The 230,686-nt window shown below is 65.9% G+C and carries 169 protein-coding genes and 4 pseudogenes (2 of these 173 only partly in view); 97 read left to right on the plus strand and 76 right to left on the minus strand.

Annotation, left to right across the window (positions count from 1 at the left end; translation table 11 throughout):
- Both HU751_RS04785 and ribBA read right to left on the minus strand, forming a co-directional pair.
- Positions 1 to 704: the 5' portion of an ABC transporter substrate-binding protein gene (locus tag HU751_RS04785; protein ID WP_186734010.1), read on the minus strand. The gene continues 322 nt to the left of window position 1, outside the view; the window shows 704 of its 1,026 coding nt (coding positions 1–704); it begins with the start codon at positions 702 to 704; its stop codon lies off the left edge, out of view.
- A gap of 220 nt (positions 705 to 924) precedes the next feature.
- On the minus strand, positions 925 to 2,046 hold the full coding sequence (ribBA, locus tag HU751_RS04790) for a bifunctional 3,4-dihydroxy-2-butanone-4-phosphate synthase/GTP cyclohydrolase II (RefSeq protein ID WP_186734011.1): 1,122 nt from the start codon (positions 2,044 to 2,046) through the stop codon (positions 925 to 927).
- Between the two features lie 78 nt (positions 2,047 to 2,124).
- Between ribBA and HU751_RS04795 the strand changes: the two genes are divergently transcribed.
- The gene (locus HU751_RS04795) at positions 2,125 to 2,418 is read left to right on the plus strand and encodes a DUF1330 domain-containing protein (RefSeq protein WP_186734012.1); all 294 of its coding nucleotides are present in this window, start codon (positions 2,125 to 2,127) and stop codon (positions 2,416 to 2,418) included.
- Here HU751_RS04795 and HU751_RS04800 read toward each other — a convergent pair whose 3' ends face one another.
- Positions 2,419 to 3,510, minus strand: coding sequence for a TerC family protein (locus HU751_RS04800; protein WP_225933223.1), 1,092 nt, complete (start codon positions 3,508 to 3,510; stop codon positions 2,419 to 2,421). It lies immediately after the preceding gene.
- A 304-nt stretch (positions 3,511 to 3,814) separates the two neighbouring features.
- Here HU751_RS04800 and HU751_RS04805 point away from each other — a divergent pair, with 304 nt between their 5' ends.
- Positions 3,815 to 6,049, plus strand: coding sequence for a TonB-dependent siderophore receptor (locus HU751_RS04805; protein WP_367616947.1), 2,235 nt, complete (start codon positions 3,815 to 3,817; stop codon positions 6,047 to 6,049).
- Between the two features lie 34 nt (positions 6,050 to 6,083).
- Here HU751_RS04805 and HU751_RS04810 read toward each other — a convergent pair whose 3' ends face one another.
- A complete protein-coding gene (locus HU751_RS04810; protein WP_186734013.1) occupies positions 6,084 to 6,983 on the minus strand; it encodes a bile acid:sodium symporter family protein in 900 nt (299 codons plus the stop codon).
- A gap of 174 nt (positions 6,984 to 7,157) precedes the next feature.
- On the opposite strand from HU751_RS04810, the gene HU751_RS04815 reads away from it, so the two are divergent.
- Positions 7,158 to 8,036, plus strand: coding sequence for a Dyp-type peroxidase (locus tag HU751_RS04815; protein WP_186734014.1), 879 nt, complete (start codon positions 7,158 to 7,160; stop codon positions 8,034 to 8,036).
- 86 nt (positions 8,037 to 8,122) lie between these two features.
- On the opposite strand, the gene HU751_RS04820 is transcribed toward HU751_RS04815, so the two are convergent.
- From HU751_RS04820 to HU751_RS04845, 6 genes are all read right to left on the minus strand, one after another.
- Positions 8,123 to 9,409 carry an alginate export family protein gene (locus tag HU751_RS04820; RefSeq protein ID WP_225933282.1) on the minus strand — a complete coding sequence of 429 codons (1,287 nt, stop codon included), beginning with the start codon at positions 9,407 to 9,409 and terminating at the stop codon, positions 8,123 to 8,125.
- Positions 9,410 to 9,577: 168 nt separating this feature from the next.
- Positions 9,578 to 10,345, minus strand: coding sequence for an SDR family oxidoreductase (locus HU751_RS04825; protein WP_186734016.1), 768 nt, complete (start codon positions 10,343 to 10,345; stop codon positions 9,578 to 9,580).
- The gene (locus tag HU751_RS04830) at positions 10,342 to 11,133 is read right to left on the minus strand and encodes an SDR family NAD(P)-dependent oxidoreductase (RefSeq protein ID WP_186734017.1); all 792 of its coding nucleotides are present in this window, start codon (positions 11,131 to 11,133) and stop codon (positions 10,342 to 10,344) included. The genes HU751_RS04825 and HU751_RS04830 overlap by 4 nt, the downstream gene beginning before the upstream one ends.
- Positions 11,130 to 11,948, minus strand: coding sequence for a molybdenum cofactor biosynthesis F family protein (locus HU751_RS04835; protein ID WP_186734018.1), 819 nt, complete (start codon positions 11,946 to 11,948; stop codon positions 11,130 to 11,132). Before HU751_RS04835 ends, HU751_RS04830 begins: the two co-directional genes overlap by 4 nt.
- A 76-nt stretch (positions 11,949 to 12,024) precedes the next feature.
- On the minus strand, positions 12,025 to 12,684 hold the full coding sequence (locus HU751_RS04840) for a helix-turn-helix transcriptional regulator (RefSeq protein ID WP_186734019.1): 660 nt from the start codon (positions 12,682 to 12,684) through the stop codon (positions 12,025 to 12,027).
- A gap of 2 nt (positions 12,685 to 12,686) precedes the next feature.
- Positions 12,687 to 14,174, minus strand: a complete 1,488-nt coding sequence (locus HU751_RS04845) for an aldehyde dehydrogenase family protein (protein WP_186734020.1) — start codon at positions 14,172 to 14,174, stop codon at positions 12,687 to 12,689.
- Between the two features lie 287 nt (positions 14,175 to 14,461).
- Between HU751_RS04845 and HU751_RS04850 the strand changes: the two genes are divergently transcribed.
- From HU751_RS04850 to HU751_RS04880, 7 genes and pseudogenes are all read left to right on the plus strand, one after another.
- Positions 14,462 to 15,631, plus strand: a complete 1,170-nt coding sequence (locus tag HU751_RS04850) for a p-hydroxyphenylacetate 3-hydroxylase oxygenase component (protein ID WP_186734021.1) — start codon at positions 14,462 to 14,464, stop codon at positions 15,629 to 15,631.
- A gap of 120 nt (positions 15,632 to 15,751) precedes the next feature.
- Positions 15,752 to 16,261, plus strand: a pseudogene (locus HU751_RS04855) (flavin reductase family protein); the annotation flags it as partial.
- A 288-nt stretch (positions 16,262 to 16,549) separates the two neighbouring features.
- A complete protein-coding gene (locus tag HU751_RS04860) occupies positions 16,550 to 17,896 on the plus strand; it encodes a hypothetical protein (protein WP_186734022.1) in 1,347 nt (448 codons plus the stop codon).
- Positions 17,897 to 17,922: 26 nt separating this feature from the next.
- Positions 17,923 to 20,157 carry an Ig-like domain-containing protein gene (locus HU751_RS04865; protein ID WP_186734023.1) on the plus strand — a complete coding sequence of 745 codons (2,235 nt, stop codon included), beginning with the start codon at positions 17,923 to 17,925 and terminating at the stop codon, positions 20,155 to 20,157.
- Between the two features lie 16 nt (positions 20,158 to 20,173).
- Positions 20,174 to 20,644 carry a curlin gene (locus HU751_RS04870; protein ID WP_186734024.1) on the plus strand — a complete coding sequence of 157 codons (471 nt, stop codon included), beginning with the start codon at positions 20,174 to 20,176 and terminating at the stop codon, positions 20,642 to 20,644.
- A gap of 30 nt (positions 20,645 to 20,674) precedes the next feature.
- Entirely contained in the window at positions 20,675 to 22,120 is a 1,446-nt protein-coding gene (locus HU751_RS04875) for a curlin (protein ID WP_186734025.1), read from the plus strand.
- 157 nt (positions 22,121 to 22,277) lie between these two features.
- Positions 22,278 to 23,006, plus strand: a complete 729-nt coding sequence (locus HU751_RS04880) for a DUF899 domain-containing protein (RefSeq protein ID WP_186734026.1) — start codon at positions 22,278 to 22,280, stop codon at positions 23,004 to 23,006.
- A 49-nt stretch (positions 23,007 to 23,055) separates the two neighbouring features.
- Here HU751_RS04880 and HU751_RS04885 read toward each other — a convergent pair whose 3' ends face one another.
- Complete coding sequence (locus HU751_RS04885) at positions 23,056 to 23,937, minus strand: LysR substrate-binding domain-containing protein (RefSeq protein ID WP_186734027.1); 882 nt, start codon at positions 23,935 to 23,937, stop codon at positions 23,056 to 23,058.
- A gap of 158 nt (positions 23,938 to 24,095) precedes the next feature.
- On the opposite strand from HU751_RS04885, the gene HU751_RS04890 reads away from it, so the two are divergent.
- Complete coding sequence (locus tag HU751_RS04890; RefSeq protein ID WP_186713985.1) at positions 24,096 to 24,740, plus strand: ankyrin repeat domain-containing protein; 645 nt, start codon at positions 24,096 to 24,098, stop codon at positions 24,738 to 24,740.
- A gap of 48 nt (positions 24,741 to 24,788) precedes the next feature.
- On the opposite strand, the gene HU751_RS04895 is transcribed toward HU751_RS04890, so the two are convergent.
- On the minus strand, positions 24,789 to 25,361 hold the full coding sequence (locus HU751_RS04895; RefSeq protein ID WP_186713984.1) for a LuxR C-terminal-related transcriptional regulator: 573 nt from the start codon (positions 25,359 to 25,361) through the stop codon (positions 24,789 to 24,791).
- Between the two features lie 134 nt (positions 25,362 to 25,495).
- Here HU751_RS04895 and HU751_RS04900 point away from each other — a divergent pair, with 134 nt between their 5' ends.
- The 21 genes from HU751_RS04900 to HU751_RS05000 all read left to right on the plus strand — a co-directional run bounded on the left by HU751_RS04900 (position 25,496) and on the right by HU751_RS05000 (position 47,236).
- Positions 25,496 to 26,674 (plus strand): acetyl-CoA acetyltransferase, encoded by a 1,179-nt coding sequence (locus HU751_RS04900; protein WP_186734028.1) that lies wholly within the window; start codon positions 25,496 to 25,498, stop codon positions 26,672 to 26,674.
- A gap of 2 nt (positions 26,675 to 26,676) precedes the next feature.
- The gene (locus HU751_RS04905; protein ID WP_186734029.1) at positions 26,677 to 28,218 is read left to right on the plus strand and encodes a class I adenylate-forming enzyme family protein; all 1,542 of its coding nucleotides are present in this window, start codon (positions 26,677 to 26,679) and stop codon (positions 28,216 to 28,218) included.
- Positions 28,219 to 28,260: 42 nt separating this feature from the next.
- Entirely contained in the window at positions 28,261 to 29,595 is a 1,335-nt protein-coding gene (locus tag HU751_RS04910) for an MFS transporter (RefSeq protein WP_186734030.1), read from the plus strand.
- 173 nt (positions 29,596 to 29,768) lie between these two features.
- Entirely contained in the window at positions 29,769 to 30,773 is a 1,005-nt protein-coding gene (gene qhpR / locus HU751_RS04915) for an AraC-like transcriptional regulator QhpR (RefSeq protein ID WP_186734031.1), read from the plus strand.
- A 90-nt stretch (positions 30,774 to 30,863) separates the two neighbouring features.
- The gene (locus HU751_RS04920) at positions 30,864 to 32,228 is read left to right on the plus strand and encodes an NAD(P)/FAD-dependent oxidoreductase (protein WP_225933224.1); all 1,365 of its coding nucleotides are present in this window, start codon (positions 30,864 to 30,866) and stop codon (positions 32,226 to 32,228) included.
- Between the two features lie 195 nt (positions 32,229 to 32,423).
- The gene (locus HU751_RS04925; RefSeq protein ID WP_186734033.1) at positions 32,424 to 33,761 is read left to right on the plus strand and encodes a DUF1329 domain-containing protein; all 1,338 of its coding nucleotides are present in this window, start codon (positions 32,424 to 32,426) and stop codon (positions 33,759 to 33,761) included.
- A gap of 18 nt (positions 33,762 to 33,779) precedes the next feature.
- On the plus strand, positions 33,780 to 35,606 hold the full coding sequence (locus HU751_RS04930; protein WP_186734034.1) for a DUF1302 domain-containing protein: 1,827 nt from the start codon (positions 33,780 to 33,782) through the stop codon (positions 35,604 to 35,606).
- 45 nt (positions 35,607 to 35,651) lie between these two features.
- Positions 35,652 to 38,012, plus strand: coding sequence for an efflux RND transporter permease subunit (locus tag HU751_RS04935; RefSeq protein ID WP_186734035.1), 2,361 nt, complete (start codon positions 35,652 to 35,654; stop codon positions 38,010 to 38,012).
- A 13-nt stretch (positions 38,013 to 38,025) separates the two neighbouring features.
- Positions 38,026 to 39,003 carry a WD40/YVTN/BNR-like repeat-containing protein gene (locus HU751_RS04940; protein ID WP_186734036.1) on the plus strand — a complete coding sequence of 326 codons (978 nt, stop codon included), beginning with the start codon at positions 38,026 to 38,028 and terminating at the stop codon, positions 39,001 to 39,003.
- 37 nt (positions 39,004 to 39,040) lie between these two features.
- The gene (locus HU751_RS04945; RefSeq protein ID WP_189657391.1) at positions 39,041 to 40,261 is read left to right on the plus strand and encodes an amine dehydrogenase large subunit; all 1,221 of its coding nucleotides are present in this window, start codon (positions 39,041 to 39,043) and stop codon (positions 40,259 to 40,261) included.
- Entirely contained in the window at positions 40,255 to 40,809 is a 555-nt protein-coding gene (locus HU751_RS04950) for a MauE/DoxX family redox-associated membrane protein (protein WP_186734037.1), read from the plus strand. Before HU751_RS04945 ends, HU751_RS04950 begins: the two co-directional genes overlap by 7 nt.
- On the plus strand, positions 40,806 to 41,408 hold the full coding sequence (mauD, locus tag HU751_RS04955) for a methylamine dehydrogenase accessory protein MauD (protein ID WP_186734038.1): 603 nt from the start codon (positions 40,806 to 40,808) through the stop codon (positions 41,406 to 41,408). Before HU751_RS04950 ends, mauD begins: the two co-directional genes overlap by 4 nt.
- Positions 41,405 to 41,929 carry a methylamine dehydrogenase light chain gene (locus HU751_RS04960; protein WP_186734039.1) on the plus strand — a complete coding sequence of 175 codons (525 nt, stop codon included), beginning with the start codon at positions 41,405 to 41,407 and terminating at the stop codon, positions 41,927 to 41,929. Before mauD ends, HU751_RS04960 begins: the two co-directional genes overlap by 4 nt.
- 3 nt (positions 41,930 to 41,932) lie before the next feature.
- The gene (locus tag HU751_RS04965; protein WP_186734040.1) at positions 41,933 to 42,379 is read left to right on the plus strand and encodes a c-type cytochrome; all 447 of its coding nucleotides are present in this window, start codon (positions 41,933 to 41,935) and stop codon (positions 42,377 to 42,379) included.
- A complete protein-coding gene (locus HU751_RS04970) occupies positions 42,376 to 42,981 on the plus strand; it encodes a c-type cytochrome (RefSeq protein ID WP_186734041.1) in 606 nt (201 codons plus the stop codon). Before HU751_RS04965 ends, HU751_RS04970 begins: the two co-directional genes overlap by 4 nt.
- A gap of 110 nt (positions 42,982 to 43,091) precedes the next feature.
- Positions 43,092 to 43,616, plus strand: a complete 525-nt coding sequence (locus HU751_RS04975) for a hypothetical protein (RefSeq protein WP_186734042.1) — start codon at positions 43,092 to 43,094, stop codon at positions 43,614 to 43,616.
- Positions 43,613 to 44,317 (plus strand): NAD(P)H-dependent oxidoreductase, encoded by a 705-nt coding sequence (locus HU751_RS04980; protein ID WP_186734043.1) that lies wholly within the window; start codon positions 43,613 to 43,615, stop codon positions 44,315 to 44,317. The genes HU751_RS04975 and HU751_RS04980 overlap by 4 nt, the downstream gene beginning before the upstream one ends.
- A gap of 15 nt (positions 44,318 to 44,332) precedes the next feature.
- Positions 44,333 to 45,115 (plus strand): enoyl-CoA hydratase/isomerase family protein, encoded by a 783-nt coding sequence (locus HU751_RS04985; protein ID WP_186734044.1) that lies wholly within the window; start codon positions 44,333 to 44,335, stop codon positions 45,113 to 45,115.
- A 181-nt stretch (positions 45,116 to 45,296) separates the two neighbouring features.
- Positions 45,297 to 45,932 carry a LysE family translocator gene (locus HU751_RS04990; RefSeq protein WP_186734045.1) on the plus strand — a complete coding sequence of 212 codons (636 nt, stop codon included), beginning with the start codon at positions 45,297 to 45,299 and terminating at the stop codon, positions 45,930 to 45,932.
- Between the two features lie 28 nt (positions 45,933 to 45,960).
- The gene (locus HU751_RS04995) at positions 45,961 to 46,257 is read left to right on the plus strand and encodes a DUF3144 domain-containing protein (protein WP_186734046.1); all 297 of its coding nucleotides are present in this window, start codon (positions 45,961 to 45,963) and stop codon (positions 46,255 to 46,257) included.
- Between the two features lie 157 nt (positions 46,258 to 46,414).
- Complete coding sequence (locus HU751_RS05000; RefSeq protein ID WP_186734047.1) at positions 46,415 to 47,236, plus strand: MipA/OmpV family protein; 822 nt, start codon at positions 46,415 to 46,417, stop codon at positions 47,234 to 47,236.
- 1 nt (position 47,237) lies between these two features.
- Here the strand turns inward: HU751_RS05000 and HU751_RS05005 are convergent, their stop codons facing one another.
- Complete coding sequence (locus HU751_RS05005; protein WP_186734048.1) at positions 47,238 to 47,702, minus strand: VOC family protein; 465 nt, start codon at positions 47,700 to 47,702, stop codon at positions 47,238 to 47,240.
- 41 nt (positions 47,703 to 47,743) lie between these two features.
- Positions 47,744 to 47,938: pseudogene (locus HU751_RS05010) on the minus strand (DUF2986 domain-containing protein); the annotation flags it as partial.
- Positions 47,939 to 48,079: 141 nt separating this feature from the next.
- Between HU751_RS05010 and HU751_RS05015 the strand changes: the two are divergent.
- The 5 genes from HU751_RS05015 (at position 48,080) to HU751_RS05035 (ending at position 54,175) form a co-directional block, all read left to right on the plus strand.
- Entirely contained in the window at positions 48,080 to 48,847 is a 768-nt protein-coding gene (locus HU751_RS05015; RefSeq protein WP_186734050.1) for a ribonuclease T2 family protein, read from the plus strand.
- A gap of 22 nt (positions 48,848 to 48,869) precedes the next feature.
- The gene (locus tag HU751_RS05020; protein ID WP_186734051.1) at positions 48,870 to 50,561 is read left to right on the plus strand and encodes a phospholipase D-like domain-containing protein; all 1,692 of its coding nucleotides are present in this window, start codon (positions 48,870 to 48,872) and stop codon (positions 50,559 to 50,561) included.
- A 242-nt stretch (positions 50,562 to 50,803) separates the two neighbouring features.
- Positions 50,804 to 51,439: a lytic polysaccharide monooxygenase auxiliary activity family 9 protein gene (locus HU751_RS05025; RefSeq protein ID WP_028689290.1), complete on the plus strand. Its 636-nt coding sequence runs from the start codon at positions 50,804 to 50,806 to the stop codon at positions 51,437 to 51,439.
- A 37-nt stretch (positions 51,440 to 51,476) separates the two neighbouring features.
- Positions 51,477 to 52,526: a chitinase gene (locus HU751_RS05030; RefSeq protein ID WP_050706034.1), complete on the plus strand. Its 1,050-nt coding sequence runs from the start codon at positions 51,477 to 51,479 to the stop codon at positions 52,524 to 52,526.
- Positions 52,527 to 52,708: 182 nt separating this feature from the next.
- On the plus strand, positions 52,709 to 54,175 hold the full coding sequence (locus HU751_RS05035; RefSeq protein WP_186734052.1) for a DNA-3-methyladenine glycosylase 2 family protein: 1,467 nt from the start codon (positions 52,709 to 52,711) through the stop codon (positions 54,173 to 54,175).
- Between the two features lie 28 nt (positions 54,176 to 54,203).
- Here the strand turns inward: HU751_RS05035 and HU751_RS05040 are convergent, their stop codons facing one another.
- The gene (locus tag HU751_RS05040; protein WP_186734053.1) at positions 54,204 to 55,001 is read right to left on the minus strand and encodes a helix-turn-helix transcriptional regulator; all 798 of its coding nucleotides are present in this window, start codon (positions 54,999 to 55,001) and stop codon (positions 54,204 to 54,206) included.
- A 205-nt stretch (positions 55,002 to 55,206) separates the two neighbouring features.
- Here HU751_RS05040 and HU751_RS05045 point away from each other — a divergent pair, with 205 nt between their 5' ends.
- Entirely contained in the window at positions 55,207 to 56,571 is a 1,365-nt protein-coding gene (locus tag HU751_RS05045) for an APC family permease (RefSeq protein ID WP_186734054.1), read from the plus strand.
- A 17-nt stretch (positions 56,572 to 56,588) separates the two neighbouring features.
- Positions 56,589 to 57,698 (plus strand): DmpA family aminopeptidase, encoded by a 1,110-nt coding sequence (locus tag HU751_RS05050; RefSeq protein ID WP_186734055.1) that lies wholly within the window; start codon positions 56,589 to 56,591, stop codon positions 57,696 to 57,698.
- 99 nt (positions 57,699 to 57,797) lie between these two features.
- On the opposite strand, the gene HU751_RS05055 is transcribed toward HU751_RS05050, so the two are convergent.
- A complete protein-coding gene (locus HU751_RS05055; protein WP_186734056.1) occupies positions 57,798 to 59,126 on the minus strand; it encodes an MFS transporter in 1,329 nt (442 codons plus the stop codon).
- Between the two features lie 174 nt (positions 59,127 to 59,300).
- On the opposite strand from HU751_RS05055, the gene HU751_RS05060 reads away from it, so the two are divergent.
- The gene (locus HU751_RS05060) at positions 59,301 to 60,404 is read left to right on the plus strand and encodes a sugar diacid recognition domain-containing protein (protein WP_186734057.1); all 1,104 of its coding nucleotides are present in this window, start codon (positions 59,301 to 59,303) and stop codon (positions 60,402 to 60,404) included.
- 111 nt (positions 60,405 to 60,515) lie between these two features.
- On the plus strand, positions 60,516 to 61,655 hold the full coding sequence (locus tag HU751_RS05065; protein WP_186734058.1) for a glycerate kinase: 1,140 nt from the start codon (positions 60,516 to 60,518) through the stop codon (positions 61,653 to 61,655).
- An 84-nt stretch (positions 61,656 to 61,739) separates the two neighbouring features.
- Here HU751_RS05065 and HU751_RS05070 read toward each other — a convergent pair whose 3' ends face one another.
- Positions 61,740 to 62,630 carry a dihydrodipicolinate synthase family protein gene (locus HU751_RS05070; protein ID WP_186734059.1) on the minus strand — a complete coding sequence of 297 codons (891 nt, stop codon included), beginning with the start codon at positions 62,628 to 62,630 and terminating at the stop codon, positions 61,740 to 61,742.
- 33 nt (positions 62,631 to 62,663) lie between these two features.
- Positions 62,664 to 63,446 (minus strand): aldolase, encoded by a 783-nt coding sequence (locus HU751_RS05075; RefSeq protein ID WP_186734060.1) that lies wholly within the window; start codon positions 63,444 to 63,446, stop codon positions 62,664 to 62,666.
- Positions 63,447 to 63,600: 154 nt separating this feature from the next.
- Between HU751_RS05075 and HU751_RS05080 the strand changes: the two genes are divergently transcribed.
- Positions 63,601 to 64,143: a helix-turn-helix domain-containing protein gene (locus HU751_RS05080; RefSeq protein ID WP_186734061.1), complete on the plus strand. Its 543-nt coding sequence runs from the start codon at positions 63,601 to 63,603 to the stop codon at positions 64,141 to 64,143.
- A 10-nt stretch (positions 64,144 to 64,153) separates the two neighbouring features.
- The gene (locus tag HU751_RS05085; RefSeq protein WP_186734062.1) at positions 64,154 to 64,930 is read left to right on the plus strand and encodes an AraC family transcriptional regulator; all 777 of its coding nucleotides are present in this window, start codon (positions 64,154 to 64,156) and stop codon (positions 64,928 to 64,930) included.
- 9 nt (positions 64,931 to 64,939) lie between these two features.
- Here the strand turns inward: HU751_RS05085 and HU751_RS05090 are convergent, their stop codons facing one another.
- Entirely contained in the window at positions 64,940 to 65,521 is a 582-nt protein-coding gene (locus HU751_RS05090; RefSeq protein WP_186734063.1) for a LysE family translocator, read from the minus strand.
- Positions 65,522 to 65,781: 260 nt separating this feature from the next.
- Between HU751_RS05090 and HU751_RS05095 the strand changes: the two genes are divergently transcribed.
- The gene (locus HU751_RS05095; protein WP_186734064.1) at positions 65,782 to 67,353 is read left to right on the plus strand and encodes a TerC family protein; all 1,572 of its coding nucleotides are present in this window, start codon (positions 65,782 to 65,784) and stop codon (positions 67,351 to 67,353) included.
- Here the strand turns inward: HU751_RS05095 and rarD are convergent.
- Positions 67,316 to 68,203 carry an EamA family transporter RarD gene (gene rarD / locus HU751_RS05100; protein ID WP_186734065.1) on the minus strand — a complete coding sequence of 296 codons (888 nt, stop codon included), beginning with the start codon at positions 68,201 to 68,203 and terminating at the stop codon, positions 67,316 to 67,318. The genes HU751_RS05095 and rarD overlap by 38 nt on opposite strands.
- Before the next feature lie 34 nt (positions 68,204 to 68,237).
- A complete protein-coding gene (locus HU751_RS05105) occupies positions 68,238 to 69,833 on the minus strand; it encodes an EAL domain-containing protein (protein WP_186734066.1) in 1,596 nt (531 codons plus the stop codon).
- 314 nt (positions 69,834 to 70,147) lie between these two features.
- On the opposite strand from HU751_RS05105, the gene hppD reads away from it, so the two are divergent.
- Positions 70,148 to 71,224 (plus strand): 4-hydroxyphenylpyruvate dioxygenase, encoded by a 1,077-nt coding sequence (gene hppD / locus HU751_RS05110; protein ID WP_186734067.1) that lies wholly within the window; start codon positions 70,148 to 70,150, stop codon positions 71,222 to 71,224.
- On the opposite strand, the gene HU751_RS05115 is transcribed toward hppD, so the two are convergent.
- Complete coding sequence (locus HU751_RS05115) at positions 71,160 to 71,906, minus strand: type 1 glutamine amidotransferase domain-containing protein (RefSeq protein ID WP_186734068.1); 747 nt, start codon at positions 71,904 to 71,906, stop codon at positions 71,160 to 71,162. The genes hppD and HU751_RS05115 overlap by 65 nt on opposite strands.
- Positions 71,907 to 72,053: 147 nt before the next feature.
- On the opposite strand from HU751_RS05115, the gene HU751_RS05120 reads away from it, so the two are divergent.
- Positions 72,054 to 72,503 (plus strand): nucleoside deaminase, encoded by a 450-nt coding sequence (locus HU751_RS05120; RefSeq protein WP_186734069.1) that lies wholly within the window; start codon positions 72,054 to 72,056, stop codon positions 72,501 to 72,503.
- Entirely contained in the window at positions 72,493 to 74,556 is a 2,064-nt protein-coding gene (locus HU751_RS05125; RefSeq protein ID WP_225933225.1) for a hybrid sensor histidine kinase/response regulator, read from the plus strand. The genes HU751_RS05120 and HU751_RS05125 overlap by 11 nt, the downstream gene beginning before the upstream one ends.
- Positions 74,557 to 74,565: 9 nt before the next feature.
- On the opposite strand, the gene HU751_RS05130 is transcribed toward HU751_RS05125, so the two are convergent.
- A complete protein-coding gene (locus HU751_RS05130; RefSeq protein WP_186734070.1) occupies positions 74,566 to 75,621 on the minus strand; it encodes a HEAT repeat domain-containing protein in 1,056 nt (351 codons plus the stop codon).
- A 200-nt stretch (positions 75,622 to 75,821) separates the two neighbouring features.
- Between HU751_RS05130 and HU751_RS05135 the strand changes: the two genes are divergently transcribed.
- From HU751_RS05135 to HU751_RS05150, 4 genes are all read left to right on the plus strand, one after another.
- A complete protein-coding gene (locus HU751_RS05135) occupies positions 75,822 to 101,273 on the plus strand; it encodes a non-ribosomal peptide synthase/polyketide synthase (RefSeq protein WP_217862533.1) in 25,452 nt (8,483 codons plus the stop codon).
- Entirely contained in the window at positions 101,270 to 115,795 is a 14,526-nt protein-coding gene (locus HU751_RS05140) for a non-ribosomal peptide synthetase (RefSeq protein ID WP_186735415.1), read from the plus strand. Before HU751_RS05135 ends, HU751_RS05140 begins: the two co-directional genes overlap by 4 nt.
- Before the next feature lie 66 nt (positions 115,796 to 115,861).
- Positions 115,862 to 117,016: a macrolide transporter subunit MacA gene (gene macA, locus HU751_RS05145; RefSeq protein WP_186735413.1), complete on the plus strand. Its 1,155-nt coding sequence runs from the start codon at positions 115,862 to 115,864 to the stop codon at positions 117,014 to 117,016.
- Between the two features lie 2 nt (positions 117,017 to 117,018).
- Positions 117,019 to 119,022 carry a MacB family efflux pump subunit gene (locus HU751_RS05150; RefSeq protein WP_186735411.1) on the plus strand — a complete coding sequence of 668 codons (2,004 nt, stop codon included), beginning with the start codon at positions 117,019 to 117,021 and terminating at the stop codon, positions 119,020 to 119,022.
- A gap of 850 nt (positions 119,023 to 119,872) precedes the next feature.
- On the opposite strand, the gene HU751_RS05155 is transcribed toward HU751_RS05150, so the two are convergent.
- A complete protein-coding gene (locus HU751_RS05155; protein WP_186735409.1) occupies positions 119,873 to 120,577 on the minus strand; it encodes a hypothetical protein in 705 nt (234 codons plus the stop codon).
- Positions 120,578 to 120,744: 167 nt separating this feature from the next.
- Positions 120,745 to 121,062: a hypothetical protein gene (locus tag HU751_RS05160; protein WP_186735407.1), complete on the minus strand. Its 318-nt coding sequence runs from the start codon at positions 121,060 to 121,062 to the stop codon at positions 120,745 to 120,747.
- 345 nt (positions 121,063 to 121,407) lie between these two features.
- On the opposite strand from HU751_RS05160, the gene HU751_RS05165 reads away from it, so the two are divergent.
- The 5 genes and pseudogenes from HU751_RS05165 to HU751_RS05185 all read left to right on the plus strand — a co-directional run.
- The gene (locus HU751_RS05165; protein WP_186735405.1) at positions 121,408 to 122,946 is read left to right on the plus strand and encodes a hypothetical protein; all 1,539 of its coding nucleotides are present in this window, start codon (positions 121,408 to 121,410) and stop codon (positions 122,944 to 122,946) included.
- Positions 122,947 to 123,013: 67 nt separating this feature from the next.
- A complete protein-coding gene (locus tag HU751_RS05170) occupies positions 123,014 to 125,530 on the plus strand; it encodes a hypothetical protein (protein WP_186735403.1) in 2,517 nt (838 codons plus the stop codon).
- Positions 125,527 to 128,931: a hypothetical protein gene (locus HU751_RS05175; RefSeq protein ID WP_186735401.1), complete on the plus strand. Its 3,405-nt coding sequence runs from the start codon at positions 125,527 to 125,529 to the stop codon at positions 128,929 to 128,931. Before HU751_RS05170 ends, HU751_RS05175 begins: the two co-directional genes overlap by 4 nt.
- A gap of 2 nt (positions 128,932 to 128,933) precedes the next feature.
- Positions 128,934 to 133,085, plus strand: coding sequence for a hypothetical protein (locus tag HU751_RS05180; RefSeq protein WP_186735399.1), 4,152 nt, complete (start codon positions 128,934 to 128,936; stop codon positions 133,083 to 133,085).
- Positions 133,086 to 133,166: 81 nt separating this feature from the next.
- Positions 133,167 to 133,576 (plus strand): annotated as a pseudogene (locus HU751_RS05185) (FtsX-like permease family protein); the annotation flags it as partial.
- A 123-nt stretch (positions 133,577 to 133,699) separates the two neighbouring features.
- Here the strand turns inward: HU751_RS05185 and HU751_RS05190 are convergent.
- A protein-coding gene (locus HU751_RS05190; RefSeq protein ID WP_437181031.1) for an IS3 family transposase occupies positions 133,700 to 135,063 on the minus strand; the annotation gives its coding sequence in 2 pieces (ribosomal slippage) (positions 133,700 to 134,548 and positions 134,551 to 135,063; 1,362 coding nt in all).
- Between the two features lie 400 nt (positions 135,064 to 135,463).
- Here HU751_RS05190 and HU751_RS27200 point away from each other — a divergent pair.
- The 6 genes from HU751_RS27200 to HU751_RS05215 all read left to right on the plus strand — a co-directional run bounded on the left by HU751_RS27200 (position 135,464) and on the right by HU751_RS05215 (position 141,272).
- Positions 135,464 to 135,823 carry a transposase gene (locus HU751_RS27200; RefSeq protein ID WP_075043813.1) on the plus strand — a complete coding sequence of 120 codons (360 nt, stop codon included), beginning with the start codon at positions 135,464 to 135,466 and terminating at the stop codon, positions 135,821 to 135,823.
- 8 nt (positions 135,824 to 135,831) lie between these two features.
- Positions 135,832 to 136,665 carry an IS3 family transposase gene (locus HU751_RS05195; RefSeq protein ID WP_437181043.1) on the plus strand — a complete coding sequence of 278 codons (834 nt, stop codon included), beginning with the start codon at positions 135,832 to 135,834 and terminating at the stop codon, positions 136,663 to 136,665.
- A 536-nt stretch (positions 136,666 to 137,201) separates the two neighbouring features.
- A complete protein-coding gene (locus tag HU751_RS05200; RefSeq protein WP_186714554.1) occupies positions 137,202 to 137,675 on the plus strand; it encodes a MarR family winged helix-turn-helix transcriptional regulator in 474 nt (157 codons plus the stop codon).
- A 30-nt stretch (positions 137,676 to 137,705) separates the two neighbouring features.
- On the plus strand, positions 137,706 to 138,899 hold the full coding sequence (locus HU751_RS05205) for an HlyD family secretion protein (RefSeq protein ID WP_186732381.1): 1,194 nt from the start codon (positions 137,706 to 137,708) through the stop codon (positions 138,897 to 138,899).
- Complete coding sequence (locus tag HU751_RS05210) at positions 138,896 to 140,431, plus strand: DHA2 family efflux MFS transporter permease subunit (RefSeq protein ID WP_186732382.1); 1,536 nt, start codon at positions 138,896 to 138,898, stop codon at positions 140,429 to 140,431. Before HU751_RS05205 ends, HU751_RS05210 begins: the two co-directional genes overlap by 4 nt.
- Positions 140,432 to 140,525: 94 nt before the next feature.
- Entirely contained in the window at positions 140,526 to 141,272 is a 747-nt protein-coding gene (locus tag HU751_RS05215) for an SDR family oxidoreductase (RefSeq protein ID WP_186714557.1), read from the plus strand.
- Between the two features lie 6 nt (positions 141,273 to 141,278).
- Here HU751_RS05215 and HU751_RS05220 read toward each other — a convergent pair whose 3' ends face one another.
- The 3 genes from HU751_RS05220 to ccoG are packed head-to-tail and all read right to left on the minus strand — an operon-like array spanning position 141,279 to position 146,231.
- Complete coding sequence (locus HU751_RS05220) at positions 141,279 to 143,321, minus strand: PAS domain-containing protein (RefSeq protein ID WP_186732383.1); 2,043 nt, start codon at positions 143,319 to 143,321, stop codon at positions 141,279 to 141,281.
- A gap of 54 nt (positions 143,322 to 143,375) precedes the next feature.
- Positions 143,376 to 144,785 carry a GntR family transcriptional regulator MpaR gene (gene mapR / locus HU751_RS05225; protein WP_186714559.1) on the minus strand — a complete coding sequence of 470 codons (1,410 nt, stop codon included), beginning with the start codon at positions 144,783 to 144,785 and terminating at the stop codon, positions 143,376 to 143,378.
- A gap of 39 nt (positions 144,786 to 144,824) precedes the next feature.
- Positions 144,825 to 146,231 (minus strand): cytochrome c oxidase accessory protein CcoG, encoded by a 1,407-nt coding sequence (ccoG, locus tag HU751_RS05230; protein WP_186732384.1) that lies wholly within the window; start codon positions 146,229 to 146,231, stop codon positions 144,825 to 144,827.
- A 269-nt stretch (positions 146,232 to 146,500) separates the two neighbouring features.
- On the opposite strand from ccoG, the gene HU751_RS05235 reads away from it, so the two are divergent.
- Complete coding sequence (locus HU751_RS05235; RefSeq protein WP_225933227.1) at positions 146,501 to 147,037, plus strand: MgtC/SapB family protein; 537 nt, start codon at positions 146,501 to 146,503, stop codon at positions 147,035 to 147,037.
- 539 nt (positions 147,038 to 147,576) lie between these two features.
- Here HU751_RS05235 and HU751_RS05240 read toward each other — a convergent pair.
- The 3 genes from HU751_RS05240 to HU751_RS05250 all read right to left on the minus strand — a co-directional run bounded on the left by HU751_RS05240 (position 147,577) and on the right by HU751_RS05250 (position 149,925).
- Complete coding sequence (locus HU751_RS05240; protein ID WP_186714561.1) at positions 147,577 to 148,476, minus strand: hydroxymethylglutaryl-CoA lyase; 900 nt, start codon at positions 148,474 to 148,476, stop codon at positions 147,577 to 147,579.
- 20 nt (positions 148,477 to 148,496) lie between these two features.
- Positions 148,497 to 148,898, minus strand: a complete 402-nt coding sequence (locus HU751_RS05245) for a MerR family transcriptional regulator (protein WP_028692177.1) — start codon at positions 148,896 to 148,898, stop codon at positions 148,497 to 148,499.
- A 154-nt stretch (positions 148,899 to 149,052) separates the two neighbouring features.
- A complete protein-coding gene (locus HU751_RS05250) occupies positions 149,053 to 149,925 on the minus strand; it encodes a helix-turn-helix domain-containing protein (RefSeq protein ID WP_186732385.1) in 873 nt (290 codons plus the stop codon).
- 166 nt (positions 149,926 to 150,091) lie between these two features.
- Between HU751_RS05250 and pobA the strand changes: the two genes are divergently transcribed.
- From pobA to HU751_RS26775, 6 genes and pseudogenes are all read left to right on the plus strand, one after another.
- Positions 150,092 to 151,279 (plus strand): 4-hydroxybenzoate 3-monooxygenase, encoded by a 1,188-nt coding sequence (pobA, locus tag HU751_RS05255; protein ID WP_186732386.1) that lies wholly within the window; start codon positions 150,092 to 150,094, stop codon positions 151,277 to 151,279.
- Between the two features lie 247 nt (positions 151,280 to 151,526).
- The gene (locus tag HU751_RS05260; protein ID WP_186732387.1) at positions 151,527 to 153,026 is read left to right on the plus strand and encodes an APC family permease; all 1,500 of its coding nucleotides are present in this window, start codon (positions 151,527 to 151,529) and stop codon (positions 153,024 to 153,026) included.
- Positions 153,007 to 153,570, plus strand: a complete 564-nt coding sequence (locus HU751_RS05265; protein ID WP_186732388.1) for a DUF3156 family protein — start codon at positions 153,007 to 153,009, stop codon at positions 153,568 to 153,570. The genes HU751_RS05260 and HU751_RS05265 overlap by 20 nt, the downstream gene beginning before the upstream one ends.
- Positions 153,571 to 153,780: 210 nt before the next feature.
- Positions 153,781 to 154,746: a transcriptional regulator FeaR gene (gene feaR, locus HU751_RS05270; protein WP_186732389.1), complete on the plus strand. Its 966-nt coding sequence runs from the start codon at positions 153,781 to 153,783 to the stop codon at positions 154,744 to 154,746.
- A gap of 202 nt (positions 154,747 to 154,948) precedes the next feature.
- Positions 154,949 to 155,239 (plus strand): annotated as a pseudogene (locus tag HU751_RS26770) (RHS repeat-associated core domain-containing protein); the annotation flags it as partial.
- Positions 155,240 to 155,260: 21 nt separating this feature from the next.
- Complete coding sequence (locus HU751_RS26775; protein WP_225933301.1) at positions 155,261 to 155,770, plus strand: hypothetical protein; 510 nt, start codon at positions 155,261 to 155,263, stop codon at positions 155,768 to 155,770.
- 150 nt (positions 155,771 to 155,920) lie between these two features.
- On the opposite strand, the gene HU751_RS05280 is transcribed toward HU751_RS26775, so the two are convergent.
- From HU751_RS05280 to HU751_RS05295, 4 genes are all read right to left on the minus strand, one after another.
- Positions 155,921 to 156,286 (minus strand): cupin domain-containing protein, encoded by a 366-nt coding sequence (locus HU751_RS05280; protein ID WP_050705511.1) that lies wholly within the window; start codon positions 156,284 to 156,286, stop codon positions 155,921 to 155,923.
- A 30-nt stretch (positions 156,287 to 156,316) separates the two neighbouring features.
- Positions 156,317 to 157,615, minus strand: coding sequence for an NAD(P)/FAD-dependent oxidoreductase (locus tag HU751_RS05285; protein ID WP_186732391.1), 1,299 nt, complete (start codon positions 157,613 to 157,615; stop codon positions 156,317 to 156,319).
- Between the two features lie 307 nt (positions 157,616 to 157,922).
- Positions 157,923 to 159,080, minus strand: a complete 1,158-nt coding sequence (gene cprA / locus HU751_RS05290; RefSeq protein WP_186732392.1) for a cationic peptide resistance protein CprA — start codon at positions 159,078 to 159,080, stop codon at positions 157,923 to 157,925.
- Between the two features lie 376 nt (positions 159,081 to 159,456).
- The gene (locus HU751_RS05295) at positions 159,457 to 160,287 is read right to left on the minus strand and encodes an alpha/beta fold hydrolase (RefSeq protein WP_186732393.1); all 831 of its coding nucleotides are present in this window, start codon (positions 160,285 to 160,287) and stop codon (positions 159,457 to 159,459) included.
- A gap of 118 nt (positions 160,288 to 160,405) precedes the next feature.
- Between HU751_RS05295 and HU751_RS05300 the strand changes: the two genes are divergently transcribed.
- Positions 160,406 to 160,831, plus strand: a complete 426-nt coding sequence (locus HU751_RS05300; RefSeq protein WP_186732394.1) for a MerR family transcriptional regulator — start codon at positions 160,406 to 160,408, stop codon at positions 160,829 to 160,831.
- A gap of 114 nt (positions 160,832 to 160,945) precedes the next feature.
- Here HU751_RS05300 and HU751_RS05305 read toward each other — a convergent pair whose 3' ends face one another.
- Positions 160,946 to 161,899, minus strand: coding sequence for an acetoacetate decarboxylase (ADC) (locus HU751_RS05305; protein ID WP_186735868.1), 954 nt, complete (start codon positions 161,897 to 161,899; stop codon positions 160,946 to 160,948).
- A gap of 207 nt (positions 161,900 to 162,106) precedes the next feature.
- On the opposite strand from HU751_RS05305, the gene HU751_RS05310 reads away from it, so the two are divergent.
- From HU751_RS05310 to katB, 3 genes are all read left to right on the plus strand, one after another.
- Positions 162,107 to 163,333 carry an NADH:flavin oxidoreductase/NADH oxidase family protein gene (locus tag HU751_RS05310; protein ID WP_186735866.1) on the plus strand — a complete coding sequence of 409 codons (1,227 nt, stop codon included), beginning with the start codon at positions 162,107 to 162,109 and terminating at the stop codon, positions 163,331 to 163,333.
- A 56-nt stretch (positions 163,334 to 163,389) separates the two neighbouring features.
- On the plus strand, positions 163,390 to 163,803 hold the full coding sequence (gene arfB / locus HU751_RS05315) for an alternative ribosome rescue aminoacyl-tRNA hydrolase ArfB (protein ID WP_186735864.1): 414 nt from the start codon (positions 163,390 to 163,392) through the stop codon (positions 163,801 to 163,803).
- 168 nt (positions 163,804 to 163,971) lie between these two features.
- Positions 163,972 to 165,513, plus strand: a complete 1,542-nt coding sequence (katB, locus tag HU751_RS05320; RefSeq protein WP_186735862.1) for a catalase KatB — start codon at positions 163,972 to 163,974, stop codon at positions 165,511 to 165,513.
- 141 nt (positions 165,514 to 165,654) lie between these two features.
- On the opposite strand, the gene HU751_RS05325 is transcribed toward katB, so the two are convergent.
- The gene (locus HU751_RS05325) at positions 165,655 to 166,878 is read right to left on the minus strand and encodes an MFS transporter (protein WP_186735860.1); all 1,224 of its coding nucleotides are present in this window, start codon (positions 166,876 to 166,878) and stop codon (positions 165,655 to 165,657) included.
- A 143-nt stretch (positions 166,879 to 167,021) separates the two neighbouring features.
- On the opposite strand from HU751_RS05325, the gene HU751_RS05330 reads away from it, so the two are divergent.
- Positions 167,022 to 167,954 (plus strand): LysR family transcriptional regulator, encoded by a 933-nt coding sequence (locus HU751_RS05330; RefSeq protein WP_186735858.1) that lies wholly within the window; start codon positions 167,022 to 167,024, stop codon positions 167,952 to 167,954.
- A gap of 33 nt (positions 167,955 to 167,987) precedes the next feature.
- On the opposite strand, the gene HU751_RS05335 is transcribed toward HU751_RS05330, so the two are convergent.
- From HU751_RS05335 to HU751_RS05360, 6 genes are all read right to left on the minus strand, one after another.
- Complete coding sequence (locus tag HU751_RS05335) at positions 167,988 to 168,893, minus strand: MurR/RpiR family transcriptional regulator (RefSeq protein WP_050705523.1); 906 nt, start codon at positions 168,891 to 168,893, stop codon at positions 167,988 to 167,990.
- Between the two features lie 78 nt (positions 168,894 to 168,971).
- A complete protein-coding gene (locus HU751_RS05340) occupies positions 168,972 to 169,736 on the minus strand; it encodes an ABC transporter ATP-binding protein (protein ID WP_186714580.1) in 765 nt (254 codons plus the stop codon).
- Between the two features lie 19 nt (positions 169,737 to 169,755).
- Positions 169,756 to 170,868, minus strand: a complete 1,113-nt coding sequence (locus HU751_RS05345) for a succinylglutamate desuccinylase/aspartoacylase family protein (RefSeq protein ID WP_186735856.1) — start codon at positions 170,866 to 170,868, stop codon at positions 169,756 to 169,758.
- 9 nt (positions 170,869 to 170,877) lie between these two features.
- Positions 170,878 to 171,576, minus strand: coding sequence for an ABC transporter permease (locus tag HU751_RS05350; protein WP_110737207.1), 699 nt, complete (start codon positions 171,574 to 171,576; stop codon positions 170,878 to 170,880).
- Between the two features lie 12 nt (positions 171,577 to 171,588).
- Positions 171,589 to 172,278, minus strand: a complete 690-nt coding sequence (locus HU751_RS05355; protein ID WP_186735854.1) for an ABC transporter permease — start codon at positions 172,276 to 172,278, stop codon at positions 171,589 to 171,591.
- 24 nt (positions 172,279 to 172,302) lie between these two features.
- Positions 172,303 to 173,079 (minus strand): ABC transporter substrate-binding protein, encoded by a 777-nt coding sequence (locus HU751_RS05360; RefSeq protein ID WP_186714584.1) that lies wholly within the window; start codon positions 173,077 to 173,079, stop codon positions 172,303 to 172,305.
- Between the two features lie 77 nt (positions 173,080 to 173,156).
- Between HU751_RS05360 and HU751_RS05365 the strand changes: the two genes are divergently transcribed.
- Positions 173,157 to 173,501 (plus strand): hypothetical protein, encoded by a 345-nt coding sequence (locus HU751_RS05365; RefSeq protein WP_217862534.1) that lies wholly within the window; start codon positions 173,157 to 173,159, stop codon positions 173,499 to 173,501.
- Between the two features lie 38 nt (positions 173,502 to 173,539).
- On the opposite strand, the gene HU751_RS05370 is transcribed toward HU751_RS05365, so the two are convergent.
- Positions 173,540 to 174,340 (minus strand): NAD(P)H-dependent oxidoreductase, encoded by an 801-nt coding sequence (locus HU751_RS05370; protein WP_186734682.1) that lies wholly within the window; start codon positions 174,338 to 174,340, stop codon positions 173,540 to 173,542.
- Positions 174,341 to 174,424: 84 nt separating this feature from the next.
- Between HU751_RS05370 and HU751_RS05375 the strand changes: the two genes are divergently transcribed.
- Positions 174,425 to 175,336, plus strand: a complete 912-nt coding sequence (locus tag HU751_RS05375) for a LysR family transcriptional regulator (RefSeq protein WP_186734681.1) — start codon at positions 174,425 to 174,427, stop codon at positions 175,334 to 175,336.
- A 4-nt stretch (positions 175,337 to 175,340) separates the two neighbouring features.
- On the opposite strand, the gene HU751_RS05380 is transcribed toward HU751_RS05375, so the two are convergent.
- Positions 175,341 to 175,778: a carboxymuconolactone decarboxylase family protein gene (locus HU751_RS05380; RefSeq protein ID WP_050706207.1), complete on the minus strand. Its 438-nt coding sequence runs from the start codon at positions 175,776 to 175,778 to the stop codon at positions 175,341 to 175,343.
- A 196-nt stretch (positions 175,779 to 175,974) separates the two neighbouring features.
- Here HU751_RS05380 and HU751_RS05385 point away from each other — a divergent pair, with 196 nt between their 5' ends.
- Both HU751_RS05385 and HU751_RS05390 read left to right on the plus strand, forming a co-directional pair.
- Positions 175,975 to 176,433: a nucleoside deaminase gene (locus HU751_RS05385; protein WP_186734680.1), complete on the plus strand. Its 459-nt coding sequence runs from the start codon at positions 175,975 to 175,977 to the stop codon at positions 176,431 to 176,433.
- Complete coding sequence (locus HU751_RS05390) at positions 176,430 to 177,623, plus strand: cyanate transporter (RefSeq protein WP_186734679.1); 1,194 nt, start codon at positions 176,430 to 176,432, stop codon at positions 177,621 to 177,623. Before HU751_RS05385 ends, HU751_RS05390 begins: the two co-directional genes overlap by 4 nt.
- Here HU751_RS05390 and pdxR read toward each other — a convergent pair.
- The 9 genes from pdxR to HU751_RS05435 all read right to left on the minus strand — a co-directional run bounded on the left by pdxR (position 177,616) and on the right by HU751_RS05435 (position 186,956).
- Positions 177,616 to 179,049: a MocR-like pyridoxine biosynthesis transcription factor PdxR gene (pdxR, locus tag HU751_RS05395; protein WP_186734678.1), complete on the minus strand. Its 1,434-nt coding sequence runs from the start codon at positions 179,047 to 179,049 to the stop codon at positions 177,616 to 177,618. The two genes, HU751_RS05390 and pdxR, sit on opposite strands and share 8 nt — an antisense overlap.
- Positions 179,050 to 179,302: 253 nt before the next feature.
- Positions 179,303 to 179,644, minus strand: a complete 342-nt coding sequence (locus HU751_RS05400; protein ID WP_110738654.1) for a hypothetical protein — start codon at positions 179,642 to 179,644, stop codon at positions 179,303 to 179,305.
- A 165-nt stretch (positions 179,645 to 179,809) separates the two neighbouring features.
- Complete coding sequence (gene glcF, locus HU751_RS05405; RefSeq protein WP_186734677.1) at positions 179,810 to 181,066, minus strand: glycolate oxidase subunit GlcF; 1,257 nt, start codon at positions 181,064 to 181,066, stop codon at positions 179,810 to 179,812.
- A 10-nt stretch (positions 181,067 to 181,076) separates the two neighbouring features.
- Positions 181,077 to 182,123 carry a glycolate oxidase subunit GlcE gene (gene glcE / locus HU751_RS05410; RefSeq protein ID WP_186734676.1) on the minus strand — a complete coding sequence of 349 codons (1,047 nt, stop codon included), beginning with the start codon at positions 182,121 to 182,123 and terminating at the stop codon, positions 181,077 to 181,079.
- On the minus strand, positions 182,123 to 183,622 hold the full coding sequence (gene glcD / locus HU751_RS05415; RefSeq protein WP_186734675.1) for a glycolate oxidase subunit GlcD: 1,500 nt from the start codon (positions 183,620 to 183,622) through the stop codon (positions 182,123 to 182,125). The genes glcE and glcD overlap by 1 nt, the downstream gene beginning before the upstream one ends.
- A gap of 6 nt (positions 183,623 to 183,628) precedes the next feature.
- On the minus strand, positions 183,629 to 184,849 hold the full coding sequence (locus HU751_RS05420) for a M20/M25/M40 family metallo-hydrolase (RefSeq protein WP_186734674.1): 1,221 nt from the start codon (positions 184,847 to 184,849) through the stop codon (positions 183,629 to 183,631).
- Positions 184,850 to 185,022: 173 nt separating this feature from the next.
- Positions 185,023 to 185,352 carry a hypothetical protein gene (locus HU751_RS05425; protein WP_186734673.1) on the minus strand — a complete coding sequence of 110 codons (330 nt, stop codon included), beginning with the start codon at positions 185,350 to 185,352 and terminating at the stop codon, positions 185,023 to 185,025.
- A gap of 74 nt (positions 185,353 to 185,426) precedes the next feature.
- Entirely contained in the window at positions 185,427 to 186,077 is a 651-nt protein-coding gene (locus HU751_RS05430; RefSeq protein ID WP_186734672.1) for a DUF998 domain-containing protein, read from the minus strand.
- Positions 186,078 to 186,140: 63 nt separating this feature from the next.
- Positions 186,141 to 186,956 (minus strand): sulfite exporter TauE/SafE family protein, encoded by an 816-nt coding sequence (locus HU751_RS05435; RefSeq protein WP_186734671.1) that lies wholly within the window; start codon positions 186,954 to 186,956, stop codon positions 186,141 to 186,143.
- 108 nt (positions 186,957 to 187,064) lie between these two features.
- Here HU751_RS05435 and HU751_RS05440 point away from each other — a divergent pair, with 108 nt between their 5' ends.
- Together HU751_RS05440 and HU751_RS05445 are read left to right on the plus strand one after the other, a co-directional pair.
- On the plus strand, positions 187,065 to 187,832 hold the full coding sequence (locus HU751_RS05440) for an AraC family transcriptional regulator (RefSeq protein ID WP_186734670.1): 768 nt from the start codon (positions 187,065 to 187,067) through the stop codon (positions 187,830 to 187,832).
- Positions 187,833 to 187,911: 79 nt separating this feature from the next.
- Positions 187,912 to 188,661 carry a FadR/GntR family transcriptional regulator gene (locus tag HU751_RS05445; RefSeq protein WP_186734669.1) on the plus strand — a complete coding sequence of 250 codons (750 nt, stop codon included), beginning with the start codon at positions 187,912 to 187,914 and terminating at the stop codon, positions 188,659 to 188,661.
- Positions 188,662 to 188,732: 71 nt separating this feature from the next.
- On the opposite strand, the gene HU751_RS05450 is transcribed toward HU751_RS05445, so the two are convergent.
- The 7 genes from HU751_RS05450 to pvdM all read right to left on the minus strand — a co-directional run bounded on the left by HU751_RS05450 (position 188,733) and on the right by pvdM (position 198,906).
- Positions 188,733 to 190,313: an aldehyde dehydrogenase (NADP(+)) gene (locus HU751_RS05450; protein WP_186734668.1), complete on the minus strand. Its 1,581-nt coding sequence runs from the start codon at positions 190,311 to 190,313 to the stop codon at positions 188,733 to 188,735.
- A 99-nt stretch (positions 190,314 to 190,412) separates the two neighbouring features.
- Positions 190,413 to 191,966, minus strand: a complete 1,554-nt coding sequence (garD, locus tag HU751_RS05455; RefSeq protein WP_186734667.1) for a galactarate dehydratase — start codon at positions 191,964 to 191,966, stop codon at positions 190,413 to 190,415.
- A 78-nt stretch (positions 191,967 to 192,044) separates the two neighbouring features.
- A complete protein-coding gene (locus HU751_RS05460; RefSeq protein ID WP_186734666.1) occupies positions 192,045 to 193,400 on the minus strand; it encodes an MFS transporter in 1,356 nt (451 codons plus the stop codon).
- Positions 193,401 to 193,502: 102 nt separating this feature from the next.
- A complete protein-coding gene (gene kdgD, locus HU751_RS05465; RefSeq protein ID WP_186734665.1) occupies positions 193,503 to 194,414 on the minus strand; it encodes a 5-dehydro-4-deoxyglucarate dehydratase in 912 nt (303 codons plus the stop codon).
- Positions 194,415 to 194,860: 446 nt separating this feature from the next.
- On the minus strand, positions 194,861 to 195,670 hold the full coding sequence (locus HU751_RS05470) for a gamma-glutamyl-gamma-aminobutyrate hydrolase family protein (RefSeq protein ID WP_186714604.1): 810 nt from the start codon (positions 195,668 to 195,670) through the stop codon (positions 194,861 to 194,863).
- A gap of 589 nt (positions 195,671 to 196,259) precedes the next feature.
- Positions 196,260 to 197,540 carry a pyoverdine-tailoring periplasmic protein PvdN gene (gene pvdN / locus HU751_RS05475; protein ID WP_186734664.1) on the minus strand — a complete coding sequence of 427 codons (1,281 nt, stop codon included), beginning with the start codon at positions 197,538 to 197,540 and terminating at the stop codon, positions 196,260 to 196,262.
- Positions 197,533 to 198,906: a pyoverdine-tailoring dipeptidase-like protein PvdM gene (pvdM, locus tag HU751_RS05480; protein ID WP_186714606.1), complete on the minus strand. Its 1,374-nt coding sequence runs from the start codon at positions 198,904 to 198,906 to the stop codon at positions 197,533 to 197,535. The genes pvdN and pvdM overlap by 8 nt, the downstream gene beginning before the upstream one ends.
- A 182-nt stretch (positions 198,907 to 199,088) precedes the next feature.
- Here pvdM and HU751_RS05485 point away from each other — a divergent pair, with 182 nt between their 5' ends.
- Entirely contained in the window at positions 199,089 to 199,514 is a 426-nt protein-coding gene (locus HU751_RS05485; RefSeq protein ID WP_225933228.1) for a hypothetical protein, read from the plus strand.
- Positions 199,515 to 199,576: 62 nt separating this feature from the next.
- On the opposite strand, the gene pbpG is transcribed toward HU751_RS05485, so the two are convergent.
- A complete protein-coding gene (pbpG, locus tag HU751_RS05490; protein ID WP_186734663.1) occupies positions 199,577 to 200,503 on the minus strand; it encodes a D-alanyl-D-alanine endopeptidase in 927 nt (308 codons plus the stop codon).
- Between the two features lie 184 nt (positions 200,504 to 200,687).
- Between pbpG and HU751_RS05495 the strand changes: the two genes are divergently transcribed.
- Entirely contained in the window at positions 200,688 to 201,113 is a 426-nt protein-coding gene (locus tag HU751_RS05495; protein WP_186734662.1) for a GNAT family N-acetyltransferase, read from the plus strand.
- Between the two features lie 29 nt (positions 201,114 to 201,142).
- On the opposite strand, the gene HU751_RS05500 is transcribed toward HU751_RS05495, so the two are convergent.
- Both HU751_RS05500 and HU751_RS05505 read right to left on the minus strand, forming a co-directional pair.
- The gene (locus HU751_RS05500; RefSeq protein WP_186734661.1) at positions 201,143 to 201,958 is read right to left on the minus strand and encodes a protein phosphatase 2C domain-containing protein; all 816 of its coding nucleotides are present in this window, start codon (positions 201,956 to 201,958) and stop codon (positions 201,143 to 201,145) included.
- Positions 201,959 to 202,018: 60 nt separating this feature from the next.
- A complete protein-coding gene (locus HU751_RS05505) occupies positions 202,019 to 202,627 on the minus strand; it encodes a hypothetical protein (protein WP_186734660.1) in 609 nt (202 codons plus the stop codon).
- A 552-nt stretch (positions 202,628 to 203,179) separates the two neighbouring features.
- On the opposite strand from HU751_RS05505, the gene HU751_RS05510 reads away from it, so the two are divergent.
- The 4 genes from HU751_RS05510 to HU751_RS05525 all read left to right on the plus strand — a co-directional run bounded on the left by HU751_RS05510 (position 203,180) and on the right by HU751_RS05525 (position 205,485).
- Positions 203,180 to 203,551: a VOC family protein gene (locus HU751_RS05510; RefSeq protein WP_186734659.1), complete on the plus strand. Its 372-nt coding sequence runs from the start codon at positions 203,180 to 203,182 to the stop codon at positions 203,549 to 203,551.
- 26 nt (positions 203,552 to 203,577) lie between these two features.
- A complete protein-coding gene (locus HU751_RS05515) occupies positions 203,578 to 203,862 on the plus strand; it encodes a DUF2388 domain-containing protein (RefSeq protein ID WP_186734658.1) in 285 nt (94 codons plus the stop codon).
- 71 nt (positions 203,863 to 203,933) lie between these two features.
- Complete coding sequence (locus HU751_RS05520) at positions 203,934 to 204,767, plus strand: AraC family transcriptional regulator (RefSeq protein ID WP_186734657.1); 834 nt, start codon at positions 203,934 to 203,936, stop codon at positions 204,765 to 204,767.
- 238 nt (positions 204,768 to 205,005) lie between these two features.
- On the plus strand, positions 205,006 to 205,485 hold the full coding sequence (locus HU751_RS05525; RefSeq protein WP_186734656.1) for a VOC family protein: 480 nt from the start codon (positions 205,006 to 205,008) through the stop codon (positions 205,483 to 205,485).
- Between the two features lie 12 nt (positions 205,486 to 205,497).
- Here HU751_RS05525 and HU751_RS05530 read toward each other — a convergent pair whose 3' ends face one another.
- Both HU751_RS05530 and argC read right to left on the minus strand, forming a co-directional pair.
- Positions 205,498 to 206,184 (minus strand): GNAT family N-acetyltransferase, encoded by a 687-nt coding sequence (locus HU751_RS05530; protein ID WP_186734655.1) that lies wholly within the window; start codon positions 206,182 to 206,184, stop codon positions 205,498 to 205,500.
- 59 nt (positions 206,185 to 206,243) lie between these two features.
- Positions 206,244 to 207,173 (minus strand): N-acetyl-gamma-glutamyl-phosphate reductase, encoded by a 930-nt coding sequence (gene argC / locus HU751_RS05535; protein WP_186734654.1) that lies wholly within the window; start codon positions 207,171 to 207,173, stop codon positions 206,244 to 206,246.
- 161 nt (positions 207,174 to 207,334) lie between these two features.
- On the opposite strand from argC, the gene HU751_RS05540 reads away from it, so the two are divergent.
- Positions 207,335 to 208,216 (plus strand): LysR family transcriptional regulator, encoded by an 882-nt coding sequence (locus HU751_RS05540; RefSeq protein WP_186734653.1) that lies wholly within the window; start codon positions 207,335 to 207,337, stop codon positions 208,214 to 208,216.
- 81 nt (positions 208,217 to 208,297) lie between these two features.
- On the opposite strand, the gene HU751_RS05545 is transcribed toward HU751_RS05540, so the two are convergent.
- The 6 genes from HU751_RS05545 to HU751_RS05570 form a co-directional block, all read right to left on the minus strand.
- Complete coding sequence (locus HU751_RS05545) at positions 208,298 to 209,080, minus strand: amino acid ABC transporter ATP-binding protein (RefSeq protein ID WP_028692145.1); 783 nt, start codon at positions 209,078 to 209,080, stop codon at positions 208,298 to 208,300.
- Positions 209,081 to 209,103: 23 nt separating this feature from the next.
- Positions 209,104 to 210,348: an NAD(P)/FAD-dependent oxidoreductase gene (locus HU751_RS05550; RefSeq protein WP_186734652.1), complete on the minus strand. Its 1,245-nt coding sequence runs from the start codon at positions 210,346 to 210,348 to the stop codon at positions 209,104 to 209,106.
- Positions 210,349 to 210,364: 16 nt separating this feature from the next.
- Complete coding sequence (locus HU751_RS05555) at positions 210,365 to 211,075, minus strand: ABC transporter permease (protein WP_186734651.1); 711 nt, start codon at positions 211,073 to 211,075, stop codon at positions 210,365 to 210,367.
- Positions 211,072 to 211,791 carry an ABC transporter permease gene (locus HU751_RS05560; RefSeq protein WP_186734650.1) on the minus strand — a complete coding sequence of 240 codons (720 nt, stop codon included), beginning with the start codon at positions 211,789 to 211,791 and terminating at the stop codon, positions 211,072 to 211,074. The genes HU751_RS05555 and HU751_RS05560 overlap by 4 nt, the downstream gene beginning before the upstream one ends.
- A 135-nt stretch (positions 211,792 to 211,926) precedes the next feature.
- The gene (locus HU751_RS05565; protein ID WP_186734649.1) at positions 211,927 to 212,679 is read right to left on the minus strand and encodes a transporter substrate-binding domain-containing protein; all 753 of its coding nucleotides are present in this window, start codon (positions 212,677 to 212,679) and stop codon (positions 211,927 to 211,929) included.
- Positions 212,680 to 212,705: 26 nt separating this feature from the next.
- A complete protein-coding gene (locus HU751_RS05570; RefSeq protein ID WP_186734648.1) occupies positions 212,706 to 213,578 on the minus strand; it encodes a MurR/RpiR family transcriptional regulator in 873 nt (290 codons plus the stop codon).
- 143 nt (positions 213,579 to 213,721) lie between these two features.
- Between HU751_RS05570 and HU751_RS05575 the strand changes: the two genes are divergently transcribed.
- A complete protein-coding gene (locus HU751_RS05575) occupies positions 213,722 to 214,747 on the plus strand; it encodes an Ldh family oxidoreductase (protein ID WP_186734647.1) in 1,026 nt (341 codons plus the stop codon).
- A gap of 36 nt (positions 214,748 to 214,783) precedes the next feature.
- On the opposite strand, the gene HU751_RS05580 is transcribed toward HU751_RS05575, so the two are convergent.
- Genes HU751_RS05580 through HU751_RS05590 form a run of 3 tightly spaced genes read right to left on the minus strand, consistent with a single transcriptional unit; the run spans position 214,784 to position 215,802 of the window.
- Entirely contained in the window at positions 214,784 to 215,032 is a 249-nt protein-coding gene (locus tag HU751_RS05580; protein WP_186734646.1) for a hypothetical protein, read from the minus strand.
- A gap of 11 nt (positions 215,033 to 215,043) precedes the next feature.
- Positions 215,044 to 215,289, minus strand: coding sequence for a hypothetical protein (locus tag HU751_RS05585; RefSeq protein ID WP_186734645.1), 246 nt, complete (start codon positions 215,287 to 215,289; stop codon positions 215,044 to 215,046).
- 15 nt (positions 215,290 to 215,304) lie between these two features.
- Positions 215,305 to 215,802, minus strand: a complete 498-nt coding sequence (locus HU751_RS05590) for a hypothetical protein (protein WP_186734644.1) — start codon at positions 215,800 to 215,802, stop codon at positions 215,305 to 215,307.
- A gap of 238 nt (positions 215,803 to 216,040) precedes the next feature.
- Between HU751_RS05590 and HU751_RS05595 the strand changes: the two genes are divergently transcribed.
- The 9 genes from HU751_RS05595 to HU751_RS05635 all read left to right on the plus strand — a co-directional run.
- On the plus strand, positions 216,041 to 217,237 hold the full coding sequence (locus HU751_RS05595) for an amino acid aminotransferase (RefSeq protein ID WP_186734643.1): 1,197 nt from the start codon (positions 216,041 to 216,043) through the stop codon (positions 217,235 to 217,237).
- Between the two features lie 373 nt (positions 217,238 to 217,610).
- Positions 217,611 to 218,891, plus strand: coding sequence for a serine/threonine transporter (locus HU751_RS05600; protein WP_050705937.1), 1,281 nt, complete (start codon positions 217,611 to 217,613; stop codon positions 218,889 to 218,891).
- Positions 218,892 to 219,055: 164 nt separating this feature from the next.
- On the plus strand, positions 219,056 to 219,556 hold the full coding sequence (gene tpx / locus HU751_RS05605) for a thiol peroxidase (RefSeq protein ID WP_028692156.1): 501 nt from the start codon (positions 219,056 to 219,058) through the stop codon (positions 219,554 to 219,556).
- Positions 219,557 to 219,703: 147 nt separating this feature from the next.
- Positions 219,704 to 220,171 (plus strand): hypothetical protein, encoded by a 468-nt coding sequence (locus tag HU751_RS05610; protein WP_186734642.1) that lies wholly within the window; start codon positions 219,704 to 219,706, stop codon positions 220,169 to 220,171.
- A gap of 209 nt (positions 220,172 to 220,380) precedes the next feature.
- Positions 220,381 to 221,667 carry an MdtA/MuxA family multidrug efflux RND transporter periplasmic adaptor subunit gene (locus tag HU751_RS05615; RefSeq protein ID WP_186734641.1) on the plus strand — a complete coding sequence of 429 codons (1,287 nt, stop codon included), beginning with the start codon at positions 220,381 to 220,383 and terminating at the stop codon, positions 221,665 to 221,667.
- On the plus strand, positions 221,664 to 224,762 hold the full coding sequence (locus HU751_RS05620) for an MdtB/MuxB family multidrug efflux RND transporter permease subunit (protein ID WP_186734640.1): 3,099 nt from the start codon (positions 221,664 to 221,666) through the stop codon (positions 224,760 to 224,762). Before HU751_RS05615 ends, HU751_RS05620 begins: the two co-directional genes overlap by 4 nt.
- The gene (locus HU751_RS05625; protein ID WP_186734639.1) at positions 224,759 to 227,869 is read left to right on the plus strand and encodes an efflux RND transporter permease subunit; all 3,111 of its coding nucleotides are present in this window, start codon (positions 224,759 to 224,761) and stop codon (positions 227,867 to 227,869) included. Before HU751_RS05620 ends, HU751_RS05625 begins: the two co-directional genes overlap by 4 nt.
- On the plus strand, positions 227,866 to 229,350 hold the full coding sequence (locus HU751_RS05630) for an efflux transporter outer membrane subunit (RefSeq protein ID WP_186734638.1): 1,485 nt from the start codon (positions 227,866 to 227,868) through the stop codon (positions 229,348 to 229,350). Before HU751_RS05625 ends, HU751_RS05630 begins: the two co-directional genes overlap by 4 nt.
- A 145-nt stretch (positions 229,351 to 229,495) precedes the next feature.
- Positions 229,496 to 230,686, plus strand: a protein-coding gene (locus tag HU751_RS05635; RefSeq protein WP_437181031.1) for an IS3 family transposase whose coding sequence is annotated in 2 segments (ribosomal slippage) — positions 229,496 to 230,008 and positions 230,011 to 230,686 — 1,362 coding nt in all; it runs 173 nt beyond the window's last position. Because the reading frame shifts where the segments join, the coding sequence is not laid out codon by codon here.

Here is a 230,686-nt window from a genome sequence, read left to right on the forward strand (position 1 = left end):
TGCAGGGCATGCACGCGGCCGTTCCAGAACTGCCCCAGCGCCGCTTCGCCCGAGGCCAGCAGTTGCTGCGACTGGGCGCCACCGCCCCACCAGACGATGTCCTTCTTGATGGTGTCGAGTTTCTTGAAGGCGCGCTCCAGGTCCAGCGGGTAGAGCTGGTCGGCAGGCACGCCGTCGGCCAGCAGGGCCAGTTCGAGCACGCCGGGGCTCGGCCATTTGTACAGGGCGCGCTTGCCGGGGTAGGCCTTGGTATCGAACAGCGCGGTCCAGTCCACCGGCTTGTTCGCGCCGAGCTTGCCTTCGTTGTAGCCAAGCACGAAGGAGAAGAAGAACGAGCCGACGCCGTGGTCGGAGACGAAACGCGGGTCGATCCGCTCGCGCTGGATAGCGCTGAAATCGAGAGGTTCGAGCAGGCCCTCGCTGGCGGCGCGCAAGGCGAAGTCGGCTTCGACGTCGACCACGTCCCACTGCACGTTGCCGCTTTCGACCATGGCCTTGAGCTTGCCGTAGTCGGTGGGGCCGTCCTGCACGACCTTGATATTGGCGGCCTTGGCGAAGGGCTCGGCCCATGCCTGTTTCTGCGCGTCCTGGGTGCTGCCGCCCCAGCTGACGAAGTTCAGGCTGTCGGCCGCCTGGGTGGCCTGGCAGGCCAGGGTCAGCAGGCTGGCGGACAGCACTGCGGTTACTCGTTTGCTCAACAGCATGGTTACGCCCTCGTTGCTTTTTGTTATTCGAGGCGGGCTTCTGTCGCCCGCCAATCGTGTTCGGGGAGCAGCGTCAAACGGGTGGAGCGTGGCCGTATTGTGATTGTAGGTAGGGCCGGCAGAATCAAGGTCTATGGAATGTCATATTATGGTATTCCAAGTTTTTGGCAAGAGCTCGGCGTCGACCGGCCATCACCCCAGGGCTACTGCGGGTGTGGGGTCAGTTCACCAACCCCGGCTCGAATGGAATGCTCTGCACCACCTCCAGTTCATACCCGGCAAGCCCCGCGTACTTCAGTGGTGGCCCCAGGTGCCGCAGCTTGCCCACGCCCAGGTCCTGGAGAATCTGCGCGCCGGTCCCGACTTGCGAGTACACCTTCGACTGCCCACGCTGGTAGGGGCGTGTCGGCTGCGTCAGTTGCGGCACCCGCTCCAGCAGGGCCTGGGAGGATTCGTGGTTGGCCAGGATCACCACCACCCCGGCGCCTTCGGCGGCGACCTTCTGCAGCGCCGCCCACAGCGTCCAGTTGGCGGGGCCCGCGTACTCGGCACCGACCAGGTCGCGCAACGGGTCGATCACGTGCACGCGCACCAGGGTCGGCTGGTCGCGGCGTATATCGCCCATGACCATGGCCATGTGCACGCCGCCTTCGATGTGGTCCTCGTAGGTGACCAGGCGGAAGGTGCCGTGCACGGTGGGCAGTTCGCGCTCGCCGATGCGCTTGATGGTCTGCTCGGTGCTCAGCCGGTAGTGGATCAGGTCGGCGATGGTGCCGATCTTGATGCCGTGGCGGGCGGCGAATACCTCCAGGTCCGGGCGGCGGGCCATGCTGCCGTCGTCGTTGAGCACCTCGACGATCACCGATGCCGGGGTGAACCCGGCCAGGCGCGCCAGGTCGCAGCCGGCCTCGGTGTGGCCGGCGCGGCTCAGCACGCCGCCTTCACGGGCGCGAAGGGGGAAGATGTGGCCGGGTTGCACCAGGTCCTCGGGGCGGGCATCCGCGGCCATGGCGGCGGCCACGGTGCGCGCCCGGTCGGCGGCGGAAATGCCGGTGGTGACGCCGCTGGCGGCCTCGATGGAGACGGTGAAGGCGGTGCCGAACACGCTGGCATTGCCTGGCACCATCTGTTCCAGGCCCAGTCGCTGGCAGTGTTCGTCGGTGAGGGTCAGGCAGATCAGGCCGCGCGCCTCGCGGGCCATGAAGTTGATCGCCTGGGCGTCGCAGCGCTCGGCGGCGATCAGCAGGTCGCCTTCGTTCTCCCGGTCTTCGTCATCCACCAGCAGGACCATCCTGCCCTGGCGGTAGTCCTCGAGGAGTTCTTCGATACTGTTGAAAGCCATGCTGCACGCTCATGCTGGTCAGGTTGGTTTTGTGGTATACCATAATACACAAATGACCGTGCAACAGGAGCGCGACGAATGAAGGCCTACTGGATCGCCCATGTGGATGTTACCGACCCCGAGCAGTACCAGCAGTACACCCAGCGCGCACCGGCGGCCTTTGTCGCCTTTGGCGGGCGCTTCCTGGCCCGGGGCGGGCGCAGCGAGGCGCTGGAAGGGCGCGCGACGCCGCAGCGCAGCGTGGTGATCGAGTTCGACTCCTACGAGCAGGCGGTGGCCTGCTACCGGTCGGACCTGTACCAGGATGCCTGCCGCCATCGCCAGGGCGTGGCGCTGGCACAGGTGATCATCGTCGAGGGGCTCGCGCCTTGATCAGACCCGCAGGTGCGGGTCTTTCTTCTCCGGGTTTTCGCCGGCAGGGCGTGGTGTCGCCGGCTTGTCCGTGGCGGGCAGCGGCGTGTCCTGCACGGCGTCGGTATCGGCGGGTGCCGGCTGGTCACGGGTGCGCAGCAGTGACAACAGCACCCCGCCCAGCAGCAATCCGAACGTCACCCCCAGCGATATCCCGGCCGGCACCTTGCCCACCAGCCCGTGCCAGAAGATCTTGCAGCCGATGAAGATCAGCACCAGCGCCAGCGCGTACTTGAGGTAGACGAAGCGGTGCATCAGCGCCGCCAGGGCAAAGTACAGCGAGCGCAGGCCGAGGATGGCGAAGATGTTCGAGGTGTAGACGATGAACGGGTCCTGGGTGATGGCGAAGATCGCCGGCACGCTGTCGACGGCGAACACCAGGTCGGCCAGCTCGATCAATACCAGGGCCAGGAACAGCGGCGTGGCATAGCGGATCGCCCGCGTCGCCCCGGGCGGCGTGAGCTGGACGAAGAAATGCCGGCCATGCAGTTGGTCGGTGACGCGCATGTGCCGGCGCACGAAGCGCAATACCGGGTTGTTGGCCAGGTCCGGGTGGGCGTCGTCCTTCGACAGGGCCATCTTCACCCCGGTGAACAGCAGGAAGGCGCCGAACAGGTACAGCACCCAGGCGAAGTGCTGCACCAGCGCGGCGCCGACGCCGATCATGATCGCCCGCAGCACCACCACCCCGAGGATGCCCCAGAACAGCACGCGGTGCTGGTAGCGGCGGGGGATGGCGAAGAAGCTGAAGATCATCGCCATGACGAACACGTTGTCCATCGACAGCGATTGCTCGACCAGAAAACCCGTGTAGAACTCCAGCGCCGGCTGCGCGCCCAGCTCATGCCAGACCCACAGGCCGAATAGCACGCCGACGCTGAAGTAGCCCGAGTACAGCAACAGGCTTTCGCGCATCTCGATCTCGCGGTCCTGGCGGTGCAGCACACCCAGGTCGAGGACCAGCAAGGCGATGACGATGGTGATGAAGACCAGCCACAACCAGGCGCTGGTGCCGAGAAAAGGCGTGAAAAGGAAATGCTGCAGAGCCGTCATGAGCCCCTCCTTGATTGTCGACGTTGCAAGGCAACAGTGATTCCGACATGGCGGCGCAAACCGTCAGAGGGGCCCGGCATCACATGATCTTGAGCCTAGTCGCGATCGCCGGGCTTGCCGAATGGCAGGCTGTTACATTTCTTTGCCTGGATCCAATTATTGCGAATTATTCGCAATTGTAAAAAATTCGTAAAAACCCTAGGATGCGCCACAGCCGTCGCAGAACGGGCACATAACCACAACAACTGCCAGTGATTAGCCCCCACTCGTATCGAGCAGACACAACAAGTAGGGGTCGACAAGCGTGCAACGACAGCACTCTCTGAACACGGTTCAAGGGGCAGGGAACGCCACCACCGTCCGCCAGCGTCATCCGCTGGCACTGGCCATCCTCGCGGCGAGCCTTGCCGCATCGGCCGGCCAGGCCTGGGCCGACACGGCCAGCGGCAAGGGCACCCTGGAGCTGGGCGCCACCGCCATCACCGACACCGCGCTGGGCGAGACCACCGAAGGCAGTGGTTCCTACACCACCGGCGCCAGCCGCACCGCCACGCGTATGGCCCTGTCGCCCCGGGAAACGCCGCAGTCGGTCACGGTCATCACCCGCCAGCAGATGGACGACCAGAACCTCACCAGCATCAGCGACGCGCTGGCCAAGACACCGGGCGTCACCGTCACCAAGCTCGACAGCAGCCGCGCCGCCTTCAAGGCCCGGGGCTTCGACATCGACAACTTCCAGATCGATGGCATCCCGGCGGCCTTCCGCTTCGGCAACGGCATCGACCAGACCGACCTGGTGATCTACGACCGGGTCGAGGTGCTGCGTGGCGCCACCGGCCTGCTCAGCGGCTTCGGCAGCCCATCGGCGACCGTCAACCTGGTGCGCAAGCGGCCGACCCGCGAGCTGTCCGGCTACGTGTCGCTGGGCGCCGGCAGCTGGGACACCCACCGGGGCGAGTTCGACATCGGCGGCGCACTGACGCCTGAAGGCAACGTGCGCGGGCGCCTGGTCACGGCCTACGAGGACGGCCAGTCGTTCATGGACAACCTGTCCGAGAAGAAGCAGGTGATGTACGGCATCGTCGAGGCCGACCTGACCGACGACACCCTGCTCAGCGTCGGCCTCAGCCGCCAGAGCAACCGCCCCGAAGGTTCATCCTGGGGGCCGTCGACGCCGTTGCTGGACAACCAGGGCAACCGTTTCGGCATGCCACGCTCGTTCAACCCCGGCGCCAAGTGGAGCGCCTGGGACAACACCGCCGACAACCTGTTCGTCACCCTCGAACAGCGCCTGGCCAACGACTGGACCCTCAAGGCCTCGGCCAGCCGCAGCGAGACCGACGCGCCGATGCGCCTGGGTTCGGCGGCCAACGGCTACCCCGACGCGGCCAGTGGGGCCGGCATGGGCGTGTGGCTGGGTCGCTACCGTTACCAGACCGAGCAGAACGCCTACGACCTGTACGCCAGCGGCCCGTTCCAGTTGCTTGGGCGCGAGCACGAACTGGTGGCAGGCATTTCCCACCGCGACGTGCGCGCCCATGAAAGCAACTGGCCGTTCCTGTTCGGCAGCGCCAACATCTACCAGTGGCGCGGCGAGTATCCCGAGCCCGACTGGGGGCGGCCGCTGTCGAAGGTCGACACTCGCGTGCAGGAAGATGCCGCCTACCTGACCGGTCGCTTCAAGCCCACCGACAAGCTGGCGATCATCCTCGGCGGCCGCCTGTCCAACTGGCAGCTCGACAGCACCCGCCTGGACACCACCACCGCCCAGCGCAGCAAGACCCAGGACCTGGAAGAGAACGGCGTGGTCGTGCCCTACGCCGGGGTGGTCTACGACCTGGACGACAACTGGTCGGTGTACGGCAGCTACACCAGCATCTTCAAGCCCCACGAGAGCGAGCAGGATGCCAGCGGCAAGATGATCGAGCCGGAGGAGGGCGACGCCTACGAGTTGGGCCTGAAGGGCGAGTTCTTCGATGGTCGCCTCAACGCCAGCCTGGCGCTGTTCGAGGTGCGCCAGGACAACCTGGCCGAGTTCGACCGTACCGATCCGGACACCAACCGTGGCGTCTACCGGGCGATCCAGGGCGCCAAGACCCGTGGCTTCGAGTTGGAAGTGGCGGGCGAGCTGACCACGGACTGGCATGTGCAGGGTGGCTTCACCCACCGCATCACCCGCGATGGCGAGGGCGACAAGATCTCCACCATCGAGCCGGAGAACCTGCTGCGCCTGTCCACCACCTACCGCTTGCCGGGGGTCTGGAACAAGCTCACCGTGGGCGGTTCGGCCAACTGGCAGAGCAAGGTGTGGAAGGACCTGGACAGCCCGGTGACGGCAGGCGAGACCATTCGCTACACCCAGTCGGACTACCTGACCCTGGACGCCATGGCCAGGTACCAGGTGACCGAGCAGTTGTCGGTGACCCTCAACGGCAACAACCTCACCGACAAGAAGTACTTCAACAACCTGGGCTTCTACAGTGGGGGGTACTATGGCGATCCGCGCAACTTCATGCTGACTACCCGCTACGCGTTCTGACGGGGCTTGCAGCGCGTCCCTGAAGGTAGGGCGATCACCTGGAGGGACGTTGCTCCAGGACGGTGCCGGCGGCCTTGTGCCCCCGGCTCACCCACCAGCCAAACCCCGCCGCCGTGAAGAACATGATCAGGCTGTAGATCGCCGCCGGCACCGCCATGGTCGCGTTGTTGAGCAGCGTCGGGCTCAGGGCCAGGGCGATGGCCAGGGTGCCGTTGTGGATGCCGATCTCCATGCCGATGGCGATCGCCTGGCGCTTCGGGATGCTCAGCAGGCGCGGCACCCAGTAACCCACCGCGAGGCTGAGCAGGTTGAACAGCAGCGCGGCGCCACCGACGATCGGCGCGTACTCGACCACGGTCTGCCAGTCCTTGGCCAGGGCCAGGACGATGGTGAAGGCCAGGAACAGCGCCGCGACGATCTTCATCGGCTTTTCCATGCGCGCGGCGAAGCGCGGCGTCCAGTGGCGAATCAGCATGCCCAGCGCCACCGGCAGCAGGACGATGGCGAACACCTGCATGACCTTGGCGAACTGCAGCGGGATGGCCTGGTCCGACTCCATGAACCAGATCAGCGACAGGTTCACCAGCAGCGGCATGGTGAGGATGGCGATCAGCGAGTTGACCGCGGTCAGGGTGATGTTAAGCGCCACGTCGCCATGGGCCAGGTGGCTGAACAGGTTGGCGGTGGTGCCGCCCGGAGAGGCGGCCAGCAGCATCAGGCCCACCGCCAGCGCCGACTCGAGGCCGAAGCCGTTGGCGATCAGGAAGCACACCAGCGGCAGCAGCAGGATCTGGCAGACCAGGCCGATCACCACCGGCTTGGGGTACTTCACCACCCGGGCGAAGTCGGCCAGGGTCAGCGACAGGCCCAGGCCGAGCATGATGATGCCCAGGGCCAGCGGCAGGAGGGCGGTGAGCAGCGGGGAGGCGGTCATGGGCGGTCTCTCGGGCGAAGGATTCCGAGGAGTGTAGGTGGTGGCGCAACGATAGCTAATCGCAACTGGCCTGCCTTGGTAACCGATTGTTACCGGGGCGAGCGGCCCTGTGTCACGTTGCGATGCATTGCCCGGCGCAGTAGCATTCGCCCTTTTGCCGAGGATTCGCCTGTCATGCCGTTCCAGCCAGGTCTGCTTGCCACTCCGGTGCCGGCCCATGCCCGCCACCTGTTCTTCGCCCTCGATTCGCTCGAGGCCTTGCCCGCCGTCCTCGACCAGCTGTTGCCGCAGGTCGATGGGCAGAGCCTGATCCTGGGCGTCGGCGCGCCGCTGGCCAAGGCCCTGGGCCGCGAAGTGCCGGGCCTGCGCAGCTTCCCGCAACTGGATGCGGTGGTGGAGAACCCGGCGACCCAGCACGCCCTGTGGCTGTGGCTGCGCGGCGCCGAACGCGGCGAGCTGTTCCTGCGCGGCCAGGCCCTGCAGCAGGCGCTGGCGCCGGCCCTGCGCCTGGTCGACAGCGTCGACGGTTTCCTGCACCGCGGTGGCCATGACCTGACCGGCTACGAAGACGGCACCGAGAACCCGGTGGACGAAGACGCCGTCGCCGCCGCCATCGTACCGGGCGATCAGCCTGGCCTGGCGGGCTCCAGCTTCGCCGCGTTCCAGCTGTGGAAGCACGACCTGGAGTACTTCAAGTCGCTGCCCCAGGCCGAACAGGACAACATCATCGGTCGCCGCCTGAGTGACAACGAAGAGCTCGACGACGCGCCCGAGTCGGCCCACGTCAAGCGCACCGCCCAGGAAAGCTTCGCGCCGGAGGCGTTCGTGGTGCGTCGCTCGGTGGCCTGGACCGACGAGCGTGGCGCGGGCCTGGCGTTCGTTGCCCTGGGCTTTTCGCTGGATGCCTTCGAGGTGCAGCTGCGGCGCATGAGCGGGCTCGAGGATGGCGTGATCGATGGCCTGTACCGCTTCAGCCGACCGTTGACGGGGGGGTATTACTGGTGCCCGCCGTTGGCTGAAGTCGGTGCCGACCTGCGCCTTCTGTTGGGCTGACAGACCCTCATCGCGGGGCAAGCCCGCTCCCACGCCGAGCTGGGCATCAGGCCCAAGGCGTGGGAGCGGGCTTGCCCCGCGATGGCTCAGAACGGCACCGCCACCGTCAGCTGGCTGTAAACGTTGGTCCCGCTGCCCACCTGGTTGCCACCATTGCTTTGATCCTTGCGCGGCTTGAACAGTCCCAGCAGCGGGGTGACGATCAGGTGCTCGTTGACCGCCCACTCCACGTACAGGTCCAGCTCCTGGGCATCCAGGTTAAGGGTGTCGCGGGTGCGCACGGTGTCGAAGTCGAAGAACAGCGCGCCGACGGTGAGATCGTCCCGTGGCGTGGCCTTCAGGCCCACATGTTGGATGCCGCTGTTGGTGTTGAACGGCCCGGCATAGTTGCCGGCGACCTCGCCCTGGATCCAGGTGCCGTAGCCGCTGGACAGGCCGGTGAACAGCAGGTCCCAGCCTGCCGAATAGCGGGTGTAGCGGTAGGTCAGCTGTGGCGCCCAGGGGGCTTCGGCGAAGGTGTAGGCGGCCTCGGCGTACCAGGCGGTCTCGCGGCCACCGCGCTTGTCCTGCCAGGCATACTCGAAGGCGAAGCGGGTGTTTTCCAGCCCGACGCCACCTTCGCCGCGCAGGCTGTACACATCCATGCCTTCACGGGCCTTCTGGAACTCGCTGGCCCACTGGTCGGTCACGTCGATACCGTGGATATAGGTCAGGCCCAGCGTACCCAGGTCATGGGTGTAGTCCAGGGTGCCGGCCGCCAGCTCGGTTTCGGTCTGGGCGCGGTTGTCGGACTTGAGCCACAGCACACTGCCATGCAGCCCTTCCTTGCCGCCCAGGCGCAGCACCGCGGTGCGGTCGAAGGCGTGGCGCGCGCCCAGGTAGAAGCCGCCGCCGCGGTTGAGCTGGCCGTCGGCCGGGCCCTTGCCCAGGTTGGGACCGTCGTCGTTGATCAGGAAACCACTGCCCAGGCGGATCACCTGGCGGCCGCCGGACAGGTCCACGCCATCCTTGCCCAGCAGCGGGAACAGGTCGCCCGAGCGCCAACCCAGGTAGGCGTCCTCGATCTTGGTGGTGCGTTCGGAGCCGTCCTGATTGCCGCCGGCATCACCGTCGCCCCACGCGCCGGAGCTGACCCAGTTGAGGGCACCATACAGGGTGCCGTTGCCACCCAGGCCCTGGTCGCCGCTGAGGCCGTACTTGATGAAGCCCTCGCGCCAGGTCGAGCCGCCGGGGGTGCCATCGTAGTTGTGGCGGCTGTTGAACATGCCCCAGACCGCGAGCAGGTCGGCATTCAAGTGGCTGTCGTCGTCGGCGTACAGCTCATAGGCCGGGCTGGCCTGGCCATGGACCAACAGGGCCAGGGCCGTGGCCATTGCGGTGCGACGTGGGGTGAGACGCATGGATCGATCCTCGTTTGTTGTGTGCGGTCTTGAGTGCCGCGTCGTTGTGGAGGCAGTGTCGAAAGGCGACGGGCTATTAGCGCGTGGAACGCTGGCGGTGGTCTTGCCCGTGGCTGCCAGCGGCCTTGCCTGTCGCCGCCATCACAGGCTCGCGACGATCTCAGGCAAGGTCGCGCCGCCGTCGACCACCAGGGTCTGGCCGGTGATGTAGCGGGCGGCGTCAGAGGCCAGGAACAGCATCGCCGCGGCGATATCGGCCGGCTCGCCCAGCCGCCCCAGGGGCACGCCGGCGGCGATCCGGGTGTTCAAGGCGGTATCACCTAGGTTGTCCATGGCCGGTGTGCGCACCATCCCCGGTTCCACACCGTTGACCCGCACGTTGAACGCCGCCAGTTCCAGCGCAGCATTGCGAATGAAGCCATTGACCCCGGCCTTGGACGCCGCGTAGTGGCTCAGGCCCGGGTAGGCCACCCGGGGTCCTGTCACCGACGAGGTGGCCAGCACGCATCCGCCACCCTGGCGGTGGAACAGTGGCAGGGCGCCCTGGGTGAGCCAGAACAATGCCCCCAGATTCACCGCCAGGGTGCGCTGCAACAGGGCCGGGTCGATCTCGGTGAATGGGGTGAGCGGGAAGTAGGCGGCGTTGTGCACCAGCACATCGAGGCGTTGCAGCCCGACCAGCAAGGCGCGGATCGCGCCGGGGTCGGCCAGGTCGAGCATCTCCCCACGCACCTCGTGGCCCAACGCCAGTTGGTCCTCTACCAAGCGCTGCAACGCCTGCGGATCGAGGTCCACGGCCAGCACCCGGGCGCCGCCACGGGCGAAACCCTCGACGATGGCCTGGCCGATGCCGCCCGCCGCGCCGGTGACCAGCACCGTGCGACCTTGGAAGTCATAGCGCGCGTTCATGCCGACGGCTCCAGGCGGGTGTAGGCCAGGGTCGGCACGTCGACCACGGTCGAACCGCCATCGGCGGTGATCACCGCGCCGGTGACGATGCTGGCCTCGGCGCCGACCAGGAACTGGCACACGGCGGCGATCTCGTCACTGCTGGCCGGGCGGCGCAGCGGCACGTCGGCGGTGACCCGGCGGTAGGCGGCGTCGAGGTCTTCCTGGTAGTGATCCATTAGTGGCTGCATCTCCTGGTCGGCCATGGGCGTGCGCACCCAGCCCGGGCAGACGCAGTTGACCCGCACGCCGAACGGCCCGTAGTCGCGGGCCAGCGAGCGGGTCAGGCCGACCAGGGCATGCTTGGCGGTGGTGTAGCCGCAGACCTCGGGGCCGGCCGCCAGCGAGGCAATGGAACCCAGCAGCACCAGGCTGCCGCGCCGCTCGCGCAGCAACGGCAGGCAGGCCCGCGCAGTGTGGAAGGCACTGTCGAGGTTGCTGCGCAGGGCCTCGCGCCAGGCTTCGTCGCTGGTCTGCTCGGCCGGTCCCAGGCCATGACCACCGGCGCAGGCGATCACCGCGTCGAGGCCGCCGAAACGGGCGCGCACCTGCTCGATGAAGCCCGCCCAGGTGGCGCTGTCGGCGGCGTCGCCGGCCAGCACCAGGCCATCGCACCGCTGCGCGACGCGCTCCAGCGCCTCGCGGCGGCGGCCCACCAGCGCCACCTGCCAGCCCTGGCGGGCCAGGCGCAGGGCGCAGGCTTCACCGATGCCGCTGCCGGCCCCGGTGATCAGTACGCCGCGGCTCACTGCGCAGGCTCCGTGCGGTTGAGCACCCGGCAGTGGGACGACACCGGGAAGTTGGCCAGCGCATCGAAGCCGCCGCCCTGGTAGCCGAAGATCTTGCCGTCGCTGCGGTGGCGCGCCAGGTCGATCATCACCAGGCCCAGGGTGGGCACGATCTTCTCGCACCAGACGAACAGGTACAGCTGCTCGGCGATCTTGTAGTAGTACGCCCGGTCGGTGTCGCACAGCCCCTGTTCGACGCCCTTGAGGCACTGCCAGCTGTAGTAGTTGGCGTTGAGGTAGATGTGCTCGTACTCCTCGGTGGGGCTGTAGCGGTAGTGATTGCGCAGGCCGACCAGCTCGGTGGTCGGCGCGTGGGGGCAGGCGCCGGCCTGCCAGGGGCGGTCGAGGCTGCCATGCAGGAAGCTGGCCTTGACGCCGGTCAGCGCTTCACCGGCCAGGGCCAGGGCGTACAGGCCGCGCTGGGTGCGGGCCTGGTCGGGCAGGCGGCCAAGCACGGCGGTGAAGGCGTGCTCGAGGGTGTCGAGCACCAGCGACACCGACCAGGCCTGGCCGCCCTCGTGCTTGATGAAGTCGACCAGGTAGATGCCGGGGCGCACCGAGGTGGCCCGGTAGCCGGCGCTGCCGCTGCTGTGGCCGTCCGCGGCGCGCCAGTGCAGGCGTTCGCTGTCGAAGCGGTGTTCGATGACCCAGCCATTGGCGAAGTGCAGGGTGAGCGTGCGCCCGGACAGGTCGGCCAGTTGCGGCAGGATGAAGGCCTCGGGCGCGAAGCCGTCGGCGAGGGCACCCACGGTGATCCAGTCGGTGGTGTTGGGCATGGCGGTGACTCCTGTGGTTGGGGTGGCCACAGGGTGCAATGGCGCGCCGGGCGGCGGTATCAACCGGAAGGTTGAGTCACAGGTAGAGGCTGGCCACCAGTTCGGTGCGGTTGCGCACGCCGAGCTTGCGGAACAGGTTGATCAGGTGGGTCTTCACCGTCGGCAGGCCGACGCCCAGGGCGCGGGCGATCAGCTTGTTGCTGCTGCCCTGGCGCAGCAGCTCGGCGATCTGCCGTTCCCGTGGCGTCAGTTCGACGGGCGCGGGCGCGCTCGCCTGCGGCAGGCTGGCTACGGCGAGCTGCATCAGCCCGTGCAGGGGCAGCAGGCGTTCGAGTTCGTCGTCGCGAAACTCACCGAGGCTGGCACAGCGCAGCAACGAGACACCGGCCACGGGGTGGCCATCGGCCTGGGCGATGATCTCGACCACGTCCACCACCTGGTGCTGCGCGAGGAAACGCCGGTAGGTCTGGCCCTGGGCTTCGGGCAGGCAGGCCAGGCCCTGGCGCAGCGACACCACCGGGCGGCCGATGGCCAGGCAGCGCCCGGGCTGCAGCGGGTCGAAAGCCCGGTAGTGCTCGAGGTAGCGGGCATGCATCGGTGCCTGCAGGTCCTGCAACAGGAAGTCGCAGGCCTGCTGCCCGGCATCGATGCGGTAGAACGCCGCCAGCGAGGCCGGTACCTGCTGGCTGAAGGCCTGCAGGCAGTAGCGGCCCAGGTCGTGGTTGGCGCTGGGCATGGTCAGTAGCGGATCATCACCGACTTCAGCTCGGTGAAGTCGTCGATGAACGCCGAGCCGAACTCGCGGCCGACACCCGAGGCCTTGATGCCGCCGAACGGCACCGCCGGGTCGAGCAGGGTGTGCATGTTGACCCACAGGGTCCCGGCCTGGATTTCCGGGATCAGGCGCATGGCCTTGCCCAGGTCGTTGGTCCACAGGCTCGCGCTCAGGCCGTAGGGCGAGGCGTTCATCAGGTGGATCAGTTCGTCCTCGTGGTCGTAGGGCAGGAAGGTCGCCACCGGGCCGAAGGTTTCCTGGTTGAGCAAGGTGTCGCCCGCGTTGTTGGCAAGGATGACCGTGGGTTCGACGAAGCAGCCCGGGCCTTCGCCGAGGCGACCGCCATGGACGATGTGGTTGCCCTCGGCGCGGGCGGTGGCGAACAGCTCGCCGAGCTTCTGCTGGTGCGGCTTGTTGGCCACCGGGCCGAACTGGGTGGTTTCGTCCAGGGGCGAGCCGATCTTCAGCTGGCCCAGGCGCTGGGACAGGGCCTCGAGCAGCGGGTCGAGGCGCGAGCGATGGACGTAGAAGCGCTCGCCGGCGGCGCAGATCTGCCCGGAGTGCAGGAAGCCGGCCTCGATGATGCCGTCCACCGCCTTGTCGACGGCGACATCGGGCAGGAACGCCACCGCGTTCTTGCCGCCCAGCTCCAGGGTCGCCCGGGTCAGCTTGGCGCCCATGGCCGCCTGGCCGACGGCGATGCCGGTGGGCACGGAGCCGGTGAACGACACCTTGTCGGTGCCGGGGTGTTCGACCAGCGTCTTGCCCACCAGGCCGCCGCCGGTCAGCACATTGAGCGCGCCCGGCGGCAGGCCGGCCTCGCTGGCCAGCTCGGCGATGCGCAGCAGGGTCAGCGGGGTGAACTCGCTGGGCTTGAGCACGATGCTGCAGCCGGTGGTCAGGGCCGAGGCCAGTTTCCACAGGGCGATCATGGTGGCGAAGTTCCACGGCACGATGCCCACCACCACGCCCACCGGCTCGCGCAGGGTGAAGGCGCTGTAGCGCTCGCCGGCGAAGGAGGGCAGGGACGGGGTGATGGTCTGGCCGGTGATCTTGGTGGCCCAGCCGGCGTAATAGCGCAGGAAGTGCGCGGCTTGCTCCACCTCGAAGGCGCGGGCGATGCCGATCAGCTTGCCCGACTGCAGGGTTTCCAGCTGGGCCAGCTCCTCGCGGTTGGCCTCGAGCAGGTCGGCCAGGCGGAACAACACCGCGGCACGGGCGGCGGGGCTGGTGCGCGACCAGCTGGCAAAGCCCTGGCGGGACGATTCGACGGCGCGCTCGACGTCGGCCAGGTTGGCCTCGGCGACCTCGGCGATGGTTTCGCCGTTGGCCGGGTTGTGCACGGTGATGCGGGCGCTGGATTGGCTGGCGACCGCTGCGCCATGGATGTACAGACCGTGGTCGCGGGCCAGGAAGGCACTGACGCTGGGGAGGAGGGCGATGTCGCTCATGGCAGGGCTCCGGGTGGTTTGCCGAGGGCTTCGTGGGAGCGGGCTTGCCCCGCGATGGGCCGCGTCGCGGCCCGATTTCCCCCAGCTTAAAGCGGGACACGATGGCGATCTTGTCTGCCCATGCCGCCCCCATGACCCTGCCTGCCAGGCGCCACGAAAAGTGCAATCCGAGGTGCGGAAGTTGCATTTTCCGTCTTGGCCACGGCTCCCATACTGACCCGGCATTCATCAGCGAGCGGTCCCTTCCAGGCAGCGTTCGCCAGGGTCCAATAACAATGAGCCAGACCATGAAAAAGCCAAACTCCCTGCTCGAAGACCTCAAGCCCCTGTTGCCGGCCATCGCCGCCCGCGCCGACCAGGCCGAGCGCGAGCGCAGCGTGCCCGCCGAGAACATCGCCGCGCTCAAGGCCATCGGCCTGCACAAGGCCTTCCTGCCCAGGCATTACGGCGGCCTGGAAATCAGCCTGCCGCAGTTCGCCGAGTGTATTGCCGCACTGGCCGGCGCCTGCGCCAGCTCCGCCTGGGCGATGAGCCTGCTGTGCACCCACAGCCATCAGCTGGCGATGTTCCCGGCACGCTTGCAGGACGAGATCTGGGGCCGAGACCCGGACGCCACCGCCAGCAGCAGCATCGCGCCATTCGGCCGTACCGAGGAGGTCGAGGGCGGCGTGCTGTTCAGCGGCGAGATGGGCTGGAGCAGCGGCTGCGACCACGCCGAGTGGGCGATCATGGGCTTTCGCCGGGCCAACCCCGAGGGCGGCCAGGACTACTGCTTCGCCGTGCTGCCGCGCTGCGACTACCAGGTCCGCGACGACTGGTTCGCCGCCGGCATGCGCGCCAGTGGCAGCCGCACGCTGATCGTCGAGCGCGCCTTCGTGCCCGAGCACCGCATCCAGAAGGCCAGGGACATGATGGAGGGCCAGTCGGCGGGCTTTGGGCTGTACCCGGACAGCGCGATCTACTTCAACCCGTACCGGCCATACTTCGCCAGCGGGTTCTCCACGGTCAGCCTGGGCATCGCCGAGCGCATGCTCGAGGTGTTCAGGGACAAGACCCGCAACCGCGTGCGCGCCTACACCGGCGCCGCCGTCGGCGCGGCCACCCCGGCGCTGATGCGCCTGGCCGAGTCCACCCACCAGGTCGCCGCGGCGCGGGCGCTGCTGGAAAAAAGCTGGGAGCAGATCGCCGAGTACAGCGCCCGGCACCAATACCCGACCCGCACGGAGCTGACGTACTGGCGCACCAACCAGGGCTACGCGGTCAAGCTGTGCATCCAGGCCGTGGATCGGCTGATGGAGGCGGCCGGCGGTGGCGCCTGGTTCGACGGCAACGAGCTGCAGCGGCTGTTCCGCGATGCGCACATGACCGGCGCGCATGCCTACACCGACTACGACGTCTGCGCGCAGATCCTCGGGCGCGAGCTGATGGGGCTGGAGCCGGACCCGGCGATGACCTGATCTGCAACCGATAAACATGGACGGAACAACGTGGGAGCGGGCTTGCCCCGCGATAGCGCTCAACCAGACAAGCCCGCGCCCGCAAACCGACCCAGCCCGATAACAATGACGGAGCCTTGCATGTCCACTCCTTTCGATAGCCGCGCCTTCCGCCGCGCCCTGGGCAACTTCGCCACCGGCGTCACCGTGATTACCGCCGCCGACGCCTCGGGGCGCAAGGTCGGCGTCACCGCCAACAGCTTCAACTCGGTATCCCTCGACCCGCCACTGGTGCTCTGGAGCATCGACAAGCGCTCAGGCAGCCATGCGGTGTTCGAGGCCGCCGGGCACTTCGCGGTGAACGTGCTGGCCGCCGACCAGATCGAGCTGTCCAACACCTTTGCCCGCCCCAGCGAAGATCGCTTCGCCGGAATCGAACACGAGACCGGAGAGGGAGGGGCGCCCTTGCTGCCAGGCTGCGCGGCGCGTTTTCGCTGCGAGAAGTTCCAGCAGATCGATGGTGGCGATCACTGGATCCTCCTCGGCCGGGTGCTGGCCTTCGACGACCTGGGTGGCTCGCCACTGCTCTATCACCAGGGTGCGTATTCCAGGGTCCTGCCGCACACGCTGATGGAGCGTCGTGCCGAGGGATAGTGTATTCAAGGCGTTCTGCAACGCCGGCCAGATTGAGCACCACGCGCACAGCGCTCGATCTGACCGGCGCACAATCCCTTGCGGTGGATACCTCGCCACCCTGGCCCCATTCCCCAATGCTGGGGCCACCCGCCCATCTGCAACACTTCCCCGGATACCGGGCAGGAGCGCTGGAACCCTTGCTCCAGAGCCATTTCTCAACGCCATGGGAAACCTGGCACAACAGTTGCCGATGCCTCTGCAGACGCCCCAACCCATGGGCCCGTTTGCAGGAGGAAGCAACTCATGCACCGACCGACTCCCCACCCGCTGGCCGTGGCGATCTTCGCCGGCCTGCTCCAGCTACCGGCCCAGGCTGCGCTGTATGCGGTCGACAGCGGCCCGTATACCCTGCCCACCGGCAAGTTCCCCGCCTGGTACCAGGACAGCCATGGCCGAGTGCTCGACCTGTGCCTGTCCAAGGCGGTGAGCTCACGGGTCGCCGGTGCCCCCGGCGCGCCGTCGTACATGTGCACGCTGCTGCCCACACCCGGCGTATTCGATGATACCCAACCGATCGTCTTCCCCAGCAACTTCCCCGACGAGGCCTTCTGGTTCACCGCCGACGCCGCCATCGTCGATGCCGCCCGCGGCATCGACCTGAGCTTCGGCTCGGCTATCGAGGCTGCTTTCGCCGCCGAGGAGCCGGTGGATGGCGACCAGGTCAGCTTCGCCCGGGTGCGCATCCGCGTCGATGTGCCGGTGGCCGGCACCTACACCATCACCCATCCCTACGGCGTCGACGTGTTCGACGTGCCGGCGGGCGGGCGCCGGGCGATCAACATGACCCGCGACATCGGCATCGGCTCTCCCGGCGACTACAGCGGCGCGCTCAAAGGCGACGTCGGGCCGTTCCTGCGCAGTGTCAACGGCCCCTACACCGAAACCAACCCGGGCACCGGCGCCAGCGAACGCTACATCGGCGACCCGAACCTGGAAGAGCCGGTCACCGGCAGCCCGTTCAATACCAACTTCGTGCGCATCGAGGGCCCCAACGGCCTCGACCTGCGCACCGAGCTGTTCGCCATCTCCGGCAAGCTGTCCACGGTCAACCGCCCGACGCCGTTGATCCCGCAGCGCAGCACCTACTCGCGGCACACCGTCAACGGCGACCTGCGGGCCCAGCAGGATGTGTTCGTCATGGCGCCGCCGGCGCCGGCCACGGTCACCCTGACCAGTCAGACGCCGACCCTGCCCCTGGGCGAGGCCAACGGCACCGGCGCCTGGTACGCCCAGTCGGCGCTCAACCCGACCCTGCCGCTGACCCTGCAGGTGACCGCCGACAACAGTCTGGCCATCGCCACCAGCACGCCGACCAGCGCCGCCATGCCGCTGACCGACCTGGTGACCATAAGCCGCGCCGAATACAGCCTGGCCAGCGGCCAGCTGACCCTGGTCGCCAGCAGCAGCGACGAGACCAGCCCGCCCGCACTCACCGCCCGCACCGGCAACGGCGCGCTGATCGGCAACCTGAGCGGCAACGGCGCGGTCAAGTCCCTGACCACCGGGCTGTCACCCATCCCGCCGGCGCAGGTGCAAGTCACCAGCAGCCACGGCGGCAGCGACAACGAAGACGTGGTGCTGGTGCCATGAACAGACACCGCCTTCAAGGAGGCCGCATGAATACTTGGTCGCGTCGGGCGCTGTGCGCCGCCGGTTTCACCCTCACCGTCAGCAGCGCGGCCTGGGCCGCCCTGAGCGAGGTCGATCCGGGCCCCTACACCTTCGCCACCGGGGGCTACCCGATGTGGTACAAGGACGCCAACAACCTCGCCCTGGAGCTGTGCCAGTCACGCGCCACCAGCTCGCGGGCACCGGGTGCGCCGGGTGCTCCGGCCTACATGTGCACGCTGCTGCCCGAGCCCGGGGTCTACGACGACGCCCTGCCGCTGGTGTTCCCGGACAACTGGCCGCCGGAGATGTTCTGGTTCCTGGCCGAGACCGAGATCCCGCAGGTGGGCAACAGCGGCTACGAGCTGGAAGTCTATGTCGCCGGCCTCGAGGCGGCCTTCGCCGCCGAGAACCCGGTCAACGGCGACCAGCAGAGCTTTGCCCGCATCCGCATCCGCGCCTCGGTGCCGCGCACCGGCACCTACACCATCACCCACCCGTTCGGCGTCGAGACGGTCAACGTGACCACCGCCGGCCGGCGGGCGATCAACATCACCCGCGACATCGGCATCGGCGCGCCGGGCAACTTCAGCGGCGCCCTGAACGGCAACCTCGGCCCGTTCCTGCGCGGCGTCGGCGGCCCGTACACCGAGGTCAATCCGGACACCGGCGCCACCGAGACCTTCGTCGGCGACCCGAACATCACCGAGGCGGTGACCGGCAGCCCGAACAACACCAACTTCGTGCGCATCCAGGGCCCGGCGGGCACCATCCAGACCAACGTCTTCACCGTCTCCGGCAAGGTCCTCGACCAGCGCCAGCAGACCCCGGTGACGCTGGAGCGCGCCACCTACCAGCGCAACGCCGCCGGCACCCGTGTCGAGGTCTTCGCCAAGGCGCCGAACAGCGCCAGCCTGTGCCTGCGCAACGGCCTGGCGCTGATCGGCTCGCCGCCGTCGCCATGCCAGTTCAGCATGCTCGCCGACAACAACGGGCTGTTCTTCAGCCAGCAGCTGAGCCAGGCCGTGCCACCGTCGGTGGTGGTGGTCACCGCCAGCAGCCCGGCCGGCACCACGCGGCCGACGGCGCTGTCGAGCAAGCTCAGCGACGTGGTCAAGGTCGCCACCGCACGCTACGACTGGAGCGCCAAGCGCTTGCTGGTCGAGGCCCGCTCCAGCGATGAAGTGGTGGTGCCCGACCTGCTGGTGCAGGGCTTCGGGCGCATGTCCAAGTCCGGCGTGCAGCAGAGCCTGACGGTCAACGACCTGGCCCAGCCGCCCGCCAGCATCACCGTCAAGTCGGCCCACGGCGGTATCGACGTGGAGCCGGTGGTGGTGGTCGGCAATGCCCCGGTGCCAACCGAGAACCAGGCCCCCGTGGCCCAGGCCGACAGCGGCAGCACCAGTGTCGGGGTGCCGATCACCCTCAACCTGCTGGCCAACGACAGCGACCCGGACGGTAACGTGCCACTGAGCATCACCGACCTCACCCAGCCGGGCACCGGCCTGGGCGGCGTGGTGCTCAACGGCACCACCGCGGTGACCTACACCCCACCCGCCGGCGCCACCGCGCCCGTGGTGGCGACCTTCAGCTACCGCGCCCAGGACGCCAAGGGGCTGAAGTCGACCCCGGCCACGGTGACCGTCAACGTCGCGCCGAACCGTCCACCGAGCGCGGTGGCCGACAGCGTCGCCACCCTCGGCGTGCCCGTGACCATCAACGCCCTGGCCAACGACACCGACCCGGAAGGCAACCTGCCGCTGACCATTGCCAGCGTCACCCAGCCGACCCCGGCCGGGCGTGGCACGGTCAGCACCGACGGCAACGTGATCACCTACACGCCACCGGCCACGGTGAGCGCGGCCTTCACCACCAGCTTCAGCTACGTCGCCCGTGACTCGGTCGGCGCCACCTCGACGCCCGGCACGGTCACCGTGCAGGTGTCGCCACGGCCGGCCCAGGAAACCTTCGCGGTCACCGCGGCGACGGTCACGGCGCGCTCGAACAACCGCTTCAACTGGGATATCAGCGGCACATCCTCGGTGACCACCGGCAACACCATCACCGTGCGCGTGACCACCACCACCGGCACGCAGACCCTGGGTACCACCACCGTGCCGGTCACCGGCCGCTGGCGCCTGACGGTGAGCAACAGCACGACCCTGGTGCCCACCGCCGCGCCGACCGCCACGGTGACCAGCAGCCAGGGCACCACGCGCACGGTCAACGTGGTGGTGCAGTAAACCCCGGAGGGATGCCATGAACGCCCTGTACCCACTGCTGCTGAGCCTGGCCCTCACCGGCCAGGCCCTGGCCGACGACCTGATGGACAACGCCGACCTCGCCGCCGGCAGCGACCTCGGCGAGCCGCTGGTGCTGCGCCTGCTGCCGACCGCTGCCGGCCAGGTCGCGGTAATCGAGCAGCTGGGCACGGGCAACCGCGCCGCCCTCGACCAGAACGGCCAGGCCCTGCTGGGCCGGATCGTCCAGGCCGGGAGCGCGCAGGAAGCGTACATCCTGCAGGAAGGCAGCGACCTGACGGCCGCGATCAGCCAGCAGGGCCAGGGCAACAACGCCACGATCCGCCAGAACGGCAGCGACAACAGCGCCGCCATCGAGCAGATCGGCAACCACAACAGCGCCACCATCGACCAGCGCGGCACGGGGCTGAACAGCACCGTGACCCAGGCCGGCAACGGCCAGCAGGTCCATGTCAGCCAATACCGCTAGGCCCAACACGACAGATCTGGAGGCAACACCATGCACAAGCTCGCCCCCCTGAGCGCTGCCATCGTCCTGGCCCTTGCCGGCCAGGCCATGGCCGACGACAGCATCTCGACCCAGTCCCAGCAGGGCAACCAGAACATTGCCGAGGTCAAGCAGAGCCAGGCGCCGTTCGCCTCGGCCACGCAGGACCAGGCCGGCCACGACCACAACCACATGGCGCTGCAGGACAACAGCACCAGCCATATCCAGCAGAGCGCCACCGGCTCGTTCAACGCCGGCTACGCCGAGCAGCTGTACGAGAACGGCAGCCAGATCACCCAGCAGTCCGGCGGCAGCCTCAACGACGCCTTCGCCAGCCAGTCGGTGGGCGAGAACAACGAGTCCCTGCAGATCCAGCTGGGCAGCGGCAACCGCTCGGTCATCTGGCAGGACACCCAGCTGGGCAGCCAGGCCACCACCCTGCAATCGGGTCATGGCAACGACGCCACGGTCGAGCAGCTGTTCGGCGGCAGCAACAACAAGAGCGTGATCATGCAGGGCGGCAGCGGCAACCAGGCGGCCGCCGAGCACATGACTCACCAGGACGGCGATATCGCCATCTACCAGGAGGGCAAGCAGAACTGGGCCTATGGCGACCAGCGCGACGGCCTGGGTGGGACCATCGGCATCGACCAGTACGGCACCGGCAACTCGGTGGAGGTGTGGCAGGACAACCAGGCCGCCAGCCAGGCCAGCGTGTACCAGAATGGCCAGGCCAACGAAGGCTACATCGACCAGAGCTTCGGCCAGGGCAACAGCGCCGGCCTCAGCCAGGTCGGTCGCGGCAACGCCAGCTGGTCGGACCAGTACGAAACCAACCAGGCGGTGACCAGTATTTCGCAGGTAGGTAACAACAACCTGCATTTCACCTACCAGACCGGCGACAACCACAGCCTGACCATCAGCACGGCGGGCAATGCCAACAAGATCATGGCCAGCAACTGGAAGGGCGAAAAATCCGGTGGGCAGTTCGGCGTCGGCCAGCAGGCGCAGATCAACCAGACCGGGAATGGCAACGGCGTCAACCTCACCCAGGAAGGCAACGCCCAGGTCGCGCGGCTGGACCAGAACGGCAACCGCAACCAGATGGAAACCCGCCAGGCCGACAGCAACAACGAGCTGTACTTCGAGCAGAACGGCAGCGACAACCTGCTCATCGCCGACCAGCGCGGCACCGCCAACTACGCCGAAGGCCTGGCCGCCGGCAATGGCGGCAGCATCACCCTCGACCAGTCGGGCAGTGGCAACCAGAGCTACACCTACCAGCTGTACGGCAATGGCAACGAGGCCACCATCAAGCAGACCGACGTGGCCAACCTTGCCTACGTGACCCAGGGTGGCAACGGCAACCAGGCGTTCGTCGACCAGAGCGGCGCAAGCCAGACCGCCACCATCACCCAGTACGGCAATGCCAACTCGGCGACTGTGACCCAGCAGTAACGAGCTCCCCCCTTGGACCGCGGTGTTTGCTCTCCCTGGCGCCGCGGTTCCTTTTTCCCCGGTGTGCGTGACCATCCGTCGGTAACGGCACAAGGCCTGTCGAAACATTCGCTAGCTGTTCGACCACCTGGTGAACCCCCAGCGTGGAGTCACGCCCATGAGCCATCCCATCCCCAAGCATGCCGTGGTCACGCGCAGCCAGTGGCTTGCCGCCCGCCGGCAGCTCTGGCTGCACGAGAAAGCCTTTACCCATCAACGCGATGAACTCGCCGCCGCCCGCCGCGCCCTGCCCTGGGTGCGGGTGGAACAGGACTATCGATTCCACGGCCCGCACGGCGAGCTGGGCCTGACCGAGCTGTTCGCCGGACGCAGCCAGTTGCTGGTCTATCACTTCATGTTCGCCGAAGGCTGGAACGAAGGCTGTCCGGGCTGTTCGTTCCTCGCCGACCACTTCGACGGCGCCAACCTGCACCTGGCCCACCATGACGTGTCCCTGGTGGCGGTGTCGCGGGCGCCCTATGCCGAGTTCCAGGCGTTCCGCCAGCGCATGGGCTGGCGCTTCCCGTGGTTCTCCTCGCATGGCAGCCCCTTCAACCAGGACTTCGGGGTCAGTGTCGCCACCGACGGCAGCGCCCAGTACAACTACGAACCCTATGCCGGCAACGAGGCGGAGCTGCCCGGGCTGAGCGCGTTCTACCGGGATGCCGACGGCAGCCTGTACCACACCTATTCCACCTATGCCCGGGGGCTGGACATCCTGGTCAACGCCTACAACTTCCTCGACCTGGCGCCACTGGGGCGCAACGAGGAAGGGACGATGGACTGGGTACGGCATCATGATCGCTATGACGGTGCCCAGGAAAAATCCCACTGCTGCGGGGAATGAAAAGACGCCCTCGCGGGGTACGTCGCATCAAGGTCCCGCGAGGGCGGCATCAGATCGCCCGCAGCGCCAGCAACTCCGTCAGCACCTCGGCCAGCGCCTTGACCATCACGTCCGCCGTCGGCCGATGCACGATCACGATCTCGTAGCTGTCCACGTCAGGCAGTCCCTGCTCGGCACCCAGCACCCGGTGCTCGCCCAGCGCCGCGCGTGGAGGAAGCAGGCTGATGCCCATGCCATCGGCCACCGCCGCCTGGATCCCGCTGAGGCTGGAACTGGTGAAGCTGATGCGCCAGCGCCGGCCCATGCCTTCGATCGCACTGATCATGTCGTCGCGGTACAGCCCGCGTGGCGGGAAGGTCACCAGCGGAACCGGGTCGAGTTCGAAGGACGGCGTGCGTACGCTGTCGATCCATTGCAACCGCTCCGGCCAGCAGGCCACGCCCTCGCGGCTGTTGCGCCGCTGCTTGAGCAGCACCAGGTCGAGCTCGCCGTTGTCGTAGGCCTGGCTGAGGTCGCGGCACAGGCCGCTGGTAACCTCCAGCTTGACCTGCGGGTGGCGCCGGCTGAACGCGGACAGCGCGTTGGTGGTGCGTCCGCCGACGAAATCCTCCGGCACCCCCAGGCGCACGGTGACGCCGACCATGGCCCCGGCCAGGGCTTCGAGCATCTGGTCGTTCAAGGCCAGCATGTGCCGGGCATAGCCGAGCAAGGTCTGCCCGGCATCGGTGGGCAGCACGTCGCGGTTGCCGCGTACCAGCAGGCGATGGCCGACCATGTCTTCGAGGCGGCGGACCTTCTGGCTGATGGTCGACTGGGTGGAGTGCAGCCGTGCGGCGGCGGTGGTGAAACTGCCGCAATCGGCCACCACGACGATGGCGCGCAGCAGGTCGAGGTCGAACAGGGCCCTATTCGGTTTTACGCTGGAAGACATCTCGTTATTCGGCTTCTGAATGACAAGCCTGACTTCTACCATGGGTGCCGGTACCCGGCAACATGCGCAAATACACTGGGTTGCATCCAGATAATTCACTTCTGCTACAACCCTTAGGGCCCTACATTGGAGCTTCGTCGCAGAAGGAACCGATACCCATGCGCCTGCCGTTCGCCGCCTTGCTGTTGAGCCTGAGCCTTGCCACCCATGCCGAGACCACGACCATGAACACCGCCTTGCTCGATGCCGCCCAACGGGGGGATGCGCCAGTCGTGCGCCAGTTGCTGGAGCAGGGCGCACCGCCGGACATCCGCGACGAGCAGGGCCAGACCGCGCTCTTGGTGGCGACCCATGCCAACCAGGTGGATGTGGCCAAGGCGCTGATCGAGGCCGGGGCCGACGTCAACGCCAAGGACAACATCCACGACAGCCCCTACCTGTATGCCGGCGCCCGCGGGCTGAACGACATCCTGCGCCTGACCCTGGCCCATGGCGCCGACCTGAGGAGTACCAATCGCTACGGCGGCACCGCGCTGATCCCGGCGGCCGAGCGCGGCCACGTCGAGACCGTGCAACTGCTGATCGATGCCGGCGTCGACGTGAACCACCTCAACCGCCTGCACTGGACCGCGCTGCTCGAGGCGGTGATCCTCGGCGATGGCGGCCCGCGGCATGTGGAGATCGTACGCCGGCTGCTGGCGGCCGGGGCGGACCCACGGATCGCCGACAAGGACGGCGTGACCGCGCTGGAGCATGCCCGCCAGCGCGGATACCAGGAGATGGTGGCCCTGCTGCAAAGGTAGGTCCGTTCAGGCAAGCAGACCTGATTGCGGGCTGCTGATGCCCCGCATTCAGCTGATGAAAATGATCTTCGACACCAACTCGGCGCTGTTCTTCGCCTGCAATTTCTTCATCAGCCGTGCCCGGTGCACTTCCACCGTCCGATGCGAGATTCCCAAGCGCCGCGCCACCTCCTTGCAGGTCAGCCCATTGACGATATGCAACGAAATCTCACGCTCACGCGGCGTCAGTTGCACCGTGGGCGCCGGCTGCCGGTCGAGCCGTTCGAAATGCCAGATCATCAGCTTGAACGGATCCTCCGCCGTCAGCGTGAAGCCCTGGGCCCGGGCCCAGAACACCTCGCCATTGCGGTGCTGCATGAAGCGTTCGTCGGAGTAGAAGGCGCCCAGTCCGTTGCGCAGCCAGTGCTCGCTGCGTTCGCCGATGCTCTGGTAATCGGCATGGGACGGGTAGAGCAGCAAGGTCAGGTGCCCGCGCAGTTCTTCGCGGGTATAGCCGAACAGCCGGGCGAAGGCCTCGTTGCAGTCGAGCATGCGCCGGTGGCCGGTGATCAGCTGTGGCGCCGGTGAAACCCGGAACGCCAGGCGTTCGAGGTCAGGGGAGGCGAGGGTGGGTACGGTCATCAGGCTTCCTGCCTTGGGGTCATGTCCCGTACGGCTCACTACTTACTTGCGTACGTAGTTGCCCCAACTAGCGTGGGATTCGGGTACTGCCACATTGTATGCAATACCCGCTTCAAGGACAGAAGAAAATCACCATGCTCCACGATTCCATCTCCATCGTTGCCGCCGCGCACAGTCCCTTCGGCCGCCTGGATGGCCTGAACCTCGAGGACCTGATCGTCCAGGTCACCCGCGATGCCCTGCAGGACGCGGCCATCGACGCCGCCGAGATCGATGCGTTGTTCCTCGGCCACTTCAACTCGGGCCTGGTGGCCGACGGTTTCCCGGCTTCGCTGATGCTGCAGGCCGACCCGCAACTGCGCTTCAAGCCCGCCACCCGCTGCGAAAACGCCTGTGCCTCGGGCTCGGCGGCGATCCAGGCCGGGATCAATGCGATCCGCAGCGGCGCCGCCGAGCTGGTGCTGGTGGTCGGCGCGGAGAAGATGACCGGCAACAGCACGGTCGAGGTCACCCGGGCGCTGGCCGGCGCCGGCTACCAGAATGCCCTGGCGGAGGCCGGGCTGAGCTTCGCCCAGTTGTTCGGCCAGGTGGCGCAGCAGTACACCGAGCGCTACCACAGCCCGTTGGCGTCGATGGCGGCCATCGCCGTGAAGAACCATGCCAACGCCATGGCCAACCCGTTGGCGCAGATGCACCGGGTGATGGACTTCGAACACTGCAACCAGGTGTCGCCGGGCAACCCGCTGATCGCCGCGCCCCTGCGCCTGACCGACTGCTCGCTGATCAGCGATGGCGCGGCGGCGATCGTCCTGGCCTCGCCCGAGCGCGCCCGTTCGATGCGCCGCCAGGTGGCGATTCGCTCGATGGTCCAGGTCAACGACTTCCTGCCGCTGTCGCGCCGCGACATCCTCGCCTTCGAGGGGCCGCAACGGGCCATCCACGGGGCGCTGCGCGAGGCGGGAGTGACCCTGAACGACCTGAGCTTCGCCGAGGTGCACGACTGCTTCACCATCGCCGAACTGCTGATCTACGAAGCCATGGGCCTGGCGCCGCGGGGCGAGGGGCATCGGGCACTGGACGACGGCATCGTGCGCCAGGGCGGGCGCTTGCCGGTGAACCTGTCCGGCGGGCTCAAGGCCAAGGGCCATCCGGTGGGCGCCACCGGGGTGTCGATGCATGCCCTGGGCTTCGCCCAGCTGACCGGCAAGCCCATCGGCCTGGGCGTGCCCAACGCCGAGTTCGGCCTGCTGTTCAACATGGGCGGCATGGCGGTGGCCAACTATGCCAGCGTGCTGCAAGCGGTCAGGGTCTGAGGATGAACATCGCGCATTGGCTGCAGGATGCGGCCCAGCGCTGGCCCGAGCGCCCGGCGCTGTTCGAGGGGGCGCGCCAGGTTGCCGACTACCGGGCGTTCGCCGCCCTGGCGCGGGCACGGGCGCTGGAGCTGCGGCACACGCATGGCATCGAACCGGGCGACCGGGTGGCGCTGCTGATGAAGAACAGCTGCGTCTACCTGGAACTGCTCTATGCCATCTGGTGGAGCGGGGCGGTGGCGGTGCCGATCAACAGCAAGCTGCACGCCCTGGAAGCGGCCTGGATTGCCGGCAATGCCGGGGCGCGCCTGATCTATACCGACGAGGGCGAGGTCTTTGCCGGTGCGCCCCTGCCAGGCGGCTGCCGTGAGCTGATCGCGCCTGCCCAGGCTGCGCCCGGCTCGCTCGACAGCGATCAACTGGTGCAGCCGCACCCGCGCCAGGACAGCGACCTGGCCTGGCTGTTCTATACCTCCGGCACCACGGGGCGTTCGAAGGGCGTGATGCTGTCCCATGGCAACCTGGTCGCCATGTCGCTGTGCTACCCGCTGGACGTCGACCCGGTGACCGCCAACGACGCGGTGCTCTACGCCGCGCCGATGTCCCATGGCGCCGGGCTGTACAACTTCGTCCACGTGCGCTGCGGCGCCCGGCACGTGGTGCCGCTGTCCCGGGGCTTCCAGGCCGCCGAGCTGTTCGGCCTGGCGCAGACCCTGGGACAGGTCAGCCTGTTCGCCGCGCCGACCATGGTCAAGCGCATGGTCGAGCAGGCCCGCCAGCAGGGCTATGACGGCGCGGGCATCAAGACCATCGTCTACGGCGGCGGCCCGATGTACCTGGCGGACCTCAGCGAGGCCCTGGACACCTTCGGCCCGCGCCTGGTGCAGATCTACGGCCAGGGCGAGTGCCCGATGACCATCAGCGCGCTGTCGCGTGAGGCCATCGCCGACCGTGAGCACCCCGACTGGCCCGCCATCGCCGCCTCGGTGGGGCGGGCCCAGGCCTGTGTCGAGGTCCGCGTGGTGGACGGCGCGGGCCAGCCGCTGGCGGCCGGCGAACCCGGCGAGATCAGCGTGCGCGGGCCGGTGGTGATGCAGGGTTACTGGGACAATCCGCAGGCCACCCAGGCGACCCTGGTGGACGGCTGGCTGCGCACCGGCGATATCGGTTTGCTCGACGAGCACGGCTACCTGACCCTGACCGACCGCAGCAAGGACGTGATCATCTCCGGCGGCAGCAACATCTACCCGCGCGAAGTCGAGGAAGTGCTGATCCAGCACCCCGAAGTGTTCGAGGCCTGCGTGGTCGGGGAGGCCGACGCCGAGTGGGGCGAGTCGGTGGTGGCCTTCGTCGTGCCGCGTACGCCCGGCAGCCTCGATGCCCAGGCGCTCAACCAATGGTTCCTGGCGCGCATGGCCTCGTTCAAGAAACCGAAGAAGTACCTGTTCTGTGCCGAGCTGCCGAAGAACAGCTATGGCAAGATTCTCAAGACCCAGCTGCGCCAGTGGCTGCAGAACCCCGACGGGGCGTTCGCCAGCCACTGACCGGCATCTTTCATGGAAAGCACCACGACAGGAGTTCCCGACATGGGCATGTCACCCGGCAACACCCAGCGCCAGCGGCGCCGCGCCTTTATCGGCGCCACCACCGGCCACTTGATCGAGTGGTACGACTACGGCGTCTACGGCTTCCTGGCCTTGTACATCGGCAAGGCCTTCTTCGTTTCCGACGACCCCACCAGCAGCCTGCTGGCAAGCTTCGCGGCCTTTGCCCTGAGCTTCTTCATCCGCCCGTTGGGCGGGCTGTTCTTCGGCCCGCTGGCGGACAAGATCGGTCGCCGCCGCACGCTGATCACGGTGCTGGTGATGATGGCCGGCTCCACCTTCCTGCTCGGTCTGCTGCCGACCTACGCCAGCATCGGCATCGCCGCCCCGGTGATCCTGGTGCTGATCCGCTGCGTGCAGGGCTTCTCTGCCGGCGGTGAGATCGGCACCATCACCAGCTTCATCTCCGAATACGCCGGGCCCGGTCGCCGTGGCTTTGCCACCTGCTGGCTGATGGTCACCGCGGTGCTCGGCCTGCTGCTGGGCGGCGCCGTGGCCAATGGCATGACCTGGGCGCTGGGCGCCGAGCTGATGCAGGACTGGGGCTGGCGCATCCCGTTCCTGATCGCCGGTCCCCTGGGCTTCATCTCGCTGTACATTCGCCTCAAGCTTGAGGACAGCCCCGAGTTCCTCGCCCTGGTGGAAGCCGGGCAGACCTCCAAGGCGCCGCTGCGCGAGGTATGGCAGTGGAAGCGCTCGATCGCCCTGGTGTTCTTCATCATCACCCTGCACAGCTCGATCTTCTACCTGGTGCTGACCTTCGCCTCGACCTACATGTCCAACACGCTGAAGTTCGACAGCGGCACCACCTTGCTCTACGTGTTCGTCGCCAGCCTGTCGGCGGCGCTGGTGATGCCATTGGGCGGCGCCTTCACCGACCGCTACGGGCGCAAGCCGTTCCTGATGGTGATCGGCACCCTGGCGACCCTGGCCATGTACTGGTTCTTCAAGACCGCGCCCGGCGCCACCCCGGCCACCCTGTTCTGGCCGCTGATGGCGGTGGCGATCCTGTTCGGGCTGTATGCTTCGTCGACCTACGCGTTGATGAGTGAACTGCTGCCGACGCGGATCCGCTCAACCGGCATCGCCATGGCCTACAACATCCCGGTGGCGGTGTTCGGCGGCAGCGCGCCGCTGATCTCCACCTGGCTGATCAAGGTGACCGGGGATATCACCGCACCGTGGTACTTTTACGTGGGCACCGGTGTGGCGTCGCTGGTGGCGCTGGTGGTGCTGCGCAAGGAAGATTTCGTCGCCTGTGGCCACGCTGCGCGCCAGCCGGTTGAACCGAACCCATTGAACCTGCGTTCGGCCTGAAGGCAGGAGACCTCTGTGGGAGCGGGTAAACCCGCTCCCACAGGCTGGCATTCAGCGGTTGAGGGTTCGCTCGATCTCGGCAACAATCGGTTACATGCGCTGGGACAGGACGCCCCACGCAGCGCTGCCGCTTGCTGAGAGCGGCATGGAACCCATGGCCTGCGAAGAACAACATGAAATCAGCGCGCACTGTCATCTCGGAAAACTTCTTCCGTCGTTTCAAACCCATCTTCGCCCCGCATCTGGATGCCCTCGGCATCGACCTGCCATTGCTGGACCGCGCCGACATCGAAATCCCCGGTGACCAGTACCTGGCCCTGTGGGAAGCCGCCGGCACCCGCAACCCCGCCATCGGCCTGACCCTGGGCAGCCAGACCGAAGCCGACGACATCGGCGCCCTGGGCCATGCCCTGCATTGCGCGCCCAGCGTCGAAAAGGCGCTGATTACCCTGCACACCTACATCGTGGTGTTCGCCCAGGAGTCGTCCATCGACTACTGCTGCGAAAGCCGCCAGCTGCGCATCACCTACCAGGTCACCGATACCACGGTGGTCAACCGCCGCCAGGACGCCGAGTTCGCCATCGCCGCGATCCTGCGTCAGTTGCAGCTGATCACCGCCAACCCGTTGCGGCCGCTGCGGGTGGACTTCGAGCACCCGCGGCCGGCGGATGTCTCGGTGCACAAGCAGTTGTTCATGTGCCCGGTGTTCTTCGGCCAGTCGACCAACCGCATCACGTTTTCCGTTGATGTCCTCAAGCTGCCGGTGGCCCAGGGCAACGAGCGTCTGTTCCAGGCCCTGGAGCCTTACCTGCAACGGGAGCTCGAGCAGCGCAGCATCAGCGATGAGCTGCTGCCCCAGGTCACCCGCATGATCGCCCTGGGCATGGCCAGCGGCGTGCCGTCGCTGGACGAGGTCAGCGCGCGCATGGGCCTGAGCCGGCGTACCCTGCAACGCCGCCTGAAGGAACAGGCCATCGAGTTCTCGGTGCTGGTGGAGGAGGTGCGCCGCGACCTGGCGCTGGGTTACCTGAACCACTCCGACTACTCGATGACGCAGATCTCGCTGCTGCTCGGCTACGCCGAATCCGGCTCGTTCACCCGGGCCTTCCGGCGCTGGACCGGGCAGTCGCCGCAACAGTTTCGTCAGGCCGGGCGCGGGCCTGGCGCGGTGTGCTGAAAATCTGGCATCCGTGGTCAATCCCGTTGCCGCGCCGCTCGATAGGCTCGAAGGGACCGCATGTCCGTGTGCGAAACCCGAGAGTCCAGCATGAACGACAACAACAACGACGCTGTGCATGAACATCGCTCCTTCTGGCAACACGACTACGGCGCCTACGCGCCGAACACGCGCCTGACCGAAGACCTCAAGGTCGATGTGGCGGTGATCGGTGGAGGTTTCACCGGGCTCAATGCCGCCTGGCAGTTCAAGCGCGATAACCCCGGCGCCCGGGTGGTGGTGCTGGAGGCGGCGCAGATCGGTTTCGGCGCCAGTGGGCGCAACGCCGGCTTCAGCACCAGGCTGTTCGGCCTGGAACCGGAGCTGGTGGTGCTGCGCTGGGGCCGGCAGAAGATGATCGACGCCCACCATTACCTTGAAAAGGCCGTGGCCTATACCCGCGAAGTGATCGACAGCCACGGCATCGATTCGGATTACCGCCATGCCGGACTGCTGCGGGTCAGCTATTCGCCGCAGCAGGTGGCGCGCCTGGGCAAGACCCTGGAACTGTACGATTCGCTGGGGCTGGCGGCGGACATGCGCTGGCAGGACAGCGACGCGCTGCGCCAGCAGTACGATTCACCGCGTCTGCTGGGTGGTATCCGTGAAACCGGGACCGGCTACCTCGACCCCTGCAAGCAGGTGCGTGGCCTCAAGGGCCTGGCGGCTTCGGCGGGCGTGCGCATCCACGAGTCCACGCCAGTACTGGACATCGACACCAGTGGTAGGGGCATCGTGCTGCGCACGCCCGTGGCCAGTGTGACCGCCGACAAGCTGGTGCTCGCCACCAACGCCTACTCGCGGCAGGTGCCGGGTTCTCGTACGCTGGAGCGTCGCCAGTTCCCGCTGTGGACCTACCAGGTGGTCACCGAGCCCCTGGGCGATGCGCTCTGGCAGCGCCTTGGCTGGCAGGGCCGAGAGGCGTTCGGCGACAACCGGCAGATGCTGCACTATTTCCGCCCGACCGTGGACGGGCGCATCGTCATGGGCGGCGGCGATGTGCTGGCCTACAGCGGCAGTGCAACGGATGAACAGCCGTCGCCGGCCAGCTGGGCCCATTGCGAGGCGCACCTGAAGTGGGTCTACCCGCAGTTGCGCGACGTACGCATTGCCTACCGCTGGGGCGGGCCGGTATCGGTGAACGCCGACATGGTCCCGGAGATCAGTTTTGTCGGCGATGAGCGCATGATCTACGCCGGGGGCTGCTTCGGCCACGGCGTGGCGCTGAGCCATCTGAACGGGCGGACCATCGCCGACCTGTTGCAGGGCCGACGCAGCGAGTTGACCGACTTCTGGATCGTCAACCGCAAGGCCATCCCGATGCCGGGCAACACCCTGTCGTGCTGGGCCGGGCGCACGGCGCGCCAGGCGCTGAGGGCCTGGGACTGGTGGGAGGAGCGCGGGCTCAAGGCCTGACACGCAGCCTGCTGGCACCGGATGACAAACACCCTGGCGCATGCGGCCAAGCCGCTGGCCAGCGCCATTGAATACTGTCTGTCACGCAGAGCCGGAAACGCATTTTGGGCCGTCCCTCGGCGGCCTCTTTTTCCGCGCCCTTGCCCGTTACGAACTGCCTTTCGATAACCACAACAATCCCGCAAGGAAAAGTTCATGAAACCACGCCCCCTGTCCCTGTTGGGCGGCGCGCTGTTGGCGCTGCTCGGTACCACCACCTCCCTCACGGCCCTTGCCGACCTTACCCCCACGGGGGCCGAAAGGGCCGGCAACGCCGACGGCAGTATTCCCGCATGGACCGGCGGCCTGACCCAGGCGCCGGCTGGCTGGTCGCCGGGCCATGGCGACCCCTATGCCGGCGACAAGCGCCTGTATTCGATCGATGCCAACAACGTGGCCCAGTACCAGGGGCAGTTGCCGGAAGGACAGGTGGCGCTGATCAAGGCCTACCCGGGCTATCGACTGGACGTGTACCCCACTCATCGCAGTTGCGCGATTCCGGCCGAGGTGGCCAAGCGTACCCAGGACTTTGCCGGCCAGGCACGCATCGGCGCCGATGGCTGGCGCCTGGAGCAGGCCGCCGGGGCCGCGGTGCCGTTCCCGCAACCGAAAAGCGGCATCGAGGTGCTGTGGAACTACAAACTGCGCTACATGGCCAAGGGCCGCAAGGCGCAGATCTCGTTCCTGCGTCGCGAAGCCGGTGGCGGGCTTACCGAGATCCGCCAATGGGCCAGCGAGTACTACCCCTACAACGACCCGGCGGTGAAAGCGCCCGAGGACACCGGCGACATCGAAGCCAAGCTGCTCTACGACATTCAGTCGCCGTCCTCGCGCGCGGGTGAGATGTACCTGGTGCATGCCCGCCTGGACCAGCCACAGAACGCCTGGATCTATTTCCCCGGCCAGCGCCGCGTGCGCCAGGCGCCGACCTTCGCCTACGACAACCCGATCGCCGGCTCCGACAACCTGTACTTCGTCGACCAGATCAACATGTTCACCGGTGCCCTGGACCGTTACGACTTCAAGCTGCTGGGCAAGCGCGAAATGGTAGTGCCGTACAACTCCTACCGCCTGGTGGACAAGGCCAACACCTACGACAAGCTGATCGGCGAGCAGTACCTGGACCGTGACGCGCAGCGCTACGAAAAGCATCGGGTGTGGGTGGTGGAGGCCACGGTCAAGGCCGACAAGCGCCATTCGTTCGCCAAGCGCGTGTTCTATTTCGACGAGGACAGCTGGAGCCTGCTGCACGTGGACATGTACGATGCCAGGGGCAACCTGTGGCGGGTGCAGGAGGGCAGCTTGTGGGCCGACCCCGAGATCCAGGCCTGCACCAGCTTCGAGTACGTCAGCTACGACCTGATCGCCCGGCGTTATATCGCCGACGGCTTCACCCAGCAGGGCGCGGCCCTGGACCTCACCGCCGGCCTGCAGGGCCGGGTCAGTGACAAGTTGTTCAACGCGGGCGAACTGCGCCGTCGCGGCGAGCGCTGATCTTCGGGAGAACACAACATGAACAACCTCCCTTCGCGGGCATGGGCGAAGGCTGCCCCGTGCCCGGCGCTGGCCCTGGCGGCCGTCGGACTGCTCGGCGCACAGCCTTGCCAGGCGTTCACCTTCGGTAGCGAGGACGGGCTCTCGGGCAGTTTCGACTCGACCTTGTCCTACGGTTTCGCCAGTCGCCTGGAATCATCCGACTGCCACTTGTTGGGGAGCAACAATGGCGGTTGCAATACCGGTACTGGCAATGAGCTGGGCCGCTACTACAACCTCGAGCGTGGTAACGGCTACGCCAACGCCGACATCAACTATGCCAATGCCGACGACGGCAACCTGAACTACCACAAGCACGATGTGTTTTCCCAGGTGCTCAAGGGCACCCATGAGCTGAGCCTGAGTTTCGGCGACGGCTGGAGTGCCCTGGGCCGGGTGGCCTGGGCGCGGGACTTCAAGATGGACGACACCCGTCGCAGCGACCTTGACGGCCCGGCCCGGCGTGATGCCACCCAGCGTTTCGACCTGCTCGACCTGTGGCTGGCGAAAAGCTTCGATATCGGTGAGATGCCGGCCAAGGTCAAGGTCGGCAACCAGGTGATCAGCTGGGGCGCGGAGCTGTTCATCAGCGGCGGCATCAACCAGATCAATGCCCTGAGCCTGCCCAAGTACCACACCCCGGGCACCCAGCTCAAAGAGGTGTTCATCCCGGCGCCCATGGCCTCGTTCAACCTGGGCCTGAGCGATACCCTGAGCCTGGAGGGCTATTACCAGTTCAAGTGGAATGCCTACGGCCTGGACCCGGTGGGCAGCTACTTTTCCACCGTCGATATCGCCGGGGAAGGACGCCGGGCGATCTACTACCCGACGAACTATATCGAGGGCTTGCAGCCGGGTGTCTGCGCGGGTACGCCGACGGGCCGCTGCGGCGATCCGCTGAGCAGTGGGCTGAGCCATGAGCAGATCATTGCCAGCGGCCTGGCGGTGCCTTATGGAGGAGAGCGCAAGGCCAGCAACGGCGGCCAGTATGGCGTGGCCTTGCGCTGGATGGCCGAGTCGATCGGCACCGAATTCGGCCTGTTCTACCAGCGCTACCACGACAAACTGCCTTTCATCGGCTACACGGCGCGCAGCAACCCGGATGCCCTGGTGGTGGACGATTACTTCATCAACTACGGCGAGGACAAGGACCTGTTCGGCGTGTCGATGAGCACCCTGGTGGGGCCGGTGGCCGTGGCCGGCGAGCTGTCGTTCCGGCCCCGCGACAGCGTGGCCATCGACCCGACGGTAGCCTTCGGGCAGGGCCTGACCGGCAGTTACAACCGCTACAGCGTGTTCGACACCGGCGAGCACAAGGGTTTCGTCGAGACGCGCAAGTGGCAGGCCGATGTGAATGCCACCTACAGCTTCTCGGGCAACGATCCGCTGGGCTTCATTCCCGATGCCCTGGGGGCCTCCGACGCGTTCCTGCTGGCCGAGGTGGCGGTGGTGCGCTATCCGGGCCTGGACCTGTCGGGCGAGGTGCCCTACGTGCTGCCGGACTACTCGCTGCCCGATCGCACCTCGTGGGGCTATGTAACCGAGTTCGGGGTCAACTACCCGAACCTGTTCGGCAGTGGCGTCACCGTCACCCCACAGTTGGACTTCAGCCATGACGTCAAGGGCACCACGCCCAACGCGATGCCCTTCGTCGAGGGGCGCAGGTCGCTGACCGCCTCCTTGCTGTTCAACCACCGCGACCGCTGGAAAGGCGGCCTGCAGTGGGTGCGCTACTGGGGCGGGGGCGACAACAACCTGATGGCCGACCGCGACTTCGTCAGCGGCAATATTTCCTACTCCTTCTGATCCGGCCGCCACGCGCTCGCAGGGCGCGTGGCGGGGAGGCTATTCATGTTGGCTTATCTGCTCTCGGCGCTCGAGCGCCTGGTCTTTCGCCATCGCCTGGCGACCCTCGGCCTGCTGGCCGTGGTCACCCTGGTGATGGGCCTGTTCGCCGCGCGTCTTGAGATGACGGCGGGCTTCGACAAGCAACTGCCCCAGCAGCATCCCTACATCAAGACGTTCAACCAGTACCGCGACGTGCTGTTCGGCGCCAACCGCGTCATCGTGGTGCTGCGGGCGCGGCATGGCGATATCTGGAACACGACGGCGCTGACCCGCCTGCACGACCTGACCCAGACGCTGTTCTTCCTGCCTGGCCTCGACCGGCGCAGCGTCACTTCGCTGTGGACGCCGAACACCCGCGCGGTGCAGATCACCGAGGAGGGCATGAAGGCCGAGGACGTGGTCGGCGGCGATGTCACTGTCGGCAACCTCGATGCCCGGGCCATCGCCGGTATTCGCGAACGCACCCTGGCCGGCGGCTTCGTCGGCAGCCTGGTGGCCAACGACCAACGTGGGGCGATGGTGGTGGCCGAGCTGGCCGACCCGGACCCGGTGACGGGCAAACGCCTCGATTACCTGGCCTTCAGCCGTCAGTTGGAGGAGCAGGTGCGGGCGAAGTATGCCGACGCCGACTTCGATGTGCAGATCATCGGCTTCGCCAAGCAGATGGGCGATATCGGCGCCGGCGCCCGCAGCGTGGTCGAGTTCTTTGCCTTGGCTTTTGTGCTCACGGCGCTGGCGGTCTACTGGTACATCCGCTCCTGGCGCCTGACGGCGCTGGCGCTGGTGTGCTCGCTGGTGTCGGTGGTGTGGCAGTTCGGTACCCTTACGTTGCTGGGCTTCGGCCTTGATCCACTGGCGATCCTGGTGCCGTTCCTGGTGTTCGCCATCGGCGTGTCCCACGGCGTGCAGCAGGTCAATTTCATCGCCAAGGAAGTCTGCGCCGGCGCCGATGGGATGACCGCCGCCCGACGCAGTTTCGTCGGCCTGATGATCCCCGGCACCCTGGCCTTGATCACGGCCTTCGTCGGCTTTGCGACGTTGGTACTGGTGCCGATCCCGATGATTCGCGAACTGGCCATCACCGCGTCGGTGGGCGTGGTCTACAAGATCGTCACCAACCTGGTGATGCTGCCGCTGCTGGCCAGCTACTGCCGTTTCGACGGGCGCTACGTGGCCAAGGTCGAGCGCCTGCATGCGCGCCGCGAAGGGTTGATGACCAGTCTCGGGCGTATCGCCGAACCCCGCAACGCGGCGTTGGTGACGCTGCTGGGGGCCGGTCTGATGGTGCTGGCGGTGTGGCAGAGCCAGGGCCGGCATGTCGGCCATGTGCTGCCGGGTGCACCGGAGCTGCATGCCGACTCGCGTTACAACCAGGATGTGGAGCAGGTGGTCAGCCATTTCGCCCTGGGCCTGGACCTGTTCACCGTGGCCGTGCAGACCCCGGCGGGCGGTTGCTACCGGCATGACGTGATGGCCTATGTCGACCGCCTGACCTGGTACCTGGGCACCTTGCCCGGGGTGCTGTCGGCGCAGTCGCTGCCGGCCATGGACAAGCTTGCGGCTTCTGGGGTCAATGAGGGCAATCCGAAATGGGCGGCGCTGCCGGTCGACGAGCTGTCCCTGGGCGAAACCGTGCGCCAGGTGCCTGAAGCACTGCGCCTGTTCGATGCCGACTGCACCGTGCTGCCGGTCAACCTGTACCTGGCCGATCACAAGGCCAGCACCCTCAAGCAGATAACCGCAGTTGTCGAGCAGTACCGCGAGCACCATGCGCTGCCTGGGGTGAGCGTGCGCCTGGCCAGCGGCAACGCCGGGGTGCAGGCCGCCACCAACGCGGTGGTGGAGGGCTCGGAGCTGCCGATGATGCTCTACGTGTACCTGACCATCGTGCTGCTGGTGGGGCTGGTGTACCGCGACTGGCGGGCCATGCTCGCCTGCTGTCTGCCGCTGACCCTGGCGACCTTCCTCGGCTACTGGTTCATGAAGGCCCTGGACATCGGCCTGACCGTGGCCACCCTCCCGGTGATGGTGCTGGCCGTGGGCGTGGGCGTGGATTACGCCTTCTACATCTACAACCGCCTGCAACTGTACCTGGCCGCTGGGTGCGACATCGTCAGCGCATTCCAGCAGGCTTTGCGCGAGGTAGGCGTGGCCACGGTGTTCACCGCACTGACGCTGTCGGTGGGGGTGGCTACCTGGTCGTTTTCGGCGTTGAAGTTCCAGGCCGACATGGGCCTGCTGCTGACCTTCATGTTCATGGCCAACATGCTGATGGCGGTGACCCTGCTGCCGGCGCTGGCCGTGGTCCTGGAAAGGCTGGTTCCGCGACGGGGGCCGGTTCGTGCGCCCCTGGCCGCTCATTGAAAGGGGCTGAGGGATGAAGACTGTTCAGGTGTTGCCCTGGTTGCTGGGATTGATATGGGCAGGGCAGGCCGCTGCGGCGCCGGCCATTGCCCTGAGCGATGTACGCCACGCGTCCCTGGTGGCGGTGGCGCGGACCGGGGACGGGTTGGTCGCGGTGGGCGACCACGGCGTGGTGGCGTTGTCCGCCGATGGCCAACAATGGCGCCAGGCGCGCAGCGTGCCGGTGGATGGTTTGCTGACCGCCGTGAGCTTCGTCGATCAGCGCCAGGGTTGGGCGGTGGGGCATGGTGGCGTGCTGTTGCACAGTGTCGACGGCGGTCAGAACTGGACCTTGCAACAGCGCCTGGAGGGCAAGCCGGTGCTGTTGTCGGTGCTGTTCACCGACGCCCACCACGGCTTGGTTGTTGGTGCATACGGCTATGCGGCGCGCACGGCTGATGGCGGCGTCAGCTGGCAGCCGATGCCGATCGGCGAGGAGGGCGACGAGTTCCACCTCAATCAGGTGTTCCAGGCCGCCGATGCCAGCCTGTTCATCGTTGGCGAGGCCGGTCATGCCTACCGCTCGAGTGACCAGGGGGCTTCTTGGCAGGTGCTGGACACCGGCGTCAGTGGCTCGCTGTGGACAGGCACTGGCCTGCGTGATGGCCGCGTCCTGCTGGCCGGCATGAGCGGGCGGGTGCTGCTGGGTGACAGCCAGGGTCGCCACTGGCGCGTGCTCGACAGTGGCAGCCGCGAGGCGATCAGCGCCGTGACGCAACTGAATGACGGCCGGGTGGCGCTGGTGAGTAACTCAGGCCTGATGGCGATCTCCGATTCTCAGGTGACGCACTTCACCAGCGCACAACGGGAGGACCGTCTGAACCTGGCGGCCCTGGCCGCGCACTCCGGCCACCTGCTGCTGTTCGGCGCAGCGGGCGTGATCGATGGCGTGGCACCGGATGCCAAGGCAGCTGTCACCGCGCGCCAAGCCTCTGAAAATGCCCCTCGATAGACTCAAGCCCAGGCCGATCGCCTGTTGCGGAGCCCCTATGTTCAAGCGTTCCTTGCGTCATCTGCTGTGTGGTCTGTGGTTGTTCGCCGGCGCCGCCTCGGCACTGGCCGACTTCGTGCCGGAGCAGGCCCGTGTCGAAGTGCTGGGCGATCATCGCGAGCAGCGCTGGTTCTGGATCTGGGGCAGCAATGCCCCCAACATGGTTGATGGCCGTGCCTACCTGTTCGACGACCAGGGTCGCAATCTCGGTCAACTGAGTACCGGCATCTGGTCCAACGGCCTGCAGCTGGCGCACAGCCGCGATGAGCTGTATGCCACCGAGATCTACTTCAGCCGTGGCGTGCGCGGCCAGCGCAGCGATGTGGTCACGGTGTACGACGCCAGGACCCTCAGCCCCAAGCGCGAGATCGCGATCCCGGCCAAGCGCATGACCGCGCTGATCTCCACGGGCCTCAGCGTGCTGTCCGATGACGAGCGCTTCCTGCTGGTGCTCAATTTCACCCCGGCGCAGTCGATCTCGGTGGTCGACCTGGAAAACAGCCGCTTCGTCACCGAGGTGCCGATCCCCGGCTGCGCGTCGATCTACCCGGCCGGCCCTCGCGATTTCTATGCCATCTGCGGTAATGGCGGGTTCTTCCACCTGCGTCTGGACGAACAGGGACAGGTGGCGCTGCAGCAACGCACGCCCCCGGCGTTCGACCCGTTGCAGGACCTGCTGCTGACCACCGGCGTGCGCGATGGCGACACCTGGTACTTCGTCTCCCAGCACAACCGCGCCTATGCCCTGGACATGAGCGCCGACGGTGTGCGCCCGCGCAAGCAGTGGTCGCTGCTCAGTGACCAGGAGCGCGCCGATGGCTGGGGTATCGCTGGCAACCATGGCGTGGCCCTGCACCGGCAGAGCGGGCGCTTGTACGTACTGATGCACAAGGACAAGCCGGAGAACTACCAGAAGCCCGGCACCGAGGTTTGGGTGTTCGATGTGGCTACGCAGCAGCGGGTGTCGCGCCTGCCGCTCAAGGAGCAGAGCACCGCCATCGGCGTCAGCCAGGGCGCGCAACCACGGCTGTACAGCCTGGACTGGATGGTGCCGATGCCGAGCCTGTTCACCCTGTGGGTCTACCTGACCGAAGGCGAGGCCGGGTTGACCCCGCTGCTACGCCAGGGCGTGAACCTGTACGACGCCGACAGCGGCGAGCACCTGCGCAGCGTCGGGGACATCCCCCTGGGCTTCCTCAATGTGGTGATGCCATGGTGACCGTCGAACTGCTGCATGACCCCTTGGTGCATGTTGCCAGCGTCGGCGGGCTGGCCTTGCTGCTCGGCGCTGCCGCGTTGCACAAGCTGCACGATCCCCGGGTGTTCGCCGAGGTGCTGCAACGCTATGCCCTCGTATTGGGCCGCTGGTGCGCGGCGCCGGTGTGGGCGCACCTGTTGCCGGTGCTGGACGTGTTGGCTGCCGCCGGCTTGTTGCTGAGCCTGTGGTGGCCGTTAGCGACGCTGCCCGCCGTGGTGTTGCTGGTGCTGTATGCCGGCGTGCTGGCGGCGGCCGTAGGCGAGGGTACATCCCTGGAAGACTGTGGCTGCCACTTCGGCGGCCGTCGCCAGCCGCCGTCCCGGGCGCTGGTCTGGCGCAACCTGCTGCTGGCGCTGGCCGCCGGCAACCTGCTGGCACCGATGAACGAACGCGCGCTGACCTGGCTCGACGGCTGCACCCTGGTGTTCGCCTTCGTCTGTGTCGCCGCCCTGTACCTGCTGGCCAACCAGCTGATCTCCAACCGTGCACTCCCGAGGCAACGGCCATGACCTATGCACTGATCATTTCCAGCCTGTTGTCCTGGGCGATCATCCTGATGCTGATCCTTGCCGTGTGGGCCCTGGCTCGCCAGGTCGGGCTGCTGCATGAACGCATCCAGCCGGTGGGGGCGCTGTCCCTGGGCAAGGCGATCAAGGCCGGTGACACGGCGCCCGTGTTCACCCTGCCGAGTCTGACCGGGGGCTCGGTCAGACTCGGCGGCGCCAGCGGGCAAGGGCAGGGCACCTTGCTGTTCTTCCTCTCCGAAACATGCCCGGTGTGCAAGACGCTGCTGCCGGTGCTCGATGCGCTGCGCCGCCAGGAACGCCTGAGGGTCGTGCTGGCCAGCGATGGCGCAGCCGACGAGCACCTGGCTTTCATCGCCGCCCATGGTCTGCAGGTATTCCCCTACCTGCTGTCGCGGGAAGTGGGCCTGGCCTACCAGATCAGCAAGTTGCCCTACGGCGTGCTGATCGACGAGCACGGCAGCGTTGCCAGCCATGGCCTGGTCAACACCCGCGAGCACCTGGAAAGCTTGCTGGAAGCACGGCGCCTGGGGCATGCCACGGTCCAGGCGTACAACGCCGCACAACAGGGGTTGCAGCCATGACGATCCGTTGGTTCGACGAGGCCACTCAACTGCTGACCCGCCGTGTCGCCCGCGGCACTTCGCGCCGGGGCTTTCTCGGCGGCCTGGGCACCTTGCTGGCCGGCGCCGGGGCGACCACCTTGCTGCCGGTGTTTCGCGGCGGCGCCTTTGCCCAGTCCAGCGCCGGTCTGCAGGAGTCGGGCGACCCGAACAGTTGCGAGTACTGGCGTCACTGCGCCATTGACGGCTTCCTCTGTGGTTGCTGCGGTGGTACCTCCAGCAGTTGCCCACCGGGCACCGTGCGCTCGGATATCACCTGGATCGGCACCTGCCGCAATCCCACCGACGGCAAGGACTATGTGATCTCGTACAACGACTGCTGCGGCAAGAGCAACTGCGGCCGCTGCGTGTGCCAGCGCGACCAGGGCGACACGCCGCTGTACCGCCCGCAGAGCTCCAACGACCTCAACTGGTGCTCCGGCAGCCAGGCGGACATGCCGTACCACTGCTCGCTGTCGGTGGTGATCGGGGTCAAGGAGTAGGGCATGGCCGTGCGCCGGATAGGCCTGCTGACGCTGGCCGTGCTGCTGCTTGTCGGCAACGCCCGGGCCACCGAGCCCCGCCAGTTCGACTACATGCTCAACTGCCAGGGCTGCCACCTGCCCGACGGCAGCGGCAACCCGGGGCGCAGCGTGCCGGCGTTTCCCGGGCAACTGGGCAAGTTTCTCGGCGTGCCGGGAGGACGCGAGTACCTGGTACAGGTGCCGGGCTCAGCATTGTCGGGTCTGTCGGACGAAGCCCTGGCGGGTGTCCTCAACTGGATGCTGGCGCGCTTCGACGACCGCCATCTGCCCGCTGATTTCAAACCCTATAGCGGTGCCGAGGTGCGGCAGTGGCGCGGGGCGGTACCCGCTGACGTCGAGACCACGCGCGATCGCCTGCTGCAACGCATCGCTGAACAAGAACAACGATCAGGGAACCCCGACCGATGAAGCAAAGCCTTTACGCTGGCCTGCTGGCCATGACCGCGGCCTTCGCCGCCCACGCCGAAGCGATACCGACCCAGGCCACCACCTGTGTGGCCTGCCACGGTGCCCAGGGCCAGGGCAACCCCGCGCTCGGCGCGCCGCGGCTGGCCGGGCAGCAGGCCGAATACCTGCTCACCCAGCTGCGCGACTTCAAGGCCGGACGCCGTGGCTATGCCGCCGCAGACACCCATGGCGCACAGATGCGCGCCATCGCCACGACGATAGGCGATGGCGACCAGGAACCGCTGGCGCGCTACTTCGCAGGGCTGGGCGGTACTTCCAGCGCTGCGTCAGCGGTGTCCGCCAGTCAGGGGCAGGCGCTGTACCAGGGCACCTGCGCCGCTTGTCACGGCCCGCGAGGAGAGGGCTTCGCGCACTTGAAAACGCCCAATCTGCGCGTGCTTGACCGGGTCTATCTGGAGCGCCAGTTGACGGCGTTCAGCGATGGGACACGAGGGGGCGAGCAGCATGGCAGCGAGCTGGCGATCTGGATGCGCGGCATTGCCTTGCAGCTGCATGACGAGGGGCAGCGTCAGGTGTTGATCGATTACATCGTCAGTCCATGAATCTGGGCTGCTGCGCAGCCCCTTTCGCGGCACGAGGCCGCTCCTACAGGGACCGCGTAGGCCCAATGCTCCACTCCTAGTATCTCGAACCAACGGAAATACCTCCCACCATGCCATCACCCAAGTTTCTCAAGGGCTTTCGCCACGAACTGGCCAACCGCGCCTTCGCCCTGGCGGCGGTCCGGCGCATGGCTTCGCGTTTGCAAGGTCGGCAGCCCCATCCATTCTGGAAGACCTACGCCGACCTCGAGCGCTTCAATCAGCCGCGCTACCAGGCTGCCGCCGACCGCTGGGGGCTGGATACCACGCCCGGCGTGCTGACACGGCTCAAGGCCTGGCTGCTGTCCTCGCTCCCGCGGCCCCTGCAAGGCCTGCTGCTGCGCATCGTCCACCACGAGACGGTGAAGTACATGGCCTGGCTGCAGGGCCTGCGCAAGATCGGTCCCGCTGATGCGCAGTGCTTCCTCGACTACATGATCGAGCAGGAGCAACTGCAGCTGGACATGATGCGCATGGCGCTCAATGGCCGCTACCGCGATGTGGTGCGCCAGGCCGATACCTTCTTCCTCAAATACAACGGTGTGCGGCTGCTGGCCGAACACCCTTTGCCACCTGCCACTGCGGAGCTGCCATGAACGTCCTGATCGTCCATGCCCACAACGAACCCCAGTCCTTCAACAGCGCCATGGCCTGCCTGGCCGTGGAGGTCCTCGAGGGCCAGGGCCACAGCGTGCAGCTGTCGGACCTGTATGCCATGGGCTTCAACCCGGTCGCCAGCGCCGACGACTTCCACCAGCGCGCCAATGCCGACTACCTGGTCTATGCCCTGGAGCAGCGCCATGCGGTCAACAACGGCACCCTGGCCGCGGACATCGCCGCGGAGCTGGACAAGATCCGCTGGGCCGACCTGATCATCCTCAACTTCCCCATCTATTGGTTCAGCATGCCGGCCATCCTCAAGGGCTGGATCGACCGGGTGTTCGTTTCGGGCTACTGCTATGGCGGCACGCGCATCTATGACCGTGGCGGGCTCAAGGGCAAGCGGGCGATGCTCAGTTTCTCCCTGGGCGGGCAGACCCACATGTTCGGGCCGGATGCCGTGCATGGCGAGCTCGACGCGATGTTGCGTCCGATCCAGCGTGGGGTGCTGGGCTATGTCGGGTTGTCGGTGCTGCCGCCGTTCGTGGCGTTCCATGTGCCCTACATCAGCGAGCAGGCGCGCGAGCAGTATCTGGCGCAGTACCGCGAGCATCTGCTGACGCTCGATGAGCGAGCGCCGTTGGTGTTTCCGTCGCTGGATGACTTCGACGCCACCTTGCACCCAAGAGTCCTGTGACGGGGAGCGCTACTCATGCCTGTTGATGTCGAGCGTTGCGAAGGCATCGCGTTTCTCACCCTGGATCAGCCGCAGAGACGCAACAGCTTCGACCTGCCCATGGCCATCGCCCTGCGCGATGCCGTGCGTGGCCTGACGCAGGAACCGCCGAAGGTGGTGGTGCTGCGCAGCCGTGGCGAGCACTTCTCGGTCGGCGGTGACGTCCACCACTTCCAGCAGCTGCTGCAAGGTTCGCCCGACGCCCGCAGCGCAGGTGCCGCGCAGCTGGTCGGCGCGGTGAACGAGGCGGTGCTCGGGCTCACTGGCCTGCCATGCCCGGTGCTGGGGCTGCTCAGTGGCGCCGTAGCCGGCTTCGGCCTGTCCCTGGCGCTGGGCTGTGACCTGCTGGTGGCCGCCGAGGACGCTCGGCTGGTCTACGCCTACGGTGCCATCGGCATCACCCCGGACGGCGGCGGCAGCTGGCACCTGCCGCGCCATCTCGGGCTGCATCGCGCCCTCGCCTTGGCGTTGCTGAACAAGTCCTTGTCGGCCCAGGAGGCCCAGTCACTCGGGCTGGTGGTCGAGGTGGTGCCTGTCGACGCCTTGCCGGCCACCGGCCTGGCGCTGGCCAAGCGCCTGGCCGGCGCAGCTGCCGCTGCGCAGACGGGGGCCAAGCGGCTTCTGCGCGCAGGTCTGGAGGGCGATCTGGCCAGCGCGCTGGACCGGGAGCGGGGCGTGTTCGTGAGTCTCTGCGCCAGCGATGACTTTGCCGAGGGGGTGGAGGCCTTCTGTGAGCGCCGTCCGGCGTCCTTCGGCTAGAAAGCCCATCGTCTCTGCAGGGCTGTGAAAATCGTTGGAGGGGAGGATGGCGGATCCTCGCCAGAGTCACTCCTGCAAGACAGCGCGCCAGATCCAGCCTCCATTCGAGCGCCATTTCCGGAGTGGGGCAGCATTCTGTTACAGTCGCCGCCTCACTTTATCGGTCCGGGGATGTACAAGGATGTCGTTTCACGATTGGTTCGGTTTTGTCGTCGTCTCGATGCTGGTGACCCTGTCGCCAGGCCCAGGGGTCATCATGGCCCTGTCCAACTCGTTGTCCCACGGGCCGAGGCGGGCAATGCTCGGATCGCTCGGCAACGCCTTCGGCCTGCTGGTTGTGTCCACCGCCACCAGTGCCGGCCTCGGGGTGCTGCTGCAAACCTCGGCCACGGCCTTCCTGCTGCTCAAGGTGCTCGGCGCGAGCTACCTGATCTACCTGGGCATCAAGCAGTGGAAGAGTCGCACCAGCGCCTTTGACCAGCTCGAGCAGCCGACCAAGGCCATCGCCAGCAATCGCCGGCTGCTGCTCAACGGCGTGACGGTGGCGCTGACCAATCCGAAGGCGATCCTGTTCTTCGCCGCCTTCCTGCCGCAGTTCATGCGCACCGGCCACGGCGCCGACGGCCAGCTCGGTCTGTTGGTGGTCACCTTCGCCCTGTGCTCGATGCTCTCCCATGCTTTCTATGTCACCCTGGCCCAGGCCTTGAAACGCCAGCTGGCCGCACCGAACCGCGCGCGCCTGATGAACCGCCTGTTCGGCGTGTCGTTCATGACGCTGGGGGCCAGCCTGTTCACTGTTCAGGCCAAGACAGCCTGAAGCAAACGTCTCCAATAGGTATACCGCCATGGCACAAGCCACCGACCAGGCCTTCTACGACCGCGCCGACGCGCATATCGAACTGGCCAACCAGCAGATCGAAAAGCTCGAGGACCTCGGCAAGGTCAGCGCTTCGATGACCTTCGCCGCCAGTCGCTTCAATGCCTGGATGACGGCACGCAGTTTCAAGTCCGCGCAAGAGATGGCCGCGGCGCGGGAGGAGCTGCTGAAGTACTTCTGCGAGCAGTACCGGATGATGCTTGAGGACAACCTCGATGAGCATATCCAGCAGTTCGACCGCTATGTGATGGGCAAGGACAGCTGAGGTCCGCCCAGAAAATTTGGCCATCTTCACACGACCTTGACAATCGCTGGAAGGAACGTTGACAGACCCTCGCTAAAGTTCGCCTCCGTTGAAATGCATCGCGCAATGCCGGTGCGTTTCCCGTGGTGTCGAGAACCTTATCCAGCGAGTCATGATCATGTTCGAATCAACGTCCATCAGGAAGATACTGGGCACTTCGCTTGCCCTCAACGCGGCGCTTGCCTGCAGCCAGGCCAGTGCCCAGGAAAAGACTGCGCCGGACATCATCTGGGGCGACGAGACCCAGGTCACCGCCGGCTTCGCCCTGCATGCCGCGCCGCGCTACATGGGCGCGAAGGGCAGCCAAGGCCACCTGTTGCCATCGGTGACCCTCCAGCGCGGCATCTTCTTCGCCGACAGCCTCAAGGGCCTGGGCGTCCAGCATCAGTTCGACAGCGGCTTCAGCGCCAGCCTCTCGGTTGGCTACGACTTCGGCCGTGCCGACGGTGACAGCAAGTACCGCAATGGCTCGGACCATTTGAAAGGCATGGGCGAGGTAGGCGGTGCGACGGTGGTCGACATCAACCTGGCCCAGCAGGTCCTGCCTTGGCTTGCGATCACCGCCGATGCCGAGCTGCGCACCGGTGGCTACAAGCGCGGCAACCGCTATCAGTTCGGCCTGCTGAGCACGCTCCACCACAACGACGCCGACACGGTGACCCTGGGCGTCAACGTCCATGCGGGGCAGGCCAGGTACAACCAGACCTACTTCGGCGTCACCGGCCAGCAAAGCGACAACACCGATTTCAATCGATTCAAGGCCGACCAGGGCATCTATGCCTACTCGGGCGAGCTGTCGTGGATGCACCGGTTCGACCCGCACTGGTCGACCGTCGCCAGCGTGAATGTGATGCACTACACCGACCAGGTCCGCCACAGCCCGATCATCCGCCAGGATACGCCGGTCACCTCGACCGTCGGCGTTCAGTACGCGTTCTGACTCAGGCCTGCGGGAGGAATGCCTCCTCGATGAAGGCTTCGAGCGCCTGCGCCTCGATGATCTCGATCGAGAAATGCCCGAAACGCTTCGGCAGCCAGATGATGCGGGCACCGGCAGGCGACTGCAGGTGCTCGCGTGCCAGCGGCTTGCCGTTCTCGTCCTCGGGCTGGATGCCGTTGGCCGTCAGTTGGTCATAGGCCTGTTCGATGTCCGGGGTGGAGTAGCAATGGCGGTAGATCATCCCTTCGCCGTGAGTCTCGAGCAGGTCCTTGAGGTTGCCCGCCAGCGGCTGCACCAGCATGAAACGCTCCTGACCGATCCGGGCGATGGCGTAGTGCACATGCAGGCCGCCGCGCTCCCAGACGAGTGTGCGCGAGATATCGGCGCCCAGCACCTGGGCGTAGTAGGTACAAGCGGCCTGCAGATCGGCGACCAGCACATCCACGTGGCTGAACTTAAGGTCCATCGCATCGCTCGCTATCTCGGCAGGTGTTGTCATCATCAGGCTCAGGGTTGCGTAGGGGAGGCGCTGTCTGCGGTGGCCTGCTCGGCGCCCAGGCTGGCTTCGGCCGCCAGTTTCAGCCGGTCGGCCTTGGAAATGTAGGTATTGCGGTTTTTCGGCGCCAGTTTGGCGCTGGCCTTCTTGGCGTGGGCTTTCAACAGCTGGTTGATCTTTTTACGACGGTTCATGTTTTTCGCTTCATTGGCGCCTGGTGGTACGGCAGGGACGAACGATACAACAAAGTGCCACTGACGAATCGTCATATTCGCGCTACACCATCACCTGACGGGTTTGCACGAAGGGCAGGCACGGAGCCTGTCGAACCCGACAAGGAGGTCATCATGCAAGGATCACCACGGCATTGCGCCTGGGTCAGAACGCTGCTCTGGGGCTGGCTGGCCGCTGCCTCACCCATTTTCGCCGAGGAAATCTGCGCGTTGCCCGACGTCGTCGAGCCCGCGCCGGTGCGCCCGGTGGATTACGTCAACAAGGACCTGCCCACCGATTACCTGGCGCTGGTGCTGTCCTGGTCGCCGGAGCACTGCGAGACCCAGCGCAACAAGCCCAAGGCGCAACGGGACAAGCATGCCTTCCAGTGCTTCTCGGGCAATCGCTTCGAATGGGTGGTGCATGGCCTGTGGCCGCAGAACCGCTATGCCAAGTCCAACCAGGACCATCCTCGCAACTGCCAGAGCGTCGGCTCGCTGCCGGCGCCACTGGTCAGGCAGCACCTGTGCATGATGCCGGGGCCGGACCTGATGCAGAACGAATGGCAGGCCCACGGCACCTGTGGCTGGTCGTCCGCCGACCGCTACTTCGCCGATACCCAGCGGGTGTACGACACGCTGCGCCGTCCCGACACGCAAGCCATGCTCGGCAGCGACCCTGGCCCCAATCAACTGGTGAACGCCAAGGTCAGCGACATCAAGCAGGCCTTCCTGGCCCGCAATCCCACGTTGCCGGCACAGAGCCTGCGGGTCTCGGTGGGTTCGGGCAACCGCCTGAAGGAGCTCTGGGTGTGCCTGGACAAGCAGCTCGCTCCGATCCCGTGCCCGAGCGGCGGGACCCCCGACAACCAGCAGATCAAGGTCAGGACGCCGTTCCAGTAACCGGCCTGCAAGGAGTGCACCCATGCGAGCATCCACCACTGGCGACTACCTGCGCATCCGCGCCATCGCCGGCACCCATGTCGTGTTCCTGGCCTGGGACTTCGTCACGCCGCCGAGCCTCGAGGCACTGGTCGGCGAGCAGAGCCTGCTGGGTTTTGCCTTACACCGCCGGTACTTCGACGCGACCGGCAAGCTGCGGACCCAATACTACCTGCGCGGCCTCAAGCGCTTCGCCGACAAGGACAAGGGGCTGCCCCCGGGCACGTTGGTGCCGACCAGCGAGCACCCGATCCAGAGTTTCCTGTGGGCCGACTACACCGTCGCGTCCGAAGGAGAGTACGCCTACACGGTGCAGCCGGTGTTCGGCGAACCCAGGAACCTGCGCATCGACGAAGCCCGTGGCGTCTCGGTGCGCGTGCGCTGTGAGCCGACGCTTGCGCCGGCCGGCGAGGGCCTGGGGCACGATATCCATTTCAACCGCGGCGTGATCGGCTCCCAGGCTTATGCCAGGGAATTCGACAACGTCGCTCCCAATCCCGATGCGCCGGCCTCCAAACCGATGAAATGGCTTTCGCGGGGCCTGTACGAGGCCCTGCTCGACTTCATCGGGCGCGGCGGCGCGAAAGGCATGGGCCTGCGCGCGGCGTTCTACGAGTTCCAGTACCTGCCGGTTGCCCAGGCCCTGCGCGAGGCCGCCCGTGAAGGCGATGTGCAGGTCGTCTTCGATGCCCAGAGCAAGTACAAGGCGAACAACCTGGCCACCATCGAGCAGGCCGGCCTGCAGGCCTGGGTGCATCCGCGCACGGTCAGCGAAGGCATCCGCCACAACAAGTTCATCGTGCTGCTCAAGGACGGCCAGCCGGTCAGCGTCTGGACCGGCTCGACCAATATCTCGGCTGGCGGGATCTTCGGCCACTCCAATGTCGGCCATGTTGTCCACGACCCCATCATCGCCCAGCAATACCTGGACTACTGGACACGACTGCAACAGAACATGACCCCGGCAAGCTTGCGAGTGCCCAACGCCCAGGCCAGCCCTCTGCCTGCCTTGCCGTTGCAGCCAGGCACCTACCCGCTGTTCAGCCCTCGCGAGCGCAAGGAAACGCCCCAGGCGCAGAAGACCTTGCAGTGGTATGCGGACCTGGCCGGCGCAGCCCGTCAGCTGGTGTGTTTTACCGCCGCGTTCGAGATCGCTCGGGAGTTCCAGGAGGTGCTCCAGGCGCAGAACGATGTGCTGCGCTACGTGATCAAGGACGACCCGCTCAGGAAGACCGAGGACATCGGTACCGACGGTGACGTGATCTTCGCCGCCGGCAGCTACCTGGGCGAGGACAACCCGCTGACCAATGCGCTCAAGGAGCGTGACAACCCGCTCAACAGCAACGACTTCGTGCATACCAAGTACCTGCTGGTCGACCCGTTGGGCGAGCAGCCCACGGTGGTGACCGGGTCGGCGAACTTCAGCGCCGCCTCCCAGGAGAAGAACGACGAGAACATGCTGGTGATCCACGGCGACACCCGGGTGGCGGACATCTACTTCGGCGAGTTCATGCGCCTGTTCGATCACCACTACGCGCGCTACCTGGCGGCGAAGTACCAGGCCCGGCCCGGGAACACCGGCAACTACCTCAAGCCGCAGGCCGGGCAATGGCTGCCTGCGCACCTGGATCCGGCGAACTACCGGTCGAAGCGGCGCCGCTATCTGGTCGGCTGACAGTCCCCTCAGGCCATACGCTCCGACAGGGCTATGCGCCGCTTGGGCATGTAGGTGATTTGCTCCATGATGGGTAGGAGAAGCATAGCTATACTGTATAAATATCCAGTATTCGTTGGGGTTTCTCCCCACGGCCGGCTTCGGTGCGCAAAATCGCCCCGTGGACAATAAATCCAGCTCCGTTAATTTGAAGACCTCTTCCTAGGAAAGGGAGAGTTCTTAAACCTTATGGAGCTATGAACATGAACCAACCACAAAACCAGAACCCACTTCGCCATGGCCGCGTCACTTCCCCGGCCTCCCGCGGCGCCGTCGCCATCGATCTCGGCGTACTGAGCGGCTGGCAGGTCGACGAAATGGAAGGCGGCAAGAACTTCCCGGCCCTGGCGGCCGGCCCGTTCCCCGCACCGTTCCAGTCGGACAACCCGAGCGTAGCCCCGCCCGCCGACGGCTACATCCTCAGCGGTGGCAAGACCGACGCCCGTGACTGCGTCAACTTCACCGACGAGGAGATGAGCAAGAAGCTCAACCGCGCCTTCACCTGGCCGCTGGTCAACGTCGACCCCGGGCAGCTGTTCAAGGTGACCTGGCGCTACACCGCGCCGCACACCACCCGCGGCTACCGCTGGCTGATCACCAAGGACGGCTGGGATCCGAAACAGCGCATCACCCGTGCGCAGCTGGAGGACAAGCCATTCGCCGAGGACTTCTACCCGCAGGTACCGTACTACAGCCACGCCGGCGAGCTGAAGGCCAAGGTCGACCACGAAGTGAAGCTGCCGGCCAACAAGAAGGGCCGTCATGTGATCGTCCTGATGTGGATCGTCGCCAACACCGGCAACGCCTTCTACCAGGCCTTCGACGTCGACTTCAAGTAAGTCCGCGGATCTTCCACACGTTCTAAAGGATTGGAACATGTCAAAGATTGACTTTACCCAACTGAAGGCCGCGCGCGACGACGCCGCCTCGCGCATGCCCAGCCTCGAGGGCAAGAAGATCCTCATGGGCTACTGGCACAACTGGCCGGCGGGCCCGGCGGACGGCTACCAGCGCGGGCAGTTCGCCAACATGAGCCTGGAGGAGGTGCCGCGCGACTACAACGTGGTGGCCGTGGCGTTCATGAAGGGCAGCGGCATCCCGACCTTCAAGCCGTACAACCTCTCCGATGCCGAGTTCCGCCGCCAGGTCGGCGTGCTCAACAGCCAGGGCAGGGCGGTGCTGATGTCGCTGGGCGGTGCCGATGCGCATATCGCACTGAACCCGGGCCATGAACAGCCGCTGGCCAATGAAATCATCCGCCTGGTGGAAACCTACGGTTTCGACGGGCTGGACATCGATCTTGAACAGAGCGCGATCGACTTCGCCGCCAACAAGACTGTCCTGCCCGCCGCGCTGAAGCTGGTGAAGGATCACTATGCCGCCGAGGGCAAGCATTTCATCATCAGCATGGCACCGGAGTTCCCCTACCTGACCAGCGCCGGGCGCTACGTCGACTACCTCAAGGCACTGGAGGGGTACTACGACTTCATCGCCCCGCAGTTCTACAACCAGGGTGGCGACGGGCTGTGGGTGCAGGAGGCCAACAACGGCAGGGGCGCCTGGATCGCCCAGAACAACGATGCGCTCAAAGAGGACTTCCTCTTCTACCTGACCGAAAGCCTGGTCAGCGGCACCCGCGGCTTCACCCGGATCCCGGCCGACAAGTTCGTCATCGGCCTGCCGGCCAACGTCGATGCCGCCGCCACCGGCTACGTGGTCAACCCGACGGCGGTGACCAACGCGTTCAAGCGACTGTACGCCAAGGGCGTGTCGATCAAGGGCCTGATGACCTGGTCGGTCAACTGGGACAACGGGGTCAACAAGGACCACGTGCCCTACAACCAGGAGTTCAGCCGACGCTACGGGCCGCTGATCAACGGCACCAAGGCGCCTGCACGCACCCGCAAGGCACCGACCGGCGCCTGATCGAACCCGCATCGGGCAGACGTGCCTGATGCCCGGCAGTCGAGGCCTGCCGACATGATCGATGAGAATCCGATGCCGCAAGGCATCGGATTTTTTGTTGTCTGCGGGACAGGGGATACCCTGCGAGCCATATGTCCGAAAATGGCGAGCCTCAAGCGCATCCAGGGCATAGGATGTCGCTCATGACCAACCTCATCGATTCCCCCGAAAGCGATGCCTGCTACCTGGCCCTGAAAGCGCACGACGCGCGCTTCGATGGCGCCTTCTTCGCCGCGGTCACCAGCACCGGCATCTATTGCCGGCCGGTGTGCCGGGTGAAGACGCCACGGCGCGAGAACCTGCGCTTCTACCGGCATGCCGCCCAGGCCGAGGCGGCGGGCTTCAGGCCGTGCCTGCGCTGCCGCCCTGAGCTGGCGCCGCGTGCGGTGGCGTGGAGTACCGAGGATGCCTCGCGCATCCTGGCCGTGCAGGCGGCGCGCATGCTGGACGAGCCGCAGAACGTGCGTACGATGGTCGATATCGCCCGCCACCTGGGGGTGAGCGACCGTCACCTGCGACGCATCTTCGAGGCGCATTTCGGGGTCTCGCCGCTGCAGTACCTGCAGACACGCCGGCTGCTGGCGGCCAAGCAACTGATCGCCGACACGCAGCTGCCGATGACCCAGGTGGCGTTGGCCAGCGGCTTTGGCAGTGTGCGGCGCTTCAACGATGCGTTCTCCCAGCATTATGGCCTGAACCCCAGTACGTTGCGCCGCGCCCGCTCGAGCGCCAATGGGCAAGGGGTGAGCATTCGCCTGGGCTGGCGCCCGCCCTATGACGTGGAGGCGATGCTGGGTTTCCTGCGCCTGCGCGCCATCCCGGGCCTGGAATGGGTGGAGGGCCGGCAGTACATGCGCACCCTGCGCCTCGTGCAAGGCCAGCAGGCGTGCAGCGGCTGGCTCAGTGTGAGCCTTGACGACCAGCGTGCCCAGGCGCAGGTGACCATCAGTGACAGCCTGGCAGGCGTGCTGCCCACGCTGATCAACCGCGTGCGGGCCGCATTCGACCTGGATGCCGACCCGCTGGCGATCCACAGTGTATTGCAGGCCAGGTTCCCGGCGAGCGAAGGCATGCGTGTGCCCGGTACGCTGGACGGTTTCGAGCTGGCGGTGCGTGCCGTGCTTGGCCAGCAGGTCACCGTGGCCGCAGCTCGCACGCTGGGCGCGCGCCTGGTCGGCGCTTTTGGCGAACCCATCCAGACCCCCGTTGCAGCGTTGGACCGTCTGTTCCCCACGCCAGCCAGCCTGGCGGCGGCCAGTGGTGACGCCCTTGGCCGACTGGGCATCACGCGCCAGCGCCAGGGCGCGCTCAAGGCCCTGGCCGAGGCCGTGGGGGAAGGGCGCCTGGTGCTGAGCCCCGGCGTCGATGTCGCGGCCACCTGCGCCCAGTTGCGTACCTTGCCCGGCATCGGCGACTGGACAGCCCAGTACATCGCCTTGCGCGCGTTGCGCTGGCCCGATGCGTTTCCGGCGGGTGACGTGGCACTGCAGAAGGCCCTGGGTGTGAACAGCGCCAGGGCCGCGATACAGGCCGCGCAGGATTGGCGGCCCTGGCGTGGCTATGCGGTGCTGCGTGCCTGGCAGGGGCTGGCAGGCGCAGCGCGTCCGTGAGTGTCTTGGCGAGCGCTGTGTGGCGGGCTCAGGGATCCTGTGGATCATGCCCCAATGATTGCAGGAACAACGAGAACAACTCCGGTTGCGACGAAATATCCAGCTTGGCGTAGAGATGCCGGCGATGGACCTTGATGGTTTCCGGGGAAATGGCCAGGCGCTCGGCCATGGCCTTGGATGAATAGCCCCGCAGGATCAGCCGGGCAATCTCCAGCTCGCGCTCCGACAATACCTTGGCCCCGAACAGGCTCATGGCGTCGCGCACCTGATGGGCCATGCCTGCCACGGGCGCTGGGCGCAGGCTCTGTTGCAGCCAGTGCTGGGCCATCAGCGCGACCACCCACGGGCACACCACCGCCAGCAAGCCATGGCTGGCGCTGTCGAACCGCTCGCGGCGTCCCAGCGACAGCGACAGGGCGCCACTGTCAGCCAACTGCACGATGAACTGCACCTCGTCTTCCAGCACATGGTCGTGGAAGTACTTGAGGTAGTACTCGCTCTGGCGGAACTGGTCCGGTGCCACTTCCTCGAGCCGGTGCAGGCCGTCGCCGATGCGCTCCTGGCAGGCCTGGTAGAACGGGTCGAGCTGGTACAGGCCGCTCAGGTACAGGGCCATGGCCTCGGGGTTACCTTCGCCCTGGGCATCGAAGATCTCCAGCGCCCGGGGCAGGCCGGCGCGGGGGTAGAACATCGCCAGCGCGTTGTCGAACGCCAGCCACTGCTGCAACAGCAGGATCAACTGGCGCCAGAAGCGCGGCTGGCCGATCTGCTCGACGGTGTGGGCGAGGCCTGCGTGAGTGCTGGCCTCGGTGAACAGGTTGTGCATGCGGTGGTGCCATGAGGATTGTGGAAGCGGGCTTGCCCGCGACAAGGCACCTGCAGTGTTCAGATCTTTGCACCTCTGCGTCAAGGGGCGTACCCCCTAAGGGTAATTGGCCCAGCTACCCATTCGCCCTACAGTCCAGCCCAGGTCCTGCGGCCGCGTGACCGGTTTTCCCCTCACAACCAATAACAACCAGAGGAAAAACGCCATGAGCTCCAGCGCAGCGCCCACGGGCGCACTCCAGCAACGGCTGGGGGTGTTCGACGTGGTCGCCATCACCGTGTCGGCGGTGACCCCGGCCAGTTCCGTGTTCGTCATCGCCCCGTTCGCCATCCAGCAGGCCGGCAGCGGCGCCTTTCTCTCGTTCATCATGGCCGCGTTCCTGGCGCTGATGTTCGCCTGGTGCTATGCCGAGCTGGGGCGTGCCCACAGCTCCGCCGGTGGCGAATACGTGTACGCCAAGCGGGTGTTCGGCGGGCTGGCCGGCTACGCCACCTTCCTCACCGTGCTGGCCTCGATGCTGTTCATCCCGCCGGTGCTCGCCGCCGGTGCCGCTACCTACCTGAACAACGCCCTGGGCACCAGGTTCGACACCCAGGCGGTGGCCCTGGTGATCGTGGTGTCGAGCTATGCGCTGGGCATACTCAATATTCGCCTGAACGCCTGGATCACCGGGTTGTTCCTGTTCTGCGAAGTCGCCGCGCTGCTGGTGATCGTGACCCTGGGTTTCGGCAACGCCAGCCAGCCGGTGGCGAGCCTGCTGCAACCGCAGATGCTCGAGCAGGGCAGCCTGGTCGTCGCGCCCTGGGCGCTGGTGCTGGGGGCGGTGGGCATGGCCCTGTTCGCCTTCAACGGTTACGGTGGCGCGGTGCTGCTGGCTGAGGACATGAAGGACCGTGGCCGTACCGTGCACCGGGCGGTGCTGTGGTCGTTGGTCGTCGTGGTGGCGATCGAGGTGATTCCGCTGGCGGCGCTGCTGATCGGCGCACCGTCGCTGCAGGCGATGCTGGCCAGCGGCGACCCGATTGGCTACCTGCTCACCGCCCACGGTAACGAGACCCTGGCGCGGCTGGTCAGCGCCGGGATCTTCCTTTCGGTGTTCAACGCCATCGTCGCCATCGTCATCCAGGTCGGCCGGGTGGTGTACAGCAGCGGCCGCGATGCGATCTGGACGCCCACCCTCAACCGTGCCTTCACGCTGATCCACCCGCGCTGGGAGTCGCCGTGGCTGGCGACCCTGTTCCTGGCCGTGCCCTCGGCGTTGCTGAGCCTGTCCGGCAGCCTGGAACAACTGACCTCGTTCACCGTGCTGCTGTTGCTGCTGATCTACCTGGTGGTGGCGGCCTGCGCGCTGTGCAGCCGGGTACTGCGACGCGACCGCGAGCACCCGTACCGCATGCCGCTGTGGCCATTGCCGGCCCTGCTGGCGGTCAGCGGCGCCGGCTGGCTGCTGGTGACCTTGCTACGCGAAGCATCGCTGCGCGACCTGTCGATCATTCTCGGGCTGCTGGCTGTGTCGGTGACGCTGTACAGCACCCACGGCCGGCTCAGCCCGACCTTCCAGAAATTGTGAGCAACCAAGGAGTACATATGCGTGCGCGTCAACTGGGCATCACCCTCGGCCACGGCACCCCGGGCCCGTTCAATGCCATCACCGACGTACCGGGGGTGCGGGTCGGCCACAGCACCCTGATCGATGAACAGCGCCCGGCGCCGATCCGCACCGGGGTGACCCTGATCGAGCCGCGTGCGGGCGCGGCCCGGCAGCAGCCGTGCTTCGCCGGTTGCCATGTGCTCAACGGCAACGGCGACGCCACGGGGCTGGAGTGGATCCGCGAGGCCGGGCTGCTGACCACGCCGATCGCCATCACCAACACCCACAGCGTCGGCGTGGTGCGCGACGCGCTGATCGCCGCCGAGCGCGAGCGTCTGCCGGACGACGCGGTGTACTGGTGCATGCCGGTGGTGATGGAAACCTATGATGGCCTGCTCAATGACATCTGGGGCCAGCACGTGACGCCGGCGCAGGTGCGCCAGGCGCAGCAGGCCGCGGAGTCAGGCCCGGTGCAGGAAGGCCCGGTGGGTGGCGGCACGGGGATGATCTGCCACGAGTTCAAGGGTGGCATCGGCACCGCCTCGCGGCGCCTGGAGGACGGGCAGGGGGGCTGGACCGTCGGTGTCCTGGTCCAGGCCAACCATGGCCAGCGGCGCGAGCTGCGGGTCGACGGGTACCCGGTCGGGCGCCAGCTGGGGCATCTGCCGTCGCCCTTCGCCGAGGCCGAGGCGGGCACTCCGGGGATGGGCTCGATCGTGGTGGTGATCGCCACCGACGCGCCCTTGCTGCCGCACCAGTGCCAGCGCCTGGCGCAGCGGGCGTCGATCGGCATCGCCCGTACCGGTGGCGGAACCGAGGACTCCAGTGGCGATATCTTCCTGGCGTTTTCCACCGGCAATCAGGGATTGCCGCCCGCTGACTACGGGCGCAAGGGGCTGGCCCAGTGCACAGGCGTGCAAATGCTCAACAACGACCATATTTCGGGGTTGTTCATGGCGGCGGCGGAAGCGGTGGAGGAGGCGATCGTCAATGCCTTGCTGGCGGGGCGGACGATGCAGGGCAAGGGTGGGCGGGTGGTGCCGGCGCTGGAGGGGGATTTGCTGTTGACGGCGTTGCACGAGGCGGGGTGGAAGCCTCGCAACTAGCGTTATGACCATCGCGGGGCAAGCCCGCTCCCACAGATCCTGTGCCGGCTGGCTACAGGCGTGGGAGCGGGCTTGCCCCGCGATGAGGTTGTCTGCTGTCTAGCGGGCTCCAGCCAACACGGCGCTACCACCTCGCGATACCCGCAACGCCACCAGGCTGCCGACCACGATCAACCCCGCCAGCGCATACAGCGCCGCGTCGGTCGAACCGGTCTGGTCCTTGATGAACCCCACCAGGTAAGGGCTGAGGAAACCGGCCATCTGCCCCACCGAGTTGATGATCGCCAGGCCCGCCACGGCGGTGCCGGCGGTCAGCAGCGCGGTCGGCATCGGCCAGAACATCGGCAGGCCGGTCAGCGCGCCCATGGTGGCGATAGACAGGCCGAGGATGGCGATGGGTGGGTTGCCGGCGAAGTTCACCGCGATCAGCAGGCCCAGGGCGCCCATCAGCATCGGCACCACAAGGTGCCAGCGGCGCTCGTTGCGCAGGTCCGCCGAACGGCCGACCAGGATCATGAACACACCCGCCAGCAGGTACGGGATGGCGCTCAGCCAGCCGATCAGCAGCGGGTTGTCGAAGCCCATGTTCTTGATGATCGACGGCAGCCAGAAGTTGATGGCGTAGACGCCGCTCTGGATGCAGAAGTAGACGAAACCGAAGGTCCAGATCAGCGGGTTGGTCAGCACCGACAGCACGCTGTCACCGCGGGTGGCCGGCTTGCTGGCGGCGTCGGCCTTGAGGTCCGCTTCGATCAGTTGGCGCTCGGCCGGGCTCAGCCATTTGGCGGTCTGGTAGCCGTCGCTGAGCAGCACGATGGCCAGCGCGCCGAGCACCACGGTGGGCAGCCCCTGGATCAGGAACATCCACTGCCAGCCGGCCAGGCCATGCTGGCCGGCGGCAAAGTGCTCGAGGATCCAGCCGGAGAACGGTCCGCCGAGCAGGCCGGACACCGGGATCGCCGACATGAACAGGGCCATGATGCGGCCGCGGCGGTCCGCCGGGAACCAGCGCGAGAGGTACAGCACCACGCCGGGGAAGAAGCCTGCCTCGGCGGCGCCGGTGAGCAGGCGCAGGGCATAGAACTCGGTGGGGGTGGTGACGAACAGCAGGCAGGTGGACAGGCTGCCCCAGGCGATCATCATCAGCGCGATCCAGCGCCGCGGGCCGAAGCGGTTGAGCGCCAGGTTGCTGGGCAGGCCGCAGAGCACGTAGCCGATGAAGAAGATGCCGGCGCCGAGGCCGTACACGGTTTCGCTGAATTTCAGCGCGTCGAGCATCTGCAGCTTGGCGAAGCCGACGTTGACGCGGTCCAGGTAGTTGAACAGGTAGCAGATGAAAATGAACGGGATCAGCCGCAGGGTAATGCGCCGGTACAGCGCGTTGCGGGTGATCTCGATGCCTTGGTCAGGGGCGGGGCTGTGTGCCATGATCGGGTTCTCTGTTGTTATGGTTGTCACCGCGTCGCCTGTGCCGGCGCTCGCCTTGAGCAGTCTCGGGGAGTGTAGCGCGGCTGTCTTTGTGCTTTTGCACAGCTTCAGGTAAAGGCTGCTGTGCCGCCGACCAAAGTCCCAAAGCCTAGGCTTAGACCCAAGGACCCTTACATGTTCGAGCTGGACCACGACCTGGCCCAGGATATCGTCAACCGGGCGATGGCCATCCTGCCGTGCAACGTCAACGTGATGGACAGCCAGGGTCTGATCCTCGGCAGTGGCGAGCCAGAGCGTATCAATACCCGCCACGAAGGCGCGCAACTGGTGCTGGCCAACGGCCGCATCGTCGAGCTGGACGGGGAGGCGGCCAAGTGCCTGAAGGGCGTGCAGCCTGGCGTCAACCTGCCGCTGATGCTCGATGGCCGGCTGATCGGCGTGCTGGGGCTGACCGGTGATCCGCAGCAACTGCGCACCTACGGGGAACTGGTGCGCATGACCGCCGAGATGCTGCTGGCCCAGCGTCACCTGCAGGTGGAGCAGCAATGGCGCCGCCAGCGCTGCGACGACCTGCTGGCGCTGCTGCTGGGCGGCAGCGGCGAGTCACCGCGCCTGGTCGACGAGGCCCAGCAACTGGGGCTCAAGCCCAACCTGCCACGGATTCCTTGTCTGTTCGAACTGCGCGCCGGGCCGCCGGCCGAAGCCCTGTCGGCCTGGCTGATGAGCCGCTACCCGGACAGCTGGTGCGTCAGCCCCGCCCGCCAGTCGCTGCTGTGGTGCCGCCCGGCGGGCGTGGTGCTGGATGAGCCGCGCCTGTTCGAGCGCCTGCAGCGCCATGGCTGGGAGGTCGAACGCCTGGCCCTGGGCAGCCCGGCGCAGAGCCTGGAGCAATTGCGCCGTGGTTACCGGCGGGTTCGCGACCTGCTGGCCTATGGCCGGGAAGTGCTGCCCGACGAGCGTCTGCTGAGCCTGGCGCGCTACCGCCTGCCGGCGCTGCTCTGGCGGCATCGCAACGACGATGCCCTGGATGAGCTGCTCGAACCGTTGCAGCGCATCCGCGCCAGGGATGCCAGCGGCCAGCTGCTGCTCACCCTGCGCGCCTGGTGCGCCCATGACGGGCAGAGCCAGGCCTGCGCCGAGGCGCTGGGAATCCATCGCAACAGCCTGCGCTATCGGCTGGAGCGGATCGCCGAGTTGGGGGAGGTCGATCCGTTGCGGATGGAGGGGATGCTGAGCCTGTATTTGGGGTTGCAGTTGTTGCCGGCAAAGGGGCTGTAGCATCGCGAGCAGGCATTCGCCCAAACAACGCCTCTGCGTTTTGTGCATCCGACCGAGGCTGGCGTGGCGTACAGCTGTCAGCATGCGCGGCAACAGGACAGGAGAATCCCCATGAAGATCGTCATCGCCCCCGATTCGTTCAAGGACAGCCTCGATGCTGCCGGTGTCGCCCGCGCCATCGCCGCCGGCCTGGCCGAGGTCTGGCCGGCGGCTGAGTGCATCGAATGCCCGATGGCCGATGGCGGCGAAGGCACCATGGAGGCGATCGTCGCCGCCAGTCATGGCGAGTTGCGCCGCCAGGTGGTGCGCGGTCCGTTGGGCGAGCCGGTCGAGGCGGGCTGGGGCTGGCTGGCCGAGAGCCGCACGGCGGTGATCGAGATGGCCCAGGCCAGTGGTATCCAGCTGGTGCCCAACGGCCAGCGCGACGCTTGTCGCAGCAGCACCTGGGGCACCGGCGAACTGGTGGCGGCGGCGTTGGCGGTCGGTGCCTCGCGCATCGTCCTGGCCATCGGCGGCAGCGCCACCAACGACGGTGGCAGCGGCATGCTGCGGGCGTTGGGCCTGCGCTTGCTGGATGCCCGGGGCGAGCCGTTGGCCGAGGGCGGACTGGCCCTGGCGCAATTGGCGCGCATCGACGCCAGCGACCTGGACCCACGCCTGGCGCAGGTCCAGGTGGAGGTTGCCGCCGATGTCGACAACCCGTTGTGCGGTGACAACGGTGCCTCGGCAATTTTCGGCCCGCAGAAGGGCGCCAGCCCTGAGCAGGTGCAGGCCCTGGACCGGGCCCTGGCGCATTTCGCCGATCATTGCGCGGGTTTGCTCGGCAGGGATGTGCGTGACGAGCCGGGTAGCGGCGCGGCCGGGGGCATGGGGTTTGCCGCCAAGGCGTTCATGGGCGCGCAGTTTCGCCCGGGCGTCGAGGTGGTTGCCGAGCTGGCCGGGCTCGATGGCCTGGTGCAGGGCGCGGACCTGGTGATCACCGGCGAAGGACGCTTCGATGCCCAGACCTTGCGTGGCAAGACGCCGCTTGGCGTGGCGCGGGTGGCCAAGCGTCACGGCGTGCCGGTGGTGGTGTTGGCGGGGACCCTGGGTGCCGGTTACGAGCAGTTGTACGCACAGGGCATCGATGCCGCCTTTGCCTTGGCCAGCGGACCGATGACCTTGGAGCAGGCCTGTGTCCAAGCCGAGACGTTGCTGCAGGCGCGGGCCGGGGATGTGGCGCGGTTGTGGCAGGTGGCGCGCCAGCGCTGATCAGGACACCGTCCGGGTTGGGGCGGTGTTCTCAAGTGTGTAGATGACCTGTGGGAGTGGCCCCCCACAGGCGTGGTGACGATGTCAGCTCTGACGCAAGGCGTCGAGCAGCGCCTTCAGTTGGTCGCGGCCCTGGGCATCCAGCCCGAACACCGGCCGACGCGGCTCGCCCACCGGCAGCCCGGTCATCTGCAGACCAGCCTTGATGGTCGCCGGCAGGCCTCCCTTGAGGATGAAGTCGAGCAACGGCAGCTGGCGGTAGAACAGGGCCTTGGCCTGTTCCAGCTCACCGTTCTGCAGCGCCTGGTACAGCCGCAGGTTCAGTTCGGGAATCAGGTTGGCCGCCGCCGTGCACCAGCCCGTGGCGCCCGCCACGAAGGCCTCCAGCGCCAGCGGGTTGCAGCCGTTGTAGAACGGCACCTGGTCCTCGCCGAGCAGTTGCAGCTTGTGCATGCGCTGGATGTCACCGGTGCTCTCCTTGACCATGGTCACGTTGTCGACTTCGCGCACGATACGCAGGATCAGCTCCACCGGCATGTCGGTGCCGCTGGTGGCCGGGTTGTTGTAGAGCATGATCGGCAGATCGATGGCCGCGCCGATGGCGCGATAGTGCTGGACGATCTCGGCCTCACTGAGCTTCCAGTAAGCCGCCGGCAGCACCATCACCGCGTCGGCGCCGTGTTGCTGGGCGAAGCGGGCGCGGCGCACGGCGCCGGCGGTGGTCAGGTCGGAGACGCTGACGATGCTTGGCACGCGCTTGCCGATGCGCTCCAGGCTGTACTGGGCGACCTGCTGCCATTCGCCGTCGCTCAGGTAGGCACCTTCGCCGGTGCTGCCCAGCGGCGCGATGGCGTGGACGTCGCCGTCGATCAGGCGGTCGATGGAGCGGCCCAGGGCCGGCAGGTCAAGCTGTTCACCGTCCTGGGTGAACGGGGTGATGGTGTAGCCGATGATGCCGTGGAATCGAGTGGTCATGGTGTGTGGCTCCGCAAGCAAGGCAAGGTGGGGTCAGGCGAGGCAATCGGCGTGCTGGCGCAGGGCCTGCCGGGCGTAATAGTTGAAGGTGGCGCCGTGGCGCTTGGGCCGGTCGATCCAGTCGTGGGCGTCGCGGCCAAGCTCGGGGGCGATCGGCTTGATGGTGCCGGCGGCCATCGCCAGCAGTTGCAGGCGCGCGGCGCGCTCGATCAGCTGGGCGTAGACGCAGGCCTGCTCGATGCTGGTGCCGGTGGACAGCTGGCCGTGGTGCGAGAGCAGGATGGCGCGTTTGTCGCCCAGGGCGGCGCTGATGATCTCACCTTCCTCGTTGCCCACCGGCACGCCTGGCCAGGCCTCGAGGAACGCGCAGTCCTCGTACAGTGGGCACAGGTCCATGTGCGAGACCTGCAGCGGCACTTCGAGCATCGACAGCGCGGCGACGTGGGTTGGGTGGGTGTGGATGATGCAGTTGACGTCGGGGCGGGCGCGGTACACCCAGCTGTGGAAGCGGTTGGCCGGGTTGGGCATGCCCTGGCCTTCAAGCACTTCGAGGTCTTCGTTGACCAGCAGCAGGTTGCCGGCGGTGATTTCGTCGAAGCCCAGGCCCAGTTGCTGGGTGTAGAAGGTGCCCGGCTGCGGGCCGCGGGCGCTGATCTGCCCGGCCAGGCCCGAGTCGTGGCCATTATCGAAGAGAATTCGGCAGGTCAGGGCCAGCTTTTCGCGCACAGTCCACGTATTATCGGCAAGCGAGCCTTGCATCTGTGTCAGTGCCTTTTGCACCAGCTGGTCTTTGCTGAGGGTAAGGGTGTTGGCCATGGGGAGCTTTCCTCTGTGGCGTGATGACGGATGTCAGGGCTGGCTCGCCCCCGAGCTTTGGACGGTGAGGGGGCGAGCCATCAGATGACACAAATAATCCTATATGACACAAAGTGTCATAAGCAAGTGCGTTTGTTCGGGAAACCCGCGTCACATGTCTATCCGACTGAAACTGCTGAGAAAGAAACTGGGCATCACCCTTGAGCAACTGGCTGAGAAGTCCGGCATGACCAAGAGCTACCTGTCCAAGGTCGAGCGCGGCCTCAACACGCCGTCGATCGCCGCCGCGCTGAAGCTGGCGCGGGCGCTGAACGTCAATGTCGAGGAGCTGTTCGACGGCGAGCACGACAGCCAAGCGCGCTACAGCCTGGTGCGCCGGGGCGAGCGCCAGGCGCTGGTGGGCGGCGGCGAGGGGCCGGGGTATGCGGTGCTGACCTCCCAAGTCGGCCAGCGCAGCCTGCTGCCGTTTCTGATCCAGCCGCCGACCACGTTCAGCGACCCGACCTTCAAGGAGCATGAAGGCGAGGAGTTCCTGTTCGTCCACGAGGGGCAGGTGGAGGTCGACTTCATGAGCGAGCGGGTGCTGCTGGAGGCGGGCGACGCCCTGCATTTCAATGCCCAGACCCCGCACCGCCTGCGTTCGGTCGGCGAGCGCCAGGCGCAGTTGCTGGTGGTGGTGCAGGGCGGCGAGGGGTGAGGGCGGGGCAATGATCGAGGTCTCGCGGTTCTGGCGTGATCCGGCATTGCCCTTCGTCGAGGCCCGGCGCGTGGGAGATGGCCGCCAGGTGTGCTACGCCGCCCATTCCCACGAGAGTTTCTCCATCGGCGTGATCACCGGCGGGCGCAGCACCTATCTGACCGGCAACGCCCGGCACGAGGTGGCGGCGGGAACCACGGTGCTGATGAGCCCGGGCGTGGTGCACACCTGCAACCCGGTCCAGGGCGAGCCTTGGTCGTACCTGATGCTGTTCGTCGACATGCCCTGGCTGCTGGCGCGTGGCTTCGCGCTGCCCTCGGCAACCTTGAGCACCTCGGCGGCGCTGTACGGGCAGTTGCTGGCGCTGTTCGCTGGGCTGTTCGAGCCCGGCAACGAGGGTCGGGAGGCGCAGTTGGAGGCGTTCTTCAAGGGCTTGCCGCAGCTGCTGGAGGCCGACGCGAGCGGCCAGCCCGCACGCCATCCACGCCTTGAGCTGGCCGCCGCGTTCATCCGTGCCCATCGCCTCGACCCGCTGACGCTGGACGACATCTGCGCCGCAGCGGGGCTGTCGCGGGCCTACCTGATCCGCGCGTTCGGCAAGCGCTTCGGCCTGACGCCCCATGGCTATCTGCTCGACCAGCGGGTGCAGCACGCCCGGGCACAACTGCGCAGCGGCAGGCCGATCGCCGAGGTGGCGCTGGAGGCGGGATTCGCCGACCAGGCGCACCTGCAGCGGGCCTTCAAGCGACACCTGGCGACCACGCCGGGGCATTACCGCAATGGCTGAAAGGCAGGATCACACCATCAGGTACAACGCACTCGCCACCAACAACCCCGCCAGCACCCGATTCAACAGGCGCATCCGCCACGGCTCGGCCAGGTACTGACGGATCACGCTGCCAGCCCAGGCCCAGCTGGCGACGGAGACAAAGCAGATCGGCCCGTAGATCCAGGTGAACTGCCACAGCAACTGCTGCTCGCCGCCGGTGTAAGCACCGATCCCGGCCACCGCCGCCAGCCAGGCCTTGGGGCTCAGCCACTGCATGGCCGCGCCGTGCCAGGCGCTGGGCGCTCGCCGGTTGTCGTCGGTGCCCAGTCCGCCATCGTCACTGGCCAGTTTCCAGGCCATGTACAGCAGAAACAGCACGCCACCCCCGTGCAGTAACCGCCCGAGCAAGGGCCAGCGCAGCAACAGTTCATGCACGCCCAGCCCCACCAGCACCAGCAGCAGGCAGAACCCCAGGGTGGCACCGGCCACATGCCCGATGCTGGCCCGCAAGCCATGGCGCGCGCCACTGCCGAGGGCGACGATGTTGACCGGTCCGGGGGAGATGGAGGCGGCCAGGGCAAAGGCCGCCATGGACAGTGTCAGGCTCATCGAACGTTTCCTTGAAGGGGGAAGGTATGGCCATCCTGGCCGAGCCTGTGACGGGCGTATTGAACAAAAATGCCCTGCCGCACCTGTTACAGCTTTTGTAATAGTTTTGCGCTATCAGAGAAATCTGCTTCGATTGTAGGATCGACATCCCTATTTTCAATCAAGGTCTATATGAGCACCTTCGCGGAGCCCCCCAGTCCCTGGCCGTCCCGGCCTTCCTTCCCCCGTCCTCGTGACGCCGCCCTCGTGAGTACCCGCTAATGGAATGGCTAGCCGACCCCACGGCCTGGCTGGGCCTGTTGACGCTTATCGTCCTCGAGCTGGTGCTGGGTATCGACAACCTGGTGTTCATCGCCATCCTCGCCGACAAGCTACCGCCGCACCAGCGTGACCGCGCCCGGGTGATCGGCCTGTCGCTGGCGCTGATCATGCGCCTGGGCCTGTTGGCCAGCATCTCGTGGATGGTGACCCTCACCGCGCCGCTGGTCGAGGTGTTCGGCAAGACCTTCTCCGGCCGTGACCTGATCATGCTGTTCGGTGGTGTGTTCCTGCTGTTCAAGGCCACCATGGAACTGCACGAACGCCTCGAGGGCCATGTCGCCCAGAGCGGCGGCGTGACCCGTCACGCAGCGTTCTGGCCGATCGTCGCGCAGATCGTGGTGCTCGACGCGGTGTTCTCGCTGGACGCGGTGATCACCGCCGTGGGCATGGTCGAGCAGCTGTCGGTGATGATGATCGCGGTGATCTTCTCCATCGGCATCATGATCGTCGCCAGCAAGCCGTTGACCCGCTTCGTCAACGCCCATCCGACGGTGATCATGCTGTGCCTGGGCTTCCTGATGATGATCGGCTTCAGCCTCACCGCCGAAGGCCTGGGTTTCCATATTCCCAAGGGCTACCTGTACGCGGCCATCGGCTTCTCGCTGCTGATCGAGCTGTTCAACCAGCTGGCCCGCGCCCGTCGCAAGCGCAGCCTGCATCAGCACCGGCCATTGCGTGAGCGCACGGCCCACGCGGTGCTGCGCCTGATGGGCGGGCGCCGGGTCGAGGCCGACGAGGTGGGCGAGGAGATCGCCGACCTGGTGGCCGGTGGCGACGAGCAGGTGGTGTTCGACCGCCGCGAGCGGGTGATGATCAGTGGCGTGCTCAACCTGGCCGAGCGGCCGATCCGCACGGTGATGACGGTGCGGGCCAAGGTCGATGCCATCGACCTGTCGCAGCCGGCCGAGGCGATCACCCAGATGCTGGTCAACTCGTCGTACTCGCGCCTGCCGCTGATCCGCGACGGGCGCATCGAGGAGCCGCTGGGCTACGTGCACAAGAAGGAGCTGCTCAAGGAACTGCTGGGCGGCAACCAGCCGGCGCTGGAGCACCTGGCGCGGGCGCCGTTGAACCTGCTGGAGAGCTTCAGCATCCTCAACGCGCTGGAGCAGATGCGCGCCCAGTCCACCCACATCGCCTTCGTGGTCAACGAATTCGGTGACTTCACCGGGGTGCTGACCATGACCGACATCCTCGAGTCGATTGCCGGCGAGCTGCCGGACGCGAGCGAGGTGGAAGGGCCGGGCGTGGTCGAGGAGGCGGGTGGCTTCGTGGTCAGTGGCGCCCTGAACCTGGCCCAGGTCCAGGCGCGTACCGGCTTTGCCGCCCGTGCCACCGAGGACTACCAGACCCTGGCGGGCCTGGTGATGAGCCTGCTGGACCGCCTGCCGGTGGTGGGCGATCACCTGGCCTGGAACGGCTGGACCATGACCGTGGTGGCGGTGGAGGAGCGTCGGGTGCGCCAGGTGCGCCTTACACCGAACGCCGACGCTGACGCAGCAGGTGCTTGATGCCTTCGAGCACCAGCACCAGCACGGCGGCCCAGATCGGCAGGTAGGTCAGCCACTGGTCGGGGCCGATGGTCTCGCCCAGCGCCAGGGCCACGCCCACCAGCAGCACCGGTTCGACGTAGCTGAGCAGGCCGAACAGGCTGAACGGCAACAGGCGGCTGGCCAGCACGTAGGCGATCAGGGCGCAGGCACTGATCGCCCCGAGCAGCGGGATCAGCCCGTACAGGCCCGGGTGCTCGACCAGGTCCGCCGCCGACAGCGGGCCCTGGATCACGAAGTACAGGGCCCACGGCAGCAGCAGGCACATGTCGCACCACAGGCCGCCCAGGTGGTCGGTGCGGCAGCGCCTTCTGAGGACGAAGTAGATCGGGTAGCCGATCATCACCAGCAGGGTTTCCCAGGCAAAGCTGCCGTGCTGGTACAGCTCGTGCCCTACCCCGAGCACGGCGAAGCTCACCGCGACCTTCTGCAGGCGCGACAGGCGTTCGCCATACACCAGCCGCCCGGTCAGCACCATGGCCAGCGGCAGCAGGAAGTAGCCCATCGACACCTCCAGGCTGCGCCCGTGCAGGGGCGCCCAGAGGAACAGCCACAACTGCACGCCCATCAGCCACGAGGTGCCGACCATGCCGAGCAGCAGCAGCGGTGTGCGGCGCACTCGCCCGAGCAGCTCACCGACCCGTTTCCAGTCCTTCGACACCAGCATGAACAGCGTCAGGCAGGGCAGGGTCAACAGGGTGCGCCAGCCGAAGATTTCCTCGCCGTCCAGGGGCTTGAGGAAGGAGGTATAGAAATACATCACGGCGAACAGACAGGACGCCATGACCGACGAAAGAATGCCTTTTGACACGAATGCCTCGGAAAACGGGAAGTGAGCGGGCGGATCAGCCGCGCATGATCTCAGGGCCATTGCCCGGCGGCAACTGCGGGCTACCCGGCTGGGCGGCCAGGGCCAGCAGCAGTTCGTCGGCGGGCATCGGCCGGGCGAACAGGTAGCCCTGCTGGAAGTCCACTTCGTGGCGTGCCAGGTAGTCGCGCTGCACCTCGGTCTCCACGCCTTCGGCGACGATGCCCAGGCCCAGCTTGGCCGAGAGCTCGATGATGGTGTCGAGGATATGCTGAGACAGGGCGTCGCCGCCGATCATGGCGACGAAGCTCTGGTCGATCTTCAGGTAGTCGACCTGGAACTGGCGCAGGTAGTTGAGGCTGGACTGGCCGGTACCGAAGTCGTCCAGGGCGATCATCACGCCCATGGCGTGCAGCTTCTCGAACAGTTCCAAGGTCACCGGGGTCGGCTCGATCAGCTTGCGCTCGGTCAGCTCCAGGGTCAGTACCACGCGCCCGGGCGGGAAGTGCTGGAGGAAGGTCTGGCAGTCGTCGAGCAGGCCCAGGTCGCGGCAATGGTCGGCGGTGATATTGATGCCGACATGGAAGCCGTCCTCCAGCAGCGCCGCATGCGGAGCCAGGGCCTGGGCGGTGTGCAGCATCAAGGCGCGGGTCATGGCGACGATCTGGCCGCTGTGCTCGGCGTAGGGAATGAACAGGTCCGGGCGCACCAGCCCTTCGCGGGGGTGCTGCCAGCGCATCAGCACTTCGACTCCGGCCCAGCGGTAGTCGCCCTTGCGCACCACCGGCTGGAAGTACGGCACGAACTCGTCGGCGTCCAGGGCCCGGTCCAGCTCGCCACGGGATGAGCTGGCGCGGCGGATCTGCCAGCGGCAGGCGACACCGGCCGCCACGCCCAGCATCAGCAGCAGGCTCAGCAGGGCGGGGTAACGCGAACGCATCAGCGCTGCCCGCTTGCCCTCGGCGTAGCCGGCGTGCACGTGGAACGGATAACGGGTGGAAGCGTACCGGCTGGCGGCGATGGCCGCGACCGGCGGCTCGCCGTCGTGAACCTGGCCATCGCTGCCCATCCAGTGATGGCCGACATGCACCTTTACCAGGTGGTCGGCGCCGATCAGGTGCAGCGCGGTGAGCAGATGGCGGCCATCCACGGTGGTGATCGCCCCCCGGTCGCCACGGCCCTCCTGACTGACCCGATAGACCAGCAGGGCCTGTCCCGGGGTGACCGAGTTGCCGTTCATCAGCCACAGTTGGCCATTGGTGTAGTCCCTGGCATCCACTGGCTCGTCGAAGTCGCCGAACAGCGAGGTGCAGTACAGGCGGTCGTGGTCGAACAGGTTGGTCGAACGCACGAAGGCGTTGCGCGTCACCTCGATGCGCAGGGCCAGTTGCACCTGATCGCAGGGTAGACCCGCCTTGGGCAGCAGTTGATGGGCGGCGGTGGACAGGCTGTCGAGGATCGCCTCGACATGCCTGCCCACTTCGCGGGCCGTGGCCTGGCTGCTGGCCTGCAGTTCCTGTTCGGTCTGCCAGCGCATCACCGCCAGCCCGCACAGCAGCGGTAGCACGCCGACACCCCAGGGCAGCAGGGCGCGCCAGCTCCAGCGGGCGGGGCGTTTGGCGGTCAGGGGCATGTGCGGGTGGACCTTCTGCGAGGCGACGGGATGCTGCTGAGAATAGCCGTTTGTCGGAACAACCTGCGAACTAAAGCGCGACAAACAAATTTACGCACTGTAGAATCGGGTTACGAATACAACAATAAGGTTCTCCGCCTCCCGGGGAATCAAGCCCGCCGAGAATGGGTCCATATGACATACCATGGGTTCAAGCTGATCATTGGTGACTTCCTGGCCCGCAGCGTGCGCGGGATCCCCTGCTCACCACCACGCCATCTCCACATCCAAAGCCTGTAATAAACCGTTTTTCGCTTATAGATGAGGACACCCACATGGCAGATATCTTCGACAACCCGATGGGCCTGGAAGGCTTCGAATTCATCGAGCTCGCTTCGCCGACCCCTGGCGTGCTGGAGCCGGTATTCCAGATTCTCGGCTTCACCAAGGTGGCCAGCCACCGCTCCAAGGATGTGCACCTGTATCGCCAGGGCGGCATCAACCTGATCCTCAACAACGAGCCCAAGAGCATCGCCTCGTACTTCGCCGCCGAGCACGGCCCGTCGGTGTGCGGCATGGCCTTCCGCGTGCGCAACGCCCATGAAGCCTACGCCCGCGCCCTGGAACTGGGCGCCCAGCCGGTGGAGATCGAAACCGGCCCGATGGAACTGCGCCTGCCGGCGATCAAGGGGATCGGTGGCGCGCCGCTGTACCTGATCGACCGCTACGAGGAAGGCAGCTCGATCTACGATATCGACTTCAAGTTCATCGAAGGCGTGGACCGCAACCCGGTCGGCGCGGGCCTGAAGATCATCGACCACCTGACCCACAACGTCTATCGCGGACGCATGGCCTACTGGGCCAACTTCTATGAAAAGCTGTTCAACTTCCGCGAAATCCGCTACTTCGACATCAAGGGCGAATACACCGGCCTGACCTCCAAGGCGATGACCGCGCCGGACGGTATGATCCGCATTCCGCTCAACGAGGAGTCGTCGAAAGGGGCGGGACAGATCGAAGAGTTCCTGATGCAGTTCAACGGAGAAGGCATCCAGCACGTGGCCTTCCTCACCGACGACCTGCTCAAGACCTGGGACGCCCTCAAGGGGCTGGGCATGCGCTTCATGACCCCGCCGCCGCAGACCTACTACGAGATGCTCGAGGAGCGCCTGCCAGGGCACGGCGAGCCGGTCGACCAGCTGCAGGCCCGCGGCATCCTGCTCGATGGCGCCTCGGCGCCGGGCGACAAGCGCCTGCTGCTGCAGATCTTCTCGGAAACCCTGCTGGGCCCGGTGTTCTTCGAGTTCATCCAGCGCAAGGGTGACGACGGCTTTGGCGAAGGCAACTTCAAGGCGCTGTTCGAGTCGATCGAGCGCGACCAGGTGCGTCGTGGCGTGCTGAGCGTCGAGTAATACGCTTTACCTGCAAGACCCATCGCGGGGCCAGCCCGGTGGTGGAGGCCGGATTCTGCCCGGTGATCAGGCTGCCATCCTCCACCACGTAAGGCGCCCAGGGATCGTCCGCCTTGCTGTACTCGCCGCCACGGGCGCCCAGCTCGTTTTCGGTCAGGAACGGCACCACCTCGTCCAGTTCCGCCAGTTTCTCCTCGGTGTTGGAGAATCCGGTCACCCTGCGTCCCTTGAGCAGCAGGCTGTTGTCGCTGAGCTTGATGTTGAGCAGGCCCACCACGCCATGACACACCGCGGCGACCGCGCCACCGCGCTCATGGATGCGCCGCGCGAGTTCTTGCAGCGGCTGGTTGTCGGGGAAGTCCCACATCACGCCATGTCCGCCGGTGTAGTAGATCGCGCTGTACTGCTCGGCCTTGACCTGCCCGGGGCTCAAGGTGGCGCCCAGGCGGTTCATGAACGTCTTGTCGTCGTACCACTGCCAGTCCAGCTCCGGCGCCATGCGCAGGCTGTGCGGGTCGATGGGCACGCAGCCGCCCGCCGGACTGACGTAGTCGACGGCAAAGCCTGCCTGCTGCACCTTGTCGATGAAGTGCACGGCCTCACCCAGCCACAGTCCTGTGGCGCGCGGGATGGTGGGGTACTTGGCGGTATTGGTCAGCACGACCAGGAGCTTCTTGTTCATGTGTGCATGCCCGTCGAATCCATGGGAAAACGGTTGGCCAGCAGGAGCGAAAGCCTTATCAGCATAGCCCTCGCCACGCAATGCGCCACGGGCGGCGGACGCTGTGCTAGGCTGCTGCAAATTCGATGCATTACCGGGGGGTAAACCATGGACAAGGGCACTTCCACTTTCCTGCAGGCCGCCATCGATGAGGCTCGCAAGGGGCTCGAGGAGGGCGGCATCCCGATCGGCTCGGTGCTGGTGCACGACGGCAAGATCATCGGCCGCGGCCATAATCGCCGGGTGCAGAACGGCAGCGCCATCCTGCATGGCGAGATGGACGCCCTGGAAAATGCCGGTAGGCAGCCTGCCCGGGTGTACCAGGAGTCTACCCTCTATACCACCTTGTCGCCTTGCGCCATGTGCAGCGGGGCTATCCTGCTGTATGGCATCAAGCACGTGGTCATCGGTGAGAACACCACGTTCATGGGAGAGGAAAAACTGCTCGGCAGCCGGGGTGTACGCCTGGACGTACACGACGATGAAGCCTGCAAGGCGCTGATGCGCCGGTTCATCGAAGAAAAGCCCGAGCTGTGGGACGAAGATATTGGCCGTTGACCTGCCTGCCGGCGGGGGTGAGATCCAGGTCATTCACCTGGCGCCGCCTTCCTCCCCGCTGGCCGCCATGGGCAAGCCCATCGCCGACTTCGACTGGTTCACGACCCCGCTGGGGCCGCTGACGTCCTGGCCGCCCGCCCTGCGTATCGCCGCCGACATGGTGCTGATGTCTCCGTTTCCCTGTGCACTGGTCTGGGGCTCGGCGCTGACCGTGATTCACAACGAGCCCTACCAGGCCCTGCTGGGCGGTGAGGGTGGCCATCAGGGGCTGTCCTTCGATGCACTCTGGGCGCAGAACTGGGAGGGCATGGGCGCGGCGGTGTTCAAGGTGCTGGAGGGGCAGGGCAGCTTGATCGAGGACGCGCCGCTGCCTGTCAAGCGAGAGGGCTTCGCGGCGACGGCCTGGGTGACGGGCTGCTATTCACCTATCCGTAATGACCAGGGTGAAGTTGCCGGCTTCCTGCATGCCCTGATCGAGACCACCGCCAGTATCGAGACCGGGCGTGAGTGGCGTGAGCTGGCGCTGTCCTTCGAGGCGCGCCTGGAGCAGTACCTGAGCGATCCGCAACATACCTGGCAGCTGTCGCCCGATGTGATGCTGATGCTCGATGCCAACCTGCACGTGCGCTCGTCGAATCCGGCCTGGCATCGCTCGCTGGGCTGGGGCGAGGCGTCGCATCTGCAGGTGACGTTGCCTGAACTGTTTCACCCTGCCGATCGCACCGAAGCCCAGCTTGCATTGAAGTCGCTGCTGCAGGGACAGGGCATGACGGCATTCGATGCTCGGGTCAGGCACAACGAAGGGCACTATTGCTGGTTCCGCTGGACCGGGGTTGCCGATCCGGCATTGCCCGCGCTGGTGGGACGGGACATCACCGCTGACCGCCAGGCGGTCCAGCGCCTGGCCGAGGCGGCGGTGCGCGACGGCCAGCGCATGGAATCCGTGGTGAAGGTCGCGGGTGGCCTGGCGCATGAAATGAACAACGTGCTGTCTGGTGTCGGCAGTAGCCTCGAACTGCTCGAGCGACGCCTGGCCCAGGGGCGGATGGAGCGTGTCGAGGAGTATGTGCAGATGGCCCGGGAATGTGCCCAGCGCGCCATTGGCCTGACCCAGAACCTGCTGGCGTTCGCCCGTAGCCAGCCGCTGTCGCCCCACCCACTGAACATCAATCGCCTGCTGCAGGAGATGGAGCCGATGTTGCGCCAGACCCTCGGCGCCGAAATGCACCTGGATTGGCAACTGGATGTCGCGCCCTGGCTGTTGCAGGTCGACGCCGATCAGTTGCGCAACGCCCTCCTGCATCTTTGCAGCAATGCCCGGGATGCCTGTCTTGGCAAGGGCACCCTGACGATCAGAACCTCCAACGAGCGCTTGGCGTTGGCCAGCGAGGGGCCGACCAGTCTACCGGCGGGCGACTACGTCACGTTGCAGATCGAGGACGATGGCCACGGCATGTCCCGGGAGGATGTGGCGAGGGCCTTCGAGCCGTTCTTCACCACCAAGCCGTTGGGGCAGGGGGCGGGCCTGGGGCTGCCCATGGTGCATGGTTTCGTGCGCCAGTCGGGGGGGCAGGCGTGGATCGAATCGACCTTGGAGCAAGGGACTCGGGTGGTGCTGATGTTTCCGCGCCATTCGGGTGTGATGCCCGAGAGCATCGCCCTGGAAGCGCTGCCGGTTCAGGCCCGGGGCGAGCGGCTGCTGTTGGTCGATGACGAAGTCAACCTGCGCGGCCTGATGAAAGAGGCGCTGGTCGAATGCGGCTTCGAGGTGTGCGATGTGGCCGATGCCAATGGCGCACTGGGCGAGTTCCGGCATCGCGGCCCGTTCGACCTGGTGATCACCGATATCGGCTTGCCGGGAGGCTTCAGTGGGCGCCAGGTGGCCAAGGCGCTGCGGATGATGAAGCCGGAGCAGAAGATCCTGTTCATCACAGGCTTCACCAGCGACCCGGTCGAGCAGGTATTGCTCGACGAACCGGGCACGGCGTTGATGTTCAAGCCGTTTTCGCTGCAGACGCTGGTCGTGCAGATTCAGCGTATGTTGCAGGCCTGAAAGAAGGGCTCAGAGCCCCTGCTGCAGGTAGGGGTCGTCTGGGTTCTGTCGTTCCAGCTCGGCCAGCAGGACCTGGACATTCTGCAGCTGGCCGGTTTCCTTCCAGTACTCGATCAGCAACACCCGCGCCCGGCGGTTGGCGGGCTGGCGGTTGAGCACGGTTTCCAGCTGCTTCTGCGCGGCATCTATTTGCTCAAGCTGGTGCAGGGTGACGGCCAGGGTATAGCGGTATTCGTTGTTTTCCGGCTCCAGCTCGACCGCGCGGGCCAGGGCCAGCAGGGCGTATTCCTGCTGCTCGTGGCGGGTCAGCCACAGCCCCAGCTCGTATTGCAGGAACGCCGAGTCGGGGCGCAGGGCCAAGGCCTTGGCCAGTACTTCACGGGAGGCGTCATGACGGCCTTGCTGCTCCAGCAGGCGCACCTGGGTGGCCAGGGCGTCCAGCCCCTCGGGCGCCACCGCCAGGCTGCGTTGCAAGGCCCTGTCGGCATCGCTGTAGGCCTGCTCATGCATGTACAGCCGGGCCAGGTGCACCTGGGCCGCGGCGTCATCGGGCTGTTGCTCCAGGGTCTGCTCGTATTGCTCCAGGGCATCCTGCAAGGGGCCAAAGTACAGGCCGATGGCGTCGGGGTCGAGTCCCAGCAGCGCGTCAACCGCAGCGAAACGCACGCTTTGCTCGTCATCCTCCAGCAGCGGGCCCAGCACCAGGCTGCGCTGGGCGGCCGGCAGCAGGCGGCGGATGCTGGAGATGGCGGCGCGGCGGACCAGCGGGTCGGCGTGCTCCAGGTCTTGCTGGGCCAGCTTCAGTGCCTGTGGCGATGGGTAGTTGGGTAGTTCGACGTAGAGCGCGGCACGGCGGATTGGTGGCAGGTCGTCGCGTTGCAGCTGCTGGTAGAGCACCCGGGCGGCGCCCGGCAGGCCGTCGTGGGCCTGGCGCAGGGCCTTGGCGTAGCTGTGCGGCGGCAGGCTGGGCGCTGCGGGCTGCTGGTCACGCCACAGGTAGCCGATCGCGATGGGCAGTACCAGTACAAGCAGCAGGGCGATCAGGATCAGGTGGCGTCGTTGCATCTGGCGGTCCGGGGTGGCGGTACCGCAGAGCTTGGGGCAGGCGGGGGGCAATTGCAATGATGGGGGCTGACCGGGTGGCTCCCGGGCAGCGCAACGCCCCTGTCGAACACCTGTTGTCCCCCCTTCCCATGTCAGCCCACCCCACCTCGATCCATTAGCGTTCCGAGCATTTCCGACTGGCTAAAGCAGGATGCTTACCAATGCTCTTCAGCGAACTCATGGCAGCGCTCTCCACCCGTGCGATCCGACTCCAGCGCGAGGAGGCCGACCTGATCGTCGAAGGCGATGAAGACACCCTCGATGACGCCCTGTGGGATGCATTGGCAGCCCACAAGCCGGCACTGCTGGAGATGCTCGCCGGCCTGGATCACGGCTGGTTGAGCCCGGCGTTGCGCATTACACCGCAGATGTTGCCCCTGGCCGGCCTCGACCAGGCGGCCATCGACCGCATTGTCGCCACGGTGCCCGGCGGCGCGGCCAACCTGCAGGACATCTACCCGCTGGCACCGCTGCAGGAGGGCATGCTCTACCACCACCTCACGGCGGCCGAGGGCGACCCCTACGTGCTACAGGCGCAGTTGCGCTTTGCCAGCCCCGCGCGCCTGCAGGCGTTCGCCGAGGCGCTCGACTGGGTGATCCAGCGCCACGACATCCTGCGCACCGCGCTGGCCTGGGAATACCTCGACCAGCCGCTGCAGGTGGTGTGGCGCAAGGCGCCGCTGGTCTGCGAGGCCGTCGAGCTGAACGGCGACGGGGATGTGCTGGGCCGGTTGCGCGAATGCTTCGACACGCATCACTACCGCATGGACCTGGGCCAGGCGCCGCTACTGCGCCTGGTGCATGCGCAGTCCCGCGATGGCGAGGTTCTGGCCTTGCTGCTGTTCCATCACACTGTCATGGATCACACCGGGCTGGATATCGTACGCCGCGAGATCCAGGCCTACCTGGCAGGTGAGGGCGAGCGCCTGCCGGCCCCGGTGCCGTTCCGCGACCTGCTGGCCAGAAGTCGGCAGGCCCAGGATGAACAGGCCCATGAGGCCTTCTTCGGCGCCATGCTCGCCGATATCGACGAGCCGACCCTGGCCTTTGGCGTTCAGGAGGTGGCCGGCCAGGCCATGGAGGAAGCCAGGCTGACCCTGGCTTCCAGTCTCAGCCAGCGCCTGCGAGCCCAGGCACGGCTGCTCGGCGTGAGCCCGGCCAGCATCATGCACCTGGGGCTGGCGCGCCTGCTGGGGGCGCTGTCCGGACGTGAGTCGGTGGTGTTCGGCAGTGTGCTGCTCGGGCGCATGGCGACGGGTGAGGGCGGTGAACAGGCCCTGGGGATGTTCATCAATACCTTGCCGCTGCGTGTCGACCTGTGCGGGCAGGGTGTGCGTGAGGCGCTGTTGGTCACCCATCGACAACTGACGGCGTTGCTCGGCCATGAGCAGGCGCCCCTGGCCCTGGCCCAGCGCTGCAGCGGCGTGCTGGCGCCGACGCCGCTGTTCAACAGCATGCTCAACTACCGCCACAGTGCGGCGGGCGATGCGGCCGAGGTGATCGCGGTGGCGCCGGGTATCGATGTGGTGGGGGCCGAGGAACGCACCAACTACCCGTTGAGCCTGGCCGTCGACGATCTGGGCGAGGACCTGCGCCTGACGGTCCAGGCGCTCGCCGAGTGGGGCGCAGAGCGCTTGTGTGGGCAGTTGCGGCAGGTTTATGAAGGGGTGGTGGAGGCGCTTGAGCAGCAGCCCGAGCGGCCATTGCTGGACCTGCCGGTGCTGACGCTGGAGGAACGCCATCACCTGCTGGTGGACTGCAATGACACGGCGGTCGACCATGACCTGGAGCTGCCGCTGCACGCCCTGTTCGAACACCAGGCCCAGCTGCGCCCCGAAGCCGTTGCGCTGGAGGCCGAGAGCGAGCGACTGAGCTATCGCCAACTCGACGAGCAGGCCAACCGCCTGGCCCATCACCTGATCGAACTTGGGGTAAGACCCGACGACCGGGTGGCGATCTGCATCGAACGCGGGGTGTCGATGGTGGTCGGCCTGCTGGCCATCCTCAAGGCGGGTGGCGCCTACGTGCCGCTTGATCCGGGTTACCCTGCCGGGCGCATTCGTCATATGCTCGACGACAGCGCGCCACTGGCGGTGCTGATCCACAGCGCTACCCGCGAGGTACTGGGCAAGGTGGCGGTACCGCAGGTCGACCTCGACCAGCCGACCTGGGAAGCCTTGCCGGCCACCTACCCACGGGTGACCGGGCTCACCCCACGGCACCTGGCCTATGTGATCTACACCTCTGGCTCCACCGGCACACCCAAGGGGGTGATGGTCGAGCACCGCAGCGTGGTCAACCTGGTGCGCTGGGCCGCCGGGCTGTGCCCGACCAGCGCCGACGGCGCGCTGCTGCACAAGACGCCGATCAGTTTCGACGCCTCGGTGTGGGAGCTGTTCTGGCCGCTGGGCAGCGGCTTGCGCCTGGTGCTGGCGCGACCGGACGGCCAGCGCGACGCGGATTATGTCGCGCGCAAGATCATCGAGCGGCAGGTCAGCGTGGTGCAGTTCGTGCCGGCGCTATTGCAGCAGTTCGTCGAGCAGCCGCGCAGTGCGCAGTGCACCAGCCTGACCGATATCGTCTGTGGCGGCGGCGAACTGACCGAATCCCTGGCGCGCCAGGTGCGCGAGCGCTTGCCGCAGGTGCGCCTGCACAACGTCTACGGACCCACCGAAACCACGGTTGACTGCACTGTCTTCACCCTGGCGCCAGGACAACCTGTGCCCCACGGTGCGCTGCCGATCGGCCGGCCCATCGACAATACCCGCCTGTACGTCCTGGACGACGCCGACCAGCCACAGCCGTGGGGCGTGGCCGGGCACCTGCACATCGGTGGCGCAGGGGTGGCGCGGGGCTATCTGGGGCTGGCCGGGCAGCAGGCCGAGCGCTTTATCGACAGTCCGTTCGTCAAGGGTGAGCGCCTGTACCGCAGCGGTGACCTGGTGCGTCAGCACGCGGACGGGAACCTGGCGTTCCTTGGCCGCAACGACCACCAGGTCAAGCTGCGCGGCCTGCGTATCGAGCCGGGCGAGATCGAGGCCTGCCTGAACCGCCTGCCCGGCGTGCGCGAGGCGCTGGTGCTGGTTCACCAGCACCCGCACAGTGGCCCACGCCTGGTGGCCTACCACACCGGCCAGGCCCAGGTCGCGCAAGACCTGCGCGAGCATCTGCTGGGGCAACTGCCCGAGTATATGGTGCCGGCACTGTTCATCCACCTTGATGCCATGCCGTTGACGCCCAACGGCAAGGTCGACCGCAAGGCCCTACCGGCGCCCGAAGCGCCGACGCGGCAGTACCAGGCACCCGAGGGGCCGGTCGAGACCACCCTGGCGGCGATCTGGAGCGACCTGCTCGGGGTCGAGGCGATAGGCCGTGACGACAACTTCTTCGAGTTGGGCGGTCATTCGCTACTGGCGGTGCGTCTGGTCGAGCGCATGCGCCAGCAGGCGCTGCGAGCCGATGTGCGGGTGCTGTTCAGCCAGCCTACCCTGGCAGCGCTGGCCGCATCGGTGGGCGGGCATGCGGCCGTCGCCGTGCCGGCCAACCGCATCCCCGCCGGCTGCACGCGGATTACCCCGGACATGCTGCCCCTGGCCAGCCTCGACCAGGACGCCGTCGACGCGCTGGTGCGACAGATCCCCGGTGGCCTGGCCAATGTCCAGGACATCTACGGCCTGGCGCCGTTGCAGCAGGGCATTCTCTACCATCACCTGGCCAGCGAAGGCGCCGACCCCTACGTGGTGCAGGCGCGTTTCGCCTTTGCCGGCCAGGCCGAGCTGGACGCATTCGTTGCGGCGCTGAACCAGGTCATCGCCCGCCACGACATCCTGCGTACCAGCCTGCACTGGCAGGGCCTGGACGAGGCGGTGCAGGTGGTGTGGCGCGAGGCGCCGCTGGTGCCGAGCCCGGCGCTGGAGACGCTGCGGCTCGATCTGGGGCAGGCGCCACTGTTGCGCCTGAGCAGCCAGGTCCAGGCCGGGCGCCTGGAGGCGACCCTGCTGCTGCACCATATCCTCCTCGACCACACTGCCGTGGAGCAGCTGGTGGCCGAGATCGGTGCCTTGCTGCAAGGGCAGACGGCGCTGCCGGACAGCGTGCCGTACCGCAACTACGTGGCCCAGGCGCGGCTGGGCGCCGACCCGCAGGCCGACGAGGCGCTGTTCCGCGAGCTGCTGGGCGATATCGACGAACCGACCGAGGTGTTCGGTTTGCGCGAGGCCCAGGTCGATACGGGATTGGTCAGTGAAAGCCGCCAGCCGTTGGAGCCTGAACTGGGCGCGCGCCTGCGTGGCCAGGCCAGGACGCTGGGCGTCAGCGTCGCCAGCCTGGTGCACCAGGCCTGGGGGCAGGTGCTGGCGCAGTTGTCCGGCCGCGAGGACGTGGTGTTCGGCACCGTGCTGCTCGGTCGCCTGCAGGGTGGCGAGGGCGCCGACCGGGCGCTGGGCATGTTCATCAACACCTTGCCGCTGCGGGTCAGCGTGGGTGGCGCAGGCGTGGCCGATGGCGTACGCCTGACCCACCAGCGCCTGGCGCGCCTGCTGGCCCACGAGCAGGCATCCCTGGCCCTGGCCCAGCGTTGCAGTGGCGTGCCGGCGTCCCAGGCGCTGTTTACCAGCTTGTTGAACTATCGCCACAGTGCCGATCAACCCGAACATGGGCCAGCCTGGGCCGGGATCGAGCTGCTGACCGCGCAAGAGCGCAGCAATTATCCGCTGGTGGTCAGCGTCGATGACTATGGTAATGAGTTCAGGCTGACGGTGCAGGCCGTGGCACCCGTGGACGGTGGCCGGGTCTGCCAGTTGCTGCGCATGGCGTTGTTGCAACTGGTCACGGCGCTGGAACAGGCGCCGATGAGTGCCTTGCGCAGCCTGCATCATCTGCCGGAAGCGGAGCGCGAGCGCGTGCTGCGGCAGTTCAATGCCACGGTGCGGGAGTATCCGCGTGACCTGGCCGTGCATCGGTTGTTCGAGGCCCAGGCCGTGAATTCGCCGGATGCGCTGGCGGTGGTCCAGGGTCAGCGTCGATGGACCTTCGCCGAGCTCGAGGCCCAGGCCAATCGCCTGGCCTATTTCCTGCTCGAACAGGGCGTGCGGGCTGGCGATCGCGTGGCCTTGCTGCTGCCACGTTCGTTCGATCTGCTGGCGGCCCAGCTGGCGGTGAGCAAATGCGCGGCAGTGTTCGTGCCATTGGACGGCAACGCCCCGGCCGAGCGTCAGGCATTTATGGTGGCCGACAGCCAGGCGCGGTTGGTGCTGACCCACGGCGACCAGCCGCAGGTGGAAGGTGCGCGTCGGGTCGAACTCGACTGCCTCGACCTGAGCGGCTATGCCGATGCGCCGTTGGGCCTGGCGGTGGACGCCGGCAGCGCGGCGTACATCATGTACACCTCCGGCTCCACCGGCACGCCGAAGGGCGTGCAGGTGCCGCACCGGGCCATCGTGCGCCTGGTGATCAACAACGGCTTTGCCGATTTCAACAGCCAGGACCGCGTGGCCTTTGCTTCCAACCCGGCGTTCGACGCCAGCACCCTGGAAGTCTGGGCGCCACTGCTCAACGGCGGCGCGGTGGTGGTGATCGACCAGGACCAGGTGCTGTCGCGCCAGGACCTGCGCGAAGTGCTGCTGGAGCAGGGCGTCACCGTGCTGTGGCTGACTGCAGGCCTGTTCCACCAGTTCGCCGATGACCTGCTGCCGGCGTTCCGTGGCCTGCGCTACCTGATGGTCGGTGGCGATGTGCTGGACCCGGCGGTGATCGCCCGGGTACTGCGCGAGGGCGCACCGCAACACCTGCTCAATGGCTACGGTCCGACCGAGGCCACCACCTTCAGTACCACCCACGAAATCACCGAGGTGGGCGAGGGCAGCATCCCGATTGGCAAGCCGATCGGCAACAGCCGCTGTTATGTGCTCGATGCCCGCCAGCAACTGCTGCCGGTAGGGGCGGTGGGCGAGTTGTACATTGCCGGTGACGGTGTGGCTCTGGGGTATCTGGGGCAGCCGGAACTGACGGCTGAGCGCTTCCTGCCCGATCCGTTCAACGGTGGCACGATGTACCGCAGCGGCGACCTGGTGAGCTGGCAGGCCGACGGCACCCTGCGTTACCTGGGCCGTGCCGACCAGCAGATCAAGCTGCGTGGCTTCCGTATCGAGCTGGGCGAGATCGAGGCGCGCCTGGGTGAGTGCCCGGGTGTGCGTGATGCCGCCGTGATCGTGCGGGAGGATGCGGCGGGCGACAAGCGCCTGGTCGCCTACTTCACCGGTCAGGCGCCGACCATCGGCGAGCTGCATGAGCGTCTACAAGGCGTGCTGCCGGACTACATGCTGCCGTCGGCCTACGTGCGCCTGGACGCGCTGCCGCTGACCGCCAACGGCAAGCTCGACCGCCGCGCCTTGCCGCAGCCGGGCAGCGACGCGTTGGTCAGCCATGCCTTCGAGGCGCCGCAAGGTGAGATCGAAACCGCGCTGGCTGTGATCTGGGCCGAGGTGCTCAAGGTCGAGCAGGTTGGTCGCCATGACCACTTCTTCGAACTGGGCGGCCACTCGCTGCTGGCGGTGAGCCTGATCGAGCGCATGCGCAAGTCCGGCCTGGATGCCGATGTGCGCGTGCTGTTTGCCCAGCCGACCCTGGCCGCGCTGGCGACGGCTGTGGGGTCTGGACGTGAAATCGAGGTGCCGGCCAATCGAGTCCCAAGCAATGCGAAGCACATCACGCCAGACATGCTCAGCCTGATCGAGCTGGACCAGGCCAGCATCGACCGTATCGTCGCCAGCGTGCCGGGTGGTGCGGCCAACGTGCAGGAAATCTACCCGCTGGCGCCGCTTCAGGAAGGCATCCTCTACCATCACCTCAGTGCCGAGCAGGGCGACCCGTACCTGCTGCAGTCGCGCCTGGCCTTCGACAGCATCGAGCGTTTGCGTGCCTGGGCTGCGGCCTTGCAACAGGTCATCGACCGCCACGACATCCTGCGCACCTCGGTGGTCTGGGAAGGGCTGGGCGAGCCGGTGCAGGTGGTCTGGCGCCAGGCCCAGCTGGCAGTCAGTGAGGTCACTGGCCTGGGCGAAGAGGCGGTGATCGAGCAACTGCAGGCCCGTTTCGATGCCCGTCAGCAGCGTCTTGACCTGACCCAGGCGCCCTTGTTGCGCCTGGTCTATGCCGAGGATCCGCGCCAGGGCGAGTGGGTAGCCCTGTTGCAGTTCCACCACCTGACCCTCGACCACGCCGCCATGGCCGTGGTCGGCGAGGAGATGCAGGCGCTGCTGGACGGGCGGGGTGCCACGCTGCCCGCCGCAGTGCCGTATCGCAATTATGTTGCCCAGGTTTGCCTGGGCGACGATCAGGCCGGCCACGAGGCGTTCTTCCGCGCGCAACTGGGTGATATCGACGAACCTACCCTGCCGTATGGCATGGCCGATGTGCAGGGCGACGGGGGGCGGGTCGAACATGCCGCGCTGATGCTGCCGGCCACCCTGGCCCATGGCCTGCGCGAGCAGGCGCGGCAGCGCGGCGTCAGCGCCGCCAGCCTGGTGCACCTGGCCTGGGCTCGCGTGGTGGGCGTGCTGGCGGGGCGTCGCGACGTGGTCTTCGGTACCGTGCTGATGGGCCGCCTGCAAGCGGGCGAGGGTGCCGACCGGGCCCTGGGCATGTTCATCAACACCCTGCCATTGCGGGTGGACACCGCGTTGCCGGTTGACCAGGCGCTGCGTGTCACCCACCAGCAGCTGTCGGCCCTACTCGGTCACGAGCACGCGCCCCTGGCGCTGGCCCAGCGTTGCAGCGGCGTCGCCGCATCGACGCCGTTGTTCAGCGCCTTGCTCAACTACCGCCACAGCGCCGAGGGTGTCGCTCACGACGGCGAAGGCATCTGGCAGGGCGTGCGCCTGCTCGGAGGCGAGGAACGCAGCAACTACCCGCTGACCCTGAGCGTCGACGACCTGGGCGAGGGCTTCAGCCTGAGCGTGCTGGCTGCCGAAGGTCTACCGGCAGCGCAGATCGGCGGCTGGATGGTCAATACCCTGGACCAATTGATGCAAGCCCTGCAGCAGTGCCCGGGGCAAGTGGTCGATGGCTTGCCGATGCTGGATGACGAGGCCTCGTGTCAGGTGCTGGGGGACTTCAACGCCACGGCTGTGGACTACCCACAAGGGCAGACCGTGCCCGCGTTGGTCGAGGCCCAAGCGCCCGAAGCATTGGCCGTTGTACAGGGTGAACTGAGCCTGAGCTACGGCGAACTCAACCAGCGTGCCAACCGCCTGGCTCATCATCTGATCGAGCGTGGCGTAGCCCTGGGGGATCGCGTGGCACTGTGCCTGGCGCGTGGCCCGCAACGGTTGGTGGCGATGCTGGCCGTGCTCAAGGCCGGCGCGGCGTATGTGCCGGTCGATCCGGGTTATCCGGCGGAGCGGATTGCCTATCTGCTCAGCGACAGCGCGCCAGCGCTGGTACTGGTCGAGTCGGCCACCGAAGCGTTGGTAGGGGATGTGGCCAAGGCTGTTCTGGATGCTCATGCCTGGGCCGACCAACCTGTTAGCAACCCAGTGGTTGTGGGGCTGGACGAAAATCAGCTGGCCTATGTGATCTACACCTCCGGCTCCACCGGCCAGCCCAAGGGGGTGATGGTCGAACACCGCACCCTGGCCAACCTGATTCACTGGCATTGCCAGGCCTTCGAGTTGGGCGCAGGCAGCCACACCTCCAGCGTCGCGGGCTTTGGCTTCGACGCCATGGCCTGGGAAGCCTGGCCGGCGCTGTGCACCGGAGCGGTGCTGCACCTGCCGCCGGCGTCCATCGGTGGCGAGCATGTCGATGAACTGCTCGACTGGTGGCTGGAGCAGCCGCTACAGGTCAGCTTCCTGCCGACACCGGTCGCCGAGCAGGCGCTGCGCCGCGCACGCCAGCACCCGACCCTGCGCACGCTGCTGGTCGGCGGTGATCGCCTGCGCCAGTTTGACCGCGATCCGGGCTTTGCCCTGGTCAACAACTATGGCCCGACCGAGACCACCGTGGTGGCGACGTCGGGGCAACTGCAACCGGGCGGTGCGCTGCATATCGGCAAGCCGACCGCCAACACCCGCGTCTATGTACTGGACGAGCAACGCCAGCCCGTGCCGGTGGGGGTAACCGGTGAGCTGTACATCGGTGGCGCCCAGGTCGCCCGAGGCTACTTCAACCGTCCTGAGCTGACTGCCGAGCGCTTTGTCGACGATCCGTTCAACGGTGGCCGGATGTACCGTACCGGTGACCTGGTGCGCTGGAACGCCGACGGCACGCTGGACTACCAGGGCCGCAATGACGACCAGGTGAAGATCCGTGGCGTACGGGTCGAGCTGGGCGAGATCGAGGCCGCGCTGAAGGCCCAGCCGGGCATTGCGGATGCCGTGGTGCTGGTGCGTGACGAGCGTCTGCTGGCGTGGTTCACCGAAACTGCTGCGGTTGATCTCGACACCCTGCGCCAAGGCCTGCAAGCCAGCCTTCCGGGCCACTTGATACCGCAAGCCTTCATCCGCCTGAGCGAGTTGCCACTGACCAGCCACGGCAAACTGGACCGCAAGGCCTTGCCGGAACCGGCCATGCTCACCGGCCATGCCTACGCCATGCCGGAAGGCCCCGTGGAAACCGCTATCGCGGCACTCTGGGCCGAGGTGCTGGGCATTGCGCAGGTCGGCCGCCATGACAACTTCTTCGAACTCGGCGGTCACTCGTTGCTGGCGGTAAGCCTCACCGCGCGCCTGCGCCAGGCCGGCCTGCAGGCCGATGTGCGCACCCTGTTCGGCCAGCCGACCGTGGCGGCGCTGGCGGCGACCCTGGGCCATGGCCGCCAGGTCGAGGTCCCGGCCAACCGGATTCCCGCCGGCTGCACCCAGATCACCCCGGACATGCTGCCGCTGGTGGAACTGGAACCTGCCGCCATCGAGCGCATCGTCGCCACGGTGCCGGGCGGCGCGGCCAACGTGCAGGACATCTACCCGCTGGCGCCGTTGCAGGAGGGCATCCTTTACCACCACCTCAGCTCGCCAGAGCACGATCCCTATGTGCTGCAATCGCGCATGGCGTTCGACAGCCCGGCACGTCTGGAGGCGTTCGCCAGGGCCTTGCGCCAGGCCATCAGCCGTCATGATGTGCTGCGTACCGCCGTGCTCTGGGAAGGCCTGACGCAACCGTTGCAGGTGGTCTGGCGCGAGGCGCCGCTGCTGGTCGCGCCGCTGGATGGGCAAGACCTGCAACGCCTTGACCTGGCCCGGGCGCCGCTGATCCGCCTGCTGCATCGCAACGAGGCCGGCAGCCAGCGCATCGAGGCACTGCTGCAGTTCCACCATATTGTTCTCGATCACACCGCCCTGGAGATCATCGGCGCTGAGCTGCTGGGCTACTTGCAGGGCAGTGCCGTGCCGGTACAGGCCCCGGTGCCTTACCGCAACTACGTGGCTCAGGCGCGGCTGGGCGTAAGCCAGACCGAGCACGAGGCGTTCTTCCGTGCGCAGCTGGGCGATATCGACGAGCCGACGCTGCCCTATGGCCTGAGCGATGTGCAGGGCGACGGCCAGGCCATCGAGGAAGCCCAGCTGTGGCTGGACCAGACCCTGGCCGCGCGGCTGCGGCAACAGGCCCGGCAGCTGGGCATCAGCCCCGCCAGCCTGTTCCACCTGGCCTTCGCCCGCCTGCTGGCTGCCGTCAGCGGCACCGACCGTGTGGTGTTCGGCACCGTGCTGCTGGGCCGCCTGGAGGCCGGCGAGGGCGCCGAGCGGGCCCTGGGCATGTTCATCAACACCTTGCCGCTGCGCCTCGACCTTGCAGGCCTCGACCTGCAGGACGCCGTACGCCTGACCCAGCAGCGCCTGAGCGCCTTGCTGGTGCACGAGCATGCGTCGCTGGCCCTGGCCCAGCGTTGCAGTGGCGTGCCGGCCCCGGCGCCGCTGTTCAGCGCCATGCTCAACTACCGCCATGGCCAGGCGGCGAGCGAAGACCGGCGCCTGGAGTGGCAGGGCATCGAGTTCATCGATGGCCAGGAGCGCAGCAACTACCCCCTGAGCTTGAGCGTGGACGACATGGGGGAAGGCTTCCGCCTGGTGGCGATGACCCCGGCGAGCGTCGGTGCCCAGCGGATCTGCGGGCAATTGCGGTATGTGCTGCTGGGCATGGTCGAAGGTCTGGAGGCTCAGCCACGGCAAGCGCTGCTGGCGCTGCCGGTATTGCCGGACGATGAGCGTGAGCATCTGTTGCAGACCTGCAACGCCACGGTCCAGGCCGTCGATCTCGAACAGCCCGTCCAGGCGCTGTTCGAGCAGCAGGTGGCGCGCGATCCCGAGGCGGTTGCGGTGCAGTCGGAGGAAGGACAACTGAGCTATCGCCAGCTCAACGCCGAGGCCAACCGCCTGGCCCACCACCTGATCGCGCTGGGCGTGCGGCCCGACGACCGGGTGGCGATCTGTGTCGAGCGCGGCCTGCCGCTGGTGGTCGGCCTGCTGGCCATCCTCAAGGCCGGTGGCGCCTATGTGCCGCTCGACCCTGACTATCCGGCCGAACGGATCCGCCACATGCTGGTCGACAGCCAGCCACGGGCGGTCCTGGTGCAGGCGGCCACCCGGGTGCTGATGGGGGATCTGCCACTGACGCAGGTCGATCTCGACCAGGCGGACTGGACCCGTCAGCCAAGCCACAACCCGCAGGTGCCGGGCCTGACCGCCGCCAACCTGGCCTATGTGATCTACACCTCCGGCTCCACCGGGCTGCCCAAGGGGGTGATGGTCGAGCACCGCAACGTGGTCAACCTGGTGCACTGGAGCGCCGGGCTGTTCCCGGTCGGCGGCGCGGTGCTGCACAAGACCCCGGTGAGCTTCGACGCCTCGGTGTGGGAGCTGTTCTGGCCGCTGTGCAGCGGCGTGCGCCTGGTGCTGGCGCGCCCGGACGGTCAGCGCGACCCGCAGTACCTGGCCGATCTGATCCGCCAGCAGCAGGTCGGCGTGGTGCAGTTCGTGCCAGCGTTGTTGCAGCAGTTCCTTGACCAGGACGACAGTGTCGCCTGCGTCGGCCTCAGCGATATCGTCTGTGGCGGTGGCGAGCTGACCGAGGCCCTGGCCCGGCAGGTTCGCCAGCGCTTGCCGCAGGTGCGCCTGCACAACGTCTACGGGCCCACCGAGACCACGGTCGACTGCAGCGCCTGGACCCTGGAACCCGGACAGCCGATTCCATCCGGCGCGTTGCCGATCGGCCAACCCATCGACAACACCCGCCTGTACGTCCTCGATGCCCACGACCAACCGGTACCCTGGGGCGTCGCCGGCCAGCTGCATATCGGCGGTGCCGGGGTGACGCGTGGCTACCTGGGGTTGCCGGAGCAACAGGCCGAACGCTTCATCGCCAGCCCGTTCGCCGAGGGCGAGCGCCTGTACCGCAGCGGCGACCTGGTGCGCCAGGCCGCCGACGGCAGCCTGACGTTCCTCGGTCGTACCGACCACCAGATCAAGCTGCGCGGCCTGCGCATCGAGCCGGGCGAGATCGAGTCCTGCCTGAACCGCGTGGCCGGCGTGCGCGAGGCCCTGGTGCTGGTTCACCGGCATCCACACGGCGGTGATCGCCTGGTCGCCTACCACCGTGGCGAGCCGCAGCCGGCCGACGCGCTGCGCCAGGCGTTGCTGGCGCGGTTGCCGGAGTACATGGTGCCAGCGCTGTTCATCCACCTCGACAGCTGGCCGCTGACCCCCAACGGCAAGCTCGACCGCCAGGCGCTGCCGTTGCCGGACCTGCAGGCGCGCCAGTATGAGGCGCCCCAAGGGGCAACCGAGGTGCTGCTGGCCGAGATCTGGTCGCAGCTGCTGGGCGTGGAGCGGGTGGGGCGGCACGACAACTTCTTCGAACTGGGCGGACATTCGCTGCTGGCCGTGACCCTGACCGCGCGCCTGCGCCAGGCCGGCCTGCAGGTGGATGTCCGCACCCTGTTCGGCCAGCCGAGCGTCGCCGCGCTGGCGGCCACCCTGGGCCAGGGCGTCGCGGTGACGGTACCGGCCAACCGGATCCCGGCGGGCTGTACCCTTATCACCCCGGACATGCTGGCGCTGGTGGACCTGGAACCGGCCGCCATCGAGCGTATCGTCGCCGCAGTGCCGGGAGGTGCGGCCAATGTCCAGGATATCTACCCCCTGGCGCCGTTGCAGGAAGGCATCCTCTACCTGCACTTGAGCGCCGTGGGCGCTGATCCCTACGCCCTGCGGGCACGGCTGCGCTTCGACAGCCCGGCGCGTCTGCGGGTGTTCGCCCAGGCCCTGGAGCAGGTCATCGCCCGCCATGACATCCTGCGCACCGCGGTGCTCTGGGACGGCCTGCCGCAACCGGTGCAGGTGGTCTGGCGCCAGGCGCCGCTGCAACTGGCGCCGCTCGACGACGCCCACCTGGCGCGCCTGGACCTCGGCCAGGCGCCGCTGATCCGCCTGCTGCACCGCACCGAGCCGGGCAGTCAGCGGATCGAGGCGGTGCTGCAGTTCCACCATATCGTCCTCGACCATATCGCCATGCAGGCGGTCCAGGCCGAACTGCGCGGCTACCTGCTGGGGCAGAGCGAGCCATTGCCGGCCTCGGTGCCGTACCGCAACTATGTGGCACAGGCGCGCCTTGGCGTCAGCGAGGCCGAACACGAGGCATTCTTCCGCGCCCGCCTGGGCGACATCGACGAGCCGAGCCTGCCGTTCGGCCTGCGCGAGGTACAGGGCGAAGGCCAGGCCCTCGATGAGGCCGAGGTGGAATTCGACGGCGTACGCTATGGTCGCCTGCGCGACCAGGCCCGCCAGCTGGGGGTGAGCACCGCGAGCCTGGTGCACCTGGCCTGGGCACGCCTGCTGGCGGTGGCTTGCGGCAAGGAGCGCGTGGTCTTCGGCACCGTGCTGCTGGGCCGCCTGCAGGGCGGCGAGGGCAGCGAACGGGCCCTGGGCATGTTCATCAACACCCTGCCGTTGCGGGTCGAGCTGGACGGGTTGGGCGTGCGCGACGGCGTGCTGGCCACCCACCGCGAGCTGTCGGCGCTGCTGGTCCACGAGCACGCCTCGCTGGCCCTGGCCCAGCGCTGCAGCCAGGTGGCCGCGCCGCTGCCGCTGTTCAGCGCCATGCTCAACTACCGGCAGAGCACCCGCGCCGCGCCGCAGCCACAGGCCTGGGAGGGGATCGAGACCCTGGGCAGCGAAGGGCGCACCAACTACCCGCTGAGTCTGAACGTCGATGACTTCGGCGACGGCCTGCGCCTGGGCGTGCAGGTGTCGGCCCAGGTGGGCGCGCAACGGATCTGCGCGCAGATGCTGCAAGTGCTCGATGGCCTGCTGCTGGCGCTTGAACAGCACCCGCAGCAGCCACTGAACCGCTTGCCGGTGCTGAGCGCCGAGGAGCGGCGCCAGGTGCTGGTCGAGTTCAACGATACGGCGGTGGCGTACGACCTGGAGCAGACCCTGCATGGCATGATCGAGGCCCAGGTTCGACGCACCCCGACCGCTGTGGCGGTGAGGGCGGAGGAGGGCGAGCTGACCTATCGCCAGCTCGACGAGCAGGCCAACCGCCTGGCCCATCACCTGATTGCGCTGGGGGTAAAACCCGACGCGCGCGTGGCGATCTGCCTCGAGCGCGGCCTGTCGATGGTGGTCGGCCTGCTGGCCATCCTCAAGGCCGGTGGTGCCTACGTGCCGGTCGACCCGGACTACCCGGCCGAGCGCATCCGCCACATGCTCGATGACAGCGCGCCGCTGGCGGTGCTGGTGCACGGTGCCACCCGCGACGTGCCGCAGGCGAGCCGGGCGCCGCTGGTCGACCTGGATCGGCCGACCTGGCAGGCGCAGCCGGCACATGCCCCGCAGGTGATCGGGCTGACCCCGCGACACCTGGCCTATGTGATCTACACCTCCGGTTCCACCGGCCTGCCCAAGGGTGTGATGAACGAGCACGCCGGGGTGGTCAACCGCCTGCTGTGGATGCAGGACGCCTACCGGCTGGGCGCCGGTGACGTGGTGCTGCAGAAAACCCCGTTCAGCTTCGACGTGTCGGTGTGGGAGTTCCTCTGGCCGCTGCAGACCGGCGCCCGGCTGGTGATGGCGCGCCCTGGCGGACATCGTGACCCCGAGTACCTGCGCGAGGTTATCCGTGAAGCGCAGGTCAGCACCTTGCACTTCGTACCGTCGATGCTCGATGTGTTCCTCGCCCATGGCGAAGTCCTGCCACATCAGCTCAAGCGTGTGCTGTGCAGCGGCGAGGCCTTGCCCGGCAGCCTGGCAAGGCGTTTCCACGCACAGCTGCCGACGGTCGAGCTGCACAACCTGTATGGCCCGACCGAGGCGGCGGTGGATGTCAGCGCCTGGCACTGCGTGACGGCGCCGGACAACACGCCGATCGGCAAGCCGATCGCCAATACCGCGCTGTATGTCCTGGATGCCCAGGGCCAGCCGGTGCCGGTGGGCGTGGCCGGCGAGCTGTACATCGGTGGCGTGCAGGTGGCACGGGGTTATCTCAACCGCGAGCAACTGACCGCTGAGCGCTTCCTCGATGATCCGTTCTCGCTCAGGACCGGTGGCCGGATGTACCGCACCGGCGACCTGGCCCGCTACCTGGCCGATGGCAACCTGGAATACCTCGGGCGCAACGACGACCAGGTGAAGATCCGCGGCCTGCGGATCGAACTGGGTGAGATCCAGGCTTGCCTGACCCGTATCGAAGGGGTCAAGGAGGCGGTGGTGCTGGCCCGCGAGCAGCGCCTGGTGGCGTACTACACCGGCGCCCGGCAGGCGCCGGACACGCTGCGCGCAGCGCTGCTGGGCCAATTGCCGGAGTTCATGGTGCCGGCTTCGTTCACCCACCTCGAGGCGCTGCCGCTGAGCCCCAACGGCAAGCTCGACCGCAAGGCGCTGCCGCAGCCGGAAACCACGCAGCAGGCCTATGAGGCGCCGCAAGGCGAAGTCGAGACCCTGCTGGCGCAGCTGTGGAGCGAACTGCTGGGCGTGGACCGGGTCGGTCGTCATGACAACTTCTTCGAGCTCGGCGGCCACTCGCTGCTGGCCGTGACCCTGACCGCGCGCATGCGCCAGGCCGGCCTGGCGGCGGATGTGCGGGTACTGTTCGGCCAGCCGAGCCTGGCCGCGCTGGCGGCGGCGGTGGGCGGCGAGGTGACGCTGGAGGTGCCGGCCAACCGTATCCCGGCGGGTTGCACACGCATCAGCCCCGACATGCTGCCGTTGGCGACGTTGGAGCAGGCCGCGCTCGACAGCCTGGTGCAGAGAATTCCCGGCGGCGCGGCCAATATCCAGGATCTGTACGCCCTGGCGCCGTTGCAACAGGGCATTCTCTACCACCACCTGGCCAGCGCCGAGATCGACCCCTATGTACTGCAACTGAACTTCGCCTTTGCCGGCCAAGCCGAGCTGGAGGCCTTCGTCGCGGCGCTGAACCAGGTCATCGCCCGTCACGACATCCTGCGCACCAGCGTGCACTGGCAGGGGCTCGACGAAGCGGTGCAGGTGGTCTGGCGCGAGGCGCGCCTGGACCTTGAGCCGGCACTGGACAGCCCGCGCCTGGACCTGGGGCGCGCACCGTTGATGCACCTGAGCAGCCATGTGGAAAAGGGCCGCTTGCAGGCGACCCTGCTGCTGCACCATATCCTCCTCGACCACGCTGCCATGGAACTGCTGGTGGCCGAGGTCGGCGACGCGCTGCTGGGGCGCATGCCCGAGGGCGACAGCGTGCCGTACCGCAACTATGTGGCCCAGGCGCGCCTGCGTGACGACAGCCAGGCGCAGGAGGCGCTGTTCCGCGAACTGCTGGGCGATATCGACGAGCCGACCGAAGTGTTCGGCCTGCGCGGGGCGCGGGGCGACGGCAGCCACGTGCTCGACCACCGCGAGCGGTTGGACGAGCCGCTGGCCCTGCGCTTGCGCCAGCAGGCACGATTGCTGGGGATCAGCGTCGCCAGCCTGGTGCACCAGGCCTGGGGGCAGGTGCTGGCGCAGCTGTCCGGCCGCGAGGAAGTCGTGTTTGGCACCGTTCTGCTCGGTCGCCTGCAGGGCGGCGAGGGCGCCGAGCGGGCGTTGGGCATGTTCATCAATACCTTGCCGCTGCGGGTCAGCGTGGGGGGGCTGGATGTGGTCGACGGCGTGCGCCTGACCCACCAACGCCTGGCGCGCCTGCTGGCCCATGAGCAGGCGTCCCTGGCCCTGGCCCAGCGCTGCAGCGGCGTGCCGGCCTCCCAGGCGCTGTTCACCAGCCTGCTCAACTACCGCCACAGCGCGGCCACTGGGGCGCAGCGCGCACAGGCCTGGCAGGGCATCGAACTGCTGGCCGCCCATGAGCGCAGCAACTACCCGCTGGTGGTCAGCGTCGACGACCTGGGCGACGGTTTCATCCTGACCGTGCAGGCCGTGCCGCAAGTGGAGGGGGCATTGGTCTGCCAGTTGCTGCAGACGGCCCTGGCGCGGTTGGCCGATACCCTGGCGGACACGCCGGCGGCGCCGTTGAACCGTATCAACGCCTTGCCGGACGCCGAGCGCGAGCGCGTGGCGCGGCAGTTCAACGCGACCCGTCGCGATTATCCCCGCGACCTGCCGGTGCATGCCCTGTTCGAGGCGCAAGCCAAGGCCAGCCCGGATGCACTGGCAGTGGCCCATGGCACGCGGCGCTGGAGCTACCAGGCGCTCGACCGGCAGGCCAGCCGGCTGGCCGGGTACCTGCTGGAGCAGGGCGTACAAGCGGGTGACCGGGTAGCCTTGCTGCTGCCACGTTCGTTCGATCTGCTGGCGGCCCAGCTGGCCGTAAGCAAATGCGCGGCGGTGTTCGTGCCGCTGGACGGCAACGCGCCGGCCGAGCGCCAGGCGTTCATGGTGAACGACAGCCAGGCGCGGCTGGTGCTGACCCACAGCGACCAGCCGCAAGTGGAGGGCGCGCGTCGGGTCGAGCTCGACCGCCTCGACCTGAGCGGTTACGCCGATGCGCCGCTGGGCCTGGCGGTGGACGCCGGCAGCGCGGCGTACATCATGTACACCTCCGGCTCCACCGGCACGCCGAAGGGCGTGCAGGTGCCGCACCGGGCCATCGTGCGCCTGGTGATCAACAACGGCTTTGCCGATTTCAACAGCCAGGACCGCGTGGCCTTTGCTTCCAACCCGGCGTTCGACGCCAGCACCCTGGAAGTCTGGGCGCCGTTGCTCAATGGCGGCGCGGTGGTGGTGATCGACCAGGACCAGGTGCTGTCGCGCCAGGACCTGTGTGAGGTCCTGCTGGAGCAGGGCGTCACCGTGCTGTGGCTGACCGCTGGCCTGTTCCATCAGTTCGCCGATGACCTGCTGGCGGCGTTCCGTGGCCTGCGCTACCTGATGGTCGGTGGCGATGTGCTGGACCCGGCGGTGATCGCCCGGGTACTGCGCGAAGGCGCGCCGCAACACCTGCTCAATGGCTACGGCCCGACCGAGGCCACCACCTTCAGCACTACCCACGAAATCACCGAGGTGGGCGAGGGCAGCATCCCGATTGGCAAACCGATCGGCAACAGCCGCTGCTACGTGCTCGATGCCCGCCAGCAACTGCTGCCGGTAGGGGCGGTGGGCGAGTTGTACATTGCCGGTGACGGCGTGGCCCTGGGGTATCTGGGGCAGCCGGAGCTGACGGCTGAGCGCTTCCTGCCGGATCCGTTCAACGGCGGCACGATGTACCGCAGTGGCGACCTGGTGAGCTGGCAGGCCGACGGCACCCTGCGTTACCTGGGCCGTGCCGACCAGCAGATCAAGCTGCGTGGCTTCCGTATCGAACTGGGCGAGATCGAGGCGCGCCTGGGCGAATGCCCGGGTGTGCGTGAGGCCGCCGTGATCGTGCGTGAGGACGCGCCGGGCGATAAGCGCCTGGTGGCCTATTTCACGGGCCAACAGGCGATTGCCGAACTGCACCAGCAACTGCAAGGCCAACTGCCGGACTACATGCTGCCGTCGGCCTACGTGCGCCTGGACGCGCTGCCGCTGACCGCCAACGGCAAGCTCGACCGCCGCGCCTTGCCTCAGCCGGGCAGCGACGCGTTGGTCAGCCGTGCCTTCGAGGCGCCGCAAGGTGAGATCGAAACCGCGCTGGCCATGATCTGGGCCGAGGTGCTCAAGGTCGAGCAGGTTGGTCGACATGACCACTTCTTCGAACTAGGCGGCCACTCGCTGTTGGCGGTGAGCCTGATCGAGCGCATGCGCAAGGCCGGCCTGGATGCCGACGTGCGCGTGCTGTTCGCCCAGCCGACCCTGGCCGCGTTGGCGGCGGCGGTGGGCTCGGGACGTGAGATCGAGGTGCCGGCCAACCGGGTCCCTAGCGATGCGATACACATCACGCCGGACATGCTCAGCCTGATCGAGCTGGACCAGGCCAGCATCGACCGTATCGTCGCCGGTGTGCCGGGTGGTACGGCCAACGTGCAGGAAATCTACCCGCTGGCGCCGCTTCAGGAAGGCATCCTCTACCATCACCTCAGTGCCGAGCAGGGTGACCCATACCTGCTGCAGACCCGCCTGGCCTTCGACAGCCTGGATCGGTTGCAGGCCTGCGCCGATGCCCTGCAACAGGTCATCGACCGCCACGACATCCTGCGCACCTCGGTGGTCTGGGAAGGGCTGGGCGAGCCGGTGCAGGTGGTCTGGCGCCAGGCCCAGCTGGCAGTCAGCGAAGTCACCGGGCTGGGCGAAGACGCGGTGATCGAGCGGTTGCACGCGCACTTCGATGCCCGCCTGCAGCGGCTGGACCTGACCCAGGCGCCGCTGTTGCGCCTGACCTACGCTCTGGACCCGGCCCTGCAACGGGTGGTGGCCGTCCTGCACTTCCACCACCTGGCCCTGGACCACACGGCGATGGAGGTGATCGTCCACGAACTGCAGGCGATCCTTTCCGGTCGCCAGCACCTGTTGAGCGCGCCCGTGCCGTACCGCACCTACGTGGCCCAGGTTCGCCTGGGCGCCGCCGAGGCGGGGCACGAGGCGTTCTTCCGCGACATGCTCGGCGATGTCGACGAGCCGACCTTGCCGATGGGCCTGGCCGATGTGCAGGGCGACGGGCGCGATATCGAGGAGTCGCGCCTGCCGCTGGATCCGGCCTTGTCGCGCCGGGTGCGCGAGCAGGCAAGGGCCCTCGGGGTCAGTGCCGCGAGCCTGATGCACCTGGCCTGGGCCCGCGTGGTGGGCGTGCTGGCGGGGCGCGGTGACGTGGTATTCGGCACCGTGCTGATGGGCCGCCTGCAAGGCGGCGACGGCGCCGACCGGGCGCTGGGGGTGTTCATCAATACCTTGCCGCTGCGCATCGACACTGCCAAGGGCGCCCGCGCCGCGGTGCAGGCCACCCACCAGCGGCTGTCGGCGCTGCTCGGGCATGAGCATGCGTCGTTGGCGTTGGCCCAGCGTTGCAGCGGCGTGCCGGCCTCGGCGCCGCTGTTCAGTGCCTTGCTCAACTACCGCCACAGTCCGACGGATACGGCCAGTGTGGATGCCGCAAGCTTCCAGGGCATGCATCAGCTGGGCGGTGAAGAGCGCAGCAACTACCCGCTGACCCTGAGTGTGGACGACCACGGGGAAGGCTTCAGCCTGAGCGTGCTGGCCCAGTTGGGGATCGGTGCCGAACGGGTCGCAGGTTGGATGACCGCTGCCGTGAGCCAGTTGATCCAGGCGTTGGAGCAGGGTGGCGCGGCGCAGGTCGACAGGCTGCCCATCCTCGACGGCACGCAGCGGCGCCAGGTGCTCGAAGGTTTCAATGCCACGGACATGGACTACCCACAAGGGCAGACCGTGCACGCGTTGGTCGAGGCCCAAGCGCCTGAAGCATTGGCCGTTGTTCAGGGTGAGCTGAGTCTGAGCTACGGCGAACTCAACGAGCGTGCCAACCGGCTGGCTCATCACCTGATCGAGCGTGGCGTGGTCCTGGGGGATCGTGTGGCACTGTGCCTGGAACGTGGCCCGCAACGGATGGTGGCGATGCTGGCCGTGCTCAAGGCCGGCGCGGCGTATGTACCGGTCGATCCGGGCTATCCGGCGCCGCGGATTGCCTATTTGCTCAGCGACAGTGCGCCGGCGCTGGTGCTGGTCGAAGCGGCCACCGAAGCGTTGGTCGGCGATGCAGCCAAAGTCAGGCTGGATGGCGATGACTGGCTCGACCAGACGGCCAGCAACCCTGTGGTTGTGGGGCTGGACGAGAATCAGCTGGCCTATGTGATCTACACCTCCGGCTCCACCGGGCAGCCCAAGGGGGTGATGGTCGAGCACCGCACCCTGGCCAACCTGATCCACTGGCATTGCCAGACCTTCGAGTTGGGCGAGGGCAGCCACACCTCCAGCGTCGCGGGCTTCGGCTTCGATGCCATGGCCTGGGAAGCCTGGCCGGCGCTGTGCACCGGAGCGGTGCTGCACCTGCCGCCGGCGTCCATCGGTGGCGAGCATGTCGATGAACTGCTCGACTGGTGGCTGGAGCAGCCACTGCAAGTGAGCTTCCTGCCGACACCGGTCGCCGAGCAGGCGCTGCGCCGCGCACGCCAGCACCCGACCCTGCGCACGCTGCTGGTCGGCGGTGATCGCCTGCGCCAGTTTGACCGCGATCCGGGCTTTGCCCTGGTCAACAACTATGGCCCGACCGAGACCACCGTGGTGGCGACGTCGGGGCAACTGCAACCGGGCGGTGCGCTGCATATCGGCAAGCCGACCGCCAACACCCGCGTCTATGTACTGGACGAGCAACGCCAGCCCGTGCCGGTGGGGGTAACCGGTGAGCTGTACATCGGTGGCGCCCAGGTCGCCCGAGGCTACTTCAACCGTCCTGAGCTGACTGCCGAGCGCTTTGTCGACGATCCGTTCAACGGTGGCCGGATGTACCGTACCGGTGACCTGGTGCGTTGGAACGCCGACGGCACGCTGGACTACCAGGGCCGCAATGACGACCAGGTGAAGATCCGTGGCGTACGGGTCGAGCTGGGCGAGATCGAGGCCGCGCTGAAGGCCCAGCCGGGCATTGCGGATGCCGTGGTGCTGGTGCGTGACGAGCGTCTGCTGGCGTGGTTCACCGAAACTGCTGCGGTTGATCTCGACACCCTGCGCCAAGGCCTGCAAGCCAGCCTTCCGGGCCACTTGATACCGCAAGCCTTCATCCGCCTGAGCGAGTTGCCACTGACCAGCCACGGCAAACTGGACCGCAAGGCGCTGCCGGACCCTGATCCTGCAGCCCTGGCAGGCCAGGCCTATGTCGCCCCGATCGGCGCGACCGAGGAGGCCATGTCTGCAATCTGGGCTGAAGTCCTGGGTATCGAACAGGTCGGTCGCCACGATAACTTCTTCGAACTCGGCGGTCACTCGCTGCTGGCGGTAAGCCTCACCGCGCGCCTGCGCCAGGCCGGCCTGCAGGCCGATGTGCGCACCCTGTTCGGCCAGCCGACCGTGGCGGCGCTGGCGGCGACCCTGGGCCATGGCCGCCAGGTCGAGGTCCCGGCCAACCGGATCCCGGCCGGTTGCACCCAGATCACCCCGGACATGCTGCCGCTGGTGGAACTGGAACCGGCCGCCATCGAGCGCATCGTCGCCACGGTGCCGGGCGGTGCGGCCAACGTGCAGGACATCTACCCGCTGGCGCCGTTGCAGGAAGGCATCCTTTACCACCACCTCAGCTCGCCGGAGCACGATCCCTATGTGCTGCAATCGCGCATGGCCTTCGCCAGCCGTGACCGGCTGCACGCCTTCGTCGATGCCCTGGGCAAGGTCATCGCCCGTCATGACGTGCTGCGTACTTCAGTGCTGTGGGACGGCCTGCCGCAGGCATTGCAGGTAGTCTGGCGCCAGGCTGGGCTGGCGCTGTTCGAGGTGGCCGACGAGACTGCGGTGCCCCATGCCCTGGCCCTCGACCAGGCACCACTGGTGCGCCTGTACCACTGGCCGGACGCGCAGGGCGCCGGGCGGCAGGCCGTGTTGCAGTTCCACCATATCGTCCTCGACCATACCGCGCTGGATGTGCTCGGCCGGGAACTGGTCGGCTATCTGCAAGGTGCGCCGGTGCCCGCCGAACAGGGCGCGCCGTACCGTAACTACGTGGCCCAGGCGCGGCTGGGCGTCAGCCAGGCCGAGCACGAGGCGTTCTTCCGCGAGCAGTTGGGTGATATCGACGAGCCGACCCTGCCGTTCGGCCTGGGTGATGTGCAGGTCGATGGCCTCGGCATCGAAGAGGCCCAGCTGTGGCTGGACGAAACCCTGGCCACCGGTCTGCGTCAGCAGGCCCGGCAGCTGGGCATCAGCGTCGCCAGCCTGTTCCACCTGGCCTATGCCCGCCTGCTGGCCGCCGCCAGTGGCCGTGACAGCGTGGTATTCGGCACCGTGCTGCTCGGTCGCCTGGAAGGCGGAGCGGGAGCGGACCAGGCGCTGGGCATGTTCATCAACACCTTGCCGCTGCGCCTGGACCTTGCAGGCCTCGACCTGCAGGACGCCGTGCGCCTGACCCAGCAGCGCCTGAGCGCCTTGCTCGCCCACGAGCACGCCTCGTTGGCCCTGGCCCAGCGTTGCAGTGGCGTGCCGGCCCCGGCGCCGCTGTTCAGCGCCATGCTCAACTACCGCCACGGCAGCCAGGCGGACGAGGATCAGCGCCAGGCCCTGCAGGGCATCGAGACCCTGGACAGCAACGAGCGCAGCAACTATCCGCTGAGCCTGAGCGTGGACGATATCGGCGAGCGCTTCCGACTGGTCGCCCTGGCCCCGGCGGAGGTTGGCGCCGCGCGTGTCTGCGAGCAGATGCGCCGGGTGCTGGAGGCCATGGCCGAGGCCTTGGCCCATCAGCCACGGCAAGCGCTGTTGCAACTGCCAGTGCTGTCGGCCGAGGAGCGCGACCAGCTGGTGCACGACTTCAACCGCACGGCGCAGCCCCACGACCTGACCCGGACCCTCCAGGAACTGTTCGAGGCCCAGGCCTTGCGTAGGCCTGAGGCCGTTGCGCTCAGCGCCGAGCAGGGTGAACTCAACTATGAGCAGCTCAACGCCCAGGCCAACCGCCTGGCCCATCACCTGATCGCGCTGGGCGTGCGGCCCGACGACCGGGTGGCGATCTGTGTCGAGCGCGGTTTGTCGCTGGTGGTCGGCCTGCTGGCCATCCTCAAGGCCGGTGGCGCCTATGTGCCGCTCGACCCTGACTATCCGGCCGAACGGATCCGCCACATGCTGGTCGACAGCCAGCCACGGGCGGTCCTGGTGCAGGCGGCCACCCGGGTGCTGATGGGGGATCTGCCACTGACGCAGGTCGATCTCGACCAGGCGGACTGGACCCGTCAGCCAAGCCACAACCCGCAGGTGCCGGGCCTGACCGCCGCCAACCTGGCCTATGTGATCTACACCTCCGGCTCCACCGGGCTGCCCAAGGGGGTGATGGTCGAGCACCGCAACGTGGTCAACCTGGTGCACTGGAGCGCCGGGCTGTTCCCGGGCGGGGGCGCGCTACTGCACAAGACCCCGGTGAGCTTCGACGCCTCGGTGTGGGAGCTGTTCTGGCCGCTGTGCAGCGGCGTGCGCCTGGTGCTGGCGCGCCCGGACGGCCAGCGTGACCCGCAGTACCTGGCCGAGCTGATCCGCCAGCAGCAGGTCGGCGTGGTGCAGTTCGTGCCAGCGCTGCTGCAGCAGTTCCTCGAACATGACGCCAGCGCGGACTGCGACAGCCTCAGCGATATCGTCTGCGGCGGTGGCGAGCTGACCGAGGCCCTGGTGCGCCAGGTGCGCGAGCGCCTGCCACGGGCAAGGCTGCACAACGTCTATGGGCCGACCGAGACCACGGTCGATTGCAGCATCTGCACCTTGCACCCGCAGGATCCGCTGACACCGGGCGCGCTGCCCATCGGTCGGCCGATCGACAACACCCGGCTGTACGTGCTCGATGGCCACGACCAGCCCGTGCCATTGGGTGTCGCCGGCCAACTGCATATCGGCGGCGCCGGGGTGGCGCGTGGCTACCTGGGGTTGCCGGAGCAACAGGCCGAACGCTTCATCGCCAGCCCGTTCGCCGACGGCGAGCGCCTGTACCGCAGTGGCGATCGGGTACGCCAGCGCCCTGACGGCAGCCTCGAGTTCCTCGGCCGCACCGACCACCAGATCAAGCTGCGCGGCCTGCGCATCGAGCCGGGCGAGATCGAGGCCTGTCTCACCCGGATACCCGGGGTCCGTGAAGCCGTGGTGCTGGTGCACGACGCCCAGCCAGCCGGCCCGCGCCTGGTGGCCTACGTCACCGGCGACGTGCCGCCCGCCGAGGCCCTGCGCGAGGTGCTGCTGGGGCAACTGCCCGAGTACATGGTACCGGCGCTGTTCATGGCCCTCGACGCCTTGCCGCTGACCCCCAATGGCAAGCTCGACCGCAAGGCGTTGCCGCAGCCGGACCTGCCGGCGCGTGCCTACGAGGCGCCGCTGGGCGACACCGAACAGCTGCTGGCGCGCATCTGGGGCGAGCTGCTGGGCGTGGAGCGGGTAGGGCGCCACGACAACTTCTTCGAACTGGGCGGCCACTCACTGCTGGCCGTGACCCTCACCTCGCGCCTGCGCGAGGCGGGCCTGGAGGCCGACGTGCGCAGCCTGTTCGAACACCCGACGCTGGCAGGCTATGCCGCCATCACAGACAGAATGGAGATCGTCCTGTGAGCATCAACGAACTACTGGCGACCCTGGCCGCCAACAATGTCCAGCTGGCCCTCAAGGATGGCCAACTGGTGGTCCAGGGCAATCGCCAGGCCCTGAGCGACGCCGCGCTGGTGGCGCGGCTGCGCGAACACAAGCCGGCGCTGCTGGGGATGCTCGAACGTGGCGAGTACGTGGCGGCGCGCCAGGGCAGCGTCGAGGTACCGGAAAACCGCATCCCGGCAGGCTGCACGCGGATCACCCCGGCCATGCTCAGCCTGGTCGAACTCGACCAGGCCAGCATCGACCAGTTGGTTGAGGGCGTGCCCGGCGGCGCGGCCAATGTGCAGGATATCTACCCGCTGGTGCCGTTGCAGCAAGGCATGCTGTTCCACCATGCCAGCGCCGGCGACCACGATCCCTACGTGATGCAGGCGCGCTTCGTGTTCGCCAGCAGCGCCCGGGTCGAGGCCTTCGCCCAGGCCCTGCAAGGGGTGATCGACCGTCACGACATCCTGCGCACCTCGGTGCACTGGAAGACACTCGAAACGGCGGTGCAGGTGGTCTGGCGCCAGGCCCGCCTGCGGGTCACCCAACTGGCCGAGGGCCAGCTGCCGGACAGCGGCTTCGACCTGACCCAGGCACCGTTGATCCGCCTGCAATGCCAGGCGGCGCAGGCGGACGGGCAGGTCCATGCGACCCTGCAGTTCCACCACGTGGCCATGGACCACAGCGCGCTTGAGGTGGTGCGTCACGAGATGCTGGCCTTCCTGCTTGGCGAAAGTGCCCGGCTGGGCCGTCCGCTGCCGTTCCGCAACCATGTGGCCCAGGCCCTGCTGGGCGTCGGCGAGGCCGAGCACGAGGCGTTCTTCCGCGACATGCTCGGCGGCGTGGACGCGCCGACCCTGGCCTATGGCCTGGCCGATGTGCAGGGGGATGGCGCGGCGCTGAACGAGCACGCGCTGGACCTCGACCTGGCGCTGTGCCGCGGGCTGCGTGCCCAGGCCCGCAGCCAGGGGGTGAGCGTCGCCAGCCTGTTCCACCTGGCCTGGGCGCGGGTGCTGGGCGGCCTGACCGGGCGCGACCAGGTGGTGTTCGGCACCGTGCTGATGGGCCGCCTGCAAGGCGCCGAGGCCACCGACCGGGCGCTGGGCATCTTCATCAACACGCTGCCGTTGCGGGTGGACCTGGACGATGCCGACCTGGCCTGCGCGATCAAGGCCACCCACCAGCGCCTGAGCACGCTGATGCGCCATGAGCACGCGCCCCTGGCCCTGGCCCAGCGCTGCAGCGGCGTGGCGGCGCCGACGCCGCTGTTCAACGCCTTGCTCAACTACCGCCACAGCGCGGCCTCGGGCTCCGAAGCGGTGCTGCGCGCCGGCTGGGCCGGGATCGAGATCGTGCACGCCGCCGAAGCCACCAACTACCCCTTGACCCTGAGTGTCGACGACTTCGGCGAAGCCTTGCGCCTGACCCTGCTGGCCAGCCCCGAGGTGCCGGCACGGCGCGTCTGCGCCTACCTGGAGCAGACCCTGCGCAGCCTGCTTGCGGCGACGCCCACCGCTGAAGTCAGGGCGCTGCCGATGGTGCCTGGCGACGAGCGTGAGGAGCTGCTGGAAACCTTCAACCAGACCCCGGGCATCGAACAGTCGCACGGCCCGTTGCATCGGCGTATCGAGGCCGTGGCCCAGGCCCATCCCCACACCCTGGCCGCCACTGCCAATGACCAGTCGCTGACTTATCAGCAACTGAACCAGTGCGCCAATGCCCTGGCCCACCACCTGATCGGCCTGGGCGTGCGCCCCGACGACCGCGTGGCAGTGTTCGCCCGCCGCGGCCTGGACACGCTGATTGGCCTGGTCGCGGTGCTCAAGGCCGGCGCCGGCTACGTGCCGGTGGACCCGGCCCACCCGGACGAGCGGGTGCGCTACCTGCTCGACGACAGCGCGCCAGTGGCCGTGCTGACCCAACAAGCGTTGCGCGGCCGCCTGGATGGGATCACGGTGCCCGTGCTGGCGCTTGATCAGGCTGACTGGCCGCAGCGGCTGGATGATCCAGCCGTCGCCGACCTGGGACCGGAACACCTGGCCTACGTGATCTACACCTCGGGCTCCACCGGGCAGCCCAAGGGGGTGATGGTCGAGCACCGCACCTTGAACAACCTGGTGGACTGGCACTGCCGGGCCTTCGACCTGTGCCTGGGCCGGCACACTTCGAGCCTGGCCGGCTTCGGCTTCGACGCCATGGCCTGGGAGGTCTGGCCGGCGTTGTGCGCCGGGGCCACCCTGCACCTGGCACCCGCCGGCGAGGGCCATGAGGACCTCGATGCGTTGCTGGCCTGGTGGCGTGCCCAGCCACTGGATGTCAGCTTCCTGCCGACGCCGGTGGCCGAATACGCCTTCAGCCATCAGCTCGGGCACCCGACCCTGCGTACCCTGCTGATCGGCGGCGATCGCCTGCGCCAGTTCAACCGCACCCAGACCTTTGCCGTGGTCAACAACTACGGCCCGACCGAGACCACCGTGGTGGCCAGTTCCGGGGTGGTGGAGGCGGGGGGCGCGCTGCACATCGGCGGCCCCGTGGACAATGCCCGCCTGTACGTGCTCGACGCCGGGTTGCAGCCCGTGCCATTGGGCGTGGCGGGCGAGCTGTACATTGGCGGCGCCGGGGTCGCCCGTGGCTACCTTGGCCGCCCGCAGCTGACCGCCGAGCGTTTCCTCGACGATCCGTTCGCGGCAACGCCGGGCGCGCGCATGTACCGTACCGGCGACCTGGTGCGCTGGCTGGCCGACGGCACCCTCGACTACCTGGGGCGCAACGACGACCAGGTGAAGATTCGCGGGGTGCGTATCGAGTTGGGCGAGATCGAGAGCCGCCTGAACAGCCTGCCGGGCATCGGCGAGGCCGTGGTGGTGGCCCGCGAGGACCAGCCGGGCCAGCCGCGCCTGGTGGCCTACTTCACCGCGCAAGCCGGCCTCGAGGCACCCTTGCCCGAGCACCTGCGCACGCAACTGCTTGCCCATCTGCCGGAGTACATGGTGCCGGTGGCCTTCGTCGCCCTGGAGGCGCTGCCGCTGACCGCCAACGGCAAGCTCGACCGCCGCGCCTTGCCGGCGCCGGAGCGTTCGGCGCTGTTCGAGCGTGGCTATGTGGCCCCTGAGGGTGAACTGGAAAGCGCCCTGGCCCAGCTGTGGGCCGAACTGCTGCAGGTGGAGCGGGTTGGCCGGCATGACCATTTCTTCGCCCTGGGTGGCCATTCGCTGCTGGCCATGCGCATGGTGTCCCAGGTGCGCCTGCGGCTCGGCGTCGAGCTGACCCTGGCCGAGTTGTTCGCCAACCCCGAACTGACCGGTGTGGCCCAGGTGCTGACGAGCGCCGGGCACAGCGCGCTGCCGGCCATCGTCGCGGTGTCCCGCGAGCAGCCCCTGCCGTTGTCGTTCGCCCAGCAGCGCCTGTGGTTCCTGGCCCAGCTGGAGGGCGGCAGTCAGGCCTACAACGTGCCGTTGGCCCTGGGCCTGCGCGGCGCGCTGGATGCCGACGCGCTGGAGCGTGCCTTGCTGTGCATCGTCGCGCGCCATGAGGGCCTGCGCAGCCGCTTCGTGCCCGCAGGCGACAGCGCCGAGGTGCATATCGCCGACAGACCGCAACCAGGCTGGCTGCGGCGCCTGAGCCTGGCGCCCGATGACCTGGCCGCGCACCTGCAGGCCGAGGCCAGCGCGCCGTTCGACCTGGTCGAGGGGCCATTGCTGCGCGCCAGCCTGCTGCGTCTGGAGGATCAGCACCATGTGCTGCTGCTGACCTTGCACCATATTGTCGCCGACGGCTGGTCCCTCGGCGTGCTGACCCGTGAGCTGGGTGCGCTGTACCCGGCCATGTGCCAGGGCCTGGACGATCCGTTGCCGACCCTAGGGATCCAGTACGGCGACTATGCCGTGTGGCAGCGGCGCTGGCTGGCCGGTGAGCAGCTGCAACGCCAGGCCGACTACTGGCGCCAGGCCCTGGACGGCGCGCCGACCCTGCTGAGCCTGCCGAGTGATCGGCCACGACCGCCACGCCAGGACTTCAGCGGCGCCAGCCTGGCGCTGCAGCTGGATGCGCGTCTCGGTGCCGGCCTGCGGACCCTGGCCCAGCGGCATCAGGCGACCCTGTACATGGTGCTGCTCAGTGCCTGGGCCGCGACCTTGGCACGTCTGTCCGGCCAGAATGAGGTCGTGGTGGGCTGCCCGGTGGCCGGACGCGGCCATGCCGAGCTGGAGCCGCTGGTGGGGTTGTTCGTCAACACCCTGGCGCTGCGCATCGACACGTCGGGTGCGCCGAGCAGCGAGCGCCTGCTGGCCCAGGTCAAGGCCCGCCTGCTCGACGCCCAGGCGCATCAGGACCTGCCGTTCGAGCAGGTGGTGGAGATCGTCCGCCCGGCGCGCAGCCTCGGCCATACGCCGTTGTTCCAGACCACTCTCAACTGGCTGGCCACCGAGGGCGCCGCGCCGAGCCTGGCGGGTTTGCGTCTGGAGGGCGTGGCCCAGGCCAGCCAGGTGGCCAAGTTCGACCTGTCGCTGAGCATGGGCGAGCAGGGCGAGGCGCTGGTCGGCAGCCTCGAGTACGCCACGGCGCTGTTCGATGAAAGCAGCGTGCACCGTTTCGCCGGTTACTTCGAGCGCCTGCTGCGGGCCATGGTCGCCAACGACCAGGCGCCCCTGGCCGAGGTCGAACTGGTCGGTGACGTCGAACGCCGGCGCCTGCTGCATACCTTCAACGGCAGCGCCCGGGCATTCCCGGTCGACCAGACCCTGCCGACCCTGATCGAGGCCCAGGCGGCCCGTGCCCCGCAGGCGCTGGCCGCCGTGGCCGGCGATGCACGCCTGAGCTACGGCGAGCTGAACCAGCGCGCCAACGCCCTGGCCCATCACCTGATCGAACGCGGCGTGGGGCCGGACGACCGGGTCGCGGTGGTCGCCCGGCGCGGGCTGGACACCCTGGTGGCGCTGCTGGCGGTGCTCAAGGCCGGTGGCGCCTATGTACCCGTGGACCCGGCGCATCCGGATGAGCGCCTGCGTTACCTGCTCGAGGACAGCGCCCCCGTTGTGGTCCTGGCCCAGCAGGCGCTGCTGGCGCGCCTGGACGGGCTGACCGTGCCTGTGCTGGCCCTGGACCGGCCGGACTGGCCGGCGCGTACGGACAATCCCGAGCTGCCCGGCCTGCTGGCCAGCCACCTGGCCTACGTGATCTACACCTCCGGTTCCACCGGGCAGCCCAAGGGCGTGATGGTCGAGCACCGTACCCTGGCCAACCTGGTGCACTGGCACTGCAAGGCCTTCGAGCTGGGCGTCGGCGAGCACACCGCCAGCGTCGCCGGCTTCGGCTTCGATGCCATGGCCTGGGAGGTCTGGCCGGCCCTGTGCGCGGGCGCGGTGCTGCACCTGCCGCCGGCCGAGCTGGGCAACGAGCAGCTCGACGGGCTGCTGGCCTGGTGGCTGGAGCAACCGCTGAAGGTGGCCTTCCTGCCGACACCGATCGCCGAATATGCCTTCACCCAGGGGTTGCGCCATCCGACCCTGCGCACCCTGCTGATCGGTGGCGACCGTCTGCGCCAGTTCACCAGCGACCCGGGCTGCGTGGTGGTCAACAACTACGGTCCCACCGAAGCGACGGTGGTCGCCACCTCCGGGCTGGTGCTGCCGGGCGGGGCGCTGGACATCGGCCGGCCGATCGCCAATGCCCGGGTCTACCTGCTGGACGAGGCGCGGCAACTGGTACCGTGCGGCGTGACTGGCGAGCTCTACGTGGGCGGTGCCGGGGTGGCGCGGGGCTATCTGAACCGCGCGCAACTGACGGCCGAGCGCTTCCTCGACGACCCGTTCAGCGAGCAGCCCGGCGCACGCATGTACCGCACCGGTGACCTGGCCCGCTGGAACGCCGACGGCACCCTGGACTACCTGGGCCGCAACGACGACCAGGTGAAGGTGCGCGGCCTGCGCATCGAACTGGGCGAGATCGAGGCACAACTGCTGGCCTTGCCCGGCGTCGCCGAAGCGCTGGTGCTGGCCCGCGAGGACCAGCCCGGCCAGCCGCGCCTGGTTGCCTACTACATTGCCGGCCCTGAGGCGCAGCCGGTCGGCGCCCTGCGCGCCGCCCTGCAACAGCGTCTGCCGGCTTACATGGTACCTGCCGCGCTGGTGCGCCTGGATGCCTGGCCATTGACCGCCAACGGCAAGGTCGACCGTCGGGCGCTGCCGTTGCCCGAGCGCGAGGCATCGGCCAGCCAGGCCCACGAGGCCGCCGAGGGCGCCCTGGAAACGGCCCTGGCCGAGCTGTGGTGCGAGCTGCTGCAGCTGCAGCGGGTAGGGCGCCAGGACCGCTTCTTCGAACTGGGCGGCCATTCGCTGCTGGCCATGCGCATGGTCGGCCAGGTGCGTGCACGCCTCGGCCGTGAGCTGTCGCTGGGCGAGCTGTTCGGTGACGACCGCCTGCTGGCGGTGGCGGCGACCCTGGCCGAGCGCGGCGGCGAGGTGCTGCCGGCCATCGAGCCGACGCCCCGTGGCCAGTCCCTGCCGCTGTCGTTCGCCCAGCAGCGCCTGTGGTTCCTGGCGCAGGTGGACGATGCCAGCGCCGCCTACCATATTCCCCTGGGCCTGGCCATGCGCGGCCCGCTGGACCGTGCGGCGCTGGAGCGGGCACTGGCGCGCATCATCGAGCGTCATGAAAGCCTGCGCAGCCACTTCACCCAGGAAGGCGCCGAGGCGCGGGTGCGGGTGGCCCCAGGGCGTGGCGGCTTCGCCCTGGCCTGGCATGACCTGCGCGGCGCCGCGCAGCAGTTGCCCGAACTGATGCAGGCCGAGGCGCTGCTGCCCTTCGACCTGGCGCACCAGTTACCGGTGCGTGGCCGCCTGCTGTGCCTGGCGGCGGAGCATCATGTGCTGCTGCTGACCTTGCACCATATCGTCGCCGACGGCTGGTCGATGGGCGTGTTCACCCAGGAGCTGGCGGCGCTGTACCAAGCCTTCAGCGAAGGGCGTGACGACCCGCTGCCGGCGCTGGCGATCCAGTATGGCGACTACGCCCTGTGGCAGCGCCGCTGGCTGGCCGGCGAGGCGCTGCAGCGCCAGGGCGAATATTGGCAACAGGCACTGGCCGGCGCGCCGGTGCTGCTGACCCTGCCCACCGACCGGCCACGGCCGGCCCGCCAGGACTATCAGGGTGACCGGGTCGAGATACGTTTGGACCGGCGTCTGAGCGAAGACCTCAGGGCGCTGTGCCTGCGCCATGGCGTCACCCCGTTCATGCTGTTCGGCGCCGCCTGGGCGGTGCTGCTGGCGCGCCTGTCCGGCCAGGCCGAGGTGGTGATCGGCACACCGGTGGCCAACCGTCGGCAGGCCGAGGTCGAAGGGCTGATCGGGTTGTTCGTCAACTCCCTGGCCCTGCGCATCGATACCGCCGGACTGCCCGATGTCGGCGCGCTGCTGGCCCGGGTCAAGGCCTGCGTCAGCCAGGCCCAGGACCATCAGGACCTGCCGTTCGAACAGGTGGTGGAACTGCTGCACCCGCCGCGCAGCCTGGCCCATACCCCGCTGTACCAGGTGTCGCTGGCCTGGAACGGCGTGCCGGGCGAGGCCTTGCAGCTGGGCGACCTGCAACTGGAGGCGCTGGGCGGCGCGCAGATCTTCGCCAAGTTCGACCTGACCCTGAGCCTGGGCGAGACCGCCGACGGCTACGGCGGCGCCCTGGAGTTCGCCACGGCGCTGTTCGACCGGGCGACCATCGAACGCCATGTCGGCTACCTGGAGCAATTGCTGTGGGCGATGGTCGGCAGCGACCAGGCGGTGCCGGCGAAGGTCGAACTGCTGGGCGCCGCCGAGCGTCGCCAGGAGCTGGTGACCTGCAATGCCAGCGAATTGGTCGGCGGCCTGCAGCAACCGGTGCAGGCGTTGTTCGAGGCGCAGGTGGCGCGTATGCCGCAGGCGTTGGCGGTGCAGGCCGAGGACGGCCAGATGAGCTACCGGCAGCTGAACGAGGCGGCCAACCGCCTGGCCCATCAGCTGATCGCCCAGGGCGTGGTCGCCGACAGCCGCGTCGCGGTGTGCCTGGCCCGTGGGCCGCAGCTGCTGGTCGGGCTGCTGGCGGTGCTCAAGGCCGGCGGCGCCTACGTGCCGTTGGACCCGGGCTACCCCGACGAGCGCCTGGCCTACATGCTTGCCGACAGCGCGCCGCTGGCATTGCTGGTGGATGCCGGCAGCCGCGGGCGCTTCGTCGACAGCGCGGTACCGCGCCTGGACCTCGACCAGCCGACCTGGACCGGCCAGTCGCCGGACAATCCGCAGGTGAGCGGCCTGGGTGCCCGCCACCTGGCCTACGTGATCTACACCTCCGGCTCCACCGGCACGCCGAAAGGGGTGATGGTCGAGCACCGCAGCCTGTGCAACCTGGTGCACTGGAGCTCGCGGCTGATCGCCCCGACCGTCGAGGGCGCGCTGCTGCACAAGACCCCGGTGAGCTTCGACGCCTCGGTGTGGGAATTGTTCTGGCCACTGTGCGCCGGCCTGCGCCTGGTGCTGGCGCGACCGGACGGCCAGCGCGATCCGGCCTACCTGGCGGCGCTGATCCAGCGCCAGCAGGTCAGCGTGGTGCAGTTCGTGCCGGCGCTGCTGCAGCAGTTCCTCGCCCTTGAGGCCAGCGCGGCCTGCGACAGCCTCACCGATATCGTCTGCGGCGGCGGCGAGCTGACCACGACGTTGCTGCACCAGGTGCGCGAGCGCCTGCCGCAGGTACGCCTGCACAACGTCTATGGCCCGACCGAGGCCACCGTCGATTGCAGCGCCTGGACCCTGGAGCCCGGGCAGCCGCTGCCTGAAAGCGCGCCACCGATTGGCCGGCCGATCGCCAATACCCGGCTGTACGTGCTCGATCGCAACGGCCTGCCGGTGCCCCGTGGCGTGGTGGGCGAACTGCACATCGGCGGCGTCGGCGTGGCCCGTGGCTACCTGGGCCTGGCGGAACTGGACGCCGAGCGCTTCGGCGACAGCCCGTTCGTGGTCGGCGAGCGCCTGTACCGCAGCGGCGACCTGGTGCGCCGTCGCGCCGACGGCGAGCTGGAGTTCCTCGGCCGCGACGACTTCCAGGTCAAGCTGCATGGCTTGCGCATCGAGTTGGGCGAGATCGAGGCCTGCCTGGCCAGTCATCCCGCCATTCGTGAAGTGGCGGTGCTGCTGCGTGGCGAGCGGCTGGTCGCCTGGTTCACCGCCCACGACGACGCGCCCGGGATCGAGGCGCTGCGCCGGCATGCCCTGGCGCGGCTGCCGGACTACATGGTGCCGTCGGCCTATGTGGCGATGCCGGCCATGCCGTTGACCGCCAACGGCAAGCTCGACCGCCAGGCACTGCCCGAGCCCGGCGCCGAGGCCGTGCTCAGCCGTGCCTACGAGGCGCCGCAAGGGGAAGCCGAAACCCATCTGGCGGCGCTGTGGGCCGAGTTGCTGAACGTGCCGAGGGTAGGGCGCCAGGACCACTTCTTCGAACTGGGTGGCCACTCGCTGCTGGCGGTGACCCTGATCGCCCGCCTGCGTGCCGAAGGCCTGGAGGCGGATATCCGCGTGTTGTTCGCCGAGCCGACCCTGGCCGCCCTGGCCGCGACCCTGGGCCAGCATGGCGGGAGCCGGGTGCCGGCCAACCGTATTGGCGCCGACTGCCGACGCATCACACCGGACCTGCTGGCGCTGGTGGCGCTGGAGCAGGCGGCCATCGACCGCATCGTCGCCCAGGTCCCGGGCGGCGCCGCCAACGTGCAGGACATCTACCCGCTGGGGCCGCTGCAGGCGGGGATTCTCTACCACCACCTGGCCAGCGAGGGGGATGATCCGTACCTGTTGCAGGCGCGTTTCGCCGTGGCCGACCGCGCGCGGCTGGAGGCGCTGCAGCGGGCCTTGGACCAGGTGATCGCCCGTCACGATATCCTGCGTTCCTCGCTGTACTGGGACGGCCTCGCCGAGCCCGTACAGGTGGTATGGCGCCAGGCATCGCTGCCGGTTCAGGAGGTGACGGCGGAGGCGCCTAAGGTCTTGCGCCTGGACCTGACCCGCGCACCCATGCTGCGCTTGCTGCACAGCCAGGACCCGGCCAGCGGGCGCATCACCGCGACCCTGCTGTTCCACCACCTGGTCATGGACCACGTGGCCCAGGATGTGCTGCGCGCCGAACTGCAGGCCTGCCTGCTCGGCGAGCAGCGCCAGTTGCCCGCGCCGGTGCCGTACCGCAACTACATCGCCCAGGTGCTGCAGGGTGCGGGCGAGGCCGAGCACGAGGCGTTCTTCCGCGAACAGCTGGGCGACATCGACGAGCCGACCTTGCCCTATGGCCCGCATCCGCTGGCCCATCAGGGCGCCGAGGCCGAAGCCCGGATCCTGCTGGACGACGGGCTGGCGCGACGCCTGCGCGAGCAGGCGCGATTGCTGGGTGTCGGTGCCGCCAGCCTGATGCACCTGGCCTGGGGGATGGTGCTGGGGCAGTTGTCGGGGCGCGACAGCGTGGTGTTCGGCACCGTGCTGCTCGGTCGCCTGCAGGGTGGCGAAGGCGTGGAGCGCGCCTTGGGCGTGTTCATCAACACCTTGCCGCTACGCCTGGAGGTGGGTCGCCTGCCGGTGCGCGAGGCGCTGCTCGACACTCACCGCCGGCTTACCGGGCTGCTGGTGCACGAGCATGCGCAACTGGCCCTGGCCCAGCGTTGCAGCGCGCTGCCGCCCGGCGCGCCGCTGTTCAGCGCCTTGCTCAACTACCGGCATAGCGCCACGGCCCTGGTCCGTGACAGTGCGGCCGGGCGTGCCTGGGAAGGCATCGAGCTGCTGCATGCCGAGGAACGCAGCAACTACCCGCTGGCCTTGAGCATCGACGACCTGGGCGAAGGCTTCGGCCTGACCGCGCAGTGTGCGCCGGGCCTGGATGCGCGACGGCTGTGCGGTTATCTGCAGCAGGCCCTGGAAAACCTGGTCGAGGCCCTGACCGAGGATCCCGAACGAGGCCTGGAACGGCTGGATATCGTGCCAGCCGGGGAGCGCCAGCGGCTGCTGGTGGGCTTTAACGCCACGCAACGTGATTACCCGCGAGCGTTGCCGGTGCAGCGCCTGTTCGAGCAGCAGGTGGCGCGGCACCCGCTGGCGCTGGCGGCGCGCCATGATGAACGCCAGCTCACCTATGGCGAGCTCAACGAGCAAGCCAACCGCCTGGCCCACTGGCTGATCGGCGAGGGCGTGGCGGCAGGTGACCCAGTGGCGATCCTGCTGCCGCGTTCGTTGCCCTTGCTGGTGGCGCAGTTGGCCGTGCTCAAGTGCGCGGCCATCTACGTGCCGCTGGACATCAACGCCCCGGCCGAACGCCAGGCGTTCATGGTCCAGGACTGCCAGGCCGTGGCGCTACTGACCCTCGGCAGCCTGGCGGCGGACTGCGAGGCGCGGCGCATCGACCTGGACTGCCTGGTCCTCGACGACCAGCCGGCGCACAACCCGAACCTCGCGCAGGACGCCGACGCGGTGGCCTATGTGATGTACACCTCCGGCTCCACCGGTACGCCGAAGGGCGTGCGGGTAACCCATCGCGGCATTACCCGGCTGGTGCTGAACAACGGCTATGCCGACTTCGACGCCAACGACTGTTTCGCCTTTGTTTCCAACCCGGCGTTCGATGCCGCCACCCTGGATGTCTGGGGCGGCCTGCTCAACGGCGGTCAGGTGCTGGTGATCGATCACCAGACCCTGGTCGAGCCGGCGCAGTTCGCCACCGCGTTGCGCCAGGGCGGCGCCAGCGTGATGTTCGTCACCACGGCGCTGTTCAACCAGTACGTGCAGCTGATCCCCGAGGCCCTGGCCGGGCTGCGGGTCCTGCTGTGCGGCGGCGAGCGCGGCGAGCCCGCCAGCTTCCGGGCGTTGCTGGCGCGGGCGCCGAGCCTGCGCCTGGTGCACTGCTACGGGCCCACCGAGACCACGACCTTTGCCACCGCCTGCACCGTGCGGGCCGTGGCCGACGGCGCCGAGCATGTGCCGATCGGCGGCCCGATCGGCAACACCACGGCCTATGTCCTCGATGCGCACGGGCGCCTGTTGCCCGAAGGCGTGACCGGCGAGCTGTACATTGGCGGCGACGGCGTCGCTCTGGGCTACCTGAATCGCCCGCAACTGACGGCCGAGCGTTTCCTCGACGACCCGTTCGGTGCTGGGCCCGGCGCGAGGTTGTACCGCACCGGCGACCTGGCCCGCTGGCGTGATGACGGCCAGCTGGAATGCCTGGGACGCACCGACGATCAGGTGAAGATCCGTGGCTTCCGTATCGAGCTGGGCGAGATCGAGCAGCACCTGGCCCAGTGCCCGGGCGTGGACGAAGTCGTGGTCATGGCCCTGCGCCTGGAGCAGGGACCGCTGCGCCTGGTGGCCTGGTACACCCGCACCGACACGGCCCTCGACGGCGTGGCGTTGCGCGGCTTCCTGCGCGAGCGGCTGCCGGAGTACATGCTGCCGGCGGCGTTCGTCGCGCTCGAGGCGTTGCCGTTGACCAACAATGGCAAGGTCGACCGCCGGGCGCTGCCGCTGCCGGGCGCGCAGGACCTGGCCGTGGCGGTGTTCGAGGCCGCTGCAACACCGGTGGAACAGGCATTGGCCGCGCTGTGGGCGCAGGTACTGGAGGTCGAGCGGGTGGGGCGGCATGACAGCTTCTTCGAACTGGGCGGGCATTCGCTGTCGGCGATCCGCCTGGTGGGCGAGATGCGCCAGGCCGGCCTGCACACGACCCTGGCGGAGCTGTTCCAGCACCCGACCATCGCCACCCTGGCAGTGCGCCTGGGCGAGGGTGCGGACGAGGACGAAGGCCTGGTCACGGTGCGCGCCGCAGGCAGCCAGCCTGCATTGTTCCTGATCCACGAGTTCAGTGGCCTGGACCTGTACTTCCCGGTCCTGGGGCGGCATATCGAAGGTGATTTCCCCGTCTACGGCCTGGCTGGCGTCGCCCCCGGGGAAGCGCAGCTGAACACCATGGAGTGCCTGGCGGCACGCCTGGTACGGCGGATCCGCGCCGTGCAGCCGCACGGGCCGTATCGGCTGGCCGGCTGGTCGTTCGGTGGCGTGCTGGCCTACGAGGTGGCCGCGCAGTTGCTGGGCGCGGACGAGCCGGTGGCCTTCGTCGGCCTGATCGACACCTACGTGCCGCGTCTGAGCGACCAGGGCAAGGCACGTTGGCAAGGGCCGCACCTGCTGCAAGGGCAGCTGTTGCTGCATTGCCGGGTGCACTGGCAGGCCCAGGGCGAGGCGGGGGCCGCGCAGTTGGCCGAGATCGAGGCATTGCAGCCCGGAGCGCTGGCGTTCGACGCGCTGCTCGCCCACTGCCGTGAGCGGCAACTGCTGGTGCCCGGCCTGGTCCAGGCCAGCGATGGGCAATTGCGCCACTTCTTCGAGCGTCACCTGGCCCATGGGCATGCCCTGGCCCACTACCGCCTGGCACCGTTGCCGGTGCCGCTGCACCTGTTCGTGGCCGAGCAGCGCAGCGCCGGCATTGCCACCGACAGCGCGACCCTGGGTTGGGCAGAGGCCTTGCCGGGGCAGGCGTTGCATTGCCTGAGCGTGCCGGGCGATCACCAGAGCATGGTGCAGGATCCGCAGGCGGCGGTGCTGGGCCAGGCGATCGCGCAGGCGTTGCAGGCTTCTGCCGGCGGCGTTGCGCCGACGCACCAGCCGCTGCTGGCGATCCAGAGCGGCACGCCGTCCCATGTCCCGGTGTTCTGCGTGCCGGGGGCCGGCGACAGCGTGACCAGCTTTATCGGCCTGGCCGAGGCGCTGGGGCCGGACTGGCCGGTGCATGGCCTGCAGGCCCGGGGCCTGGCCGTGGGCGAGGTGCCGCACAGCGCCGTGGAGGCCGCCGCCGACTGCCATGTCCGGGCCATCGAGGCGCTGTACCCCGAAGGCCCGTTGAACCTGGTCGGACATTCGTTCGGTGGCTGGGTGGCCCATGCCATGGCGCTACGCCTGCAGGCCAAGGGGCGCGAAGTGCGCTCCCTGACCCTGATCGACAGCGAGGCGCCGGGCGCGGGGGGCAGTTGCGGCAAGCCGTACACCTTTACCCAGGCCCTGCAGCGGCTGATCGAGTCGTTGCAGCTGTCCACCGGCAAGTCGTTGGGCATCGAGCCTGCGGCCTTTGCCGAAGCTGACGATCAGGAGCAACTGCGCCAGTTGCACGCGGCCATGGTGCGGGTCGGCCTGATGCCGTCGCGTTCTTCGGCGCAGGCGCTCGAGGGCGTGGTGCGGACCTTCGCCACGGCCCTGCGCACGGTGTACCGTCCCGAGGGCGGGTTCAACGGCCTGGCGCGGCTGGTGCTGGTGGCTGATCCGAGCCTGGACCTCGCCGGCAACCAGCGCGAGCAGCAGGTCATGGAGGAGGGCTGGCGCGATTGGCTGCCGCAACTGGAGGTATGGCAGGGGCCGGGCAACCACTTCAGCATCCTCAAGGTGCCGGATGTGTTCAGCCTGGCCGCCTGGTGGCATGACGGCCAGGCCCTGTATCACGGCAAGGTGAAGCAGTAACACCGTCGTGGGGGGGGGGCATGCCCGCGCCCACGGGACCTCATCGGATTCTGGAAGAACGGTTTTATGGAAAAGACGAAGTTTCGCAAGATCACCCTTGGGGTCGCCGCGGCCCTGGTCGCCGGCATCGTGCTGTATGCGGTGCAGGCCCCGGCCAAGCCGCCGCAGTACATCACCGCCACGGTCGAACGTGGTGACATCGAGAACGCAGTGCTGGCCACCGGCACCCTGGAGGGCATACGCCAGGTGGACGTCGGTGCCCAGGTTTCCGGGCAGCTCAAGTCGCTGAAGGTCAAGCTCGGCGACAAGGTTAGCGAGGGCCAGTGGCTGGCCGAGATCGACCCGCTGGTGCCGCAGAACACCCTGCGCCAGGCCGAGGTCGACGAGGAGAAGCTGCAGGCCGAGCGGCGCTCGGTGCAGGCCAAGCTCAAGCAGGCCAAGCGGGTCTACGAGCGGTACGAGGTGCTGCAGGACGACGAGTCGATCTCGCGCCAGGATTTCGAGAGTGCCGAGTCCGAGTTCGAGGTGCAGCAGGCCAACCTGCGCTCGCTGGACGCGCAGATCAAGAGTGCCCGGGTACAGATCGACACCGCCCGGGTCAACCTCGGCTACACCCGCATCGTCGCGCCGATCAATGGCCATGTGGTGGGCATCGTCACCCAGGAAGGCCAGACGGTGATCTCCAACCAGTTGGCGCCGGTGATCCTCAAGCTGGCCGATCTCGACACCATGACCATCAAGGCCCAGGTGTCCGAGGCCGACGTGATCCACATCAGCCCCGGTCAGCAGGTGTACTTCACCATCCTCGGCGACGACCAGCGCTACTACGCCAAGCTGCGCGGCACGGAGCCTGCGCCGCAGAACTACCTGGAAAGCAGCGACAAGAACAGCGGCGCGGCCAAGCAGGCCAGCGCGGTGTTCTACAACGCACTGTTCGAGGTACCCAACCCCGAGCACCGCCTGCGCATCTCGATGACCGCCCAGGTACGCATCGTCCTCGACACCGCCCAGGGCGTGCTCACCGTGCCGGTGGCGGCGCTGGGGCCGCGCGACGCCGACGGCAGCTTTGCGGTACGGGTGATTGACGGCAAGGGCTTCGCCCAGGTGCGCAAGGTCCAGGCGGGGATCAACAACAACGTCAAGGTGCAGGTCAAGGATGGCCTGGCCGAAGGCGATCGGGTGGTGATCGGCGAGCCGGTGTCGGGTGAGGCGGGGGCGTGAACATGAACATGACCGTCGAGCTTTCAACGCGCCTGGCGCGGCCCGCGGACCAGCAGCAACCGCTGCTGCGCCTGCAAGGGGTCAGCCGCAGCTTCATGGCCGGCGACCGCGAGTTCCTGGCGCTCAAGGGCATCGACCTGCAGATTCATGCCGGCGAGCTGGTGGCGATCATCGGTGCCTCGGGCTCGGGCAAGTCGACCCTGATGAACATCCTCGGCTGCCTGGACCATGCCAGCGCCGGCAGCTACCAGGTCAGCGGCCAGGAAACCCGCGACCTGGACGACGACGCCCTGGCCGCGCTGCGCCGCGACCATTTCGGCTTCATCTTCCAGCGCTATCACTTGTTGCCGCACCTGGATGCCCTGCGCAACGTCGAGATCCCAGCGGTGTATGCCGGCGTGCCCCAGGCCGGACGCCATGCCCGCGCCCGTGAACTGCTGGGCCGTTTGGGCCTGGGCACCCATCTGGCCCACCGGCCGAGCCAGCTGTCCGGTGGCCAGCAGCAGCGAGTGAGCATCTGCCGGGCGCTGATGAACGGCGGTGAGGTGATCCTCGCCGACGAACCCACCGGCGCCCTCGACACCGCCAGCGGCAAGGAGGTGATGAACATCCTGCTGGAGCTGCATGCTGCCGGGCACACGGTAATCCTGGTGACTCACGACCCCAAGGTCGCCGCCCATGCCGAGCGGATCATCGAGGTCAGCGACGGGCAGATCGTCAGCGACCGCCGCACCCGACTTGAGACACCGGCGCCGGCCGCCGAGGCCGCGCCGGCTGTCGAGCAGGCGCCGCGGCGGCTGGTGGCCAGCCTGGGCCTGTTCCGCGAGGCCTTCAAGATGGCCTGGATCGCCCTGGTCTCGCACCGCATGCGCACCTTGCTGACCATGCTCGGGATCATCATCGGCATCACCTCGGTGGTGTCGATCTCGGCCATCGGCGAGGGCGCCAAGGGTTACGTGCTCAAGGACATCCAGGCTATCGGCAGCAACACCATCGACATCTATTCGGGCACCAGTTTCGGCGACAGCCGGGCCAAGGCCATCGAGACCTTGATGCCGGCGGATGTGACAGCGCTCAACGCGCTCTACTACGTCGACAGCGCCACCCCGGTGATCGGCCAGAGCTCGCTGGTGCGCTACCGCAACATCGACGCCGACGTGCAGCTCAACGGCGTCAGCGAGCAGTACTTCCAGGTGCGCAACATTCCGCTGGCCTCGGGGATCGTGTTCAGCGCCGACGACGCCCGGCGCCAGGCGCAGGTGGTGGTGATCGACCACAACACGCGCAAGCGCCTGTTCGGCGATGGGGTCAACCCGCTGGGGCAGGTGATCCTGGTCGGCAAGCTGCCGTGCACGGTGATCGGCGTGACCGCCGAGAACAAGAACCTGTTCGTCGCCGGCAACACGCTGAACGTGTGGATGCCCTACGAGACTGCCGCCGGGCGCGTGCTTGGCCAGCGCCACCTGGACAGCATCAGCGTGCGGATCAAGGATGGCATGCCGAGCAAGCGGGTCGAGGAGGAGGTCAACAAGCTGATGCTGCAGCGGCATGGGACCAAGGACTTTTTCACCAACAACCTCGACAGCATCATGCAGACCGTGCAGAAGACCAGCCGATCGCTGACCCTGCTGTTGTCGCTGATCGCGGTGATTTCGCTGGTGGTGGGGGGGATCGGGGTGATGAACATCATGCTGGTGTCGGTCACCGAGCGGACCCGGGAGATTGGCATTCGCATGGCGGTGGGGGCGCGGCAGTCCGACATCCGCCAGCAGTTTCTGGTGGAGGCGGTGATGGTCTGTCTGATCGGTGGGGTGATCGGGATCGGGTTGTCCTATGGGATCGGGTATCTGTTTGCCTTGTTCGTCAAGCAGTGGGAGATGGTGTTTTCGTTGGGGTCGGTTGTTACGGCGTTTGTTTGTTCTACGTTGATTGGGATTGTGTTTGGGTTTGTGCCGGCTCGGAATGCGGCGCGGTTGGATCCTATTGAGGCGTTGGCTCGGGATTAAGATATGATGGGTTGGGTTGGTTTTTGGTATGGGTTGGATTGAGTTGAGTTGGTGTTGGAAGTTGTATGTGCAATCATTTACGATGTCGACGCTTATTCACCTTTCCGCCCTTACGGCGGGTAACTTTTTGAAGGATCAAAAAGTCACCAAAAAATCCTCGCTCCATTCATCCGGCCCTCCGCTTCGCTCCGGGTTCCCTCACTCCGGCCTTGCTCCCGGGAGGACCGCGCTGCAGGGCCCATCCTGGGCCCCAGCGCTTGACGGGCATCCATGCCCGTCACCTCCCTCCGCAAGGCCTGCGTTCGCCCTCCTGAAGTCGCGAAGGTACGGGCGGCGTCTGGATTGACGCAGCTGTCGCTAGTTGGTTTTTAGTTGATTTCTCGATTGTTTCGCGGGGTAAGCCCGCTCCCACGCAATAGTCGCCGTTATATATAACCCTGTAGGGGCTGGCTTGTCCCGCGAAAGGGTTGGAACAGTCTATATATAGCTAACTGTATAATAACTAACTTCGCATCTCTTGCTCGTCCGGTGTCAGGATAGTTGTCGCTCGTCTCAATAGATGGAGGGCGTTGGGCTGTTTGATGAAACAACGACGTTAGACCGCTGAGGAGTAAGCCTGGGCGTTGCAGCAAATGTCGGCACCTATCAGCCGTACGGTCGTAGAGCTGGCTAAGCAAATAGGCATTACTGCGGCCTCACTTCGGACTTGGCGCAATGAGGCCAAGACCCAGGGAGCACAGATGGCAGGAACAGGTAAACGCAATGGGCGCTGGTGCAGCGCTGACAAGTTCAGAGCAGTGCTCCAGGCAGCCAGGATGAGTTACACCACCTCTTGGGACACAATCATGATTTAGAGACTGGGGTTGAGCAAATCCTTGCGAATGGATGCCTGTATCCCTTGGAACGGGGTGATCATTGAGGGTTTGAATTCGCTTTGCGCAGATGGCCGGATGTAGTCTTCAAGGCGTGGAAGGTCGCTGATGGTGAAGGATGTCATAGGGTCCGAGAACTGGGGGCGAAGCTGTTCATATTCACTTATCAGTTCGCCAAGGTATTTCTCCATTTTTGAAATATTCTGATCGAGTCCCCCCGGCTCCGAGAAAGTCCTGTCACTTGCGCGCACATCTCGTGCTAAGACTTCCAGCTCCAGTTGGGCGGCGTTGATCTGATCGAAAAAATGATCATACTGCTCTAATACAAGGTGTCGGCTGTTGGAGGCGACACCACGTCCCCGGAACAAGCGCCGAGCCGTCTTGGCTTTGCCATAGGCGTCCATCGCCCTGGAAAGGACTGACTTCAAAAGCACTTCGCGATACTCCAGCTTCATCCGTCTAACCTCTCTTTCCTTCTCTTTTGCCTGCTGGCGCAATTGGTAGTCTGACATGAGTACCGAAACCCAAGCGCCGAATCCCGATACAATCACAACTTGCAGGATTGCCTTGACAGTGTCGTTGGCTGAACTTGTTTTGTTCGCGGCGCCTGTGTAAATCAAAATAGCTATCACTCCGATGCTGACGAGCATCAGGATGATGAATGTCAATATTATTTTTTTCATGTTTTCTCCATGATCAAGGGATTCGAATAAAACGGCACATAGGAAAGCACAGCGTGCCTCGAGTGCGTGCCATTGGTTCTCGCCCTGCTCACAATTTAAGACTGGCACAGCACCACTTCATGCAATGCCTGGAAATCAAGAACAGACGTAAGAGAATGAATGTTTGTCTAGTCCTGCAGGCTCCATGAAGCAAACGCAAAGGGCAGCAGTTCTGTCAGCGTAACGTCTCCGCTCGAATCTGAATTCCCAGGGACCAGGCCTTGTAGGGTACCTATCAATTTACCGTCATCGTCGTGCAGCATCACGCCGTCAGCGTCTGGAACGTAGGTCCATCGCCCATTGGAAGGGAAACCTGACAGTGTCGCAGCTGCTCTGTTCCAAGGCCCCGTCAATAAACTGCCTTGAAGGCTGATGACAATATATTTTTTTGGATCAACCGCTGACGGTCCGCCGCCGAAATTATCCAAGCGAATATCTTTAGGCATGGCATCACCTTGTTGTCGGGTGTGGTGGTGTGGGGGTGTGAAAATAAAGGGTGCCGTGTGTTGAAGGTGTTCTTCTTCACGTGGCACTCCATATTTCAAGCCTGTAAAGTTATGACTGTCTCAAGCCGGAATACGCTGGTATCAGACTAAACGTTAGAGTCAGAAGCAGAAGAGTCAAATGCAAGCTGATATGATAATTTCAAATCAATATTATGGATTGATAGCAATTTGATATAAGCGATTTTATCGGGGCTGCTACTAATTAACACGGGCATTGAATTGAGCAGGGTTTCACTGGGCTGCCAAGTAAGTGTCTGCTTGCTGTTTGCGGTTCAATTCCAGTTAATGAGCGTCGCCGATGCGATGGATGGCGCAATCATGGGGTTCGGAGGGAGCATGTTCGGCTCAGGCACTCTCGACACGGTCATCGGTCTCGTATTCATATTTTTGCTGGTCAGCATGCTGGTTACGATCATCAACGAGATGATCGCTGGCGTTTTGATGTCCAGGGCCAAATGGTTGCGCAAGGGAATTGGCCGTCTACTCGGCTCCGAATGGATGAGCAAGGTGTACGCCCACCCGTTGATTGAAGGAACGGCACGCAAGGAAAAGACTCGGATGATTGAGCGGGGGCCGTCGTATATTCCCTCCCGGACCTTCGCCAATGTGCTGATGAACGCGGTTCAGGAAAACTCAAGCGCAATCGCTGAGTGCCAAAAGGCTTTGAGGGCAACACTCGATTCAGCCGCCACCACCGGCGCGACACTGGAAAACCTGAAGGTGCAACTGGCTGCTGCCGCACGCCAGATACTGGAAAAGAACGGTGACTTGAGCGCGGCGGTCACCCGTGATCTTGCCTTGCATCTTGATACGAATGCCACCCATACGCGTAGGTGGCTGGGTGAGCTGGAAAGCATAGTCAAGGCGCTGCGCAACGAGGGCAGGCAGGAACTTGCCCCCTTGCTGCAGACCTTGGAGCAACTGGTTGAGCAAGGCAACAATACAAGCATCGGGGTCGGGGAACTCGGTCGGCGTCTAGAGGATGCCATCACCACAATGATCACAGGCCCCGCGACCCTGGCGTTGAAAAATGAACTGACAGCGTTAGGCAAACGGCTGCAGGGCCCCTATACAGTGGCCGACGCCTATGCCGACATGCAGTGGTTTATCGAAGGGATGTCGTCACGCTATGTGCGCCAGATGCTTGAGGCGTTGCCCGCCGGAGCCCTGCAGCAAACGCTGCTCACCTTGTTTGATGACGCCAACAACGATGTAGAGAAATTAAAGGAGAACATTGAAGTCTGGTTCAATAACGCCATGGATCGGGTTAACGGCTGGTACAAGCGGCGTTCGCAGATAGTCATCGCCATTTTGGCACTCGCTGTAACCATCATCCTGAATGTCGACGCCATTCTTGTTTTCAGGCATCTGCAAACTTACCCGGCCGCCAGTCAGGCGATTGCCGGCCAGGCCATGCTGTTTGCGCAAAAGAATTCCTCTCCTGCTTCCGCTGTTCCGGTCGCCGACATGGACGTATCCGGCTTGGCGGGGCAATTCGATGCAGTGCAGCAAAGACTCGCAGACCTGGCCGTTCCGATTGGTTGGAGCGGACCGAGAGCTGATGCAAAAGAGCAGGGTGGCGAGGTCCTTCATGATCTCTCTGTCGGCTCTCTCTTCGATAAGCTCCGCGAGCACTGGCGTGGATGGCTGCTCACCGCCCTGGCAGCCACTCTGGGTGCGCCATTCTGGTTTGACATGCTCAACCGCGTGATCTCGATCCGAGCGGCCGGCAAGCCACCAGAAGAGGAACCGAAGCCCCCGAAATCCGTATCGGTGCCAGTAGAGCCTGGGCAATCGCACCAGGAGGCCGACCGGCCAAGATGATGACGATCATCAACCCACTGTAAACCTTCTGCCATTCACCTGTTTTTCTCTTGCGTGGAGTCCCCCTATGACTCTAAGAATCCAAGCGGAGCTTCCTTCTCCGATCGGCCTGATCGACTTGTTCCCCGGGCAGGAGCTGGCGGTCGAAGACGCCAACCTCATCGCCACGCGTCTGGTCGGGCCCGATTTTCAGTTCGAGGTCACTGCTCAGCCTGTTGACCTTCTCGCCAACCAGATGCGGATGAAGGCTCAGTTGATACTGCCGCCAGTGGCTGTGCTCGGTGAGTCACCGCTCGCCCTGGAGGTCGAGTTGCCGTTGGAGCGCAAGTCCGGGACTACGTACCTGGTGCACGGGCTGGACGCATTGGAAGGACTCATTCCGGACCTGAAAAATCTCAACGGCATCGTCATCAGCAAAGGGATGGCGACCCTGAGGCTTGGCCTGGACCCCTGGCGGTTGAAGCTTGCAGGTACGCCTGCTTTGCCGGTTGCCAGCATTGCACTCCCCGGCTTGGACGGCATTGCCTTCAAGGTCACTCGGCTGGAGATCGATGCATCCGGCGTGACCGACTGTCAGGCAATGGTCGAGCCAGGCCGAGTCAAGATAGGCAACCTTGCATTGCAAGTCAGCGAGGGAACGCTGGTATTACGCGGTGGCCAGGTAGAAGCACGGCTGCAAACCCGTTTCGAGCTCGAGTATTTCCGCGGAGCCAGTGTTGAATTGCAGCTTGTTGTCACGGGTTCCTTGGCCATGGCCAAGGAATCCTGGGTGATCTCGGGCCTGACCCGGGTCGCCAACAATGTACCGTGGAGTGACCCGAGCGGCATGCTGAGTTTCGATCAGATGGTTGTTACTGTCGATTTCAAGTCCGACAAGGGTACCTTCACTTCCGCAGTCCGCATCAACGGACGCTTGACTTTTCTGCCCCGCAACCTGGGGGCTGATGCAGATGCCTGGTTCGGCCGTCTGTTCAGTGGAATGACGGTCAGCTTCGAGAACATCGAATTGGACGCAGCCATCGGTCTGCCAGTGGGGAGCTTCTCGCCACCGGAGTCGTTGCATTTGCGGGCATTCGAAATTTTCGACATGCGGGTTCCGAAACTCGCTTTCAGCAAGTCGGGTGTCAGTCTGATTGACGCGGTGCTGCGCTTCGAGGCTGGCGGCGCGGTGGTCAGCGGCAGCGTGGGTGCCATCAATATTCGCCTTGAGGGTGAACCCCACATCGACCTGAGCATGGGTGAGCCGTCGATCGCAATTGAACTGGCTGCGCCTGGCGGCTTCAAGGGGCAGGCGAGCCTCAGGCAGTTCAACGAAGCGAATGTGCAGGCGGTCAGGGGGGAGGGCCGGATATCATCGCCCGCGCTCGGGGCGGTCGAGGCTACTTTTCATATCGGCCGTTTTCGTGAGCGAGACGATGCGCCTTGGTACCCGGCGGTGTCCTTGATGGCGGCGCAAGAGGATGTGAACGTGACGCTGTTCCCAGGCGTCGTGGCGACGCGCATCGAGTTGGGCGCCGGCATAAACCGCAGGGTGGTCGGTGTGACCGGACTGTCGTTGGCAGAAGGGCAGCGTCGCTTGCAGGACGGTCTGCCGGATGTGTTCCGACAGGAGAGTTGGGAAGATTCGCGAACCGACTTGTGCGTGGTAGCGCGCGTCTTTGCCGAGCCCTCCCAGACGAAGGGTGACCAGGCATTGTCGCTTTACGTGGCGGACATGACACTGCTGATGACGTCCGACCTGCAGTTCGCCGCGTTTGGCAAGCTGTGGCTGTATACCCGGCGGGCGGATGCGAAGTCGGCGGACTTCCAAAAGTCGCCATCCGTGGTTGGACTCGCCATGTTCGATGTGCTGCAGCCCTCATTACGTATTGTGGCCATGACCCGCCCGGACGGGCGTTCGAGTTTGACCAGGCAGATACCCGCCGGGCAACTGCTGGGCATGCAGATCCCCCGATCACAACTTGCCTTCGAGGCTTCACCGTCCAACTTGACCGTGGCGCTGGGACCACTGGATATCGGTACTGCATTGGGTCCGCTTAACGTGGCCGGGTCCACTTCGTTCGTATTGCGCTCCGCCGGCGGTAACGTCTATGCGATTTCCCGTTCCTCGTTGTCCGCCGTTTTCAAAGCCTCTACTGGCAACCTCAACATAGGCCTTGCAACGCTCAGCGGCAGTGTCAGCGCCGGATTTTCCGCCACGCTGGCATTGATGGGTGCATTTTCGGATGGCCGTCTTACGGTGTATGGCCTGGCGCATGCCAGCTGCAGTGTGGAGCTGGCCTTGCATGTACGGATCGGTTTTCGGATCAGTGTCAGTGTCGGCTTTGCCAGCGTCGAGATTTCCTGGCATGAGGATTGGGACTTCGGCTTGAAAATGCATGTCGACCTGGACCTGGAAGCGGCATTGACCAGCGATGACGGGGTCGGCATCGATGGGCGTGCCAGGATATCGGTCAATGTGCTGGGGATTTCTGCGTCCCTGTCGCTGCATATCGCCGCGGACAGCGGCCTCGTCGCGAAGGGGCGAGAGGTCTACAAGAATGTCGTCGTCGAGGTCGACAAGCTGCTGGGAGCAACCACATGAGCCTGTACTTCTTCAAGCGAATTCGTAAAACCCAGTGGCTGGGCCTGTGCCTTCCGGACAATTTGAGTTTGGACACCGACGAGGACGGCCACATTCGGCCCATGGAGCGGTTTACCTACGTGCCATCGCCGTTGCCAGAATGGGTCGACTCCGCCCGCGTACTGGTACTGGCACCCTCTGAAACAGTCATCAGACCCGTGGCGGCGCCTGCTGGCTTCGCTGATGTGAGCTGGACACCTTTTCAGCACAGCAGCACGACACTTCAGGCACTGCCACCTGAGAAAAAAGTGTCGGACCTGCTCAATGCAATGGGCGCAATGATCGAGAACCCGCTGCTGCCATTGCATTTGTACGAGGCGTATCGCGATTTTCCTGCACAAATAGAAATGGACGGCTATGTCAATGACGAAGAGGTCTGCCGTGCCTTGGTCCTTGCGGTGGGCGGGAGCGATACCCAGCAACCGATACAGGCTTACAGCGAACTGCTTTTTATCGCCGACTCGAAGAGTGGGCCTGTGGCACTGTCCGACACTGTCGACGCAGGCTCCGAGGCTCCGGCCGGGTTGCGGGTGATACCGCTGCAGTCGGCATCGGGCGTGACACTGCAGCTTGAGTGCGACGATAAGCGGATCACCAACGGCAATGTGGTGCCGCTGATCCAGCAACGAGGTGGTGAGGCCTCCCGCTTTGCGCCGTTCTATCGCTGGCGTCGCGTGCTAGGCATGGGGGAGCGGCCGTCCGGTGAGTCGGGCACGGTATTGATTCCCACCGAGGTCTCTGCGGCGGCTGGCAGGGCACTTGATAGCGCCGATTGGGCGGCCAGGCCATTTCGTATCGCTGATCGACTCGGTGAACAACAGTTGGTGGGTGAGTTGCTGAGTTACGAGGTCAAACTGTTCAATTCGCATGGGCGCTGCACGCACGCCGGGCGTGTGATGCTCAAGCGACAACGGCTCACGCCTCCCTTGCCGCCATTGCGGGGCAACGCGCAATTGCTGCCGCCAGCGGACGGCTCGGACCTGGCAAGCTGCACCATCACGTTCGCTTTCTCCGCCGACCAACCCGATCCACTGGGGCTCAACGTCGTGGTCTATCGTCAGGACTACCCTGTGGTGCCAACGGGCTTCTATGGCGATGACGATGACCAGGCACTGACCGTGGCACTGTCTTTGGGGGATCTCGGCGGCGAGGTGATCGGAGGGCCGTTGGCCGGTGATGTGGACAATGAAGGCGAGGTGTTGCCCAATCTGTCCGGCCATGACTTGTCCTTGCTCAAGATCACCCGCGTGACCGAGGAAACGAAGGATGCGCAAGGCCAGTCGCTACGACGTTTCGAGTTCGCCATGCCGGTGGAGGCGGGGCTTGCCACCCGCCTGTTTCTGGCTTTGCGCCGTGAAGTGGAGGGTGGTGATGCCTCACCGGAGTCGCCGGTCGTTGCCCTGCAGCATTTGACTGGACTCGGTCCGGCTGAGATCCGCAACGTACCGCACTTCGAACGTTTCTGGGCGCCACTGCCAGGGCCGACATGGCTGGGTGAGGGGGCGGCCAGGGTCATGGCAGTGGAAGACGGGCCCGCGGATATAGCGAAGGTGCGCATCGTGATTCAGCATGCGACCGCGCACGCTGCCCTGGATGGCCAGTTGACTGGTGGCTATCGCCTGTGGGTGCGCGATGTAGTCGCCCCTGATGAGGAAACTCCTTTTCATGCCGTAGCGCTGGTGCAGGCAGTGCCTGCGCTGGTGAAGGCATACGCGCCCCTCGAGTTTGGCCGCACGTGGTCGGTGATGCGCGAGGAGGTGCCGCGCATCCTGGGCGAGGCTACCAAGCCATCGGGTGATCTGGCGCCGGCCGGATTCATCCTCATCGGCGAGCCTGCGCAACCCAGTGCAGAGGTGATCGGTGATAAAGGGGAGTCTCGCGAAAAGGCCCAGGCAGCAAGCCTTCAAGGTGCGATCAAGGCGCTGAAGGATCTCGTCGGGAAGGACAATGATGCATCACTGCTGCTCGCGGTCATTCAACAACTTCGCCGTGCGGGTTGCGCGCGCGAATACTTGCTGTCGGTCGGGAAGCGACGTGAACTGATGCAGGATTTCGTGCAGCCGCCAGGTCATTGGGTGTTCTTCTACGACCAGCAGGACAACTTGATGGGGCGTGCCATTGAATTCTGGTTGCCCGAAAAGCATGGGATGGCTGCCGACCAGTTGCCTTTCTCGCGTTACCGGATCCGGGAAGTGCCTGGCGCCCAGGACAGCGTGGCGCTGGACGACTTCGGGCGTCTGGCCTGGACATGGACGGGGATCCGCGACCTCTGGCGCCACGAACTTGAATGGGTGATCGAGGCGGTGCCCCGATATGCCCCGATCCAGCGGCAGCGCAAGGTCTTGGGGCCCGAGAACGAAAACGAGATAACCGCCGTGCGCCGGGACGGCATTGGCCCATGGCACCGGCTTGTGGTCCCTCGACGTGCCCCGTTCACCGCGCGATTCGGGCTCGCGCAAGTGTTGGATACCGATGACGATGCCTTTGTCGTCGCCTTGGACGCACCGCAGGAATTTCGCCAGTCGCTGTACAACAGCGTCGCGCGCACGCGCCAAGGAGTATTGCGCATGCATCCTGGTCGCGCCGCCATGACATTTCGCCATGCGGACCAGTACCAGTCCGTTCCGGAAGAACTGGTGAGTCAATGGTTGGGAAGCGGCAACGTCGCTGCCGCAGTGCGCCCCCCGGCTGTGACCAGCACGACAAAAAATACACGGCCAGGCGCTTATGGTGAGCTTGTCTACGATGAACCACCGTGCGTGGCAATCAACGTCAGTGTCGGCGCCAGCGCTGACGACAGACACAATCCGGAACTCGTTGCCATTGGCCCACTTACCCGCCGGCGTTCACACATACCGGACGTGCCAAGGGAAATCGTGGTGAAGAAAGAGCTTCCATACATGCATATCGGTATTCCGCTGGCACGGTTGGGGTGGTTCTACGGTGGTCGCAGCCAGCCGAGCATCAAGCAGTTCAGCAACATCATCGACCCTGCCCTGAGTCCATTCGGCGATCACCCGCTGCTGCGCTTGCCCGACCCCGACGCCGAGCTGTTGCTGTACTTCAGGTTCACCGACATGCCGCTAACCCTGGTGGCGCACTTTCGCGGCAATGGCTTCAAGAGCGGGGCAGGCGGCAAACCGGTGGACTGGATCCTGCCAAGCGAGTTTACCGACCCTGGGGCTATCTCCCTGCCTTGGGGCGAAATACGCATTTCACTCAATCTCAAGATGGATATCAGTTTCTCGGCTACCGGTGATCTGCATTTCGTCATGGACGTCAAGGTCGCCCCACCACAACAGGTCATAGCGCAGTGGCGCTGCGAAGGACTGGCCGTTGCGCCCATTTTCTGGGAGACGTGAACATGACTGATGAAAGCGCAAAACCCCTGCCTGCCCCAGCGGGTGTCAAAGAGGGGCTGACGAGCGAATCCACCTCGATCGACTGGTTCGACGGCAAACGCGAGGTTGATGTCCTCTACGTCGCCAATGGCCGAACTGTCGCGCTGGGTGAACTGGTGGCGGGCAAGGATGGCGTTGCCAGCGCTTATGGTGTCTGGAAAGACGGCATTGTCACACGCACGGTTCAGCAGGTACCTTTCAGATTCGTGTCCGGCCGCTGGTTGTCCAGCAAGCCGATGGTGGCTGAAACCCTGCTGTCGCGCGCGTTGACCAGGTTTTTACCCGACCCGGAGCAAGCGCGGTCACTGAGGGTCGACGATCGCGCCGTCCTTGGGCTGGGAGCCCCAGCAGAGAGGACTACCAAGGACGCAGACAACTGGTCCGTAGCCGTTACCGGCGAGTTGGCGGTACCTGGGCTCCTCGAGCAGATTCAGCTGCGTCCTGATGTTGTCAGCTTGCAAGACGGCACCCTTGAGCTTCTGGAGCGCGGTGCAGATGCCACAGGCTCCGACACGCTGACCCTTGAGCTGAAACTCGATTCTCCCTTGGACAGGATACCCAAGCCGGCGATTTCGCTGGATTACGCTGTCTCGCTGTTGCTTGACGAGAAAGTGGACGGTGCCTGGGAGCGGCCGTCGCCCCTGTGGTTGCCCAGCACAACGGGGTGGCTGCGCATAGAACAGGGTGGGCAGGGGCGTTCACCTTATCGGTTTTTCAGCGAGAGCCGAAACATCGACGTGCGGCGTTGGTTCCCCGCGCTGGGCGACAGCGCGTCCGTGCGGCTGATGCTGGACCAGAGCGGAGCAAAGACACTTACGATACGCGAAAGTACGCCTGGTCAAGGCGCCACCCTTACCTTGACGGTCAAGCGCCCGGCGCTGGTGTTCGTGCTGCCTGGTTTAGCGGTCGACGGTGCCGACTTGCCAGTGCCCACGCTGCCACCAGGGGCCGCCGCCATCGCGCGGGCAGTCCCGTTGCAGCTGGTGCCGGGGCATTTGTGCGACGACGATGCCGGCGCTTGGTCACTCGCGGTAGGCGCGCAGATGATCTTGCGCTGGAAGGCGCCTGGCAAGAACGGCAGTTCGAACCTGACGCATTTCACCCGTCACGGAAACTGGGTGCTTCCTCCCGCTGCTGCAGTGAACGATGTGCCAGGTGTTTCCCCATTGCGCATATTGGTCCCGATGCTGACCGACGAGCCGACCCTGCAGTTCAGGCTTCGAGCCGGCAATGGCACCTCTGCGGTATTCATCGAGGCACCCGATTTCAACAAGATGTCCGCGCAAGCAACCGATCTGGGGCCGCTGGCCAGCTTTTCAGCGAACATCGGTACTGGCGATGCCCAGGTCAAGGAAATGTGGCCTGGAGGGGCCGAGGACTTGGTCGCCGAGCCCGCTGTGCTGCGTGCGGCCTACCGAACGCTGTCGGCGGGCATGGCGGTCGAGGAGGGCTTTGCGTCGTTTTACGCTACCCGTGTGCGCAGAGGCATTCCTTCGCCCGAAGCCGACCTTGCGTCTTCTGAGGTAACTCCCGAGGACATGACGCTAGACAGGGGCTGGGCTTATCGTCCGGGCGGAAAGCGTCCCGAGCAGCGCTACGAGCATTCCTCGCAGTGGCCTGGAGGTCGCTTCGGCTGGATGGATATGCAGTTTCTTTCACCGTCCAAAGTGGCTTCCTTGGTGACCGACACTGTCCCTGGCGCTCTGGCGTGGGGGCAAATGCAGCACAAGGACGGCCAATACACGCCAACGCAGTGGATCAGGCTGAGTGACGACTCGTTGATACAGTTGACGAAGTCGCCGGAAGTCTCCGAGGAAAGCGCGTTCAAGGCGTTGGCGGCAAAGGATATCGTGCTTGAACCGCAGCGTTTGTTCGACGACGTGTCGCAAAAGCAATGGGGCCTTGGGCAGTTGAGCATGCTCGAAAGCATCAGTGAAGGGGGCGGCAAGCTGGAACTGCGCGTCGGCGACCATTCGATCGAGGTGACGAAACTACGTGGCGTGAACCGGGTCGTGGTGGCCGATGCGAAAAGCCGGGCAGTGACGATCAGCATGGCACCCTCTCTCAGTACGGTCAGCCTGAATCGAATCTACCTGGAACTCGAACGTCGCGGAGGGCGCCTGGTGGTTGTCCGGGGCATGCTCGGCTGGAGTGCGAGTGAGGTATTCGGCTGGAAGACAAAAGCTGATGCGACGTTCCATGTCACGGAGCGCTTCGAACGGGTGGGTGGGGTGCTGCAGCGCTCGGTGGAGTTCAACGGTGTGCTGTCACGCCAGTTGGAGAAGACCAAGCAGTCAGTGGACATGTATTTCTGGGATACAGTGCAAAAGCCAGGGTCCACGACCCTGCGGGTCATCTGTCACTATAAGTTGCAGCAAAAAGATTACTTGAGGTCGATTTGTGCATTGCAGGATGCACGTTTGCAACCGGACGATACGCTGGATCTGTCAGCCGATATCGTCATCCTGAGCAAGCCCAAAAAGGACGACAGCACGAGCCTGTCAGATCCCTGGGCGCCGGATCGACGTAAGCTCTACCAACTGCGAATTCATAGCCGGCCGGCCAATTACGCTTTCGCAGGTTTCCTGCGTATCCGAATGGCCGAGACCGACGCCGTCCCCGGTGAGTTTATCGACACCAAGGAGTCGTTACGGATCGTTCCCGCCTGGGACTTTAGTGAGCGCGACCTGGTGCCATGGTTCGCCACGGACAGCGTCATCCCTTTGCCCGAAAGAGATGCCTGGACCAGCGCCGGCCTTCTGCGCACCGAGCCCGCAAAGAAAATGACGAACAGCACGAAACTGAACCTCATGTTGTACGCATTCGATGATGAATGGGGACCGTCTTATGCCGCCACGCTGATCGGAACCCCGGATGGAGATACGGGCCTTCCGCTATGGGTGCCGTCGCCAGTTCAAATACCGCAGGCAAGTAACCCAGTACCCGCCGAGCCAGCCGCAGGAGGCGCTGTAGTGCCAAACACCCTGGCACGGCTGTGGTTGTTCGATCCAGGCGCGCGCATGATCGCGCAATGGCCGGTCAGCGAAGGTGCCGACGGCGCGACAACGGCGAAACAGAAGGCCTTGCAGCGGCTTTGGCGCATGGGCTGGACCCGTGAGGCGGTCCTCGAGCTGCCGTCCAGCGTTGACGATAAAGTCGAATGGGTAGTAGTCGACTCGCCATTGCTGAATCGCGGCGCGTCCTTGGCCTGGTTCGCAGGGGCCCTTGCGCCCCAGGCGCGTTACCCGGCCGATGTGTTGCCCGCCACCCGTCAGGTGCCGCAAACCAGCCGAGGCAATCAGCAAAGTTATGCGTTGCAAGTTGAGTTCGAGCAGGATCTTCCTCCCAGCAAGGCCGGCGTGAGTCTTGTGCGCGATAACGGCAACCCCGGACTCGACAAGCAGGCACCCGAAGGTCTGACGTTGCGCAGCGCTGGTATGCGGGTGGGGGTGCGGCACAAGATCGTGCCCTATGGGGGCATGGCAAAGGGAGCAATAGCGACCGCACCGCTTGCTTGGCCGAAACGGCAGAATGGCGCTTTGTTGTCGTTGGATCGCGGTTGGCTGTCCTGGCGATTGGAAAAAGTGGACTTGACGGAAGCCAATCTCAAACCGCTGCCGGAGGGGAGCTTGCAGTACACCGCTCCTGATTCTTATACCGAGTTGCGCATCGCGGGTGCAGTGCCCGGCCTGATGCGACAGACTGCCGATGATCGCTGGCTACCTGTTGGCGACAATGAATGGTTGCCATTGCAAGCCAGCGTCATCATCTTGAAACTTACCGAAGAACCCGCGCGCTGGCGCACAATGTCCGTGACACTCCGCGCGCAACCGTCAGGTTTGCCTCCGATCGAAGAGATCAAGACCCTGTTCCCAACAGGAAGTAGCCGCCTGGTTGGAGTGTTTGATCACCAAGACCAGCTGATTGCCTTCGGTGAGGAGCAGGCATTCTACACCTACACTGCGCCGGAAACGCCGGCGCCTGCTGGTCTGTCAACCTGGACGCTCAATTGCGCAATGGAGCTTTCACCGCAACAGGCTGCGACGGTGAAACGGGTGATCACGATCGACTTGGATGGGCAAACTATTCAATCGTTGATGCCTCAACAGTTGTGACAGAGGAAGAACCGGTGTGCCTTGCTTCGCGTCGGCGCCAGCAGTCATCACCGTCACGTCGAGCTGAACGAGACGTCGAGGACCGTGCCGGAAACCAGCCGCTCGCTGACCCTGCTGTTGTCGCTGATCGCGGTGATTTCGCTTGTGGTGGGGGGATCGGGGTGATGAACATCATGCTGGTGTCGGTCACCGAGCGGACCCGGGAGATTGGCATTCGCATGGCGGTGGGGGCGCGGCAGTCCGACATCCGCCAGCAGTTTCTGGTGGAGGCGGTGATGGTCTGTCTGATCGGTGGGGTGATCGGGATCGGGTTGTCCTATGGGATCGGGTATCTGTTTGCCTTGTTCGTCAAGCAGTGGGAGATGGTGTTTTCGTTGGGGTCGGTTGTTACGGCGTTTGTTTGTTCTACGTTGATTGGGATTGTGTTTGGGTTTGTGCCGGCTCGGAATGCGGCGCGGTTGGATCCTATTGAGGCGTTGGCTCGGGATTAGGATATACTGGTTTTTTGGTTTGAGTTGGTTTTGATAGTTGTGTGTGCATTCATTTGCGATGTCGACGCTTATTCACCTTTCCGCCCTTACGTGAACTGACCCCCGAAAGTTGGACAGGGTACGCTATGGGTTCAGCGCTTGGGTCCGAAATTGTACCGGACTCAAGCCATTTAGTCTGAGACTGATGCGTTCTTGGTTGTAGTAAGCGATGTAATCCTCTAGCCCTGATGCCAGTTGTTCAACACTCTCAAACGATTCCAGATAAAAGAACTCGCTCTTGAGCGTGCCAAAAAAGCTTTCCATCGCGGCGTTGTCCAGGCAGTTTCCCTTTCGCGACATGCTCTGCTCGATATTCTTCCCGGCCAACATGTGCCGGTAAGCTGGCTGCTGATACTGCCAGCCTTGATCGGAGTGCAATATTGGTTTGTCATCTTGATTCAGCCGCTCGAAAGCTTGCTCCAGCATTGTCGAAACCATCCTGAACTCAGGGCGTCGGTTGATCTGATAAGCGAGGATCTCGCCGTTGTACAGGTCCATCACCGGCGAAAGAAATAGCTTCTGGCCCTTTACCTTGAACTCTGTCACGTCGGTTACCCATTTTTGATTAGGGGCCTGCGCCTTGAATTCACGCTTGAGCAAATCAGATGCAACAAGCCCCTCGGAGCCTCGATACGAGCGATATTTCTTCACTTTGACTAGCGATTTGAGGCCCATCAACTGCATCAGCCGCTGCACCTTCTTGTGATTGATCACCTCGGCATTGTGCCCAAGAACCGCAGTGATACGGCGGTAGCCATACCGCCCCTTATGCTGGTGATAGACCCTGTCGATGCGTTCCTTGAGGGCAGCATGCCTGTCGGTCTGCAACACTTTGCTTTGGTAGTAAAAGGTACTGCGTGCCAGGCCTGCAGCGCGCAACAGCAGAGCGAGTCGATGCTCACGCCTTAATCCTTGGACAGCTTGCGTTTTCTTGCCTGCGCAGTGCGTGGGTCCGCTTGGATCAAGGCATCGAGCTTTTTTAGATAGGCATTCTCCGCGCGCAGATATTCCAGCTCTTCGAGCATTTGCTCAGGCGTGAGCTCACGATCCGAAGGTGCAGAAGGTCCTGCGCTGGATTGCTTTGATGGCTTGCGGGGCATGTTTAACTCTCGGGCACGGTTCGGATGAAGGGCTTCTATTCCGCCTTCATCGTACAGCCTTTTCCATTGCCTGATGCTGCTCGGCCCACGGATATCAAACCTTACGCATGCTTGCTGAGCAGACAGCCCGTCTTGCTCGATGCATTGCAAAACCTTTAATTTGAACTGAGCATCGTAGTGACTGTACTTGGGAATCAAACCGGCTGCGCCGTGTTTCTCATAGCCCTTTACCCAGCGGCGCAGCAGCGAAGGGCTCAGCTCATGCTTCAGTGCCACTTCATGAACACTGCGGGCAGAAAGGCACTCTTCGATGAGTGCCTGCTTGAGCGCCAGGTTGTATTTCGTCATGGAACACCCTCCAAGGGATAAGGTGTCCAACTTTCGGGGGTCAGTTCAACGGCGGGTAACTTTTTGAAGGATCAAAAAGTCACCAAAAAATCCTCGCTCCATTCATCCGGCCCTCCGCTTCGCTCCGGGTTCCCTCACTCCGGCCTTGCTCCCGGGAGGACCGCGCTGCAGGGCCCATCCTGGGCCCCAGCGCTTGACGGGCATCCATGCCCGTCACCTCCCTCCGCAAGGCCTGCGTTCGGCCTCCTGAAGTCGCGAAGTTACGAGCGGCGCCTGGACTGGCGCAGCTGTCGCTAGTTGGAGATTAATTAATCTCTCGATCCCATCGCGGGGCAAGCCCGCTCCCACGCAATAGTCGCCGTTATATAGATCCCTGTAGGAGCGGGCTTGAACTGGCCTAATGATTTTGGACACCTTCATCGGGCGCTATGATGGCGCCCAATTGGAGGCAAAATCAGTGCGTAAATCTTATTCAAGAGAATACAAAGTCCAAGCTGCCGAAATGGTGCTGGACGGTGGGCAGTCAGTTCCTGAGGTCTGTGCCGCCCTTGGGCTGGGCCCTACCGCGCTTCGCCGCTGGGTTGACCAGGTACGTGAAGAGAGAGCCGGCAAGGTTCCGGCTGGAGCCAAAGCGATCACACCCGAGCAGCAACGAATTGAAGAACTCGAAGCGCTGGTTCGGCAAAAGGATCGGGATATCGAAATCCTAAAAAAGGCCAGTGCTCTCCTGCTTCGGGACTCCAAAGATCGTTCTCGCTGATCAACGAGCTGAGTGAGCAATACCCTGTTGTCGACTGCTGCCGCGTGCTTGGGGTTAAGCGCAGCAGTTTCTATGCGTGGCGCAAACGGCAAGGACGTGAAAAACCGGCCAGAGATGCGCTACGCCTGCTGGTAATCAAGCACTTCAACGCATCGCGAAGTGCTTCTGGCTCGCGAACCCTGGCGCAGGAATTGCGGCATGAAGGCCATGAAATAGGACGATACAAGGTGCGTGCGCTAATGCGCGAAGCTGGCCTGAAGTGCAAGCAGCGCAGGCCGCACCGCTATCGGTCATCAGGGGCAGAAGCGTTGATCGCCGAGAATCAGCTGAAGCGCAATTTCAAGGTTTCGGCGATCAATGAGGTTTGGTGTGGTGATGTGACCTATATCCAGGTTGGCAGGCGCTGGCTGTACCTAGCCGCCGTGATTGACCTCTATGCCCGTCGCGTAGTGGGTTGGGCATTCTCGATGATTGCAGATGCCAACTTAGCTTGTAACGCCCTGCGCATGGCAGCTGAATCGCGGGGTAGGCCGGCGGGCGTAATGTTTCATTCAGACCAGGGCTGTCAGTATACCAGCCATAAATTCAGAGCCGCGCTCGATGAGTACAACTTGAACCAGAGCATGAGCCATCGAGGCCAATGCTGGGATAACGCTGCCATGGAGCGATTCTTCGGAGCATTGAAATCAGAATGGGTGCCGGCAGAGGGTTACGAGACCGAAGCGCAGGCACGAGTGGATATCCAGGCTTATCTGATGCGCTACAACCTCAAGCGCCTCCACAGCTACAACGGCTATGAAACGCCAGTAGCCATGGAGGAAAAACTCAAGGCAGCGGCATGAACCTTAACCGGTGTCCAAAATTACTTGACCAGTTCAGCTTGTCCCGCGAAAGGGCCGGAACACCCAATACATAATTAGCTGTCAAACAACTAAATTCGCATTTCTTGCTCTTGCTCTTGCTTCTAAGCGCGCGATAGTCCAGGCGCCGCCAATTGCGACTTCAGGAGGCCGAGCGGAGTTCTTGCGGAGGGAGGTGACGGCCATGGATGGCCGTCAAGCGCTGCGCCCCAGGATGGGGCGTTCAGCGCGGTCCTCCCGGGAGCAAGAACGGAGCGAGGGAACCCCGGAGCGAAGCGTAGGGGCCGGATGAACGGAGCGGAACGGTTTTGCCTACTTTTCCCTAGAGAAAAGTAGGTCGCCGTAAAGGCGAAAAGGTGACTAGATGTCGACATATTTAAAGAATATTAGTGCAAAATTCAAAACAATCACATCCGACCCCAATCCCAAACAAAAAATTTTCTTTAGCCCCCTAATCAAAGCTTTGACATTCACTGCCTAAGCAGTAATATTTTCACACAATTCAACGAGCAGCCCCAATGCCCCACTACACCCCGGAAACCTTCCAGACCTGCGCCATAGGCATGCTGCTCGGCCGCGCCGCACTCCTCAAGGACCGCATCCTCGACTGGCACCTGGAAGCCGACGGCGTCACCGCCGCCCAGTTCAAGGTGCTGATCATCGTCACCCAGTACCAGGTCGACACCCCGGCCGAACTGTGCCGCTACCTGGGCCTGGACAGCGGCTCGATGACCCGCATGCTCGACCGCCTCGAGCAGAAGGGCCTGATCCTGCGCAATCGCTGCCCCGACGACCGCCGCCAGGTGCGCCTGGCCCTGACCGCCGATGGCCAGCGCCTGGCCGACCGCCTGCCGCAGGTCGGCGCGGCGGCGATGAACGAACTGGTCGGCGTGCTGCAGCCCGAGGAACTCAAGACCCTCGAGCAACTGCTCGCCAAGGTCCTGATCAACGCCGGCGACCCCCTGACGATCCGCCGCTTCGGCGATCGTTGAACCCTGTCACGCATCTTCCAAGGTATTGTCATGGCCACTCCCGCTGACACCTCCACCCCGGCCGCCGCGCCCGACAACACGCGCAAGCGCAAGGTCTGGCTGCTCGCCCTGTTGCTTATCCTGATCCTCGCCGGTGCAGGCACCTGGGCCTGGTACAGCCTGGTCGGGCGCTGGCACGAAAGCACCGACGATGCCTACGTCAACGGCAACGTCGTGGAGATCACCCCGCTGGTGACCGGCACCGTCACCAGCATTGGCGCCGATGACGGCGACCTGGTCCATGCCGGCCAGGTGCTGCTGCAATTCGACCCCGCCGACAGCGAAGTCGCCTTGCAGTCCGCCGAAGCCAAGCTGGCGCGCACCGTGCGCCAGGTGCGCGGGCTGTACAGCAATGTCGACTCGCTCAAGGCGCAACTGCAGACCCGCCAGGCCGAGCTGCAGAAGGCCCAGCAGGACTACAACCGACGCAAGGTGCTGGCCGACAGCGGCGCCATCGCCGCCGAGGAAGTCGCCCATTCCCGCGATGACCTGACCGTGGCCCAGGCTGCCGTCAACAGCGCCCGCCAGCAACTCAACACCAGCACCGCGCTGGTCGACGACACCGTGGTGTCCTCGCATCCGGAAGTGATGGCCGCCGCAGCAGACCTGCGCCAGGCCTACCTCGACCATGCCCGGACCACGCTGGTGGCACCGGTGACCGGCTATGTCGCCAAACGCACCGTGCAACTGGGCCAGCGCCTGCAACCGGGCACGACAACCATGGCGGTGATCCCGCTGGACGAGGTGTGGATCGACGCCAACTTCAAGGAAACCCAGCTGCGTGACATGCGCATCGGCCAGCCGGTCGAGATCACTGCCGACCTGTACGGCAGCGAAGTCAGGTACACCGGTACCGTCGACAGCCTCGGCGCGGGCACCGGCAGTGCCTTCGCCCTGTTGCCGGCGCAGAACGCCACCGGCAACTGGATCAAGATCGTCCAGCGCGTACCGGTACGCATCCACCTTGATCCCGAGCAACTGAAGAAGCACCCGCTGCGCATCGGCCTGTCCACGGTCACCGAGGTCGACCTGCACGACCAGAGCGGCCCGGACCTGGCCCAGCAGCCACCGCAGCAGGCCAGCTACACCACCCAGGTGTATGACCGTCAGCTGGTCGAGGCCGACGACCTGATCGCCCGGCTGATCCACGAGAACAGCGCCACCGGCAAGACGGCTCAGCGATGAGCCAGCAGGCCCCCGCGCAGTTCACCCCGCCAAGCCTGCTGCTGACCACCATCGGCCTGTCGCTGGCGACCTTCATGCAGGTGCTCGACACCACCATCGCCAACGTGGCGTTGCCGACCATTTCCGGCAATCTCGGCGTGAGTTCGGAGCAGGGCACCTGGGTGATCACCTCGTTCGCGGTGAGCAACGCCATCGCCCTGCCGTTGACCGGCTGGCTCAGCCGGCGCTTCGGCGAGGTGAAGCTGTTCATCTGGGCCACGCTGCTGTTCGTGCTGGCCTCGTTCCTGTGCGGCGTCGCCCAGTCGATGCCCGAGCTGGTGTTGTTCCGCGTGATCCAGGGCGTGGTGGCCGGCCCGCTGTACCCGATGACCCAGACCCTGCTGATCGCCGTGTACCCGCCGGCGAAACGGGGGATGGCCCTGGCGCTGCTGGCGATGGTCACGGTGGTGGCGCCGATTGCCGGGCCGATCCTCGGTGGCTGGATCACCGACAGCTACAGCTGGCCATGGATCTTCTTCATCAACGTGCCGATCGGTCTGTTCGCCGCCGCCGTGGTGCGCCAGCAGATGCGCACGCGACCGGTAGTCACCAGCCGCCAGCCGATGGACTACATCGGCCTGCTGACCCTGATCGTCGGGGTCGGCGCGTTGCAGGTGGTGCTGGACAAGGGCAACGACCTGGACTGGTTCGAGTCGTCGTTCATCGTCATCGGCACCTTGATCTCGGTGGTGTTCCTGGCGGTGTTCGTCATTTGGGAACTGACCGATCGCCATCCGGTGGTCAACCTGCGATTGTTCGTGCACCGCAACTTCCGCATCGGCACCCTGGTGCTGGTGGGTGGCTACGCGGGGTTTTTCGGCATCAACCTGATCCTGCCGCAATGGCTGCAGACCCAGATGGGCTACACCGCCACCTGGGCAGGCCTTGCGGTGGCGCCGATCGGCCTGCTGCCGGTGCTCATGTCGCCCTTCATCGGCCAGTACGCCCATCGCTTCGACCTGCGTTTGCTGGCCGGCATCGCCTTCCTGGCGATCGGTACCAGTTGCTACATGCGTGCCGGCTTCACCAACGAGGTGGACTTCCTGCACATCGCCCTGGTGCAGTTGTTCATGGGCATCGGCGTGGCGCTGTTCTTCATGCCGACCCTGGGCATCCTGCTGTCGGACCTGCCGCCGCACCAGATCGCCGACGGTTCCGGGCTTGCCACCTTCCTGCGGACCCTGGGCGGCAGTTTCGCCGCGTCGCTGACCACCTGGATCTGGATTCGTCGTGCCGACCAGCACCACGCCTACCTGAGCGAGCACATCAGCAACTTCGATCCGGCCACCCGGCAGACCCTGGAGCAGTTGGGCGGGGCCAGCCCGCAGGGTTACGCGAAGCTGGAGCAGATCCTCAACAGCCAGGCGTACATGATGTCGACGGTGGACTACTTCACCTTGCTCACCTGGGTGTTCGCCGGGCTGATCCTGCTGGTGTGGCTGGCCAAGCCGCCCTTTACCGCCAAGGCCGGGCCGGCTTCGGCGGGGCATTGAAGCAATGATCCTGTTCATGCAGTGCCTGCCCCGTTTTCAAATGATGGCATTTCCCCTAATCTTGTAGGCCTTTACCTGGCTACTTGGCAGACTCATGGACAAGGTCATCGTCATCACCGGCGCCAGCCGGGGCATCGGCGCCGCCACGGCATTGCTGGCGGCGCAACAGGGTTACCGCATCTGCATCAACTACCACGCTGACGACCAGGCCGCCGAGGCGATGCTGGCGCAGGTTCGTGCACTGGGTGCCGAGGCCATCGCCGTGCGCGCCGACGCCAGCGTCGAGGACGAGGTGATGCGGCTGTTCCGCTGCGTCGACCAGGAACTCGGGCCGGTCACCGCGCTGGTCAACAACGCCGGCACCATCGGTCAGCAGAGTCGCGTCGAGGACATGTCCGAGTTCCGCCTGCTCAAGGTGATGAAGACCAATGTGGTCGGCCCGATCCTGTGCGCCAAGCACGCCTTGCTGCGCATGGCCCGCCGCCATGGCGGCCAGGGCGGGGCGATCGTCAACGTGTCGTCGATGGCCGCGCGGCTGGGTTCGCCCAACGAATACGTCGACTATGCCGCCTCCAAGGGCGCCCTGGACACCTTCACCGTGGGTCTGGCCAGGGAGGTGGCAGGCGAGGGCGTGCGGGTCAATGGCGTGCGGCCGGGCTACATCCATACCGGTTTTCATGCCCTGAGTGGCGATCCGGACCGCGTCAGCAAGCTCGAGCCGGGCTTGCCGATGGGGCGCGGTGGCCAGCCCGAGGAAGTGGCCGAGGCGATCCTGTGGTTGCTGTCGGACAAGGCGTCCTACGCGACCGGCACCTTTATCGACCTGAGCGGCGGGCGCTGACGCTCATCACCTGGCGCTGAGCAACTGCGCCACCAGGTCGGCGATCGCGTTGAGCTCGAAGGGCTTGCGCAGGACGGTGGTGCGTGGTGGCAGTTGCCCATCGCTCAGGGCCGCGCTTTCGTCGTAACCGGTGATGAACAGCACCGGCAGGCCGGGATGCAGGGCGCGGCTTGCTTGCGCGACCTGACGGCCATTGAGGCCGCCGGGCAAACCGATATCGCTGATCAGCAGGTCTGGTACGTATCCACCTTCGAGCATCACCAGCGCGGCGGGGCCGTTCTCGGCACTTCGTACCTCATGCCCAAGCTCGTCGAGTACCTCGCCGATCACCAGGCGCAGTGCGGCCTGGTCCTCCACCAGCAGGACCCGGGCACGTTCAGGGTGTGTCAATGGCGCGAGCGCGGGCTCGGCCCGCACTGGTGCCGGTGCTCCAAGGTGCCGGGGCAGGTAGAGTTCGATTCGCGTGCCTTCGCCCAATGTCGAGCGGATTTGCAGCTGCCCGCCGGATTGGCGCACGAAACCGAAGGCCATCGACAGTCCCAGTCCTGTGCCCTGGCCCAGTGGCTTGGTGGTGAAGAACGGGTCGATTGCCCGTTCGATCACTTCTTGCGTCATGCCACGGCCATCGTCCTCGACACTAAGATGCAGGTAATCACCTGCCGTAAGGTCGAGCGCGGCGGCGCTGGTGTCGTCAAGCGACTGGTTTTCGCAGCGGATCTCGATTCGTCCACCGCTGGGCAAGGCGTCGCGGGCATTGATGCACAGGTTGAGCAGGGCGCTTTCCAGTTGCGGCGGGTCGATGAAGGTTGGCCAGAGTTCCTGGGCACAGGTGACGCCGACAGCGATGGCGGGGCCGACGCTGCGGCGGATCAGTTCCTCCATGTCGAGGATCAGTGCGCCCACTGCGGTGGCCTGTGGCAGCAGGGTCTGGCGTCGGGAGAACGCCAACAGTCGGTGCACCAGTGCCGCGGCGCGGCGCGCCGAATCGCTGGCCGTGTCGAGCAACGCCGGGACATCCTCTGGGCGCGCCTGCTGCAGGCGTTGGCGCACCAGTTCCTGGGCGCCCAGGATGCTGCCCAGCAGGTTATTGAAGTCATGGGCGATGCCGCCGGTGAGCTGGCCCACGGCCTCCATCTTCTGCGCCTGGCGCAAAGCTTCCTCGGCTTCGAGCAGGCGCTGCTGCTCACTGACCTGCCGACTGATGTCGTAGACGAACAGGTAGGCGCCGACAATCCTGTCGTTGGCGTCGCGTAGCGGGTTGAAGCGCAGTTCGAAATGGCGCAGGCGATTGCCACGGCCGTACTCGATGCTTTCGATGAAGCTCTCGCCGGCCAGTGCCCGCTGCCAGAACATCACCGAGCGCTCGCACTCTTCGGGGAAGCCGGCCAGGCAGTCGACCAGGCTGTCACCGGCCTTGACCGTGCGCCCGAACAGAAACTCGAAGTCCTTGACCGCCCGGGCATTCACCGCAAGAAAGCGTAACGAGGTATCCACCACCTGCACGCGTGCGACGCTGCGTTCGACCAGTTCGGCGAACAAGCTACGTTCGGCCAGGGCGGCGGTGACCCGTTGCTCGAGGTGGTCGTTGAGTTGTTGCAGCGCGGTCTCGGCCCGGCGTCGTTCGGTGACGTCCTGGAATAGCACGGCGACCTGATTGCGCTCTGCGGGCTCGATGCGGAAAGTGGTGACTGACAGCACCCGGCCGGTGGCAACCAGCTCTTGTTCGAACTGCAGTGGCTGGCCGGTGCGCAATACCTGGCCGTAGCGGGCCACCCAGTCGTCGGCCTCGTCGGGCACCATTTCCCGCAGTTTCTGCCCGACTACGTTGGGTATGCCTGCGTGGCGAGCGTAGGCAGCGTTGGCAACGACATGGATGTAGTCACTGAGCGGTCCGTGGGGGCCATCGAAGAACTCGATGACGCAGAAACCCTCGTCCATGGTGTCGAACATGAAACGGTACAAGCTGTTGTCGATACCTTGCTGCGCAGCAAGGCGGCTTTCGAGTTCGGCATTGCGTTGACGCAATGCCTGGATTTCGCGTTCGGGCATGCAGGTGTCCGGCGTTGGGCGTGGCCCAACTGTAGCTTGCCTGCCCGTCGGCGGCTAGAACGACCGCACGATCCGCCCCAGGGTCTCCATGGCCTGCTCGGCGGCATCGCCCCAGGGGCTGCCGTAGTTCAGGCGGATGCAGTTGCCGAAGCGCCGGGTCGGCGAGAAGATCGGCCCCGGCGCGATGCTGATGCCCTGGGCCAACGCCATGTGGAACAGCTTCAGGGCGTCCATCTGCTCGGGCAGCTCCAGCCACAGGAAGTAGCCCCCGGAGGGCTGGCTGACCCGGGTCTGCGCCGGGAAGTGGCGGGCGATGGCGGCCAGCATGTTGGCCTGCTGGCCCTCGAGGGCGTAGCGTAGCTTGCGCAGGTGGCGATCATAGCCGCCGTGCTGCAGGTAGTCGGCGATCGCCGCCTGGGCCGGCATCGAGGCGCACAGCGAGGTCATCAGCTTGAGTCGCTCGATCTTCTGTGCGAAGCGCCCGGCCGCTACCCAGCCGATCCGGTAGCCGGGAGCCAGGCTCTTGGCGAACGAACCGCAGTGCATCACCAGGCCTTCGGTGTCGAAGGCCTTGGCCGGTTTCGGTGCCTGCTGCGAATAGTACAGCTCGGCGTAGACGTCGTCCTCGATCAGCGGCACCTGGTGGCGGCGCAGCAGCTCGACCAGTTCCTGCTTCTTGGCCTCCGGCATGCTGGCGCCCACCGGGTTCTGAAAGTTGGTCATGCACCACACGGCCTTGACCGGGTGTTTTTCCAGGGTCTGGGCCAGCACGCCGAGGTCCATGCCTTCGCGCGGGTGCACCGGGATCTCCACCGCCTTGAGCTTGAGCCGTTCGAGCACCTGCAGGCAGGCGTAGAAGGCCGGTGCCTCGATGGCTACCAGGTCGCCGGGCTGGGTGACGGCTTGCAGGCACAGGTTCAGTGCCTCCAGGGCGCCGTTGGTGATCAGCAGTTCTTCCATCGGCAGCATCAGCCCGGCGACCATGTAGCGCAGGGCGATCTGCCGGCGCAGTTGCGGGTTGCCCGGCGACAGGTCGGTGACCACCATGCGCGGGTCCATGGCCCGGCTGGCGCTGGCCAGCGAGCGTGACAGGCGCTGCAGGGGGAACAGGGTCGGGCTGGGGAAGGCCGAACCGAACGGCACGGTGTGCGGATCCTTGATCGAGTCGAGGATCGAGAACACCAGGCCGCTGACATCGACATCGGTGGACTCGCTGGCCGGCGCCTGGGGCTGCGGCTCGCTGAACGGGCGCGGCGCATGGGCGTTGACGAAGTAGCCCGAGCGCGGCCGGGCGCGGATCAGCCCGCGCCGTTCCAGCAGGTAGTAGGCCTGGAACACCGTGGACGGGCTGACCCCGTGGGTCTGGCTGGCGTAGCGTACCGAAGGCACCCGCTGGCCGGGGCCGAGCACCCCGGAGCGGATCAGTTCGGCAATGTCGTCGGCAAATCGTTCGTAGCGTTTCATTATCGTCTGGGCAGGCAAGGTGGTGGTCAGTGTAGGGGATCAGCGATTCATCGGCGCGACGAAACGGCTGTGCGCGGTGCTGCGGATGCCCGGCTGGTCGCTGTCCTGGATCTCGAACGTCAGCTCCTGGGAACTGCTGCTCGGGCGGTCGGCGAGCATCGCCACCGACACCGGCAGCTCGCTCATTTCGCCGGCGGCGATGGTGAACTCGGTGCGCCCGTGCAGCTCGAAGCCGTCGGCGTCCACCAGGCGCAGGCGATAGTGCTGCGCTTCCTGGGTCTTGTTGATGATCTTGAGCAGGTAGATGTTCTCGATCTGGCCCAGGGCGTTCTCGCGGAACAGACCACGGTCCTTGATCACATCCATCGACACCATCGGACGCATCTGCAGGGCGACCACCAGGGCGCCGATCATCACCGTCAGCGCGGCGGCGTAGCCCAGCAGGCGAGGGCGCAGCCAGTGGGTCTTGCCGCCTTGCAGGTTGTGCTCGGACTTGTAGCCGATCAGGCCGCGGGCATAGCCCATCTTGTCCATCACCCCGTCGCAGGCGTCGATGCAGGCGGCGCAGCCGATGCAGGCCATCTGCAGACCCTCGCGGATATCGATGCCGGTGGGGCAGACCTGCACGCACAGGGTGCAGTCGATGCAGTCGCCCAGGCCCTGGCTGCGCGGGTCGCTGCCTTTCTTGCGCGGGCCACGGGCTTCGCCGCGGCTGGGGTCGTAGGCCACCGCCAGGGTGTCCTTGTCGAACATCACGCTCTGGAACCGCGCATACGGGCACATGTGCATGCACACCGCCTCGCGCAGCCAGCCGGCGTTGAGGTAGGTGGCGCCGGTGAAGAACAGGATCCAGAACAGCGCAACGCCGCCCAGTTCGAAGCTGAACAGTTCGGCGGCCAGTGGACGGATCGGGGTGAAGTAGCCGACGAAGGTCAGGCCGGTGAGCAGGCCGATGGCCAGCCACAGGCCATGCTTGAGACCGCGCCGGGCGATCTTCTCGACGCCCCAGGGCGCGGCGGCCAGCTTGATGCGCTGGTTGCGGTCGCCTTCGGTGATCTTCTCGCACCACATGAACAGCCAGGTCCAGGTGCTCTGCGGGCAGCTGTAGCCGCACCAGACACGTCCGGCGAATACGGTGATGGCGAACAGGCCGAACGCGCAGATGATCAGCAGTGCCGACAGCAGGATGAAGTCCTGCGGCCAGAAGGTCGCGCCAAAGATGTGGAACTTGCTTTCGGCCAGGTCCCAGAGCACGGCCTGGCGGTCGCCCCACTGCAACCAGGCGGTGCCGAAGAACAGTACGAACAGCAACCCGGCGAAGGCAATCCGCAGGTTGCGGTAGAAGCCGGTGAAGCTGCGGGTGTGGATGCCATCGGCCACCTGGCTTTTGCTCTTGTTGGCGGCGGGGGCAATCTCGATGACTCGGAAGGGGATTCTATCGCTCATGGTTCATCGCTCATCAGGCCTCGATCAGGCCAGGGCACTATGGCCCTCGATCTGTTTTCAGCACAGGCCCAGGTATTGAGATAAAAACCATATCAGATGCTTGGTTGATTTGCTCAGGCCTCGAATTTCGCAGCCTTGAGCGCTTGGTTGCAGATGCCTGCGGCTATCCACCGCACCTCAATTATCGTGTGCGCAGTTCCGTTTGGCGCAGCGCAACGCACGCGCTGCGTGTGCTGCGGTCCTCTGTAGAAGACACCGGGAGGTAACCGATGGACGCATTCTGGCATGCCATGCTCGAGGCCTTGCAGACCGAGTTCGCCGATGTCACCGACGAGCGCGAGGTCGCGCGTATCTTGATCCGCCTGCTGATGGCGGCCCTGCTGGGTGCGGTGCTGGGCTTCGAGCGCGAAAGCAAGGGCAAGGCGGCCGGGGTGCGCACGCACATGCTGGTGTCGATGGGGGCAGCGTTGTTCGTGCTGGCGCCGAGCATGGCCGGCGCCGACGAGCAGGCGTTGAGCCGGGTGATCCAGGGTATCGTCGCCGGCATCGGCTTTCTCGGGGCGGGCACGATTCTCAAGGGCAACGGCCAGGACACCAGCCACGTCAAGGGCCTGACCACGGCCGCCGGGCTGTGGATGACCGCGGCCATCGGCAGCGCAGCAGGCATGGGGCGCGAGGCCACGGCGCTGGTGAGCACCGTGTTGGCGCTGTTGGTGCTGGCCAGCATGCCGCTGCTGGTGGACAAGGTCGAGGGCGAGGTGCGGGAGAAGAAGGGCGGGGAGGACGAGGACGTCAGGAAGCACTGAGGGGAGCCGAAGCTCCCCTCATAAGCGTTGTTGCCTGCTCTTTTCTTATTATTGGAGACGGGCCTGTTGTTGTTTTTGTTGGCGGTTGTCTCTGCATTGCGGGGCTCCCAACCGGGGCCAAGAGCAAACGTATTTTTTTGAGCGCTGACCTGCGTTCATCCAACGTGATCCAACCTTGACTGCCGCTACCTTGGAGGTAGTTTTATTGTTCTGTGTCAGGCTGCGGGGTCGAAACCCCTGGAAAGCACGTCGACTCCAAAAAAATCTGCTTGCTACGCCTCTGCCGTGTTGTTCTTGTTATGTCAGAGCCGTTTACTGTTGTTTTTATTGGGTATCGCGTTTTTTGTTCTTGTTATGCCAAAAGATATAGCAGGTGGCGTGCCAACTTTTCAAAATCCTTTAAAATCAATGGTTTGATGATTTTTGAAGGAAGGCTGGCACGTGAAATTCTGTCGAATTGTTTCCCTGTTACCCGATTTTTTTCTGCAAAGCGTGTAGGCGGTAACACTCCGCCCACACCTGTGTGACACGCGTGTGACTCAGCGCACGCCACGTGCCCGTGCCACCCGCGAACCGGTGGCGCGCCCCAGCACTTCGCTGATGCGCAGGCCGGCGGCGATAAGCTTGTCCAGGTCGATCCCGGTCTCGATGCCCAGCCCCTGCATCAGGTACACCACGTCCTCGCTGGCGACGTTACCGGTGGCACCCTTGGCGTACGGGCAACCGCCCAGGCCCGCCACCGAGCTGTCGAACACGCTGATGCCCTCCAGCAGGCCGGCATAGACGTTGGCCAGCGCCTGGCCATAGGTGTCGTGGAAGTGCCCGGCCAGTTGCTCGCGGGGTACCTGGGCCGCGACCACCTCGAACAGGCGGCGGGTGTCACCGGCAGTGCCGGTGCCGATGGTGTCGCCCAGCGATACTTCGTAGCAGCCCATGTCGTGCAGGGCGCGGGCCACCGGCGCGACCTGCTCGGCGCTGATACGCCCCTCGTAGGGACAGCCGAGCACGCAGGACACATAGCCGCGCACCCGCACACCCTGGCTGCGGGCGGCGTCCATGATCGGCTCGAAGCGCTTGAGGCTGTCACTGATCGAGCAGTTGATGTTGCGCTGCGAGAAAGCTTGCGAGGCTGCCGCGAACACCGCCACTTCCTTCACCCCGGCAGCCAGGGCATCCTCGAAACCGCGCAGATTGGGTGCCAGGGCCGCATAGGTGACCCCTTCGCGCTGGCGGATACCGGCGAACACCTCGGCTGACCCGGCCATCTGCGGCACCCACTTGGGCGAGACGAAACTGCCCACCTCGATGTAGCCGAGACCGGCATCGGTGAGGTCGTCCACCAGTCGCACCTTGTCGGCGACGCTGATGGGCTGGGCTTCGTTCTGCAGGCCGTCGCGCGGGCCGACTTCGACCAGGCGGACATTCTTGGGCAATGACATGGCGGGCTTCCTGTGGCGGATCAACGGTGGGGGTGCGACGGGTTCAGGGTGGCGGCCAGGGCCTGCTCGCAGCGCTCCTGGGCGGTGTCCAGCTCCAGGTGCATCTGCTGGATGTCGAGCATCTGCTGTTCGAGCTGGGCGCGGCGTTCGGCGATCTTGGCCAGCATGCTGGTGAGCTGCTTCTGGTTGCCGCTGGTGGGGTCGTAGAGTTCGATCAGCTCCCGGCACTCGGCCAGCGAAAAGCCGATGCGCTTGCCCCGCAGGATCAGCTTGAGGGTGACCTTGTCGCGTGCCGAGTAGATGCGCTCCAGGCCACGGCGCTCGGGGCTGAGCAGGCCCTGTTCCTCGTAGAAGCGGATGGCGCGGGTGGTGATGTCCAGCTCGCGGGAGAGGTCGGAGATGCTGTAGGTCTGGCTGCTCATGCTTGGGCTCGGGGGAGGGAATGCGAGTAACCTAATGCCAGGTTGACGTATACGTCAAGCAAGCTGTGGGGTTTGCCGGAGCCTCATCGCGGGGCAAGCCCGCTCCCACGGGAGATGATACGTGGGAGCGGGCTTGCCCCGCGATGAGGCCCGTTCAGGTATTGACCAACCTGCGGTACTCCTTGGGCGTCTGGCCATCGAGCCGCTTGAAGAACCGTGCAAAGTAGGTCGGATCGCTGAACCCCAGGCTGTCGGACAACTGGCCGATGCTCATGCGGGTATACGCCAGGTTGCGCCGCGCCTCGAGCAGCAGGCGCTGGTGGATCACCTGCAACGCCGATTGCCCGGCCAGCGCACGGCACAGCTGGTTCAACTGCAGGCTGGTGATGCCCAACCGGCTGGCGAACACGTCCACGGCCAAGTGCTCGCGGTAATGCGCTTCGACCAGGCGCAAGTAACGTCCCAGCAGCTGCTGGTCCCGTTCGTCCTGGTTGCGCGCAGGCAAGGCCTGCTGTTGGCGGTGGATCCAGACCATCAGCGCGGTGACCAGCGCCTGCAGCATGGGGCCTCGCGCTTGCGCGCTGCCCTGATACTCCTGCTGCAGCGTGTCGATCAGCCCGTGCAGGCGCACACGGTCCTGGCCCAGCGGGTAACAGCGGGGGGCCGTCAGTACGCTCAAGGGCGCGCCGAGGCGCTGTTCCAGGTCGACCACCAGGGCCGTGCCGAAGGTCAGCACATGCCCCTGGATGTCGGCGCTGAAGCGAAAGCCATGCACGGTGAGCGGCGGCACCACCTGGATCGCCGCCTCGCGAATCACCCGGCGCTCGCCCTCGATCTCCACCTGGGCCTCGCCCCGTTGCACATAAAGAAGCTGGAACAGTTCGGCATGCCGGTGCGGCTTGATTTCCCAATGGTGCAGGCGGCTGCGCGCCGGGATCGACTCGCAGTGCAGCAGGTCGGTGTCCGGCCAGGCGTGATGTTCGCCGTACAGCTGGAACAGCGGGATGCCGGGGAGAGGGTTGTGCATGAGGGGCTGTCCGTTAATCGAACGAGTTTTGCAAAAGTGCAGTTTTTGCCACGGATATCACACGTTTCAAGCTGGGGTCGCCAGTAAAAATACAGGTGCAAACCCTAACAGCAGATGTGCGGCCATTGCCAGTACCGGCCGGCATCGTCATCGCGAGACAACAACAATGAAGACTCAGGTTGCAATCATCGGCGCCGGCCCCTCCGGCCTGCTGCTGGGCCAGCTGCTGCACCGTGCGGGCATCGACACGCTGATCGTCGAACGCCAGACCCCGGACTATGTGTTGGGGCGCATCCGCGCCGGCGTGCTCGAGCAAGGCACGGTGGATCTGCTGCGCGAGGCCGGGGTGGCCGAGCGCATGGACCGTGAAGGGCTGGTGCATGAAGGCGTCGAGCTGCTGGTCAATGGCCGTCGCCAGCGCCTCGACCTGAAGGCACTGACCGGCGGCAAGACGGTGATGGTGTACGGCCAGACCGAGGTCACCCGCGACCTGATGCAGGCGCGCCAGGCCAGCGGGGCGCCGATCATCTATTCGGCGGACAATGTCCGGCCCCATGCCGTCGACGGCGAGCGGCCCTACCTCACCTTCGACAAGGACGGTCGCCAGCACCGGGTCGACTGCGACTACATTGCCGGCTGCGACGGCTTCCACGGTGTAGCGCGCCAGAGCATTCCGGCCGATGTGCTGAAGGTCTACGAGCGGGTCTATCCGTTCGGTTGGCTGGGACTGCTGGCCGACACACCGCCGGTCAACCACGAGCTGATCTACGCCCACCATGAACGTGGCTTCGTGCTGTGCAGCCAGCGTTCGCAGACCCGCAGCCGCTATTACCTGCAGGTGCCCTTGCTGGAGCGGGTGGAGGACTGGTCCGACGCGCGCTTCTGGGAAGAGCTCAAGGCACGCCTGCCGGTAGAGGTGGCCGCGCAGCTGGTCACGGGACCGGCGCTGGAGAAGAGCATCGCGCCGCTGCGCAGCCATGTGCTCGAGCCCATGCAGCATGGCCGCCTGTTCCTGGTCGGCGACGCCGCCCATATTGTCCCGCCCACCGGCGCCAAGGGCCTTAACCTGGCGGCGTCGGACGTCAACTATCTGTACCGGATCCTGGTCAAGGTGTACCGCGAGGGGCGCACCGACCTGCTGGCCGAGTATTCGCCGATGGCCTTGCGACGGGTATGGAAGGGCGAGCGATTCAGTTGGTTCATGACCCGGCTGCTGCATGATTTCGGCGAGCACCAGGATGATTGGGACCGCAAGATGCAGGAGGCGGATCGTGAGTATTACCTGGGCTCGCCGGTCGGCCTTGCCAATATTGCCGAGAACTATGTGGGGCTGCCATTCGAGGCGGTGGAATAGGGCCGGCGAGGACCGCATCGAGGTTCAGTCCTCGGCACGCCGGCCACAGGGCCTGTAGCAGGGCTGGCAGGGAGCGGCAAGATCGGCGGCAGGCTGTGGCAAGACCCGCCTGGTAGGAGGCCGCAAAGTGAAGGGGTAATGCCGGCAATGGGTGTCAAGCTCATCGCGGGGCAGGCCCGGCGTTCGCCTGCACTTGCAGCGCGCCGGGCAAGCGATCATCTTTCCCTCGTCCACCCAGGGCCTTCCCATGACAATAAACAATAAGCTCACCGAGCACCTCAACCGTGGCAGCGTCGGCTTTCCCACCGCGCTGGCCAGCACCGTCGGCCTGATCATGGCCAGCCCGGTGATCCTCACCGCGACCATGGGTTTCGGCATCGGTGGCAGCGCCTTCGCCGTGGCCATGGTGATCGCCGCGGTGATGATGCTGGCGCAGTCGACCACCTTCGCCGAGGCGGCGGCGATCCTGCCGACCACCGGCTCCGTCTACGACTACATCAACTGCGGCCTGGGCCGTTTCTTCGCCATCACCGGCACCCTCTCGGCCTACCTGATCGTGCATGTGTTCGCCGGCACTGCCGAGACCATCCTCTCCGGGGTCATGGCCCTGGTGAACTTCGAGCACCTCAACACCCTGGCCGAGTCGGCTGGCGGATCCTGGTTGCTGGGGGTGGGTTTCGTGCTGGTGTTCGGCGTGCTCAATGCTTTCGGCGTGAGCGCCTTTGGCCGCGCCGAAGTGGTGCTGACCTTCGGCATGTGGACCACGTTGATGGTGTTCGGCGTGCTTGGCCTGATCGCCGCGCCGGCCGTGGAGCTGGACGGGCCTTTTGGCGTGTCGCTGGTCGGCACCGACCTGATGACCATCCTGTCGCTGGTGGGCATGGCCATGTTCATGTTCGTCGGTTGCGAGTTCGTCACCCCGCTGGCCCCGGAGCTGCGCCGCTCGGCCTGGATCATGCCCAAGGCCATGGCCCTGGGCCTGTTCGGCGTGGCCAGCTGCATGTTCATCTACGGCGCGGCGATGAAGCGCCAGGTGGAGAACGTCGTGCTCGACGCCACCAGCGGCGTGCACCTGCTGGACACGCCGATGGCCATCCCGCGCTTCGCCGAGCAGGTCATGGGCGATATCGGCCCGGTGTGGCTGGGCATCGGCTTCCTGTTCGCCGGCGCCGCCACCATCAACACGCTGATGGCCGGGGTGCCGCGGATCCTCTACGGCATGGCGGTGGACGGGGCGTTGCCCAAGGTGTTCACCTACCTGCACCCACGCTTCAAGACGCCGTTGCTGTGCATCCTGGTGGTGGCGCTGATCCCGTGCCTGCACGCCTGGTACCTGGGCGGCAACACTGACAACATCCTGCACCTGGTGCTGGCGGCAGTGTGTGCCTGGAGCACCGCGTACCTGCTGGTGACCCTGTCGGTGGTGATCCTGCGCATCCGCCGCCCGGACCTGCCGCGCGCCTACCGTTCGCCGTTGTTCCCGCTGCCGCAGATCGTTTCCAGCATCGGCATCCTGCTGGGCATGTGGTTCATCACCCCGCCGGGCATGAATCCGACCGATGTTTATGTGCCGTTCGCCGTGATGCTCGGCGCCACCGCGGCCTACGCGCTGTTCTGGGCGCTGTGCGTGCAGAAGGTCAACCCGTTCCGCCCGGCGCGGGTCGAGGACGTGCTGGAGAAAGAGTTCGCCGCCGAGCCCGGTCATTCTCACAACGAGCAGGTGCAGCATGTCGGCAAGCTGGCTTGAACGCCTGACCGGCCCGCGTACCCCGGCCGGTTATCGGCCGGGGGCGACCCTGGCGCGGCTGCGGCACAATCTCGGATTGACGGATTTGCAATCCGCAGCATCGTTTACCTACCGCGAGGATGGCCCTCGGATCGAAGTGCGCGAGCGCACCGAGAGTCATCTGCTGATGCATCTGGTGCTGTGCGAGTTCATCCTGCAGTTGCCTGCCTTGGGGCAGGGCACGGTGCGGGTGGAACTGCATCATACCGGGGCGTTGCGCCGAACGGGGCTGGCATGCCGCCTGCGGGAAGGCGATCGGGTGCTGTTCGAAGCGCTGCGCGAGCGCCTCGGGCGTGCTCAGGCTGTGTTGATGCCGCTGGATTTCAAGCGCCTGGCCATCGAGTGCCGCGACGGTCAGTGGCGGGTAACCCTGGAGCATATGGGCGCCAGCGAGGTGGTCAATCGGGTGCCTGCGTTTCGCCGCTACATCCCCCTCGACATTGAACAGCGCAAGCATCTCTGGCGAGCTTTCGATGCGCTGCAACTGATGCTGCGCGACCTATAGATCGAGGGGCCGCTTTCTATGCGGCCCTATCGCGCCACAAGGCCGCTCCCACAGACGATCGCATCCTCCTGTGGGAGCGGCCTTGTGTCTTGCTCAAGTCACCTGGCACGAAACCTGCTGCCAACACCGGCAAATAATGACAGTTGTACGCTCATTGATAACATGTTAACAATTAGCGCATAACAACAACGCCCGCGTGTGGAGGTTGCCATGCCCCAGCCCGTCACCCACTGCAACGCCAGACCCGCCCTGGACGGCCTGGAGCGCTGGACCACGGCCATGCAGAAGGTCTGCGGCCGGTTCCAGACCGAACTGGCCTTCAACCGCTCGCTGTTCATCGGCGAGATCTCGACCTACAACCGCGCCGGTCTGGCCCTGGCCAACCTGCGCACCAACGCCGGCACTATCCGCCGCCTGGGCGACAACCCCGACCGCGACGACGACCAGCATTGTTTTTTGGTCAGCCAACGCATGGGCTACTCGCAGATCACCCAGGACGGCGTGAGCATCCAGCTGTCACCGGGCGAGCTGCTGCTGATGGATTCAGTGGGCCCGTGCGAGATCACCCCGTTCGGCCTGATCGAGCATGTCTCGCTGTCGCTGTCCCGCGAGCAGGTGCGCAAGCACGTGACCGGGCAGGGCGCGACCTTCGGCAAGATCTCCTCGACCAATGCCTGCGGGCGCATGCTGCACCTGCTGATGGACCAGCTGTGCCGCGAGGGCGACGAAGCCGGGGAAACCCAGGGCGAGGCGCTGCAGGCGGCGTTCATCGCCTTGCTGGAGCCGGGCTTCGAGCGCGGCGACGACAATCCCGGGTCGCTCGCCGGGCTCAGTGGTGCCAGCCTGCGCGGCTACGTGCAGAAGGTCATCGACGAATCGCTGAGCCAGCCGGGCCTGACCCCGGCCAACCTGGCCGAACGCCTGAGCATCTCGGTGCGCCACCTGTACCGCCTATTCGAGGAGGAGGGCGACAGCGTCTGCCGCTACATCCAGCGCTCACGGCTCAAGCGCAGCGCGGATGACCTGTCCAACCCGTTCCTCAAGCGCGAGTCGATCACCTCGATCGCCTACAAGTGGGGGTTCACCGACTCGGCGCATTTCAGCCGGGCATTCAAGAAACACTTCGAGCAGTCGCCGAAGGATTTCCGGGCGATGGCCCTGATGGCGGGGCGGTAATCACAATGGTACCTGCAGGGTCCACGCGAACTGTTAGGCGGTCGCCTAGCCCTTCCATAAACTATGGGAGAGTCTGTTTCACAATCGTTCGACAGGGCCATTTCTTTGCACGTGTGAGCGGCATTGCCTGGTATTTTTGTCAGGTGTTTGTGCTGAAAGTGGATGTTAGGCTTTCCGAATCTCACCTTGGAATGAGCCTAAAATGTCTTCGGTTCACTTTGTTATTTGTGACTCACAGCAGTCGGTTCTCTCCGATGGCAATGTGGTCAGGTGCTATACGCCCTATGGCGCGTTACCAGCGCTTACGGGACCTAGACTGGCCTACGTTGGCATGCCTTGTGAAATGTTGACGGGTAATTATTTTCCGGGTAACGGGCATCGGACTTATAATCCTGGATTGAGATGCTTCCACTCTCCTGATCGCCTAAGTCCGTTTGAGGCGGGAGGGATCAATGCATATGCGTACTGCAGTGGGGACCCTATCAATCATGTTGATCGCAATGGCAGGGCTCCATTGAAAAATATGATCTCGACGGGAGAAAACGCGGTCGGGCAGCTCCTTAAAGTCCTACCGGCTGATGGGAGTTTCAAACCGAATACTCGTCCTGCAATGGATAATACTCCAGCGCCGGGCGGCTTGAGTGAAAGTGAAATCGATAAGTTAACGGGGATGAATGCGTTGAGTGCACTGGGCGATGCTATCTTTGCCGGTGTTGATCTGCATGAGGCTTATAAGATGTGGAAGAGTGGGCGTGGAAAATTCTCAGAGGTATTTTTTAATGTTGTTGCCGGGGGGCTGAATGTTGCCAATGTTGTACGGGCTGCGCAGAGACAAGGCTATTGGGAGGATTTGTATTCGGGGGGCGTTGCTCCAACGTATGATGAACAGGTGTGGAATCACAACGTTGATGTAAGTCTCTGGTTGGCGGCGCTAGTATTTGATGTGGTGGCATGGAAAATGCAAGGGGATTATAGCCAAAGGAAAGACGTCCAGTGGCTTGAGGCTGACGAGGTCCGCAAATAATCTTTTTGAATTGTTCTTGGCTTTCCACAGGCGCTACTAATCGATGTGGGCCGTAACGGCGTTCCATGTGAACGGGCCTCAAGGTACTTGTGGGCCTCCCTCCGAGCGGCCTTGTGCCGCGAAAGGGCCGCAACGCGGCCCCTGGATGGATCAGGCAATCGCCAGGTAGTGCTTCACGAAGGTCTCGCTCAGCACCTCCCACAGCACCGGCGTGCCCTTGGTCACGAACCAGGCATCGCCTGCCTTGTAGCGCGTCACCTGACCGGTGGATTCATCGGTCAGCTGGATCTCGCCGGTCACGATCACTGCCTGCTCGCTGAACGGGTAGACCATGCGGAACTTGCCCTGGGTGGTGCCGAAGTAGGCGCTGCTGACCGGGTCGGTGGGGGCGCCGTGGGTCATCTTGCCGTAGCACTTGACCTCGCCTTCGAGGATGGTCGAGCCCAGGTCGGCAACGGTGCCCCAGGCGTCGAGTTCGGACAGTTGCACACCCTGGCGGACGGCGGTAAGGGTCATGGTGGTTCTCCTGGTCTTGTTCAAAAGAAATCAACGGCGGCCGTTGAAGAAGCCCGACAGCTGATGCACGGTCTTGCCTGCGGTCAGCAGCAGCGGGCGGATATGGTCCTTGCCGAGGATGCGCGCATGCTTGACCGAGCTGATCAGGTCGTAGCGGCTGGAGCCTTCGCTCATGCCTTCGGCGAGGATCTTGCAGATGATATGGCTGGGGGTGACGCCGAAGCCCGAATAGCCCTGCACGTAGAAGGCGTTGGGACGGTTGCTCAAGGTGCCGATCTGCGGGAACAGGTTGGCGCTGGTGGCCATCGGCCCACCCCAGGCCAGGTCGATGCGCACGTCCTTGAGGTACGGGAAGATCTTCAGCATCAGGTTGCGGTTCCAGGCCTTCAGGTCCTTCGGGATGTGCTCCACGAACGGGGTGGCGGCGCCGAACAGCAGGCGGTTCTCGCGGGTGACGCGGTAGTAGTCGATCACCGGGCGGATATCGCTGTAGGCACCGCGGATCGGGCTGATGCGCTGAATGAGTTCGTCCGACAGCGGTTCGGTCATCAGCTGGAAGGCGTAGGTGTTGACGGTGCGCGCATGCAGTTCGGGTTCGAGCTTGTTGAGGAAGCTGTCACAGGCCCACAGCAGTTTGTTGGCCTTGACCGAGCCGCGCCCGGTGCGCACGGTGATCCGCTCGCCGTAGTGCACCTCCAGGGCCGGGCTGTGCTCGAAGATCCGTGCGCCGTGGCCGACCAGGGCCTGGGCTTCGCCGAGCAGCAGGTTCAGCGAATGCACGTGACCGCCGCCCATATGCAGCAGCGCACTGCTGTAGGCGTTGGAACCGATGATCTGCTTGACCTCCGAGCCGCCGAGAAAGCGAATCTCGTCCTTGCCGTTGATCGCCTTGAAGTCCTTTTCCCAGGCGCGCAGGGTCTTTTCCTGGCGGGCGTTGAAGCCCATGTAGCCGTAGCCGTGGCAGAAGTCGGCGTCGATCTGGTAGCGGGCGATGCGCGCCTTGATGATGCCGGCGCCCAGTTCGCTGATCTCGAAGATCTCGCGCAGGCCTTTCTCGCCGACGCTGCCCTTGATCTTTTCCAGGTCGTGGCCGATGCCGGCCATGATCTGCCCGCCATTGCGGCCGGTGCCGCCGAAGCCCAGGTAGCGTGCTTCGAGCACGACGACGTTGGTGATGCCTTTCTCGGCCAGTTCCAGGGCGGTGTTGATGCCCGAGAAGCCGCCGCCGATCACCACCACATCGGCGTCGATGTCGCTTTCCAGGGTGGGGAAGCTCAGGTTGTATTTCTTGGTGGCGGTGTAGTACGTGGGCGTTTCGATGTTGATCATGGCGCAGCCTGGACAGTTGGAATTGTTGGACAGCAGGGCTTGCACAAGCGCTGGCGGTTGCAGGCATTGAGCACCTAACGACAGGTAGGTGTCTTGCCTGGGGCTGCCAGGGTTTTGCTTCAGGCTGCCAGGGATTCCATCTCGAAAGGCATACGGCGGCAGCATGACCTCCACGGGAGGTGTGGTGATCATGCGCCTCATGAATATGTTAAGTAAATCGCCGCCAGCAGATGTCTGTCTGAGGCAGGATAAGGTGCACTCGGGCCACAGGGATGGCGCATTGCTTTGAGGGCAACGTCAGGGGCTTTTACTTGAAATCCCACTGCATCTGCGTGGCGATGCTCACGCCGCTGGACGACCTGACGCACACATCCAGGTAGTCGGTGAAGCGTGGCGGCACGGCGATGCCTTCTTCCAGCAGCCGGCTGTTGTCGAACAGGTAGTTGAGGTCGGCGAAGCCGCTGTACAGGCGCAGCGCGCGCAATACCAGCCGCGGGTTGGCCGGGCCGATGCGGGCTTCGAAGCGGCTGGCCAGTGACTTCAGGTCGTCGACATCGACCTTGCGGTAGCGCTCGCCCACCGGTTGCGCGCCATTGGCCAGGGCGAAGGCTTCGTCGATCTCGGCGAAGGTGCAGGCCGAGTGATGGCCGGCGGAGATGTGGTACAGGTCATGACCCAGGCTCGGCTTGAGGGCCAGGCCGATCAGCGCTTCTGCGCAATAGTCCACCGGGATCACGTCGATCTGTTCGTCCAGGCCACAGGTGAAGCTTTCCAGGGCGAAGCCCATGCGGAACACCCAGAAGATGCTGCCCGACGCCTGGCAACCCAGGCTGCGGTGGCCGACCACGATGGAGGGCCGGGCCACCACCAGGGGCAGGGCGGGCAGCTCTTCACGCAGGCGTCGCTCGATCTGGGCCTTCGAGGCGGTGTAGTCCACCAGTTGCTGGGCGGCCTCGGGGAATTCCCAGGACTCGCTGATCGGCGACTCCCGCTGCGGGCCGCAGCACATGGCGGTGCCCACGTGCAGGAAGCGCTTCAGGCGCGCGGAGCGGCTCAGCACCTGGGCGAAGGCGAAGGTGCCCTCGACGTTTACCGGCCAGATGTTGGGATTCTTCGAGAACGACGCCACGGCGGCGCAGTTGATCACCCGGTCGATCTGCATCAGCCGCGGGGTCTCGCGTGCCAGCCAGGCGGTGTCGAGGAAGTCGCCGCAGATGATCTGCGCCTCGCTCAGCGTCAGGCCCTGGCGGTCATCGACGCCATGCTGGCGCAGGTTGTCGCGCAGGCGCTGCAGGCCCTGGGCCGGGTTGTCGGCGCGGACCAGGAAGCACAGGGTGCCGGCATGGCCTTCGGCGATCATCCGGGCGGCGACGGCGCCCCCGAGAAAACCTGTGGCGCCGGTCAGCAGGATACGTTCCTGGGTTGAAGGGACAGCGTCGAGCGCGACGGTGGCAGGGGTGTTCATAGGTTTCCTCGGTCAATGACGGGCCCGGACTACATCCCGTGACGGGGTGTAAAAGTGTTGTGGAAGTTGGGCCGAACAGCAGTTTCAGGCGCACAGCCATACGCACTCTTGAGTCAAGAGAAGGCAGCCGTACCTGGTTGGTTTGAAACCACCATACCCAGGTAACGCGGGACGCTACCAGGGGCAGGGGCATTTAATTGTCTGGCCCGTGGCCTGTTAATTCAATTAACAGTTGTGGCCGATATGGAGGTTTTTGGTGAAAGTATTTTAATGGGTGTTGAACAGCTGTAAGTGCGCGTAGCCAATATGTAAAAAGTTTTAAAGTTGTTGCTCGATCAAGTACCCGTCGGGGGCGCGGTGGCCCCCGACGGGTATCTCAACTGCGCAAGAATGCCAGCAGGTCCTTGTTGATCACCTCGGCATGGGTGGTCGGCATGCCGTGGGGGTAGCCCTTGTAGGTCTTCAGGATGCCCTTGGGCAGCAGCTTGGCCGATAGCGGCCCCGAGTTCTCGTAGGGCACGATCTGGTCGTCGTCGCCATGCATCACCAGCACCGGGACGGTCACTTTCTTCAGCGACTCGGTGAAGTCGGTCTGGGAAAACGCGACGATGCCGTCGTAGTGCGCCTGGGCGCCGCCCATCATGCCCTGGCGCCACCAGTTGAGGATCACCCCCTGGTCCGCCTTGGCCCCGGGGCGGTTGTAGCCGTAGAACGGCCCCGCCGGGATATCGTGATAGAACTGCGCCCGGTTGGCTTTCAGCTGGGCCTGGAGGTCGTCGAACACCGACTTGGGCAATCCGCCGGGGTTACTGTCGGTCTTGACCATCAGCGGCGGAACCGCAGCGATGATCGCGGCCTTGGGCACCTTGTCTTCGGGATGGCGGGCCATGTAGTGGATCACTTCGCCGCCGCCGGTGGAGTGGCCGACATGAAACGCCCCCTCGACGCCCAGGTGCTTGACCACGGCGGCCACATCGTCGGCGTAGTGGTCCATGTCGTGGCCATCCCAGACCTGGCTCGAACGGCCGTGGCCACGGCGGTCATGGGCGACCACGCGATAACCTTCGGCGACGAAGAACAGCAGCTGGGCATCCCAGTCGTCGGCGCTCAGCGGCCAGCCGTGGTGGAAGAAGATCACCTGGGCGTTACGGGGTCCCCAGTCCTTGTAGAAGATTTCGACACCGTCTTTGCTTGTGACGTATCCCATTTCGCTTCTCCTTGTTTCCAGGGTGTGGAGCGGTCAGGCCGGTGAAGGTTCACCTGGCCACCGGACAACTCTAGGATTAAAGTGCGCTTGAAGGTCAATGCAATTTCAAAGGTGCCGGATGAGAATAGGAGAGTTGGCCAAACTTACCGGGCTGGCCGCGTCGCGCATTCGCTTCTACGAGGCCAGCGGGCTGATCAGCTCGGTCGAACGCAAGGCCAATGGTTATCGTGACTACGATGCCGACGCGGTGTGGGTGCTGGAAATGATCACCAACGCCCAGGCTGCCGGGTTCTCGCTGGAGGAGATCCGCCAGTTGCTGCCGGCCAAGGCCAAGGGCTGGCAGCATGACGAACTGCTTGACGGGCTCAAGCGCAAGGTCGAGGAAATCGAGCGGCTGCAGGAGCGCCTGGCGCGCAACAAGGCGCAGTTGCTGCTGGTGATCGAGGGGATCGAGAGCAAGCCCGAGGGCATGCCTTGCGCGGACAACTCGCAGCGGGTGCTGGGGCGGTTGCGCGAGGAGCTTGCCCAGCGTTCAAAGTTGTAGATACCACCAGCGTGGGAGCGGGCTTGCCCCGCGATCATTCGGCACGATGCACCGCATCGCGGGGCAAGCCCGCTCCCACGCAGCCCCCATCAGATCATTGAATCGCGTTTTGCTTCAGTCGCCCGCCGTCAGCGCCGCCAGCGGCCTGGGCGCATACAACGCGCTCTGGAACTCGGGCACATACTCGTACTTGACCATCCGCCCCAGCTGCAGATCGCGGATATAGCGCGACAGCTCGCCATCCCCGAGCACCAGCTGCGCCGAATCCCCGCTCATGCTCGAGGCATGCAGGGTCTGGCGCGAAGTGGCGTAGCCGTAGGCCAGCTGCCCCTTGTGATCGAGGTTGGTGAAACTGTTGGTCACCAGGCCCGGTTCAGCGGACAGCCCGTCGAGCTTCTTCGCCCTGAAGATCACATCCACCTTGCCGCTCTGTGCATCGCCGATGTCGTAGGTCACCGCCCGCGCATCCTCGCGGCGGTCGATCGCGGTCAGCCACTTGGGCAGGTTGTAGCCCACCACGCCGCGCACCCGCGCCAGCTCGGTATTGACCGGCAGCTTGAGCACATAACCCCAGAAATCCTTGGACATCGACTGGCCAATCAGGGAGAAGGGCCCCAAGTTCGCCTTGCCGGGCTTGCTGGTGATGATCGACAGGGCGATCTCGTTGTAGCTGTCGTTGTCGCAGTAGTCGTAGGTGTAGGCGGTAAACGCCACCAGCCCGCGCCCCGGCCACACCTGCAACGGTTGCACTTGTTCCAGCACTTCGGCGGGCATCAGGGCGCGCAGGTGCTCCAGGTCGGCGGTATAGACGGCGGTGACGCGGCTGTTCCTGTAGTAGAAGTTCGGCGAATAGGAGGTAAAGCCCATGTCGACCCGGGTCTTCTCCAGGCCCTTGAACCAGCTCAGGTCGATGCCCGGCGCCTCGGCCTGGATCACGGCCAGCGGCGGGTTGGAACGGTAACGGTCGTACAGCCCGCCCTTGAGCACCGGTACCGAGAGCCCTGCGATGTCGATCTGCGTGGTTTCGGCGTGTTCAGGGAGGCCATTGGCGGCGTGGGTGACGGGCATCAGCAGGGCGCCGGCCAAGGCGGTTGCGCTTGCGAGTTTCACGGTGCGGTATCTCCAGGGGTGGGTAAGGGCAGTCACTGCGCAATCACCCTAACGTTCAACCCAACTTGAGAGTCAATGATCAAATTTTCGACAATTCAGGGCTTGACCTTAAAGTTGACTTCAAGGCTAACGTCTGCGCAACGCCACTTTCTCGAGGTATTGCCGATGGACGTGTTCTCCTCCCTGACCCTGCCCAATGGCGCGGTCGTCCCCAACCGCATCGCCAAGGCCGCCATGGAGGAAAACATGGCCGATGCCGACCATGCACCTTCGGACCGGCTGATGCGCCTGTACCAGGCCTGGGCGCAGGGTGGCGCCGGCCTGCTCATCAGCGGCAACGTCATGGTCGACCAGCGCGCCATGACCGGCCCCGGCGGCGTGGTGCTGGAGGATGACCGGCACCTGGAGCGTTTTCGCCAGTGGGCCGCCATCGGCCGCTCGAAGGGGGCGCAGTTCTGGTTGCAGATCAACCATCCTGGCCGGCAGATGCCGGCGAGCCTCGGGCAGCAGACCTGGGCGCCCTCGGCCGTGGCGCTGGACCTGGGCAACATGTCCAGGCATTTCTCCACCCCGCGGGCGATGCCTGCCGAGGTGATCGACGAGGTGATCCGGCGCTTCGCCAACTCCGCGCGGCTTGCCGAGCAGGCCGGCTTCAGCGGCGTGCAGATCCACGCGGCCCATGGCTACCTGCTCAGCCAGTTCCTTTCGCCGCTGAGCAACCAGCGTACCGACCAGTGGGGCGGCTCCCTGGACAACCGCGCGCGGCTGCTGCTGGAGATCGTCAAGGCGGTGCGCGCGGTGGTGTCGCCCGGCTTCGCCGTGGCGGTCAAGCTCAACTCGGCGGACTTCCAGCGTGGCGGCTTCAGCGCCGACGATGCCCGGCAGGTGGTGCGCCTGCTCAATGAGCTGGCGGTCGACCTGGTGGAGCTGTCCGGTGGCAGCTACGAGGCGCCGGCGATGCAGGGCCAGGCCCGGGATGGCCGCACGCTTGCGCGTGAAGCGTACTTCCTGGAGTTCGCCCGGGACATTCGCACGGTGGCGAAGATGCCGGTGATGGTCACCGGCGGCATCCGCCGTCGACCGGTCGCCGAGCAGGTGGTGCAGAGCGGGGTCGAGATGGTCGGCATCGGCACCGCCCTGGCCATCGCGCCGGCCTTGCCCCGTGCGTGGCAGGCGGGGGAGACGGTGGTGCCGGAACTGCGCCCGATCACCTGGAAGAACAAGGCGCTGGCTTCGCTGGGCAACATGGCCATGGTCAAGTTCCAGCTGCGCAGGCTGAGCGAGGCCAAGGCGCCCGAGCCCAGGGTCTCTCCATTATGGGCGCTGCTTCGCCAGCAATGGACCGACGCCATGCGCGCCAGGCAGTACCGGCGGCGCATGGCGCAGGCCTGACACCCCAGGGCGCCAAGGAGATGCGATAATGGCCGCGCTATCACAAGAGGCGCACCATGCTGACCATCTCCAACAACGTGCATCTGCCGGATGCCGAGATCGAACTGACCTACATCCGTGCCCAGGGCGCCGGCGGGCAGAACGTCAACAAGGTCTCCAGCGCCGTGCACCTGCGCTTCGACATCCCGGCCTCGTCGCTGCCCGCGTTCTACAAGGAGCGGTTGCTGGCGCTGCGCGACAGCCGCATTACCGCTGACGGCGTGCTGATCATCAAGGCCCAGCAGTACCGTACCCAGGAACAGAACCGCATGGACGCGCTGGAGCGTCTGGCCGAGCTGATCATCGGCGCCGGCAAGGTCGAGAAGAAGCGCCGGCCGACCAAGCCGACCCTCGGTTCGAAAACCCGCCGCCTCGATTCGAAGTCCAGGCGCGGAACGATCAAGGCGGGGCGCGCAAAGGTGGACTTCTAAGGTTCAATGCCAGGACAGCTACGGTTGTCTATAGCATTCATGAATAAAAAACAGGATTGAAATTACCAATTGCACTGATCAGCAGGATCAATTTAGTGATCGGTCACGGGCTCCTTACCCTTTTCGAGGCGCATCAAGACGCCTGAAAAGAACCCTTAGGAGTACCCCATGATCCCTTTGCTCAAGCTGTTCCAACCCGGTCGCCTGCTGGTGGCGGGCAGCCTCGCCGCCAGTCTGCTGTCGCTATCCGTACAGGCCGCCACCCTGACCCGAGACAACGGCGCGCCGGTCGGCGATAACCAGAACTCGCAGACCGCCGGCCCCAACGGTTCGGTGCTGCTGCAGGACGTGCAGCTGCTGCAGAAGCTGCAGCGTTTCGACCGTGAACGCATCCCCGAGCGTGTGGTGCACGCCCGCGGCACCGGCGCCCATGGCCAGTTCACCGCCAGTGCCGACATCAGCGACCTGAGCATGGCCAAGGTGTTCCGCCCCGGCGAGAAGACCCCGGTGTTCGTGCGCTTTTCCTCGGTGGTGCACGGCAACCACTCGCCGGAAACCCTGCGTGATCCGCGCGGCTTCGCCACCAAGTTCTACACCGCCGATGGCAACTGGGACCTGGTCGGCAACAACTTCCCGACCTTCTTCATCCGCGACGCGATCAAGTTCCCGGACATGGTCCACGCCTTCAAGCCGGACCCGCGCAGCAACCTCGATGACGATTCGCGCCGCTTCGATTTCTTCTCCCATGTACCGGAAGCCACCCGCACCCTGACCCTGCTGTACTCCAACGAAGGCACGCCGGCCAGCTACCGTGAGATGGACGGCAACAGCGTGCACGCCTACAAGCTGGTCAACGCCAAGGGCCAGGTGCACTACGTGAAGTTCCACTGGAAGAGCCTGCAAGGGCAGAAGAACCTCGACCCGAAACAGGTCGCCCAGGTCCAGGGCCGCGACTACAGCCACATGACCCACGACCTGGTCAGCGCGATCAACCAGGGCAAGCTGCCGAAATGGGACCTGTACATCCAGGTGCTCAAGCCCGAGGAACTGGCCAAGTTCGACTTCGACCCGCTGGACGCGACCAAGATCTGGCCCGACGTGCCGGAGCGCAAGATCGGCCAGATGGTGCTCGAGCGCAACGTCGACAACTTCTTCCAGGAGACCGAGCAGGTGGCCATGGCGCCGTCGAACCTGGTGCCGGGCATCGAGCCGTCCGAGGATCGCCTGCTCCAGGGGCGCCTGTTCGCCTACGCCGATACCCAGATGTACCGGGTCGGCGCCAATGGCCTGAGCCTGCCGGTGAACCGTCCGCGGGCCGAGGTCAACACCGTCAACCAGGATGGCGCGATGAACGCCGGGCACACCGACAGCGGTGTGAACTACCAGCCGAGCCGCCGCCAGCCGCGTGACGAGCAGGCCGACGCGCGTTATGTGCAGACCCCGCTGAGCGGTAGCACCCAGCAGGCGAAGATCCAGCGCGAGCAGAACTTCAAGCAGGCGGGCGAGCTGTTCCGTTCCTACGGCAAGAAGGACCAGACCGACCTGATCAACAGCCTCGGCCAGGCCCTGGCGACGGCGGACGAGCAGAGCCGCTACATCATGTTGTCGTTCTTCTACAAGGCGGATGCGGACTACGGCACCGGCCTGGCCAAGGTGGCCAAGGCCGATCTCGAGCGGGTCCGGCAGTTGGCGGCGAAGCTCAAGGACTGAGCGGCGTAGATCTGCACAAGCGGGTTTATCCGCGAGCACCCGCGAAGCCGGGCGCGTCATGGGTAAATCCGTTTCTCCTCCGCTATCGGCGCCTGAGGTTGCAATGCCTCCCGATCTGTCCAGCGAGCGGCAGTAGAGGGGTCAAGCCGGGTGGTTGCGTGAGCAACTGGCCCGGGGACCATCGACTACGTGACGATAGGCGCAAAGCGCGGCCAGCATCGCCACCAGCGAGGCCAGCACGCCGATCAGGAATACCGCGGGTACCCCCTGCTGGCGGGCGAGCAGGCCGGCAAGCGGTGCCGTCAGGCCGATGGAAATATCGAAGCAGGCGTCATAGAAGCCGATGGCCAACCCCAGGCTGTGCAATGGCACCGCACGCAGCGCCACCAGCGCCAGCAAGGGATAGATCATCGACACGCCGAAGCCGCTCAGTGCCGCCCCCAGCATCGCCTGGGCGGGGCTCGCCGCCAGCCACAGCAGCAACTGGCCGATGGCTTCGATGGCCAGCATCGACAAGGCCATGCCCGGCCCCGCGGTGCTGTCCACCCGAGCGCCGAATAGCAGACGGGCGCAGACGTAACCGGCGCCGAACGCCGCGAGGGCATAGCCGGCGCCGCTCCACTGATGATGCGCGTAGGTAAGGGTGATGAACGACGACACCGACACATAGCCCACGGTTGCCAGCGCGAACACCAGGCCGGGGCGCCAGATCCGGGCCAGCAGCGCCGCCAGGGGCATCGACGCGCCCGACGCATGGACGAGGCGGGCCGCCGGCGTGCGCAGTGCAACGAGCAGGCCGAACAGCGGAATGATCGCCGTCACCGCCGACACCCAGGCAAAGCTTGCGACTTCACCCAGCTGCGCCGCCACTGCCGCGCCGCAGGCGATGCCGGCGAACATGGCGATGCCGATCCAGGACAGCGCCTTGCCGGCCTGCTCTGCGCCGAACAGGGCGATCGGCCAGGTACTGCCACCGGTAAACAGCAGGCTCTGGGCAAAGCCCATGGCGATCCGCCCGACGATGATGGCCGCCAGGCTGGCCGCAGGGGCATCCTGCAGTTGCGCGGCCAGCAGGTAGCAGAGGCCGGAGACCGCACTGCCCAGCAGACCCAGTACCACCGCCCGTTTCGGGCCGCGACGATCCGCGACGGTCCCGGCGAAATGACGGGTGAGCAGGGTGGCCAGCGACTCGACGCCCATGACGCACCCCACCATGAGCATGCCGTAGCCCAACTGCCCATGGACCCACAACGGCACGCTGGCCAGCGGCATGCCCATGGTCATCAGGCCGAGGAACACCGCGGTGGCCACCGGTAGCAAGCGGCCGGTTTCCGTGTGCTGTGCAGGTTGCGTTTCAATGGTCATGGTCCAGGTCCCTGGGCAGGTGAAGAGGGCAGGTAGACGCTTGGGGCCACCTTGCTTTTGCCGTAGCCTATTGGAGAACCCAGGATTGATCTGGGCGATAAATTCCGCAGGTAGCGGAATTTTCGTCATCAATGGAGTGGCTGATGTACGCATCCGAACGGTTGAAGGGAATCGACGTCTTCGTCGCGGTGGCCGAGATCGGCAGCTTCAGCGCTGCCGCCGAGCGCCTGAGTCTCAGTGGCTCGGCGGTAAGCAAGGGGGTGGCGCGGCTGGAGGCGCGCCTGGGGACACGATTGTTCAACCGCACTACCCGCAGGCTGTCGCTGACCGAGGCGGGCGCGCTGTTCTACAAGACCTGCACCAGCGTGCTGGCTGATCTGGAAGAGGCCGAGCAGGCCATCTTCGCCGACAGCGACACCCCCCACGGCAAGGTACGCATCGATCTGCCGGCCGCCTTTGGCCGACTGCATGTGCTGCCGCTGATCGTGGCGTTCACCCGGGCGCATCCGCGGTTGCAGCCGCATGTGTCGTTTTCCGACCGCTACATCGACCCTGTGCAGGAGGGCGTGGACATTCTCGTACGCATCGGCGGTGCGCAAGCCTGGCCCGCAGCTCTAGGGCACCAATATTTCGGTGCCCAGCGCCTGGCGTTCTGCGCTTCGCCCGACTACCTGGCGCGACACGGCACGCCACAGGACGAGCAAGCCCTGGAGCGCCACTTGTGCATCGGCTATGGCGAGGCCGCAGGACTGGTCACGCCGTGGTACCTGGGCGGTGGGTTGCCGGGCGAGATCAGGCAGCGGATCGTCCAGCCACACCTGGCCATCGGCGATGGCGAAGGCATGCTCGATGCGGTCCTGGCGGGCCTGGGCATCGGCCAGTTGCCGACCTGGCTGACCCGAACGCATATCGAGGGTGGCACGCTGGTCGAGGTGTTGCCGCAGCTCACCTCGCAGGGATTGCCGATGAATCTGGTCTGGCTGAAAAGGCGGGAGGGATTGCCCAAGGTGCGGGCGTTGCTCGACTACCTGTTGCCCCGATTGAGTGCCGAAGGCTGCTCAGAGGGAGCGGCGTAAATTCACGGGGATCTATCCAGCTGTCTGGCGCACCTACTTTCTGCTGAACTTGTCACCTGGCACATGCAGATACGACATCACGCTCTCGGTGAGTTCGGTGGCCAGTTTCACCGCCTCCTTGTTGCGCGCCATGACCCCGGCCACCAGGCCTTCGATCAATGCCAGCACAGCGATATTGGAGCTGGTCAGCACCGGATGATCAGCAGGGGCATACAACACGTGACGGGCCAGCGGCGCCAGCGGCGAGGCCGGGGAGTCGGTGATGGCCAGCACGGTCGCCTTGCGCTCATGGGCGAAGCGCGACAGCTGCAGGGTGTCCTGGGAGTAGCGTGGCAGGGCGATGGCCAGCAGCACATCCTGCTCGGTGATCGCGGCCAGGCGGTAGGCGGCGTTCTCGTTGCCACCTTCCATGCTGATGGCGCAGGTGTCCTTGCAGAACGGTACCAGGGTCGAGGCGGCCAGGCCTGCCAGGTAGACGCTGTTGCCGAACCCCAGCACATAGACCTTGCGCGCCTCGAGCAGGCAGCCGACGAACGCCTCGAAAGCGTCGGCCTGGTTGTTGCTGGCGGTGGTCGCCAGGTTGCTGCTGGCGCTCTGGATCTGCTCATGCAGGCCGAACTCGCCACCCGGGCGCTGGGCCAGTTCGTTGCGCAGCTTGTCCACCGGCGAGACCATCTGTTGCAGGGTCGCCACCAGCTCGGCCTTCATGCCGCTGTAGCCGCCCAGGTCCAGGGCCTTGGCCAGGCGGTTGACCGCGGCCGGCGAGGTGGCGGTGGCCTGGGCCATCTCCTCGATGGTCAGGGTCGCGGCCTTCAGCGGATGGCGCAGGATGTAGTCGGCGACCTTGCGCAGGGACGGCGGCAGTTCGCCCAGGCTCTGCGACAGCTTGCGCATGACCGCGGAGGCGTAGACGGTGGTGTTCTTGGTATGGCTCGACATCCGGCGCGACGCTCCCTGAAAGTTGCCGGTAGTGTATCCCAAGGCGCCCGGCGGCGGTGCCGCTGAGCGCCCTGGCGCTTACTTCAGGCTGCCGGCGAGGAACTGGCGCAGGCGTTCGGACTGCGGCCGGGCCAGCACTTCGCGTGGGTCGCCGCGCTCCTCGGCCTGGCCCTGGTGGAGGAACAGCAGCTGGTTGGAGACCTCGCGGGCGAAGCCCATCTCGTGGGTGACCACGACCATGGTGCGGCCCTCCTGGGCCAGGTCCTGCATGACCTTGAGCACCTCGCCGACCAGCTCCGGGTCGAGCGCCGAGGTCGGCTCGTCGAACAGCATCACCTCGGGCTCCATGGCCAGGGCCCGGGCAATCGCCACCCGTTGCTGTTCGCCACCGGACATGTGCGCCGGGTAGGCGTCGCGGCGATGGCCGACCCCGACCTTGGCCAGGTAGTGCTCGGCCTTGTCCCGGGCCTCCTTGCGGTTCATGCCGAGCACGTGCACCGGGGCTTCCATGACGTTATCCAGGGCGCTCATGTGCGACCACAGGTTGAAGTGCTGGAAGACCATGCTCAACCTTGCGCGCAGGCGCTGCAGCTGGCGCGGGTCTGCCGCGCGCAGCCCGCCGCGGGCGCATTCGCGCAGCTTGAGCTGTTCGCCGTTGACCAGGATCTGCCCGGCATTGGGTTGCTCGAGCAGGTTGATGCAGCGCAGGAAGGTGCTCTTGCCCGAGCCGCTGGAGCCGATGATGCTGATCACATCACCGGCGTCGGCCTGCAGCGAAACGCCCTTGAGCACCTGGTGGTTGCCGTAGCTTTTGTGCAGGTCATGGATTTGCAGTTTGTTCATCAGTCGGTACTCGCAGGGGTCAGTCGCTGAGCAAGCGACCTTGGCGGATGGAGGTGCTGCCGGCGACCTTGGCCAGCCACAGGCCGGGCTGGGCGAAGCGCAGGCGTTCACGGGCGTAGAGGATGCCGTCGGTGGTGGCCCTGACCACGCTGTGGCGGTCGCTGAGCGGATCGAGCACTTCGAACAGCGGATCGCCGACCCGCACCTGCGCGCCCAGCGGCTGCAGGTAGCTGACCACGCCCGGGTGTTCGGCGTAGGCGTACTGCGTGCCGGCGAAGGGCGTGGGTTGGCAGCAGTGTTCCGGCGCGGCCGGCCACGGGCCGCTGATCAGGCCCTGGTCGGCGAGGTAGCCGAGGATCTGCTCGGCGCTGGCCTGGCACTGCTCGCGCTCGGTGTCGGCCATGCCGCGCAACTCGATGGTGGTCGCCACACAGGCCAGGGGAATCTCGGCTTCGGGGAAGTACTCGCGCAGGTGCAGCCACGGCGCCGCGCAGGCTTCATCGAAGGCATCGCCGCCGGCGCCCTCGGCCAGCAGGGCAGCTTGCGCGCCGAGGCGGGCGGCGAGCGGGCGCAGCTGGGTCCAGTGCTGCGGCATGGCGTACAGCAGCATCACCGATTCGAAATCGCAGTGCAGGTCCAGCACCAGGTCGGCGTCGCAGGCGTGGCGCAGCAGCAGGCGGCGCAGGCCGTCGAGCTCCGAGTCGGGCGCGGGCAGTTCATCGAGCAGTTCGAGCATGGCCCGGCGGATCGTCGTCACGTTGGCCTGGCCATCGCTGCCCAGGCGGCCTTCCAGGTGGGCGGCCAGCGCTTCGGTCAGCGCCGGGAAGTCGCGATTGAAGTTCTTGCCGCTGTTGAACTCGAAGCGGCCCTGGTGGGTGGCCTGGAACATCTGGCCGATGCCGATCGGGTTGGCCAGCGGCACCAGTTCGATCACTGCTGCCAGCCGACCTTGCGCCTCGAGTTCGAGCAGGCGGCGCTTGAGCTCGATGGCCACGCGCATCCCCGGCAGCTCGTCGGCGTGCAGCGAGGCCTGGATGTAGGCCTTGCGCGGGCCGCTGCCAAAGCGCAGCACGCGCAGGGAGCGCTGGGTCCCGCAGGCGCTCCAGGGCAGGATATGGTCGATGTGCTGCATGAAAGCTCCTTAGTGCTTGCGGGGGGCGAGGTAGGCCAGCCAGTGGCGCTCGGCCAGTTTGAACAGGCGTACCAGCAGGAAGGTCAGGACCAGGTAGATCAGCCCCGCGGTGATGAACGCCTCGAACGGCAGGTAGTAGCGCGCATTGAAGGTCTTCGCCGCGCCGGTGATGTCGACCAGGGTGACGATCGAGGCCAGGCTGGTGGTCTGCAGCATCATCAGCACTTCGTTGCCGTACTGCGGCAAGGTGCGGCGCAGGGCCGAGGGCAGCAGGATGCGCCGGTACAGCGTCAGCCTCGACATGCCCATGGCGCGTGCCGCTTCCACCTCGCCGCGCGGCGTCGCGCGCAGGCTTCCTGCCAGCAACTCGGCGCTGTAGGCGCTGGTGTTGATGGCGAACGCCAGGCAGGTACAGAACGTGGCGCTGGACAGGTAGGGCCACAACGGGCTCTGGCGCACCGCCTCGAACTGGGCCAACCCGTAGTAGATCAGGAACAGCTGCACCAGCATCGGCGTGCCGCGGATCACATAGGTGTAGAGCCAGGCGGGATAGCGCAGCAGGCACGCGCGAGAGACCCGCATCAACCCCAGCGGGATCGCCAGGGCCAGGCCGCAGGCCAGCGAGATCAGCAGCACCTTGAGGGTCAGGGCGATGCCGTTGAGGTACAGCGGCAGGTTCTGCCAGATCAACTGATAGTCGAGTGTCATCGGGCAGCTCTCCTAGAGCTCGGCGGCTTTGAAGCCGACCGAGTAACGTTTCTCCACGCCGCGCAACAGCAGCAGCGAGGCACTGGTCAGCAGCAGGTACAGCGCCGCCACGGCGAGGAAGAAGGTGAACGGCTGGTGGGTGGCGTCGGCGGCGTTCTTGGCCTTGAACATCATGTCCTGCAGGCCGATCACCGAGATCAGCGCGGTGGACTTGGTCAGCACCAGCCAGTTGTTGGTGAAGCCCGGCAGCGCCAGGCGCACCATCTGTGGCAGGCTGATCCGCACAAACACCTGCAGGGCGCTCATGCCGTAGGCCATGCCGGCCTCGGCCTGGCCTTTGGGGATGGCCAGGAAGGCGCCGCGAAAGGTCTCCGAGAGGTAGGCACCGAAGATGAAACCCAGGGTGCAGACCCCGGCGACGAAGGGATTGATGTCGATGTACTGCTCGTAACCCAGTGCCAGCGCCAGGCGGTTGACCAGGTCCTGGCCGCCATAGAACACCAGCAGGATCAGGACCAGGTCGGGAATACCGCGCACCACCGTGGTGTAGACCTCGCCCGGTACCGCCAGCCATTTCAGGGGGGACAGGCGACAGGCCGCACCGAACAGGCCCAGGCCGATGGCCAGTGCCATCGCCAGCAGGGCCAGGTGGATGCTCAGCCAGGCGCCATCGAGAATGCTCGATCCGTAGCCGTGAAGCATGATGAAAACCCTCGTCAGCCTGCGCTATTGGCCGTAGATGTCGAACGGAAAGTACTTGCGTTGCACCTGTTGGTAGGTGCCATTGGCGCGGATCGCGGCGATGGCGGCATTGAGCCGCGCCAGGTTGGCGCTGTCGCCCTTGCGCACGGCGATGCCGGCGCCGCGGCCGAAGTAGTGCGGGTCGGCGATGTCCGGGCCGACCAGGGCGAAGCCCTGGCCTGACGGGGTCTTGATGAAGCTCTCTTCGGTGTTGACGATATCGGCGAGGGTGGCATCCAGGCGCCCGGACACCAGGTCGAGGAAGGCTTCGTTCTGCGAGGCGTAGCGGACGATCTCGACCCCCGCCGGTTCCAGTTGCTCGGTGGCGAAGCGGTCATAGGTGGACGACCTTTGAACCCCGACCTTGCGGCCCTTGAGGTCCACCGCCGGGGTGTCGAGCCGGCTGCCGGCCTTCATCGCGAACTTGCCGGGGGTCTGGTAGTACTTGTCGGTGAAGTCGACCGACTTCAAGCGATCCTCGGTGATCGACATCGATGACAGCACCGCGTCGATCTTGCGCACCTTCAGCGACGGGATCATGCCGTCGAACTCCTGGATCACCCACTGGCACTTGACCTGCATCTGCGCGCACAGGGCATTGCCGATGTCGTAGTCGAAGCCGGCGAGTTCGCCTTCTGGGGTGCGGTAGGAGAAGGGTGGGTAGGCGGCCTCGATGCCGAGGCGCAGGCTGGCGTCGTCGGCCTGGGCGAAGGCGCTGCAGGCACAGAGTGCCAGCGCGCCGAGAAGTCCTGTCTTGTTCATGTTCTTGACTCCGGTGGGTGGGGCGTACCGTCCAGGGCCCTGTTTGGGAGGGACCTGGGCACGGAGAAGAACATGACATGAAATATTTCATTAATCAATATGGTGAAAATAATTGTGTCAGCACGGTGATCTATGGTGTTCACCGACAGGGTTGTGGCGCCTATGAGATCGAGCGCCGCCCGCGCGGCGCATCGCGGATGAATCCGCTCCTACATTTGTTGCAACGTGCCGAACCTGTCAGGCCATGGTTGCCAGCCTTGGCGCAAGGCTTGAGACAGGTGGGGCGGCGACAATGCCCACCGAAAAACCGCGTCGAGCGCACAAGGCTTACAACCATGGCCTATCAGGCATGGCCACGTTGCAACAAATGTAGGAGCGGATTCATCCGCGATGCGCCGCGTGGGCGGCGCTCGATCTCATAGGCGCTGCAAGGAATGCGGTGGACACCTGGTGCCTCTCGCTAGACCACTGTTGCCGGCATGTCGTCGGCAACATGCATACCCAATCCATCCCGGCCAGGCGCAAGCTCAGGCCGCAGGGTCAGCGCCGGGATCGCATAATCCCCGCCGTTCTGCCGCCGGAACGGGATGGGCGCATCACTCCACAGACCATCGAGGCGCTGGCCCAATGACGCGCACGCCGCCGCAAAGCCCGCCTCATCGACCCGGCTGGTGCGGTACACCGCAAACGGCGGCAGCACCTCGAACCCCGGGTAGAACAGGATGCCGTGCTGGATGGGGAACAGGATGTCGTTGAGCGGGCCATTGATGCCGCGCTCGCTGTAGTGCGAGGCCCAGCCACCCATGCTGACCATCAGCATGGCGCGCTTGCCCGCCAGCCGGCCCTCGCCGTAGCGATCCCCCCAGTGCCGGTCGGAGTGCTCGCCGACACCGTAGGCGAAGCCATAGGCGTACACCCGCTCGACCCAGCCCTTGAGGATCGCCGGCAGGCCGAACCACCACAGCGGAAACTGCAGGATCACCGCGTCGGCCCACTGCAGCTTGGCCTGCTCGGCGACGATGTCGGGCGCCTGGGTGCCATCGGCGAATGCCCGGCGCGACGCGTCGGAGGGACTGAAGCGCTCATCGGCGGGGTGCTCGACGCTGTCGTCGGCGTCCAGCACGGCCTTGAACTTCATCGCATAGAGGTCCGAAACCTGGACATGGTGGCCCTGGTCTTCGAGATGACGGACGGCGAAGTCCTTGAGGGCGGCATTGAGCGAGCGGGGTTCGGGATGGGCGTAGACGATCAGGATATTCATGGTCGGGCTCCGGTAGGGGATGGCCAAAGCATGCGGATACCCGGCATATTGTTAAAATGAATAGATGAAATTGCAGGTATTGCGATGCATGATTCCTTGCGAAGTCTGGACCTGAACCTGCTGGTCACCCTCGACGCGCTGCTTGCCGAACTCAACGTCACCCGCGCCGCCGAGCGCCTGCACCTCGCCCAGCCGACAGTCAGCGTGCAGTTGGCACGTCTGCGCGATGCATTGGGCGATCCGTTGCTGTTGCCAGGGTCTCGCGGCATGCGCCCGACTGCCCGCGCCCTGGCGCTACGCGAGCCCTTGAGTCAGGCCCTGGAAGCGTTGCGCCTGGCCATCGCTGCCGAGCGGCCATTCGACCCGGCCCTGGCGCGGCTGACCTGGCGGGTGGCCGCGACCGACTACACCGAAGCGACCATCCTGCGTCCTGCGCTGGGCGCACTGCGCGCGGCCGCCCCCGGCACGCGCCTGGCGATCGTCGATATGAACCCGCCGACGCTGGTGCGCAAGGCCGAGCAGGGCGAGTTGGACCTGGCCTTCCATATCGCCATCGATGCACCGCCTGGTTTGCGCCAGCGCCCGTTGTTCGCCGACCGCTACGTGCTGGTCGGGCGTGCCGATCACCCGTGTCTCAGGCGTCGACCAACGCTCAAGCAGTTCTGTGCGCTGGAGCATGTCATCGTCTCGCCCGACGGTGGAGGTTTCACGGGGCCCACCGACGACGCCCTGGCCAAGCAGGGCCTCACGCGCAATGTGGTGCTGTCGGTACCGCGTTTCTCGGGGCTTGCGGCGATGCTGGTCGACAGCGACCTGGTGGCCATGCTGCCGCAGCGCCTGGTGGCCGGGAATCCGGCCCTCAGGGTGGTGGAGGCGCCCTTGGCGGTGCCGGGCTTCGAGATGCTGATGCTGTGGCCGGAGCGGGTGCATCGCGATCCGGCGCATCAGTGGTTGCGTGAGCAGTTGCCCCGGGCGGTGCTGTTGCAGGCGCCCTGAGCGGCTATGCCGGCACCATGGCAAAGCCCACGCCGAAGCGGTTCCAGGCATTGATGGTGGCGATGGCCAGGGTCAGGTTGGCGATCTCCTTGGCACTGAAATGCTCCAGCAGCGCCTGGTATTCGTCCTGCGGCGCGCCGCGCTCGGCCAGGCGGGTCAGGCTTTCGACCCAGGCCAGGGCGGCTCGCTCGCGCTCGCTGAAGTAGCGGGTCTCGCGCCAGACGCTCAAGGTCTGCAGGCGCGCCTCGGTTTCACCGGCCTTGCGCGCATCGTTGGCGTGCATGTTGACGCAGTAGGCGCAGCCATTGATCTGCGAGGCGCGCAGGCGGATCAGTTCGAGCAGCGAATGCTCCAGGCCCGAGGCGACCAGCGCCTGCTCGAGGCCGATCATGGCCTTGTAGGCTTCCGGCGAGTGTTTGGCCCATTCGATACGGTCATGCATGGTGAGGCTCCAGTTCGACAAGAGGAAAGTGGCACTACCTTAGCGCCAGGGTGCGCCGCGCCGAATAGCCAATCCCGCGCTTTGCCAGGAGGCCAATCCACCATTCGGATGCACACTGACTGGCATCCAATCTCTTCATTTCTGCCAGGGCGGCCGAGGCGGGATAATGGGCAGGTCTTCACCTGAGAACCGTTTCATGTCCGCAGATCGATTCATGCGCGAGGCCCTGGAGCTTGCCCGCGCCAATATCCAGGCCGGTGGCCGCCCCTTCGGCGCCGTGCTGGTCCACCAGGGGCAGGTGATCGCCCGTGCCGTCAACCAGATCCACAGTACCCAGGACCCCACCAGCCACGCCGAGATGCAGGCCATCCGCCAGGCATCCCAGGTGCTTGGCCGGGCGCGCCTGGACGGCGCCGAGATCTACGCCAGTGGCCATCCGTGCCCGATGTGCCTGGCCGCCATGCACCTGTGCGGCATCGAGCGCGCCTGGTTTGCCTACGACAACGACGAGGGCGAGCCCTATGGTTTGTCCACCGCGGCGGTGTATGCGCAGATGGCCCGCCCACCTCAGCAGCAAAGCCTGCCCCTGCGCCCGCTGAAACCGGTGGGTGAAAGCGGCCTGTACCGTGAATGGCAGCAGGCCGGCGAAGCATGAGGGGCGCGTTGAACCTGTTGCTGGTGGTGCTGCTGGCGTTGAACCTGCGGCCGATTCTCACCAGCATTGGCCCATTGCTCGAACCGATGCGCCAGAGCACCGGCCTGGGCTACCAGCAGGCGGCGCTGCTGACCGCGTTACCGGTGCTGTGCATGGGCTTGGTGCCGCTGCTGCAACCCTGGCTGCGGCGCTGGCTGAGCGAGCATGGCGGCATGCTGGCGGGGCTGGCGGCCATCGCCCTGGCGTGCCTGTGGCGCCTGCAACTGGACAGCGCCTGGGCGCTGATCGTAAGCGCGGTGGTCGCAGGCCTCGGCGTCGCCGTGGTGCAGGGCATGATGCCGGGGTTGGTCAACCGCTGGTTCCCCGGCCGCCTGGCGGCGACCATGGGGCTGTATTCGGCGGCGTTGATGAGCGGCGGTGGCCTGGCGGCGGTGCTGGGCCCGTCGATCTCCGCGCACTTCGGCCATTGGCAGTTCGGCCTTGGCCTGTGGGTGCTGCCGGCGCTGCTGGCGATCGTGGCGTGGACCGTCCTGCGCCCGCGCCAGGACACACCGGCCCTGGCCGGTGGTGGCGGCGGGCACTGGTTCGGCAACCGCCGGGCCTGGCTGCTGGCGCTCTACTTCGGGCTGATCAATGGTGGCTACACGAGCATGGTCGCCTGGTTGCCGGCCTATCACCTCGAGCACGGCGGCACGGCCCAGGGCGGCGGCGAGCTGGTCGGCCTGATGACCATCTTCCAGGTCTGCGGTGCCCTGGGCCTGCCGTTGCTGCTGCGGCGCCTGGTCGATCGGCGGCCGGGCCTGTGGCTGGCCTTGCTGATCCAGCTCGCTGGCTTCCTTGGCCTGCTGCTGGCGCCGGCCAGCGCCATGGGCCTGTGGGTGGCGCTGATCGGCCTGGGCCTGGGCGCGTGCTTCAGCCTGAGCCTGACGCTGACCCTGGAGCACCTGCGCACGCCCGGCGAAGCCGGCAGCCTGGCGGCTTTCGTCCAGGGTGTGGGCTTCATCGTCACCGGTATCGTGCCATACATCACCGGCTGGTTGCGTGATGCCAGCGGCGACTTCCAGGCCTCCTGGACCCTGCTCAGCTGCACCGTGCTGGCGATGCTGCTGGTGACCGTGCGTTTCGCCCCGAAAGGCTATGCCCGGGCCATCGCCCGTGAGGGACGAGTCGCTGAGGCAGCGCTCAACTGAGGCGCTGCAAGGTATCACCGACCCGGTCCAGCGCCGGGTCGATGTCCAGCAGCTCGATGGCCCCGAAACCGAACAGCAGCCCCGGCCTGACCGGCGCCTCGCTGAAGAACGGGGCCAGGGAGTAGAGGCCGACTTCCACCTTGCGCGCCAGGTTGATCAACAGCTCGATATCCACCCCCGGCTTGGCCAGCGCGCTCAGGTGAAAGCCGGCGCTGGCCGGCACCGCGTCGAACCAGGGCGCCAGGTCGCCACCCAGGCGCGCCAGGATCCGTTCGCGGCGGGCGCTGTACACCTCATGGCAACGGCGAATGTGCTTGTTCAGGTGACCTTCGCTGATGAACCGCGCCAGGGCCCATTGCTGCAGGCTCGGGCTATGCCAGTCGCTCAGGTGCTTGGCCACGCAGGCGGCCTGCAGCACCGCCGGCGGCAGCACCGCGTAGCCCAGGCGCAGCTCCGGCAGCAGGGTCTTGGAGAAGGTCCCGACATAGGCCACCAGGCCATGTCTGTCCAGGCGCAGCAGGGCTTCGGCGGCCGGCCCCTGGTAGCGGAACTCGCAGTCGTAGTCGTCTTCGATGATCAGCGCGCCGAGCTCGGCAGCCCGCGCCAGCAGGGCCTGGCGCCGCGGCTCGGCCATGGGCATGCCGAGCGGAAACTGGTGCGAGGGTGTCACGTAGATCAGCCGGGTGCCGTCCTCGATCTGCTCGACGCACAGCCCCTGGTCGTCCACCGGCACCGACTGCAGGCGCGCGCCCAGGGCCAGGAACAGCTGGCGCGCCGGTGGGTAGCCCGGGTCCTCCATGGCCACCTTGCAGCCGGGTTCGACCAGTACCCGGGCGATCAGGTCGAGGGCCTGCTGGGCGCCGTTGCACACCAGCACATCACTTGCAGTGCACTGGATGCCGCGGGTGAAGGCGATCTGGTGGGCGATGGCCTCGCGCAGCTCGGGCAGGCCCTGGGCGGAAAACTGTCGGTCGGGGTGGCGCTGGCTGCGGCGCAGGGCGTAGTTCATGCAGCTGCGCCAGTGGTCGTAGGGGAACTGCGCCTTGCTCGAAGCGCCGCCGATGAAGTCGTAGCGCGACGGTGCGTCCAGCGCCCGCCGACCCAGCACCGTGGCGCGCTGGCGCCAGCGTTCGAGGGTGTCGGCGGCGGCCAGGGGGATGTTGTCGCTGTCGCCCTGGCGCGGCGTGTGGCGCGGGGTGATGAAGGTACCGCGGCCGACCACGCCGCTGAGCAGGTTGTCATAGGTCAGGCGCGAGTAGGCTTCGGCCACGGTCTTGCGCGAAACACCCAATTGCTCGGCCAAAAGGCGCGTGGGCGGCAGCTGGGTGCCGGCGGCCAGGTGGCCGCTGTCGATGCCGGCGCGCAGTTGCTGGTAGAGCTGGTCGGCCAGGCCTTTGCGGCCTTCGAGGCGGATGTGCAGTTCCATCGGGGCAGGGGGTCCGAAGCGCAGGGGGTGTAAAAGCTTCGGGTTTTATCGACAAAGCTGCAAGGGGCGTGTAGGTGACTGCGCTGTCGAACAGGGATTTGCGTTTCCAGCATCATCAGCGTGAGAGCGGGCTTGCCCCGCGATGGCATAAGCACAGGCAACGATGCTGTCTGAACCTACGCCATCGCGGGGCAAGCCCGCTCCCACGCAGACCGAAAGGTCTGGGCAATTAATTTCCTGCAGGACGGCGTGCTCACAGGCGAGCGGTACTGATGGTGATGTAGCCTTTTTCCGGCAATGCGATGCGAATCACCGTCTCGTCCTCGCAGGCCTTGCGTTTCTGTTGGATGCACACGCCATCCACCGCCGCTTCGCGCATGCGCGCGGGGATGGCGCGGCCCTTGGCATCGAAGAAGGCTTCGCTGGCGAGCAGCTCGACACGCTCGATCAGCTGGCGGGTGTGCTCGTCGGTGGCGCAGAAGAATCGCACCCCGGACAGGTGCGGGTTGTCGTCGGGGTTGCTGACCTCGTGGGCCAGCAGTTGACGCAGGGTGTGGCGCAGTTCGCGGGTAGGGCGATGAGCATTTGTGGGCATGGCATGGCCTCGTCTGGATGGGGTTGGCCGCGCCGGGGCGGCGGTCACGTCTCCAGTCCTGATGATGTTTTGCCGAGGGTGGGGCAACAATCTAGAAGCTTCCGTACTTTCGGTAGGAGGGTTCCGAAATTACAGGCACCAGGTTAAACATCGCCTTGATCCGCGTCAGGTGCGGGGCACAATTTCCGTCGCCGCGACAGCGCCGGGCTCAAGCGCCGCCTCGACGATTTCGATCCAGTGCCGCACCGGCGTGCGACCGGCGCCGCCGAGGTGCAGCTGGCAGCCGATGTTGGCGGTGGCGATGACCTGTGGGTTGTCGCTTTCCAGGGCGTTGAGGCGGTTGTCGCGCAGTTGGCGCGCCAGCGTCGGCTGGGTCAGTGAATAGGTGCCGGCTGAGCCGCAGCACAAGTGGCTATCCGGCACCTGGGTGAGATGGAAGCCCAGCCGGGTCAGCAGACCTTCCACCGCGCCACCAAGCTTGAGGGCGTGCTGCAGGGTGCAGGGGCAGTGCAATGCCAGGCGCTGCTCGGCGCATAGGCCCAGACGCTGCAGTGGCTCGGCCTGCAGCACCTGCACCAGGTCGCGAGACAGGGCGCTGACCCGAGCGGCCTTGGCGGCGTAGCGTGGGTCGTGTTGCAGCAGGTGGCCATAGTCGCGGACAAAGGCGCCGCAGCCGCTGGCGGTTTGCACGATGGCCTCGGCGCCGGCCTCGATGGCTGGCCACCAGGCGTCGATGTTGCGTCGGGCGCGGTCGAGGCCTCGTGCCTGGGCATCCAGGTGATAGTCCACCGCACCGCAGCAAGCGGCTTCGCGGGCCGGCTCGACGCTGATGCCGAGCCGGTCGAGCAGGCGAGTGGCGGCGGCGTTGGTGTTGGGTGAAAGGGCTTGCTGCACGCAGCCTTCGAGCAGCAGCACGCGGCGGGCGTGGCGCGGCGCCGGACGTTGACCCGGGGCGACGACCTGCGCCGGCAGCTTGTCCTTGAGGCTGGCCGGGAGCAGCGGGCGCAGGGCCAGCCCGGCGCGCACCAGGGCCTTGAATGCGCCCGGCCGTGGCACCACGGCACGCAGGCCCGCGCGCAGCAGGCGTTGCCCCGGTGGTCGGGGGACTTGCCGGTCGACCACGGCGCGGCCGATGTCGAGCAGGTTGTGGTACTCCACCCCCGACGGGCAGGTGCTCTCGCAGTTGCGGCAGCTCAGGCAGCGGTCCAGATGCGCCTGGGTGCTGGTGCCCGCCGGTTCGCCTTCGAGCACCTGCTTGATCAGGTAGATGCGCCCGCGAGGCCCGTCCAGTTCATCGCCGAGCAGCTGGTAGGTGGGGCAGGTGGCGGTACAGAACCCGCAGTGCACGCAGGAACGCAGGATGCGCTCGGCCTCGTCGGCGCGCGGCAGCTGGCGGGCGGATTCGCTCAGGTGGGTTTGCAATGCCGTGGCCTCACAAGTGCGCGTACAGGCGGCCAGGGTTGAACACCCCCTGGGGATCGAGTTGGTGTTTCAGCGCCTGGTGATAGCGCAGCGTCAGCGGATCGAGTGGGGCGCTGCTGTCGTCGCCGGGCGCGTAGGCGGTGGCATGACCGCCGGCCTCAGCCGCCAACGCTCGGATGGCCGACGCCGGGGCGTCGGACTTGAGCCAGCGCTGGGCGCCACCCCAGTCGATCAACTGCTGTCCCGGCAGTTCGAGTGCACCGCAGGCAATGGGCAGGGACAGCCGCCACAGCGTTGCGGGCGCGGCGAAGAACGCCAGGCGCTGCTCGCGCAGGTCTTGCCAGAATCCCGTGTCGATTGCTTCGCCACCCAGGCGCTCACGGGCCGATCGCACCGAACCTTCGCCGCCCTCCAGGCGTAGATGCAGCGTCTCGCCGTCATGGCAGGCGGCACTGATCGGCAGCGCTTGCCGGCCCCATTCGACGAGTTCGGCCAGTGCCTGTTGTGCGTTCATCTCCAGGCGTAGGCCCAGGCACTGGCGCGGTTGCGGCAGCACCTTCAGCGACACTTCGGTGAGCAGCCCCAGGCAGCCGAAGCTGCCCGCCATCAGCCGCGACACGTCGTAGCCGGCGACATTCTTCATCACCTCGCCGCCAAAGCGCAGGAGCTTGCCGTGGCCGGTGATCAGGCGGGTGCCGAGGACATAGTCACGCACCGACCCGGCCCAGGGCCGGCGTGGCCCCGACAGCCCGGCTGCGACCATGCCGCCCAGCGTTGCCTCGGGCCCCAGGTGCGGTGGCTCGCAGGCCAGCATCTGCCCGGCCTCGTGCAGCGTCGCCTCGACCTCCCGCAGGGGCGTGCCGGCGCGGGCGGTGAGCACCAGCTCGGTGGGGTCGTAGCCGACGATGCCCCGGTGGCCGCGGGTGTCGATGACCTGCCCGGTCACCGGGCGACCGAGCATGGCCTTGCTGTTGCCGCCCTGGATGCGCAACGGAATGCGCCGGTTCAGCGCCTGGTTGACCTGCTCCAGCAGGTCCTGGCCGAGGTCCCTGTCCATCAGAAGCGCTCCAGGTCGGGGAAGGGCAGTTGCCCGTGCTGCACATGCAGCGCGCCGAACTCGGCGCAGCGCTGCAGGGTGGGGATGTTCTTGCCCGGGTTGAGCAGGCCCCGTGGGTCGAAGGCGGCCTTGACCGCGTGGAACATGGTGATCTCGTCGCTGTTGAACTGCGCGCACATCTGGTTGATCTTCTCCCGGCCCACGCCGTGTTCGCCGGTGATGCTGCCGCCGACGGCCACGCACAGTTCGAGGATCTGGCCGCCGATGGCCTCGGCGCGCTCCAGTTCACCAGGCAGGTTGGCATCGAACAGGATCAGCGGGTGCAGGTTGCCATCGCCGGCATGGAACACGTTGGCCACCCGCAGGCCGTACTGCCCGGAAAGCTCGTTGATGCCCTTGAGCACCCGCGGCAACTCGCGGCGCGGGATGGTGCCGTCCATGCAGTAGTAGTCCGGGGAAATGCGCCCCACCGCCGGGAAGGCGTTCTTGCGCCCGGCCCAGAAGCGCACGCGCTCGGCTTCGTCGCAGGCCAGGCGCACCTCGCGGGCGCCGGCCTTGCGCAGCACGGCATCGACCCGGGCGCAGTCGTCCTGCACATCGGCCTCGACGCCGTCGAGCTCGCACAGCAGGATTGCCGCCGCGTCCAGCGGGTAGCCGGCATGGATGAAATCCTCGGCGGCACGAATCGCCAGGTTGTCCATCATTTCCAGCCCTGCGGGGATGATCCCGGCGCCGATGATCTCGGCCACCGCGCCCCCTGCGTCCTCGACGCTGTCGAAACTGGCCAGCAGTACCCGCGCCACCTGCGGCCTGGGCAGCAGCTTGACGGTGACTTCGGTGACGATGCCGAGCATGCCTTCGGAGCCGGTGAACAACGCCAGCAGGTCGAAACCGGGGCTGTCCAGGGAGTCGCTGCCCAGTACCAGGCGTTCGCCTTTGATGGTGAGGATCTCCACCTTGAGCAGGTTGTGCACGGTCAGGCCGTACTTCAGGCAATGCACGCCACCGGCATTCTCGGCGACATTGCCGCCGATCGTACAGGCGATCTGCGAGGACGGATCGGGCGCGTAGTACAGCCCATGGGGCGCCGCCGCCTGGGAGATCGCCAGGTTGCGCACACCGGGCTGGACCCGGGCGAAGCGGCCCTGCGGGTTGACCTCGAGAATACGCGTGAAGCGCGCCATCACCAGCAGGATGCCCTGGCTCAACGGCAGGGCGCCGCCGGACAGGCCGGTGCCGGCGCCGCGCGCCACCACTGGTACGCCGCGCTGGTGGCAGAGCCGCAGCAGTGTTTGTACCTGTTCCATGCGCTCGGGCAACACCACCAGCAGCGGCAGCGTGCGGTAGGCCGAGAGGCCGTCGCACTCGTAGGGCTTGAGGTCTTCGCTGCGGTGCAGGATCTGCAGATCGGGCAAGGCCTCGCGCAGGGCGGCCAGCAGTGCCGGCTTGTCCACGGCCGGCAACGGTCCATCGACACGTTCGTCGTAGAGGATATTCATGCAGGCTTACTGCGCCAGGTGCCGGATCATCGCCACCGTCAGGTACAAGCGTGGCGCCACGCTGGCGATCTCCATGTACTCGTCGTCGCCATGCAGGCCGGCGCCGACCACACCCAGCGTTTCCAGCACCGCCGGCTTGTCGCTGTCGGGCACGTAGGCATAGCCGGCATCAGTGCCGAAGCGCATGGCGATCGGCTGCAACTGTCGGTCGATCTTGCTGTAGAGCTGCCGCGCGGTTTGCGCAAGCTCCGTGGAGGCGTCGTTCTTGGCCAGCGGCGGGCGGCCTTTTTCCACGACCAGCTCGACCTGGGTATCGGCTACAAGCTGTTTCTTGATGATCCGCAGGGCATCTTCCTGCACCCGCTCGGTCTCGCTCAGGTCGGAGTAGCGCATGTCGGCCTCGGCGCTGGCCTGGGCGGGAATGATGTTGGCCTTTTCCCCGGCCTTGGCCAGGGTCCAGTTGACGGTGGTGCCCTTGCTCTTGTCGCCGAGGTCGTTCAACTGCAGCAGTTGGTACGCGAGTTCCATCAGCGCGTTGCGTCCGGCTTCCGGAGCGGAGCCGGCGTGGGAGGCGCGGCCCTTGACCTCGAGCTTGAGGCGGTTGATGCCGTTGGTGGCGACGGTGACCGCGTCCTTGTCCGGCGGCTCGTAGGAGAAGACAAAATCATGCTTGCGCGCCAGTTCGGCGATCAGCTGTCGAGAGCCGGCCGAGCCCATTTCCTCGTCCGGGTTGAACAGCACAGTGAGGGTGCGGTAGCCCTTGTACTGCTGGTCCTGCAGCAGTTTCAGCGCATGCAGGATCATCGCCACGCCGCCCTTGGCGTCGGCCACGCCGGGGCCGTAGGCGCGGTCGCCGTCTATCCGGAACGGCCGCTTGGCCACGGTGCCGGGGCCGAACACCGTGTCGTAGTGGACCATCAGCAGGAAGTCCTTGTCGCCGCTGCCCTTGAGGGTGCCGACGATATTGTCGCCCACCGAGGGCGTGGCCGGCTGGGTGCTGACCTTGGCGCCGAGGGCCTCGAGGCGTTTCACCAGTTCGCTGGCGACCTGTTTCAGGCCGGGTTCGGTACCGGTGCCGGTGTCCACAGCCACCAGGGTCTTGAGGGTCTCCAGGTAATGAGGCTGTTCGGCCTGGGCCTGGCTGAACAGTTCCTGGGGCGTCGGGTCGGCGGCCTGGGCGGTGGCACAGGCCAGGGCAAGGGCCAATGAGCAGAATCGCAAGGGCATGGGCAGGGATCTCGTTGTCGTGAACCCTTCAGCGTAGACCCTGCCGCCCGATTACCGAGCCATTCGCTCCCGGTGATAACGCTATCGCACAGCCCGGGAGGGCTGGCAATCACGATAAACCGTAGTGATATTTAACATTCAATAATCTAAATAAATTGTTGATTTATAACGATTTATCTTTTTGCTACCGCATGCTGTACGCACTGCTCGTAATACGTCTGCTTGATCGCCACCGGCTTCAGCCGAGACCGGCTGTTGTAGGTCTGCTCGGTGATGCCGAAGGCCGTCATGCGCATCCACGGCTTGGCGAACTTGCGCGCCTGCAGCTTCTTGCGCGTGGCGTACAGGGTGACGCCGGAAAGCTTGGCCTGCTGCGCCTCGGCGGCGATCTGCGCGCCCCAGCCGCACACCTGGCGATCGTTCTGGCTCAGTGCCCGGGCCTGGGCGCCGAAGGCGGCGGTGGCCAGCAGGCAGCCGGCCACGGTTGCTAGAATCACTCGCATGTTGCTGTCCTAAGCATCTGAAGGAAAACAAAGTTTGCCTTTGCTTCCGGCGCCTGGGGGCCAGCAGTTTGCCGTCAGGCGATGGCCATTTGCAGGCCACCGTGCTGGCGCGTGCGCAGCGACTGCAGGGCCAGGGCCGCGATCCACAGCACGCCGACGCCGTAGTTCAGGCGCTGGTAGAGACCGAACAGTTCACCGCTGTGCACGGCCTTGGCCATCAACACCACGGTGACCACCGCCAGCAGCGCGCTCAGCAGCGACCCCCAGGCCAGCCACGGGGATCGGGCCAGGCGTGTGCCCAGGCCGATCCACAGCACGCTGGCGAGGGTCAGCGAGAGGAACATCAGCAGGCCGCCGAGGTTATGCATCTGCTGCGAGAGCGATGGCTGCAGCGGCGTGCAGCCCTGATCGCAGGCGAACCCACCGGTCACCAGGCTGCCCAGGCCATGCAACAGCACCAGCAGGGCGCTCAGCTGCGCCAGCTTCGAGCGCCGCCAGCGCCGCGCCAGGCCCCAGGCGAACAGCGCGAACAGCAGGGCCAGCGGGAAATTGTTGATCCAGGGCGACAGTCCATGGGTGGGGGCACCGACCGCGCCGAGCTGGCTCATGGCTTGTTGCAGGTGGTCGTAGCCGGGGTAGGCCAGTGCCGTCAGGGTGACGCCCAGCAACAGCCAGAGGGGAATGAGCAGGCCGCTGGCGAGTAGCAGGCGATCGAACGTCTTCATGCAGTGCCTTCCTTGGTGAGTGCAGGACGCAGCCTACCGCGTCGCCGTGGCCATTCGCCAGCCTCAGCGGCCGTTGACCAGCATCACCAGCAGCACGCAGGCCAGCAACGCCAGGTAGGCCCGGGCATGCACGCTGTCGGGGATGCGCCCGAGCAGGGGCGCGGCCAGGTGCATGCCGAGCCAGGCGCCGACGGTCATCACCAGGGCCGCGCGCAGGTCGATGAAACCCAGCAGGCCCGGGCCAAGGTCGAACTGGCCGGCCGGCAGCAGCGCATAGACCAGCGTGGCCGCCAGGGCCATGGGCAGTGACAGCGGGTTGGCCATGGCCGTGGCGGTGCGCATGCTGGCGCCGCGTCGGCGCATCAGCGGCACGGTCATCACGCTGCCGCCCACCCCGAGCAGCGCCGCCAGGGCGCCGATGGGCACGCCGACCAGGCTGGCGCCGGTCCTGCCCAGGGGCGCCAGGCGATGTTCGCCAGCGCGTACGAAGCCCGGGCGCAGCCAGGCGTCCAGCAGGCTCAGCGCCAGGTAGGCGATGAACAGCCAGCGCAGCCAGGCGCTGGTCAGGTACAGCGCCGCCCAGGCCCCGAGCAGCGCGCCCAGGGCGATGGCCGGCGCCAGTGGGCGCACCAGGTCCCAGCGCAGGCTGCCCGCGCGATGGTGACGCCAGGTGGCCAGGGCGCTGCTGAAGATCATCACCGTGGCCGAGGTGGCCACGGCGATCTGCATGGCGTGCTGGGCCACGGCCGTCCCCGCGCCATGGCCGGCCAGCAGCAGGGCATAGAACAGCGGCACGGCGAAGAAGCCGCCGCCGAAGCCGAACAGCAGGGTGGTGACACCGGCGCACAGGCCGAACAGGCCAAGCAGGGGATAGACCATGGGGTGGGCCTCGGGCCAGGGTTGGGGTGGCCAGGGTAAGGGGCTGCCACTTGGCTGGCTTGCGCAACCTGGCCAATAATCGTCGTGTTTCGGCCAGAGCTTCCTTTCATGCGCAATGTTCCCCTGTCCCAGGTCGATGCCATACCGCGCGCGGTGCTGGCCATCGCCACCGACTATCCGCCCGGTACCTTGCTGCCCAGGCATTTCCATCGCCGGGCGCAGTTCCTGTATGGCATGAGCGGGCTGATGGAGGTGCTGACCGATGACGGTGCCTGGGTCATCCCGCCCGGCAGCGGGGTATGGATTCCGCCCGGCAAGCCGCATCAGGTGCGCATGCGTGGCGTGAGTACCCGCAGCCTGTACATCGAACCGACCGCGCTGCCCAGGCCGGGTGGCGTGTGCGAGGCACTACGGGTCGGGCCGCTGCTGCACCAGCTGTTGCTGGCCAGCGCCGAGGTGCCGGCCTTGCATGACGAGGCGGGGCGCGACGGCCTGCTGCTGCGGCTGGTGCTGCATGAGCTGGGCCAGGCCGAGCGTCTGCCGCTGTTCGCGCCGCTGCCGGCCGAGCCGCGTCTGGCGGCCCTGTGCCAGGCGTTCCTGGCGCAGCCATCAATCCACACCCGTGGCGAAACATGGGCAGGCCAGCTCAACTGGAGCCCACGTACCTTCAGCCGGCGCTTTCGCGAGCAGACCGGGCTGTCGTTCGGCCAGTGGCGCCAGCAGGCTTGCCTGATGGCCGCGGTGACACGACTGGCGACCGGCGAGCCGGTGACCACCGTTGCCCTGGACCTGGGCTATGAAAGCCCCAGCGCGTTTTCCAGCCTGTACCGGCGAGTCATGGGCCAGCCGCCGTCGGCGGCACGCCATGGCAGATGAAAACCCCGTTGGACGTATGTGATCGTACAACTGCTTGCGCTATCATCACGCCTGTCTTTCACAACCAGACATACAGGGCATGACAGAGCAGCAGGTACAGGCACGGACCCGGCGCAAGCCGCGCAGTCTGGCCCAGGAACTGGTCACGGTGCTGACCGAACGCATCCGCAGCGGCCAGCTCAAGCGCGGCGACAAGCTGCCCACCGAGTCGCAGATCATGGTCGAGGAGGGGGTCAGCCGCACCGTGGTGCGCGAGGCCATCTCGCGGCTGCAGGCCGCCGGCCAGGTCGAGACCCGTCATGGCATCGGCACCTTCGTGCTGGACGCGCCGAGCACCGGCGGCTTTCGGATCGACCCGGCGACCATCGTCACCCTGCGCGAAGTGCTGGCAGTGCTGGAGCTGCGCATCGCCCTGGAGATCGAAGCCGCAGGCCTTGCCGCTCAGCGACGCGGCGACGAGGAGCTGGCCGGCATGCGCGCGGCGCTGGACGAGCTCAACGAGGGCGCAGCCCACGCCTCGGATGCGGTGTCGGCGGACTTCCAGTTCCACCTGCGCATTGCCCAGGCCAGCGGCAATCACTATTTCGCCGACATCATCAATCACCTGGGCACCAGCATCATCCCGCGCACCCGGCTGAATTCGGCGCGCCTGGCCCATGACGACCAGGCGCACTACATGAGCCGGCTGATGCATGAGCACGAGGCGATCTACGAGGCCATCGCCCGGCGCGACAGCGAAGGCGCGAAGATGGCCATGCGCATGCACCTGAGCAACAGCCGCGAGCGCCTGCGCCAGGCCCATGAAGAGGCCGAGGCGCAAGGCATCTGATCCGTGCCGGTCCCTTCGCGGGCACTATAAAAAAGCCCTGCATGCGCAGGGCTCTTGCATCCCAGGGCTATTCAGATCACCCCTTCACTCCACTGCCCATTCACCAACCGCCGCAGCCCCAGCGGATTGCCATCACGCAACGCCTCCGGCAGCAGCGCCTGCGGGTAGTTCTGGTAGCACACCGGGCGCAGGAAGCGATCGATGGCCAAGGTGCCGACCGAAGTGCCACGGGCATCCGAGGTCGCCGGGTAAGGCCCGCCATGGACCATGGCGTCGCACACCTCGACCCCGGTCGGATAGCCATTGACCAGGATCCGCCCGACCTTTTCCTCCAGCAGCGGCACCAGCCAGGCAAAGGCTTCGAGGTCCTCCGGCTCGCCGATCAGCGTGGCGGTCAACTGGCCGCGCAGACCGAGCAGGGCGGCGCGCAGTTGCTCAAGGTCGCTGACTTCGACGGCCACCGTGGCCGGGCCGAACACTTCTTCCTGCAGCAGCGGGTCGGACTCCAGCAGCAGGCGGACGTCGGCCTTGAACAGCTGGGCACGGGCCTGGTCGCCCTGTTGCGCCTGACCGGCCAGGTGCTGGATGCCGGCATGGGCGTGCAAGTGTTCCAGGCCGGCGACATAGCTGCGCAGGCCGCCGGCGTTGAGCAGGGTCTGGCCGGCCTGTTGGTCCAGATGCTGGCCCAGGTCATTCAGCAACTGGCTGAAACCAGGTGACTGCAGGCCGATCAGCATCCCCGGGTTGGTGCAGAACTGCCCGGCGCCCAGGCACACGGAGCCGGCCAGCTCACGGGCGATGGTTTCGCCGCGCCTGGCCAGCGCGGCCGGCAGGATGATCACCGGGTTGATGCTGGACATCTCGGCGAACACCGGGATCGGTTGCGCCCGCGCGGCAGCCATGCGGCACAGGGCGTCGCCGCCCTTGAGCGAGCCGGTGAAACCGACCGCCTGGATGGCCGGGTGCTTGACCAGCCATTCACCGACACCGCCACCGAATACCATGTTGAACACACCCTTGGGCATGCCGGTGCGTTCGGCGGCGCGCAGGATGGCGCAGGCCACCAGGTCGGCGGTGGCCATGTGGCCACTGTGGGCCTTGAACACCACCGGGCAGCCGGCGGCCAGGGCTGCGGCGGTGTCGCCGCCGGCGGTGGAGAAGGCCAGTGGGAAATTGCTGGCGCCAAATACCGCTACCGGGCCGACGCCGATACGCATCTGGCGGATGTCCACCCGTGGCAGTGGCTGGCGTTCGGGCTGCGCCAGGTCGATGCGCGCCCCGAGGAAGTCGCCGCGGCGCAGTACCTGGGCGAACAGGCGCATCTGCCCGCTGGTGCGGCCGCGTTCGCCCTGGATACGCGCGGCGGGCAGGGCGGTTTCGCGACAGACGATGGCCACGAAGCTGTCGTCCAGCTCATCCAGTTCGGCGGCGATGGCGTCGAGGAATTCGGCGCGGCGTGCCGGGGACAGCTGGCGGAACTCACCGAAGGCACCGGCCGCGGCGCGGGCGGCGCGGTCTACCTCACCTTCGGTGGCCTGGGCGAAGTTATAGGGCAATGCCTCGCCGGTGGTGGCGTCCAGGCTCTGCAGGCGTTGCGGGCCGACGGCGCTGCGTTGGCCGGCGATGAAGTTGAGACCGAGGATATTGGGCATGGAAACTCCTGGATGAGTGATGAGCCAGGGCGTGGGAGCGGGCTTGTCCCGCGATTGCATCATCGCGGGGCAAGCCCGCTCCCACGCCACCTGTGTCGTTCAGGTGATCGGTGCGGGATTGAACAGGGTGATGTCGTTGTGCAGGCCATGCTGCTCGGCCCAGGTGCGCTTGCGACCGCTGGCCACGTCGAGGTAGTAGTGGAACAGCTCCCAGCCCAGCTCCTCGATGCTCGCCCGGCCACTGGCGATGCGCCCGGCGTCGATGTCGATCAGGTCCGGCCAGCGCTGGGCCAGTTCGCTGCGGGTGCACACCTTGACCACCGGCGCCATGGCCAGGCCGTAGGGGGTGCCGCGGCCTGTGGTGAATACATGCAGGTTCATCCCGGCAGCCAGCTGCAGGGTGCCGCAGACGAAGTCGCTGGCCGGGGTGGCGCAGAAGATCAGGCCCTTGCGCGTGACCCGCTCGCCCGGGCCAAGCACGCCCTGGATGGCGCCGCTGCCAGACTTGACGATCGAGCCCAGGGATTTCTCGACGATGTTGGACAAGCCGCCTTTCTTGTTGCCCGGCGTGGTGTTGGCGCTGCGATCCGCCGCGCCCTGTTGCAGGTAGCGGTCGTACCAGTCCATCTCGCGCACCAGCGCCTCGGCGACTTCCGGCGTTTCGGCGCGGGAGGTGAGCATGTAGATGGCGTCGCGCACCTCGGTGACCTCCGAGAACAGCACCGTGGCCCCGGCGCGCACCAGCAGGTCGGCGGCATGGCCCAGGGCGGGGTTGGCGGTGATGCCGGAAAAGGCGTCGCTGCCACCGCACTGCATGCCCAGGATCAGCTCGCTGGCCGGCACGGTTTCGCGGCGGCGCTGGTCGAGCTTCTTCAGGCGGGTTTCGGCCAGGGTCATGATCTGCTCGATCATCTCGACAAAGCCCAGCGAGGCGTCCTGCAAGCGGTATAGCCAGGGCTCGCTAAGGTCCACGGACGGGTCGTCCTCGTGCATCACCTGGCCGGCCTGGAGTTTTTCGCAGCCCAGGCTGATGACCAGCGCCTCGCCGCCCAGGTTGGGGTTGCGCGCCAGGTTGCGCACGGTGCGGATCGGGATGTAGGCATCGCGGGCGTTGATCGCCACGCCGCAGCCGTAGCTGTGGGTGAGGGCGATCACGTCGTCGACGTTGGGGTACTTGGGCAGCAGTTCGCTGCGGATGCGCTTGACCGCGTGGTCGAGCACGCCGGTCACGCACTGCACGGTGGTGGTGATGCCGAGGATGTTGCGGGTGCCGACAGTGCCGTCGGCGTTGCGATAGCCCTCGAAGGTGAAGCCTTCGAGGGGCGCCTGGGCGGCGGGCACGGCGTCGCAGCGTGGCAGGCTGTCGAGCTCGGGGGCGGCCGGCATCGCCAGTTGATCTTCCTTGATCCAACTGCCCTGGCGCAGGTCTTCCAGGGCATGGCCGATGACCTGGCCGTAGCGGCGCACCGCCTCGCCCCGGCGGATATCCACGGTGGCGACCTTGTGGCTCTGCGGCACGCCCTCGACCAGGGTCAGGCCGTCGGCGAAGCGCGCGCCTTCGCCCAGGCCGCCGTCGTTGACCACCACCACGACATTGTCGTCGGGGTGCAGACGCACGTAGCGGGGCGACTCGGAATGTTCGATCAACTGCATGGTCAGGCCCTTCTTGTCGTTTCTTTCAGGCTTCTTGTACGGCTGCCGGCGCCCGGGCTGGGCGCCGGCGTGTTTCACTCAATGGCGCGAAGTGGCGAGTTCAGCGGTGGGTGCCGCCTCTTGCTTCGGGTCGTCCTTGAGCTCGATACGCTTGATCGGACCGACGATCACCAGGTAGCTGAACACTGCCACCAGGGCGTTGGCGCCCACATACACCAGGGCCCACTTGAACGAGCCGGTGGCGCTGATGATGTAGCCGATGACGATTGGCGTGGTGATCGAGGCGATGTTGCCGAAGGTGTTGAACAGCCCGCCCGACAGCCCGGCGATCTGCTTGGGCGAGGTGTCTGCCACCACCGCCCAGCCCAGCGCGCCGATGCCCTTGCCGAAGAACGCCAGGGTCATGAAGCCGACCACCATCCATTCGGCCTCGACGTAGTTGCAGAAGACCATGGTGGTCGACAGCAGCAGGCCGCAGACGATCGGCAGCTTGCGCGAGAAGGTCAGCGAGTTGCCGCGGCGCAGCAACCAGTCCGACAGCACGCCGCCGAGCACGCCGCCGATGAAGCCGCACACCGCCGGCAGCGAGGCGATGAAGCCGGCCTTGAGGATGGTCATGCCGCGCTCCTGCACCAGGTACACCGGGAACCAGGTGAGGAAGAAGTAGGTGATGGCGTTGATGCAGTACTGGCCCAGGTAGACGCCCAGCAACATGCGGCTGGTCAGCAGCTGCTTGATGTAGCCCCACTTCGGGCCGTCGTTGCCGCGTTTCTGGTCCATGTCCACCAGGCCGCCGTTCTGTTCGATGTGCTCGAGTTCGGCCTGGCCGATGCGCGGGTGCTGGCGCGGGTTGTAGATGGTCTTCAGCCACACCGCCGAGAACACGATGCCCAGCGCGCCCATCACCACGAACACATGTTCCCAGCCGAAGGTGAAGACGATCCAGCCCATGATCGGCGCGAACAGCGCGGTGGCGAAGTACTGCGCCGAGTTGAAGATCGCCGAGGCGGTGCCGCGTTCTTGCGTCGGGAACCAGGCCGCGACGATCCGGGCGTTGCCGGGAAACGACGGCGCTTCGGCGAAGCCGACCAGAAAGCGCAGGGTGAACAGGGTGACCACCGCCCAGGCCACCGGCAGGCCGCCGACGAAGCCCTGCAGCAGGGTGAACAGCGACCAGGTGAAGATGCTGAAGGCGTAGACGTTCTTCGAACCGAAGCGGTCGAGCAGCCAGCCGCCGGGGATCTGCCCGGCCACGTAGGCCCAGCCGAAGGCGGAGAAGATGTAGCCGAGGGTGACCGCGTCGATGCCCAGGTCCTTCTGCAGGCTGGAGCCGGCAATGGCGATGGTGGCGCGGTCGGCGTAGTTGATGGTGGTCACCAGGAACAGCATCAACAGGATCAGGTAGCGCACATGCGTCTTTTTCGTCGCTTGCATGCTGGTTACTCCCACTCATTATTTTTATACGGGGATCGGTTGTGGGCCGGAGCAGGGTGGCCCTGCTCCGGCGGCGGCATCGGCAGGCCGCGAGGCGCTCGCTTATTGCGGGCCCATCTTGTCCATCAGCGCGGCGAGCATCTCGTACTCCGGCGCGGTCAGGTCGGTCAGCGGCGTGCGCACGGGGCCGGCGTCGTAGCCGGCGAGCTTCGCCCCGGCCTTGACGATGCTCACGGCGTAACCGGCCTTGCGGTTGCGGATGTCCAGATACGGCAGGAAGAAGTCGTCGATCAGCTTGGCCACGGTGGCGTGATCATCGCGGGCGATGGCGTGGTAGAAGTCCATCGCCGTCTTCGGCACGAAGTTGAACACCGCCGAGGAGTACACCGGCACGCCCAGGGCCTTGTACGCCGCAGCATACACCTCGGCGGTGGGCAGGCCACCCAGGTAGCTGAAGCGATCACCCAGGCGGCGACGAATCGACACCATCAGCTCGATGTCGCCCAGGCCGTCCTTGTAGCCGATCAGGTTCGGGCAGCGCTCGGCCAGGCGTTCCAGCAGGTCGGCGTTCAGCCGGCAGACGTTGCGGTTGTATACCACCACGCCGATGTTCACCGCCTTGCACACCGCCTCGACATGGGCGGCGACGCCGTCCTGGCTGGCTTCGGTGAGGTAGTGGGGCAGCAGCAGCAGGCCCTTGGCGCCGAGGCGTTCAGCCTCCTTGGCGTATTCGATGGCCTGGCGGGTCGAGCCGCCGACGCCGGCGAGGATCGGCACCGACGTGGCGCAGGTGTCGACGGCGGTCTTGATCACCTGGCTGTACTCGCTGGCGGCCAGGGAGAAGAACTCGCCGGTGCCGCCGGCGGCGAACAGGGCGCTGGCGCCGTAGGGGGCGAGCCATTCCAGGCGCTTGACGTAGCCGGCCGGGTTGAAGTCGCCGTGGGCGTCGAAGTCGGTGACGGGGAACGACAGCAGGCCGTGGGAGAGGATGGATTGCAGTTCTTGTGGGGTCATTGTTGTAGGCATCCTGTGGCGCTTGGAGGAGGGGAAACCAAGGTGAGAGGTAAGTTATCGTACAACTAAGATCGTGACTAGTCCCTTGCGGTAGAAATTTTGAATCCTTCCCACCATGACAGCGCCAACCCCTGTAGGAGCGGCCTTGTGCCGCGAAAGGGCCGCAAAGCGGCCCCGGCGTTCGTGATTCAACGCTGGAAGCCTGGGGCTGCTGCGCGACCCTTTCGCGGCACAAGGCCGCTCCTACAGGGGGAAGCGTAAACCCGACAATTCGGTAGAGGAGTGTTGTCGTATGACTTTCGGGGGGAGAAAAAAAGATCGCGGAGACAGGCACAAGCCCGCCGCCCGCTTCCACGGGAAGTGTTCTGGGACCAGCAGAGGGTGACCGGGGAAACGGGGGCGGTATTGCACCGCCCCGCGATCAAAGCTAACGAAGCTTCAGTGGATCAGGCAGCCTGGTGGTGCTTGACCTGGGACTTGCGGACCTGGGCGCGGCAGGCGTCGCCGAAGGCCTGGAACATCTTGATCGAGTCGGGGTTCTTCGCCGCCTGCCACTCCGGGTGCCACTGCACCGCGAACAGGAAGGGCGAGAGGCTCGGGGCGTGGATCGCCTCGACCAGGCCGTCTTCGGCATGGGCGATCGGCTCGATGCCGGCACCCAGGTTGCGCAGGCCCTGGCCGTGCAGCGAGTTGACGCGGATCTCGTCGGTGCCCAGGGTATCGCGCAGCCAGCTGCCTGGCTTGATCTTCACGCTGTGCACCGGGGCGTACTGGACTTCGACCGGATCTTCCGGGTTTTCCCGGTGGTCGTTGAAACCGGGCTCGGCGTAGACCTTCTGGTAGATGTCACCGCCCAGGGCCACGTTGATTTCCTGCATGCCGCGGCAGATGCCGAAGATCGGCAGGCCGCGCTTGATCGCCGCCTTGACCAGCGGCATGTCGAACAGGTCGCGGTCTTTGTCCTGGCCCTTGCCGGGGGTCTGGTTTTCCTGGCCGTAGAGGGTCGGGTCGATGTTGCTGCCGGCACCGGTCAGGTAGACGCCGTCGGCCATGTCCAGGTAGGTCTCGAGGTCTTCGACGCCACAGCAGGTGGGCACCAGGACCGGGACGCAACCGGCGAAATCGACCAGCGGGGTGATGTATTTGTGGGTCATGACCTGATAGTCATGGCCTTTGCGCTCTTGGCTGCCCATGGTCATCAGGACGACGGGTTTGCGCAGGGAGGGTTGCTTGTTGCCAATGTTGCTGTTGGACATATGTCACCTTGAGACAGGTCATGCCTGTCGTTGTTGTGCAGGCGCACGGCCGGGGCCTTGAGTGCTGCCTGGAGCCCCGAGCACTGCCGGCTCGCCTTGCAGGCGATGTCGGTCGGGGCCTGACTCATAGCTTGCCAGAGCCGTTCGATATGTCAAACGAGTGGCGGGGCGTCCAGGCGCCGGTTTCCGGGGGCTTGCGATGTTCGAGGCCTTGGCTGGCAAGGGTTTGGCGGGGGCTGAGGTCAATAATATTTAACGATGCAGTTGGCTCATTGCATCGGTGCAATGATCGCTCGTGCACGTTGGTCTTTCGCTGACAAGCAGGCTCACGGCTTAGGGTTTGTACGAAAAGTAGCCGAGCGGCGATCAGGCAAGGCGAAAACAGGCGAGGAACGGTCGGAGTCGCGCTCGACTTTACGGGTTGTAAATGAGCATTCCGAGCCTGTTTTCAATGCAGCATGATCGTCGCGCAGGCACTTTTCGTACAAAGCCTAGTCCGGGCCGCGTCTGTCTGCAGGCATGATGCAAGGGGAGTTGGATTTGTCGGCGAAAGGGCCGCAGAGCGGCCCCATTTACAGCAGGAGGCGTCTCAACCGATCTGCTTGCGCAGTAGCGCCATGGCCCGATCGATCTGCTGCTCGTCGTTGAGCAGGCTGGGCGCAAAGCGGATCACCGGCCCGACGTCGCGGTCCACGGCATCGACCATGACCTTGTTGGCGTTCAGGTAGGCCGCCACGGCGTCGGGGTCGCGGTCCTTGATACGCAAGAAGGTGAAGCCGGCGGAGAACTCGCGACTGGCCGGGGTCACCAGTTCGATGGCGCGGTGCTCGGCCAGGCGCGCCTTGAGGTAGTCGTTGAGCTGGTGGATGCGCGCCTGGACGTCGGCCTTGCCCAGGGCCAGGTGCAGCTTGAAGGCCTCGCCCAGCGCCCAGCGGTGCTCGAAGGCGTGGTAACCGCCCGGGGTCATGATGGTGCCGAAGTCCTCGTTGCGCGAGAAGGTGGCGAAGGTCGGCGTCAGGTGCTGCATCTGCTCCGACGCCGCGCAGATGATTCCCGTGCCCCGGGGGCCGAACATCCATTTGTGGGTACCGGCGATGAACCAGTCGCAGTTGAAGTCGGCGAAGCGCACGTTTTCCACGCCGAAGCCGTGCACGCCATCGACCACGTAGAGGATGCGCTCGGCCTCGTCGCGGTTGCGGTTGTGCTGGCGCACCAGCTCGCCGATGGCGCCCACCGGCAGCTTGACGCCGCTGCCCGAGTGCACCCAGGTCATGCCCAGCACCCGGGTCTCGGGGCGGATGCTGCGGTCGATCAGGCTCAGGACCCGATCGGTGGAGACCTCGCCGGGCTTGTCGAACAGGCGCAGCTTGCGCACTTGGGTGCCGTGCTGGCGCTGGCGGAATGCCAGGCAATTGTGGGTCGAGTAGTGCTCGTGCTCGGTGGTGAGGATTTCCTGGTGCGGCGCCACGTGCAGGCCGCCGTAGATCATGCCGAGGCCCTCGGTGGTGCTGCCGGTCAGGGCGACCTGGCGCGGGCGCACATCGAGGTAGCGGCCCGCCCATTCGCGGACCTCGTCCTCGCGTTGCCATTCGTACTGGCTTTCCCAGTCCATGCACAGGGCCGGGTTGCGGTCGAGGGTGGCGCGGTGGCGGTCGATCGCCTCTTGCACCGGACGGGGATGGGCGGTGATCAGGAAGTTGGCGAAGTGCGCGACATCGGGGGCCAGGGGGAACAACTCGCGCAATTGGCGCCATTTGTCCGACCCTTGTAGAGGCGGCGATACCGGATTGGCGGCGAGGGCACTGGGCAGCAAGGGCAGGCTGGCCGCCAGGGCGGCGGCCTGCTTGAGGAAGGCACGGCGGTCAGTCATGGCGAACTTCCCGGGTGCTGCTGTCGTGCTGGGCGACCGGATTGGCGGCTTTCTGCACCTGCCCCCAGACGCGCAGGAAGTTGCCCGCCCAGAGCTTGGCGATATCGGTCTCGGAGTAACCGCGGGTCAGCAGCTCGGCGGTGACGTTGCGGATCTCGCCGACGTTCATGAAGCCGGTGACGCCGCCGCCATCGTTGAAATCGGAGCTGATGCCGACATGGTCGATGCCCATCTTCTTCACGGCGTAGTCGATGGCATCGACGTATTCCTTGAGGCCGGCGCGGGGTTCTTCGTCGACGATGGCATAGAGGCTGCTGGCGTACTCGCCGAAGCGCGCCTCGGGCCAGATGGCGATGATCGGGTCACCCGGCATCAGCGCGTTGGTCAGGCCTTGCAGCGGTTGCAGGTCGAAGCGTGCGCGCAGGGCCTCGAGTTTTTCCAGGGTCGGTTTGCTCAGCGGCTTGAGGTAGGTGGTGAAGGCCACGACTTGCAGCACGCCGCCGCTGTCCTTGATCAGCTGCATCTCCTTGTCGGAGAGGTTGCGCGGGATGTCCACCAGCGCCCGCGGCGCCGAGTGCGAGGCGACGAACGGGGCACGGCTCAGGCGGGCCACGTCTTCCAGGGCCAGGGTGGACATCTGCGAGACGTCGATGATCACGCCCAGGTCGTTGAGCCGCTTGACCGCCTGCTCGCCCAGGGGAGACAGGCCGCCGAAGGCGTCGGGGGTGTCGTTGAAGAACGGCAGCGGACGCGAGGAGTCGGCCCAGGCGTTGTTGCCGGTGTAGCTGAAGCCGAACATGCGCATGCCGCGCTTGCTCCACAGGTCGAGCTGCGACAGGTCGTTGCCCAGCGGGTAGGCGTTGAGCATGCTGATGAAGATGGCGAACTTGCCTTCGCCGTTCAGGCGGCGGAAGTCCTCGGGGGTGTAGGCGATGCCGACCTGGTTGGGGAAGTCGCGCACGATCCCGCTGATGATCTTGTAGCGCACTTCCTGCTGGTTGCGGGCTTCGTCGACGAAGCCCGGGGTCGGGCGGTGCGGGGCGTTCGGGCCGTTCCACAGCTCGGGCCAGCCGAAGACGGTGAGCGCCGCGCCCGACAACCGGCCCTTGGCCGCCTTGGCCAGGTCGAACTGCCCACGGCCGTCCTTGTCGGCTTCATAGCCGTCGCTGCCGTAGCCCAGCGGCACGGTGACATGGCTGTCGAAGGAGAGCATGTGTTCGTGCAGTTCATTGGCCTGCTGCACGATGGCGCGGGGATAGCCGCTGTCCTGCTTCCAGAAGTAATAGCCGGCGGCGCCACCCAGGGCGGCCACCAGGGCCAGGGGCAGGCCGATGTACAAGGCTTTGCGGGAACGGGTCTTGGTCATTGCCATCTCGTTGCGGGGCTGGTCGGGTCGGCCTGTCGGGTCGCCAGGGGCGCCAGGGCATGGCTCGGGTATGTGGTGGACGAATGACGAGGCGGCAAATTTATCGGCACATGGCCATCAAGTCTGCCGTGGCGCAGCCGATAGCGCTGGTATTGAAAGGACCCACCACGGAGGATTAGGGAATGGTAGGTATCAATAGTGCGACGATGGGCGTGATCACCAGTGTGGCTAACGCCCAGCCCGCAGAAAAGAAAGAAAAACCGTTGACGAGTGTCGCGGTGGACCTGTCGGGTGAGACCACCCCGGGCAAGGCCGAGGAGGCCAAGCAGGCCGAGGGCGGCGAGGGTAGTGGTGAGCCGGGACACATCAACCAGCTGCGTGACATGATCAAGCAATTGCAGAAGCAGCTTGCCGAGGAGCAGAAGCAACTGGCGAGGATTGCCGCGCAAGAGATGGACGAAACCTCGAAGCTGGCCCTGATCACCGCCAAACAGGCGAGCATCGCCACCCTGAGCGGGCAGATCCAGGCGGCCACGCAGCAGTTGCTCGAAGCGTTGACCAAGACCGGTGGCAGCAGCGCCGGTGGCATGATCGCCACCCAGGCCTGAGACCCAGATCGGTAAAGCAAGACGCCCCGCATCATGCGGGGCGTCGTCGTTTCAGCGGAGTATCAGTCCTGCGCCAGGCGCGCGCGGCTCTGGCGCTCGCTCTTGTACTGCATGGCCACCGCCGGCGCCGGCTTGGCGCTGCCGGTCTCCAGCCACTGGCGCATGCGGCTGGCATCGGCGAAGTGGGTGTACTTGCCATAGGCGTCGAGAATCACCATGGCCACCGGACGGTTGTCCATCTTCGTCAGCAGCACCAGGCAATGCCCCGCTTCGTTGGTGAAGCCGGTCTTGGTCAGGGCGATGTCCCAGTTGCTCTTGTTCACCAGGTGGTCGGTGTTGCGAAAGCCCAGGGTGTAGTTGGGCTTGCGGAACGCCACGGTCTTCTCGCGGGTGGTCGACAGCTCGCTGAGCAACGGGTACTTGCGCGAGGCCATCAGCAGCTTGGCGAGGTCGTGGGCGGTGGACACGTTCAGGGTCGACAGGCCGGTCGGCTCGACGTAGCGGGTGTTGCTCATGCCCAGGCTGCGGGCCTTGGCGTTCATCGCCTTGATGAAGGCGCCATAGCCACCGGGGTAGTGGTTGGCCAGGGTGTTGGCCGCGCGGTTTTCCGACGACATCAGGGTGATCAGCAACGTCTCGCGACGGTTCAGCTCACTGCCCAGGCGTACCCGCGAGTACACGCCCTTCATCTCCGGGTTGTTGGCGATGGTCATGCCGAGCATTTCGTCCATGGGCAGCTTGGCGTCGAGCACGACCATCGCGGTCATCAGCTTGGTGACCGAAGCGATGGGGCGCACGCGATCGGCGTGGCTGGCATACAGCTCCTTGTTGGTGTTGAGGTCGATCAACAGGGCGCTGCCGGAGGCCAGGTGCAGCTTGCTTGGGTCGCGCTGGACCTGGGCCGGGGGTTGTGCAGCAGCGGTCGACGGTAGGGTCGCGGTACCTGTGAGCAACAGCAGCAGGCTGAGGATGGACAGGGAAGTTTTCACGTTGAGGCTCACTAAATGTTGGTATGTCGTTGGCTGTGCAAGGGTTTCCCCCAAAAAACCGTTGCATTCTGGAGTATGGTCGAACCGCTGTCGAATGCCTTATATCTAAAGGGCGCAACGTGAAGTAAATTTAATCCGGCGCGCTTTGCGCCGCCTTCCTACGTGGTCAACCGGACGACCTGCCATGACGCTCACGATCGATTTCACCGACCAGGCCACCAGCCTGCATCACGATGCGATTCTCAAGCCTTTGCGCGCTTTCAACGACACTGTGATCGGCTCCCCCGGCGCGGCCACCGTCGCCTGGACGCTGCGCGATCCCGCCAGCGATGAGATCATCGGCGGGCTCTACGCCAGGCTCGGAGGGGGCTGGTTGTTCGTCGAGCTGCTGGTGGTGCCCGAGCGCATGCGCGGGCAGGGCACCGGGCGCGAGCTGATGGTCCAGGCCGAAGCGTTGGCAAGGGAGAAGGGTTGCTGCGGGATCTGGCTGGATACCTTCAGCTTCCAGGCGCCGGACTTCTACCGCAAGCTGGGGTTCGAGGTGTTTGGCGAGCTTGCCGATTTTCCGCCCGGGCATAGCCGTTATTTCCTGCATAAACGGTTGGCTTAGTCTCTGGCGTGGCGAGCTGACGGCTCCGCTCAACCCACCCGCAACCAGATCGCCGAGGCGTCGTCGCTCATCTTGAACCGCGGATAGCGCAGGCACGCGGCATCGTCGTGCTCGATGCCGCGCAGCGTCCGGGCCAGGTCATCCAGGCCGTGGCTTTGCAGGCGCTCGATGAAACCTGCCGGGTCATAGGCCCGGTAGGTATCGAACAGCGCCGCAAAGCCATCGCTCATCAGCAGCACATCGTCACCCACGGCGACTGGGGCTCGGCTGTAGAAGGTGCCCTCCCGGGACAGCTCGGCATCGACGCCGAGCACGGCCCGGGGCCGCTCGCGGGCGCTGCGGCGGTCGGCCAGCACCGCCGGGGTGCGCACGCCGTGGGCACCGGTGCCAGGGCCGAGCGCGGCGGCTTCGGCTTGCTCGGCCTCGCGATCGGGCTCGGGGGTGAGGAAGCGGATGCCTTGCGCGCTACGATGCAGCACCACGCAGTCGGCCAGGTGCGCGCAGACCAGCTCTTCACCTTCGATGGCCACCGCGGCAAAGGCAGCGCGCGGCAGTTCCCAGGTGGCCAGGGGCTCGCGTCGGCGGTCCTGCCGATAGGCCTGGGCAACCGAATCGAAGACCGTCTCGCAGACCTGCCGCAGTGGCCCCGAGGCCGTGGCGAAGGCGCGCTGGGCCGTGGCCGAGAGCCACGCCGCGCCGCCGCGCTCACCCAGCAGGCCGGGGGCGCCGAGGTCGGTGGCGCCGTCGATGACCCAGGCGTGGCGGTCGGCGTTGCCGACACGGTCGTCATTGGGCACATCGGGCTTGCCAGCCAGGCACAAGCTCTGGATCAGGTCGAAATGCATGTCGGGCTCCTGGTCGGTAGGATCACTGACCTTGAGCCCTGCGCCGTCGCGAGTCAAATTTCACGGCTTGGGCGTGCGGTCCCAGCAATGGCTGTCCAGGTCGCAGACGCCGAATTGCCGGTCCATCAGCGCCATGCGTCGCAGATGGGCGTCGAGGATGTCGCGGCCCACTTTACTGTCGATGATATAGCGGCTGTAGCGTTCGATCAGGCGTTGCTTCCAGGCATCGCGGGTGGCCGCGTCCAGGGTGTCGGGCGCACTGGCCAGGCGTTGCAGGGTGGTGTCGTCGACGCGCTTGAGCTGGTCGCTGAACGTCGCGATGTAACGGGCGCGCTGTGCTTCCTTGTGACGAGAGGCTTCGGCATCGAAGGTATCGAGATTGCGTTGCCACTGCGCCCAGTAGGCATCCGGCAACTTCAGGTCGCGCTTCTGGCGCAATGCGTCGACGATCTGCGCGTTGCTCTGGCGCGGTGGTGGCTGTCGGTCCTGGCTGGCCAGTGGGTCCTGGGCCAGGATCTGCGTGATCCAGGTCGTGCGGGCTTCGCTATCCGGACGAACCGGGCCGAGCGGCGCAGAGTCGGTGGCGTTCGAGCTTGGCAGGCCATTGCAGCCGGTGAGTGACAGCAACAGCGACAGTACCAGCAGGGCTGGCAGGTTGTGGCGCAACATGAATCATCCTTGAGTAACTGCACAATCGTGCATCCGATCGGATGCACTAGGGGTATCGGCTCTTGCCTGGCCGACTTGAGCGTTCAGCCAAGGGGGCTTGCTTGGCAGGCGCATCAGTTTCGAGGCCGGGCACTGTTCGCCACAAATCTTGCAGCGCCTGTGAGATCGAGCGCCGCCCGCGCGGCGCATCGCTGGCAAGCCAGCTCCCACATCTGTTTCGGGCCAGTTATGCCTGCGCCGCCGCGGCTGTACGCCTTGTTGGTACGACGCGGTTTCAGCGTGGGCATCACTGGCGCTCCACCTGTCTCAAGTCATGCACTGGGGCGGACAGCGATAACTTCACAGGACAGACTGGCCCGAAACAAATGTGGGAGCTGGCTTGCCAGCGATGCGCCGCGCGGGCGGCGCTCGATCTCACAGGCGCTGCAAGGCTTTCGGCGAACACTTGGTGGCCCCGACGCGGTCAATGACCCTCGCACCCAAAGAGCTTGAAGGGGCTGAGGTTTGCGGCGATGATCCGCCGCAACCCGTTTACCGACGAGGAGGTTCCGCATGCCTGTTGCCCCGCTTTTGCGCTGCACCGACCTTGACGCCACCCGCCGTCATTACCGCGATGTGCTGCAATTTACCGTCGCCGACACCGCGCAATCGACCCTTACCGTGCAGTTGCACGACTGCAGCCTGCTGTTCACCGAGGACGACCTGTGGCGGCTGCCGCCGGGGTGTGCCGGGACCTTCTACCTGGTGGTCGAGGACGTCGACGGCTATTACGCGCAAGTTCGCGAGCTGGCGGATATCACCTGGCCGTTGCACGACACGGAGTATGGTTCGCGGGAGTTCGGCGTGCGTGACTGCAATGGCTATTACCTGGCCTTCAGCCAGCAGCACGGCGACGCAGTGCAAGCCGCGCGGGTCGCCTCGTGATCCTGCGCGGCCCTGCGCTCCTTGCGATGTTGCTGCTTGTCGGCCCGGCCTTGGCCATGGACGGCAAGGGCAACTCGACCGACCACTTCACCGTCGGTTCGAGCCTCGCCACCGCTGCCGTCAGTGGCTCCACCAGCCACCCTGCGCGCACTTACCAAGCCGCCCGCGACGATGCGTTGCTGTTCATCGCCAGCGACGGGCGCCTACGCGGCGCACGGCTGGAGCAGGCCTTGAGCGAGTACCGCCAGCTGCATCCGGTGAGCGCGCTGAGCGACGGTGACCTGGCACAGGCGTTCGCCTGCCGGGGCTGAGTGCGCAAGAACGATCAAATGGCCGGTGCGTCGCTTTGCTAGGGTGACTGGGTCGAGTGAGGAGCCTGGCAATGCGCAGCATCGAACACATCCTGTGGTATCTCGAAACCGTCCTGGACCGCGATCTGGATCTGACCCATGTCGCCGGGCATTTCGGCCTGTCGCCCTTTGCCCTGGCGCGGCAGTTCGCCGCTGCCACCGGCTGGTCGGTGATGCGCTATGTCCGGGCGCGGCGCCTGAGCCGGGCCGCGCAGACGCTGTGCAGCGGCAAACGGGAGATCCTCGAGGTGGCGCTGGCGGCAGGCTATGGCTCCCACGAAGCCTTCACCCGGGCCTTCTGCGACCTGTTCGGCGTGGCGCCGAGCCGGGTACGCAGTGGCGCCCATCAACCGATCGCCCTAGTGGAGCCCTTGCGCATGAAAGCACTCAACTTCGTTCCCCTGGCCGAGCCGCGCTTCGAGCGTCGCCCGGATTTCTGCATCGCCGGCCTCGGCGAGCGCTTCACCTTCGAGCGCAACGAAGGGATCCCAGGCCTGTGGCAGGCCTTCGATCCCTTCGTTGGGCGGGTGCCGGGGCAGGTAGGTGATGACACCTACGGGCTGTACTGCAATCCGGGGGATGATGGCAGTTTCGAGTATATCGCCGGGGTCGAGGTGCACCGTGTCGATGACCTGCCCGCGCACTTTCACCACTTCAGGCTCGTGGCGCGAGACTATGTGGTATTCCGCCACCTGGGTCATGTGTCGATGATTCATCAGACCGTCTTCACCGTGTTCAACCAGTGGCTGCCGGCTTCAGGCCACCAGGCGGCCGACGCGCCGGAGTTCGAGCAGTACAGCGCCGATTTCGACCCTGTGCGCGGTACCGGGCATGTGGACCTGTGGATCCCGCTCGCCAGCCGCTGATCGCGCTTGTCCGAGCAGGCCAGGACAGAGGAATAGACTCGTGGGCAACGAGTCCAGTGTGGTGTTTTGCAAATACGACCAATAACTCGCAAGCGATTTTTGCGCTCAGGCAAGGCGTCGCGACAAGTCGTAGCCCAGCTACGGCGAGGAGCGACAACGCCGCATGAGCGCAAAAAGCGCAGCGAGCTATGGTCGTTATTTGTGAAACACCACACTAGCCCACCCCAGGAGTCCTGACATGACCGCCAAGAACACTGTTTGCCTGTGGTACGACAACGACGCCGAGGACGCGGCGAACTTCTACGCCAGCACCTTCCCCGACAGCCGGGTGACCGCCGTGCACAAGGCGCCCGCCGACTACCCCTCGGGCAGGACGGGCGATGTGATCACGGTGGAGTTCACCGTGCTGGGCATCCCGTGCATCGGTCTCAATGGGGGCAAGGCGTTTACCCACAGCGAGGCCTTTTCGTTCCAGGTGGCGACCGACAGCCAGGAGGAAACTGATCGCTACTGGGACGCCATCGTCGGCAACGGTGGCAGCGAGAGCGTGTGCGGCTGGTGCAAGGACAGGTGGGGGGTGTCCTGGCAGATCAGCCCGCGGGTATTGACCCAGGCGGTGGCCAGCCCCGATCGCGCCCTGGCGAAGCGGGCGTTCGAGGCGATGCTGCAGATGGGCAAGATCGACATTGCCACGATCGAGAAGGCCATCAAGGGCTGACGGCGAGGCGCCTCAATGCACGGTCTTGCGTTCCCTGACGCACGCCCGTGCCTGTTCCGTCAGGACGTCCAGCCGCTCGTCGCGAAGGCGCTCGGCATCCATCATCGCCGCCTCGCCCTGTTGCTTGAGCAGGTAGGCGTGGATCTGCCGGACTTCGACGGTCTGGTAGATCGGCGCGATGTCCAGCCGCCCGATCAGCGCGCCGCTGGCCTGCCCGGTGCTGCTCATCAACACCTGCGGCCCGGTACAGGCGACCACCTGCAGGCCCATGTTCTCGAACCACGGCACCTGCTGGGCAAAGGTGCTCAGCTCGACGCAGGCATAGCGTTCACGCACCGCGTGCAGCAGGCCACGGGCGATGCCCTGGCGGCGGTGGCTGGGGGCGACGGCGAGGTAGGCCAGGGCGCAGGCCTGGGGATTGTCCTGGGCCGGCAGTACCAGGGCGAAGCCGAGCAGTTGGTCCGGAGCCTCGGCATCCAGGGCCAGGGTCAGCTCGACGGCCAGGCCGCGGGTGCCGTCCAGGGCCATCAGGTACTGGTGCACCTCCAGGCCAACACCGTATTGGTACAGCGGGTAGAGCGGGTTGTCCGGGATGATGGCAACGCTGCTGAGCTGGCCGACATGGTCGATCACCAGCTGGCGGATCTGGTTCTGGAAGGATTCGGGCGGCACGCCTTCGAGGCGTCGGAGGATGAACATTGCGGGTCGGGCTCCGGCAGGACTGAAACACCCGCCCCGGAACGAGGCGGGCGATCATTCTAGCGCAGCCCGGCCAGCATGAGGTCGAGGTTCTGCACCGCGGCACCCGAGGCGCCCTTGCCCAGGTTGTCGAACACCGCGGTCAGCAATACCTGGCCATGCTCGGGGTTGGCATACACGGCCAGGCGCAAGTCATTGCTGTCGTTCAACGCCTGCGGGTCCAACGCCTGAGCTGGGCCGTGCTGGTGCAGAGGCATCACCTGTACATGGCGGGCGCCCTGGTAATGTCGCTCCAGGCAGGCCTGCAGCTGCTCGGCGCTGACCCCGGGCAGCAGGCGCAGTTGCAGCGGGATGCTCAGCACGATGCCCTGGCGGTAGTCGCCATAACCCGGCACGAACACCGGCCGCGCGCTCAGCCCCGCATGCTGCTGGATCTCTGGCACATGCTTGTGGGCGAGCTCCAGGCCGTACAGCTGGAGGGTCGGCAGGTAGGCGTCGCTGCGCTGCTCATGCCGCTCGACGGCGGTCCGGCCGCCACCGGAGTAGCCGGAGATGGCATGGATGCTCAGCGGATAATCCGCCGGCAGCAAGCCTGCCTTGACCAGCGGATGCAGCAGGGCGATGGCGCCGGTGGGGTAGCAGCCGGGGTTGCTTACCCGGGAAGCCCGGGCAATGCGTTCGGCCTGTTGTTCGTTCAGTTCTGGCAGGCCATAGATCCAGCCGGGCGTGGTGCGGTGCGCGGAGCTTGCGTCGATCACCCGCACCGCTGGGTTGTGCAGGGTGGCCACGGCCTCGCGGGCGGCGTCGTCGGGCAGGCAGAGCACGGCGATATCAGCGCTGTTGATCGCCTCGCTGCGCCGCGCCGGGTCCTTGCGCTCGGCTTCGGGCAGGGTGAGCAGGCGCAGGTCCTGGCGGCCGTGCAGGCGGGCATGGATCTGCAGGCCGGTGGTGCCTTGGTCGCCGTCGATGAAAACGAGGGGCTGGTGCATGTCGGTTGTCCAGTGAAGAGAAGGAATAGCCGTATCCTCGCTGTTCACTGGATGAAAGAAAATTTGAATATCATGATTACCATGTTCAGTATTTCTGAACTTAATCGCATTGCCCTGTAGGAGCATGTCAGCCGTCAGTTCTTCATCCGTGCCGAGACCCCATGCGAGAAATCAGCCTCGACCGCCTGCGCACCCTGGTGGTGATCGCCGACCGTGCTTCCTTCGCCGACGCTGCCCGTCAGCTCAATCTGGCGCCCCCCACCATCAGCCTGCACGTGGCCGAGCTGGAGGCGCGCATTGGTGCACCCTTGCTCACCCGCACCCGCGGCCAGGTGCGCCCGACGGCCATCGGCGCAACCTTGCTGGCCCGCGCCCGGCGCCTGCTGGCCGACGCCGACCAGGCTCTGGACGAGGTGCGCCGCCAGGTGCAGGGCCTGACCGGACGGGTGCGCCTGGGCGCTTCGACCGGCGCCATCGCCCACCTGTTGCCCCAGGCCCTGGAAACACTGCAGGTGGACCACCCGGGGATCGATGTGCAGGTTCAGGTGCTCACTTCCCAGGCCTCCCTGGCGCGACTGCGCGAGGGCACCCTGGACATCGGCCTGGTGGCGTTGCCGCAGGTGGCGGGCAAAGGGCTGAGGATCACACCGTGGCGGCGCGACCCGATCATGGCCTATGTCCCCGCCGACTGGCAGCCGCCGGCCCGGGTCACGCCGGCCTGGCTCGCCGCTCGGGCGCTGATCCTCAACGACAGCTCCACGCAGTTGTCGCGGGTGACATCGGAGTGGTTTGCCGCGGCGGGGCTGTACCCCGAGCCGCGGATCGAGCTGAACTACAACGATGCGATCAAGAGCCTGGTGGCCGCGGGCTACGGCGCCACCTTGCTGCCGCAGGAAGGAGAGGTGCAACAGTCGTCGCCACGCATCGCCCGGCGGCCGTTGCGACCGGGGATGTGGCGCCAGCTGGGGATTGCCTGTCGCGAGGGGCAGGTGGAACGGGCGACGGAACATGTACTGGAGGCGTTGGGGCGGCTGCGCCAATAAAAATGGCAGTTCAGGCTGCCACCTGCCATGCGCTGGAGAACGCTGGTCGAAAAAAGGGCCGCACCGCGGCCCTGATTGAAACTAATGCAGGATCTGCTTGAGAAACGCCTGCGCCCGCGCCGTGCGCGGCTGGCCGAAGAACACCTCGGGTGGGCTGTCCTCGATAATCTTCCCGCCCTCGAGGAACAGCACCCGCTCGGCCACCTGCCGGGCGAAGCCCATCTCGTGGGTGACGCAAAGCATGGTCATGCCAGTGCCGGCCAACTGCACCAGCACATCCAGCACCTCGGCCACCATCTCCGGGTCGAGCGCCGAGGTTGGCTCGTCGAACAGCATGATCCTCGGTTTCATGCACAGCGCCCGGGCGATCGCCACCCGCTGCTGCTGGCCACCGGACAGCTGGCTGGGGTACTTGTGCGCCTGGCTCTCGATGCCGACCTTGCTCAAGTACAACCGCGCCCGCTCCTCGGCCTCCCGGCGCGACAGGCCGCGCACGCTCATCGGCGCCAGCAGGCAGTTGTCGAGCACGCTCATGTGCGGGAACAGGTTGAAGTGCTGGAACACCATGCCGATCTCGCTGCGTACCTGGTCGGCCTGGCGGCCCTTGCTGGCGAGGTCGGTGCCGGCCACGCGGATGCTGCCCTGCTGGGCGATCTCCAGGCGGTTGATGCAGCGGATCAGCGTCGACTTGCCCGAGCCCGACGGGCCGCAGAGCACGATGCGCTCGCCCTCGCGTACCGACAGGTCGATGTCGTGCAGCACATGGAAGGCGCCATAGTGCTTGTTCAGGCCCTCGATGCGGATCAGCTCCGGGCGCGGATCGGGGGCAGGGTGCAGGCTGGCAAGGCTCAGGGGGGCGGTCATCTTGTTGTTCTCCCGCTCAAGGTTCAGTCGAAACGTGCGGCGCTGTAGGGCGCAGGGTCGGTGAAGGGGCGTTCACCGGTCATCAGCTCGGCCAGCAGGCGGCCGCTGACCGGGCCCAGGGTCAGGCCGTGGTGGGCATGGCCGAAGTTGAACCACAGGTGCTTGTGCAGGGGGGCCGGGCCGATCACCGGGCGCATGTCTGGCAGGCAGGGACGGCGGCCCAGCCAGGGCTTGTCGTCCAGGCGCTCGCCCAGGGCCGGGAACAGCCGGCGTGCCAGGGCCTCGCAGCGGCGCAGCTGGATCTCGTTGGCGGCGGCGTCGCTCGCCGCGAACTCGATGCCGGTGGTCAGGCGCACGCCACGGGCCATCGGCGCCAGGACGTAGCCGCCCTGGGTGTCGCAGATCGAATGACCCAGCTCGGCGCCATCGCGGGTGGCGTAGTGCATGTGGTAGCCGCGTTTGATGCCCAGCGGAAAGCGGTAGCCCAGCCGCTCGTAGAGGTCGGCCGACTGCGGGCCGAGGCAGGCCACCACTTCGTCGGCGGTCACGCTGCCGCGACGCGTGTCCAACTGCCAGCCATCCTCGACCTGGCGCAGGCTACGGGCGTCGCCGTGGAGGAACTGCCCGCCGCGTTGGACGAACAGCGCCGCATAGCCACGGGTCAGGCCGCCGGGGTTGCTCACCGTCTTCGGGTCGAGCCAGTGGATACCGCCGATCACGCCACCGTCCAGTTGCTGTTCGCGGGCCTGCAGTTGTTCGCGTTCGAGGATTTCGTACTGCAGGCCGTAGCGGGCCAGCCCCTTCAGATCGCGCTTGGCCTGCTCGAAGAGCGCGGCATCACGGTACACCTCGATCCAGCCTTTGGCCTGCACCAGCCCCTGCAGGCCGGCGGCTTCGATCAGCGCATCGTGTTCCTCGACGCTGCGCTGCACCAGTGGCAGCATGTCGGCGGCAGCCTTGGCCAGGCGGCCGGGGGCGGACTGGCGCCAGTAGCTGAGCAGCCAGGGCGCGGCCTTGGGCAGGTGGGTCAGGCTGTAGCGCACATCGGGCTGGCGGTTCAGGCCGTAGCGCAGCAAGGCACTCCACTGGCGCGGGAAGGCGTAGGGGATCACGCTGGAGCGCTCGATCAGCCCGGCGTTGCCATGGCTGGTGCCGCTGCCCGGTTCGTCGCGGTCGACGAGGATCACCTGGCGTCCGCGGGCCTGCAGGTGCAGGGCGGTGCTGACGCCGACGATGCCGGCGCCCAGGACGATGGTCTGGCAATGCATGAAAGGATTCCTTCAATCAGTTCAGGTGGCGGCCCAGGCGGGCCTCCAGGTGTTTCAGGGTGCGCCGGACCACCTCGACGATCAGCAGGTAGAGCACCGCCGCCCACAGGTAGATCTGGAAGTCGAAGCTGCGCGAGAAGGCCAGCTTGGTCACCCCCATCAGGTCGTAGATGGTCACCAGCGAGGCGATGGCGCTGGCCTTGATCATCATGATCAGCTCGTTGCCCAGCGGGCCGATGGCCACCAGCAGCGACTGCGGCAGCACCACCTTGAAGAAGGTGGTCGAGCGCTTGAGGTTCAGGGCCTTGGCGGCCTCGTACTGGCCCGGCGCGACGGCCATCAGGCTGGCGCGGAAGATCTCGGCCTGGTACGCGGCAGTGTTGAGGGTGAAGGCGAGCAGGGCGCAGTACCAGGCCTCGCGGAAGAACCACCACAGCCCCAGGTCCTGCCAGAAGCCCTTGAGCGAACCGAGCCCGTAGTACAGCAAAAACAATTGCGCCAGCAGCGGCGAGCCGCGGAAGAAGTACACGTAGCCCGCGGCCAGGCGCTGCAGCGCTAGGCTCTGCGACATCCGCGCCAGGGCCAGGAACATGCCCAGCAGCGCGCCGAGGGTGAAGGAGATTGCCACCAGCTTGGCGGTGACCAGCAGGCCATCGACGAAGCGCGCGCCGTAGCGCTCCAGCAGGTCGGGGTCGAGCACGTAGGCCAGCAGTTGCTCCGGGCTCATGGGCGGGCTCCTTGCAGATGGCGGTTGCTACGCCGCTCCAGCAGGGCGAAGACCCTGCCCGACAGCGCCGAGAACAGCAGGTAGACCAGGCAGGCGACGCCGTAGAACAGCATCGGTTCCTTGGTCACGCTGACCGCCAGGTTGGTCTGGCGCATCAGGTCGATCAGCGAGATGGTCGAGACCAGCGAGGTGTCCTTGAGCAGGCTCAGCCAGTTGTTCGACAGACCCGGCAGGGCGATGCGCGTCAGTTGCGGCAGCACTACCCTGAAAAACCCGGTGCGTTTGCCCAGGCCCAGGGCCGCGCAGGCTTCCAGTTGGCCCTTGGGCAGGGTCTTGAAGGCCATCAGCCAGATCTCGCTGGAGAACGCGGCGAACACCAGGCTGAAGGCAACCATGGCGGCGAGGAAGGTGTTGATCAGCACCTCGCCCTCGTAGCCCAGCGCGGCGAGGACCTTCTGCGCGGCGATCTGGCAGCCGTAGTAGATGATCAGCAGGGTGAGCAGTTCGGGCAGACCGCGGAACACCGTGGAGAACGTGGTGGCCCAGGCCCGCGGCAGGCGTTTGCGCGAGCGCGCGGCCAGCGCCACCAGCAGGCCCAGCGGCAGGCCGATGGGCAGGCAGGCCAGGGCCAGCGACACCGTCACCAGTGCGCCGGCCAGCAGCGCCTGGCCCCAGCCACCGCTGGCGAAGGAGAGCAGGGAGAGTTGATCGAGCATGGGTGCATCCTCGAGATCGGCGGGGCGCATCGCGCCCCGATCGCGACACAAGGCCGCTCCCACAGGGATCGCGCGCGCCCTGTGGGAGCGGCCTTGTGTCGCGAAAAGGGCTGCGCAGCAGCCCCAGGATTCGTATCAGTTATAGATATCGAAGGCGAAATACCTGCTCGCGATCTTCTGGTACGTGCCATTGGCCACGATCGCCGCCAGGGCCTCGTTCAGCCGCACGCGCAGGGCCTGGTCATCCTTGCGCACGGCAATCGCCGCGTCGGCCTTGGTACCGTCGACGTCGCCGAGGATCTTGCAGCAATCCTTGCCATTCTTGTTCAGCCATTCGTGCAGCGGGAACTTGTCGGCGATCACCCCGTCCAGGCGCCCGGCGGCAAGGTCGGCGTTGGCCTCGTCCAGGGTCGGGTACAGCTTCACGTCCGCGCCGGCCTTGCCGTACACGTCCTCGGCGTAGATCGCCTGGGTCGAGGCGGACTGGGCGCCGACCGTGTAGCCCTTGAAGTCGGTCTGCGCGTCGCTGATCGTGCTGTCCTTGGCGACTGCCACGGTCAGCGGGGTGCGGTAGTAGCGGTCGGTGAAGGCGATCTTGCGGCGGCGCTCCTCGGTGTCGATCATCGAAGCCACCACGGCGTCGTACTTGCGCGCCATCAGCGCCGGGATGATGCCTTCCCAGTCCTGGGCCACCAGGGTGCACTCGACTTTCATCTGCTCGCACAGGGCATGGGTGATGTCGATGTCAAAGCCGTGCAGCTGGTTGTCGGCATCGACGTAGTTGAACGGCGGGTAAGCGCCTTCAGTGGCAAAACGCAGGGTCTCGGCACTGGCGCCGGCCGCCAGCAGCAGGGCGCACGCACCCACCACAGCCATGGTTCCTTTCATCTCGCACCTCGGTAGTTGCACTCTTGCTATTGTTGTTTGCCCGCCGGCCACGAGGTGTAGCCGACGAACTCGTTATGTAGAGCGGCAGTTGCTTCCAAGCGTCTTTCAACATCCGGTCCGAGCTTCTTGCAGACCTCGTTGACCATCAGGTGCACCCACGACAGCATGGTCGCGGTGGATTCCCAGAACAGGTTGAATTCGGTGGGGATGCGGAACACCTCGTCGGCGTTGGCATCGGCCCATTCACAGAAGGTGTCGGTGACCAGGGTCACCGGGATGCCCAGCTCGCGGGCCTTGTGGCACAGCTGCAGGGCATGGCGGGAATAGCGGCGCGCCTCGAACACCACCAACGCGCAGTCCTGGGGGCGCCCCAGCAGCACCTCGGCGAAGTGCCCGGCGCTGCCGTCGACCAGCTGCACGCCGTCGCGCAGGTATTGCAGCAGGTGGCTCATGCACATGGCCACGCCGCGTTCGGTCTGAAAACCGGCGACGAACACCCGCGGCTTTTCCGCCAGGCGCCGGGCCACCTGCTGCCAGGCTTCTCCGCGGCTGTACTCGTGTACGCGCACCAGCGCGGCCATTTCCAGCTCCAGGCTGCCCGAGCGCTGGTCATCCTCGGGTTGCTGGCGGAATTCCTGCAGGCGGTCGCCCACCAGCCAGGGGCCGTCGCCCAGGTCGTTCTGCAGGTCCTGCTTGAGCGCCTTGAGGTGCGCGTAGCCCAGCGAGCGGCAGAAGCGGCCGACGCTGGATTCACTGACGCCCAGCTTGGCGGCGATGCTGGCCGAGGTCTGGAACGGCAGTTCGTGGAGGTTGGCGAGCATGTAGCTGGCGATCTGGCGGCCAGAGGCGGCAGCGGTGTGCAGGCTGCTTTCCAGGCGTTGCTTGATCGATTGGCTCATGGTCGGTTCCGGTTGATTTCTGGCGTGGAAGCCAAAATGGCTGTTTTCTGTCATCAAGTCAATATTTGACAGATAGCTGTCATTGGCGGGAAAGTCTGTGCAGTTGCGCTGTAGCGAATCCAATTCCAAGAAAGGAGCTCCAGATGTCTTCACCTTCCACCGGCCCTGTCGTGCGCGTGCCTTTTAACGAACTGCAGGCGTTGCTGCAGGCGATCTTCGAGCGTCATGGCTGCAGCGCGGCGGTGGCCGCCGTGCTCGCCCACAACTGCGCCAGTGCCCAGCGCGACGGTGCCCACAGCCATGGGGTGTTCCGTATTCCCGGTTATGTCTCGACCCTGGACAGCGGCTGGGTCGATGGCCGCGCCGAGCCGCAGGTGAGTGATCTTGCGCCGGCCTATGTGCGAGTCGATGCCAAGGGCGGCTTTGCCCAGCCGGCACTTGCGGCAGCCCGCCCGCTGCTGGTGGAGAAGGCACGCACGGCTGGCATCGCGGTGCTGGCGATCCACAACTCGCACCATTTCGCCGCGCTGTGGCCGGATGTCGAGCCGTTCGCCGACGAAGGCCTGGTGGCCCTGAGCGTGGTCAACAGCATGACCTGCGTGGTGCCACACGGTGCGCGCAAGCCGCTGTTCGGCACCAACCCCATCGCTTTTGCCGCGCCTTGCGCGGGGCATGATCCGATTGTCTTCGACATGGCCACCAGCGCCATGGCCCATGGCGACGTGCAGATCGCCGCGCGGGCGGGCGAGCAACTGCCGCCGGGCATGGGCGTGGATGCCGAGGGCCGGCCGACCAGCGACCCCAAGGCGATTCTCGAGGGCGGCGCCTTGCTGCCGTTCGGCGAGCACAAGGGCTCGGCGCTGTCGATGATGGTCGAGCTGCTGGCGGCGGCGCTGACGGGCGGCAATTTCTCCTGGGAGTTCGACTGGTCCGGGCATCCGGGAGCCAAGACCCCTTGGACCGGGCAGTTGATCATCGTGATCGACCCGAGCAAGGCCGAGGGCGAGCGCTTTGCGCTGCGCAGCCGCGAACTGGTGGGGCAGATGCAGGCCGCCGGGTTGACGCGGATGCCGGGCGAGCGGCGTTATCGCGAGCGTGAAGTGGCGGGGCGGGAAGGGGTGGCGTTGAGTGAGCGGGAGTGGGGAGAGTTGCGGGGGTTGGCGGGCTGAATTGGCCCCATCTGGATCGGGATGGGGCGCAGGTCCTCAATCCCGGTCACGATCAAAAAAGTGCGAGCGATCAAACAGCAGGGTCGTGCCGAGCACGACGAAGAATAGTGCCCATTGCCCACCGTCGAGATTCATGAACTCGCGTTGTCCCAGCTGTGAACAGGTACTGATGCCCGCCACCATGAAGACGATGTACAGGATTCTGCGAAGCAGTACTGAGCTGCAAAGCCAGTCGAACAGAAGGATTGCGACCGGCAGATAGATCAGCAGGTAAAGCATGGTCATGAATGCCTCCTCTATCGGTTTCGCTCATACCAACTCGAGCGTTCGAACAGCAGAGGAAATCCGGCGAGTGAAAAGTACAGGCCCCATGCCCCTCCATCCCAGTAAAGAACCTCCTGGGCACCGAGTTGGGTGCAAGCGGTGATGCCGGTGATCTGGAAAACCAGATAGACCCATCTGCGCACCAGAATCGGCTTGCAGATCCAGTCGAGGAACCAGCCTGTCAGTGCAGTACACAGAGTCAGGTAGATATAGGACATTGTGTATACCCGTCCTCAGAGAATCAGCAGCAGCGCGCTACGCTGAGGGCCAATTCCCCCGTTGACCTGGGCTTGAAGCGATACCAAAACATCGCCGGCATGGAATGTTGGTATTGCTCCCTTTGCCAGCCTCGAGGCTGCAAATCCTGCAGCGGAGGCCACTAAGCCAGCGGCCATCGTACCCGCGATTCCGACAACGGTAGTTCCTGCCGCTTTACCCACTGCTGCTCCGACCAGGGTGAGCACATCGCTCCGTTGATCATTCAGCACGTCCCCCTGCTGGCGTGTGAGTGGGCGTGATACTGCAACTTTCATCTGGCATGGCAGATTGCCTGCGAGCATGCGGTCATAGAGTTGGGCCACGGCCTCCACGATTTGGTAATGCCCTTTGTGCACGAAGGGTAAGGCCAACTTGCGCAATTGGCAGTGCTCACCTGGCTGGACGGTGAACTCGCTGATATCGAAGGCAATTCCATGATGGGCAATGACCTGGTACGTCCTGTCCGGCTGCATCAATCCCTCTCTTTTTTATACATGTAATTCGTGTGAGCGGGACAATGGCAGGCCGATGCAGAGGGTGCCTATTCATCTGTTTCCGTAATTGATGTGGGAAATGTCTTTGCGTCGTAACGCTCGCTCTTGCACCCCTGCATCGACTCCTTGCACATCGGTGATGTTCCTGACGCCCCACTGCGGGTATCCTCGCTGGAGCCTTCCCTGAACTGTCCTGATTTCCAAGGAGCTGCACGCTGTGTTCAAACATGTCGATGCCTATGCCGGCGACCCGATCCTCTCGTTGATGGAAACCTTCAAGGCCGACCCGCGCGCCGACAAGGTCAACCTGAGTATCGGCCTGTACTACGACGAAGCCGGCGTGGTGCCGCAGCTGGCGGCGGTGGGCGAGGTGGAGAAGCGCCTGGCCGGCCAGCCCCATGAAGCCTCGCTGTACCTGCCGATGGAGGGCCTGGCCGCCTACCGCCAGGCGATCCAGGCGCTGCTGTTCGGCGCAGATCACCCGGCTGTGGCCGATGGCCGCGTGGCCACCGTGCAGACCGTCGGCGGCTCCGGCGCGCTGAAAGTCGGCGCCGACTTCCTCAAGCGCTACTTCCCGGGCTCCGAGGTGTGGGTGAGCAACCCGACCTGGGACAACCACCGGGCGATCTTCGAAGGCGCGGGCTTCAAGGTGCACAGCTATCCGTACTTCGACACCGCCAGCCGTGGCGTCGACTTTGCTGGCATGCTGGCGACCCTGCAGACCCTGCCGGCCAACAGCATCGTCCTGCTGCACCCGTGCTGCCACAACCCCACCGGCGTCGACCTGGAGCAGAACCAGTGGCAGCAGGTGGTCGAAGTGGTCAAGGCGCGCCAGCTGATTCCGTTCCTCGACATCGCCTACCAGGGCTTCGGTGAAGGCCTGGTGGAAGACGCCTACGCCATCCGCGAGATGGCCCGTGCCGGCGTGCCGTGCCTGGTCAGCAACTCGTTCTCGAAGATCTTCTCGCTGTACGGCGAGCGGGTAGGGGGCCTGTCGGTGGTCTGCGACGATGCCGCCACCGCCTCCAGCGTGCTCGGCCAGCTCAAGGCCACCGTGCGCCGCAACTACTCCAGCCCGCCCGCGTTCGGCGCCCAGCTGGTGGCCGGCGTACTCGGCGACGCCGCGCTCAATGCCCAGTGGGCGGCGGAAGTGGAGGTGATGCGCAAGCGTATCCTCGACATGCGCCAGGGCCTGGTCGACCTGCTCGGCGAGCTGCTGCCGGGCCAGGACTTCCAGTTCTTCCTGCGCCAGCGCGGCATGTTCAGCTACACCGGCTTCAGCGTGGAGCAGGTGCGTCGGCTGCGTGACGAGTTCGGCGTGTACCTGATCGACAGCGGCCGGGTGTGCATGTCCGGGCTGCGTCCGGCCAACCTGCGCCAGGTGGCCGAGGCGTTTGCCGCCGTTCAGCGGTAACCTGCCAGGGGCCGCTCTGCGGCCCTTTCGCGGCACCCAGCCCTTCCGGGCTGCGCTGTCGCGCAGGGAATTGGCCCCCTGTGGGAGCGGCCTTGCGTCGCGAAAGGGGCGCGCAGCGGCCCCAGGTTCCGAGCCACCATCGAAATTGCTGGGGCTGCTGCGCAGCCCTTTCGCGACGCAAGGCCGCTCCCACAGGGGCTAGCTGAAGCACAACCCGCTTGTAAAGACAAGTGCAACCGTCCCTCGGGCGGGGCTTCCCCAAGTGCAACCTTTGCATGCACAATCGCGCCCCTCTTCCCCGGTTGAGTTGGGCGAATCGTCTATTTCGCCATTCTCAGCCTGTTGCAGTCTTGCGAGTGGAGCGTCACCCGGAATGAATGAGCAGGCCCCAAGCGTTGAACAACGCTTTGTAGAATCGACCCCCGCCACCCTCGGCAGCTGGTCGCGTCAAGACACCACCTGGATGCTGGGCCTGTTCGGCACGGCCATCGGCGCCGGAACCCTGTTCCTGCCCATCAACGCCGGCCTTGGCGGTTTCTGGCCGCTGCTGGTCCTGGCCTTGCTGGCCTTCCCCATGACCTACTTCGCCCACCGCGGGCTGACCCGCTTCGTGCTCTCCGGCAGCAAGGGCGGCGATATCACCGAAGTGGTCGAGGAGCATTTCGGCATCACCGCCGGCGCGCTGATCACCGTCCTGTACTTCTTCGCCATCTTCCCGATCCTGCTGATCTACAGCGTGGCGCTGACCAACACCGTCAGCAGCTTCATGGAGCACCAGCTGCACATCGCGCCGCCACCGCGGGCGATCCTGTCCTTCGTGCTGATCCTTGGCCTCTTGGCCATCGTGCGCTGCGGCGAGCAGGCCACGGTCAAGGTCATGAGCCTGCTGGTCTACCCGTTCATCGTCGCCCTGGCGCTGCTGGCCCTGTACCTGGTGCCGCACTGGACCGGCGGCATCCTCGACACCGCCACCCAGGTGCCGTCGGGCTCGGCCTTCCTGCACACCGTGTGGCTGGCGATCCCGGTGATGGTGTTCTCGTTCAACCATTCGCCGATCATCTCGGCCTTCGCTGTCGACCAGAAGCGCCGCTACGGCGAGCACGCCGATGAGCGCAGCGGCCAGATCCTGCGTCGCGCGCACCTGCTGATGGTGCTGATGGTGCTGTTCTTCGTGTTCAGCTGCGTGCTGACCCTGAGCAGCGCCCAGCTGGCCGAGGCCAAGGCACAGAACCTGTCGATCCTGTCGTACCTGGCCAACCACTTCGAGCAGCCGGCCATCGCCTTCGCCGCGCCCCTGATCGCCTTCATCGCCATTGCCAAGTCGTTCCTGGGCCACTACATCGGCGCCAGCGAGGGCCTCAAGGGCATGATCGTCAAGTCCGGCATGCGCCCGGGTGCCAAGGCCCTGGACCGCATCGTCGCCGCGCTGATGCTGGTGGTGTGCTGGATCGTCGCCACCCTCAACCCGAGCATCCTCGGCATGATCGAATCCCTCGGCGGGCCGATCATCGCCGTGCTGCTGTTCCTGATGCCGATGTACGCCATCCGTCGCGTGCCATCGATGCGCAAGTACAGCGGCGCGCTGTCCAACCTGTTCGTGGTGGTCGTCGGCCTGGTGGCCCTGACCTCGGTGGTGTACGGCCTGCTGGCCTGAACCCCCGCCACGTAGGAAAAACGCCCGGGTCGACGCCAGTCACCTGGGCGTTTGTCTACAGGAATTGCCCGAACGTAGGACAATTTCATTTTTACCCATAGGCACTTGCGTCCCTTCATGGTTAACTCTGAATCCTTTTCCAACCCCGTATAAGGATTTCCGCCATGGCTCAAGTGACTCTCAAAGGCAACCCGGTTCAGGTCAGCGGTGAACTGCCGAAGCAAGGCGCCGCAGCACCTGCCTTCTCCCTGGTCGCTGGCGATCTGTCGAACAAGTCGCTGGCCGACTTCGCCGGCAAGCGCAAGGTGCTGAACATCTTCCCGAGCGTCGACACCCCGACCTGCGCCACCTCGGTGCGCAAGTTCAACGCCCAGGCCAATGACGTGGCCAACACCGTGGTGCTGTGCATCTCCGCCGACCTGCCGTTCGCCCAGGCACGCTTCTGCGGCGCCGAAGGCCTGGAGAACGTGAAGAACCTGTCGACCCTGCGTGGCCGCGAGTTCCTGGAAAACTACGGCGTGGCCATCGCCGACGGCCCGCTGGCCGGCCTGGCCGCCCGCGCCGTGGTGGTGCTGGACGAAAACGACAAGGTGCTGCACAGCGAGCTGGTGGGCGAAATCGCCGACGAGCCGAACTACGAGGCAGCGCTGGCAGTGCTGAAGTAATCGCTGGCATAGGCATCTGGGATGCGCGGCGGCAAAAAGAGCCGCCGCGACTATCGGCCAAGTGCTACCTGTCATTTTTGCCAGTTGTGCCAAGGTTTGTTCCGGCTCATAAATCGGCTCTCCGACAACAGCTTAAGGAGTCGAGTCATGGCGAAGGATCAGGATCAGTACTTGAAAGCGTTGAACGAGGAATACATTGCTCTCGGCGCCAAGCTTACCGAAGGCTTCATCACCGTATGTGAGTTGGTCGATGGAACAGAAAGAGACCAGGTGACCTTGTCGAATCTTCACGTATCCGATGCCCACTTGATGGCTACAGGTTTCAACGGCCTCAGGGAACTGTGTATCCTCGAGATTCAACTCGGCGGCGACAAAGAATTCCAGAAAGGTCACAACCCGTTTGAGGTAGGCAAAGATTTCGCCTCCTACATCATTTTTGGCGGAGAGGACCAGTCAAAGGTATACGCTAACGGCGAGCTGATACTCGATAAATACGAGAAGGAGCAACCCATGGTCGGTACGTACAACCTGTCCTTCAGGCGAAATAGCAAGGAGCATAAGGTAGGCGGAAAGGTTAATCCGGAGCAGAAGCCTGTGGGGTCAGCACCGCTGTAATAGCTTCCAGCGCCCATGGGACGCCTTTCTCCAAGCAACATTTAGCAATGGCCCGGAACCCCTTCCGGGCCATTTTCATTTAAGGTTCATTGCTTTTGTAACGTCAACCCAAGGTAAAGCACAGGTAAAGCCTCTTTGCTAATCCGATGCCAGTGCTTATCGTTCACGCTCTCCACGCCGTCTTTCTCTGAACAAGGTTCGTTCGATCCATGCAAGCTTCCAATTCCCGTTCCCCTCGTCGCTGGCTGTTCGGCCTGCTGATCCTGCTGCTGGTGGCCCTGCTGGCCTGGTGGCTGTGGCCCGCGGCGACCGTCCACAAGGAAGGCGGCGGGCACCGTCCGGGCAAGGGCCTGGGCATGGGCGGGCGGCCGGGCTTCGGCGCCTCCACCGAGGCGGTCCCGGTACGCGTCGAACCGGTGCGGGTCGGGGATTTCCCGCTGTACTACAAGGCCCTCGGCACCGTGACCGCGACCAACACGGTCAACGTGCGCAGCCGGGTGGCCGGCGAGCTGGTCAAGGTCCACTTCAAGGAAGGCCAGCAGGTCAAGGCCGGCGACCTGCTCGCCGAGATCGACCCACGTTCCTATCGCATCGCCCTGCAGCAGGCCGAGGGCACCCTGGCGCAGAACCAGGCGCAGCTGAAGAACGCCCAGGTCGACCTGGCTCGCTATAAAGGCCTGTACGCCGAGGACAGCATCGCCAAGCAGACCCTCGACACCGCCGAAGCCCAGGTCGGTCAGTTCCAGGGGCTGGTCAAGACCAACCAGGCCCAGGTCAACGACGCCCGCCTGAACCTCGAATTCACCCAGATCCGCGCACCGATCAGCGGCCGCGTGGGCCTGCGCCAGCTGGACCTGGGCAACCTGGTGGCGGCCAACGACACCACGGCGCTGGTGGTCATCACCCAGACCCAGCCGATCAGCGTTGCCTTCACCCTGCCCGAAACCCAGCTCGACACCGTGCTGGCCCGCTACCGCAGCGGCGCCAGCCTGCCGGTCGAGGCCTGGGACCGGGGCGATCAGAAGCTGCAGTCCACCGGCGTGCTGGGCAGCCTCGACAACCAGATCGACGTCGCCACCGGCACCCTGAAGTTCAAGGGCACCTTCCAGAACAGCGACCACGCGCTGTTCCCCAACCAGTTCGTCAACGTGCGCCTGCTGGCCGACACCCTGAAGCAGGTGGTGCTGGCGCCGGCCGCGGCGATCCAGTTCGGCAACGACGGCACCTTCGCCTATGTGGTCAACGCCGAGGACACCATCAACGTGCGCAAGCTCAAGGTCGGCGCCAGCGATGGCGAGAATACGGTGATCGTCGAGGGCCTGGCCGCCGGCGAGCGCCTGGTGCTGGAAGGCACCGACCGCCTGCGCGAAGGCACCAAGGTCGATGTGGTCGAGGACAGCTCCCAGGTCCCCACCACCCCCGGCCAGCACCTGCAGGGGCAGGGCGCCAAGGGCTCGGCCCAGACCGCTGAGCCAGGCACCAAGGCGGGCGCATGAACCTCTCGCGCCTGTTCATCCTGCGGCCGGTCGCCACCACGCTGAGCATGCTGGCCATCGTCCTGGCCGGCCTGATCGCCTACAAGCTGCTGCCGGTGGCGGCCTTGCCCCAGGTCGACTACCCGACCATCCGCGTCATGACCCTGTACCCCGGCGCCAGCCCGCAGGTGATGACCAGCGCCGTCACCGCACCGCTGGAACGCCAGTTCGGGCAGATGCCGGGCCTGGAGCAGATGGCCTCGACCAGCTCCGGCGGCGCCTCGGTACTGACCCTGCGCTTCAACCTCGACATGAACATGGATGTCGCCGAGCAGCAGGTGCAGGCCGCGATCAACGCCGCCAGCAACCTGCTGCCCAGCGACCTGCCGGCGCCGCCGGTGTACAACAAGGTCAACCCGGCCGACACCCCGGTGCTGACCCTGGCCATTTCCTCGAAGACCATGCCGCTGCCCAAGCTCAACGACCTGGTCGATACCCGCGTGGCGCAGAAGATCGCCCAGATCAGCGGCGTCGGCATGGTCAGCATCGCCGGCGGCCAGCGCCAGGCCGTGCGGATCAAGGTCAACGTCGACGCCCTGGCCGCCAACGGCCTGAACCTGGACGACGTGCGCACCCTGATCGGCGCCTCCAACGTCAACCAGCCCAAGGGCAACTTCGACGGCCCGACCCGGGTGTCGATGCTCGATGCCAATGACCAGCTGCGCTCGCCCGAGGAATACGCCAACCTCATCCTCAAGTACAGCAACGGCGCGCCGCTGCGCCTGAAGGATGTCGCCGAGATCGTCGACGGCGCCGAAAACGAACGCCTGGCCGCCTGGGCCAACCAGAACGAGGCGGTGCTGCTGAATATCCAGCGCCAGCCCGGCGCCAACGTCATCGAGGTGGTCGACCGGATCAAGGAGCTGCTGCCGTCGATCACCGACAACCTGCCGGCGGGCCTGGATGTCAGCGTGCTCACCGACCGCACCCAGACCATCCGCGCCGCCGTGCGCGACGTGCAGCACGAGCTGCTGTTCGCCATCGCCCTGGTGGTGATGGTCACCTTCGTCTTCCTGCGCCGTTTCAGCGCCACCATCATCCCCTCCATCGCCGTGCCGCTGTCGCTGATCGGCACTTTCGGGGTGATGTACCTGGCCGGTTTCTCGGTCAACAACCTCACCTTGATGGCCCTGACCATCGCCACCGGTTTCGTGGTGGACGATGCCATCGTCATGCTGGAGAACATCTCCCGGCACATCGAGGAGGGCGAAACACCTATGCAGGCCGCGCTCAAGGGCGCCAAGCAGATCGGTTTCACCCTGATCTCGCTGACCTTCTCGCTGATCGCCGTGCTGATTCCGCTGCTGTTCATGGCCGATGTGGTCGGGCGGCTGTTCCGCGAGTTCGCCATCACCCTGGCGGTGGCCATCCTGATTTCCCTGGTGGTGTCGCTGACCCTCACGCCGATGATGTGCGCGCGCCTGCTCAAGCGCGAACCCAAGGACGAGGAACAGGGCCGCTTCTACCGCGCCAGCGGCGCCTGGATCGACTGGCTGATCAAGCACTACGGCACCACGCTGACCTGGGTGCTCGAGCGCCAGCCGCTGACCCTGCTGGTGGCCGTGGCCACCCTGGCATTGACCGTGGTGCTGTACCTGATGGTGCCCAAGGGCTTCTTCCCGGCCCAGGACACCGGGGTCATCCAGGGTATCTCCGAGGCGCCGCAGTCGACCTCGTTCGCCGCCATGAGCGAGCGCCAGCAATCCCTGGCCAAGGTGATCCTGCAGGACCCGGCGGTGCAGAGCCTGTCTTCCTACATCGGCGTCGACGGTGACAACGCCACCCTCAACAGCGGCCGCTTGCTGATCAACCTCAAGCCCCATGGCGAGCGCGACGTCACCGCCGCCGAGGTGATCAATCGCCTGCAGCCGCAACTCGACAGGCTGGTCGGCATCCGTCTGTTCATGCAGCCGGTGCAGGACCTGAGCATCGAGGACCGGGTCAGCCGCACCCAGTACCAGTTCAGCCTGAGCTCGCCGGATGCCGACATGCTCGCCGAGTGGAGCGGCAAGCTGGTGCAGGCGCTCAAGGACCGTCCCGAGCTGCAGGATGTGGCCAGCGACCTGCAGGACCAGGGCCTGCAGGTATTCCTGGTGATCGACCGCGACATGGCCAGCCGTCTGGGCATCACCGTGGCGCAGATCACCAACGCGCTGTATGACGCCTTCGGCCAGCGGCAGATCTCGACCATCTACACCCAGGCCAGCCAGTACCGCGTGGTGCTGCAGTCGCAGACCGCGGCCAGCCTCGGCCCGCAGGCCCTGGAGTCGATCCACGTCAAGGCTACCGACGGCGGCCAGGTGCGCCTGTCGGCCCTGGCGCGCATCGAGCAGCGCCAGGCCCAGCTGGCGATCTCGCACATCGGCCAGTTCCCGGCGGTGATGATGTCGTTCAACCTGGCCCACGGCGCGTCCCTGGGCGAGGCGGTCAAGGTGATCGAGCAGGTGCAGCAGGACATCGGCATGCCGATCGGCGTGCAGACCCGCTTCCAGGGTGCCGCCGAGGCGTTCCAGGCCTCGCTGTCGAGCACCCTGCTGCTGATCCTGGCCGCGGTGGTGACCATGTACATCGTGCTGGGCGTGCTCTATGAGAGCTACATACACCCGGTGACCATCCTCTCCACGCTGCCCTCGGCGGCGGTGGGAGCCTTGCTGGCGCTGCTGCTGAGCGGAAACGACCTGGGCATGATCGCCATCATCGGCATCATCCTGCTGATCGGCATCGTCAAGAAGAACGCGATCATGATGATCGACTTCGCCCTGGAGGCCGAGCGTCACCAGGGCATGAGCCCGCGCGACGCGATCTACCAGGCGGCGCTGCTGCGCTTCCGGCCAATCCTGATGACCACCCTGGCCGCGCTGTTCGGCGCCATGCCGCTGATGCTCGCCACCGGTTCCGGCGCCGAGCTGCGCCAGCCGCTGGGCCTGGTGATGGTCGGCGGCCTGCTGGTCAGCCAGGTGCTGACGCTGTTCACCACGCCGGTCATCTACCTGTACTTCGACCGCCTGGCGCGCCGCTGGCGCCCGGCTGACGATGCGCGGCAGGCCGAAGCATGAACCTGTCCGGACCTTTCATCCGCCGGCCGGTAGCCACCATGCTGCTGAGCCTGGCGATCATGCTGCTGGGCGGGGTGAGCTTCGGCCTGCTGCCGGTGTCGCCGCTGCCGCAGATGGATTTCCCGGTGATCGTGGTGCAGGCCAGCCTGCCCGGCGCCAGCCCGGAGGTCATGGCCTCCACCGTGGCCACGCCGCTGGAGCGCAAGCTCGGCGCCATCGCCGGTGTCACCACGCTGACCAGCAGTTCCAACCAGGGCTCGACCCGGGTGATCATCGGCTTCGAGCTGGGGCGCGACATCGACGGCGCGGCGCGCGAGGTACAGGCGGCGATCAACGCCACCCGCAACCTGCTGCCCAGCGGCATGCGCAGCATGCCCACCTACAAGAAGATCAACCCGTCCCAGGCGCCGATCATGGTGCTGTCGCTGACCTCGGACGTGCTGTCCAAGGGCAAGCTCTACGACCTGGCCGACACCATCCTGTCCCAGAGCCTGGCGCAGGTCAGCGGAGTAGGGGAGGTACAGATCGGCGGCAGCTCGCTGCCGGCGGTGCGCATCGAGCTGGAACCACAGCTGCTCAACCAGTACGGCCTATCCCTGGACGATGTGCGCAATGCGGTGGCCAACGCCAACCAGCGCCGGCCCATGGGCTTCGTCGAGGACCATGAGCGCAACTGGCAGGTGCGTGCCAACGACCAGTTGGAAACCGCCGAGGACTACAAGCCGCTGGTGATCCGCCAGCAGAACGGCGCGATCCTGCGCCTGTCCGACGTGGCCAAGGTCAGCGATGGCGTGGAGAACCGCTACAACAGCGGCTTCTTCAACGACGAGAGCGCGGTGCTGCTGGTGGTCAACCGCCAGACCAACGCCAACATCATCCAGACCGTCGAGCAGATCAAGGCCGAGCTGCTAGCCTTGCAGTCGCTGCTGCCGGCCAGCGTCAAGCTCAACGTGGCCATGGACCGCTCGCCGGTGATCAAGGCCACCCTGAAGGAGGCCGAGCACACCCTGCTGATCGCCGTGGTGCTGGTGATCCTGGTGGTCTACCTGTTCCTCGGCAACCTGCGCGCCTCGCTTATCCCAAGCCTGGCGGTGCCGGTGTCGCTGGTGGGCACCTTCGCGGTCATGTACCTGTGCGGGTTCTCGCTGAACAACCTGTCGCTGATGGCGCTGATCCTCGCCACCGGCCTGGTGGTGGATGACGCCATCGTGGTGCTGGAGAACATCTCACGGCATATCGAGAACGGCGAAAACCCCATGCGCGCCGCCTACAAGGGCGCGCAGGAGGTGGGCTTCACCCTGCTGTCGATGAACGTCTCGCTGGTGGCGGTGTTCGTCTCGATCCTGTTCATGGGCGGTATCGTGCGCGGGCTGTTCAAGGAGTTCTCGATCACCCTGGCCGCGGCGATCATCGTCTCGCTGGTGGTGTCGCTGACACTGACGCCGATGCTCTGCTCGCGCTGGCTCAAGGTCCACGGCCCGCAGCAGCAGACCCGCCTCCAACGCTGGAGCGACCGCATCCATCAGCGCATGGTCGCCGGCTACGACAAGAGCCTGGGTTGGGCGCTGCGGCACAAGCGCCTGACCCTGTTCAGCCTGCTGGCCACCATCGGGCTGAACATCGCCCTGTACGTGGTGGTGCCCAAGACCCTGATGCCGCAGCAGGACACCGGCCAGTTGCAAGGTTTCATCCGCGGCGATGACGGCCTGTCGTTCACCGTGATGCAGCCGAAGATGGAAATCTACCGCCGCGCCCTGCTCAAGGACCCGGCGGTGGAGAGCGTCGCCGGTTTCATCGGCGGCAACAGCGGCACCAACAACGCCTTCGTGCTGGTGCGCCTGAAGCCGATCGCCGAGCGCAAGGAGAACGCGCAGAAGGTGATCGACCGCCTGCGCAAGGACCTGCCGAAGATCCCCGGCGGGCGCCTGTACCTGATGGCCGACCAGGACCTGCAGTTGGGCGGCGGCGGCCGCGACCAGAGCACCTCGCAGTACCTCTACACCCTGCAGAGCGGTGACCTGGCCGCCCTGCGCGAGTGGTTCCCGAAGGTGGCCGCCGAGCTGCGCAAGCTGCCCGAGCTGACCGCCATCGACGCCCGCGACGGCGCCGGCACCCAGCAGGTGACCCTGGTGGTCGACCGTGACCAGGCCAAGCGCCTGGGCATCGACATGGACATGGTCACCGCGGTGCTGAACAACGCCTACAGCCAGCGGCAGATCTCGACCATCTACGACAGCCTCAACCAGTACCAGGTGGTGCTGGAGATCAACCCGAAATACGCCTGGGACCCGAGCACCCTGGAGCAGGTGCAGGTGATCACCGCCGACGGCGCCCGGGTGCCACTGTCCACCTTCGCCCGCTACGAGAACAGCCTGGCCAACGACCGCGTCAGCCATGAAGGGCAGTTCGCCTCCGAGGACATCTCGTTCGACGTCGCCGAAGGCTACAGCCCCGACCAGGCCATGGCCGCATTGGAACGCGCGGTGGCCAAGCTCGGCTTGCCCGAGTCGGTGATCGCCAAGCTCGGCGGCGACGCCGATGCCTTCACCAAGACCACCGAAGGCCAGCCGCTGATGATCCTCGGCGCCCTGGTGCTGGTGTACCTGGTGCTGGGGATCCTCTACGAGAGCTACATCCACCCGCTGACGATCCTCTCCACGCTGCCCTCGGCCGGGGTCGGCGCCTTGCTGGCGCTGTACCTGACCGGTGGCGAGTTCAGCCTGATCTCGCTGCTGGGGCTGTTCCTGCTGATCGGTGTGGTGAAGAAGAACGCCATCTTGATGATCGACCTGGCGCTGCAGCTGGAGCGCCACGACGGCCTGTCGCCGGAGGAGTCGATCCGCCGCGCCTGCCTGCTGCGGCTGCGGCCGATCCTGATGACCACCCTGGCGGCGATCCTCGGCGCGCTGCCGCTGCTGCTCAGCCGCGCCGAGGGCGCCGAGATGCGCCAGCCGCTGGGCCTGACCATCATCGGCGGCCTGGTGTTCAGCCAGATTCTCACCCTCTACACCACGCCCGTGGTCTACCTGTACCTCGATCGCCTGCGCCACCGGTTCAACCGCTGGCGCGGCGTGCGCACCGACGCTGCCCTGGATACCCCGCTATGAACTTTGCCCACACCCGAATCCACCGTGCCCTCAAGCTGCTGACCCAGGGACGCGGTTCGCGCTTGGTCAGTGCCGGGCTGTGCGTGGCCATGCTCAGCGCCTGTACCCTGAGCCCGGACTACCACCGTCCCGAGGTCAGCACCCCGGCGCAGTTCAAGCAGGCCGAAGGCTGGACCCAGGCCAACCCGTCCGACGCCATTGCCCGTGGGGCGTGGTGGGAGATCTATGGCGACAAGCAGCTCGACGCCCTGGTGGAGGAGCTCAACCGCAGCAACCAGACCGTGGCACAGTACGAGGCGCAGTACCGTCAGGCCCAGGCGCTGGTGCGCAGCAGCCGTGCCTCGCTGTTCCCTTCGCTGAACCTGACCACCAGCAAGAACCGTTCGGCCCAGGGCACCGGCAGTTCCAGCTCCAGCCTGTCGAACAACAGCAGTGGCATCCGCGACACCTACAACGCGCAGCTGGGGGTGAGCTGGGAGATCGACCTGTGGGGCAAGTTGCGTGAAACCATGAACGCCAACGAGTCCAGCGCCGAGGCCAGCCTGGCCGACATGGCGGCCATCCGCCTGAGCCAGCAGTCGGAGCTGGTGCAGAACTACCTGCAACTGCGGGTGATCGACGCGCAGAAGCGTCTGCTCGAAGCCACGGTCGCGGCCTATGAGCGGTCGCTGAAGATGAACGAGAACCAGTACCGCGCCGGGGTTGCCGGGCCGGATGCCGTGGCCCAGGCGCGTACCCAGCTCAAGAGCACCCAGGCCGACCTGATCGACCTGGCCTGGCAGCGCGCGCAGTACGAGAACGCCATCGCCGTGCTGATGGGCAAGGCGCCGGCCGACTTTGCCCTGGCGGCGAGCAACGAGATTCCGGCGTTGCCGCAGGTGCCGCTGTCGCTGCCGTCGCAGTTGCTCGAGCGGCGTCCTGATATCGCCTCGGCCGAGCGCAAGGTCATGGCGGCCAACTCGAATATCGGCGTGTCACGGGCGGCGTATTTCCCGGATCTGTCGCTGAGCATGAACGGCGGGTACTCCAGCAGCAGCTTCAACAACTGGATCGAGTTGCCCAACCGTTACTGGTCGGTCGGGCCGCAACTGGCGCTGACGCTGTTTGACGCCGGCAAGCGCAGTGCCGAGGTCGACCGGACGGTGGCGGTGTACGACCAGACTGTGGCGCAGTATCGGCAGACGGTGCTCGACGGGTTCAAGGAGGTCGAGAACTATCTGGTGCAGCTCAAGGTGTACGGGGACGAGGCGGTGGTGCGGCAGGAGGCGCTGGACGCGGCGCGGGAGTCGTTGCGGTTGACCGAGAACCAGTACAAGGCGGGGTTGATCGGGTATCTGGATGTGGTCAATGTGCAGACGACGGCGCTCAGCAACGAGCGGAGTGTGTTGACGTTGTTGCAGGGGCGGTTGGTGGCGAGTGTGCAGTTGATTGCGGCGCTTGGGGGAGGGTGGGATGTTGGGCGGGATCTGGTAGTGGAGTAGGGTTGGGTTTTTTGGTTTTTTGGTTTTTTGATTGTTTTGTAAGTTGTAGGCGCATTCATTTTCGATGTCGACGCTTATTCACCTTTCCGCCCTTACGTGAACTGACCCCCGAAAGTTGGACACCTTATCCCTTGGAGGGTGTTCCATGACGAAATACAACCTGGCGCTCAAGCAGGCACTCATCGAAGAGTGCCTTTCTGCCCGCAGTGTTCATGAAGTGGCACTGAAGCATGAGCTGAGCCCTTCGCTGCTGCGCCGCTGGGTAAAGGGCTATGAGAAACACGGCGCAGCCGGTTTGATTCCCAAGTACAGTCACTACGATGCTCAGTTCAAATTAAAGGTTTTGCAATGCATCGAGCAAGACGGGCTGTCTGCTCAGCAAGCATGCGTAAGGTTTGATATCCGTGGGCCGAGCAGCATCAGGCAATGGAAAAGGCTGTACGATGAAGGCGGAATAGAAGCCCTTCATCCGAACCGTGCCCGAGAGTTAAACATGCCCCGCAAGCCATCAAAGCAATCCAGCGCAGGACCTTCTGCACCTTCGGATCGTGAGCTCACGCCTGAGCAAATGCTCGAAGAGCTGGAATATCTGCGCGCGGAGAATGCCTATCTAAAAAAGCTCGATGCCTTGATCCAAGCGGACCCACGCACTGCGCAGGCAAGAAAACGCAAGCTGTCCAAGGATTAAGGCGTGAGCATCGACTCGCTCTGCTGTTGCGCGCTGCAGGCCTGGCACGCAGTACCTTTTACTACCAAAGCAAAGTGTTGCAGACCGACAGGCATGCTGCCCTCAAGGAACGCATCGACAGGGTCTATCACCAGCATAAGGGGCGGTATGGCTACCGCCGTATCACTGCGGTTCTTGGGCACAATGCCGAGGTGATCAATCACAAGAAGGTGCAGCGGCTGATGCAGTTGATGGGCCTCAAATCGCTAGTCAAAGTGAAGAAATATCGCTCGTATCGAGGCTCCGAGGGGCTTGTTGCATCTGATTTGCTCAAGCGTGAATTCAAGGCGCAGGCCCCTAATCAAAAATGGGTAACCGACGTGACAGAGTTCAAGGTAAAGGGCCAGAAGCTATTTCTTTCGCCGGTGATGGACCTGTACAACGGCGAGATCCTCGCTTATCAGATCAACCGACGCCCTGAGTTCAGGATGGTTTCGACAATGCTGGAGCAAGCTTTCGAGCGGCTGAATCAAGATGACAAACCAATATTGCACTCCGATCAAGGCTGGCAGTATCAGCAGCCAGCTTACCGGCACATGTTGGCCGGGAAGAATATCGAGCAGAGCATGTCGCGAAAGGGAAACTGCCTGGACAACGCCGCGATGGAAA

The sequence above is a fragment of the Pseudomonas peradeniyensis genome, assembly GCF_014268935.2.
Classification (GTDB): Bacteria; Pseudomonadota; Gammaproteobacteria; order Pseudomonadales; family Pseudomonadaceae; genus Aquipseudomonas; species Aquipseudomonas peradeniyensis.

What these genes read in the sequence shown, in the direction of transcription:
- HU751_RS04975 (WP_186734042.1), top strand. Translation starts at nt 43,092, where the DNA reads ATGCCATCACCCAAGTTTCTCAAGGGCTTTCGCCACGAACTGGCCAAC.
- HU751_RS05460 (WP_186734666.1), bottom strand. Translation starts at nt 193,400, where the DNA reads ATGCAAGCGACGAAAAAGACGCATGTGCGCTACCTGATCCTGTTGATG.
- ribBA (WP_186734011.1), bottom strand. Translation starts at nt 2,046, where the DNA reads ATGGCTTTCAACAGTATCGAAGAACTCCTCGAGGACTACCGCCAGGGC.
- HU751_RS04890 (WP_186713985.1), top strand. Translation starts at nt 24,096, where the DNA reads ATGCGCCTGCCGTTCGCCGCCTTGCTGTTGAGCCTGAGCCTTGCCACC.
- HU751_RS05020 (WP_186734051.1), top strand. Translation starts at nt 48,870, where the DNA reads ATGCGAGCATCCACCACTGGCGACTACCTGCGCATCCGCGCCATCGCC.
- HU751_RS04925 (WP_186734033.1), top strand. Translation starts at nt 32,424, where the DNA reads ATGAAACCACGCCCCCTGTCCCTGTTGGGCGGCGCGCTGTTGGCGCTG.
- HU751_RS05215 (WP_186714557.1), top strand. Translation starts at nt 140,526, where the DNA reads ATGGACAAGGTCATCGTCATCACCGGCGCCAGCCGGGGCATCGGCGCC.
- glcE (WP_186734676.1), bottom strand. Translation starts at nt 182,123, where the DNA reads ATGGACAGGGACCTCGGCCAGGACCTGCTGGAGCAGGTCAACCAGGCG.
- HU751_RS05355 (WP_186735854.1), bottom strand. Translation starts at nt 172,278, where the DNA reads ATGCTTCACGGCTACGGATCGAGCATTCTCGATGGCGCCTGGCTGAGC.
- HU751_RS05330 (WP_186735858.1), top strand. Translation starts at nt 167,022, where the DNA reads ATGTACGCATCCGAACGGTTGAAGGGAATCGACGTCTTCGTCGCGGTG.
- HU751_RS04850 (WP_186734021.1), top strand. Translation starts at nt 14,462, where the DNA reads ATGAAAAAGCCAAACTCCCTGCTCGAAGACCTCAAGCCCCTGTTGCCG.
- HU751_RS05450 (WP_186734668.1), bottom strand. Translation starts at nt 190,313, where the DNA reads ATGCCCAATATCCTCGGTCTCAACTTCATCGCCGGCCAACGCAGCGCC.
- HU751_RS05180 (WP_186735399.1), top strand. Translation starts at nt 128,934, where the DNA reads ATGACTGATGAAAGCGCAAAACCCCTGCCTGCCCCAGCGGGTGTCAAA.
- HU751_RS05615 (WP_186734641.1), top strand. Translation starts at nt 220,381, where the DNA reads ATGCAAGCTTCCAATTCCCGTTCCCCTCGTCGCTGGCTGTTCGGCCTG.
- HU751_RS05445 (WP_186734669.1), top strand. Translation starts at nt 187,912, where the DNA reads ATGACAGAGCAGCAGGTACAGGCACGGACCCGGCGCAAGCCGCGCAGT.
- HU751_RS05165 (WP_186735405.1), top strand. Translation starts at nt 121,408, where the DNA reads ATGAGCGTCGCCGATGCGATGGATGGCGCAATCATGGGGTTCGGAGGG.
- HU751_RS05485 (WP_225933228.1), top strand. Translation starts at nt 199,089, where the DNA reads ATGGTAGGTATCAATAGTGCGACGATGGGCGTGATCACCAGTGTGGCT.
- HU751_RS05510 (WP_186734659.1), top strand. Translation starts at nt 203,180, where the DNA reads ATGCCTGTTGCCCCGCTTTTGCGCTGCACCGACCTTGACGCCACCCGC.
- ccoG (WP_186732384.1), bottom strand. Translation starts at nt 146,231, where the DNA reads ATGAGCGATAGAATCCCCTTCCGAGTCATCGAGATTGCCCCCGCCGCC.
- arfB (WP_186735864.1), top strand. Translation starts at nt 163,390, where the DNA reads ATGCTGACCATCTCCAACAACGTGCATCTGCCGGATGCCGAGATCGAA.
- HU751_RS05050 (WP_186734055.1), top strand. Translation starts at nt 56,589, where the DNA reads ATGCGTGCGCGTCAACTGGGCATCACCCTCGGCCACGGCACCCCGGGC.
- HU751_RS27200 (WP_075043813.1), top strand. Translation starts at nt 135,464, where the DNA reads ATGATTTTGGACACCTTCATCGGGCGCTATGATGGCGCCCAATTGGAG.
- HU751_RS04875 (WP_186734025.1), top strand. Translation starts at nt 20,675, where the DNA reads ATGCACAAGCTCGCCCCCCTGAGCGCTGCCATCGTCCTGGCCCTTGCC.
- HU751_RS04985 (WP_186734044.1), top strand. Translation starts at nt 44,333, where the DNA reads ATGCCTGTTGATGTCGAGCGTTGCGAAGGCATCGCGTTTCTCACCCTG.
- HU751_RS05350 (WP_110737207.1), bottom strand. Translation starts at nt 171,576, where the DNA reads ATGACACTCGACTATCAGTTGATCTGGCAGAACCTGCCGCTGTACCTC.
- HU751_RS05000 (WP_186734047.1), top strand. Translation starts at nt 46,415, where the DNA reads ATGTTCGAATCAACGTCCATCAGGAAGATACTGGGCACTTCGCTTGCC.
- glcD (WP_186734675.1), bottom strand. Translation starts at nt 183,622, where the DNA reads ATGAATATCCTCTACGACGAACGTGTCGATGGACCGTTGCCGGCCGTG.
- HU751_RS05620 (WP_186734640.1), top strand. Translation starts at nt 221,664, where the DNA reads ATGAACCTCTCGCGCCTGTTCATCCTGCGGCCGGTCGCCACCACGCTG.
- HU751_RS05095 (WP_186734064.1), top strand. Translation starts at nt 65,782, where the DNA reads ATGGAATGGCTAGCCGACCCCACGGCCTGGCTGGGCCTGTTGACGCTT.
- HU751_RS05065 (WP_186734058.1), top strand. Translation starts at nt 60,516, where the DNA reads ATGAAGATCGTCATCGCCCCCGATTCGTTCAAGGACAGCCTCGATGCT.
- HU751_RS05305 (WP_186735868.1), bottom strand. Translation starts at nt 161,899, where the DNA reads ATGCCCGTCACCCACGCCGCCAATGGCCTCCCTGAACACGCCGAAACC.
- HU751_RS05175 (WP_186735401.1), top strand. Translation starts at nt 125,527, where the DNA reads ATGAGCCTGTACTTCTTCAAGCGAATTCGTAAAACCCAGTGGCTGGGC.
- HU751_RS05205 (WP_186732381.1), top strand. Translation starts at nt 137,706, where the DNA reads ATGGCCACTCCCGCTGACACCTCCACCCCGGCCGCCGCGCCCGACAAC.
- HU751_RS05380 (WP_050706207.1), bottom strand. Translation starts at nt 175,778, where the DNA reads ATGCATGACCGTATCGAATGGGCCAAACACTCGCCGGAAGCCTACAAG.
- HU751_RS04935 (WP_186734035.1), top strand. Translation starts at nt 35,652, where the DNA reads ATGTTGGCTTATCTGCTCTCGGCGCTCGAGCGCCTGGTCTTTCGCCAT.
- HU751_RS04945 (WP_189657391.1), top strand. Translation starts at nt 39,041, where the DNA reads ATGTTCAAGCGTTCCTTGCGTCATCTGCTGTGTGGTCTGTGGTTGTTC.
- HU751_RS05155 (WP_186735409.1), bottom strand. Translation starts at nt 120,577, where the DNA reads ATGAAAAAAATAATATTGACATTCATCATCCTGATGCTCGTCAGCATC.
- HU751_RS05335 (WP_050705523.1), bottom strand. Translation starts at nt 168,893, where the DNA reads ATGTCGAGCCATACCAAGAACACCACCGTCTACGCCTCCGCGGTCATG.
- HU751_RS04900 (WP_186734028.1), top strand. Translation starts at nt 25,496, where the DNA reads ATGCTCCACGATTCCATCTCCATCGTTGCCGCCGCGCACAGTCCCTTC.
- garD (WP_186734667.1), bottom strand. Translation starts at nt 191,966, where the DNA reads ATGCAGTTGATCGAACATTCCGAGTCGCCCCGCTACGTGCGTCTGCAC.
- HU751_RS05210 (WP_186732382.1), top strand. Translation starts at nt 138,896, where the DNA reads ATGAGCCAGCAGGCCCCCGCGCAGTTCACCCCGCCAAGCCTGCTGCTG.
- HU751_RS05525 (WP_186734656.1), top strand. Translation starts at nt 205,006, where the DNA reads ATGACCGCCAAGAACACTGTTTGCCTGTGGTACGACAACGACGCCGAG.
- HU751_RS04905 (WP_186734029.1), top strand. Translation starts at nt 26,677, where the DNA reads ATGAACATCGCGCATTGGCTGCAGGATGCGGCCCAGCGCTGGCCCGAG.
- HU751_RS05435 (WP_186734671.1), bottom strand. Translation starts at nt 186,956, where the DNA reads ATGGTCTATCCCCTGCTTGGCCTGTTCGGCCTGTGCGCCGGTGTCACC.
- macA (WP_186735413.1), top strand. Translation starts at nt 115,862, where the DNA reads ATGGAAAAGACGAAGTTTCGCAAGATCACCCTTGGGGTCGCCGCGGCC.
- HU751_RS05075 (WP_186734060.1), bottom strand. Translation starts at nt 63,446, where the DNA reads ATGGCCAACACCCTTACCCTCAGCAAAGACCAGCTGGTGCAAAAGGCA.
- HU751_RS04870 (WP_186734024.1), top strand. Translation starts at nt 20,174, where the DNA reads ATGAACGCCCTGTACCCACTGCTGCTGAGCCTGGCCCTCACCGGCCAG.
- HU751_RS04910 (WP_186734030.1), top strand. Translation starts at nt 28,261, where the DNA reads ATGGGCATGTCACCCGGCAACACCCAGCGCCAGCGGCGCCGCGCCTTT.
- pobA (WP_186732386.1), top strand. Translation starts at nt 150,092, where the DNA reads ATGAAGACTCAGGTTGCAATCATCGGCGCCGGCCCCTCCGGCCTGCTG.
- HU751_RS04795 (WP_186734012.1), top strand. Translation starts at nt 2,125, where the DNA reads ATGAAGGCCTACTGGATCGCCCATGTGGATGTTACCGACCCCGAGCAG.
- feaR (WP_186732389.1), top strand. Translation starts at nt 153,781, where the DNA reads ATGCCCCAGCCCGTCACCCACTGCAACGCCAGACCCGCCCTGGACGGC.
- HU751_RS05520 (WP_186734657.1), top strand. Translation starts at nt 203,934, where the DNA reads ATGCGCAGCATCGAACACATCCTGTGGTATCTCGAAACCGTCCTGGAC.
- HU751_RS05545 (WP_028692145.1), bottom strand. Translation starts at nt 209,080, where the DNA reads ATGACCGCCCCCCTGAGCCTTGCCAGCCTGCACCCTGCCCCCGATCCG.
- HU751_RS05150 (WP_186735411.1), top strand. Translation starts at nt 117,019, where the DNA reads ATGAACATGACCGTCGAGCTTTCAACGCGCCTGGCGCGGCCCGCGGAC.
- pvdM (WP_186714606.1), bottom strand. Translation starts at nt 198,906, where the DNA reads ATGACCAAGACCCGTTCCCGCAAAGCCTTGTACATCGGCCTGCCCCTG.
- HU751_RS05235 (WP_225933227.1), top strand. Translation starts at nt 146,501, where the DNA reads ATGGACGCATTCTGGCATGCCATGCTCGAGGCCTTGCAGACCGAGTTC.
- HU751_RS04820 (WP_225933282.1), bottom strand. Translation starts at nt 9,409, where the DNA reads ATGGCCACGGCCCTGGCCCTGTTGGTCCATGGCCAGGCCAGCCCGGCC.
- HU751_RS05005 (WP_186734048.1), bottom strand. Translation starts at nt 47,702, where the DNA reads ATGGACCTTAAGTTCAGCCACGTGGATGTGCTGGTCGCCGATCTGCAG.
- HU751_RS05505 (WP_186734660.1), bottom strand. Translation starts at nt 202,627, where the DNA reads ATGTTGCGCCACAACCTGCCAGCCCTGCTGGTACTGTCGCTGTTGCTG.
- HU751_RS05130 (WP_186734070.1), bottom strand. Translation starts at nt 75,621, where the DNA reads ATGCAACGACGCCACCTGATCCTGATCGCCCTGCTGCTTGTACTGGTA.
- HU751_RS05170 (WP_186735403.1), top strand. Translation starts at nt 123,014, where the DNA reads ATGACTCTAAGAATCCAAGCGGAGCTTCCTTCTCCGATCGGCCTGATC.
- HU751_RS05495 (WP_186734662.1), top strand. Translation starts at nt 200,688, where the DNA reads ATGACGCTCACGATCGATTTCACCGACCAGGCCACCAGCCTGCATCAC.
- HU751_RS05250 (WP_186732385.1), bottom strand. Translation starts at nt 149,925, where the DNA reads ATGCACAACCCTCTCCCCGGCATCCCGCTGTTCCAGCTGTACGGCGAA.
- HU751_RS04860 (WP_186734022.1), top strand. Translation starts at nt 16,550, where the DNA reads ATGCACCGACCGACTCCCCACCCGCTGGCCGTGGCGATCTTCGCCGGC.
- HU751_RS05060 (WP_186734057.1), top strand. Translation starts at nt 59,301, where the DNA reads ATGTTCGAGCTGGACCACGACCTGGCCCAGGATATCGTCAACCGGGCG.
- hppD (WP_186734067.1), top strand. Translation starts at nt 70,148, where the DNA reads ATGGCAGATATCTTCGACAACCCGATGGGCCTGGAAGGCTTCGAATTC.
- HU751_RS05025 (WP_028689290.1), top strand. Translation starts at nt 50,804, where the DNA reads ATGAACCAACCACAAAACCAGAACCCACTTCGCCATGGCCGCGTCACT.
- HU751_RS05585 (WP_186734645.1), bottom strand. Translation starts at nt 215,289, where the DNA reads ATGTCCTATATCTACCTGACTCTGTGTACTGCACTGACAGGCTGGTTC.
- HU751_RS04845 (WP_186734020.1), bottom strand. Translation starts at nt 14,174, where the DNA reads ATGAGCGACATCGCCCTCCTCCCCAGCGTCAGTGCCTTCCTGGCCCGC.
- pdxR (WP_186734678.1), bottom strand. Translation starts at nt 179,049, where the DNA reads ATGGAACTGCACATCCGCCTCGAAGGCCGCAAAGGCCTGGCCGACCAG.
- HU751_RS05610 (WP_186734642.1), top strand. Translation starts at nt 219,704, where the DNA reads ATGGCGAAGGATCAGGATCAGTACTTGAAAGCGTTGAACGAGGAATAC.
- HU751_RS05030 (WP_050706034.1), top strand. Translation starts at nt 51,477, where the DNA reads ATGTCAAAGATTGACTTTACCCAACTGAAGGCCGCGCGCGACGACGCC.
- HU751_RS05515 (WP_186734658.1), top strand. Translation starts at nt 203,578, where the DNA reads ATGTTGCTGCTTGTCGGCCCGGCCTTGGCCATGGACGGCAAGGGCAAC.
- HU751_RS05575 (WP_186734647.1), top strand. Translation starts at nt 213,722, where the DNA reads ATGTCTTCACCTTCCACCGGCCCTGTCGTGCGCGTGCCTTTTAACGAA.
- HU751_RS05300 (WP_186732394.1), top strand. Translation starts at nt 160,406, where the DNA reads ATGAGAATAGGAGAGTTGGCCAAACTTACCGGGCTGGCCGCGTCGCGC.
- HU751_RS04810 (WP_186734013.1), bottom strand. Translation starts at nt 6,983, where the DNA reads ATGACCGCCTCCCCGCTGCTCACCGCCCTCCTGCCGCTGGCCCTGGGC.
- HU751_RS05430 (WP_186734672.1), bottom strand. Translation starts at nt 186,077, where the DNA reads ATGAAGACGTTCGATCGCCTGCTACTCGCCAGCGGCCTGCTCATTCCC.
- HU751_RS05040 (WP_186734053.1), bottom strand. Translation starts at nt 55,001, where the DNA reads ATGCACAACCTGTTCACCGAGGCCAGCACTCACGCAGGCCTCGCCCAC.
- HU751_RS05085 (WP_186734062.1), top strand. Translation starts at nt 64,154, where the DNA reads ATGATCGAGGTCTCGCGGTTCTGGCGTGATCCGGCATTGCCCTTCGTC.
- HU751_RS05070 (WP_186734059.1), bottom strand. Translation starts at nt 62,630, where the DNA reads ATGACCACTCGATTCCACGGCATCATCGGCTACACCATCACCCCGTTC.
- HU751_RS05045 (WP_186734054.1), top strand. Translation starts at nt 55,207, where the DNA reads ATGAGCTCCAGCGCAGCGCCCACGGGCGCACTCCAGCAACGGCTGGGG.
- mapR (WP_186714559.1), bottom strand. Translation starts at nt 144,785, where the DNA reads ATGAAACGCTACGAACGATTTGCCGACGACATTGCCGAACTGATCCGC.
- HU751_RS05105 (WP_186734066.1), bottom strand. Translation starts at nt 69,833, where the DNA reads ATGCCCCTGACCGCCAAACGCCCCGCCCGCTGGAGCTGGCGCGCCCTG.
- HU751_RS05280 (WP_050705511.1), bottom strand. Translation starts at nt 156,286, where the DNA reads ATGACCCTTACCGCCGTCCGCCAGGGTGTGCAACTGTCCGAACTCGAC.
- HU751_RS05560 (WP_186734650.1), bottom strand. Translation starts at nt 211,791, where the DNA reads ATGCTCGATCAACTCTCCCTGCTCTCCTTCGCCAGCGGTGGCTGGGGC.
- HU751_RS04930 (WP_186734034.1), top strand. Translation starts at nt 33,780, where the DNA reads ATGAACAACCTCCCTTCGCGGGCATGGGCGAAGGCTGCCCCGTGCCCG.
- HU751_RS05500 (WP_186734661.1), bottom strand. Translation starts at nt 201,958, where the DNA reads ATGCATTTCGACCTGATCCAGAGCTTGTGCCTGGCTGGCAAGCCCGAT.
- HU751_RS05295 (WP_186732393.1), bottom strand. Translation starts at nt 160,287, where the DNA reads ATGGGATACGTCACAAGCAAAGACGGTGTCGAAATCTTCTACAAGGAC.
- HU751_RS05385 (WP_186734680.1), top strand. Translation starts at nt 175,975, where the DNA reads ATGTCCGCAGATCGATTCATGCGCGAGGCCCTGGAGCTTGCCCGCGCC.
- HU751_RS04825 (WP_186734016.1), bottom strand. Translation starts at nt 10,345, where the DNA reads ATGAACGCGCGCTATGACTTCCAAGGTCGCACGGTGCTGGTCACCGGC.
- HU751_RS05015 (WP_186734050.1), top strand. Translation starts at nt 48,080, where the DNA reads ATGCAAGGATCACCACGGCATTGCGCCTGGGTCAGAACGCTGCTCTGG.
- HU751_RS04880 (WP_186734026.1), top strand. Translation starts at nt 22,278, where the DNA reads ATGAGCCATCCCATCCCCAAGCATGCCGTGGTCACGCGCAGCCAGTGG.
- HU751_RS04835 (WP_186734018.1), bottom strand. Translation starts at nt 11,948, where the DNA reads ATGCCCAACACCACCGACTGGATCACCGTGGGTGCCCTCGCCGACGGC.
- HU751_RS05625 (WP_186734639.1), top strand. Translation starts at nt 224,759, where the DNA reads ATGAACCTGTCCGGACCTTTCATCCGCCGGCCGGTAGCCACCATGCTG.
- HU751_RS05400 (WP_110738654.1), bottom strand. Translation starts at nt 179,644, where the DNA reads ATGCCCACAAATGCTCATCGCCCTACCCGCGAACTGCGCCACACCCTG.
- HU751_RS05340 (WP_186714580.1), bottom strand. Translation starts at nt 169,736, where the DNA reads ATGAACAAACTGCAAATCCATGACCTGCACAAAAGCTACGGCAACCAC.
- HU751_RS05200 (WP_186714554.1), top strand. Translation starts at nt 137,202, where the DNA reads ATGCCCCACTACACCCCGGAAACCTTCCAGACCTGCGCCATAGGCATG.
- HU751_RS05260 (WP_186732387.1), top strand. Translation starts at nt 151,527, where the DNA reads ATGACAATAAACAATAAGCTCACCGAGCACCTCAACCGTGGCAGCGTC.
- HU751_RS05440 (WP_186734670.1), top strand. Translation starts at nt 187,065, where the DNA reads ATGCGCAATGTTCCCCTGTCCCAGGTCGATGCCATACCGCGCGCGGTG.
- HU751_RS04815 (WP_186734014.1), top strand. Translation starts at nt 7,158, where the DNA reads ATGCCGTTCCAGCCAGGTCTGCTTGCCACTCCGGTGCCGGCCCATGCC.
- tpx (WP_028692156.1), top strand. Translation starts at nt 219,056, where the DNA reads ATGGCTCAAGTGACTCTCAAAGGCAACCCGGTTCAGGTCAGCGGTGAA.
- HU751_RS05245 (WP_028692177.1), bottom strand. Translation starts at nt 148,898, where the DNA reads ATGAGCAGCCAGACCTACAGCATCTCCGACCTCTCCCGCGAGCTGGAC.
- HU751_RS05285 (WP_186732391.1), bottom strand. Translation starts at nt 157,615, where the DNA reads ATGATCAACATCGAAACGCCCACGTACTACACCGCCACCAAGAAATAC.
- HU751_RS05325 (WP_186735860.1), bottom strand. Translation starts at nt 166,878, where the DNA reads ATGACCATTGAAACGCAACCTGCACAGCACACGGAAACCGGCCGCTTG.
- HU751_RS05630 (WP_186734638.1), top strand. Translation starts at nt 227,866, where the DNA reads ATGAACTTTGCCCACACCCGAATCCACCGTGCCCTCAAGCTGCTGACC.
- HU751_RS05590 (WP_186734644.1), bottom strand. Translation starts at nt 215,802, where the DNA reads ATGCAGCCGGACAGGACGTACCAGGTCATTGCCCATCATGGAATTGCC.
- HU751_RS05310 (WP_186735866.1), top strand. Translation starts at nt 162,107, where the DNA reads ATGGACGTGTTCTCCTCCCTGACCCTGCCCAATGGCGCGGTCGTCCCC.
- HU751_RS05420 (WP_186734674.1), bottom strand. Translation starts at nt 184,849, where the DNA reads ATGCCCTTGCGATTCTGCTCATTGGCCCTTGCCCTGGCCTGTGCCACC.
- HU751_RS05580 (WP_186734646.1), bottom strand. Translation starts at nt 215,032, where the DNA reads ATGACCATGCTTTACCTGCTGATCTATCTGCCGGTCGCAATCCTTCTG.
- HU751_RS05375 (WP_186734681.1), top strand. Translation starts at nt 174,425, where the DNA reads ATGCATGATTCCTTGCGAAGTCTGGACCTGAACCTGCTGGTCACCCTC.
- cprA (WP_186732392.1), bottom strand. Translation starts at nt 159,080, where the DNA reads ATGAACACCCCTGCCACCGTCGCGCTCGACGCTGTCCCTTCAACCCAG.
- HU751_RS04940 (WP_186734036.1), top strand. Translation starts at nt 38,026, where the DNA reads ATGAAGACTGTTCAGGTGTTGCCCTGGTTGCTGGGATTGATATGGGCA.
- HU751_RS04800 (WP_225933223.1), bottom strand. Translation starts at nt 3,510, where the DNA reads ATGACGGCTCTGCAGCATTTCCTTTTCACGCCTTTTCTCGGCACCAGC.
- HU751_RS05265 (WP_186732388.1), top strand. Translation starts at nt 153,007, where the DNA reads ATGTCGGCAAGCTGGCTTGAACGCCTGACCGGCCCGCGTACCCCGGCC.
- HU751_RS05120 (WP_186734069.1), top strand. Translation starts at nt 72,054, where the DNA reads ATGGACAAGGGCACTTCCACTTTCCTGCAGGCCGCCATCGATGAGGCT.
- HU751_RS05365 (WP_217862534.1), top strand. Translation starts at nt 173,157, where the DNA reads ATGAAATATTTCATTAATCAATATGGTGAAAATAATTGTGTCAGCACG.
- HU751_RS04990 (WP_186734045.1), top strand. Translation starts at nt 45,297, where the DNA reads ATGTCGTTTCACGATTGGTTCGGTTTTGTCGTCGTCTCGATGCTGGTG.
- HU751_RS05570 (WP_186734648.1), bottom strand. Translation starts at nt 213,578, where the DNA reads ATGAGCCAATCGATCAAGCAACGCCTGGAAAGCAGCCTGCACACCGCT.
- HU751_RS05555 (WP_186734651.1), bottom strand. Translation starts at nt 211,075, where the DNA reads ATGAGCCCGGAGCAACTGCTGGCCTACGTGCTCGACCCCGACCTGCTG.
- HU751_RS05370 (WP_186734682.1), bottom strand. Translation starts at nt 174,340, where the DNA reads ATGAATATCCTGATCGTCTACGCCCATCCCGAACCCCGCTCGCTCAAT.
- HU751_RS04970 (WP_186734041.1), top strand. Translation starts at nt 42,376, where the DNA reads ATGAAGCAAAGCCTTTACGCTGGCCTGCTGGCCATGACCGCGGCCTTC.
- HU751_RS04885 (WP_186734027.1), bottom strand. Translation starts at nt 23,937, where the DNA reads ATGTCTTCCAGCGTAAAACCGAATAGGGCCCTGTTCGACCTCGACCTG.
- kdgD (WP_186734665.1), bottom strand. Translation starts at nt 194,414, where the DNA reads ATGACCCCACAAGAACTGCAATCCATCCTCTCCCACGGCCTGCTGTCG.
- HU751_RS04865 (WP_186734023.1), top strand. Translation starts at nt 17,923, where the DNA reads ATGAATACTTGGTCGCGTCGGGCGCTGTGCGCCGCCGGTTTCACCCTC.
- HU751_RS05470 (WP_186714604.1), bottom strand. Translation starts at nt 195,670, where the DNA reads ATGTCCAACAGCAACATTGGCAACAAGCAACCCTCCCTGCGCAAACCC.
- katB (WP_186735862.1), top strand. Translation starts at nt 163,972, where the DNA reads ATGATCCCTTTGCTCAAGCTGTTCCAACCCGGTCGCCTGCTGGTGGCG.
- HU751_RS04995 (WP_186734046.1), top strand. Translation starts at nt 45,961, where the DNA reads ATGGCACAAGCCACCGACCAGGCCTTCTACGACCGCGCCGACGCGCAT.
- HU751_RS05160 (WP_186735407.1), bottom strand. Translation starts at nt 121,062, where the DNA reads ATGCCTAAAGATATTCGCTTGGATAATTTCGGCGGCGGACCGTCAGCG.
- HU751_RS05600 (WP_050705937.1), top strand. Translation starts at nt 217,611, where the DNA reads ATGAATGAGCAGGCCCCAAGCGTTGAACAACGCTTTGTAGAATCGACC.
- HU751_RS05080 (WP_186734061.1), top strand. Translation starts at nt 63,601, where the DNA reads ATGTCTATCCGACTGAAACTGCTGAGAAAGAAACTGGGCATCACCCTT.
- HU751_RS05135 (WP_217862533.1), top strand. Translation starts at nt 75,822, where the DNA reads ATGCTCTTCAGCGAACTCATGGCAGCGCTCTCCACCCGTGCGATCCGA.
- HU751_RS05425 (WP_186734673.1), bottom strand. Translation starts at nt 185,352, where the DNA reads ATGCGAGTGATTCTAGCAACCGTGGCCGGCTGCCTGCTGGCCACCGCC.
- HU751_RS04920 (WP_225933224.1), top strand. Translation starts at nt 30,864, where the DNA reads ATGAACGACAACAACAACGACGCTGTGCATGAACATCGCTCCTTCTGG.
- HU751_RS05090 (WP_186734063.1), bottom strand. Translation starts at nt 65,521, where the DNA reads ATGAGCCTGACACTGTCCATGGCGGCCTTTGCCCTGGCCGCCTCCATC.
- pvdN (WP_186734664.1), bottom strand. Translation starts at nt 197,540, where the DNA reads ATGACTGACCGCCGTGCCTTCCTCAAGCAGGCCGCCGCCCTGGCGGCC.
- HU751_RS05540 (WP_186734653.1), top strand. Translation starts at nt 207,335, where the DNA reads ATGCGAGAAATCAGCCTCGACCGCCTGCGCACCCTGGTGGTGATCGCC.
- HU751_RS04840 (WP_186734019.1), bottom strand. Translation starts at nt 12,684, where the DNA reads ATGCCCAGCGCCAACCACGACCTGGGCCGCTACTGCCTGCAGGCCTTC.
- HU751_RS04950 (WP_186734037.1), top strand. Translation starts at nt 40,255, where the DNA reads ATGGTGACCGTCGAACTGCTGCATGACCCCTTGGTGCATGTTGCCAGC.
- HU751_RS04965 (WP_186734040.1), top strand. Translation starts at nt 41,933, where the DNA reads ATGGCCGTGCGCCGGATAGGCCTGCTGACGCTGGCCGTGCTGCTGCTT.
- HU751_RS05345 (WP_186735856.1), bottom strand. Translation starts at nt 170,868, where the DNA reads ATGCAGCACATCGACCATATCCTGCCCTGGAGCGCCTGCGGGACCCAG.
- HU751_RS05530 (WP_186734655.1), bottom strand. Translation starts at nt 206,184, where the DNA reads ATGTTCATCCTCCGACGCCTCGAAGGCGTGCCGCCCGAATCCTTCCAG.
- mauD (WP_186734038.1), top strand. Translation starts at nt 40,806, where the DNA reads ATGACCTATGCACTGATCATTTCCAGCCTGTTGTCCTGGGCGATCATC.
- argC (WP_186734654.1), bottom strand. Translation starts at nt 207,173, where the DNA reads ATGCACCAGCCCCTCGTTTTCATCGACGGCGACCAAGGCACCACCGGC.
- HU751_RS05115 (WP_186734068.1), bottom strand. Translation starts at nt 71,906, where the DNA reads ATGAACAAGAAGCTCCTGGTCGTGCTGACCAATACCGCCAAGTACCCC.
- HU751_RS04960 (WP_186734039.1), top strand. Translation starts at nt 41,405, where the DNA reads ATGACGATCCGTTGGTTCGACGAGGCCACTCAACTGCTGACCCGCCGT.
- HU751_RS04980 (WP_186734043.1), top strand. Translation starts at nt 43,613, where the DNA reads ATGAACGTCCTGATCGTCCATGCCCACAACGAACCCCAGTCCTTCAAC.
- HU751_RS05550 (WP_186734652.1), bottom strand. Translation starts at nt 210,348, where the DNA reads ATGCATTGCCAGACCATCGTCCTGGGCGCCGGCATCGTCGGCGTCAGC.
- HU751_RS04895 (WP_186713984.1), bottom strand. Translation starts at nt 25,361, where the DNA reads ATGACCGTACCCACCCTCGCCTCCCCTGACCTCGAACGCCTGGCGTTC.
- HU751_RS05035 (WP_186734052.1), top strand. Translation starts at nt 52,709, where the DNA reads ATGACCAACCTCATCGATTCCCCCGAAAGCGATGCCTGCTACCTGGCC.
- HU751_RS05220 (WP_186732383.1), bottom strand. Translation starts at nt 143,321, where the DNA reads ATGCCCGAACGCGAAATCCAGGCATTGCGTCAACGCAATGCCGAACTC.
- HU751_RS05565 (WP_186734649.1), bottom strand. Translation starts at nt 212,679, where the DNA reads ATGAAAGGAACCATGGCTGTGGTGGGTGCGTGCGCCCTGCTGCTGGCG.
- HU751_RS05055 (WP_186734056.1), bottom strand. Translation starts at nt 59,126, where the DNA reads ATGGCACACAGCCCCGCCCCTGACCAAGGCATCGAGATCACCCGCAAC.
- HU751_RS05360 (WP_186714584.1), bottom strand. Translation starts at nt 173,079, where the DNA reads ATGAACAAGACAGGACTTCTCGGCGCGCTGGCACTCTGTGCCTGCAGC.
- HU751_RS05390 (WP_186734679.1), top strand. Translation starts at nt 176,430, where the DNA reads ATGAGGGGCGCGTTGAACCTGTTGCTGGTGGTGCTGCTGGCGTTGAAC.
- qhpR (WP_186734031.1), top strand. Translation starts at nt 29,769, where the DNA reads ATGAAATCAGCGCGCACTGTCATCTCGGAAAACTTCTTCCGTCGTTTC.
- HU751_RS05240 (WP_186714561.1), bottom strand. Translation starts at nt 148,476, where the DNA reads ATGTCATTGCCCAAGAATGTCCGCCTGGTCGAAGTCGGCCCGCGCGAC.